This is a genomic window from Shinella sp. CPCC 101442, from assembly GCF_024704725.1.
GTDB lineage: Bacteria > Pseudomonadota > Alphaproteobacteria > Rhizobiales > Rhizobiaceae > Shinella.
In genome coordinates, this window is the sequence record NZ_JALIQS010000005.1 from 169,156 (window position 1) to 372,687 (window position 203,532).

The following is a 203,532-nucleotide window of genomic DNA, read 5'->3' on the forward strand; positions in this document are numbered from 1 at the left end:
CGCTGTCGTCCTCAATGAGTAGAACCCGCATATCTGTCCCCTTTTCCGCCGCTCAAGGTACCTGGCCCCCTACGCGATACGGATCCAGTCGTTGCCTGATTTGGAGGCTGCCACGAAATGGTTAACAAATCCTGATTCACTTTGGCAAGGTGTATCGATCTGTTAATTATTTTAGGCAGACTCCTGATTTCAAATGTGAATCGGAAATGTGTCTCTTAATTTTTCTCGTTAAGAAACAACGCTAACCGACTCTTTAGACTCATCAATGCGAACCACCCTGTTTTTTGTGAATCGCATTTACTGAGCCTTAAATCATCGGACCTATGATTAACGATGCCCGTAAACGAAAGGTTACCAGCGGTAGGGATTCATTAATTCTCGCTAGGTTTTTTTTAACGCTCGGTTTGTTTTTCCGGGTTACGGGTGAAAATGCCGGTTCCGGCAGGCGGTCAACGCCTTGTTGGGAACTGATTTGGAATGCCGGGTCAGGCGTTCGCCATCGTGTTCGGCGACCGTTTGCCTCAAATGCCGGGGTCTCGCTATCCACGGGAGTATTGCGTATGAAGTCGCGTGAGAGCCTAGTTCGCCTGAAGGAATTTCAGGTGAAAGACAAAAGACGGCAGCTGTCTCAATTGCAGCTCATGATGTCCGAATTCGAACGGATGTCGAAAGAGCTGGAGAGCCAGATCGCTATCGAAGAGAAGAAATCCGGGATTACCGATCCCAACCACTTCGCTTACCCCACCTTCGCCAAGGCGGCGCGGCAGCGCTCTGACAACCTGCAGGTCTCGATCCGGGAACTGAAGGTGCAGCAGGACGCCGCTGAACTGGGCCTGGAGGAGGCGGAGGCGGAGTTCGCCAAGGCTTCGGCGCTGGAAGAGCGCGACAACGCGGTCCGGCTGCGCGCCTGATCCCGTTTCGGTTCTGAAGAACCCTCGCGAGCGGCCGCAAGACCGCTCACGAGGGCTCTTCGCGTTTTTTCAAGGCAATTCCAGCAAAAGCGTAAAGCGGTTTTGCATCCGGAATTGTCCCGCAGACATCAGAGATTGACGACGTCGGACCAGTCCTTGTGACGCAGGGCCTGCGCCTTGAAGAATGGGCAGAGCGGCATGATTTTCCAGCCGCCCTTGCGCGCGTCTTCCACCGCATGAGCCGCCAGGGCCTGGCCGACGCCCTTGCCCCGCAGCGCGTCCGGCACGCCTGTATGGTCGACGATGATCAGCTTCGGCGATGCGCGGGAATAGGTCACTTCCGCCTCGTGTCCCTCGACGGTTGCGGAATAGCGGCCCTTCGAGCCGTTGTCTTCGTGCCGGATGTCCATGCTGTGCTCCTCGCTGATATTGGGTTGGCGCCATCCTTTCCCGTTCAACCCGATCCGGCAAGTCATAGGGATGTGAACAGTCCGTGCTGCATCGGAACGAAACGGGTGCTATGCAAAGCGATCTCAAACGCGAAACATCCCATGATCCTCGTCGTTCCAGCGCTTCTGGTTCTTTCCAGCCTTTGCCTCGCCTTCGGCCTCGTTCTGCCGCTCGTTCGGTTCGAAAAACTCTATTTTTTCGATGAGACGCCGTCGCTGATCGACATCGTCGTCTCGCTCTGGGGGCAGGGAAGTGGCGGGCTGGCCGTGCTTGTCGCACTGTTTTCCATCGTCTTTCCGATCGTGAAACTCTTCGGAATGGCCCTGGAGGCGACCGTGCCTGCGCAGCTGAACGGCGGCAAGGCGAACTGGCTCGCCCGGTTGCTGCCGGTGCTTGGAAAATGGTCGATGATGGATGTGATGCTGGTGGCGCTGGTGATCGTCGCCGCCAAGACGAGCGGCATGGCCTCGGCCTTCACGCAGCCGGGTCTCTGGTTCTACGCCGCGTCCGCGATCATGACGGGCCTTCTCCAGATGAAGCTGCGGCCGCATTGAACGGAGCAGGGCTTAACAAGAATGCGGCCGCGTCAAACGCGGCCGCTGGGTCTTGATCCGGAATGGTATGGTCTAGTGGCGGTATTGCTGGATGCGCGTGGTGCGCAGGCCGGCAAGTCCGTGATCGTTGATGGAGGACTGCCAGGACAGGAATTCTTCGACCGTCAGTGTATACCGTTCACAGGCTTCTTCGAGGCTCAAAAGCCCGCCACGCACGGCGGCGACGACTTCTGCCTTCCTGCGAATCACCCACCGCCGCGTGTTGGCTGGCGGTAAATCGGCGATCGTCAGAGGGCTGCCATCGGGGCCGATGACGTATTTAACGCGGGGTCGTATCAGTTCGGTCATTGGACTCTCTACATAAACTCAAGACCATATGGCGGAACTCTAGCCCGCCACATTTAAGATTTGCCTAAGCGCACACTAACAATTTTCTAATCTTTTGAGCGGCTTCGCTATTACCGTTCGCCCCGCAAAGCATTGGTTTCCGTTACGTTGGGCCGCGCGCCTCTTCGCAGAGCCCGCATGGGAGCCATGCAAATATTTCATTTCTATTTTATTCAAATGCTGCTAATACGCCCTCAAATTTAAGGGGGCGGCATCAGATCGATGCCACCGGAAGTCCCCTGGAAGCATCAACATGAAATTTTTGCGCGCGCTGTTCCCCTTGGGGATACGGCTGCCGTGGCGTTTTTAGACGCTGCCTGCCCGAGGATGCGGCAAGATTTTTCCGGACCGAGAATGCACACGAGCCCGGCGCGTCGCGCCGGCTGTTGGAAACGGAAAATGAGAGATCCAGACAACATGCTCCTGCAGCAAGGCTGGTCGCCCGAGTTCTTGTCGATGGCGACCATAGGGTCGGTGCAGACCGAATATGAAGTGCTGCACCTGATGCGCCAATGCGCAAATCATTTCCGGTTCAGCCATTTCCTGGTGTCGCGCTTCCCGGCCAATGAGCAGCAGCGTTTCGCCGAGCGCCTGCTCGTCAGCAACTGGCCGGCCGATCTCGTGCGCAAGTATGACGCGATGACGCTGTTTCATATCAGCCGGCTGGCCATCGAAACCGGCATGACGAAACTGCCGGTGCAGGGTGACAGTTCGCTTCTCGCGCCTTCCGATTGGGAAAACACGCAGGCCGGCAGTGCGATTTCGCTTGCCGAAAGCCACGGCCTGGCCACGTCCACCGCTTTCCTGCTGCATTCCACGACCGGCGATCCCTATCTGATGGTATTTTCCGGCACGCGCACGCCGCTTGCCCGGGCCGAGCTGGCGGAACTGCACTTCGCTGCCCTGCAACTGTTCGAGTGCCTCGAAAAGACCTTCGTCGCCGCGACGGCGGGCCGCGAAAAGCTCTCCAGCCGCGAGGTTGAATGTCTCCGTTGGGCGGCGGCCGGCAAGAGCAGCGACGAGATCGCCATCATTCTCGGCATCTCCGTCTATACGGTGAGCAGCTATTTCAAGAGCGCGACCCGCAAGCTGCAGGCGGTCAACCGCATGCAGGCGATCGCGATAGCGCTGCGCCTGCGCCTCATCTGATTTCCCTTGCGCTGAGATTTCCCCTTCCCGCGGACCGGGAGGGCAATCCCGGCGCGGCCGGAAAACGAGGTTTCCGGCCTTCTCTTGCTCTCGGTGCGGCAAGTTTCTATATGTCGCCCGAAGGCGTTCCGTTCCAACGGAACGCCGCAACGGCCGGTTTCGGCCTCAAGCCAAGGTGTCTTGCGACAATTGACGCACCACCGGAACGGACCCTCGCGTGAACAGTCTCGATTTCGATCGCAAGCCGGAAGATACCCGTGTCGTCGTTGCCATGTCCGGCGGCGTCGACAGCTCCGTCGTGGCCGGCATCCTGAAACGCCAGGGCTATGACGTTCTGGGCATCACGCTGCAGCTTTACGATCACGGTGCCGCCGTGCACCGTGCCGGCTCCTGCTGTGCCGGCCAGGACATCGATGACGCGCGCCGCGTCTGCGAAACGCTGGGCATTCCGCATTACGTTCTCGATTACGAGAAGCGCTTCCGCGAGACCGTGATCAATCCCTTCGCCGAAAGCTATATCGCCGGCGAAACGCCGATCCCCTGCGTCGCCTGCAACCAGACCGTCAAGTTCGCGGACCTGCTGGCGACCGCCAAGGACCTCGGCGCCGATGCGCTGGCCACCGGCCACTATATCCGCTCGCGCCCCAACCCGACGCCGAATGCGCCGGGGCGCCGCGCGCTCTACCGTCCTGTCGATGCCGAGCGCGACCAGAGCTATTTCCTCTTCGCCACCACGCAGGAACAGATCGATTACCTGCGCTTCCCGCTCGGCCATCTCTCCAAGGCTGAAACCCGGGCGCTTGCCGAGGACATGGGCCTTGTTGTCGCCAAGAAGGCGGACAGCCAGGACATCTGTTTCGTGCCGCAGGGCAAATACACCGATATCGTCAACAAGCTGAAGCCGAACGCGGCGCTGGCCGGCCAGATCGTGCATATCGACGGCCGCGTGCTCGGCAGCCATGACGGTATCCTGCATTATACGATCGGCCAGCGTCGCGGCATCGGCATCGCGACCGGTGATCCGCTCTACGTCGTCTATCTCGACGCCCGCTCGCGCCGCGTCATCGTCGGCCCCAAGGAGGCGCTGGAAACGCGCCGCCTCTACCTGCGCGACATCAACTGGCTCGGCGACGGCGATCTGGAAGCGGTGGCCGCCGGCGGCTTCGACTGCTACGCCAAGGTCCGCTCGACCCGCCCGCCGCGCCCCGCTCGGCTCGCCTCCAACGAGAGCGGCATCTATGTCGAGCTGTCCGAAGGCGAGGCAGGCGTCGCTCCCGGCCAGGCCTGCGCGCTCTATTCCGGCGAAGGCGAGGACGCCCGCATCTATGGCGGCGGCTTCATTTTGCGCTCGGAGCGTGAAGCGGCGGCCGAAGACGCGCTGAAGCGCATTCTCTCCGCCCCGGCGGCGGCCTGAAAAGCCGCGTGTCCCCAGGCCTTTGCGGACAAAGCGATTTTTCCTGCAAAGGTCGCTTGACACCCGCAGGAGCCGCCCCTTATAAGCCGCCCACCGGACGGAAAACGGACCTCGCTCCTATCCTCCCTTCGGTCGGCGGAGTAGCTCAGTAGGTTAGAGCAGAGGAATCATAATCCTTGTGTCGGGGGTTCGAATCCCTCCTCCGCTACCAAACAGACCGCCCAAACGTGGCGCTTCCGCTGAATTTCAAATTTCCATTTTATTTTCAAAGGCTTGCGCGTTATCTGGGGCGCGAGTTTCGCTAGATTATCAGTCCCACTACGCCATTTGGCGCCCATTCGCCGCCGTGTCTCAAAGTGCCATTCCCAGCAGCCAAAAGTTTTGAACTGCTGGCTGCCGGTTTCGAGAGAACGGTTCGCATGTCCCTTCCGGTTTCGTCGTCGGCCGAGTGAGCAACGCACCCATCTGCCAAGATCCGCCCTAACAGTTTGCGGCCCGCCTCCGAAGAGACGAGCCGCATCGATCCATGTCGTTTGCCCTTGTTGCTCAGGCCGTGAGCAGCGCCGCCTGATCGCTCCAGCCCATCGGCAGGTCGAGCATGCGCGTCAGTTTGGCGATGGTGAGATCCGCCGGCTGTCTGCCGGTGAGGATGGCCTCCGTGATCTTTGGCGACAGGAAGGCGATGGGCAGGATTCGGCTGATATCAGGACCATGGATGCCCAGCCGCTCGGCGACCTCAGTGTGACCGGCGCCGGAACCATCGGTCAGGGCTTCAAGATAGAGATGCGCCTTTGCGATCATGGCGATCAGCATCTGATCTTTCTGCGGCGCGGCGAGCGGTGTGTTCTCCAGTATGATCTTGGCCTCGACGCCGCGCCGTTTGAGGATGATCGGGACGGTGATGGTAGCGATCGCATTATGGCTGCTATGGCGCTGTGCCGAGCCCTGCGGATTTACCGCGCCGTCCAGCAGCGCCGCAATCAGCCTGTCGGATGCGATCTCTAAAACCATTGCATCGTTCCGCAACGTTATGCCGGCAAAGACCATGCGCAGAATTTCCTGCTTTTCGATATGATTCTCGATGGCGCTGTATCGAGTGCTGAGCGTCACTGCTGCGGTCAGCACATCGGCAAGCCTTGCTGCTGATTCCGTATCTTCGCACCAGCTTGCCAGCTGCTTTTTATCCGAGAGGATGGCATGAAGCTGCTGCTCGACCAGCGGCTCGATTATCGTTGAGGACAATCGCCAGACCGTCCGAACATTCGTTTTATCGGTTTGGTCGTGCTCTTTCCCATCACCGGTGCGCGAGACATAATAACGATACCTCTTGCCGTGACTGTTCGCATGGGTGGAGACAAGGTTTTTACCCGCCTCATCCCGCAGCAGGCCATAGAGAAGATGAATGTCGCGATGGCTTTTTGCCGAGCGCCGTTTAGGGCTTTGCTCGGTCAACATCCCCTGTACCTGATCGAAGACGACCCGATCAACGATGGCAGGATGCTCGCCGTCATAGACCGCATCCTTGTGCCGGATCCTGCCGACGTAGATCGGGCTGGTGAGAAGATGATGGAGATTGCCGCGTCCGAACGCCGATCCGCTGACCCGTCGTGTTGGGCGTCGATACAGGTGGGCGGCGCGCGCTTCGATCGAGAGGTCCCGGATCGATCCCAGATCCAGATACCGCTCGAACAGCCAGCGAACTGTCCTGGATTCATCTTCATCGATAACCAGCTTGCGATCCCAGACCTCGTAGCCGAGCGGGACATTGCCACCCATCCACATTCCCTTCTTCTTGGAGGCTGCTACCTTGTCGCGGATGCGCTCTGCTGTGACCTCGCGTTCGAACTGAGCAAAGGACAGCAGAACGTTGAGGGTAAGCCGACCAGCACTGCTGGGGCGCCAAAGGGTCAATCCTCGGCGCCAATCTCGAAAGGACAATATCGTGCGCAAGATTACCCTCGTTACCGGTTCAAGCCGCGGCCTCGGCCGTAGCATGGCCCTCAACATCGCGCGCCAGGGCGGCGACGTCATCGTCACCTTCAACGCCAGTAAAGATGCGGCCGACGCAGTCGTCGCCGATATCACCGCCGCGGGCGGCAAGGCCGTCGCCCTTGCGCTCAATGTCGAGGACGTCGCAAGCTTTCCCGCATTCGTCGAAGCGTTCAAGTCGGCCCTCGGCTCGACCTTCGGCCGCGATACGTTCGACCACCTCGTTCACAACGCCGGCTATGGCGGATACAGCTTGATCCCGGACGTGACAGAGGACGCCTTCGACCAGATGGTGAACGTGCACTTCAAAGGGCCATTCTTCCTCACTCAGGCCCTGCTGCCCGTGCTCGCAGACGGCGGCCGTATCGTGAATATCTCCACAGGCTTGGCCCGTAATTCGGCGGCGGGCTTCTCGACCTACGCCGCGGCCAAGGGTGCGCTCGAGGTCCTGACTCGTTTCCAGGCGATCGAACTGGGCGCGCGCGGCATCACCGTCAACACCATCGCGCCGGGTGCGATCGAAACCGATTTCAACGGCGGCGCGCTCCGCAATTCTGAGGACTTCCAGGCCTACTTCAAGAGCATCACCCCGCTCGCTCGGCTCGGTCAGCCGGACGATATCGGGGGAATGGTGGCGAGTTTCCTCTCCGACGACAACCGCTGGATCAATGGCCAGCGCATCGAAGTCAGCGGCGGCGCCCTGATCTGAAACCCCCGAGGGTTGCACAGGAGGCACGCGTCGCGAAGCGATGCGGGCCTTTTAGCAGCAAACTCTCGCCTGAACGATCACCACGAACGAAGGGTCTCCCATGACCAAGATGACAGTTGATTTCGTCTCCGATGTCTCGTGTCCCTACTGCCTGATGGGCCTTCTTGCGCTCGAGATCGCCCTTGAGCGGACCAGCGACGTGGTCGAGCCTCAGTTCCGCTTCCACCCGTATCAAGCTGAATCCGAACATGCCGCCCGAAGGCGAGCTTTGCGGCCAACTTGAACCGCAAATTCGGTATCTCGGCCGCAGATGTCCGCAAAACTGAGAGCCGCAGCGATGTAAATGTGGAGGGCGTCCGTAGCGCTCATATTGGTAGCGCACCCGAAATTCATAGGATTAACTGGGCTGCCTTTTCAGCGATCATGACCGCGACTGCATGGGTATTCCCCGAGACGATTGTTGGCATGATCGAGCAATCGGCAATACGCAGTCCCTTGATGCCGCGTACCCGCAACTTCGGATCGACCACCGCTGCGTCGTCACCGCCCATCCGCGCAGTGCCGACGGGATGGAAAATAGTCGTGGCGATGTCGCCTGCGGCATGCGCGAGGTCTTCGGGCGTCTGGATATGCTTGCCCGGCTTAAATTCCTCGGGGCGGAACTGGGCCATCCGTTTGGTTTCCATCAACCGGCGGGCGATGGTTATGGAAGAGGCCGCGACTTCACGGTCGCTCGCGGTGGAGAGGTAGTTGGGCGTGATTTCCGGATGATCGTCGGGCTTGGCTGAAATGATGCGCACATGCCCGCGCGATTCCGGCCTGAGATTGCACGCCGAAACGGTGATGGCCGGAAAGTTGTGCAGCGGCTGGCCGAAAGATTCCAAGGAGAGCGGCTGAACATGGAATTCGATGTTGGGCGTCTCGAAGCCCGCGTCCGACTTCATAAAGATACCGAGTTGGCTTGGCGCCATCGACATGGGCCCGGAGCGTTTGAGGGCATATTCCAGCGCAATCAAAGCTTTGCCTGTGAGGCTTGCCTGGCGCTCGTTTAGCGTTTCTGCTCCCGATACCTTGAAGGCGGTCCTAATTTGCAGATGGTCCTGCAGGTTTTCGCCTACGCCGGGAAGATTATGTATCACTTCTATGCCGTGGCGTTTGAGAAGCGCGGCAGGTCCTATGCCCGATAGTTGCAGCAGCTTCGGCGTGCCTATCGCCCCGGCGGAGAGGATCAACTCGCCCTGCACCGCCACATGCGCCGGCTTGCCGTTGAGACGCAGGTCGAGCCCCGAAACCCGGCGCCCGGAAAACACGATGCGCTCGGCGTGCGCGTGGGTGAGTATCGTCAAGTTTTTACGATGCCGCACCGGCCTGATGAACGCGCGCACGGCATTGAAACGGAACCCTGATTTCTGGTTCACTTCGAAGTAGGATGAGCCGAAATTGGTGCCAGCGTTGAAATCGTCGACTTTGGGCACGCCGAGCTCTTCCGCCGCTTCGCGCACCGCGTCGAGAATCTGCCAACTCAGACGCTGGCGTTCTACCCTGAGCTCACCGCCCTGGCCGTGGAAGGGGCCGGAAAGACTGTGATGGTCTTCCGACTTCCTGAACAGCGGCAGCACATCCTCCCAGCCCCAGCCGGGATTGCCGAGCTGGCGCCAGTGATCGTAATCGGCGGACTGACCGCGCATGTAGATCATGCCATTTATCGACGAACAGCCGCCCATTACCTTGCCACGCGGATAGGCCAGCGACCGTCCGTTCAGGCCGGGCTCCGCCATTGTACGGTAGCCCCAGTCGGTGCGCGGATTGCCCATGCAATAGAGGTAGCCCACCGGAATGTGGATCCAGTGGTAGTTGTCCGAGCCACCAGCCTCCAGGAGCAGCACACGCTTGCCCTGGTCGGCGCTCAACCGGTTTGCAAGAGTGCAACCGGCCGAGCCAGCCCCAACGATTATATAATCGTAGCTGCCAATTTCTATGCGTTTGCTCATCTGACGCCTCAAGCGACATGCTCTACGGCAATACCCCTAAGGTCCATTTCGTATTCGAGATCAAGGACGGGTGGGTTGTTGAAGTGCCATGTAAGGCCGGCGCTTGCTGCTCCGCGCTTGACGATTTCGTCAGCCAGGAACGGATGGAGGTTGTGTATCGTGTAGACTTGGACCGCGGTTGCGTCCTTCCACCCGAAGCCCAGAAGCCCGGAACGCCGCTCCATCTCCGCCAGCACGAATTGTGCTTTGGCGCGCAATCCCGCCGGGGAAAGATCGCCACGGTTGATGATATGATCGCGATAGGCGGCGTGGCCTTCTGGCACCTCTGCCGAACCGGAGACGACGAAGGACGGTGCGGCTTCAGCACTGTGCACTGTGTATGAGAAGGCATAGATGGACGGTACGAGTGGCGGCGTGACCTGCGGACACACGTTGCTGCGCGCAACGGGGTTCAGACCAGTGTCGATGAGGCCCCAGGCTTTGAGGGTCTCCGTATAGCTGCTGTTGAAAGCAACGAAGCCCTCCTCGGTAAATGGTGCGGGTGACCGCAGTTCGCACGCCGCGAATGCTGTAAGCGGCCTGCCGGCAGCACCGATGATTTCTTTGATCTGTGCAAAGCCTTCCTTGAGGGGCAAGGGTGTCGCGAACCGCACCCTCTCCAGGCGAAAGCCCGGCAGGGCGGCCACGCCGCCTGAATATTGCGTGACACCTTTGATGAAACGGTAGCCGCCAGACTGAAAGTCAATAACTTCGCCCATGGTGTATATCTCCTGCAGGGGCTGGCCAGATTGGTTGCAGACCATCTGGAATGGGGTCGTCAGAACACCGTGTGCAATTCAGGCAAACGGCGAATATTTTGTTGGGTTCTCAGCGTGCCGGTATCAGGCCGGAAGCGCGTGTTGCGTTCGGGTGTTCGCCGCTCCGGCCGCTTCACCGATGACCCGGTTCTGCAACACTCCGACGCGTTCGATTTCGACCTCGACGACGTCACCATCTTTCATGAAGAGGGGAGGGACGCGCGCGAAGCCCACCCCGCCAGGCGTGCCGGTCACGATCACGTCGCCGGGAGAAAGCGGCGTAATACGCGAGATGTAAGCAATCAGCTGCGCTACGGAATGTATCATCTGACTGGTGCGAGCAGCCTGGACGGTGTCCCCGTTCAAACGGCAGCTGATGGCCAGGTCTTGCGGATCAGGGATCTCGTCGGCAGTGACAAGGTACGGCCCGAATGCGCCGGTCGCCGGGAAATTTTTTCCCGGAAGGAACTGCGACGTATGGATCTGCCAGTCACGAACCGAGCCGTCATTGTAGCACGAGTAGCCAGCGACATGATCCAACGCGGCATCCTGCTGGATATTGCGGCCGCCTCTGCCGATGACGACGGCAAGCTCCGCCTCGAAGTCGAACTGGGTCGAAACCGATGGCATCAGCATCGGCTCGCCATGCGCGCACTGCGAGTCGGCAAAGCGGGCAAACAAGGTCGGATGCTGTGTCGGTGCGTGGCGCGTTTCGACCATGTGGTCGTGATAGTTCAGCCCGACGCAGATGATCTTTCCCGGATTGGGAATTGGCGCTTGCTGTTCGATGTCGGTAAGCGCCAGCCCTGAGCTGTGGCTGATCGCCTGAGTGCAGATGCCGAGGAAGTCATCCTCGGCGAGGAGGCTTGCGAGCGTCGGAAATCGATCGCCAAGGACGCCGCTGATGTTGATGACGCGGTCGTCCGTCACGACGCCGTATCCGGCTCGGCCGGCATGGAGAAAGCTACAAAGGCGCATTGTTCCTCACTGCGATTGAACGGTATTTGTCCTCGCAAACCGAGTGCCGGTTTGCGGCCGGCACGATGCCGATCCATGTTTGATTGTTGGTGTGGAGAACCGGACGGGCGGTACCGCCCATCCTGGTCTTCAGCTGATGTCGAAGGTGATCGTCTTGACGTCGGTGACTTCGCGCAACGTATGCTTGCCGCCAAGGCGGCCCAGGCCGCTTGCCTTGCCCGAGGCGCCGCCAAACGGCAGGTGCAGCTCCCAGTAGCAGCTTGCGCTGTTGACGTTGACGAGACCGGCCCGGAGCTTTTCACCAAATGCGAAGGCGCGGCTCAGATCGCGGGTGAATACACTGGCGGCGAGCCCATGTGAGGACGCGTTGGCCGTATCGAGCAAATCGGCATCGTCTGCGCAAACCACCAGGGGCGCCACTGGCCCGAACGTTTCGGAAGTATTCAATAGGGCCTGGCGATCGACGCGTCCGAGGACTGTGGGTTCGTAGAATAGGCCCGTGCCCCTCTTGCCGCCGGCATGGATATCTGCGCCTCGGGCCAACCCATCCGCCACGTGCTCTTCGACTTTGGCGATCACCTGCTGATTGTTCAGCGGCCCCATTGTCGTCTGGGCAAGAAGCGGATCGCCAAGGCGGATGGCCGCGGCAATGCTCGCGATGCGGGCTGCGAGAGCGTCATGGTTCTTCTCGGTGACGAGTATTCGCCCCGTAGCTGCGCAGACTTGCCCGGCGTTGAAGAAGCTGCCAAACGCGGCAGCTTGAGCTGCTCGATCCAGATCGGCGTCATCCAGCACGACGACCGGTCCATTGCCGCCTAGCTCCAGCAGCATCGGTTTTCCAGCACCGCGTTTCGCGATTGCGTTTCCGGTCTGCGGGCTGCCGGTGAAACCGATCCCATGCGTGCCTGGATTGGAGACGATCTCATCCCCGACGATCGCGCCCGGCCCTAAGACAAGATTGACGGCGCCATCGGGAATGCCAGCTTCTGCAATGCATTCCATCAGTTTGACCGCACAAAGCGACGTGGTTGGCGCAGGTACCCAGACGACCGCGTTGCCTGCCGCAAGGCAGGGGGCGAGATACTCGACAGGAATATTGATTGGAAAATTCCACGGCGTGACGATGGCATAGACACCACGCGCCTGGCGGAAACTTATCACCCTCTTGCCAGGCGTCTCAACGGGGATGAACTCGCCTTCGAGCCACTTGATCAGCTCAGCAGCCTCCCGAAAACCGGTTGCGGCAGCATCGACCTCACCATAGGCTTCCGTGGCCAGCGGCTTGCCTTGCTCGCGGGCAAGTGTGAGCGCCAGTTCGTCGCGACGCCTCTCGATGACGTCGGCGACGCGGTTGCAGAGGCGTGAGCGATCCCATGGCGACAACCTGGATAGCGCATTGTGGCCAGCCTGCGCCGCCTTGATCGCATCTTGCGCGTCGCTGCGGTCGCCCTCGGCGAGCACCGCCAGGTGCTGGCCGTCGTAAGGCGACCTCGCCTCGAACGTCTTGCCGCCGTTTGACGGTACCCACTTGCCGGCTATGAAATGGTGCGCCTGAACTACACTGTGATCCATTGTCGCTGTTCCGCTTGGTGTATTATTGGGATTGCATGGGATGGCTGCTGCCCGCTGGGTCGATCTCGCGACCCTTCACGATTAGGCGATCGCACACCAATCTTCTGGAAACTTCGAGGCCTTCGCTGGCCGCGTCTCTGAAAGTCCAGGGCTCATCCCGCCATTTCAAGACAGCAACATTGGCTTCGTCGCCAACGGCGATGCGGCCAAGATCAGGGCGGCCGATCACCTTTGCAGGGTTGGCGCTGCCGGCAGCCAGAGCCGTCGTCTGATCCACGCCGAGCGCGATCATCTTGTTGATCGTGGTCAGAAGGTCGAAAGCAGGGCCGTTCACCGAAAGGGAATGGATGTCCGAGCTGATCAGGTCGGGCACGAAACCTTCGGCCAACATCTCGCGGCAGACGCGGAACGAGAAGCCGCCCATGCCATGGCCGATGTCGAAATGGACGCCGTTCTCGCGTGCCCGCCATACCGCGTCCCGGACGCGGCCATTTTCGGTCGCCGCATTGGGGTCTGGTCGGCAGCAATGCGTGATGATGTCGCCGGGCCGCAGTCGCTGCAGGACTTCCTCGATGGTGGGAGGGTCGAGGTCGACGTGGCACATCACCGGCAGTTTCAGGCGTTCCGCCACCTTAAGCGCCACTTCGAGGGCTGCGCCGCCGTTTTCGCCGGAAGCTTTCCGGCCGGCTCGCACCTTGATGCCGACGATTCTCTCTGGGTAAGCCTGCGCGGCTTCGATGCAGCTCTCTGCGTCGACGAGGCGCATATCGCAGCATTCCCCGACCATGACGCGCTTGGAGAAACCGAAGATTCCCGGGAACGAGATGTTGAGAAAGGCAAAGGCATGGAACGGCAGGGCCTCGAAGATAAAGGTCTTCAGGCCTTCGAAGTTTCCTGCTCCGGCCGAGCCGGCATCAACGAAGGTCCCGGTCGCGGATCGATGCGCAACCAGCTCCGGCCGGACCCCCAAGGAGGTGGCGCCCCAGTAAATATGTGTATGGATGTCGGTCAACGCCGGCAGGACGATTGCGTCTCGGACATCTACGACAATATCGTCCTGACGCGCCAAGCCGGTGCCAATGGCCGCAATGCGACCGTCTACGATGGCGACATCTGCTGTTGCAGCCGGTGTGTCGCCAAACGCCAGGACATGGCCGCCCTGTAGAATTGTTCTTCGTGCCATTGGCGAACTTGTCTCCGGTTAGGGCCCTATGCAGCGCCTGTTGTTGGCGCGGGCCGTTCAAGATGGGTGGTGATCTGCGCATCAAAAAAGCACATACTGACTAGTCAGTCAATATTGACAGCGGCGCTATTTTCATTTCAGATGGCTGTGTCATTCGACATTCACAGCACCATTTGGGAGGTTCTTATGGGCAACAGGTTTTTGGCCGCATTGGTAATCAGTACGGCAACTGCAGCGGCGTTGCTGCACTCTGGCAGTGCTTGGGCCACGGACACAGTGCGGGTCCGGGTTGCGGAATACAGCGCCAAAACGGGCCCATTTTTCCAGGAGCTTGCTAAAAAGTTCAATGCTGCGAATCCTGATATCGAGGTCCAGATCGAGCATCTTCCCTGGCCAGAGATGCAGCAGCAGCTCGTCAGCGACATCTCAGCCGGTACCGCACCCGATGTTTCGCATATGGCGACGCGCTGGATGGCGGGATTTGCCAAGGATGGGGCGCTCGCTCCGATCGAGGACCTGATGTCGCCCGCCTTTGCCGACACCTTCGTGCCGACATATCTCGATCTTCAGAAGCAGGACGGTCATACGTGGGGCCTGCCGATTGCCGCATCGGCACGCGGCCTGTTCTACAACAAGAAGCTCTTCGACAAGGCTGGTATCGCGAAGCCGCCGACGACCTGGGACGAAACATTCGAAGCAGCCAAGAAAATCGCCGCGCTCGGCGATGGCGTCTACGGCATCGGCGTTCAGGGCCGGGACCTGGATACCGAAGGCTATTGGTTCTACAGCCTCTGGACCCACGGTGGAAGCATTCTCGGCCCGGACGGCAAGAGCGGTTTCGCCTCCCCGGAGGCCGTGCTGGCGACCAACAACTATCTGCGGATGATCAAGGCAAGCGTCACGCAGCCGGGTGTTACCGGTGCCAGCCGCGAAGACCTGCAGAATCTCTTCGCCGCTGGAAAGATGGGCATGGTCTTGTCGGGCCCCTGGTTCAATGCACAGCTCGCCGAGCAGGGCAAGGATGTCGAGTACGGAATCAGCCGCATTCCGGTCGCCACGACCGAGGCGACTTACGGCGTCACCGACACGATCGCCGTCCTGGAATCCTCGAAAGTGAAGCCCCAGGCGATGAAGTTCCTGGAGTTCATCTTCAATAAGGAAAACAGGCTTGAATTCGGCAAGCTCGAAGGTTTTGTCCCGGTCTTGAAGGCGGAATCGACCGAGCCCTTCTTCACCGAGAATCCGAAGATGTCAGTGTTCCTGGAAATGGGGCCGCTGGCAAAGTTTGCGCCCCTGTTCCCGCGTTGGGAAGAGATGGCGGACGGCCTCAAGACCGAATTGTCCAGGATCTATTCGGGCGAAGTTTCAGCCGAAGAAGGCCTGAAGCAGGCGGCCGCGAAGATGGATGCGATCCTTGCCGAAGACGAATAGGTCCTGAAATCGTCGTCCGCAGGCGACCCCACTCTCCTCAGGTGGCGTGATAACCACGCCACCTCTCTTCCTTAAAGGTAAGCGCGTATGCGAGGAATTGAGAATACCGCTCTAAGGCGGGGCGTTAACGCGGGTCGGCCGAACAGGGCTGGGCAACCGGATCGGGCCTTGGCGATGATCCTGATCGCGCCTTGTCTGCTGCTTTCGGTCGCCGTGATCGGCTATCCGATATTCGACGTGATCCGCATGTCGCTCTTCGATGTGAGCCGCACGGGCATGGTCCGCGAGTTCGCCGGGCTGACCAATTTTGTCAAAGCGTTCGCCGACCCGGTTTTTCTGCAGGCTGCACGCCAGACCTTCGTCTGGACTGTCTGCGTGGTGGGTGGAACCCTGCTGGTCTCGGTGCCGATCGCTCTCATCCTCAATGAGGATTTCTATGGCCGGACGATCGCCCGAACGATCGTGCTGCTGCCGTGGGCCATTTCACTGGCGATGACGGCGGTGGTCTGGCGCTATGTCGTCAACGGTGATTTCGGCACGCTCAACATGACGCTGGCCGCACTTGGTCTGCCATTTGAGAACTATCCCTGGTTGGCCGACGCCAGGATGGCGTTCCTCATCGAGATAATGGTCGGAATTTTGGTCTCGGTACCATTTACCGTAACGATTTTGCTTGGTGGACTGACGTCTATTCCGGAGTCTTTGTACGAAGCCTCCGCCATCGACGGGGCGTCGTCGACAAAGAAGTTCTACTACATCACGATGCCACTGCTCTGGCCATTCATGCAGATCGCGCTCGTCCTCAACGTCATCTATGTCTTCAATTCCTTCCCGATCATCTGGATCATGACGAACGGAGGTCCCGCCAACCGGACCGACATTCTGATCACCTATGTCTACAAGCAAGCCTTCGCCTTCGGGAAGCTTGGCAACGCTGCAGCCGGCTCTGTTGTAATGTTTGCTATGTTGTTGGTCTTCGCCATCGTCTATCTGTTTCTGACAAAAGCGCAGGGGGCACGCAACGATGTCTAAGGCGAAGAAAAGTCTTGTTTGCTGGGCGCTGCTTTCGCCGTTCCTGGTAGTCGTTCTCTTTCCCTATGCGACGATGCTGTCGACGTCGTTGAAGCAGAAGGACGAGATATTCACCTTCCATCGAACCTGGCTGCCACGTGATTTCTATCTGGGCAATTTTGCCGAACTCATTTTCGAGAAAGGTTTCGGACGGGCATTGGTGAACTCGCTGGCCATCAGTGTCGGGGCGACCGTCCTGTCCCTTGCGGTGGCTATCCCTGCCGCCTATGCGCTCACCCGGATGAGGGTTCCAGCCAAGGGTGCGCTGACCAACTACCTGCTCATCACCCAGATGATCTCGCCGATCGTCCTGATTGTCGGCCTGTTCCGAATGTTTGCCTATTTCGGCCTGGTCAACAGCCTCCTATCGGTCATAATCGCCCACAGCGCCTTCTTCATGGCATTTGCCGTATGGATGCTGCAAAGCTATTTCGCGACAATCCCGAAAGATCTCGAAGAAGCCGCGTGGATGGATGGTGCCAGCCGCTTCAGCGCCTTCGTCCGTGTCTTCCTGCCGCTGTGTCTTCCCGGCGTCGTCGTGACGGCAATCTTCACCTTCGTCAATTCCTGGAATGAATATGCGATGTCGCTGACACTGCTGCGTCAGGTCAGCCAGCAGACCGCACCGGTCCAGATCGCGTTCCTGACAGGGACGCTCTACCAAATTGAATGGCATCTCATCATGGCCGCGACGCTGCTTGCGTCGGTGCCTGTCGCAATCGTCTTTGCATCCATCCAGCGCTACCTCATCGGGGGAATGGCGTTGGGTGGCGTCAAGTAGGAGGAGCAAAGTGGCTTCGATCAATCTCACCAACATTCGCAAGCAATATGGCTCGCTTACGATCATCGACGACATCAATATTGAAATCGAGGATCGGGAGTTTGTTGTACTGGTCGGCCCGTCTGGATGCGGAAAATCTACGCTTTTGCGGATGATAGCCGGGCTGGAATCGATCTCGGGAGGTACCATCGCCATTGACGGCAAGGTCGTTAACGACGTTGGCCCGCAGCACCGCGACTTGGCGATGGTCTTTCAGACCTATGCGCTTTATCCGCATATGACGACTGCCCAGAACATCGGCTTTCCCCTCAAACTGCGCGGCGCCAGCAAGGACGAAATTGACCGTGCTATCGCCGGGGTTGCCAACACGCTACATCTCGATGCGCTTCTTGACCGGCAACCGCGCGCCCTTTCCGGCGGGCAGCGTCAACGCGTCGCGATGGGCCGAGCCATGGTACGAGAGCCGCGGGCATTCCTATTCGATGAACCATTGAGCAATCTCGATGCGAAACTCAGGCATCATATGCGCATCGAGTTGCGCCAATTGCACACGTCGCTGGGCGCCACGTCGATCTATGTCACGCATGACCAGATCGAGGCGATGACCATGGCTGACCGCATCGTCGTGATGAACCGAGGCAAAGTCGAGCAGGTGGGCACTCCGCTTGAGCTTTTCGACAAACCGGCAAATGTTTTCGTCGCCGGGTTTCTCGGTTCGCCGACGATCAACCTGGGCAACGCAACGCTGTATGCCGCGGACGGATCAGCCAGGCTCGAATTCGATGCCGGTTCTGGTCCGATCGACCTCGCCAATGTCGCGCCCTCGGCTCACAGGGACGTCGTGGCCGGAATCCGGCCGCAACACCTGGAAGTTGTTTCTCCAGAAGGTGCCAAGCTCACCGGAATGGTAGACCTCGTCGAACATACCGGGTGTGAGACGAATGTCATTCTTTCAGTCGGTTCCGAGAAATGGACTGTCCAATCTCGCAACCGCCAGCATCTCACGCAAGGAGAGCATGTCGGGCTCGTCTTCGACCCGATCAACCTCCACCTCTTCGCAGCCGAAACGAAGGAACGTATTTGATGGTAACAATGCGCAAGCGAGGCTCCGATGGCGGAGCAGAACCGGCTGGTAGAAAGCGTGACCCCGAACGCACGCGGCTCGCGATCATCGAAGCGGCTCGCGAGGAGTTCGCCGAAAACGGTTACGATGGTGCGCGTACCGATCGCATCGCCACCCGTACCGGCATGAGCAAGGGTGTGCTTTACCACTACTTCAATTCGAAAGACGAACTGTTCGTCGCCGTTCTGGAGGACATCTATCGGGAACTGCGCTCCCAGAACGAAGCTCTGGTTCTGGCTGATTTCGAGCCGGAAGCGGGTATTCGCGAACTCATTGCGCATACGTACAATTATTTCGTCAATCATCCCGAGTTCATCGTGTTGGTGAACTCCGAAAACCTGATGAAATCCGAACATTTGGCGAGATCCGAGAGTGTCCGCAGCATGTTTTCGCCGCTCTCCCAGCGTTTGGGTGAATTGATCAGCCGCGGCCAAAAACAGGGTATATTCCGCGCGAATGTCGATATTATTGAGCTTTACATCTCGATAGTTGGTCTGGGCTACTTCTTCTTGTCCAACCGGTGGACGTTGAGCGTCGTTTTCAATCGCGATCTGCTGGCCGAGGGGGCTGAGGAGAAGCGGCTCGCCCATATGACGGAGATGGTTCTCGACTATCTCCGCAACGTCAAGACGACGGGTGAACCGAAATGAGTGATGAACCGTTGAAGCTGCCGATGGCCGGAACGCTGCGCTGGCGCGATGTTGTTGAAACCCCGGCAGTACTGATCGACCTCGATATCGTCGAACGAAACATCAAACGCTGCCAGGATCAGTGCAATCGCCTGGGCGTGGCAATCAGGCCTCACATCAAAACGCATAAACTGCCACTGCTTGCCCATGCACAGCTGGCGGCAGGGGCAATTGGCATCACTGCGCAAAAGATCGGCGAAGCCGAGATCATGGCCGACGCGGGCATCGAAGACATCCTGATAACCTTCAACATTGTCGGTGACCGCAAGCTTGAGCGTCTTAAACGACTTGCTGAACGGTCCCGTATATCCGTGGTTGCCGATAGTGCTGCGGTCGTCGAGGGCCTTGCTCGCACATTCGCGAACGAAGAGCGCGAAATCGGCGTCCTGGTGGAATGCGATACCGGAATGCATCGATGCGGTGTTTTGACATCGGAGAGTGCGCTCGAGCTTGCCCGGCTGATATCCGAGTCCCCGGGCCTGCGCTTCGCCGGATTGATGACGTATCCAGCTCCTGGTCAAGGCAACACAGCTTGCGAATGGCTGGACCATGCGGCGTGCCTAATCCGTGCGGCGGGCATTGAGACGCCCATCGTCTCCAGCGGAGGGACCCCCGATCTCTACGCGATGAAACACCACCCAGTCCTGACCGAATACAGGCCGGGTAGCTACATCTACAACGATCGCTCACTCGTCACTGCCGGCGCATGCGGCGTTGAGGGTTGCGCGCTGACAGTTCTGACGACTGTCATCAGTTCGCCGGAACACGGTCGCGCCATCGTGGACGCTGGCACAAAGGTGCTGACCTCCGATCTCTTCGGTATGAGCGGTTACGGCTTGGTGCTGGACCACCCCGATTGGACAGTGATTTCACTTAATGAAGAGCATGGGAGGATTGAATACGCTGGTGGGCCAGCGCCGGTGGTGGGCGACCTCCTGCGTATTATTCCCAACCATGCCTGCGTCGTCTCGAACATGGTCGACTCAGTCCATCTCGTCAGAGGAGAGCACTATGTTCGCGCGGAGCGAGTGGCTGCGCGCGGCCGGGTGACCTGATTTTGTCGGGGGTTTTCTCATGTGTCGGGGTATAAAAGAGTTCGATGATGGAACTGGCGGCGTTCCAGAGAGCGGAGATGGTTCGTTCGGCCCTTGCCCGCATCAACGCCTTGAGCTTTGCGAATGCGTTTTCGATGGGGTTAAAGTCGGGACTGTAAGGCGGCAGGTAGAGCAGGCTCGCGCCCGCCGCTTCGATGGCGTCGCGCACACCGGCGGCCTTGTGGGCGGGCAGATTGTCCACGACGACGATGTCGCCGGGCGCAAGGGTCGGAACCAGCACCTGCTCGACATAGGCGCGGAACACGTTGCCGTTCATGGCACCGTCGTAGACGAACGGAGCGGTCATACCGGACAGCCTGAGTGCCCCGGTGAAAGTGTTGGTTTTCCAATGGCCGTGCGGCACACCGGCCCGACAGCGCCCACCGCAGGGCGCACGGCCGCGCAAGCGCGCCATCTTGGTCGACAGGCCGGTCTCGTGGATGAAGACCAGCTTGGCCGGATCGAGATCGGGTTGGCTGTCGAACCAGGCGCGACGGCGCTTCAGGATATCGGGGCGGTCCTGCTCCAGTGCATGGGCGGGCTTTTTTTGAACGTCCACCCGTGCCCGCCAAGCCAGTCGCTCAAGGCGCTTCGGCCGATGCGTATAGAGCGTTCCGTATCGAGGCGCCCGATCATCTCGTTTAACGTGATGTCCTTGTGTTCCTCGATCATCCCGATGATGAAGTCTGCATATCCGTCGAGGCGCGAGCCGCGCCGTCGCCCTTGCGGTCGCGGTGTCAGTTCGCCGATCTTCGCCCGTGCGATCCAGCGGATCGCGCTCGATATTCCAACGCCAAATCGGGATGCCGCCTGCCGGGCCGATGCCCCTTCACCCGCAGCTTTCAAGACACGCAACCGTAAATCTTCGCCGAGTGCTCTGGCCATAACCAACCTCATATCCGTCCAGGCGGATGCTGAAGCAAAAAATCAGCCCGCGCGTCACATCATAATCGATTCATCGATATCCGGACGTGCTCTAGATCTACCCTTCGCCACGAACGGCCGGATCGCCGTGCAGCTGGTCAAGATGATCGCTACGCAGTCGGCCAATATGTCGAGAGCCCAGGCTTTCCAGCTCACAGAACTCGCCTGGGGCGTGCTGCGCGACACCGCGGATCCTCGGGAGGGGCGCCTTGCGTTCAAGGAGAAGCGCAAGCCGGCCTATACCGGCCACTGACGGGGGTGCTCAGACCGGCGCCTTCGACAGGTGGCGCAGCAGGTCCAATGAGAGACGGTCCGCCTCGTCGTCGCTCGGTAACGGCTGGGAGGAGAGTTTTGCGATGACGGTCTCTGTTGAAGGATCGACGTAAAGCCATTGACCATGAACGCCGATCGCTGCGAACGCCTTTTCCGGATAGCCTGTCTGGTACCATTGGTTCCGGTAGCGGCCGTCCGGAAGCCAGGCATTGCCTGCCGCTCGCCAGGCCCTTTGCGACCCACCCGTGGCAACGGTATCGGCGACCCAGCTCTCCGACAGGATCCTGGTTCCCGACGGAGATCGGCCTCCGAGCCTGAGAAGTTCCCCGACGCGGGCGAGGTCGCGTGCGGTCATCGAAACGCCGCCGGCTCCGCGCGGGGCGCCAACGGCATCGACGGTCACGAAGGCGTCCTCCGTCGCGCCGAGCGGTTTCCAGAGCCGCTCGGAAGCATAGTCCGCATATCGCCGGCCGGTTGCCCGTTCGACGACGATGGCCAGCATGTCCGAGACCGGCGACCGGTAGACAAAGGTTTCCCCATGCGGTGTCCGCCCCTTCCGCAAGGTCGAGAGGAAGCCGAGAAGGGCGCCCGCTGCGCCACCCGGTTCGACCGGGTTCCAGAGCACCGCGCGGCGATAGCGGCCGTAGTCGCCCTCCGCGGTCAGGTAGTCTTCCGAAAAATCCAGGCTGACCAGCATGTCGAGCAGGTGCCGGACGGTGGCATCGCCGAAAGCCGAGGCCTGAACCTCTGGAACATATCGGATGACCGGTGCTTCGGGATCGAGGCATCCATCGTCCATCGCCACGCCGGCAAGCAGCCCGGTGATCGACTTGCTCACCGAAAAGACGACGTGCGGCGCCATCGCAGTCGGATCCTTATTATATTCCGCCACGATGGTCCCTGCCCGCATGACGACGAGTGCATCCGTGGATGTGGCCGCCATGATGCCCGTCGCCGAGGCGGTCCCGTCCGACAGTCCGATCTCATGCTGGAACAGGCCGGTCGGATCGCCGACCGCCGGCTGTGTCTCGGCGCGCTCCGCCGCGATCCGGGCGGACGGCACGAATTCCGAGACGTTGCGGAAAGACCAGGCGCTCCATGGCGCTTCCCGCCAGTTGGCGAGGCTGACCTCCGATCTCTCGAAACCCCATCGGGTGGAAAATTCGCTCTTCGTCATCTCTTGCGGCTTCCTGCGTGCGTAGAGGGGCGGTGTGGTCGGGGTCAAACCGGCGTTCCGCGGGATCGGAAAACATCGATGAGAAGACTATCCACGGCGCGCCGTTCAGGCGCGTCCGAGCAGGCCCATCGGCTTGGCCGAACGGGCCAGGGGCACCCGTGAACCCTGCGCCCCGGTCCGGCCGCGCAAAAAATCCGGTTGCGTACCATGCCGGGAGGTGTAGCCTTTCATCAAACGCCATGTGACCCATCCCGATGCTGAGACCATTCGAAGAGATCCGTCATCCCAAGGTCGAGAGCCAGCTCATCGCCGCAGATGAGGAGAAGGCAGCGCTGGCCGGTGGCGGGAAATCCTATGCGACGCCGTGGCACTGGCACGATTGCCTCATGTTCATGTTGCCGAGCCAGGGTGCTGTCGAACTCACCAGCGAGGGCCAGACGCGGGGAACGTGGCTTTCGCAGGATCGCTTTGCGGTCGTGCCCGCCGGTTCGCCCCATACGACGAGGGCCGGTGTCGGGTCGAACCGGCATGTCGCGTTCTATGTCACGCCGAACGCTCTCGAACGGCTGGCCGGGGAACTGGGTTCGCTTGCGGACTTCCGGCGCCGCACGCGTCTACCGCTTCAGGTTCGCCGGTCGCCGGCGTTGCGGGCTTTGCAGGACGTGGCGTTGCGCGCGGATTTCGGTCGCATTGGCGGCGCCACGATACGCCGTGACCTTTCGTCCGCGCTTCTCGTGCAGTGCATATCGGATGTGATTTCGGGCGAGGCCCTGTCGAACGCCTCCAGCGGTGCGCACGGCATGGCGCTTGTCGCCGATGTGCGGGCTTTTCTGACCGCCAATGCCGATCGGGAGATACCACTCGACATGCTGGCGGATCGTTTTGGCATTTCGAGACGCCACATCACCCGGCTGTTTCGCGAGGGCACAGGCCAGTCGATAGCCGAGTTCCAGGCAGGCCTTCGCCTGGAACAGGCCGAGCGCCTGCTGTGCGAAACCGCGCTTCCGATCGGCGAGATCGCCTTCCGGGTCGGGTTCGAGAGCGGGGCGGCGCTGGCGCGCGCCATGCGCCGGACGCTGGGTCGTTCGCCATCGGAAATTCGCCTCGGCATGGCCCGCATGGTCAAGAACGAGGGCCCGCCCGGATGCGGTGGAAAATCCCACAAAGGCTAATCTGACTGGATGCAGGCAACGCGCATTCAGGATTTTACGATGCAGGATCATTCCAGGCCCGTGGTGGTCAATGTGTTCTCCGCTGGCCCGGGTGGCGGCAACCCGGCCCCGATCGTCCTTGATGCGTCCGGCATGTCGGACGCGGACATGCAGGGGGTCGCACGCCACCACGGCTTCGAAAGTGGCTTCGTTCTGCCGGCGCCCCCGGGAAGTGGCCACGACTACGAGCTCCGCTTCTGGGTCCCCAATCACGAGATGTCGATGTGCGGCCACGCGACCGTCGGTGCTGTGTGGCTGCTGGCGCGGGAAGGCATGTTGCGGTCGGATATGTTGCGGGTGCTGACCAGGAGCGGCACGGTGAACGTCGCCGTTGGCGGGCGCGGCTCGCCGGCGATCGCCGTCGAGGTCTCGCAGCCTGCAGGCGTGGTGGACGAGTTGACGGAGAGCGACTTCGACAAGGCCGAGCTTCTCGACATTCTTCGGATCACCGAAACCGACCTTGCGCCGCTGCCGATCCTGAACGCCTCGACGAGCCGCGTGAAGACCCTGGTGCCGATCGCCGGTGTCGAGACATTGAATGAACTGTCGCCGGATTTCGATCGCATCGAAAAATTCTGCGAAAGCATCGGTTCGACGGGACTGTATCCCTACGCCGTCATCGATCTTGACGAGCAGGTCATTGATGCGCGCCAGTTCCCGAAGTCTTCGGGCTATCCCGAGGATGCGGCCACCGGCATCGCCGCTGCGGCGTTGGCCTTCGGCCTTCTGACGAACGGCATGGTGCGCGATCCCGGCCGTCCGATTCTGGTCAACCAGGGCAGAGCGATGAAACGCCCCTCCCTGATATCGGTGCGCCTGGAGACCGTTGGCAGCGACGTCGTCGGTTGCTGGCTGGGCGGACAGGTCACACCCGACGACAGGCCGTAACCACGGGATATGGCGAGCGCGAAACTGCCGGACCGCTGGCAAAGGCTTTGCGAACCGGCTTCTTCCAATCGGAAACGGAATGTCTTCCAGTTTGTCAGGCGGGGTCGTTCGTGTGAACGCGTATATCCGCATGTCGGGGAATGCCCGTCTGGGCGCCCGGATGAAGGCAGGCGAGGGAGCCGGCGATTGCGGCGTCGCGCAGGGCGATTTCGGGACTATCCCCGCGGTCGAGGGCAGCCGCGAAATAGCCGCAGAAGGTATCGCCGGCTCCCACCGTATCGATTGGCGAAATGGCGAGGCCGTCAGCGTGCAGGATATTGCCCTCGACGGCGGCCATGGCGCCCTGTGCGCCGAGCGTCACGACGATCGTCTGGCCATTTCGGGCATGGAGGTTGAGAAGTGCCTCGCGCTGCGCCTCGGATGACGAAAGCCTTTGTGCCGCCAGAAGCTCGAACTCGGTCTCGTTGGCAATCAGGATGTCGGCCAGCGGGGCCAGATAGGGGACGTCGAGGGTCGCCGGTGCGATGTTGAGCACGGTGCGTATGCCGCGTGCGCGGGCTAAGCGAAGCGCATATTCCACCAGTTTCGCCGGAATTTCGAGTTGCAGCATCAAGATGTCGCCGGCTGCCATCGCCGTGAGCGTCTTGTCGACATCCGCTTCCGTCAGGTCGTCATTCGCCCCCACCACGATGGTGATCATGTTCTCGCCGTCCTCGCCGATCATGATGACGGCGATCCCCGTTGTTTTCTCGGTGTGGCGAACAGCGCTGATATCGACGCCGTCGGCGTCGAGGATGGAAAGCGCCGCTTCCCGGAACATATCCCTGCCGACCGCCCCGATCATGCGCACGGCCGCGCCGGCGCGATGGGCGGCCAGCGCCTGATTGGCGCCCTTGCCGCCGGGAACGCTTTGGGCGGACGAACCGGCGACGGTTTCACCCGGCCTCGGCAGGCGCGTGGACCTGGCAACAAGATCGATGTTGATTGAGCCGAGAACCGCAATCATTCACTTGCCTCGCAGGTCGCCAGGATTTCGTCGGTCGTCATGACTTTGATCTGGTCGGGAAGGCGTAGCGCCAACCGGTCCAGCACCACCCGGTGGGCTTGTTCGTCCGGGCTCGCGAGGGCGTCGGAGGCGAGAACGACGAGGTAGCCGAGGTCGATCGCTGCCAGTGCGCTCGAATAAACGCAGACATCGGTCTCGATGCCGGAGAGGATCAGGGTCTCGACGCCGGCCTGTTGCAGGGCGGGGTGAAGACCTGGCGCGGAAAAGACGGAATAGCCGAGCTTGTCGAAGACCTGATCCGGTTTCGCCAATGCGGCAAGCGGGGCGACCAGATCGGTCAGCGCCGGGTCGAGCCTGGCGCCGGTGATCATCGGCCACCGGCGATAGAACGCCTTCCAGCTTCCATGTGCGGCCTCGATATCCTGCGGCGCGACGAAACGTGCATAGAGGGTGCCCTCGGGAAACCCTTTGCAGAGCCTGAGCACGTTCGGAAGGATGTCCATGACGATGGGCGAGTGCCACGCGGTCTGTTCAGCCACAAGGCGCTGCATGTCGATGGCGATATGTCTGACAAGCTTCGATGGGTTCAAGATATCCTCCAGAATGGGGGCACGGTTGTCTCATGCATCGGAACGGCTGATGCGTCGCCCGGCCTCATCGAAAAGACAAACGCGCTCCACTTGCGGGGCGAGGAAGATAGTCTCATCCGGCTCGACGCTGACACGATCATGAGAAAGGATGACGACGGTCTGGTCGCCAACGGTCGCAGTGATCTGTGTTTCCGATCCTAGCGGCTCGACGACCACGATCTTTGCTGGAAAGCCGACCTCTCCGGTCGACAGCTTTAGATAATCCGGACGGATACCATATACCCCCTTCGTGCTCCCTTGCTTCGAGGTGCCGGCGGGCATGGGGAGGGCGGTGCCGTCATCGAGCCTGAAGATATCGCGTGCGCCCAGCGTGTCGAACCGGCCATTGAGAAGGTTCATCGAAGGCGAGCCAATGAAGCCGGCGACAAACGTGCTTTGCGGGTTGTCGTAAAGATCGAGAGGTCTGCCGATCTGTTCGATATGGCCGCCGTTCATGACGACGATCCGGTCCGCCATTGTCATTGCCTCCACCTGGTCGTGCGTCACATAGACGATGGTGGTCGCCAGCCGGCGATGCAGGCTCTTGATTTCCGCGCGCATGGCGCCGCGCAGCTTGGCGTCGAGATTGGAGAGCGGCTCGTCGAACAGGAAGACCTGCGGATTGCGCACGATCGACCGGCCCATGGCGACGCGCTGGCGCTGGCCGCCCGAGAGCTGGCGCGGATAGCGGTCGAGCAGAGGCGTCAGCCCGAGGATCTGCGCCGCCTCCGCAACCCGCTTCTGCTTTTCGCCAGCCGGCGCGCCGGCAAGCGTCATCGAGAACGCCATGTTCTCCCCGACGGTCATATGCGGATAGAGCGCGTAGTTCTGGAACACCATGGAGATGTCCCGCTGCTTCGGAGGCAGATCGTTGACCACCCGCCCCGCGATGCTGATCGTGCCGCCAGATATGTCTTCCAGGCCGGCGATCATGCGCAGAAGCGTGGACTTGCCGCATCCGGACGGGCCGACGAGCACGACGAACTCCCCGTCGGCGATATCGACAGAGACCTCGTGCAGGACATCGACCGCACCATAGGATTTACGAACCTTTTCAATCGCGACATTTGCCATCAGACAGCCCTGATCCTGAGTTCGTTGGAGGAAAGTGCACCTTCATGCACCAGCAATCCGAAGCCGCCGTCGTTGAAGGCATCGTGCCCTGCGTCGTCGGCCGAAAGCGACACGCCGTCGGCTTCGAAGGTGATGCGGTTACCGCTTGCGCTCACCTTCATCGCTATGTTCTTCTCGAAAGTGGTGTCGAACGTGGTCTCGGCAAGAACCGTGGTGTTCTCGTCGCGGACCTTGACGATCTGCATCCTGCCGTCCCGCGTGACGCGCGCACCGTAGTAGCGGCGCAGGCCCTGGACGCGGATGGCAAGGCCCCCGTAGTTGCCGAGATGAAGCATCACGTCGCCCGCGGCTTGATAGTCGGTCCACTGGCGTGTGCCGTGAATGATGATGCCCTCGCCGACGGCCTGCGAAATGCGGAATGCCGATGGAAAGCGCTTCGAGAAGAAGCTTGTTCCGTTCACCCAGGCCATGCGCCAGAAATCGCCGTCGCCTGCGGGCCGCTTGAGCGTCAGGTCGGGCGCACCCTCCCAGCGGACAAAGTCAACGATCAGCCGGCCATCCGCGCGCCGCCCGGCAGCCGTTACCGCAAGGCCGACCTCGCCGATTGGCTGCCCGTCCACCTCGGGTAAGGTCCATTCAAGCAGGGCCTCTCGACCGGGTTCAATGGTGACCGGAGTGAAGTCGGTATCCTCCAACGTATCGTGTTCGTTGTAGACCCGGATGCGCAGACGCACCTCGATTGCGCCGCGGTTGGCGTCGGGCGCCTTGACGCGGGCCTTGAGTGTCTGGCCGGGATAGACGAGCGGTGTCGCCATCAGATCGTAGGTGCGCATGTCGAGCACTTCCGGCGGCGAGAAGGTCGGGCTCGTCACGGCTGCGACCTGCGTCGGGCCCAACGCCTCGTATTCGATGGTCAGCGCGCGACCGCTTTCGAATTCCACGTTGCCGACGCGCGTAGCGCCGGGAACCGCAAGCCCTGCCTGCGGGCGGAAACCCTGCTGGCTGCCCGGAAGCGAGAAATGGAATTGCGCGCCGTCTTTCGGGGCCGGCAGCGGTTTGCCGCCGGCCAGTTGCTGTCCGAGACTGGCGAGGACATAGGCCTGGCGAACGGCGTCGTTGATGGAGTTGCCGCCGTCAGCGCTAGAGATCAGCATGCGGTCGGCGATCGGACCGCGGAAATCCGGGCCTTCCTCCAGGCTGTCGAGCCCGTTCATGATGCCGAACAGGCAGCCGACATTGCCAGCGTTGCAATCCGTGTCCCAGCCAGATGTGTTGATGATCATCTGCGATTTCTGGAAATCGTGCGGCGCATAGAGCATTGTCATGATCATGATCGCGTGGTTTGGAACGACGTGGCAGTTGCCCGGATACTTGTCGTAGCCGTAGTGGTCCTCGATCTTCTGTCGGGTATCACGCCAGTCGAGGTGGGCCTTGTGCCAGGCGCGTACATCGGCGATCAGCTTGGCGATGAGGCTGTCTGCCGGAATTTGCCTCAGGCCAGTGTCGATCAGGTGATCGATGTCGGAGGAGCCGAAGGCTTCGGCCTCCATCGCCGCCCACAACATTGCGGCATAGACGGATTCGCCGTCATGGCTGACCTTGCCGGCCTGTTCGGCGAGCCTGGCTGCGAGTTCCGGCTGGCGCGGCGCCACCATGGCCCAGCCGTCGATGAAGATCTGTGCTCCGATCTGCTCGGCGACGGCCTGGCCGTTGGTCTCGATCGAACCGGACTGTGGCGCCGGGATGCCCTTCTTGAGGTTCAGCCATGCGGTATGTTCGGTGGAATTGCCGTTGCCGCCCCACCAGAGGATCGAGCGCTCTTCGACTAAGTAATTCAGCCAGGCTTTGCCGATTTCCTCCGCGGAAAGGTCGGGTCTGATGCCGTAGTCTTCCAGTGCGCGGACAAAGGTGAAGGTACCGGCCACATCATCGTCCGTGACGACCAGCGGTTGCTTCAGGCGTTCGTGCACGTAATACTCGATAGGCCCGAGCTCTTCCATGATCTTCTGGTAGGTCCAGCCTTCGAAGGGTCGTCCGAGATAGACGCCGATCAGTTTTCCAAGCACGCCGGCATAGACGCGCTCAAGGTAATCGTTGGGAAGCTGCATTGTTTTACTCCACGTATTCCATGAAAATCGATCAGCCTTTGACCGATCCGCCGGCCATGCCTTCGATGAAGCGCTTCTGCATGAAGACGAACAGGGCGACGACGGGTATGACGATGATGAGGGCAGCGGCCATGATCTCACCCCAGTCGGAGCTGTACTGTCCGGACAGGAGGAAGAAAGCGATGACGGCGGTGACGTTTTCCTGTTTCTGCAGGAAGGTGATGGCGATGAGGAACTCGTTCCAGGAGTTGAGGCCGATGATCAGCGCGACGGTAAGGATGCCTGGAGAGACGATCGGCAGCATCACCCGCCAGAACACCTGCCAATGGGTCGCTCCATCGACGATCGCCGCTTCCTCGAGCTCCTTCGGAACCGCGATGAAATAGGTTCTAAGCAACATGACTGCGAAGGGGCTATAGAGCGCGGTATAGATGAGTGCCACACCGAAGATGTTGTTGATGAGCCCAAGCTTGGCGAAGCCGAAATAAAGCGGGAAAATATAGAGCTGGATGGGCGCAGTGGTCGTGGCCAGCAGATAGAAGGTGAGAATCTTCCAGGATTTGATCTTGCGTCGAGCGATCACATAGGCCGTCAGGGACGACGTCGTGCAGACGAGGACGATGGTCGTGCCCGTGATGATGAACGAATTCAGGAACGTGGTAGAGAACCGCGCATGGTTCCAGGCGTTCGTGAAATTCTCCCAGCGGATCGTTTCCGGAAGGGCGAGTGGATTCTGGACGATCTGCGCGGCGGGTTTCAGCGAGTTGAGCACCAGAAGCGCGATCGGGAACAGGGCGATGAAGGCGAAGAGCGCGAGCAGCGCGTAGGAGACCGTCAGGGTCAGGCGGCTTTCGACCAGTCTCATTGTTCGCCCTCCCGCGTCTGGATGCGGACATAGAAATAGGTGCCGACGAGACCGAAGAAGCTGATGACCAGCGCGGCGGCCGCGGCCTGGCCGACATTCAAATCATAAAAGGCCTTGCGGTAGGCGAGCGTCGACATGAGCTCGCTGGAGAAGGCCGGGCCGCCCTGCGTCATGATGTAGACGAAGTCGAAGGCGAGGAACGACCAGATCACCGTCATGATCATCATCAGCGTGATGGTCGGCCAGATGCCGGGCAGCAGCACATAACGCATCATCTGGAAATAGGTCGCGCCTTCCAGCCGGGCCGCCTCGATCTGCTCCTGCGGAACCTGGCGAAGTGCGGCGAAGAAGATCACGCAGAGAAAACCCCACCAGTGCCACAGGTCGACGGTAGCCACGCCGAACAGCGCCAGATGCGGCTGGGTGAGCGGATTGGGGATCGGCATGCCGTATTTTTGCAGGATGCCGAAAACGCCGGTCACGGGACTGTAGATCATGCCTTGCCAGACACGGGCGGTGATGGCTGTCGCGATGACGACGGGTATGAAATAGACGACCTGGAACAGATTGCTGCCGCGCCGCACGATGAGCAGCATGGAGGCCGCCAGCAGGCCCATCAGGATCGGCACGGTCAGGAAGAGCAGCGTCCAGATGAGATTGTTGCCGAGGGACGTCCAGAACACGCGGTCCGCCGCCAATGCCCGGAAATTGTCGAGGCCCGCGAAGGTCGGCGTCGAGATGCCGTCCCAATTGTAGAAGGCGAGCACGATTGTCAGCAGCGCAGGTATGGCCACGATGACGATGTTGATAATCATCGTGGGAACGATGTAAAGCCGATGCATGGGATCTCCTCCGGGGCAGGGCGGCGCGGAATGCGCCGCCCTCGACGGTCATGTCAGGCGCGAGGGGGAACGGCGGGCACCTTGCCGGCGTCTTTTTCCTGCCTGAAGGTCTCGTCGAGCTTCTTGAGGAAGTCCGTGGTGGAGGTCTTCTTGAGCCAGACTTCTTCCAGGCCGCTGACCAGGTAGGTGTTCGTCGCGGGGGGCAGGAACGTCCAGGTGGTGTAGCCGTAGTTGCCGGCGCCAACGGCGCTCGCCAGTTGCTTCATGCTTTCGGTGTAGAGCGGCAGGACGCTGTCGGCGAGCTTCACCTGTGAAAGGTCCGCCAGCGGCAGGTTCCATTCCCCCTGCCAGACGGAGTTCATTTCGCTGTAGAACCTGTCGGAGAACATGTAGTCGAGCACGGCGGCTGCGCCGTCCGCATTGGCGGATTGCGCGTTCACGGATAGCGTGGAGCCGATGCCCAGCGGGAAGATCGGGTCGCCGGATGCGCTGGGGAAACCGGCAAAGCCTGGCTCCGCATTGTTCTGAGGGAAGTAGGTCGGAACGTTTGTGAAGCTCCAAGTGCCGGTCGGCCCCATGCCCGCCTGTCCGGTCGCCAGCTGGGCAAAGCTTTGTTCCAGCGTCAACGAGAAGTAGTTGTCGCCATAGTAGCCCTTGTCCCACCACTCGGCCAGCTTGTCGACAACGGCGATGAAGGCGGGGTCCGTCCACGGGATCGCGCCGGTCAGCGCCTTGTAGACGTTCTCCGGACCGGCGATCGCGTTCATCGCAATGGAGAAATGCCACTCGTTGGCGGGGCGCCAGTCGGCATTGCCGGCAGCGAAGGGGACGATGCCCTTGCTTTTCATCTCGTCGGCGAGCGCTTCCAGTTCGGCAATGGTCGTCGGCGCCTTCCAGTTGTTCGCGGCAAAAAGGGTCTTGTTGTAGAAGAGCCCGAGCGTCTCGTAGGTCTTGGCGAGCGCGTAGAGCTTGCCGTTGTAGCGGCCGAGATCGAGGAACAGCGGTAGAACGCGTTCGTTCCAGCCTAGTTTCTGGGCGTAGTCGTCGAGGGGCAGAAGCTGGCCGGCCTGCGCCATAGCTGCGACATAGCTCGGGCCCGCCGTGAAGACGACGTCCGGACCGGTGCCGGACAGCATGGCGACGCGCAATTGCTTGTCGAGGTCCGAGCCGCGGACGTCGATGCTAAGAAGCTGATCGGGATGGGCCGCGTTGAACCCTTCGACGAGAAGCTTCTGAAGCGCCTCCTGGTTTTCGGGCGTTGCGGATTCATACCAGAAGCTCACGGGCTTCTGGTCGGCTGCGTAACCGAAACGCGACAGGAGAGGCAGGCTGGCCAGACCAAGTCCGGCTTTAAGAACTGTACGACGTTGCATATTTGGTTCCTCCGATTGTATCAGTGGGCTCTTGTCGAGCCGCGCTCGATGAGTTCGAACGGCATTTCCGTTGCAGTTCCTCGTCCGGTCTTCGTTCCGCGCAGACGCTCCAGCAGGATTTGCGCAGCGCGCTCTCCCATCTGTCGCTGGAATTGCGCCACCGTCGTCAACGATGGCGTGACAAGCCTCGCGGCGGAAATATCGTCGAAGCCGACGACCGCTATTTCATTCGGAATATTGATGTCCCGCTCGCGGAGCGCATGCATGACCCCGATCGCCATGAGATCGTTCGCGGCGAAGATCGCCGTTGGCGCAAAGGTGCTTGCGAGCATTGTCTCGGCCGCACGCGTGCCACCGAGTTCGGAGAACTCCTCGTCAACCACGATATGTTCTTCGTATCCTGCGATCGCGAGCGCAGCGCGATAACCCTCGATGCGATGAGCCTGAGGGCCGCCCCGGCCAGCCACCATTGCGATCCTGCGATGGCCCTGGCCGATCAGATGTTCGGTCACCGCGCGTGCGGCAGCCCGGCTATCGACAAACAGGTCGTCCACCGCGATGTCGCCACCCGCCTTTCTGGATGCTTCGATCCGTACGACCGGAACGCCAGCCTCCACTAGCGGTTCGAAATCCTTGGCGCGAAGCGTGAAGAACACACCAATCACGCCATCGACTCGTCCTTGGCGCGCCCAATCGAGAAAGTGCCGCTCTCGTTCGGGCAGACCATCCGTATTGACGGCGATGACATCATAGCTGACGCCGTCCGTGACCGTCTGAATACCGCGGATGAGCGAGGGATAGAATGGATTGGTGATGTCGGGAACAATGCAGGCGATCGTCATCGACCGGCTTGTCTTGAGTGCTTGCGCAAAACGGTTCGGCACATATCCCAGCTCCTTGGCCGCGTCGGTTATGCGCCTCCAAGTCTCGGCTGGTATGGAGCCACCACCCCCGCTCAACACCATCGAGACGGTCGCCTGCGATACCCCGGCGGCCTTCGCGACGTCTTTTTGTGTTGCTCTTGGTTTCATGTCGGCATATCGCTTATACGTATTAGTGATACGTATCACTAGCTCGATCGAAATATGTAAGTCAAGGGGGAAGATGTGAAGTGATATCCGGCATGCCTTCCCAATGCGGTCGGCCGAATTCTTGGGGAGACCGTTGCGAGGGCGTGACTACAAGCTGGAGCCGCGACAGAGCCGCGCTATGGAGCAGGTGCTCCGAGGGTTAACGCGGTCAGTCACGTTGGCTGATCCGGCTGAGGCGTTCGAACGTACCCACCCGAAAACCTCGATAGGCTTCATCAAGCTCATTGAGTGATCCAGCGACGAACGGACCGCGATGGACCAGCGGTTCGTCGATTGGCGTGCCGGCGTAGAGAACAGCCCGCGCGCCAGTATCTCCCGCCTGCAGAAGGAATTCCGTTTCGGCCGCTTCAGCACAGTCGAACCAAGCTACGTCACCGTCACCAAGCTGTGCGCCGCCGACCTGCAACGACCCTCCTATGACATAGAAGAAGCCTGTCTGTGCCCCCGGCAGGGTTTGAGCGACGCCGGCGCCAGCGTCAAGATGGAAGTCCGCCATGGTTATGGGCACGCGATTGTGCGTCGGCGAAACAAGATCGCCCGTCCGCCCACTATAGAGCCGCACCTCGACGCCCGATTCTCGACGAGTGGGCAACGTGCTCAACGGCACGATCTGCAGGTCTGGCGTCGTCGTCCTTTCCGCAGAGGGCAGGGCGATCCAGATTTGGAGAATACGTGCCCAGCCGTTTGCGCTGAGGTCTTCGCTATGGATGACACCTCGCCCTGAGGTCATCCACTCCACGTCACCTGTCTCAAGCACACCGATTGCCGGATCGTTGAGCGAGCCTTCGAGCATGAGTGTCACCGTTTCGATACCGGCGTGCGGGTGCTCATCCCCCACTGGTTGTCCGGAATGGAAGTCGAGCCGGTCGTCCATCAAGATGACGAACGGGTCGGTGCGGTTGAGCTGCTCTGGCCCGAACACCTGGGCTGCCGTGTGACCTGGTCCAGCGAAGCCTGCAGCAGGAGTTCCAGCCTGCGTGATCCGTGAGATGCTCCGAGGAAGAGGCCGACCCGGCGTTTGGGATGTGGAAGCCGTAGACATGATTTTTCCTATCCTTGTGTGTCGAGGTAGCCCGCTGTCAGCAGGGCACCCAATGAACCCAGTCGGGCCTTTGCTTTGAAACGCATCTCGTCAGGCCGCTGACCAACCTCCATCGGAAGGCAATACTGCGCCGTTGATGTTCTCGGCCTCATCGCTTGCCAACCAGAGAATGTTCGCCGCGAGGCTTTCGGCGGAAGCGGCCGGCGGCACGATGACCGCTGAGAGAGGCATGATCCTCTCTTCGGCGAGCGCAGACGTCGGCCGCGCCTCGATCCCCGTTGCAACAGCACCCGGGGCGATTGCATTCACCCGGATGCCTTTCGGCCCATAGATGAAGGCCGTGTGTTTGGTGAGGCCGATCACAGCATGTTTGGACGTCGTATAGGCGGCCCCAGCGGCCGATCCACGCAGCCCCGCCGCCGACGTGATATTCACGATCGCCCCCTTGCCGGCCGAGATCATGAGCGGGAGAACCGCACGGGTCAGGCGCATCAGCGCCGTGACATTGACATCGAGCACCCTGTCCCAGGTCGCGTCGTCGACCTCGCCGATGGGAAGGAACTTGTGCATGATCCCCGCGACATTGGCGAGTACGTCCACCCGACCGTTGGTCAAGGCCAACGCCGCGTCGACGGTTTCCTGGCTTGCGATGTTCCCGGTCACGGTGACGACCGAGTCGCCCAACTCCGCGGCCAGTGCTTCAAGTCCCGCCGCGTTTACATCGGTGGCAATGACGCGGGCGCCCTCTGCGCTGAATGCGCGCGCCGTCGCCCGCCCGATGCCGCTGCTGGCGCCTGTTACGATGACTGTTCTTCCGGCAAATCTGTTTGGCATGATGTGTTCATTCTTGGATCTGTGTTGATGCCTGGGTTTCGTCGATTGCCGTGCTGTTCAGCGGCGTCACGGGGCGGACTGAATTCCGATGCTTGAAAGCTCCGTGTGCATGCTCGCCTCTCGAATGAGGGCGTGGAGTTCAGCGACGGTGACGTCGGCCCCGAAGGCGGGATTTCCCGGTTGCAGGGCGATACCTGACGCGAGCGAATCCAGGGGAACCGGGTCGAAGCCAAGGGAGTCGACGAGTGCTGCGACCCTGGCGACGTCTGCTTCGTTGTCTCCGGCGACGGCGATCGCCTTGCGGCCCAGGGTGCCAGCGGGTTTCGGCTCGTCCTGAAGGTCGTGGTAGCCCATGTGACCCAAGGCTTTTACGACGCGGGACTCGAACAAGAAGTCCTGAACGATCTCGCTGGTGGAGGTGCGCGGGTCGCTGAGGTCGTCGCGGACTCCGTCCGTCTCCGGCCAATAGTTCATCGCATCGATCACGAGTTTGTCGCGCAACTGATCGTTGGGGAGGCTCCGGTACTTGCCAAGAGGCAACGCCAGGATCACGACGTCCGCGTTGCGGGCGGCATCGGCTGCATTCACGGCGAACGCGCCAGGGGCAAATACGTCGACCGTGATCGCGATCCGTGCGGGGTCATCGGAGGCGGCGATGAGCACGCGGTAGCCGGCCGCGAGTGCGAGGCGGGCAAGGACCAGGCCCACTTTCCCCGCGCCGAGGATTGCGATCGTGCGGATCGGATTGACGGCGTCCAGAGCTTGGCCGGTCGGTGTCGCGGGGCGCGGGATATTCATGATCTCTCCTCCTTGGATGGCTCCTTCGGGTTGCTCGGCGTCAGTCGGCCAGCAGCTCTCGCACGCGTGGGACGACTTCTAGGCCGAACCGTTCGATGCTCTCGACCTTGTCTGCGTGCGGCATCCGGCTCGCGGCGGCGACGAAGTCGAACCGGGTGGCGCCGGCGACCTTCATTCCATGGGCAATGCGCTGTGCGACGGTCTCGGGAGAGCCGACGACGAGGGACCCGGCCCGCACCTCGGCGTCGAACCGCTCGCGCCGGAACGGGGCCCAGCCGCGCTTGGGGGCTTCGGTGTTCATCATCGCCTGCCAAACGGGCCAGAACGTCTCGACCGCCTCGGCGTCGGTGTCGGCGATGTAGCCATGCACATGCAGGCCCACGGGCTGGGGCTCCTGTCTGAACTTCTCCATGCTCCGCCGGTACACATCCACCAGCGGCGCGAAGCGCTCGATCGACCCACCGATCACGCCGAGCATAAGCGGCAGCCCGAACCGGGCGGCGCGGATGGCCGAGTTGGGGCTCCCCCCGACACCCACCCAGACCGGGATCGATCCCTGCGCGACAGGAGGCTCCAGCACCTGATCGACGAGCGGCGGCCGGAACTTGCCCGACCAAGTGACCGGCTGGTCCCGCAGCAGCTTGATGAGCAGGTCGAGCTTCTCCTCGAACAGCTCCTCGTAGTCGGAGAGGTCGTAGCCGAACAACGGGAACGACTCGATCGCCGAACCCCGGCCGACGATGAGCTGCGCGCGACCACCCGAGACGGCGTCCAAGGTCGCGAACTCGGTGTATACCCGCACCGGGTCCTGGGTACTCAGCACAGTCACCGCCGTGCCCAGGCGCAGGGTCGAGGTGCGCCCCGCGATCGCGCCGAGCATCACCGGAGCGGCGGTATCCATCATCCCCGGGCGATAGTGCTCGGCGATCCCAAACGAGTCGAGGCCAGCGCGCTCGGCGACGACGGCCTCTTCGACGACCTCGCGGACGACCTGCCGGCCATCGACCTTCGTTCCGTCCGGGTTGTTGGTCTGGAAGGCGAAGGTTCCGATTCCAAATTCCAGATCGTGTCCATGATCAGCCATGGCGGTCCCTTTCATCGATCTTTGTCGGTGTTTTGAGTTTCGCCGAATGCAGCGGTGTTGCGTCATTCACCGGCATTGCGGATTGCAGGTCAGGCGGCAGCGGCAAGCGCCGGGCGGAACTCCGCGACGATTTCGTCCAGCGCCTTTGCGATGGCGGCTTCACGGTGCTCGGGGCCGAAGGCCAGTTTCTCGGCGCGCACAAAGGTCACGTCGGTGATGCCGATGAAGTTCAGGAGCGTGCGCAGATGCGGCTCCTGCGCATCCATGACGCTCATCGGACCTTCGCTGTAGAGCCCGCCGCGCGTCAGGACCACGACCGCGCGCTTGCCTTTCACCAGCCCCTCGGGACCGGCTTCGGTGTAGCGGAACGTGATGCCGGCACGCAGGATGTAGTCGAACCAGCTTTTGAGCCCCGACGGGATGCCGAAATTGTACATCGGTGCGCCGATCAGCAGGACGTCGGCGTCGTTGACCTCCTCGATCAGCTTGTCCGACAGGGCGCGCGCCTTCTCCTGCACCGGATTGACGGGTGCCGACCTCAGGCCGGTGGCTGCTTCGATATCAAGGTGTGGGATCGGATGGGTACCGAGATCGCGCTCGACGATCCGCGCCGCCGGATTGGCTGCCTGAAAGTTCGACAGAGCACCGTGGACGAGCTTGTTCGAGGCGGAAGCCTCGGCGAGGATGCTGCTGCGGATAGCGAGTACTTTTGTCATGGCCGAAACTCCTTTGGGGGACGATTTGTCCTGCCTAATCTGGCGTTTCTCAAACCGAGCCACTAGAGTGTAAAAATTCGCTGCGATGTTGCGCTTGGAGGAACACCTTGACGACAGGACTGGACGATATGCGCTGCCTCGTGGAGGTCATAGACACGGGTGGACTGAACCGCGCGGCGATCCGGCTCGGCTTGTCGAAGTCCATCGTCAGCCGCCGTATCGCAGCGATCGAAGAGGATCTCGGGGTACAGCTTCTGACCCGCACCACCCGCGGCATCGTGCCGACCGAAGCCGGGCTGGAGTTCCGTCGTCGCTGCGATCGCATCCTGGCCGAGGTGGCGGAGGCGCGTGACGTTGTCTCTGGAAAGGGCGGCGACCTCGGTGGAAGACTGCGCGTGGCCGCTCCACAAGTGCTGGGGCAACGCTACGTCGCGCCGGTGCTGGGGCGGCTGGCGCGGGATTATCCACGGCTGGAGATCGACGTGGCTTTCAGCGATCGTGTCGTGGATATGGTCGGCGAGGGTTTCGACCTGGCCGTCCGTATCGGTGAGCCGCGCGAGGCCAGCCTGATCGGGCGCAAGATCGCGCCCGTCCGGGCGATGCTTGTCGCGTCGCCCGCCTATCTCAATCAGAATGGCCGCCCTTCAACGCTCGCGGAGCTGGGCGGGCATGAGTGCCTTGTCTACTCGGGTGGCGGAGACTGGCAGTTTCGGCAGGGCCGCCGATGGGTCTCCGTGCGTCCTTCGGGACGGCTGCGCACGGACAGCGGCGATACCATCGTGCATTGGGCCGCCACCGGACTGGGCATTGGCAATGTGCCGAGTTTCCTGGTGGATGAAGCTTTGGCGTCAGGCTTGCTGGAGGAGGTGCTGCCCGAATTCGCGCAGCCCGAATACGGCATCTATGCGCTTCGCCCGCCGGGCAGCTATGTCCCCGCCAAGGTGCGAATGCTGATCGATGCCCTGGTTGTCGAGATAGGAAGTTGCTCTCGTCCGAATTGATGTGCGCGGGGTTGCTGCCATCGCGAAGGTTACGCTGATGAACCTGCCCGCATTGTTTCGATAATCGCGTGCAAGCCGGCTGATAGATATTTGCGTGCCGGATAGTACAGGTAAAGCCACTCTTCCGGCATGATCCAATCGTCGAGGCAGCTTATCAGCCGATTGCTCTCGATGAATGGGGTCGGAACAAGGTCTGTTCAAAATCGTACGCTAAGGTCGAACCGATCGTGAACTTTCATCACGAACCCGCATGATGGTCTGCCGGCTGGTCGCGAATTTCCTAGCGATGGCTGAAACGCTCATCCCTACCGCAAGATCTTCGCGGACATCCTGCTTCTGTTTTTCGCTGAGCGTCGAGGGGCGGCCGAGGGCTTTTCCTTCCGACTTGGCTCGCTTGAGGCCGGATTGGGTCCGCTCGATCAGCAAATCCCGCTCGAACTGGGCGACGGCATTGAGCACGTTCATGGCCATGGTGCCTGCCGAGCTGGTCAGATCAGCGCCGCCGAGTGCGAGGCAATAGACCCTCACGCCCATTTCGGCCAGGGTTCTGACCGTGGTGCTGACGTCGGTCGCATCACGGCCGAGGCGGTCGAGTTTGGTCACGATCAGAATGTCGCCGGACTCCAGCTTGTCCATGAGCTGGGAAAAGCCGCGGCGCTGCGCAATGGCGGTGCTGCCGGAAACTGTCTCGGTGACGATCCGGCGCGGCTCGACGTGGAAACCGGCGGCTTCGATTTCCTGGAGTTGGTTCTCGGTGGTTTGCCCAGTCGTGGAGACGCGGACATAGGCAAAGGTGCGGGGCATAAGGCTCAAATTCGTCTGAATAGGCTGTCCAGAATACCCAATCTGTTCGAAATACTGTCAAGATAATTTGTGGACAGGGTGTTTTGCCCTGTACGCAATCGTCCGTTTCCGGACAGAGGATTGGCTACTCGCGTACATTGTAAGGAGTAAAAACGGTGGCCCGGCGAACGCTTCTCAAGGCTCATGATCGTCAGGAGCTTTTCGACATTCCGACCGACGAAGACGGCCTGATCCGCCATTGTTCCCTATCGCCGGCCGATCGGCTGGAAATCGAGCTTCGCGGGCGCAAGCACAACCAGCTCGGCTTTGCGGTGCAGCTCTGCCTGATGCGCTTATCCCGGCCGGACGCTCATGCCGAACGAGATCCCTCCGGGTGCGATGCTCAATTATGTCGCCGAGTAGATCGACGTAGACCCCAGGCTATTTGCGCTCTACGCCCGCAGAGAGGAAACTCGCCGTGATCACACCGCACACCTGCTGCGCTACCTCGAATTAAAAAGTCCAACGGGCAAGGACCGCCGCGCGGCGCTGCTGGCAGCTATCAAGGCAGCTTCGACAACAGATAAGGGGGCGGCGATCGCAAAGGCAATCATTGCCACCTACCGGGAACGCCGGGTTCTGTTGCCAGTGGCGAACATGATCGAACGCATGGGGCTGGCAGCGCGCGCGCTGCTGCCCGCCATCGCGCTGAGAGCGTCCTGATCTCGGATATCGACCCGGAAAAGCTCGAAGCCCTCGACGCCCTGCTGAACGTTGATCCGGCGATCGGACAGACGCGCTTTCATTGGCTGCGTTCTGCTCCCGACGCCCCCGGAGCGGGCAACCTGGTTGGAATGACGGAACGTATCGCATTCCTGCGCTCGCTCGGGATTGATCCTCGTTTGCAGGCCCGCGTCCCCTCTGGACGATGGGACCAGACGGTCCGAGAGGGGGATGCAGCACCGGCCTGGCTTGCCGGAGACTTCGGTGCCAGTCGTCGGCGCGCCACGATCGTGGTGCAGGTCATCAAACTCGGCCAGAAGCTCACCGACGATGCGGTGACCATGTTCATCAAGCTGATGGGCTGGCTGTTCTCCCAGGCGAACAACCGGAAAAAGCAGCGTCACATGAACACCCGCATGGAAACGTCCAGGGCGTTGCGGCTGTTCCTCGACACAATCGTCGCCCTGCAGACTGCCCATGATGCCGATGAAGATGCGATCGAGACGGTAAACCGGCATGTCGGCTGGCACCGGCTGCTGCAGATCAAACCCGGTCTTGAGGCGATGGTGAAGAGCGCCGACGCTTCGCCGCTAATTTTGGTGGCCGAGCAACATGGAAACATCCGCAAGTTCGCGGGGCCTTCCTTCAGGCATTCACGTTCCGCTCGCGCCGCCGGCACGATCCACTGCTTGCGGCGGTCGCGACCCTGAAAATGCTCTATGTGGAAGGACGTCGTATCCTGCCGGATCGTGTGCCGGTCGGCCATCTGGGAGCGACCGAAAGGAAACTGATCTTCGACGATGGCAAGCCGGATCGGCGGCTTTATGAAATCGCCACGTTCGCTCATTTACGGGACCGGCTGCATTCGCGGGATGTGTGGGTCGAGGGCAGCCGGTCGTTCCGGCCGATAGACGAAGATCTCATGCCGAAGCCAACCTTTGTCGTTCTGAAGGGGCAAGATCAGCTCGGCCTCGGTGTCCAGAGCGACGGTGCGGCCTGGCTCGCCGAGGTCCGGGAGATGATGGACGTCAATCTCAAAAGGCTGGCCTGGCGCGCCCGTTTCGGCAAGCTCGATGGCGTCAGGATGGAAAACGGCACGTTGATCGTGACGCCGCATACCAGTGACGTTCCCGCCGCGGCGGAAGCCCTCAATGCCGAAATCACGGAGATGTATTCTCTGGTCGAGGTGCCCGATCTTCTGCGGGAAGTGCATGAATGGACCGGATTTGCCGACCAGTTCACCCATGTCGGGACAGGAGATGCGCCGCTGAACATATCCGCCATGCTGGCCGGCGTGCTTGCCGACGGCACGAATCTCGGCCCGAAACGCATGGCGGGGGCGTCGAAGGGGATCAGCGCCCACCAGATCGGCTGGATGCGCAGCTTCCATGCCCGCTCCGAAACCTATCGGGCCGCACAGGCCTGCGTCACCGACGCCCATACCCGCCATCCGCATTCGCAAATCTGGGGCGACGGAACGACAGCCATCATCCGATGGGCAATTCTTCCGCGCCAGTGACCGGGCCGCCAGCCGCAGCGACATCAACCTGCATTATGGCAGTGAGCCGGGCTCGAAGTTCTACAGCGGGCTTTCCGACCAATACGGCTATTACAGCATCCTGCCGATTAGCCCGACCGAAAGCGAGGCTGTCTATGTGCTCGACGGCCTGTTCGACCACGCCACGATTCTGGAGATCGAGGAGCTGTTTACCGATACCGGCGGCGCCAGCGATCATGTTTTTGCGCTGTTCTGCCTAATCGGCAAGCGCTTTGCACCCCGACTTCGCGATATCAAGGACCGGAAACTGCACACCTTCGAGAAGGCCGATAGCTATCCGGCGCTGGCAAATCATATCGGCGTGCCGATCAACACTGCCCTCATCATGGAACATTGGGACGAACTCCTGCGCCTTGCCGCGTCGATCACGACGCGCACCGTCGCGCCGTCGGCGATCCTCAAGAAGTTCTCCGCGTCGTCGAAATCCAGCGATCTGGCCAAAGCGTTACGCGAGCTCGGCCGCATCGAGCGCACCCTGTTCATGATCGAGTGGTATTCCAGCCCGGCGCTACGCCGGCGTTGCCAGGCCGGGCTCAACAAGGGCGAGGCCGCTCACAAGCTCAAACGCGCCGTCTTTTTCCACGAGCGCGGCGAGATCCGTGATCGCTCCTTTGACAGTCAGGCCTTCCGAGCTTCAGGCCTCAACCTGGCGGTCAGCACCATCGTCCATTGGAACACCGTCTATCTCAGCCGGGCAAGGACCCATCTGCGACAGCAGGGCCGGAATACTCCCGACGCGTTGCTGAAACACGTCTCCCCGCTCAGTTGGGACAATTATTTCCCGGCATCCGCACGTCAACCCTGCCGATGCGGGTTACTGAGGCGTTTGCCCAGATATATCTATTGTAGCGAGGTTAGAAAGTTGATTGCCGCCAACTTATTATCCTCATAGGTCTTAGCTTCAGCTTATTCCCTCGTAACGCGCAATGCGACTCCCGGCAGCGCTTCAATATCCAGACGTTCCCGCAAGGTTACGAGCGTCATCAATTCCCATGACAGAAATCCATCGAATTTCGCGATGTTCGGCTTCGAAATGCCCTCCATCAGCGCTTCCGTCGATGGAAGGTCACCCTGGGCGAACGCCTTCAGATAGCAATCGACACCGTCGACATTGCACTCCTGCAGTTCAATCACGAATGCAAACGGTGCTGTCTTGAACTCCCGGCTCAGAAAGGCCAGAGCGAGCGTATTAAGCTTTTTGGTCCCCACCCACGGGAAAACGATGACCCCATCGCCGTACGGGATGACGGATTGCTTCTCAAGCTGGAGTTTGCGAAAGGTCTCGCGCGCACCCACTAGCAGTTCTCCGGCCACGCGGTCGATGTAAGGATACTCTTCGTCCGAGGAGAGGACCTGGCGCATCTTTTCGGCGATGTGATCATGGATATTACCGCCGTTCCCACTAAATCTTGGGGGCTTTCCGCCACGGTTTGGCCGAACGGAAATCACGCGCGTGGCATCGTCGACAGAGAGTACCAGCCACCGACGTCCTGCGAAGATCAACGTCTCACCGTTCTTGATTGCGGAATCCAGGGGATAGTTTCCGAGGATCCGCGCTTCATGCATGACCCTATATTCGCGCTCGGTTGCGAAGACCGGATAGAATTCATGGGATTCAGTGATTTTCTCGCCGTTCCCCCCGATCATCAAAAGTCCGTCAGGAGACTGCTCGATAAGCTGGTTTTCTGGCGACGCCATGCATCTAAGCAAGTCGGCAAAGAGCCCCTTGCCGACCGATCTAAATGGTCCGCGTTCGCATAGAATGCGATAGGCAATATGTGGCCGGATACCGGTTTTCTGCAAGATCAGCGCGAGGATCTGATGGAGGAGAGTGGATAGATGGAAACCCGAAGGTTCAGGCGGTTCGCACCAGCCCTCCTTGAGGCACTCGATCATAGCAATTGATTGTATGAGGCCGAGGTTGAGGCGATCCACGGGATGTTGGCCGCGTCCGGGCTCTCTTTCGATGACAAAGAGTCTCATGATCGCCGGGTTGCCCGCGCGCCGACCAGACCTGCCAAGACGCTGTCGAAGGGATGACACCGTAAAGCCCGGGCCGATCTGCGCGACGCTTTCCACGTCGCCAATGTCGATGCCCAGTTCAAGCGTGGTGGTCGCGACGGCGGTTGTCGGTCTCGGATCGTCTCTCAGCCGAATTTCCAGGTCCTCGCGCTCCGAGCGCGACAGACTGCCATGATGCGGGAAGAATTCATTCGGAAGATTGCTTTCTTCGCACATGGTGCGCAGCCGATCGGCGTATAGTTCGACCCGCTGCCTGGAGCCAGCAAACAGGAGGTTTCTGCTTCCCCGAAGAAACCTGGAGAGGTCGTACGCGACGCGGGGTGGGATGCCATGGCTTTCGGTTTCTCCCGGTTCCGTTTCTTGTCCTTCTCCGTCTACATCCGGCGATGGCTCGTCCTCGATATAGCCCCTTATCTGGAGCTTTAAGCCGTTGCCTTCATCATTTCCATGCACGAGCGTGACGGATGCGCCCTCACCCGGCCGCATGGCTTCTGCGGCAAGCCCCATGTCGCCCAATGTTGCCGATAGACCAACCCGGTCGATGCGTTCCCGCCCACATTCGATCTCGATCCGGTTCAGGATCGATTGGAGCTGCATACCTCGCTCCGTTCCGATGAAGGCGTGGAGTTCGTCGATGACGACCGCCTCCAGCGCGGAAAACAGAAAGCGGATTTCACGCCCCCGCCGGACAAGGAGTGCCTCGAGGGATTCCGGTGTGATCAGCACAATTCCGCTTGGACTTTTACGTGCCCGTGCCTTGGCATCGGCCGACACGTCACCGTGCCATTTGTGCAGCCCAACATCGCAGGCGTCGCAAAGACTCTCGAGGCGGCGGTGCTGGTCGTTGAGAAGCGCCTTTAATGGGCTGACGTAGAGAATAGCAAAGCCGTCACGGTTCTGTTTTGCAAGGACGCGGGTTAGGAGGGGGAGGATCGCGGCCTCGGTCTTTCCCGCTGCCGTGCGAGCGGAAATGACCACGTCTCCACCAGAGAGGACGGCCGGGATGGCCTTTTCCTGAACGTCCCGAAGTCTCTGCCATTTCTTCTGCCATATCCAGCGCTGGATGGGCTGGGCGAGACGGTCAAATCCGGAAGGTTGCAAGTTCGTCGTCCGGATTGTCGGCTTCGGAGATAACGTCGTGGTCTTGGGGCCCTTGCTGGTCTTCCGCGACGTTCACCTGCTTCAGGAAATCCTGCCAACCGACGCCCGGGTTCTGCTCCAGGACCGCCAGGAGATCGACGAAAGCCTTGACGGTGTTTCTCGGTGTTCTGAAATAGGAGTCGCCGATCGTGTTCGAGCAATGGTCCATGAACGCGACAAGAGCCTCGTCGGGGACCAGGTGCCTTTCGGCTTCGCCAGCCGCAAACACATCCCGCAACCGTTCGAGGAGGTGGTAAAGCTCTTCAGGCGTCAGGCTTGGGAGATTTAGGACCGGCCCAGAGTAGTCCGCTATACCGTTCACGGCGAACGTATTCTCGGCAAGTCGGCTTTGAAGCGCCTGATAGGAGTAAAGACCACGCCGCGTATCGAGCAGGAATTCGGGAGTGCCGCCCATGATGAAACCGATGCCTTCGGTCGTGCCTTGGAGAACATCGTTCAGGATGCGCAGGATTTGCTCGTAGTTCTGGTTGCGCGCTTGAGAGCTCTGGAGTTTGTATAGGTTCACGAGTTCATCGAGACAGACGAGAAGTCCGCCAAACCCTGCGATCCTGACAAAACGCGCAAGCAATCTTAGGCCATCGTAGAACGAAGTGTCGTCGATGATCGTTCGAACGCCGAGGTCCTGGCGAGCCTCCGTTTTCGTCGTATACTCTCCCCGCAACCAGCGAAGTGCCGCGTCCTGCAGGGTGCCGTTCCCTTCTTCGTATCCCCGGGCATATGCCGCAATCACGGTCGCAAAGTCGTAACCGCCGACCATCTCGCGTATGTCGCCAAGGCCGTCCCGTATAGCGTTTTCCACGGAGACGCCTCTAGCGGCCGCGCGCTCTGTAGCCTTCTGAATGTAGCTCTCGAGGATGTTTCTGAGCGCCCCGCCATCCGGGGCCGTTCGCGTCGAGAGACTTCGGACGAGTTCGGCGTAGAGCGTCCTTGCTTGGCCGTTTGAGGCGTGGATACGACGGTCGGGAGAAAGATCAGCCTGGCAGACAGCGAGCTTACTCTGGAGAGCGATCTGCCGCACGAGAAAGAGGAAGAACGTTTTCCCCGCGCCGTAAGCGCCAATTACAAACCGAATGCTCGCCCCACCATCGCCCACTCGACGGATATCGCTGATCATGGCTTCGATCTCGCGCTGCCGCCCGACTTGGATGTGTTGAAGGCCCAATCGCGGCACAACACCTGCCCGCAGGGCGCTAATAATGGTGTCTCGGTCACGCGGTCGGATGACGGGTGGCTTCGTCGTCATGCTGATATGCCTTCCATTGTGGCGTTGGATATCGCCGCTTCGGGCGAGGGGAGTAGATGCAGATTTATCTCGACAGGATCGTCGCCTTCGATGAGCAACTCGTCAAAACGATCCATTGCCCAGTCGTTGACGGCCTCACGAGCAGCACCCGGCATCAGGCCTGCATCACGCGCAAGATGTTCGAAATCCGCGGCCGACCACGATGAACGCAGGCGTAGCTCGTTCAAAAGAGCGCCATATCGTTGTTCCAGGCCTTCGAAGCTTTCCCCTTCGGAGAGCGCGGCCTCTATGTCTACGGCGACGGGTTCAAATGTCGTGGGGTCATCATCGGCGAATATGTCAGCAAGCACATTCGCGGTCACACTCGTTTCGGACCGGATGCTCTGAAGCCTGGAGAGATCGATCCGGGTCGTAAGTTTGTCGCTGGGCGAACCATCCTGGGTCGTCGCCGATGTCCTGTCTGCCGTAGCGGTCGGGGAATTCGGCCCGGCATGAAGCCGATCGTAAAGCACCTGATTTCCAAGTCCCATTCGCTTGAAAATGAGTTCCAGCTTTCGAACCTCTGCTGCGTGAAGGTTGCCGTCAGCGGATGCAACGCAAATAAGCTCGTCGGCCACGGACATTTTGCTGTCGGGGCTGACGTCTTTCAGGCGCTTCATCCAATCTTCAAGACGGTCCGGATAAACTTCGTTCACCCGCACTTCGGCTCGCAGGCGGTTGCGTTCGTCGCTCGTCAGCGACGGCTCACGCTCGATGCGTTGAATGAGTGCGTCCCTCTCGCGTTCATCGAAATGGCCGTCAGCATGCCCGATAATAAGGCCAAGCATTACGGCAAGTTGCACATGACGAAATCGGTCGGGGGGTTCGGCTGTTGCCTCGGCGTCAATAGGGAACACCAAGGCCGGGTCGTTCCAGCCAAGCGTCTTTGTTGCGAACCCAGGGTCGAACGTTACGCCAAACCCGAAAGCTGCAAGGAGTTGAGAGACTTCTCTTAGTTTCGGCTTGGTTGGAGGAGTCCCGATATCCGCGCCTGCAATTCGGGCAACATCTTCCACGGTTATTATCGCCGCATCACGTGACAGGATTGCGAACTGATCAAGGGGATTACCTTCGAGAAGGCCAGCTTGCTGCATGCGCAGCGGTTTCGGCAGTTTCGATACCGCCATGAGGTTTGGTGTCAGACCCGGCAGCCTGCCGAGCGTGCGGCTGTAATCGTCCAGGGCGTCCGAGCAGGCGTCGAAGATTCGTCGAGCGACCCCAATTGGCTGGGAGTGGTGAGCGATGTCCGGAATGTTGCCACCCAAGACGTCGATATCGACTTCGAACGATCCGCTGCATGCCTTGTAATGCTTCTGAAGAGGCTTTGCGCGAGCCGCCTTATAGCAAAAGCCTGAAGGGTATTCGGCCAGCATCTGCTGCGCGAAAAGTTGTCGCATGAGTTCCGGCGCGCGCCTTGCAGGTGTTCTGGCGCGTGTCTCGGGATGCGTCACGGCAAACCGATAAAGCAGATCGGGCTCCATCGCACGGCCATCCCGAACTCGGACACCGAGCGCAATCTTGATCGCAGTTGGCACCTCGTACCCGTTCGGCTCCACGCGAGCGAGGAATTGAGCAGATGGCTCCCCGCTCTTCAACTCGACCGCAGTCAGGAGTTCGGTTGCGTAACGATTGAATGAGTGGTTGCTGCCATAAACGTCAAGGAGACGTTTGACCTCGGCTGCGACGACTGCCGCATCGGAAGTGCTCCTTTCCAGCACCAATCGGCGTTCAAGACCATAAAAGTAGAGGAAGACGTAACCGATATACGCGCTTGGATCGGAGCGGTCTCCGGCAAGCCAGTCTAGATAGCTTCGGCGAGCCTCAGGCGTGATCGAGGAATACGACGGCCAATAGCCCATCGTACGCCCCTCCCGATCTCCCCATTGCGCGACCCGCAAGTCCGGATTGATCAGACAGTTTTCCGCCTCATGGCGACGGCCTTGCTTGTCAAGGGATTTCCCAACGTAGATCAGGCCTTTCGATATCTTGACGCCTGCAACAATGACCTCAGAACCTTGCTCCCTCCATCCACTGGACGACACACAGGTGGCAGGAGGGTCTGCTCGTGTATCGAAATGCTGCCGTTGAGCTTCGTCATACCTTTTTCTTGAAGCTTCAGCGTTGTCGATTACCCACTGCTTTACGGACGCGGCGTGCGCAGTGAGAGTTGTCGCGTTGGTGGCGCTCGCCGTCGGCCGTTCCTCGATCGGGCTTGGGATGTCATTATTCGGGGTAAATACTGGAGGTGGGCGCTTCGCGGCGTCGTCCTGCTCAAAGCGGATTGCTGTAATCGGTTTTGCGGGCGAGGGGGTTTGCTCAGGCCGCTTCGGTAGTGGGGTGCCGCCCGAACGGCCAATAGGTTCTCTCGATACTTGGCTCGCGCTTCGAGAACTATCGCGAGTGTTCTCCGTTGCTGCCAAATCCAGTTGCGGGGGCGACCACTCAGCTTTTGCTTTGGCCTTCTTTCGATGACGCGCGAAAATGAATACTCCGAGTATGAGCGCGGCTATCACATAGATGCCTCTCACTTCGCTGTCGTTGGCTGAGGGCGGGGAGCTGTCATTCGTTCCCACGTCTAACGCAGGTGTGAGTGTCACCGCCTCAGGCTTGATGTGGGTTTCGACCGGATCCTGGGTTCTCTCCTTAGATTCTATAGTTTCCGAAGAAACACGGTTGGTCTTTTGGTCGGTTGTCGTCTCGGCGACAGGTATTGACCTCGCTTCAGGAATGGTTTGCTCACCTACCGGGTCGGTAGTGGGCTTGCTTTTACTGCTCTCCAGACCAGGGTACTCTGGAAAGAGTGCGGAGGTCGTGTCGTCGTCGATTTTGCCGGTCACGACCAAGCCATGACTTTTCTGAAAGTCCCTAAGAGCCTTGGCGGATTTTTTTCCCCACAGGCCGTCAGCCGCTCCCGGGTTGAAACCTCTATTGATCAAGGCTTATTGGATTTCCTTGGGCGTGCGCTCATCGGCTGCCGCCGACGCTGCTGCTAGGACGGCCAGTGCAAACACTCCAGTAACCGCGAAAGCCTTGCGCAATTTCAATTTTTGCTCATCCCCCGTTGAGGTCAGTATACACGGAGAGCGTGCGCAGCCAAGCCGCTGTTTCGGTTTGCCTTTTAAGGAGCCGCTTGCTCTTCGTCTTATTGATCGCACAACCTCGTCGCGCGCGATGATCTTGCCGCCCGCGATCGCCAGCGACTGGCACCAGGGCAGGCCGGGATCGCCGGTATAGATCCGGCCGTTGGTGAAGCCGAGGTCGACCGTGCCTGAAAAGGGCGCGGCCCGCGCCGTTGCTCGCCGTCGTGCTGAGAGTGCGCTGATCTCTGATCTCGATCCCGAGAAACTCAAAACCCTTGATGCCCTGTTGGCCGTTGATCCAGCAAACGGGCAGACGCGCTTTCACTGGCTGCGCTCCGCACCCGACGCACCGGGTGCGGAGAATCTGGTCGGGTCGACGGAGCGCATCATGTTCCTGCGCTCGCTCGGGATCGATCCCCGTTTGCAGGGGGCAGGCCAGGCCGAGGCCAGGTTCATCGCCCGCAGCATCATCCGCATCGCGTCCTTTCCGCTTTTGGCAATTGCCGGGTTGCCGGTCAGCCGGTGTACGAAACGGTCGAGTGGCGCCAGATCGGGCGTCGTCTGCAGCGTGATCAATGGGCCGTCGCCGAGCGCAAAGACGACTGTCTCGGCGTGGAATTCTTCTCCCAATTGCAATGTCAGCGTTACAGGCAAATAATAGTAGAGATCGTCCTCCGTAAGGCTCGTTTCCGAAGACGGAAAGTCGACCTTCCAGGCTTCGCGAGCGACAGCAATCGCGTCCTGGTCATCGGCCAGCAGCCGAATCCAGACCTTCTCCGATGCGGCGACGCCGACCTTTTCCAACGTGTTCATATTTCGCCTCTTCTTCTGTCGTGTTGGCGTGGGTTGACGGAGCCTAGTTGCTCGTCGAGGTCGAAAACCCCTGATGGGACGGTGACGACGAGGAGGTGAGGGTCTCCTGCCTGGACGGTTGCAGGTAGTGGACGATGAGCAAGGCACCGCAGATCAACAGATAAAGTATGACGGTCGAGAAAATGACCTCTCGCTCCAGCGGCGGGGGACCGTTGTTGGTTGCGGCGGTCTTGGTGATGCGATCCAACTTGTAATCAACATGTGAGTTCTCCTGTGGTGTTCATCGATCGGCAACGGCAAACCTTCGCAAGGCGGGTGATGTCGCCGTTGCGTGCTGCAGGATGCTAGATGTTGTTTGCGATCGTGGGGAAGCGCGGCGGCGATGAAGCCGCTACGCCGCGGTCGGCAGAACGGACCGCCGACTGTCCCCTTCCTGAGGAAGAGGATCGGTCGCCCAGCGGCATTCCAGATGTCCGTTTTGCGGATTGTGCCGCCAGGTGCAGGCACGCCCTCTCTGTGGCGCGGAAATGCCGCCAGCCGAAAGCCTCGGACGGTCGATCGCCATGATCGGGCATGCCAGTGTGAGAGCGTCTACAGCAACGCGCTCGGGGAAGACGAGGAGATCGTGCGTCACCTGATGGAAAGCCTCGCACCAGGAATACCCATAACCGACGCGGCGATTGCTACCCTTTCGCTCCGCCCCTGGCCTGGAAATATCCGCGAACTGAGGACAACGTTGCAGCGCGCGCTGCTGCGTCGCCGCGCGCCCTTTGTCGACGAAAGCTGCTTCGAGGATATCGGTATCCCGGCGCACGCGGATCAGGACAGTTGTGATCTCTGCCGGTCGCGCCCGTTGAGCCGAGCGAAATGCCGGGAAATCCGCTCTGTTTACCGGGCAACGGCGTGCAACATCTCGCAGACGGCGCGCAAGCTCGATCTATCGCGAACGACGGTTTACAAGCACGTTCGAGAAAAGTAGCCGGCGTGCAAGCCAATTCGGCCGCTCTGGAATGATGAACCGTTCAATGTCCCATGCGAGCCGCGGGCACGATCAGCCCTTTGCATCGCGGATATAGGCTTCGCCAAGAACCTCCGAGCCTTGAGGGCAGGATTCTGTCTTCGGCGGGTGTCGGCTGGTGATCAAGTATGCGCTTCAGCCACTGATGGCTGCCGTATTCGGCAGCATATGTTCGAGACGCTGACGGCCGATCGTGACAATCAGGCGAGTGGGGACGCTGTTCGCCGCTTGCGAAGTTGGTCGACATAGTCTGCGGCTCGGATCGGTCCGTCTACTCTGCGGCGACGATGTGGAACTCCCGCGCGCCGTCACATTTCTTCGTATCACCCATGATGAAGATGAGACAGCTCGTTCGCAGCAGAGACGCGAAATTCGACACCGAACCGTTGATTTCCAGCGCCTCGTCATAGAGCGTCGAGAGAAAGCGGGATGTCGATTGGCCTTGGCCCGCGGCCATCTCGTCGAGCAAATCCCAGAAGGCCGCCTCGATCTGGATGCTCGTCGAATGGCCGCCGATCCGCACCGAGCGGTTGACAGGCCGATAGCGTTGCGGGTCCTGGCCCGCAAAGACCTCACACATGGTTTATCCTCCAGTCTTGTTTTTATACAGGCGATTATGCGGCGGCCTTTGATTTTGGTCAAATCATCCCGTGTCGTCGTGAAACACGAAAAATCCTTCGCGTAAAACTCCAGAAACGAAAATCGGCGTGCGGTAATGGGCTGCTACCCACGGGCGTGATTCTGGGCGCTATCTTCACTCCGCAAGTCGTACCGCAAGCAGGGGAAGGGCAGCGTGGCAAAGTCCATTCATTCGATGATCCGTGTTCTGGACGAAGACCGGTCCGCGGATTTCTACAACAAGGCCTTCGGGCTCGCGGTCGCCGACAGGCTCGAGTTCGAGACCTTCACGCTCGTCTACATGAGCAATGCCGAGAGCGAGTTCGAACTCGAGCTGACGATCAACAAGGGCCGCACCGAAGCCTACAATCTCGGCGACGGTTACGGCCATCTCGCCGTATCGGTCACCGACCTCGACGGCGAGCATGCCCGCATCTCGGGGCTCGGTTTCACCACCGGCAAGATCGTCGAGTTCAATCGCGACGGCGGCCTTCTCGCCCGCTTCTTCTTCGTGACGGATCCGGACGGCTACAGGATCGAAGTCCTGCAACGGCACGGCCGCTTCAAATGAACGGGCTGGCGGCCGGAGGTGGACCGCCGGTCTCAGACACAATGGGAGGAACCTGACATGACGACGATCTACGAGCAGCGCCCGGGACTTTCCCGCCGCGAGCTTCTGAAGCGCGGCACGATTGGCGCGGCACTCATCATCACCGGCGGTGCGGTGATCAGCGCCGACAAGGCCTGGGGCCTGGAGACGGCAGCGCTGAAGCCGGAGACGATGGCGACGCTGATCAAGCTTGCTCGAGATATCTACCCGCATGATACGGTCGCCGACCGCTTCTATGCCATCGCGGTGAAAGGCCACGACACCAAGGCCGGCACAGATGCGGCGCACAAGGAGCTGATCGAGGCGGGCGTCGCCGATCTCGACAAGCGGGCCGGCGAGGGCGGTTATCGCGGCCTCGGCTGGGAGGATGACCGTGTGAAGATTCTCCGCGACATCGAGACAACGCCCTTCTTCCAGGCGGTGCGCGGCGATCTCGTCGTCTCCTTCTATAACCAGAAGGAGCTGTGGCCGCATTTCGGCTACGAGGGCGAATCCTATTCCAAGGGCGGCTACATCGCCCGCGGCTTCGACGACATCGAATGGCTTTGACGGCGGTATGACGGAACGCGCCGGAGGAGGCGCGACCGCGGCTTTGACGCCGACCGCACATGTTTCGGGAGGAAACCATGACAGCTCCTTATGATCTCAATGACGATGGCGTGGTCGTCATCATCGGTTCTGGTGCCGGAGGCGGCACGCTGGGCAATGAACTGGCGCAGAAGGGCATCGACGTCGTCGTGCTCGAGGCCGGCGCACGCATCGAACACGAGGACTTCATCAACGACGAGTGGGACAGCTTCGCCCAGCTCGCCTGGCTCGACCACCGCACGACGGGCGGCGGCTGGCGCGTCTCGAAGGACTTTCCGAATCTTCCGGCCTGGATCGTCAAGGCCGTCGGCGGCACCACGACACACTGGGCCGGCGCATCGTTGCGCTTCCAGGAACACGAGTTCAAGACGCTCACCCACTACGGCAAGGTCGAAGGCGCCAACCTGCTCGACTGGCCGGTAACACTCGCCGAACTTGAGCCCTACTATGCCAAGGCCGAAGACAAGATGGGCGTGACCCGCACCCATGGCATCGAGGGCCTGCCCGGTAACAACAACTTCAAGATTCTCAAGGCTGGCGCCGACAAGCTCGGCTACAAGGAATGCCACACCGGCAACATGGCGATCAATTCGGCCGACCGCGACGACCGCATGAGCTGTCAGCAGACCGGCTTCTGTTTCCAGGGCTGCAAATGGGGCGCCAAATGGTCGACGCTCTATACGGAAATCCCGAAGGGCGAAGCGACCGGCCGGCTGGAAGTGCGACCGAATTCTCACGTCGTCAAGATCGAGCATGACGACAGTGGCAAGGTGACGGCTGTCGTCTATGCGGACAAGGACGGCAAGCTTCAAAGCCAGAAGGCCCGCATCATCTGCGTCGCAGGCAACTCCATCGAAAGCCCACGCCTCCTTCTCAACTCCGCATCGAGCAAATATCCGGACGGGCTTGCAAACTCCTCTGGCCAGGTCGGCAAAAATTATATGCGCCACACGACGGGCTCGGTCTATGCGGTGTTCGAAAAGCCGGTGCATTTCTACCGCGGCACCACCATGGCCGGCATCGTCCGCGATGAGGCGAAACACGATCCGTCGCGCGGCTTCGTCGGCGGCTATGAGTTGGAGACGCTGGCGCTCGGCGTGCCCTTCATGGCGGCGTTCCTCGATCCCGGCGGCTGGGGCCGCCCCTTCGCCTCCGCCATGGATAGCTACGCCAACATGGCCGGCCTCTGGATCGTCGGCGAGGACATGCCGCAGGAACAGAACGCGGTGAAGCTGCACGGCGATCTGAAGGACACATACGGCATGCCGATCCCGGATGTCTGGTTCACAGACCACCCGAACGATATCGCCATGCGCAACCATGCCTACAAGCAGGGCGAGGCGCTCTATGCGGCGGTCGGCGCGACGCGCAGCTTCCCGACGCCACCCTATCCCTCGACGCACAATCTCGGCACCAACCGCATGAGCGAGAAGGCCCAGGACGGCGTCGTCAACAAATGGGGCCAGACGCACGACATCAAGAACCTGTTCGTCTCTGACGGTAGCCAGTTTACCACGGGAGCTGCCGAAAACCCGACGCTGACCATCGTCACGCTTGCCATCCGACAGGCCGATTACATTGCCAAGGAGATGGGAGCCGGGTCGATCTGAGGTTTACCGCGATCCTCCCCGGCCGCCTCCGGGCGGCCGGGGAGGATCGCGAGCGGCTCCATCGAGCCGTGCCACCTCCGGCCGGCTTCGGCCGGCCGTCTTTTGCGTGTGCCAAACGGAGCAAACATGAAAGCCACCGCCGTTCTCGCCTACCTTGCTATTCCCCTTGCCGCGTATACGCATTGTATTTCCCTGTTTTCGCTGCCGGGAAATTTCTCGAAACGCCTGATTGAATTTAGGAATTTTCCGATGGTCTATAATAAGAGCAGCCGAAAAATCGAAAAATCCCTGTAAATCAACCAATATCAGGGAAACCTGCTTCCGAGACGAGTTCGCTTCAGACTGCTTTCGCTACCAACGATACAGCCCCCCATCCCCTGTGTGCTTTCATGAGCTCGGATTTTGGGTGGAGAAACGGGTCTAGCCAGCTTTCTACAGCGAGGTGCAAGCGCCCTTCATCGTCTCGGCTTACCGTTATCGATTTCACTATCTCCCGAATCAGCCGAGACAGTTCTCCCATCTCGTCCAGTAGGTACAACGCCATCTCAAACTTTGGGCGGTGAACTGAAATCTTTTCGGCAAACGCTTTGATTGCTGATGGATGTACGGAGATGCTACGGAGTTGAGGGAGAGTTTTGATCTCGTTTTCTAGCTGCGTCCTTTCTTGAGCTTGCGCTTTGATGCGACTGTCGATTACGCGGCTGTCGCCAATGCCGTCTATAAGCATATCGGTCAGTCGCTCATTATCTTTTTCTATTACAGCCAACCGGCGGCCAATGTGTTTTCGCCGCGCGTCATCGTCTTCCACTTTTTTATGGAGCGTCGACATGTACGTCTGGGCGTATGCATGAATCTGAGTAGGAGTGGCAAGTTCGCGTGTAAGGCTGTCAATAGTCAGGACCTATACATCATCTAGATAAAAGGTTTTCGGAGCAGTACAGGCACCGGAATTTACATGTGCTGAACAGCGCAGCCGCGTTCGTCCGGTCTTGTCCAAACCCGAAACGGCCATTCCAGAGCCGCATGCGCCACACTTCAGAAGGCCAGATAGCAGCCGCTTCGGACGGCGTTGCGACCCGATCTCCCCGTTATTAATTGACCGACCTGTCAATTGCTGTCGGACGGCCTCGAACAAATGATCTGATATGATTCGTAGTTCGGGTATGCTTGCGTGTTCCCACTCGCTTGGCGGATTCGACCGGCTGACGCGCCTACCAGTGTCTGGATCTTTGACCATCCGATTTTTATTCCATACAAGGTGGCCAATATAAATCGGATTTTGCAGTATTCCTGAACCACGTTCAGCCGAACCAATGAGGGTGGACGGGGACCACAGTTTTCCGCGTGGTGAATAGCCCCTAGATTTGCTCATGATGCTCTTCTTGCCTCAAAATTAGGAAAGAAGGCGTCTACAAATCTAGGGGCTATTCAGCGGAGTCTTCCAGTGGTTCCAATTCAAAGGGGGCTGACGCTAGGCGATCGTAGGCGGTGCGGCACCGTCGGTAAGTGCAACCACCTTGCCTTCACAATCGCCGAAAACCTGAGATAGGTAAACTGTTCTTCGTGAGGCCCAGTGGGCGGAAATAGAGACTGTCCTCAATCATCTCGCAGAGAAGGCTACCCTACGACAGGAGCGGCCGCTGCGAGGAAGATATGCCTCCTCGCAGCCTTTGGTCAGAATTGTTTTCCGGCTCGCACGGTTGCACCGACGGATTTCTGGCCGTCGCCCTCGATATTGAGCAGCAGGCTAGCCTCGAGCATCCAGAAGTCCAAGGTCTGCATGGCGACACCGGCGGTGAGCGAGCCGTAGAAGCCCGAGCCGTCGAGGCCTGCGTAACCGGCGGTCACGCCCAGCTTCGGTGTCATCGTCGCGCCGCTCTCCAGCGTGAAGGAGCGTGCGATCTCCGCACCGAGGCTCACCCGGAACTGTTCCGCGTCGAAGCCATCGATATCCAGCTCCTCGCCATCGTCGTTGTGCACCGTATAGTCGTCGACTTTTTCGTTGAAATAGACGGCCCTGAGCTTCGGCGTCAGCACCGTCGCCTCGCCGATCTGCCACTCACCCTTGATGGCCGTGTCGATCATCCAGCGTTGCGTGTCGAACGAACCGTCCCAGAAGGCTGTGTCGATGTCGTTCGCCGAGCCGCCATACAGCAGGCTCGTATCCCAGAACACGCCCTTGCCGATCTCCAGCGAAGCATAGGGGCCGGCGAGCCAGCCGTTGCCGGTCAGTTCCGAATCCGCGTCGCTCGGATCGGTCATCCGATCGAGATGGAAGGACAGACCGACCAGCGCCTTGTCCGAGATCAGATAGTCGGCGCCCAGATTGAGCATGGCGAAGCTGCCCCACTTGCCGCCGTTCTGGTCACGCTTGTGCGCCAGGAAGGCACCGTCGACCCAGACGTTGAAGGCGGAGGAAGCCGCACCTTCAATACCGTCGGCACGATCGCGGGCGGCATCCATCTGCGCAAGGCTGGTAGAGAAGCTCGCCGTCATGCCGTCTTCCGAAGGCGTCATGCGCGCCGTCACGGTATCCGTCGCCTGCTCCAACTGCCGCCGCTCCTGAAGACCCGGCACATGGATGCCATTGGCGATCAGACCCTGGCGCGTCTCCACGAAACCCCGCACGAGCGCGTCGATGTCCTCTGCGACCTGCTGGACGTCGTGATGGAGATTGTAGGTGACCGTCCCGACATTGGAAGAACCGAGTGCGCTCACCAATCGGTACCCGACCTTTGCCGCGCCGGAGAAGGCGGGGTTCGGGCTGAACTGCAGGTACCAGCCGATCGGCTCGCCCACCGGCCCCACCTGGGCGACCTGCCCGCGGATGATCTTCGCCGTGCCGGCATTGGCAGGCTCCACGAAGGTCGTCTCGGCTGCGGTGAACGGTCCACCGGTTGCACCACCGTTGAGGTAGACATCGGCAGGCGATCCGCCCGCAGGAACGTCCACCACATGGTTCGAGGCCGTGACCTGACGCGCGGTGACACTCAGCGAATAGGTTGCCGAACCGGTGGCGCCGTTGTTGTCGCGGACCGCGATGCTGAAGGTATAGTTACCTTTGCTCGCTGCATCGAGCGGACCGGTCAGTTCGCCTGTCGAGACATTCAGCACCATGCCCTTCGGCAGCTTGCCGGAGGCCAGACTGTAGAGCAGCGGCGCCGTGCCGCCGGTCGCCTTGATCTGCTGATTATAGGCTTCACCCGCCATCGTCTTGCCAAGGTTGCCCGCGGGCGGCGTGAAGGCGAAGATCACGACAGGCACCTTGACGACGATCTCATAGGTGGCAGATCCCGTCGCGCCATAGGCATCGGTTGCGGTAACGGTGAAGCCGAAGCTGCCTGCCGCCGACGGCGTCCCGCCGATCGTGCCCGCTGCTCCATCGAGTGTGAGGCCTGCCGGCAGCGTTCCCGCCGTGACCGCATAGCTGTATGGCGCCGTGCCCTTCGAGGCGGTCAGCGCGCGGCGATAGCTCTTGCCGACCGTGCCGCGCGGCAGCGTACCGGCTACCGGCGACAGAACGATCTTCGGAGGCGTCACGATCACGGTCACGGTCGCCGGCGACGACGTGCCGGATGCATTGGTGGCCGTGTAGGCGAAGCTGTCCGTGCCGGAATAGCCGGCGACGGGTTTGTAGGTGATCGCCTTCTTGGAGGCCGTCGCGGTGCCGTGCGAGGCGGCCGTCGCAACGGCAACGGACGTCGCGGCCCCGCCAGTGATATTCAGCGTTACCGCCTTGGCCGGCGAATTGGCTGCGACCGTCAGCGTCACCGCATTGGCGATAGGCACCTGTCCGCCAATGACGAGGCTGTAGCTTGCCGTGCCCATGGCTCCATGGGTATCCGTTGCGGTGACAGCAAAGGCAAAGTTGCCCGCCGCCGTCGGCTTTCCGCCGAGCTTGCCCGTCGCGTCATCCAGCGTGAGGCCCGCCGGCAGCGCTCCTGACGTGACCGCATAGCTGTAGGGTGCCGTGCCCTTGCTGGCCGAGAACGTCTGGTTGTAGGCTCCGCCGACCGTGCCCTCCGGCAGCGCACCCGCCGCGGGCGAGAGCGCAAGCGTTGGTGCCGTCACCGTCACGGTGACGGTTGCCGGCGACGACGTGCCAGATGCATTGGTGGCCGTATAGGTGAAACTGTCCGTGCCGGAGTAGCCGGCGGCCGGCTTGTAGGTGATCTTCTTGCCGGAGGCCGTTGCCGTGCCATGTGCTGCGGCCGAGGCCACCGCAACGGATGTCGCCGTACCACCGGTGATGTTGAGCGTCACCGCTTTGGCCGATGCATTGGCCGCGACCGTCAGCGTCACCGCATTGGCAACAGGCACCTGTCCGCCGATGGCGAGGCTGTAGCTTGCCAATCCGATCGCGCCATAGGCATCGGTCGCGGTGACATCAAAGCTGTAGCTCCCGCCCGCCTCAGGCTTTCCCGAAATCTCACCGACAGCGGTCAGCGTCAGGCCGCCCGGCAGCGTGCCGCTGGTGACGGCATAGCTGTAGGGCGCCGTGCCGTTCGAGGCGGTGAAGGTCAGGCTGTAGGCCGCGCCGGCCGTGCCGGTGGGCAGTGCCCCCGCAGCCGGCGACAGAGCGATCGTCGGCGCCGTCACGGTCACCGTCACGGTTGCTGGCGAGGATGTGCCGGTCGCATTGGTGGCCGTGTAGGTGAAGCTGTCCGTGCCGGAATAACCGGTCGTCGGCGTGTAGGTGATCGTCGTTCCGGAGGCCGTCGCCGTTCCATGCGAGGCCGCCGTCGCCACCGCGACCGTGCTGGCCGCGCCGCCGGTGATGTTCAGCGCCACCGCCTTCGCCGACGCATTGGCCGCCACCGTCAACGTCACCGCATTGGCGACAGGCACCTGTCCGCCGATGACGAGGCTGTAACTTGCCACTCCTATCGCGCCATAGGCATCGGTCGCCGTGACATCGAAGCTGTAGCTCCCGCCCGCCTCAGGCGTTCCCGAGATCTCACCGGCAGCGGTCAGCGTCAGGCCGCTCGGCAGCGTGCCGCTGGTGATGGCATAGCTGTAGGGCGCCGTGCCGTTCGAGGCGGTAAAGGTCTGGCTGTAGACCGTGCCGGCCGTGCCGGTAGGCAGTGCCCCCGCAGCCGGCGACAGAGCGATCGTCGGCGCCGTCACGGTCACCGTCACGGTTGCTGGCGAGGATGTGCCGGTCGCATTGGTGGCCGTGTAGGTGAAGCTGTCCGTGCCGGAGTAACCGGTCGTCGGCGTGTAGGTGATCGTCGTTCCGGAGGCCGTCGCCGTGCCATGCGAGGCCGCCGTCGCCACCGCGACCGTGCTGGCCGCGCCGCCCGTGATATTGAGCGTCACCGGCTGGGCCGACGCATTGGCCGCCACCGTCAACGTCACCGCATTGGCAATCGGCAGCTGGGCGCCGATGGCCAGGCTGTAGCTTGCCGTGACCGTGGCGCCATGGGTGTCGGTCGCCGTCACATCGAAGCTGTAGGACCCATCGGCATCGGGTGTTCCCGAGATATCACCGGTAGCGGTCAGCGTCAGGCCGCTTGGCAGCGTGCCGCTGGTGACGGCATAGCTATAGGGCGCCGTGCCGTTCGAGGCGGTAAAGGTCTGGCTGTAGGCCGTGCCGGCCGTACCGGCGGGCAGTGCCCCCGCAGCTGGCGAGAGAGCGATCGTCGGCGTGACGATCATCACGGAATAGGCGTTTGAATTCGAATAGGGACCCTGTCCGGTCGAACTGTCCGTTCCCGTGATCGTGAAGTTGAATGTGCCGCTGGCTGTCGGCGTGCCCGACACGGTACCGCCCGCCGCCAGCGTGAGGCCGGCGGGAAGCGCGCCCGCGGTAACGGCATAGCTGTAGGGTGCCGTTCCGTCCGCCGCCGTGATGGTCTGGCTGTAGGCAAGACCTGTCGTTCCGCCCGGCAGAGCACCCGCCGCAGGCGATAGCACGATCGTTGCCGCATCGACGGTCAGTGCATAGGCCTGAGCACCCGTATAGGGGCCGGATGCCGTCGCGCTGTCGGTTGCGGTGACGGTAAAGTTGTAGGTTCCGCCCCCCGTCGGCGTGCCCGAGATGGAGCCATTGGGATCGAGCGCCAGACCTGCAGGCAACGATCCGGCCGTGACCGCGAAGGTCACCGGAGCAAGACCGCCCGTGCTGGTCAGCGTCGCACCGTACGGCACGCCGATGCCTGCGTCCGACAGCGTCGCGGGATTGATGGTGATCGTCGGAGCGCCAATGGTGAGGCTGGCCGAAGCCGTGCTGGTATAGCTGCCGTTTCCGCCCGAACTGTCGGTTGCGGTGATCACGACCGTGGCATTGCCCGCCACCGTCGGCGTGCCGGAAATGACGCCCGAGCTGCTGATCGACAGGCCGCCAGGCAGGCCTGTGGCCGAGAAATTGGAATAGGGAGCATTACCGCCGCTGATGCTGACGGCCGCCATCGCGCTGTTATAGGCCTCGCCGACCGTGCCGGTGGCGGCCGGCAGCGTGACCAAGAAGACGGGATCGTTCACCGTCACGAAGACCTGGCCGACATTTGAGGTGCCGCCCTGGTTGGTCGCGACATAGTTGAAGACGTCAGTACCGCGGAAACCGACGGGTGGCGTATAGCTGACAAGACCGGCGCTATCGACGCTGACCGCCGCGCCATAGGACGATGCCCCCACCTGGAAGCCGGTCGGGCTTTCGGTCGCCAGCGCCGCAAGGCTGAAGGTCGTGGCCGAGGCCGAGCCCGTATTGTAGACGAATCCCGATACCGCCGTGGACGAGACCACCGGCGCCGGCGGCAGCGAGACCGTCAGTGTCGCCGTCGCATTGGCGGTGTAGGGACCTGCCCCGAGCGAGCTGTCAGTGATGTTGACGCTCACCGTGAAGACGCCGTTGGTATCCGGCATGCCGCTGATGACGCCGCTGCCGCTGTCGGTCAGGCCTGATGGCAGGCCGCTGATGCTGTTGATCGTGTAGGAGGCCCGACCGCCCGAGACCGTCACCGCAGCGCTGCCGCCGTTATAGGTCCTGCCGACCGTGGCCGTGGTCGAGGCCAGTGATACCGTAATCGTCGGATTGCCGATCGTAATCGTCACCGTGGCCGGGCTCGACGTGCCGCCCAGATTGGTGCCCGTGAAGGTGAAACTGTCATTGGCATTGCGGTAGCCGACCGGCGGGGTATAGGTCGCCGTGCCGCTGCTGTCGATGCTGACAGAGCCGCCCTGGGCCGTCGTCGCCGAGCCGACCGCATAGCTGGTCGGAGTGTTGGTGACATTGCCCGCCACGCTGATCGACACGCTCGTGTTCGAGCCGACATTGTACGGTACGATCGATCCATAGGTGAAGCTGCTGCCCACCGGCGGCGCGACATAGGTGTATTGGTCGGAAGCGCTCGTCGCGCTCGTCCCACCCACCGTCGTAACCGTGATGTCGTATGTGCCCGCCGAACTCACCGGCGCCGTCGCCGTGATCTGCGTGTTGCTGTTGATCGTATAGGTCGCGTTCGTCGCCCCGAACTTCACCGCCCCCGTGCCAGCCGCAGCCGAGAACCCGGTGCCTGTGATGGTAACCGTCGTGCCGCCCGCCGTTGGGCCCGCGGTGGGGGACACCGACGTCACCGTCGGCTGGGACACATAGGTATATTGGTCGGCAGCACTCGTTGCGCTCGTACCGCCGACAGTGGTGACGCGGATGTCCACCGTGCCTGCCGAACCGGCCGGCGCCGTCGCCGTGATCCGCGCGTCGTCAATGACCGTAAACCCGCTCGCTGCCGTGCCGCCGAACGTCACCGCCGTCGCGCTGATTAGGCCTGTGCCCGTGATGGTGACCGTCGTGCCGCCCGCCGTCGGGCCCGCTGTCGAAGACAGCGACGTCACCGTGGGCGCCGCCACGTGGGTGTACTGGTCAGCAGCGCTCGTTGCGCTCGTACCGCCGACGGTGGTGACGCGGATGTCCACCGTGCCCGCCGAACCGGCCGGCGCCGTCGCTGTGATCCGCGTGTCGCTAATGACCGTAAACCCGGTCGCCGCCGTGCCGCCGAACGTCACCGCCGTCGCGCTGGTTAGACCTGTGCCCGTGATGGTGACCGTCGTGCCGCCCGCCGTCGGACCCGCTGTCGGAGACACCGATGTCACCGTCGGCGCCGAAACATAGGTGTACTGATCCGCCGCACTCGTCGCGCTCGTACCCCCGGGTGTTGTGACGGTGATGTCGTACGTGCCTGCCCAATTGGCTGGCGCCGTCGCCGTGATCTGCGTGTTGCTGTTGATCGTATAGGTCGCGTTCGTCGCTCCGAACTTCACCGCCCCGGTGCCAGCGGCAGCCGAAAACCCGGTGCCCGTGATGACTACCGTCGTCCCACCACTCGTCGGACCCGCTGTCGGAGACACCGATGTCACCGTCGGCGCCGCCACGTAGGTATACTGATCCGCCGCGCTCGCCGCACTCGTGCCCCCGGGCGTTGTGACGGTGATGTCCGCCGTGCCCACCGAACCGGCCGGCGCCGTCGCCGTGATCTGCGTGTTGCTGTTGATCGTATAGGTCGCATTCGTCGTCCCGAACTTCACCGCCCCCGTGCCAGCCGCAGCCGAGAACCCGGTGCCCGTGATGACGACCGTCATGCCACCACCCGTCGGGCCGGCAGTTGGAGACACCGCCGTCACCGTTGGCGCCACAGCATAGGTGAAATTGATCACCGCAGGCGTATCGGCAATCGGAGGATTGGCGTTGTTCGCGCCCGTAAACATGTAGCCGGAATAGGTATCCGTGCCCGAAGGCGGGGCAGTCAGCAGCTTTATCTCGAGCTGGGCGGTATCGATGTCGAACTTGAATTCATACTCTCCGCCATTGCTTCCAGACGCACTCTCGGCCTCCATCGCACCGGTGCCGTTGTTTGCACCGAGGCCATAGTCGTTCGTGATGTCCATCGACGTATTGTAGAAACTGCTGTAGTCGCCGTTCCAGGTCGTCTCGCAGGAACTGGTGGTGATCGTTTGTGTGTCACCGACGGCGGTGAACGCCACATTCCATGTGCAAGCTTGGGCGGCAGCGGTGCCGGCCAGCCAGAGCAGTCCCCCCAACGCAGGGGCGCGAACCAGGCCAAAAAGCTTTGCCGATACGGATTTCGGCGCCTTGATGGCATCGGCAGAAGGAATTTGCATGGCCACGGTACGCCGCTCGCGCTTAGAGCCGGGGAGAGCAGCCATGAAAAGCCGCGTGGCCGACACAAACCGCCCAAGGCAGGACGCCGGTACCGAGAAAGGCCGCGCGATAACACGCTGAAATGCCGGAGCGGGATTACGATTGGGAAGCGCGCCCGATGAGGAAAAAAGGCCGCGAAGAGGCTTGAGCAAGCGCGCTAAAATCGCCGAAAACACCAGAAGCAAAGCGCAAATGAGGCTCTCATAGCCGCGCTTGGAGATAGCGCCGAGGCCTCCCCAGGCTCCAGTTCCCCATGCCCACATCGAAATCGTCCCCCAGCGACGGCATCGCGCCATCAACAAATCAATAAATCACACCAATATTGCATATCTCCCCGAATATCGGGGGGATGTCCAGCATCAGTTGTATTTTCCACATAGGACACGCAGCTAAGGCTGACCCATATCCGAAACGCCTCACACATCGCGGACATCGAGTACCTTGCTCCGGCGCATCTATGGAGCCAAACTCACGCTTCAGGCACGCCTAACGGAAGATCCGGAGGGAGTCTCCGTCCATTTTTGACTTGCCTTGAGATGGCATCAAAAAACGATCACCGTACAAAGGCGGCTCCGGGTTTCTATTGGCATTGCCGCTCAATTGTCGTGAACGATGGCGAAAATGCTCGGGGTGCTTGGTGCGCACCTCACGGTCTAGGCTCGGCTCTGACGCACTTTTGCTGAAGCGGAAAGGCTACCTTACACCCACCAATCGAGCCTGCAGTAGGTCGAGTTTTGCCCTCCCGTACATCTGACGTTTGATGAGCTTCAGCCGCGTATCTGGCCTTCAGTCTACCCATTCGACCACGGGGAGATTATCGCGTTTCTGACTGCCGCGAGGCCTCTTGCGAGACCGCCTGCAAACGAGCCCATCAGGCTGTCCTTTGCAGCGGCGAGCCGGTCATCGAGCTTCCGCGCGTTCTTCAAGCGGATCATGGATTGGATGTCACCAATAACTGAGCGCGCGACCACCAACTCAGGTACGTTCCCTTCGGTTGCCGCTACCAAAATGGCTTCTGCCTTTGCGAGGTCATTACGTGCAGTGGTCATCAGCCGGGCGATCACCCGTGCCGACGGCGTTCTTGCGAGGCCAATCCGATTGGCTTTTTCGGCAAGACGCCGACGCTGAGCCCATTGCGAGATGACACCGCTCTGTCCCCGAAAGCCTTTTGCTTTCATTTCTCGCCAGAGCGCCAATGCGTTTCGCGCCCCTTCCTCCCAACGCGCGTTGAGCCAGGGCAGCCAGCTATTCAGAGAGCTGGGCCGTATGCGGAACACATCGAGACGCTGTCCCCGCAAGACGTCTCGGACGAGCTTCCGGCTGTGGCCGGTCTCTCGCACGATCTGTCGTGACCTTGCCTGAAGGCAAAATCATCAATGCCGATGACATTGAGATCGTCGTGCTGATCAACGGTGCGACGGCGAACCACCCGCAGCAGCGTATCATTGCTCACCGGCATCATCAGGCGATGGGCGAAAGCAGCAGCAGGTCTGCCTCCAAGCGCCAGGCCAAGGTGATGGACGATCATCTCGAGCCGCTGAGTCCGGCGACCGTAGCGAGCTAGCACGTCCTTGTCGAACTGTTCGCAGAAGATACGCCGCCCGCAAAGAACTGCATCGCACCAGAAGCGACGCGCCACAATCCTCAGTTCGACGCGCCGACCGCTGAGAGGAAGGTCCAAAGGCCGGCGCATATACTGACTTTGAATTCTCCGGCTCATACGCCCGCAGTCCGGACAAACTGCTGAGAGATGGCGTGGGCGCAGCCGAACTCGAACACTGTCCGCGACAAGCTCAACTTCATCGACTGCAAAGCCAGATGGTGCGAGGCTTGCGATCGGAAGTCGCTGTTGCATGAGCTGATCCTCCGGTGAATCAGCAGAATCTTCTTCCGAGACAGCAGCAAAACTGAGTCAGAGCCTAAATTAGAGCGAGATGCTTTCGAACTAAACCTATGAATTGGTCACAACTCCGCCCCTCTTCCTCTGCCGGTATTCTTATGAGGATAGTGCCCCGTAGCGTTACGGTTTAATGTCGTAGGTCACCCAGTTCGTCTTGCTGGCCACGCGGTCGTAGACGCCACGGCCCCGATAATTGTTCTCCGCCGTAATCCAGCGCACCACCGACCAGCCGTTTTCGGCCGCAACGTCGCGCACCGCTTCGATCAAGGCGTCGGCGACGCCGAGCCCGCGCGCGTCCGGGGAGACGAAAAGATCGTCCAGGAAGCAGCCGGTCGTCGCCGAAAGCGGGCGAGCGAAGGGGCGGAAATGGGTAAGTCCGAGCACTTTCCCGTCAGGGCTGACGGCCAGCAGTCCGCGAGATTCCTTTGTCTCGTGGAGCAGCCAGGACCAGACGGTTTCCCGCATCTCGTGCGTCTGGGCCACTTTGTAGAAGTCGGCATAGCCCTGATAGAGCGTGTCCCACTGCGATCTGTCATCGGCGCGAACCGGGCGAATGGAAAAGTTTGTCACGGTGAAATCCTCCTACAAATTCATTGAGCCGCCGACACGACCTTTTTCTGTCTTCCGGCAAGACGGATGAGGGCAAGCGCCAGTTCGGCGAGAGCGAGAGACAGCACGACGACGAGAAACCAGTGGTTGCCAATATGCACGATCAGCCAGCCGCCGAGCATGGGAAAACCGAAAATACCGACGAAATACGCAATGACGAACCATGTTAGCGCCGCCGAGCGAAGCGGCGATGGCGCATCGTTGACCGCTTGGGTCTGAATGATCGAATAGACCAGCCCATAGCCGAGGCCGAGCGTGATTGCCGAGGCCAGCTGAACGAGAACACCTGCCGGAAAGCCGAAGGCCAGGCCGACGCCAAGCGACATCAACACCAACAGAAGCACCGCCATGCGGTCCGAATCCGCCTTTGTCAGCGTTGGTGCCAGGAAGAAACGAGAGCCAACGACCGTTATGGCATAGGCACCGAAATAGGTCCCTGCCTCCAGCGTGGTTCCGCGGATGAGCGATGTCTGGAAGGTCATCAGGCCAGTGAAGACGGAGGCGCCGAGCCCGACCATCAGGATGGGGAACAGCGCACGACTGCGGACCAAAGCGGGCAGGGCGCGCACCCAGGCGGTCGATTCTTCGGTGTTTTGCGCCGCGCGCGGACGCGGGGAAATGACTTCGAAGGAGAACAGCATGGCTGAAGCCACGGCGCAGGCGCCGGCAATCACGCTGAACGCTGCGGCGGTGCTCAGCCCGAGATGGTTGATCAACGCCGTCGAGGCTATGGGGCTGAGGCCGATGCCGCTCATCTGGAACACACCGAAGCGAAGAAACCAGAAGCCGCGATCCTGATCCGTCACGCGGCCGGACAATGCCAATGGGGCAGCAAGGTAGAAAGCCCCCCAACCGAGCCCGATGAAGAGGCCCGCGATGGTCAGCAGCGGCGAAATAGCGGTCTGCGCGGCGATGAGCGCATAGCCGATCGCCACCAGAAGGGCGCCGAGCGACGCCATGCGCGCAGCACCCAGCCGACCGGCAAACCAGCCGACGAGCGGAACGCCGACGAGCGTACCCACCATGGCGCCGAACAACGTCTTGCCTGTCTCGATCTCACTTCCGCCAAGCGTGCGGAAATGTTCCGTCATCAGGAAGGTCGCCCCATAACCGAGTGCGGTCAGGAGTGTTGCCGTGAAAAGAAGGTAGGCGTGGGACGAGCGCATGGGAGGTTCCGGTTGATGTTATGTGGACCTTTCATTTCGCGTTTTCTGCCGATATTAAAGGTCCACTTCATCAATGGGAGCCGGACCACTCGGCGGGATGGGCAGATGACACTGGATATCACCCGACGGCGCGAGAGTGCCGCCCACCTGGTGGATATCGATATCGATCGCGCAAGCAACGTTGCCATCGGGCGGCAGATCTATCTCGCCTTGCGGCAGGCGATCGTTGCCGGCCGCATGGCGGCCGGGGTGCGGCTGCCATCGACGCGTGCAGCCACTGCCCTGTGGAACGTGTCACGCGGAAGCGTCGTTCAAGCCTACGACATGCTGCTCAGCGAGGGGTATATCGATGGCCGTCCCGGGTCGGGAACCTATGTTGCCGACGACGTGCCGATGCGCGGGAGAGCCGGGAAGGAAAACAAAGCCAGGGACCCGGCTGTGTTGTGTGTATCGAGGGCCGCGGCGCTGATGCTGTCGACGCCTGCACTTGAGCCGCCGCCGCAGGTCGCATTCGTTCCCGGGCGCGCGGCGCTGGATGAGAAATCCCGCGCGATCCTGACGCGGCTTGGGCATCGCCATGTTGATGCCGCCTCTGGCATCTACGGCGACCCTCGTGGATTGCCGCAGTTGCGCGAGGCCATCGCGACCTATCTGTCGGCCGCGCGCGGGCTGCGTTGCGATTCTGAGCGAGTGGTCATTACGTCGGGTGCGCAACAGGCGATCGACCTCGCCGCCCGAACGCTCATTGACCCCGGCGAGCGTGTTGCGATCGAGGATCCCAGTTATCCGCCGGCACGGCTCGCCTTCAGCGCCATTGGTGCGGCACTGACGCCGATCCCGGTGGATGGCGCGGGAATCCAAGTGGATATCTTGCAGCAATCCGGCACGGATATTCGCGCCGTCTACGTTACGCCGTCACATCAATACCCCACGGGCAGTGCGCTTTCCATGGCGCGCCGAATGGCCCTGATCGATTGGGCGGCGGCGAGGAACGCGTGGATCGTCGAAGACGATTACGACAGCGAGTTTCGCTACGACGAGCGGCCGCTCGCTGCCCTGCAAGGTATCGATGAGCATGGCCGCGTCATCTATATCGGCACCTTCAGCAAGGCGCTGCTGCCGGGCCTGCGCCTTGGCTATCTTGTCGTGCCGGAAGCGCTGGTACCGGCGTTTCGCAGCGTTCGGGCGGTGTTTGACCGCTTTCCAGCAACGTTCCATCAGCTGGTGGTAGCCGATTTTCTGATGGAAGGGCATTTTTCCGGACATCTGCGTCGGCAGCGCGAAACCTATCGGACGTCACGCGACACGCTGTTTCAGTTTTTGCAAGAACGGACATCGGCCCATCTAAAGACCGAACTTCCGCAGCAGGGCATTCATTTGCTTGCCGAGCCGCTCGATAATCTCATCGACATCGAGATCGCGGAAGCAGCTGGCCGGGCAGGCATTACGCTGCTGCCGATCTCGCCAATGTCACTTCTCGAAAAGCCCCGACACGGCATTCTGCTCGGCTTCTCTGCGTTGTCAGAAAGGGACGCTGATATCGCGACGTATCGACTAGCCAAGGTTCTGGACGCGATTTGACCTGTTTTCATCGGGATGACGCACCTAGTCTGCTTACATTCCCACTTGTCACACGTTTCTCAGCCGGCTACGTCGATGAATTAAACATGACTATTAAAGTCATATTAATGGCCGTTATACTGGGCCGTAATTTGGCGAAAGAGGGCGAGCCGTGACAGATGTCGTTTCGTTTGGAGGCGAGCCTTCCGCTACAGCGACAATTGCGGAACCGGTGGAAATGCAGGGCGACTCGCGACGTTGGCGCGAAGCCGGTCCCGGCATGTTCCTCGGCATCACCGATCTTTCGTTGGCGCAGCCGCTTGCCTATCAGAGCCGAACCTTTCCCGCGATCTGCCTGTCGGTCGTACTCGAAGGCTATGCGACCAACACGACTGAAGGCATCGAGGGTGGCTTCTGCCCGGATGAGGTATGGATCACGTCCACTGGTGAGAGCCAGCCGACGAGCATGACCATCCATCCCGACCAGCCCGTGCGCGTCGTGGAACTGCTCCTGACCCCCGCCTGGGCGGAGCATAACCTTTCTGCCATGAAGGATGATCCGACCTTCGAGGCCATGCAGCGTGCCATGCGCCAGCCCGTCATGATCCGCCGGCATCCGCTGGACGCGCGGCTTCGGCAGATCGCGTGGTCCGTGCTTAATCCATCTGCGGTCGGCGCCTTCGTCAACGTGCATCTCGACGCCAGCGCAATGAGCCTGCTCGGCTACCTTGCTGAAGCGTTCCGGCCGTCCGAGGTCGCGGCGACGGCTGGTCTCACAGCAAAATCGCTGGAGCGCATGCTGGAGATCCGGCGGCATATCGATGCCAATGCCGCGGCAATCGATTCCCTTGCCGCGCTCGCTGCCCGCTTCGCCATCAGCCAGAGCAAGCTCAAGCAGGATTTCCACCGCGCCTTTGGTGCCAGTGCGCGGGAATACCTTCTCGAACGGCGCCTCCTGATCGGGCGCAATGCCATCCTGCGTGATGGATTGAGCATTGCCGAAGCGGCCTACAAGGCTGGCTACCAACACCCGGCGAACTTCACCGCCGCCTTTACGAAGCATTTCAGCTACCCGCCTAGCCGATTGAAATCTTGAACGATTTTAAACTGGATAAGAATCGTAAGCTTTTTGTCGAAACGCATAAGCCGATCGCCTCGACCCTCCCGCCCGCCATGATGATAATCCGCGCCAAATCGGGTTCGAGGATTAATCAATGAAGACTGCTATCGGCCTTGCCGCGCTTCTGGCTGGCATCAGCCTGCCTGTTCTTGCTCTTGCGCAGGAGGCCCCCCAGGGAACCGCCCTGGAGCCGATCATCGTGACGGCGCAAAAACGCAGGGCCGAAAGCAAGGACATACCGGCCAGCATCGCGGTGAAGACGGGCGAAACGCTTTCGCTGCGCAAGACGAAGCGCCGCGAGGATGCAATCGCTGCCGAGCCGAACGCCCAGACGGGGGCGGTCACGGCAAAGCTCTATACATCCTTCACGGCCATCCGCGGTGTCGGCTCCGCCCTCATAGAGAGCGATCCATCCGTCGGCATCTACGTGGACGGCGTGGGTATCGGCAATGCGCAGGCCCATAGCGGCACTCTGCTCGATGTCGATCGCATCGAAATCCTGCGTGGTCCGCAGGGAACGCTTTATGGCCGCAACAATATTGCCGGCTCCGTCAACATCATCTCCAACCTTCCCGATCCGGATCATACCGGCGGGGAAATCGGCGTGGACTTTGGTCGGTTCGGCACGCTTGGAACGACCGGCATCTTCAACACGCCGATCGGCGACAATGGCTGGGCGGTGCGCGGCGCTCTCTCGACCTCGAAGACGGACGGTTTCCTTCATTCGACGGTGGATGGCAGTGATCTTGGCGGCGGCAAGGACGTGCATGGCCGCCTGAGTATCGCCGGCGACATCACCGACAATCTCGAATTTCTCGGCATCGTCGATATCGAGCGCCAGGTGCTGGACGGCGAGATGTTCGGCATGCCGGAGGCGGATTTCCTGAAGGGCAGGCGCGGCGTCGCGGTCGATGATCCGACCCGCATCGACAGCGACCTCGCCACTGCCTCGGGCCAACTGACCTACCAGCTCGACAATGGCGACAAGATCGTCTCGATCACCGGCTTCCAGAAAAGCGCGGTGGAAGTGAGCGGCAATGGCTTCCCACTCGGCTATTTCGCCGCCTATGACGCGCTTTTCCAGTCTATGGGTTTCCCGGACTTCCGTTATCGTGCGGACAACCCGTTCGACGGCCGTTATCGCCAGTGGTCGCAGGAGGTGCGTTACGTTTCCGAGGACAACGAACGCTTCAACTGGGTCACCGGTCTCTACGGCGAGTTTTCCCGGGCATCGCGTGTCTATGGCGCCAACAGCACCTTCACGGGTGGCGAGGCGACGCTTTCGACCCGCGGCGATACGGATACGGTTTCACTCTCCGCCTTCGCGGACGGCACCTATGCACTGAACGACCAGTGGAAACTCTTCGGCGGCATTCGCATCGGCCATGATCGAAAGACCTTCGATTATGACTTCAACGCCAATGCCACGGCTCAGCTTCTCGGCCTGACGGGAGCCTTTGCGCCGGGATACAGCGCGAAGCTTTCCGAAGCCTATGTCACACCGCGCGTTGGCCTGCAGTTCGAGCCGATGGATGGGCTGAATCTTTATGGTGGTATTTCCAGCGGCTACAAGTCTGGCGGCTTCAATTCCGGTTTCGTCGGTCTTGGTGATGAGGGGCCTTATGATTCGGAACGCATCGTCAGCTACGAGCTCGGCCTGAAGTCGGCAACGCTCGACAACCGGCTCAAGGTGGAGGCATCCGTCTTCTATATTGATTGGCGCGACCAGCAGGTTCAGGGCTTCAACGTGCTGACCGGTGCAACGCCGATTTCCAATGCTCCGCGCAGCGAATCCTGGGGGGGAGAACTGTCCGTCGCCTACGATCTCGACGATCACTGGACGCTTACGGCCGGAGCCGGATATGCGGATGCGACCTACAAGGACTATCGCAACGCGCGGGCGCTCGATGGTTCCGGCACGGTTGATGTTAGCGGCAACCAGCAGCAGTTCGTCTCGCGCTTCACCGGCTCGGCGGGTGTCACCTATCAATGGGAGACCGGATGGGACGATCTCGTCGGCAAGGTCGGCGTGAACTATCGCTATCGTTCCAGCTACTATTTCGATGTCCAGAACACGATCAGCCAGAAGGGCTACGGCCTCGTGGACGCCTATGCCGGCCTCGAGAACGACCGTTATGCGGCCTATGTCTTCGCCAAGAATATCGGCGATGTCGACTATCGCATCGTCGCCGCCGATCTCGGCACTGGTAAGCTCGTCTCTCCGGGGGACCCGCTGACCCTCGGCGGCAGCTTCAAGGTCAAGTTCTGAGTTTGCGATGAGAGGGAACGAGACAGGCGAGCCCGAAGGGGCAGGGCGGGAAAACGATGTGGCGGGCAAGGGTGCGGCCGGCCAACTCTGGTCCCTCACACGGGGACGGCGTGGCCGAATGGGGACCGTCATCGCGCTTGCGACCGTCTCTGCGGCCTTGGAAACGGCTGGTGCGGCGCTGGTCGCGCTCGCCGTGGGCGCACTGGTCGCGGTGGATCGGAGTGGGGCGTTGTTCTGGTCTGCCGGCCTTTTGGTCGCGGTGCTCCTGTCCTGCATCCTGCAAACGGCCTCCAACCTTCTTGCGCATCGCACAGCGATCGACATCCAGGCGGAAACGAGGCTCGCCATCGGCCGAAAGCTCTGGTCTGCGCCCCTTGGAGCTATCCAGCGCATTGATGCCGCTCAGCTTCGCCGCACGCTTATGGAGGATGTCGAGCGCATCGAGGACGGCGTCGCCCATCTGATCCCCGATCTGGTTACCGCCCTCGTCGCGCCGCTCTTCATCGGCCTCGCCATGCTGGTTATTGACTGGCGTCTGGCACTGGCCGTTTTCCTGCCGGTCCTAGCCGGCTTCCTCATTTTCTCATTCATTCTGCGCGATGATGGCGGTCTGTCGGCACGTTTCGTCGCGGCGCAGGCGGGGGTGGACACAGCCCTGCAGGAGGCTGTCAGCATGGTGCCCGTCATCAAGGCCTACGGCATAGCTCCCGAGAACTTGCGCCGGGCGGAGGGCGCCTTTCAGGAACTGGGAGATGTCGTGGGCCGGTGGCTTGCCTTTGCAGCATCAGGGACGAATTGGTTTTTCCTCGCCACGACGTCCAGCCTCCTTTTCGTGGCCCCGCTTGGGCTATGGCTCTATCCGTTGCCGGATAGCATCTCCGTCCTGATGTTTTTTCTGCTGGGGGCCTTCTTCCTGTCCTCCATCGGCGCGCGTCTCTTCGGCGCGATGGGACGCCTCAGGATTCAGGAGGCGTCGCTTTCCCGCGTCGGTGCCTTGCTCCGGTTGCCAGACCTGCCGTTGCTCGAAAGCGCGTCAGCCGAGGGCGAGAATATTCGCTTCGACAAGGTCGGGTTTTCCTATGGAACGGGTTTTATGCTCGAAGACATCGATCTAGACATCGACCCCGGCCAGAAGATCGCCCTTGTTGGGCCGAGCGGGTCCGGCAAGTCGACGCTGGCGCGGCTTCTTCTGCGTTTCTTCGACCCAGATACCGGGTGCATCACGCTCGGCGGACGCGATATCCGCTCTTTTGCGCAAGCCGATCTTGCCGAGAGGTTCACCGCGGTATTTCAGGACAACTTCCTGTTTTCCCAAACGATCCGCGCCAACATAGCGATCGGGCGTCCTGGAGCAAGCGACGCGGAGATTGCCGAGGCCGCGCGTCTTGCCCGGGCGGATGATTTAATCCGCGCGCTGCCGGAGGGTTACGACACCGTGCTGCATAGGGGGGAGGGGTTGTCCGGAGGACAGAAACAGCGGATCGCGATTGCCCGCGCTTTTCTCAAGAATGCGCCAATCCTCGTTCTCGACGAGGCGGCAGCCTATCTTGATCCTGACGGTCAATATGAGATCCAGGCGGCCTTGAATGCGCTGGCTACAGGTCGGACGGTGATCGCCATCGCCCACCGCCTGTCTTCGGTGCGTCACTTCGATCGTATCGTCTATCTTGAGGGCGGGCGGATCACCGAATACGGCTCGCACGATGCCCTTATGGCTTTAGACGGGGCCTATGCGCGGCAATGGCGCTCACATGCTGCCGCCCGATCCTTCACCCTTCGAATGTCTGGAGCGGTCTGATGGGCGTGCACGACAGCCTTCCTGATTTCGGTTCCGTGGGTGATGCAGGGCTGGTCGGCCGCGTGGTCGATGGCATTCTGCTCGGTGCACAGCCGGTCGTCGCTGCATTTTTCCTGTGGCGGGCGATCGGCGGAGATCCAGCCTCTGCGGCTTTGTGGTGCATCGTGGCTCTTGTAGGAATTGCCCTTCTGCGCCGCCTTTTGCTGTGGCCCGCCTCACGCCGGCTTTATGCGCTTGCCTATGACGGCGGGGTGCGTATGAGGCGCACCATCCTGGGCCGCCTCGTGCGCATGCCACTCGGCGCATTTCGTGCCATCAGCGGCGGGAAGGTCATGCAGGCCGTCTCGGAAGACGTTCTCTGGCTGGAAAACCATGCGTCCCATACGCGCCCGGAAATCGCCGTCAATGCTGCAGCACTGACCATTTGTCTCGCTGGAGCGGTTGTCGTCTGGCCGGTTACCGGATTGTCGGCCATCCTCGGCATGGCGATCGGCTTGGCTCTTCTTGTCTTTGCCCGGCGCAGGCTTGCCGTGGGGCTGGAGCGCCGGGCGCGCAGCCTGACAGAGGTGTCGTTGATGCTGCAGGAGCAGGCCGAAGGCGTTTCGGTGCTGCGGGCCTTTGCCGGTGGCACGGATGACGGTGGCGTTTTCGCCCGCGCCGTCGAGCGCCTGCGAGATGGCGCATGGCGCGGCGTGCGTAAGGTCACACCGATTGCCGTGCTGTTTCGTATGGTGATCGATCTGTCGGCCGCGCTAGCGATTTTCCTGGCGGTTCTTACCTTTGGCGATGCATCGAGTGTCGACGCTGCCCGGCTCGCAATCTCGGCGCTTCTTGTGGTCTGTGCGACCATTCCGGCGCGAAACTTTGCAAGTCTCTCGGCCATGCTGGAGCTCGCGCGGATCGGCCGCGCGAATGTCTGTGAGCTTCTTGCCATTCCGCTACCTCCAGTCGGCCGTGATGGCCGCCCCGAGGCCTTCGACGTGTGTTATGAAAATGTGACGTTCACGCATCGGGGACGAAAGGCGCCCGCTCTGGCAGACATCTCGTTTACGGCGACGCGAGGGGAAATGACGGTCTTCATCGGCGCCAATGGCAGCGGAAAGACCACCTGCATGCAACTCCTCATGCGATTTTGGGAGCCGGATCGCGGCAGAATCCTGATCGGCGGTCAGGATATCCGCGATATCGACAGTCGGGCGCTCGCCTCAATGATCGCTCCGGTCTTTCAGGAGGCCCTGCTGTTTAATGAAACCATTGCGGACAATATCCGCGTCGGTAGGCCGTCTGCTTCCGATGCGGAGGTGGAGGCCGCAGCCAGAGCCGCCGCCATTCACGACGCGATCATGCGCTTTGAGCTCGGTTACCAGACCCGCGCCGGTGCGCTGGGCGCCCGACTTTCCGGCGGCGAACGTCAGCGGATCTGTATCGCCCGGGCGATTTTGAAGGACGCGCCGATCGTCATTCTCGATGAGGCGACGTCGGCGCTCGATCCGGAAAACGAAGAGGCGATCCAGCGGGCTATATCAGCACTTGCCGTTGGCCGTAGCCTTTTCGTCATCGCCCATGATCTTTCCTCTGTGGTGGCCGCGGATCGGATCGTGCTTCTCGACGGAGGCAGGATCGAAGCCAGCGGGAGCCACGAAGCTCTGCTGACCTCATCTCCGAGCTATCAACGGTTGTGGAGGCGCTCAGTCGAAATGCGCGGCTGGAAGATGGCGCAGAGCTGACTTTTTGCTCTGCTGTGGTGGATATATTCCTTGGGGACCACTCGAAGGGGAGGGGGTGGGGTGTCTATCACCTACGTGCCGCGCCGGCGTCTTTGCGATTGAGGTAGCGGGTGGCTCAGTCAAGTTCCAGCGGCGGTGCCGCCAGCCGGTTCGAAATGAACCGTATAAGGAGCGGCGAGAGCATGATCGATAAGATCCACGACTGCAGGCGCATGCCGAACGTTCTCTGCGGAATGTAGTGCCACCGATCTTGCGCGAAACCGCCTGCATCCTCGTCACCAGCGGTTGCATGCGCGCCTCATAGCTGTCGAGCGCTTCCGGAAGGCTTTTTCTCGCGAGTTTCGATGCGAGAATGCAAGCGCCAGCCATCGCCGTTGACGTTCCCTGGCCGGCAAGAAAGGTAAGGCACCAAGCGGAATCGCCCAGCAACCCTATGCGACCTTTCGACCATTTCGGAATTTCGATCAGCGATGCCGTGTCAAGAAGGCCTGGTCTCAGTCGATTGCAGATGTGAGGGCGGAGGCGACCGGTTCTGGCCAATGGCCAAATTCCGTCCGCAGGATGGCTCGGCGCGCCTCGACATCGAGGCGATCCGTCCTTTCGCCCCGCCAGCAGAATGAACTTCGTCCATTCAAAGAAAACCGCGAAAAGGCCTGTCTCGCCAGTGGTCTAAACGTCAAACTCATAGTTATTTTTGGTTGGGGAAAGTAGTTCGCGTTGATGGGCGGGAAGCCAGGATCGCATGGGCCAATAAACTAGCCTTTGCCAGAAGGAGCCTAACATTCGATGGCAAATTATTAGAGTTTATACATTCATCCGAGCCGGAAGAACCAAATTGGCCAGAAACCGACAAGTTGACGGATGAATGAGCGTCAGTGAAAGGCGCTGATTGATTTTAAGTGTTTTTTGCAGCCACTTTGCGCGTACAATGGAGGGAAATTGCACATCCTACGTGGCCTTCGTACATTTCGCCTTTGTCACGAGGTGCGCCAAAAAGTGCAAATTTTCCGGTGATATCAACCACTTGAGGATACACCGTGTCCAGAACGCGTTTCTAAAACGGTATGCCCCTACATCTCATCGCGAAAGTTGGTCTCAAATGGTTACGGGATTGTAGGTTTGGCTCCCTTTGAGAGCCGCTACCGACTTGCGTGAATTTGTTTGTGCGTCGTTTTCATCAACTCGCCACGAGGCTGGAATATCGATCTGGTAGGGCGACGGCGTAGCGTTCGGGTCCGATTTCCGAAAAGAAATCACGTGCTAGCTCGGTAAAGCGGCGGAGGAAGAGCGGCTTTGCGCCTCCGTATCGATCCGCAATCATTAGGCGTGGCGTCGGCAGGACTTCGATCAGGGGGCGGCGTACGAGCCGGTCGCTATCGGGGCTTCCAAGCCCGATGGGGCGCATGTTGAGGATCGACATACCAAAGCCCGATGCCACGGCGGCGCGAACGGTATCGTAGCCGCGCGTGCGAAACGAAATCTGCGGCCTCTGCCCTGCGAGATCGAAAAGCGTCACGAGATATCCGGAGGTCTGCGGGAGGTCGAGCAGCACCAGTGGGCGCGTCACCAGTTCGGCAAGGTTGAGGTATTCCTTCTGGGCGAGGGGATCGTCGACATGAAGCAGGGCATGCGCCGGCACATGCGCGAGGGTGACCGCATCCGAGGGAAGGCCGGGGCCGATGTCATAGGCCACGATTGCATCGACTATGTTCGTTTCAAGCCAGGTCAGGAGCTGCGGCTGTTCGCCCTCGAAGAGCTGGATTTCCGTGCCGTACCCCGCGACGAACCGATGCAGGAGCTCTGGCATGAACAGGGCGCCGAAGGGCTCGAAACAGCCGATCTTCAGGACCGGCGGCATCCCGGATGTGAATTTGTCCATCGTGCGCTCAAATTCGGCCTCGGCGGAGAGCAGACGCCGGGCCGACGCGATGAAGCGCTCACCGGCCGGTGTGAGCATGACGCCCTTGGAGGGGCGGCGGTCAAAGAGCCGCGAGCCCATCTCACCTTCGGCCTGTCCTACTGCCGCCAGAATGGATGATTGAGCAATGCGGCAGGCGCGCGCCGCAGCCGATATCGATCCCGTTTCCGCGACAAGCACGAGATAGCGAAGCTGGCGAAGGGTCAAATTCATTCATTCATTCCATGTAGTAAGAACCATCATATTTTGCATTTTATAGGATGCATTGTTTCGGTCATGTTGTCTTCACTGGTTTTCAGGAGGGAAGACGCCGTTGAACAGCCGCCAGTCCATCTCGCCAATCTCCGATGCGCCTGACCTTTGCCGCATGGATGTCGCTGCCCTGACCGCGGCCTTCCGGGCCGGCGCGCTTTCGCCGGTGGAGGTCACCCGCGCGGCTCTTGCCCGGGCCGAGGACGTCCAGCAGCGTTTCAATGCCTTCACCTTCATCGATCATGCGGGGGCACTGGAGGCGGCCTGCGCGGCCGAAGCCCGCTGGCGGACAGGCGCGGCGCTTTCGGCCATCGATGGCGTGCCCACCACTCTCAAGGACATCGTGCATGTCGAAGGCTGGACGGTGCGGTATGGAAGCCGGGCCACCGATGCCATGCCGATGACCCGCGACGCGCCCTCCGTAGCGGGCATGCGTGCGGCCGGGGCCGTCTTCATCGGCCAGACCACGACGCCGGAATTCGGCTGGAAGGCCGTGACCGACAGTCCGGCTTTCGGGATCACGCGCAACCCGTGGAATCCGGAGCGGACGCCGGGTGGCTCCTCCGGTGGCGCGGCTGTCGCTTCTGCGACTGGCGCTGGTGTTCTCCATCTCGGCACGGATGGCGGTGGATCGATCCGGGTGCCGGCGGCCTTCACCGGAACCTTCGGCCTGAAGCCGACCTTCGGCCGTGTCCCGGCCGATCCGCCAAGCGTCTTCGGAACAGTCGCTCATATCGGCCCGATGACACGCAGCCCGGCGGATGCGCGGGCGATGCTTTCCGCCATGGGCGGACGAAGCCTGCGCGACTGGAGCCAGCCCTGGGGCGGGATGCCCTCGCTCGACCCCCGACCTTTCGACTGGAAGGGGCGGAAGGTCGCTCTCTGGATGACGCCGCCAACGGGATCGCTCGATCCTGCTATCGAACGGGCGGTCTCGCATTCCGTCCGACAGATCGAAGCGGCAGGCGCAATCGTCGAGCCGGTTCGATTGCCCGCCGACGACCTGCACGAGATGTTCCACGCGCACTGGATGACGGGTGCGGCGAGCCGCCTCGCCCAAATCCCGCCCGGTATGCATGAGAACCTCGATCCTGGATTTATCGAGGCCGCGGCGGAAGGATCTCGCTTCAGCCTGATCGATTATATTTCCGCCCAACAGGCCCGCGCCCGTTTTGGTGCGGCGATGGACCGCCTGCTCGCAGACTATGATCTCCTTCTTTCTCCAACCACCGCCTGCCTGCCCTTTGCGGTTGGGCGGGAGGTACCAGAGGGTTCCGGCCTGTCGCGATGGACCGAATGGGCAGGTTTCAGCTACCCGATCAACCTATCGCAGCAGCCGGCATGCACCCTTTCCTGCGGAATGGCAGAAGGACTGCCGATCGGCCTGCAGATCGTCGGCCCCCGCGGTGGAGACGGCTTCGTACTCGATGCCGCCGAGGCGGCTAGCCGCTTGGTGGGAGGACAGTGATGCCGGATATCGTCTCACTTTCCCTCAATGCGCTGACGCTGATGAGCATCCTGATGCTCGTCGCCTTGGGACTTGCGATCATCTACGGCCTGATGGGCATCATCAATCTCAGCCACGGCGAGTTCGTGACCATCGGAGCCTATACGCTGTTCACAGTACAGGCGGCGGGCGGCTCGTTCTGGCTTGCGCTGATCGTTGCGCCGGCTGTCGGGTATCTTCTCGGCACGGTTCTTGAAGTCACCGTGATCCGGCGTCTCTACGACAGGCCCATCTCCACCATTCTCGCCACCTGGGGCCTGAGCCTCATCCTGCAGCAGGCAATCATCCTGACCTATGGTGCGGCACCCCGGCCGGTGACCGCACCGTTCGAGGCCTCGGTGCACCTGCTTGGCACCACATATCCCGCCTACCGACTCTTCCTGATCGTCTTCGCCTTCGCGGTCATGGCGGGTTGCGTGCTGGCCTTCCGGAAGACGCCCTTCGGCCTTGATGTCCGGGCGGTGATCCAGAATGCAAGCATGGCGCGGGTGCTCGGCGTGAATGCCGAAAGGGTCTATCGCCGGGCCTTTGCAAGCGGAGCGGCGCTCGCGGCCCTCGCCGGCGTTCTCATAGCCCCGCTCGTTGCCGTGACGGCGTTAATGGGCGTCAATTATCTCGCGCGGTCCTTCTTCGTCGTCCTCGTCGGCGGTGCGGGCTCCATCCCCGGTGTCGTCGCCGGGTCTGCCTTCGTGGGAGGATTGGAGTCGCTGCTCTCCACCACCGTACCGATTACAGTGGCGCAAGCCAGTGTGCTGATCCTTGCGGTCGTTATCGTGCGGTTCCGTCCGCAGGGGCTGGTGCCGGCATGACGCAACGCGACAAAACCTGGCTTTTCATCACCCTTGCCATCATGGCGGCGCTGATGACCTACCCCGCATTCGGTTCGTTTTCCGGGGTATCCGGCCTTCGCGACATCCTACTTTTCGCGCTCTTCGCCGTTTCGCTCGATCTCTTCTGGGGGCGCACCGGCGTCCTCTCCTTTGGCCACGCCACCTTCTTCGGCGCGGGCGCATACGGTATGGCGATCATGACGATCCACGTGGCGCCAGGCGCGGCCTGGGGTAGTGTTGCGGGGCTTGCCTTCGGCGTCGGTCTTGCCGGCGTGGTTGCGCTGGCCGTTGGCTATTTCGTTATCTTCGGCGGTGTGCGCGGAGCCTACTTCACCATCGTCACGCTGGCCTTGACCCTGATCGCACAGCAGATCGCCATCGGCTGGTCCTCTATCACCGGCGGAGATGCGGGTCTGATCGGCGTGCCACCGCTCACCATCGGCATCCCGATCACCGGCAAGGTCTTGTACTATGTCGTGGTCGCCGTGCTGTTCGGTATCGTGCTTACCCTTTGGGCGGGGCTGCGCGGCCAGAGGGGGCTCGTCCTGAAGGCAATCGAGGATGATGAGCGCAAAGCCCAGACGCTTGGCTACAACACGTCGCTTCACCTGCTTGCGGTCTTTGTTCTGTCGGGCCTGATCGCAGGGCTTGCGGGCGCGCTCTATGTAACGGGAACCGGTTTCGTCGCTCCGGACATGATCGCCCTTCTTCTTTCGACCGAGGTCATCATGTGGGTCGCAGTCGGCGGTCGTGGATCGCTCATCGGCGCCGTCGCGGGAACGATGATCGTCTGGCGGCTGCAACAGGAGGTCTCCACGCTCAGCGCCTCGGCCTGGCCGCTGTTCATCGGCGTGTTCTTTCTGGCCATGGTGTTCTTCTTCCCCGATGGCCTGCCGGCCGCCGCGCAGAAACTCTGGGCGCGCTGGAAGCGAATGAATGAAGGGAGAGCTGCATGATGGTCGGCGGTGAATTGCGCACGGAAGGTCTTGGCCGTTGCTTCGGCGGGTTGGTCGCGGTCGAGGGTGTCAGTGTCACCTTTGCCCCAGGGGAGGTCTCCTGCGTAATCGGCCCCAACGGGGCCGGCAAATCCACCTTGCTTAACATGATTTGCGGTGCGATCGCGCCGAGTTCCGGCCGCATCCTGTTCGATGGCAAGCCGATCGATGGGCTCTCGCGCCATGCGATCGCCCGGGCCGGCATCGCCCGCAAGTTCCAGGTTCCATCGGTCTTCGGTTCGTTGACGGTCGCGGAAAACCTGGCCGTGGCCGGCGGTGGGGACACGGAGGGAGTGATGGCGCGCACCGGGCTTGCCGCCGAGCGCGATACCCGCGCCGACGTGCTGGCCCATGGCAAGAAGCAATGGCTGGAAATCGCCATGGGGCTGATCCGCAAGCCGCGCCTGCTGTTGCTCGACGAACCGACGGCGGGCCTTTCACCGGAAGAGACCCAGGCCGTGGCCGGCCTTCTCCTGTCGCTTCGCGGCACCTGCACCGTGGTGGTGATCGACCATGACATGCATTTCGTGCGGGCGCTTTCCGCCCGGACTGTCGTGATGCATCAGGGCCGGCTCGTCGCGGAAGACGATTTTGCGACAATCGAGCGCGACCCGATGGTGCGCGATATCTATCTGGGGCGGGCGTGATGCTGGATGTGAACGATCTGCGCGCAGGCTACGGCAGCACCGAGGTTCTGCAAGGCGCCACCCTGTCGGTTCGAAAGGGCGAGGTCGTATCGATCCTTGGTCGCAACGGTGTCGGCAAGACGACCTTAATGAAGGCCTTGATAGGCCTCAACCGGCCATGGGCCGGACAGGTTACGCTGGGCGGCAGGGCCGTTGCCGGCTTGCCGCCGGAAAAGATCGCGCGGTCCGGCCTTGCCTATGTGCCACAAGGCCGCGGGATCTTTCACAAGCTCTCGGTGATCGACAACCTGACGATGGGCACGCGCGCGCGTCGTGACCGCAGCGCGACGGTGCCGGCCGAGATATTCGAGATGTTTCCCATTCTGGCAGAGCGCCGCAACCAGCCGGGCGGCACGCTTTCGGGCGGGCAGCAGCAGCAGCTGGCACTTGGCCGGGCGCTCGCCGCGGCGCCGGATTTCCTGCTTCTGGACGAACCGTCCGAAGGTATCCAGCCGAACATCGTTCAGATGATCGGCGATATCCTGCGCAAGCTCGCGGCCGAAAAGGGGCTGGGTGTGCTTCTGGTTGAACAAAACCTCGATCTCGGCCTCTCGGCCGCCGACCGGGTGCTGTTCATGGAAAAGGGACGCATCGTTCACGAAAGCGCACCGCAGACGCTCAAAGAGGAGACGCTTCACCGGTATCTGGCCATTTGAAGACGCCCGGATGGCTAGGATTGCATCAAGGCGAACCAAAAAGGGGAACTATAATGACGCTTATCACCCGCCGCCGCGCACTTCAGGGCCTTGCCGGCATCGCCGCTGCCTCGGCGCTCGGCGCACCGTCCATCCTGCGCGCTGCCGACACGATCAAGCTCGGCTTCCTGTCGGGTCTCACCGGTCTTGAAACCATTCTCGGTGAAACGCAGCTCCACTGCTTCGAACTTGCGGTAGAAGAACTAAACGCGGCCAATGGCATTGGCGGCCGCAAGATTGAGTATGTCGTCGAGGACGACCAGACCACGACCCGCGGTGCGATCGAAAAGGCGCGCAAGCTGGTGTTCGAGGACGAGGTCGCCGCTACCATGGGAATGATCGCCTCGCTGGAGCATGTCGCCGCCCGCTCGGTCACCAGCCCCGCGAACCATATCCTGATGTACTCGACCTATTACGAGGGTGGCGTCTGCGACAAGAGCTTCTTCTCGACGGGCCAGGTGCCAAATCAGCAGATCGTTCCCTCGCTCGGCTGGCTGACGAAGAACACGGGTAAGACGGTCTACGTCATCGGTTCCGACTACATCTGGCCACGCAATTCGTCCGAGGTCATCAAGACCGAGATCGAAAAGCTCGGCGGCAAGCTGCTCGGCGCCGAGTTCGCGCCATTCGGCACGCAGGATTTCGCGCCGATCTTCGACCGCGCGCGGGCGGCCAACCCCGATTTCATCTGGATGATGGTGGCGGGTGCGGATGTCATCACGGCACTGAAGCAATACCAGTCCTTCGGCTTCAAGCAGCAGCTCTTTTCCAATGCGCTGGACGAATTGTTCTCCTTCGCCCACCCGGAACTGACGGCTGGCGCGCTTTCCAACCAAGCCTATTTCATGAAACTCGACACGCCGCGCAACAAGATCTTCACCGAGGCCTTCGCCAAGAAATACGGCGCCGACAAGCCGATCAACGCCATCGGCGAGGCGGCCTATGACAGCGTCTACCTCTATGCTGCTGCCGTGGAGAAGGCTGGATCGATAGACAGCGACGCCGTCATCAAGGCGCTGCGCGAAGTGGAGTTCGACGCCCCGCAGGGTAAGGTGAACTTCGCCGCCAACAACTGCTTGCGCGCAAATTCGATCCTCGCCCGCGGCACGCCTGACGGCCATTGGGAAACCGTCGAGAATTTTGGCCAGATCGACCCGGATGTGCCTGGATGCACCCTGAATTGAGCGACATTCTCACCTCGGCGAAGGCGGCAAGAGCCGCCTTCGTGTCCGGCGCGGCAAGCGCCGAGGAGATCGCCCGAGCGATGCTCGCGGGTATCGCGCGGGAGAATCCACGGATCAACGCCTATCGCGAGATATTGGACGCAACGGCGCTCGCCGAGGCTCGTGCCGCCGATGCTGCAAGGGCGGCGGGTCGCGACGTGGGGCCGCTTGCAGGTCTATGCGTCGCGGTAAAGGAAAATATTGACACTGTGCCCGCGCATGCGAGCGCCGGTATGCGCTTCCTGCGCGACCGCAAGGCATGGGAGGATAGTTGGATCACCGCACGGCTGCGGGCGCTCGGCGCGACGATCGTCGGCACCACGATCAGCGATCCCGGCGCCTTCGGGGTGCGAACCGCCGAGGTGGTGCACCCGGCGGACCCCAGTCTCTCCGTCGGCGGCTCGTCGGGCGGTTCCGCCGCGGCGCTGGCGGCGGGGCTTTGCCATGCGGCAATCGGTACCGATACGGGTGGATCGATCCGCATCCCTGCCGCCCTGTGTGGCGTCGCGGGTTTAAAACCGACTTTCGGCCGATGGTCCCTGGCGGGTGTCTGGCCGCTCGTGCCGTCGCTGGATCATGTCGGTCCGATGGCCCGCACGCGTGAGGATCTATCGCTTGTGGCCAACGCGCTTGCGCCCGACCTGTCGCCCCGTCCCGCAGCACGGCATGTCGTTTTCGACCCGGATTGGATTGCTGAGTGCGCGGGCGACGTACAGGAAACGTTTGCCGAAACACTGAAAGAGTTGGAACGCAGCGGCATCACGCTGTCCGAAACCCGCCTCCCTGCGCTCGACCGGGTGAGCGGCATTCACAGCACGATCTTCTGCGTCGAGACGGCCGCCTTCTACCGCGGTTCCGTCTTCCCCGGCGCCGAATTGCCGCGAGCGGGGCGGAGTACCATCGATTATGCGGAATCGATCAGCATGTCGGCATATCTTGCCGCTTGCCGCGACCGCCAGCAGATGCGGGCAGCGGTCGATTCGATCCTTGAAGGAGGCACGGTAATCGTAAGTCCCGCGACAGCAATGGCCAAAGCATCGAAAGCCGCGGCAAGCCTGGATGTCGGTGCAAAGAGGCTGGACTTCACCTATGGACTGGTCCGGCTGACCTGCCTCTTCGATCACACGGGTCATCCCGCCGCGGCTTTGCCGGCAAATGGCGGTAGCCTACAGGTCGTCGCCGCCCGAAATGACGACAATGGAGCGTTGACGCTCCCGCTTGTGTAGCGGTGTGCGCCTGGACTCAGCGAGTTGAATAGGTGGTGCCGGCGCCAGTGCCGCTGAATTCATGGTGCAGACCAGCGCCACTTGGCCGTCGAGTTGCGGCAGCCCGGAAATCCATTGAATTTGACGTGCCGCATACCGCCCATCGATGAAACAGCATGACATCGCTTATCAGGTGAATGCGAAGTCGCATCTCTACGGTTACAGTTCAAAATACGGAGAACCTCTGAAGCTTGTTGGCATGTCATCGCCGCTTTCATCAGCAGAACTCATTGGCGAACGGCTATCTAGCCGACGCAGAAACATCTTAATCTCAAAGTGCAAAATTGAAATTTCTGCGGCGCGCTATAAATGCTTATTCGATAGCATAAACGGATGGCTCTGAAGGACTACAATTGTTAGACGCCGAATTGACTGAAACCATTTATGAAGCCGCCTTCTTGCCGGATCTTTGGCAGGTCGTCTTGGAGAAATTGGCAGTCAGGTCGGATTCTGTGGGAGCTGCGATATTTCTATTCGCCCACGGACTTCCCGCAAGAGGAAGAGCGCTTCCCCATCAAGGCGAGATGCTGGCCGAATTTCTCTCGGACAATGAACTGCAGCTTTCTGCTGGTGTGACGCGGATGTGCAGTGTGCAACCGGCAAGTTTCGTCGACGTTGACAGATTTATGATGCCGCACGAGATCGAGACCGACCCCGTGCGCGTCAAATTTCGCGCCATGGGTATAGGAGCGCATCTCTGCACCGCCATACCGATGCCAAGCGGAGAGCTTGGCATCTTCGTTTTGCAGCGCGCCCTCGACAATGGACAGTACGAACGAAGCAACATCGACGCTCTGGATCTGTTGCGACCCCATCTCGCGCGCGCAAGTCTTGTCGCTTCGAGGCTTGGCCTTCAACAGGCGGAGAACACGGTAGCGGCGATGGAAGCCATGGGCCTCCCTGCCGCTGTGCTTTCCTCGCATGGACGAGTGTTGGCCGCCAATTCGCTTTTTGACGGTATGTCATCACTCTTTCTACCGGTTGCTTTCGGTGGGTTGGCGATTTCAGATTCCGCGGCCAATCGACTTTTTCAGTTGGCGATTTCCGCTGCAGGGAGCAACACGGAACCGTTGGTTCGGTCGATACCAGTCACGACAAGGAATGACGGTCCAACGATGATCATTCATGTCCTTCCGCTGAGGCGGGCCGCTCGGGACATCTTTTCCGGCGCTGACATATTGGTCGCCGCGACTTCGGTCGGGAAGAGTGTTTTCAGCCCTTCTGCCAAAGTCTTGAACGCGCTTTTCGACCTCACGCCGGCCGAGGCAAATCTGGCAACTGCACTTTCCGCCGGACGCTCGCTGAAGGAAGCGGCCTTCGAAGCGTCGATCACGGTAAAGTCCGCGCGTACCTATCTCGAACGCATATTTACAAAAACGGGTACCAAACAGCAAAGCCAGCTGGTTGCGCTTCTGAAAAGCGCTGAAACGTTTCGATAATTTTGGGTTTGCATGTTTCCCATGCGCCATAACAGCTACCCAGTGACGGCGAAGATCACTACGGCGCCCGGGCAAGCCAAGTAACAGGCCGCAACTGAAAAAAGCTTCGCCAGTCGTCATTTGCCGACTGTAAAAGCCGATCGTCTGCTTCAACCTGAAAATTGAATAACGCATCGCAGCTCGCGGTCGATGGATCGGCGGCGTGTCTTGCGGGTGTTCGAGCAGGAGAGTGGAAGGCTTTGATCCCGTCCCAAGAAAATGCAGCGGTCGACTGGCCCGAGGAGATTTTTGATATTCCCGGCAGCCACGCGGCCGATTTTGCAGATCTCCCCGCTGTGGAGAGAACACGAGACATGCTTCGCGTGGGGCGAGCCAGAAACGCCGGAATGGCATTGGGGCTTGCAGTCAACCACCTGGCGGGCAAACCCGCATACGATCAGCTCAAATTCAATACATGGTCGAAAGTGCTTATCGGCCAGATCAATCGAGGCCACTACAGGTTCGTCCTTTCCGCGGACGGCAGCGTTGCCGGAATGCTGGGATGGACTTTTGCCGATCGACGAACTGCCGAAGCCTGGCTTCAAGGAAAATCGCAAGCGCGCTCGGGCACCCAGAAGGGCGACTGTATCATAATCAACGTCTGGTCAGCGGACACGCCACGCGCACACAGCCTTCTTCTCAACGCTGCGCGCCAGGTGGCGAGAGGCTGCGAGGCCCTATATTTTAGGCGCGTCTACAATGACGGCCGCATGAGGCCGGCACGGCTTACGATCAATCAGTTCGTCGACCGACATGCCCAGCGCGCGATGGCTCTTTGAGCAAATCCACACAGAACTGGAAGGATGTCCCTCATGGCCGTTATTCATGGCACGAACTCTGCCGATACTCTTTACGGCACTAATGACGCTGATCGCATCATCGACCTCGATGGAAACGACATTGTGTACGCATTTGGAGGAGACGATATCCTCGAATCCGGCTTCGGCGCGGACTGGCTGGACGGCGGGGATGGAATTGATACCGTCGATTTCAGCAGGTACAGCTTCAGCGGCAACATGATCGTCAATCTGGAAACGGGGTATGGCTACGGTGTCAACGCCGAGGGGGATCGCTACGTCAACATTGAAAATGTCATCAGCAGAAACAACGTTTACGAGACCGAAACCATCGTCGGGAACAGCGTTGCCAATTCCATCTGGGGCCTTCGAGGCGACGACTTCATCGAAGGGCGCGGCGGTGACGACAAATTATACGGTGGAGAGCAGAACGACTGGCTGAATGGCGGCACAGGCAACGATTGGCTTTCGGGCGGCTCCGGCGCCGACTATCTGGAAGGAAGTTCGGGAACGGATACCGCCGACTATTCCGATTCGACCGGCAAAGTGACGATCAGTCTCAGTGGCCATTATGGGGTCGGGGCCGAGGCAGAAGGCGACAGACTCTACAACATTGAAAACGTGATTGGCGGCGCCTATGGCGACATCTTGATCGGCAGCACGGCCGGCAATGTGTTGACTGGCGGCGGCGGTGCAGACTTCATCGCCGGGGGAGGTAGCGGCGACACGATGTACGGTGGCGATGGCATCGATACCGTCAGCTATCTCGATTCCCCATCCGGGGTGACCGTCATTTTCAACGGCACCGTGTCCGGGGGCGACGCCCAGGGTGATATCCTTTCCGGATTCGAAAACATAAGCGGCTCCCAATATGCCGACCTGCTTGCGGGAGATGCAGGCGCGAACGATCTGCGAGGCAACGGCGGCGCCGATGAGATCAAGGGAGCGGACGGGGCAGATTTTCTTGTGGGCGGTGCGGGCGTTGATCTCCTTCGCGGCGGCGCCGGTGACGACACCTACATTTACGATAACGAGGATATTTTCGACGAGGGCTACCTCGGCTCTGGCGGTTATGACACGATCCAGGCGATCGCTTCCGTCGATATGAGCAATGCGGCCCGTTTCAAGGGGCAAATCGAAGTCCTGCGTTTGCTCGGTGTGACCAATCTCGATGGCACCGGCAACGGCGACGACAACACCATCTACGGCAATACAGGTGTCAATACGCTGACAGGCGGCGCGGGAAACGACTTTCTCGACGGAGGTGCGGGTGGCGATACGTTACGTGGCGGAAGTGGAAACGATACATATGTGATCGACAGCCTGCTCGATCGTGTCAATGAATCGATAGTCGGCTCCAGCGGCATCGATACTGTGCAGGCAAATTTCGCCTTTTCGCTGGCGAACACGACGGTGATTTCCGGAGCGGTGGAAAACCTGACATTGATCGGCTCGGCGAACATCAACGGTTCAGGCAACGCACTGAACAACGTGATTTATGGCAATTCCGGCATCAATCTCCTGAGCGGCGGCGGGGGCAACGATTTTATTTCAGGCGGTGGGGGTGCGGATACGTTTAGAGGGGGAGCCGGCAACGATACCTACTATATCGACCTCAACGATATCGTTGATGAAAGCATAGCGGGCTCCGGGGGCATCGATACGATCCAGATCGCCGCAACCTACGATCTCGCGTCACCATCGACGACCGTAAAAGGTACCATCGAGAATCTGATCCTGGCCGGCACAGGCAACTTCGATGGTCGGGGGTCTTCGCTCAACAACGTGATAACTGGCAACTCCGGTGCCAATACGTTGTACGGCCGGGCTGGCAATGACATTCTTGACGGTAAGTCGGGAGCCGATGTCATGTATGGAGGCACCGGCAACGATGCCTTTCACGTTTCTGTTGCCGAAGATGTGGTCGTCGAAACCTCTGGTCAGGGGACGGACCGGATCTTGTCGGAAGTCGATTATGTGTTGGCCAGCGGCGTTTCTATCGAAGTTCTATCCACCAGGAGTTATGCCGGCACCGCGGCCATTGATTTGACGGGAAACGAGCTCGCTCAGCGGATCGTCGGCAATGCGGGAGCGAACATTCTGCTCGGCATGGGAGGGGCGGATATCTTGAACGGTGGCCTGGGCGCTGATCGGCTGGATGGCGGATCGGGAGCCGACACCGCTACGTATACCGATGCGGCCAAGGGTGTCACCGCAAATCTCAAAAGCCCGTCCTCCAACACCAACGACGCGAAGGGTGACAGCTATTCTTCCATCGAGAACCTGATGGGAGGCCGTCACAACGATATTCTCGTCGGCAACGACGGGGCGAACACGGTTGCGGGCGGGAAGGGGGACGACCGGATTGCCGGCGGACTGGGCAAAGATGTCCTTGCCGGCAACTCGGGGGCCGATATTTTCGTGTTCAACACCAAGCTCGGCTCCACCAACATCGATACGATTGATGATTTTTCAGTGAAGGACGATACGATCTGGCTTGATGACGATATCTTCACCAAGGCAGGGAAGGCCGGCGACCTTTCTTCGGCCGCTTTCTATATCGGCACCAAAGCGCATGATGCCAGTGATCGGATCATTTACGATAGTTCAAGCGGCAAGCTCTGGTACGACGCCGATGGGACAGGGGCCATAAAGCCCATCCAATTCGCGTTGCTCGACGCGACCCTGAAAATGACGGCCACCGATTTCGACATCATCGCGTAACTGACGCTAAAAAGCCTCCCGCCACCTGGAGTGATAGGGGGCGGCAGCGGGACAACGATCTGCCCCTGCTGTGCTCTCCCAATTGAGTGCTCCCTATCAAATGATAGGGAGCACTCAATTGGGAGAGCTTCCATTCTTGTCAATTGGCTATTCGGCAAAAGGCGGCGGGGATTTGTAGAGACCGGGCCGACAGCCCCGATCAGGAGGTTTGTTGGAGATGCTCGGTCCTGGTGGAAGGTTGAGTGACGGCAGTTCGTTTTCCGCTCTCGCCGCTCTAACTTCGCGGTAAGTGTCAGCCGGCGAAGACGTTGACCGGGAACACGTTTACAGCGGTGGATACGACGAGCGAGGGATGGAAGGCGTGGGTCGGGCGTGACCGCGAGATCATCCGCCACCCGCGATGGATTCCAAAGGTAGCCGCGACTAGGGTCGTGTGACCTTCAACGAACTGAATTTCGCTTTGCTATCTGAGGTATAGCACGCTCAAGGCGATTAGCGGTGCGGCGAGCAGAGAGAATGTTGCGCTTCCAAAGTGCTGATATCCGATCACCCCGAAAACGCCTCCAATCGCAAAAGCAGCAACCGTGGCGAGATGAAGACTTAAACGACGCAGGACCGTCGCCTTTTCGTTGGCCTCGCCGCTCGCAAGCATTGCAAGACCCACACCGATGTCGGTTGCCACGCCCGAGACATGGGTCGTTCTCACACGGCTGCCCGAGATCCTTGTCGAAGCGGCGTTTTGAATGCCCATGGTAAAGCTCAGGAGCCCTACGAGCACCGTACCATTCGACACCTCTGTCGTCCCGACGGAGGTTAGTCCGACGAGTACGAGGATTGCGGCTTCAACGATCAATGTCAGGGCGTAGATATTGCGACGCTGCCGCCTCCTGCCAATCTCGATGAAGACGGAGGCGGTGAAAGCGCCGAATATGAACATCACGACGATCGTGAGAAAGCTGATCGCCACATCAAACTGGGAAACAGCCAAGAGTTCGGACGCCATCGAAATGTTGCCGGTCATATTGGCTGAAAAGAAGTGATAGGCCATGAAGCCTGCGCTGTTAACGCTGCCTGCCACGAGTGACAGAATGGACGCCAGCATCACGTCTATCGCGTGGGTTCTGGTATCGCCTTCATGAACAAGCATATGGGGTTCGCGTGCCTGAAAAAATTGCAACCATGATGATGTGCCGCCTAGTCGGTCCACGATGGACCGAGCTAGGGAGAGAGTCGAGAGCGACGGCAACACGCGCTTCGTCACGCCCGCGAGGCTATGACGGTCAGTGGTGAAGGCGGGCGAGGTGCGAATGTCTGGAGGGCCACGCGGATCTCAGTCGTTCAACTGAACCTCGACGCTGCAATCTTATTGTCGGCGTTATCCGCCCGCCAGCCTCGGCAGAAGATAGATTTCCGCTCCCGTTGGTAGTTCCTTCGACCATGTGTCGCGATAGATCGTCCCGTCTATCGCAACCGCAATCCCTCGATCCATCAGCGGCTCGAGCCCAGGGAACCGTTCGCTCAACCTCTTGAACAGTTCCCTGATGTCTTTTGCCTCGACCTCGACCTTGCTATTGCCCTCGGCCGCTGCGGCGAGGGCACCCCAGAGCGTCACCTCGACCATCGGGCCTCCTTATGCTTCGAGCGCCGCCAGGATCCGCGGCGGCGACATGGGGATATGCTGCATCCGCACACCCACCGCATTGGACACCGCATTGGCCACTGCCGCAAGCGGGGGGACGATAGAGGTTTCCCCGACGCCGCGAACCCCATAGGGATGGTTGGGATTGGGGATCTCCAGAATCTGCGTGTCTATCATGGGCAGATCCGAACATACGGGAATGCGGTAGTCGAGAAAGCCTGCATTCTGCAGCCGGCCATCCTTGCCGTAGATATATTCTTCGTTGAGCGCCCAGCCGATGCCCTGCGCGGCACCGCCTTGGTATTGTCCCTCGACATAGGTCGGATGCACGGCTTTGCCGGCATCCTGCACCACGGTGTAGCGTAGGACCTTGGTGGCCCCGGTTTCGGGATCGACCTCGATATCGCAGATATGGGTCGCGAAGGACACGCCAGCGCCGTCGGCCACGATCTCACTATGACCGGCAATCGGGCCGCCCGTGGTGCCCGATGATGCCGCGATCTCCTTCAGAGACAGATTTGGAAGGTTTCCGTGCGTCTCGCCCTTGGCGACGGCATGGCCCTTTTCCCAGGTCACGTCGTCGACCGGGATATCCCACATCTGTGCCGCACGCGCGCGGAGGATTTTGATTGCGTTGCGAGCGGCGGAGATGGTGGCCATCGAGGACGAGAAGGTGCCGCGGCTGCCGTCCGTCATGTCATTGTAGCCGAGGCTTGACGTATCGGCGATCACCGCTCTGACCTGCGCGTAGTCGATCCCGAGTTCCTCTGCGGCCACCAGCGAGAGCGACGCGCGCGAACCACCCACATCCACCGTGCCGACAGCAAGCGAGACGGTGCCATCCATTCCGATATTCAGATCGGTACATGTCTGGCCCCCGAAGTTGAACCAGAAGCCGCATGCCATGCCACGTCCCTGGTTCTTGCCGAGGGGTGCCTTCATGTGCGGGTGGTTTTTCACGGCTTCCAATGTCGGGCCAATGCCGATCGGGCCATAGACCGGACCGTAAGATGCCTTGGTCCCTTCCTGCGCGGCGTTCTTGATACGGAAGTCCACGGCATCCATGCCGAGCTTCTTGGCAAGTTCATCGATGGCGCTTTCCACGGCAAACGCCGCCATCGGCGCCGAAGGCGCACGATACGCCGCAGTCTTCGGCCGGTTCACCAGCACTTCGTAGCCGACGGTCCTGACATTCTCGAGCTTGTAGCAGGCAAATGCGGTCATGGCGCCGACCTCGGCCCACGATCCGGCATAGGGACCGCACGAGTAGCGAAGCGTCGCATCGGCGGCGATGATCGTTCCGTCCTTCAGCGCGCCGATTTTCACGTCGATCGACGTGGCACTGGTCGGGCCTGTTGCACGAAATACCTCGTCACGCGTCATGACAAGCTTGACCGGCCTGCCGGCCTTGCGCGACAGCGCGAGCGCGACCGGTTCAGCCCACACATGGGTCTTGCCACCGAAACCGCCGCCGATTTCCGACGATGTCACGCGTAGCCTGGAGGCTTCCATACCGAGCAGTTGCGCACAATGCTGGCGATAGACGAAGTGGCCCTGCGTGCAGACCCACAGATCCGCCGTGCCGTCCGAACTGACATTGGCCACGCAGGCATGAGGTTCGATATAGCCCTGATGGGTCTGTTCGGTCTTGAAAGTCCGCTCGACCACGAAGTCGGCCCTTGCCATGCCGGCATCGACGTCGCCATGCCCGAACTGGCTGCGCATCGAAACGTTCGAAGCGCGATCGGGCTTCGGATCGATGCCCGTCGTGATGATCGTTTCATTGATCAACGGAGCATCCGAGGCGAACGCCTGATCAACGTCGGTGACGTGCGGCAGGAGTTCATACTCGACTTCGATGAGCTTGAGCGCCTGCTTGGCGGTGCGTGCATCGATTGCCGCCACGGCGGCCACGGCGTGCCCGTCGTAGAGCGCCTTCCTGCGTGCCATGCAGTTATCGAGAATGTCATACATCGACGCATCGCCATTGGTGAGGTCGGGCAGGTCCGCCGCCGTCACCACGGCCTTTACGCCAGGAAGTTTCTCGGCCTTCGACGTGTCGATCTTGCGAATGAGGGCGTGGGCGTGCGGGCTGCGCAGAATCCGTCCGATCAATTGGCCGGGCATATTGAAATCGGCACCGTAGCGCGCGCGGCCCGTCACCTTGTCGACGCCATCAGGCCGGATGGGGCGCGTGCCAACGGAGGAGAAACTGCGTGCCGCGTGGCTGGGATCAAAAGTCATGGTCATGCTCCTCTCATAACGCTGGCGGCGTCCTGAACGGCACGCACGATTTTGTCATAGCCGGTGCATCGACAGAGATTTCCGGCAAGGCCGAAGCGTATTTCCTCTTCGGTCGGATCCGGGTTCTTGGCCAGCAGATCCTTGGCCGCGATGAGAAAGCCGGGGGTACAGATGCCGCATTGCAAAGCGGCATGCTCGAGGAATTTCTGCTGTAACGGATGGAGCTTGTCGCCCTCTGCCATGCCCTCGACGGTGGCGACCTGACGGCCTTCCGCCTCTGCCCCAAGCACCAGGCAGGAACAGACCAGGCGGTCGTCGAGGATGATGCTGCAGGCGCCGCAGTCGCCCGTGCCGCACCCTTCCTTCACCCCCATGAGCCCCAGGCGTTCGCGCAGCACTTCAAGCAGCGTCTCGTCGGGGTGACAGAGGAACTCGGCGTGATCGCCATTGATTGTCGTCGAAACTGCTATGCCTGCCATCACTTTTGTCCTGCACGTTGATAGGCGGTCAGCGCGACCCGCTTGGCCAGCACGCCCGCGACTTTCCTTCGGAATTCCACAGTGCCTCGCTTGTCGTCTATCGGGCGACAGGCGCCGGAACAGACCTCGGCAAGGCGGTCCAACGTGCTGCCGTCGACGCGGGAGCCAACGAGAATATTGGCCGCCTCTTCGACCAGGAGCACCGTCGGCGCCGCGGCGCCGAGCGCGACGCGCGCCGACACGACGACGCCCCGATCATCGAGCGTGAGATTGACTGCGGCACTGACGACGGCGATGTCCATCTCTGTTCGCGGCGTGAACCGTTGATAGGCGTCGCCCGAATGTGGCTGGCGCTTGCCGAGCAGAATGGCTTCGATGATCTCGCCGGGCGCAAGTGATGTCCTGCCGGGACCGACTGGCACCATTTCGGCCGCGATCGTGCGGGAACCGGCCGGGCCTCTGATCACAGCCTTGGCGCCGGCCGCCGCCAGCGCGGGCACGCTGTCAGCTGCCGGGGACGCATTGCAGAGGTTTCCGACGATAGTACAGCGCCCCTGCACTTGCTTGGAGCCGATCAAGGTCGCTCCCTCGACAACACCCGGCCAAGCGTGCCGGAGGGCTGCATTCTCGCCCAGGACCGCGCACGGCACAGCGGCGCCGATGACGAAACCTTCGTCACTTTCGACGATGCGTCCCAGCGCGTCTATGGCTTTGATGTCGATGATAAGTTCAGGCTCGATAAAGCCGCCTTTCATCCTTACCAGCAAATCGCTTCCGCCGGCCAGGATCGCGGCCTTGCCTGACGCCTCAGCCAGCAGACCAACGGCATCCTCCAACGAACTTGGGCGAATATAGCGCAAAAGGATACTCCTTGTGATGAAGTCGGGTCGGATGCGAATGTCGCAACCCGCTATAACCGATGCTGCGACGATACGAATGTTGCAACCGCTCGACAACGCTATTGGATGCACTGGTTCGATACAAGCCGAGTCCTACATTCCCGATGAGCGACTGGTGTAAGTCCGATGAACATGCGCAGTCTGGGCTAAACACCGGCGGGCTTGCCGATACCGGGGGGCCGGGTTACACGAGACGAGTTCTGCAATGCCGCCCCGTGGCGCGGTGAAGCGATTGCCAAGGTGACGCGCTTGTCCTCTGATGACCCGAAGAATGTCGACGATACCGATCCGCTGATGGTGCGGTCGGTGGAAAAGGCGTTCCGGGTTCTGGAGGCCTTCGACGGCACCAATCGGAGCCTTAGCCTTGCGCAGATCGGCGCGAATGTCGGCCTCGACAAGAGTGCCGCGCAACGCTTTACCCACACGCTGAACAAATTGGGCTACCTGCAAAAGGACCCGGTGACGAAGCGTTTCGAGCTCAGCCTGCGCAGCCTCGAAATGGCGCGCCATTTCATCACCGCCAATCCGCTGGTCAACCAGGCGATGCCCTATCTCCTCCATCTCAGCCGCGAGACGGAGGAAGCTGTCAACCTGACGCTGCCTGACGGTACGGAGATCGTCTTCGCCGCCCGTTTCATGAGCCGGCATATGCTGAACACCGATGTCGTCGTCGGCACGCGCATGCCTGCCTTCTGCACGGCGCCGGGCCGGGCGATCCTCTCCCGCCTGCCGGCCGCGGAAGCCCTGTCGCTCATCGAGCGGTCGCCCTTGCAGGCCTTCACGCCGCAGACGGTGCATACGGTTGATGCTCTGGTCGAGCGGCTCGATGCCGCACGCAATGCCGGCTATGCCACGACCTGGGGCGAATTCTTCCCTGGCGATCTCTCGGTCGCTGCCGCGGTGCTCGATCAGACCGGCCGTCCCGTCGCGGCGGTCAATATCGGTGTTTCCAACGCGCGCTACACGCCCGAAAAGGCGGAAGAGACTTTCGCGCCCCTCGTCGTTGCCGCCACGCGCTCGATCTCGCAGGCCGCTTCCACCTTCTAATTTCGCAAAAGACGACTTTTGAACCTTCGCCGGCCTGCCGGTGAAGGATTTCCTGTGCCGTGAAAAATGCCATTGACAATTTCATGTATTGAAATACGATACGATGTATCACAATACGATACGATGGATCGCATGACAAACTTCATTCTGACAGAGCAGCGCGGCTCCTGCTGCGTGATCACGCTGAACCGCCCCGAGGTTCTCAACGCCTGGCATTCCCAGATGCGCCTTGATCTCATGGCTGCGCTGGATGACGCCGAAGACGACGCCGCCGTCGGTGCGATCATCATCACCGGAGCGGGCGAGCGCGCCTTTGGCGCAGGGCAGGATCTCAACGAGACCAAGACCTTCGACCCCGACCGCGCGGAACTCTGGATCGGCGAATGGGAACGGCTCTACGATCGGATCCGCAGCCTCTCCAAGCCGTTGATCATGGCGCTGAACGGCCTGGCCGCAGGCTCGGCCTTCCAGGTGACCTTGCTCGGCGATTTCCGCATCGGCCATGACGGCGTGAAGATGGGGCAGCCGGAGATCAATTCCGGAATCGCCAGCACGACCGGCCCGTGGATCATGATGGAAATGATCGGGCTTGCGCGCACCACCGACCTGACCCTCAGCGGCCGCATGATGGAGGCCGAGGAATGCGTCGCCATCGGCCTCATCAACCGGATCGTCCCGCGCGAGGAGGTACTGGAAGCATCGCTGGCGCTCGGCGAACAGCTTGCCGCCAAGCCGCGGCTTGCCATGAAGCTCAACAAGCAGCGCTTCCGTGAAGTCACCGAGGCCCGTTTCCGCGACGCGCTTGCAGCCGGCGTGCGCAACCAGCGCATCGCTTATGGCGACGGCGAGCCCAACCGCATGATGGAACAGTTCCTTGCCGCAAAATCCAAGGCGAAATCCGGCTGAGCCGCACCTGCAATCCGCTTTTCAAGATCAATGACTTTTCAGGACTGTAGCGTGGAAGACCAAGGTTTCATTTCTCGTCTGCCGGCCCGGGCCATCGCCTCGCCCGATGCCATCTATGCGACGTTCGACGGCGAGCCGATCACCTTTGCCGACCTGCATCGCAAGTCGGACAGTGTTGCCGTCGCGCTTCGTCGCCTCGGCGTCGAGAAGGGCGATCGCGTCGCGCTGATGCTGCGCAACAGCCCCGACAGCCTCGCCGTGCTGTTCGCCATCGCCAAGTGCGGCGCTGTCTGGGTGCCGGTGAATGTGCAGCTGCGCGGCGACGGGTTGAAATACATCCTGGAACATTGCGATCCGCGCGTCGTTTTCGCCGATCGCGACCTTTTCCAGAATATTTCGGAGTGCGGTGCCGACACCTCGGTATTCCGGCTCGTCGCAGAGGCGGGCGACACGGAATCGCTCGACCGGCTTGCCAGCGGCGATCACGTCTTCGCCGAGCCGCTGCCGTCTGCCGATGACCTTTTCGCGCTGAACTATACGTCCGGCACGACCGGCCGCCCGAAGGGCGTGCGCGTTACCCATCGCATGCTGCGCTATGCGGCGGAGGGCGCGATGCTTTGCTCGGATGCGCGCGATGGCGACGTCTTCTTTGTCTGGGAGCCGCTTTATCACATCGGCGGTGCGCAGCTCATCCCGATCCCGCTGCTGCGCGACGTCACGCTTTCCATGGTGCAGCGCTTCAGCGCCAGCCGTTTCTGGGATCAGGTGCGCGATTGCGGCGCGACGCAGATCCACTATCTCGGCGGCGTGTTGCAGATCCTCCTCAAGCAGCCGGAGAGCGAGCGTGATCGCGATCACAAGGTCCGTGTCGCCTGGGGCGGCGGGTGCCCGCGCGATATCTGGCGCGCCTTCGAGGAGCGTTTTGGCACGCCGCTGCGCGAATGCTATGGCATGACCGAATCCTCCAGTATCACCACGTTCAATGCCGCCGGCGTGCTCGGCTCGGTCGGCACGCCCGTGCCGTGGCTTTCCGTCGAGATTCTCGACGAACAGGGTGCGTCCGCGGCGGCGGGCGTGCATGGCGAGATCGTCGTCCATCCGCGTCAGGCGGGCGCGGTCTTCGCCGGCTATTTCCGCAATGAGGAGGCGACCGCCAGGGCGCTACGGCCGGACGGTTTCCACACCGGCGACCTCGGCATGATCGACGCGGACGGCAACCTCTATTTCCTGGGCCGCCTGACGGACAGCGTGCGGGTGAAGGGCGAGAACGTCTCGGCCTTCGAGGTGGAGCATGTCGCCGGCAGCCACCCGATGGTCGAGGACTGCGCGCTGATCGGCGTCAAGGCCGAGGTCGGCGAACAGGAGATCAAGCTGTTCATCAAGCCGAAGGAAGGGGCCGCTATCGATTATCCGGCCTTCTCCGACTGGCTTGCCCATCGGCTGGCGCCGTTCCAGAACCCGCGCTACCTCGCTCTCGTCGAGGATTTCGAGCGCACGCCGAGCCAGCGCATCATGAAACACCGGCTGCCCGCATCCGTCGAAGGCAGCTGGGACAGACAGCAGCGCACCGGCCGATAAGGTCCGGTCCCGACACGCACCAACCGCATACCCCGAGGGGAGACAGTCAGAATGAAGGCCGCCGTTCTCTACACGTTCAACGAAGACCTCGTCATCGAGGATGTGCCGATCGCCGATCCCGGCGATCGCGAAGTGCTGGTGCGCATCATCGCGACCGGCGTCTGCCACAGCGATCTCAGCGCCGCAAAGGGCAAGTCGCGCCCGAAGCTGCCCGTCATCCTCGGCCATGAAGCGGCCGGCATTGTCGAGCGCACCGGTTCGGCGGTGTCGAAGGTGAAGAAGGGCGATCACGTCATCCTCTCCTGGGCGCCAAATTGCGGCGAATGCTTCTATTGCCACAAGCGCCTGCCGACCATGTGCGACACCTATGGTGACGCTGCAGGCGGCAACACGCTCTGGAACGGCGCGCTCCGGCTCGGCAGTGCGCAGAAGCCGGTCAATCACTTCACCTGCGTTTCGAGCTTTGCAGAGCTCGCGGTCGTGCCGGAAGCGGGCTGCTCCAAGATCGAGGACGACATTCCCTTCGAAGTCGCGGCCCTCGTCGGCTGCGCGGTGACGACGGGTTTCGGGGCGGTGGTGAACGATGCGCGCGTCGAGCCCGGCGAGATCGTCGGCGTCATCGGTGTCGGCGGTGTCGGCATCAATGCCATCCATGCGGCTTCGGTCGCCGGTGCGGAAGCGGTCATCGCCATCGATATCAATCCGGACAAGGAGGCGGTCGCCCGTTCGTTCGGTGCGACGCACTTCCTGAATTCGGCAACGCAGGATGTCACCGCGGAACTGAAGACGCTGAGCCGCGGCCGCGGACCCGACAGCATCATCGACTGCACCGGGCGGCCCGCGGCAATCGCACTTGCCTATGACAGCGTCCGGCTCGGCGGTTCGGTGATTTCCGTCGGCATCGCGGCGAAGGGCGAGATGGTCTCCCTGCCGGCCTCGACCTTGCCCAATACCCAGAAGCGCATCATCGGCAGCAACTATGGCGGCGGGGTTCCGGAGCGTGATTTCGAACGCATCCTCGGCCTCTACCGGGCCGGCCGTTTCGACCTCGACCGCCAGGTCGGCGCACGCGTGCCGCTGGAACAGATCAATGAGGCCTTCCGCTGGCTGGAGCAGGGCGTCCTTGCCCGCACGCTCGTGTGCTTCGACCGCTGAACAACGAAATCGAACGAGACAGATCATGTATCCCGATACCCAACTCTTCATCGCCGGCGAATGGACGAACGGCTCGGATGGCGAAACGCTTGCGGTGCTCAATCCTGCAACCGGCGGTGAAATCGGCCGCGTCGCGAAAGCGACGAGCGCAGACATGGATCGCGCGCTTGCCTCCGCCGCCAAAGCCTTCGAACAGTGGCGCAAGACGACGGCGCGCGACCGTGCAAAAATGCTGCATGCGGCAGCCGACAATCTGCGCGCCCGCATTGAGGACATCGCACCCATCCTGACCATGGAACAAGGCAAGCCGCTTGCCGAGGCCCGGTCGGAATTGCGCAATGCGGATGACGTCATCCGCTGGTTCGCGGAAGAGGCCATTCGCTCCTACGGCCGCATCATCCCGGCGCGCAAGCCCGGCGTACAGCAGATGGTCATGAAGGAGCCGATCGGCGTCGTCGCCGCGTTCACGCCCTGGAACTATCCGGTCGCCCAGGCGATCCGCAAGATTTGCGCGGCTTTTGCCGCCGGCTGCACCGTCATCCTGAAGGCCGCCGAAGAGGCGCCTGCGTCCTGTGCGGCCATGGTCCGCGCCTTTGCCGATGCCGGTTTCCCGGAAGGCGCGATCAACCTTCTTTACGGCGTACCGTCGGAAATCTCCGAATATCTCATTCCGCATCCGGTGATCCGCAAGGTGTCTTTCACCGGCTCGACGCCGGTCGGCAAACATCTGACCGCGCTTGCCGGCGCCCACATGAAGCGGGTGACGATGGAGCTCGGCGGACATGCGCCGTACATCGTCTGCGCCGATGCGGATCTTTCATCCGCCGTTTCGATGCTGGCCGGCCACAAATTCCACAATGCCGGTCAGGTCTGCATCGCGCCGACGCGCGTGCTGGTGGAAGAGCCTGTCTTTGACAATGTCCTTGAAGACTTCGTCAACGCGGCGAAGGCCGTGAGGGTGGGAGATGGCCTTTCCGACGGCATGGACATGGGACCGATGGCGAATGCCCGCCGGCTCGACGCGATGGACCGGCTGATTGGCGACGCCGTCGCAAAGGGCGGCCGCCTGCTGACCGGCGGCAACCGCATCGGCAATGCCGGCTTCTTCTTCGAGCCGACGGTGCTGGCCGATGTGCCGCAGGACGCTGCGATCATGAACGAGGAGCCGTTCGGGCCTGTCGCGGTCGTCAACCGTTTTGCGGGCGTGGATGCGGCGATTGCCGAGGCGAACCGGCTGCCGTTCGGCCTGGCCGCTTATGCCTTCACGCGGTCCCAGAGACATGCGCAGCGTTTCGCCGAAGATATCGAAACCGGCATGCTTTCGATCAACGATTACGGCCTTGCCTATGCGGAAGTCCCCTTCAACGGCGTGAAGGATTCCGGCTACGGCTCCGAGGGCGGTCCGGAGGCGCTGGAGACGTTTCAGACGATCAAGTTCGTTTCACAGACGAATTTGTGAAAATCACTCAAATGAAATCTTGACTTCATTTTTTCACTAGTGTGAAATTCATGTCGAAGTGAACACACAGGAAAGACCCTCTCTGCCATGTCCCAGAACACCTATGCCCTCCCGCAGCGCGCGCCCCTCTATCAGGCGCCGCCGTTCGATTACAAAGCCTTCAGCAAGGTCAGCGTGTTCTGCCGCGTTGACGAAGCGGCAATCCGCGCGGCTTTGCCCGAGCAGTTCGACGTCCGGGGCGACGTGATCGAATTCTTCATCATGGACGTGCCGGCCGGCGGCTCGCTCGGGTCCTATGCGGAAGGCGGCATCGTCGTGCCGATGAGCTATCAGGGTCGCCCGGGCGGTCACGTGCTTTACGAGATCGTCACCAATGACGACTCCATGGCGGTCGGCCGCGAGGTCTGGGGCTATCCGAAGAAGATGGGTGAAGTGGACTGGAAGGCGAGCGATACGGCAATCACGGCCAAGCTCTCGCGCCGCGGCACCTCGCTGATCGAGATCGACTTCAAGGCCGATGGCCCGGCCTTCGAGAAGCCGGCTCTGCATCCGCGTTTTCAGACCCGCATCATTCCCTCGCCGGAAAGTGCGGCAGTCGAAACGCAGATCATCGAGAACTCGCTGGGTCAGTCCGAAACGCTTCGTCATGCCCTCGGAACGGCCGAGATCAAGATCGGCGGCAGTGCCAGCGATCCGTTCTCCGATTTCCAGATCCGCGAGATCGTCGGCGCGGAAATGATCGTCGCCAACTTCGTCCTCGGCTTCGGCAAGATCGTCGGCTGAAGACGGATTAACAGGGAACCGTACACATGATGTGTGCAAAAGCGCCCGAAAAGATGTTCAGACTCGATGAAAAGCGGGTCTTCATCACCGGTGGCGGTGGAGGCATCGGCCGCGCTGCGGCACTGATGTTCGCGGCTTTCGGGGCGCATGTGGTGGTTCTCGACCGGGATCGGACGGCGGCGGAAGCCGTCTGCCGGGAGGTGCAGGAGGCTGGCGGTGCGGCGACAGCCTCCGCCCTCGACGTCACCGACGAGGCCGATGTTCTGGCTGTTTTCGCTGCTGCGGAACAGGAAGCCGGCGGCCTCGACATCCTCGTCAACAATGCAGGCATCTCGATACGCCGTCCAGCGACCGAACTTGCGATCGAAGACTGGAACAGCGTCGTCTCGGTCAACCTGACGGGCATGTTCCTGTGCTCACGGACGGCTGCCCGCTCCTGGATCGCTCGCGGCATTCCCGGGGTGGTGATCAACACGGCCTCGATCATGAGCTACTCGGGCGGCGGCCTCCATCCGAATATCTCCTACCAATCGACCAAGGCCGGCGTGGTGAACCTCACCCGGACGCTGGCCGTCGAATGGGCCGACAACGGCATTCGCGTCAACGCGGTGGCGCCGACCTGGGTTCGTACGCCTCTGATCGATCATTTGATGGCCGATAGGGCGCAGATGGAAAAGATCCGCAGCCTGACGCCGCTGAAGCGCCTGGCCGAACCGGACGAAGTGGCCTCCGCCATGATTTTCCTGGCTGGCCCGGCCTCGGCAATGACCACCGGCCATGTGCTGGCGGTGGACGGTGGTTATCTCGCGAAATGAGGAGGATGAAGGGAAACTTCAGGTAGTCGCACGCCTGGTCACTGTCGTGAAGAATGTATCTAATAATTTCACGCATGCGTTGCCCGGACGGGAGTTCCGTGCAACGAATCTCAACGAGCAAAAGGGGAACCAAAATGAACAGAACCCGTATACTTCTTTCCGCTGCAACCCTCCTCTTCGCCTCCGGCGCCATGCCGGTGCTGGCGGATGACGTCGTGCTGGGCGGCAGTGCGCCGATGTCCGGTGCGCAGGCCGAGTTCGGCCAGTCGCAGATCGACGGTGCCCAGCTCTATTTCGACCAGCTCAACGAGAAGGGCGGCATCAAGGGCAACAAGGTGGTCTTCCGCCCGCTCGACGACCGCGCCGACCCGCGCCAGGGCACGCTCGTTGCCCAGCAGTTCTGCGACGACAGCGCCGTCATCGGCGTCATCGGCCACATGAACAGCGGCGTCACCATGCCGGCCCTCGATATCTACTCGGAATGCGGCATGCCGCAGGTCGTACCCGCCACGAACCCGGAACTCATGCGCATGGGCTTCAAGACCGTCGTACGACCCGTCGCCAACGACTTCGTCCAGGGTGCGCTGCCGGCGAAATACGTCACCGGAAAGCTTGGTCTGAAGAATGCCGTGCTCGTGCACGACAAGACCGTCTTTGGCCAGGGTATCTCCGGCGTGTTCAAGGACAATTTCGAAGCCGGCGGCGGCAAGGTCTCCGGTACCTACGGCACGAACCCCGAGGACGTGGACTTCTCGGCGCTGATCGCCTCGATCAAGCTGGAAAACCCGGATGTCGTCTATATGGGTGCCGGCATGCCGCAGCTTGCTCTTTTCCTCAAGCAGATGCGCGAGCAGGGCCTGAAGGCCCAGTTCATCGGCCCCGATATCGGCTTCACCGTCGATTTCATCACGCAGGTCGGTGCGGCCTCCGCCGAGGGCGCGCTGATGACCTTCCAGCTTCCGCCCTACGATTCCTCGCCGGAACTGAAGGATTTCTCCGATCGCCACCAGGCACGCTTCGGCCGCGCACCCGGCCCCTATGCCTCGCTCGGCTTCGCCAATGCGCAGGTGATGGCGGCCGCCGTGGAAAAGGCTGAAAGCCTGGACCGCGAAGGCGTTCTCGCGCAGTTGCATGGCGTCACGGTCGATACACTTCTCGGCCCGGTCGCCTTCGACGAGAATGGTGAAAACACCACCGCGCCGATGTACCTCTACGTCGTCAAGGACGGCAAGTTCGAGCTGATCAAGCAGTAATCAGCGAGACATTTGTTCAACGGGGCCGGCGCAGTCCGTGCCGGCCCGTCGTCACAAAGGCGATCCCCTTGTTCGACTATTTTCTTCAACAGCTGATCTTCGCGCTCGCCATCGGAGCGATCTACGGATTGATCGCCCTCGGCTACACGATGGTCTACGGCGTGATGCGCCTGATCAACTTCGCCCACGGCGAGTTCTTCATGCTCGGCCCGTATATCTACACGTTCCTCTTCAGCGGCCTCCTTGGTCTCGGCGGCCTTGCCCCGGTGCTGGATTCCGCCATCGCCATCGTCGCGAGCTTCGTGATCGTCGGCCTGCTCGGCGTGGCGATTGAGCGTTTCGCCTATCGGCCGCTGCGCGCCTACGGCCGCCTTGCGCCGATGCTGAGCGCGCTCGGCATGTCCATCGTGCTGCAGAGCGCGGTGCGTGTGACGGTCGGCCCGCAGCCGGTGCATTTCCCGGCGATCGTGGAGAGCACGCCGATCGATGCGCTCGGCGGCATGGTAACGACGGTACAGCTTGGCATCCTCGCTGCCGCCGTCCTGCTGATGGTCGGGCTCGCGCTCTTCGTCAACGGCACGCGCCTCGGCATCTGGATCCGCGCGGCGTCCGAAAGCTGGACGACGTCGAGCCTGCTCGGCATCCGCGTCAACCGCGCCGTCAGCCTCGTCTTCTTCATCGGCCCCGGGCTCGGTGCCATGGCCGGCATCATGTACGCCTCCTATTACGGCATCATGCAACCGACCATGGGCTCCGTCATCGGCCTGAAAGCCTTCACGGCGGCCATTCTCGGCGGCATCGGATCCATTCCGGGCGCCATGCTCGGCGGTTTCCTGCTCGGTGCGATCGAGGTCTTCGGCACGGCCTTCCTGCCGATCCTCTCCTTCGGCTATATCGGCACCGAATATCGCGATGTCTTCGCCTTCGCCGTCCTCATCCTCGTTCTTCTGTTCAAGCCCGCCGGCCTGCTCGGCGAGACCGTCTCGGAAGAAACGACCGTCGCAAAGAAGGATTACTGACCCATGGGGAATTCGGTGATCGTCCGGCGGCTCGGCCTTCTCGCAGTCCTCGCGCTTTGCGTGGTTCTGCTGGCGCTGGTGCCGTACCTTCCGTCCTACTACGTCCGCGTCGCGGACAGTATCCTGATCTACATCATCCTCGCTGTCGGCCTGAACCTCGTGGTCGGCTATGCGGGTCTGCTCGATCTCGGCTTCATCGCCTTCTACGCGGTGGGCGCCTATGCCTATGCCCTGCTTGCCAGCGGGCAATTCGACATCCATCTGCCGTTCATCGTCGTCCTGTTCATAGGTGCTGCGGCCGGCGCCATAGCTGGGGTCCTGCTCGGTTTCCCGGTACTGAAGCTGCGCGGCGACTATCTCGCCATCGTCACGCTCTCCTTCGGCGAAATCATCCGCATCGCCATCAACAATGCCGATGAGCTGACCAACGGTCCGCAGGGCATTGCCGGCCTCGACAGGGCGAGCCTCTTCGGCCTGCCGCTGACCAGTCCGGTGCATTTCTACTGGTTACTGCTCGTGCTGACCGTCATCGTCTGCGCCGGCGTCTACTACATGGAACGCTCGATCCTCGGCAAAGCCTGGAGGGCGCTGCGCGAGGACCAGGACGTGGTGCGCGGCCTCGGCATCAACACGACGACGCTGAAGCTGCTGGCCTTCGCGCTCAGTGCGGCGATCGGCGGGGCAGGCGGGGTGATCTTCGGCGCGTTCCAGCGCTTTGTCAGCCCGGAAAGCTTCACCTTCCAGGAATCGCTGCTCGTGGTCCTGATCATCATCATCGGCGGCGTCGGCAATATCGTCGGCGTCATCGCGGGGGCGGTCGTCCTCGTGATCCTGCCGGAAATCCTGCATTTCGCCGCGCAATACCGCCTTCTGATCTACGGCGTCGTCCTCGTGACCGTCATCGTGCTTCGCCCTGGCGGCCTCGTTTCGCCCCGCTTCAACCTCGGCTTCATCATTCGAAAGGTCCGGACCCTATGGCTCTCGCCCTCGAAAACGTAAGCAAGCACTTCGGCTCGCTCGTCGCGATCCGGAACCTGTCGCTGTCCTTCGACGTCGGTTCGATCTACTCGATCATCGGGCCGAACGGTGCCGGCAAATCGACCGTCGTCAACATGATCGCCGGCTCCTATTCGGTGACTTCAGGCACGATCCGGCTCGGTGCGACGGCGCTTAACCGGTTGCCCAAGCACCGCATCGCCCAGCTCGGCGTGTCGCGCACCTACCAGAACCTCCGCCTCTTCGACGGCATGACGGTTCTGGAGAATCTCGAGGTCTGCTTCTTCCCGCAGTCGTGGCTGACCTTCCTCACCGGTGCGAAACGGCTGAGCAAGGCCGAACGGCTCGATATCTGCCACGCCTGCCTTGCTGAATTTCATCTGTCGGATGTGGCGGATGTTCTGGCCGGTGACCTGCCTTACGGCCGGCAGAAAATCCTCGAGCTGGCACGTGCCTTCGTCACGCAGGCACCGATCGTGCTGCTGGACGAGCCGGCGGCCGGTCTCAACCATACCGAAACGAAGGACATGGCGGCGATGATCGCCGGCCTGAAACGTGAAGACCGCGCGATCATCCTCGTCGAGCACGACATGGACATGGTGATGTCCATTTCCGACCGGATCGACGTCTTGAACTATGGCGAGCTGCTTTGCTCCGGCACGCCGGATCTGGTGCGCACGAACGAAAGAGTGCAGGAGGCCTATCTTGGAACCACGGAAGAACTCGACGACATCCGCAAGCTTGCTCAAAGTCGCCGGGCTCAAGGCGGGCTACGGGCGAACGCAGGTATTGTTCGGCATTGATCTGGAAGTTCGCGCCGGCGAGATCGTCACGATCATCGGCGCGAACGGTGCAGGCAAGACCTCGACCCTGCGCTCGATTTCCGGCCTGACGCAGATCTATTCCGGCGAGATCGAATTCAAGGGCCGGCCGATCAAGGGCCTGCCGCCGGAAGAGATCACCCGTCTCGGTCTCGCCCACTGCCCGGAGGGCCGCCAAATTCTCCAGCGGCTGACGGTCGAGGAGAACCTGTTGGCCGGCTACATCCCTGGTCGCGGGCGCAGCTTCGACGAGATTCGGACCCAGGTCTACGACATGTTCCCGATCCTCAAGGAGAGGCGGAATTCGCTGGCGAGCCGCATGAGCGGCGGCCAGCAGCAGATGCTGGCGATCGGCCGCTCGCTGATGGCAACACCCGAGCTGCTGATGCTGGACGAGCCTTCGCTCGGCCTGGCGCCAAAAATCATCAACCAGATCTTCGAGATTATCATCACGCTGTCGAAGTCCGGCATCAGCCTCATCGTCGTCGAGCAGAATGCGGCGGTGGCGCTGGAAATCGCCGACTATGCCTATGTGATCGATGCCGGCCGCTGCTCGGTGGAGGGGGGCGCAAACAACGTGCTCAACGATCCCGATCTCAAGGCTGCCTATCTCGGCGCCTGACCGGGGATTTCAGGAGGAAACATGTCCAAAGCCGAGACATCCATCCTGATCTCCGGCGCGGCCTCCGGGATCGGGCGGGCGACGGCGCTCCGCCTTGCGAAAGACGGCGCTGCGCTCACCCTGTTCGATCGCAATGCGTTGGCGATGGCTGAGGTGGCAAGTGCCTGCCAAATCGAGGGAGCGGCGGTCATCGCGGTGGCGGGCGATGCCTCCTCGGATGCCGACGTTGGCGCTGTGGTTGGCCGAGCCGTCGAAACACACGGCTTTCTCTCCGGCGTGGTTGCCGCAGCCGGCGTTGCGCGGAAAGGCGACGTCACGACGCTGACCGACGAGACCTGGGAGATAACGCTGGCTGTGAACCTCACCGGCCCCTTCCTGCTGGCGCGGCATGCGGTTCCGCATCTGTTGCACAACCCGGCCTCCGCCTTTGTCGCGGTCAGCTCGGATTCTGGCGTGCGAGGCTCGCGTGGTTATGCCGCCTACAGCGCGTCCAAGCATGGCGTGGTCGGGCTGATCCGCTGCATGGCGCTCGACCATGGCCCCGAAGGTCTGCGCAGCAATGTCGTCTGCCCGAGCTTCGTCGACACGCCGATGGCCGACGGTCTCCTGAAGGAAGGCGGCGGCTACGACCGCGCCTTTTACGAGCGCCGCGTGCCGCTCGGCCGTTTCGCCCGGCCGGACGAAGTGGCCGATGCCATCGGCCATCTGCTGTCGCCGCAGGCGAGTTATGCCAACGGCATGGTCTATATGCTGGACGGCGGCACCACGGCGGGAACGTTTGGCTGACATGGCCCGGTAGATGGGGACAACCGGCCCGGCGTTGATTGCAATCTAAGGCTGGCGTTGACTTCGATGAAGTGTTTGATCAATTCCATCATTCAAGTGAATTTATCAGGTTATGTTCGATGTCCAATTCTGTTTTTGAAGCCCCGACGCCCGATCATGTGGGGAAGACGCTGCGTGAGCTTCGACGCTCTCGGCGCATCACCATTCAGCAACTTGCCGAGGGGCTGAACCGCTCGACGGGCTATGTCAGCCAGCTCGAACGCGGCCTGTCGCAGCCGACACTGAAGGATCTCTACGCGGCCTGTACGATCTTCGGTGTGCCGATGAGCTGGTTTGTCGATCTGGAAGAGAAGCAGCCGGAAGCCGAGCGCGAAAAGGATATCGTCGTTCGCAGCGGGCAACGTCGCTTCATGCTGCATCGGGGTGCACGAACAGAACTCCTGACGCCGCAGCTCGATTCCGATGTCGAATTCATGATGTCGACCTTCGAACCTGGCCTTGAGACGGAACCCAAGAACGTTCCGACGTCAGGCGCCGAATATGGCTACATCCTCAAGGGGCGTCTGGAACTCTGGGTGGATGAAGAAAAGTTCGAGCTCGTCGAGGGCGACAGCTACCGCTTCAACCGCTCGTCGACCTATCGCTCCCACAATCCCTCGAAGACGGAACCGACCATCATCATCTGGGTCGGCGTTTACAAGTAGATCACGGCAGGCGGGCACGCATGGCATCTTCCCTTTTCGATCCCTCGGCATTTTCGGGCAAGGTCGCCTTCGTTTCGGGTGCCGCTTCGGGTATCGGCGCTGCGACCGCCCGTAGACTGGCCGATCTCGGTGCAAAACTCGTTCTCGCCGATCGGGACAAGGTACGTCTCGACGCCTTCGCCGAAACACTCTCACCGGAGAACGTGCTGGCGGTCGAAGTCGATGTCACGGCGATCGCCAGCGTGGAAGCCGCAATCGTGCGTGGTGTCAGCGAGTTCGGCGGCCTCGATCTCGCCGTCAATTCCGCCGGCATCGACCTGCCGCGCTGCGAGACGGCGTCTTATCCGTCTGAGCAATGGGACAGGATCATAGGGGTCAACCTGACCGGCGTCTTCAATGCGGTCCGGCACCAGGTTCCGGCCATGCTGGTGCGTGGCGGCGGATCCATCGTCAATGTCTCTTCCATCATGGGGTTTCGCGGCTTTGCCGGCCAGCCGGCGTACACGGCTGCCAAACATGGTGTCATCGGCCTGACCAAGGCGGCCGCACTCGACCATGCTGCGCAAGGCATCCGCATCAATGCCGTTGCGCCGGGCTTCATCGACACGCCGTTGCTCGGCCATCTGAGCGACGAAAAGCGCCAAGCCGCAGCCGCACTTCACCCGATGCAACGGGTTGGGCAGGCGGATGAGATTACCAATGTCATTCTCTTCCTGCTCTCGGATGCCGCGTCCTTCGTTACGGGCACATGTTTTGATGCCGATGGAGGATATCTGGCGAAATGATTGCCATGGGTTCATTCCGGGATAAGTGGGTTCCGGGACGATTTGGCGATGTATGTCGAACAATGTTGTTTCGCTATAGCCGGGTCGAGTTTTTAACTTTTTTCACACAATGAGACCGGGCCTCCGGTTAGATCGCCACCAATACCGACAACCCGAGTTATCGAGGATCCGCATCATTCGGTGTGGCCGATGAACAGTGCGAAACGTTCCCCTCCCGGGAGTTTTCTGGCTATCTGCCGCTACTTGGGGCATGCCCGTAGCGTTTCTTGAAAGCGTTGGAGAAGTACTGACTCGAATTAAAGCCGCAACTCAATGCGATCTCGGTGACGCTTGTATTGTGTGGTTCCTGGAGGAGTCGGGAGGCCTGCTCCAGGCGTAGATGCTGAAGATACTGGCGCGGCGCCATATTCGTGAGCTTCTTGCAGTAGTCGGCAAAGCGCGTGCGCGAGAGTCCGCATTCCTCGGCCATACCTTCAAGCGACCAATCCTCTTCCAGCGCATAGGCGAGCCGCCGCAGGAAGATCGCGACTGTGTGCTGCGAGGTTGAAAGATCGGGGTCGAGCGTCGGCGCCTGTTCGCCCATCCGGTCGACCAGGCTGAGCATCATGGCGTTGATCGCCACCTTCAGGCGCGTTTCTCCGTCCTGTGGGCTGCGGTCGAGCAGGATGGACGGGATCGCCTCGAAGGCGCGGCAGAGTTCAGCGCCGCCGTCCCAGACCGGCTGGTTGTTCTGCGTCAGGATTTCGCCGAGCCGTTCGGCCTCGTCCTGCGAGAGGACAAGCCAGTCCGGCCACTCGGGCCTCTCACTCGGTCGGCGCAGGCCCGCATCGAGGATGATCCAGAGGAGCCGGCTTGGACCAACATTCGGGTTGCCGATGGCGTGCAGCTGCCACGGGCGGATGACGATGAATTGGCCCTGCTTGAGCGCATAGGTTCGGTCGTCCACCACCAGATCGAGGCTGCCACGCGCCAGATAGGCGATCTTGAAGCCTTCGTTGCAGTGCCGGCCGAGTCCCCAGGACTGGCTGTGGCGCGCATCCCAGAAGCCGACAGTGCGGATACCCGGCAGGCGTTCGCCGAGCGAAATGCCGGGATAGCTGCCGCGCGTCCAGGCGTGAAGCTCGACCTCACCCTGCCGGGCGGCGGCCTGCAACTCCTTGCAATTGTCCGCATACATGACGGAGTCGGGCTGACGGAAGACCGAAGGTCGGCAATCGGCTGGGGATATTACGGCATGTCTGTTCACTTCGCGCCTCCCAACACAAAATGACTTAAGAAATTTACCACTGTTGTCGTCCGCAAGAATTGCCGAGTCAAGCCTGCCATTGTGACTTCGTTGCGGATGGCACGAAGGAGACGTGTCGGCGCAGCGAAGGGGAGGACACCAGTGAAGGTCGCATTCAACCTGCTCGTCATCGGCGCCGACATCGGCCTGCATCACGCGCGCCAGCTCGAGCGGCTGAAGGCACTCGGCTATGACGCCGTGGAAATCCCCGTGTTCTCCGGTAACGAACAGCATTATACGGCGCTCGGCCGGCTGCTTGGCGATGTTGGTCTCGTCGCCGGTGCGGCCGCCGTCGCGACACCCGAGGCCAATCCGGTGAGTGCGGATGTGGCCGTGCGTGCAAAGGCGCGTGATCATCACCGCTGGATCGTCGACTGCACGGCGGCGATGGGTGGCGAGATCATTGCAGGTCCGCTCCATTCGCCCGTTGGCGTCTTTACCGGTTTCGGTCCGACGCCCGAAGAATTCGACCGCTGCGTCGAAGCGATGCGCGCGATGGCCGACTATGCGGCGCCCGCCGGCATTCGCATTTCGGCGGAGGCCGTCAACCGTTTCGAATGTTACATGATGTCGACCATCGCTCAGGCGTCCGCGATACACCGCGCCGTCAATCACCCCAATTATGGTTACATGTTCGACACGTTCCACGCCAATATCGAGGAAAAGGATCCGCCGGCGACCTATGAGCGCTACCACGGCGAGATCAATCATTTCCATGTCTCCGAAAACGACCGTGGCGTGCCCGGTTCCGGCCATGTGCCATTTGCGGCGCATTTCGATGCGCTGCGCCGCTGTGGTTATGATGGCTGGCTGACGGTCGAATCCTTCGGTCGTGCCCTGCCGGAGCTTGCCGGCGCGACGCGTGTCTGGCGCGACCTGTTCGACGATCTCGACAGCCTCTTTGCCGAAAGTGTCGCCTTCATCCGCCGGGAATGGGCCGCGGCTGGAGAGCGGCTGGCATGATGGCCGTTCCCGCTCTCAGCATGACCGGTATCAGCAAGGTATTTCCGGGTGTTCGCGCGCTCGACGGTGTCGATTTCGAATGCCTGTCGGGCGAGGTCCACGCCATCTGTGGCGAAAACGGCGCTGGCAAGTCGACGCTGATGAAGATCCTCGGCGGCAGCTACCGGCCCGACGCCGGCACCATTCAACTCGCCGGGCAGGCCGTAAGATTCACGCACCCCCGGCAGGCGGCGGAGGCTGGCATCGCGATCATCCACCAGGAACTCAGCCTTCTGCCCCATCGCACGGTGGCGGAAAACATCTTCATGGGGCGGGAGATCGCCCGGCGTGGCCTTCTGGACAAGGCAGGGATGCGCAGGAAAGCCGCGGCGCTCCTTTCCCGCATCGGCGCGGCGATCGATCCGCAGGCGCTGGTTTCCTCGCTTTCCATCGCGTTGCAGCAGCTGGTCGAAATAGCCAAGGCGCTCCTCATGGATGCGCGCATCCTCGTCATGGACGAACCCACGGCCGCACTCGACGAGCGCGATAGCCGCGCCCTTCTCGGGCTGGTCGAAGGGCTCAGGCGCGAGGGCGTATCGATCATCTATATTTCCCACCGCATGCCCGAGGTCATGGCCATCGCCGACCGCATCACCATCCTCAAGGACGGCAAGAAGGTCTGGACGCGGCCATGCGATGCCGCCCCTATCGATGAGATCGTGCGCGCCATGGTCGGTCGCGATCTCAAGGATTTTTATCCCGCCACGCCCGTTTCCGCGCCGGGCGAGGTCCTGCTTGCCGTCGAGGGCGGGACGAATGCCGGCTTGCGCGACCTCACGTTCGAGGTTCGGGCCGGTGAGATCATCGGTGTGGCGGGCCTTGAGGACTCCGGCAAGGGTGCGCTGGCGCAGGCGCTTGTTGGGGATGTTCCCTTTACGGGTGGTGCGGTCACGCTGCGCGGCAAGCGGATTGCGCTTCGCACGCCGCGGCAGGCGACAGCCGCCGGCATCGGCTACCTGCCGGGCGACCGCAAGAGCGAGGGCCTGGCGCTGCGCCAGTCCGTGCGCGACAACGCGCTCCTGACGCTGCGTTCCTTGATGGGCCTTTTCACGCGGCCGCAACAGGGTGCTCTGGCGCATGACGTCATCGACGAAAGGCTGGGCGCGATGGATGTGCGTGCGGCGGATTTCGGCCAGGAGATCGGCACGCTCTCGGGGGGCAACCAGCAGAAGGCGATCATCGTGCGCTGGCTGGCCCAAGCGTCCGATATCCTCGTCTTTGTCGAGCCGACGCGCGGCATCGACATCGCGGCCAAGGCGGCGATCTACGAGACGATGCGCGCTTTCGCCGACTCCGGCCGCGGCATCGTCGTCATCTCCTCTGACATGCCGGAACTGATCGGCATCGCAGACCGCGTGCTGGTCATGCATCAGGGCCGTGTGTCCGGCGCAGTGCCGCGAGGAGCGAACGAGGAGGACATCATGCATCTCGCCCTTGGCCTTGCGGATGCACCGCGTGGGGAGGCCGGCGCATGACGACGAACATAGCAAAGCCGAAGCCGGCTATTCCTGATCTGCCTGTCGCCGTCCTGCTTGCGGGGCTCTCGATCGGGTTCTTCGCCGTCGTGGCGCTTGTCACCGGCGAAACCGCGCAACTGAGCGGGGAGGGCATTGCCGGCCTGCTCCAGCGTATGGTTGCGCTCGGCCTTGTCGCGCTCGGCCAGACCTTCGTGATCCTTGTCGGTTCGATCGATCTCTCCGTCGCCGCGCTGATCAGCGCCGTCGCGGTTCTTGCCTCGCATGTCATGCAGGGCGACCCGGCGATGATGTTGCCGGCGGTCCTGCTGTGCCTCGGTTTTTGCGCCGTGGTGGGTTTTGTCAACGGCGCGCTGGTGGCCTATGGCGGCATCAATCCACTGATCGTGACACTTGGAACCGGCCTCATCATCCAGGGCGTGCTCGCCGCCTCGTTCGGTGTCCTGCAGGGGGCTGTTGCGCGGGAGTTCCAGGTCATCGCCTATGGCAGTGTGCTGGGCGTGCCCTACTCGCTGCTGCTGCTCGCTACGCTATCGCTTGCCGCCGGTTTCGTGCTCGATCGCACGCTTTTCGGCGCACGGATCTATGCGGTCGGCGGTAACCCCGACGGTGCGCGGCTTGCCGGTATCCGCACGGAACGGGTCATTCTCTCCGCTCATATGGTTGCCAGCCTCTTTGCCGGTGCGGCAGGGCTTTATCTCGCCGCGCGGCTGCAATCCGGCACCCCGTGGATCGGTCGCGACGGCATCTATGATCTCGAATCCATCGCCGTCACGGTCATCGGGGGCACGATCCTTGCGGGCGGCAAGGGGGGCGTTGCGGGCACACTCGCCGGTGTCCTGCTCTTTGCCACCCTCGATGCGGGTTTCAACATGCTCGGCATCGATGCCTTCCTGAAACAGGTTCTGCGCGGAGCAATTGTGATTGCCGCTGTCGCGGTCCATGCCGTTCGGACAAAGGGGCATGTCGCATGATGACCGTTCCGCAGACTTCCGCCTCCCTGCGCCGCCCGGCGCGCATCGCCATCAATGCCGGTCTCGTGATCTTCATCGCGCTTTATGCGGCCATCGGTTTTCTCCAGCCGAACTATCTGGAGCCGGGTCTGTTCATGAATTTCCTGCGGCGGGCGGCACCGCTCGTCATCCTCGCCTGCGGGCAACTCTACGTCATCCTGACGGGCGGTTTTGATCTCTCCATGGGCGCGGTTGCGACGCTCGTGGTGTTGGCTGCGTCGATCCTCATAAATGGCGACCCTGACACGACATGGGCGGTCATCGGCGCGCTCTATGTCATGGGCGTCTCCATCGGCCTGGTGAACGGCTTCGTAGTGGCCTTCCTCAAGGTTCCCTCGATCATCACGACGCTCGGCACGATGCTGCTCGTCAACGGGCTGGCGCTCGCCTGGTCCGGCGGGGCGGCGCGCGGCGATCTACCGGACAATTTCCGCAACCTCGGACGGCTCGTCTGGCGCGACGTTTCCGTGATCGGAACGCTGCCACTGGCGGCGGTGGTTCTCGCCGGCTTCGTGGCGCTGGCTTGGTTCGGACTTAACGGCACCGTCTATGGCAAGCGGGCGCTCGCCGTCGGGGATAATCCGCGGGCTGCGGAGCTTGCCGGAACGCCTGTCGCGGCAACACGCATTCTTGCCTTTGTCGTTTCAGCGGTTTCGGCCGTGACGGCGGGCATTCTGCTCGGCGGTTTCTCCGGCGTCTCCGTCAATGCGGGTGAAGGGCTGGAATTGCAGGCGATCGCCGCGTGCGTCATCGGCGGCGCGCAGCTCCTTGGCGGTCGAGGTTCCGTCTGGAGCGCGGTCTTCGGCGCGCTCAGCCTCTTCGCGCTCTTCACCCTGCTCAATCTCCTGGGCCTGCCGCAGGCGCTGCGTGACAGCATTCAGGGGGTGATCCTGATCGCGGCCGTCGGCGCCAGCATGTGGCGCACCCGCCGACGAAACTGAACCCGACATTCGACATCAACCGCCGGCGCGGCCGGCTTTCTGGAGGAGGAAGACATGACTATGAGGACACTACTGGCGACGACGGTGGCGCTCACATTCGCCGGTCAGGCGCTGGCGCAGGATTTCAACGATCCGGCCGAGTTCAAGAAGCAGCGCGAGCAGCTTTCCATGACGCCGCAGGGGCCGGAGGGGCAGCCCTGGGCGCAGCATCTCGGGGACGGCATGGTCGATACGGCGAAATACAAGAAGGACGGCCAGGTCACGCTCTGCTTTTCCAATGCCGGTGTCTTCAACCCCTGGCGCGTGGTCGGCCTCAACAACCTCAATGCCGAGGCCGAACTGCACAAGGATCGCCTCCAGCAACTGATCGTCGTCGATGCCGAGGGCAAGGACGACAAGCAGATCTCGGATATCGAGGCCCTCGTCAGTGGCGGCAAATGCGACGCGCTCATCGTCTCGCCCAATACGACGGCGGCGCTGACGCCGGCCGTCGAGGCGGCCTGCGCCAAGCTCCCGGTCATCGTCTTCGACCGCGGCGTCAACACCAGCTGCCCCGTGACCTATATCCACCCGGTCGGTGGCTACGGCTTTGGCATCACCTCGGGCGAGTTCATTGCGAGCAAGCTGAAGAAGGGCGACAACGTGCTTGCGCTACGCATCATGCCCGGCGTCGACGTGCTGGAAACCCGCTATTCGGCAGCCAAGAACATCTTCGATGAAGCCGGCATCAATGTGGTTGGCTCGGAATTCACCGGCAGCGACCGGGCGAAGACCAAGTCCGTTGTCGAGGACTACATCAATCGCGGCGAGAAGATCGATGCGGTCTGGATGGATGCTGGAGATACGGCAACGGCTGCACTGGAGGCCTTCGAGGATGCGGGCCTGCCCTATCCGGTCATCAGTGGCGAGGATCAGCAGGACTTCCTGCGCAAATGGCAGTCGGAAAAGCTGACGGCGATCGGCCCGTCTTATCCGACCTACCAGTGGCGCACGGCCGTCATTGCCGCCCTCGACGTGCTCGACGGCAAGCAGGTTCCCGGCCCGGAATGGGTCCTCCCGCAGCCTGCTATCACCGAGGATGTGCTCGCCAAATACATCGACGAGCGCATGCCGCCGCTGCACTACAGCCTTTGCGGTTGCCAGGAATTGCCGGGATATCCCGAGCGCTGGGGCGGAAAGTAACCAAGCATGTCACCTCGGAGGGGCAAAGTTCCCTCCGAGGTGAGGCGAAGCATTTAGCGGTGGAAGCCAACCCGATGTTGGACACGTCGCTGCGTGCATCGTTTTAAGATCATCGCATTTTCTGTGGATACGCCACGAGCTCGATTTCTTTCAGTGTCCGATTTCTTAAAGAAATTGTCAGGTATAAATCTGATGATTTCTAGGTTCTGCAAATTCACTGAGTTTTGTGTTTTCTGTTTTTCGCAGGATTTCTGCGCTCTTGTCGTGCCAATTGCCGCTGTGTCTCAGAAGGTTGTTCCGCCAGTCAAAAGTTTTGAACCGTTGGTTGGCGGTTTGTTGAGAGTTGTTCGCCGGTCTCAGTTGGTTTTGAGCGTGACGTCGCGTGGAGCAGCTCCGCCATGGCGCACGGATCACATATTTATCAAACGCTTAGATGAAATGATAAACGCGCCGCAGGTTTCAATCCCTTCAAAAGCAAGCCCTGCCAATCTGGAAGGCGGCAAAGCATGTGCGGTTAAAAGTTTACTTTTATAATCATCTTTTTCGTGTATTGGGTTCGCATCCGCTGACGGACAGACGGCGGAGGTCTCATAGCAGCGGAATCCGAACGTGCAGCAATCCCAATCCCCACGAGACGGCGTCAGCGGCGCACCGTTCTGGCGGTTGGCTGTGCATGTGCGTTGCCGCGGCACTCGTTCCTTTTCGAGGTGACGATGTCGGCTGCGCTCAACGCTCTTTTCGCACTGCATCGCCGCTCGCTCCTGTGGACCGTCATGCGTATCGTTCGCGACCCTCATACGGCCGAGGATCTTGCGCAGGAAACGTACATTCGGGCGAAGCGGGCATTTGACGAGGGGACCGTCGAGCATCCTGAAGGTTTCCTGCATCAGACAGCCCGTAACCTGGCGCTCGATCACTTGCGTAAGGCAGGCACCCGCGCCGCTGTGGAGACAGGCGGCCTGGAGGAGACGGCAGCTGAGACAGTGGCGAGTCGGGTCATTTCGATCGAGGATGCCATTATCGAGCGGCAGAGGTTCTCGGCGTTTAAGGCGGCTTTGCAAGGACTGCCGAAGCGGGCACAGGCGGTTCTCATTCTGAGCCGCATCGAGGATTGGCCGCAACACTGCATCGCCGAGCATCTCGGTATTTCCGAGCGTACGGTTTTCAACGATCTGAAAATGGCGATGGCACATTGCCGGGATGCCATCGCACGACACGAGAGATGACAGGCGGCTGCTTGCGGTGTGTGGGTCGCCCGTTCGTCAGTGCCAGAGACGAGAAAGAGGTTGGCGTTTTCCGGTTTGCCGCTGTCCATACGTCTAGGATAGAGGGAACCGCATCGCGCGCGGGATTGGATGGCTTTGGTGGGACGCAACAGACTTGGTGACCGACATGAGCGGGAGGCGGATTTCGTCCACGACGATCCGACCGTCGATGCCGCTCTCGACTGGTTCACGCGCCTTCAGGCCGGCAAGATGGATGCGGACCTGCGCGCCCGGCTCGAAACCTGGTTGAAGCAGGATTCTCGACACGAGCGTGAGTTTCGCGCGCTTGAGGACATCTGGGGTTCGAAGGCCTTCGAACATGCGGTCGCGGGGCTCGCCACTTTCGATGCGACAGTGAGCACGGAAGCCGGAGACGATCGCCGCCGACGGTGGCCGATGAAGACGATCGCCGCTGCCGCCTCGATCCTTGTTGCGGCGGGGGCGTGGCAAGGGCCGAGCGTAGTCCTTGCCTGGGAGGCCGACTACATCACCGCGCCCGGTGAGCAATCGGTCGTCGCGCTTGCGGACGGCTCCCGGATGATCATGAATACGGACACCGCTGTTGCGATGGATTTCGAGGGTGGCCGGCGAAGCATTCGGCTGCTGAAGGGCGAAGCGTTCTTCGACGTCCTCCACGATACAGACCATCCGTTCGAGGTGGTGGGCGCGTATGGTGAAGTCGAGGTCAAGGGAACGGCCTTTTCCGTGCGCACCGACGAGGCTGAAACGGCCGTGGTCCTGGAACGTGGTCGAGTCGATGTGACCTGTCTGTGCAGCGCTGGCGGCGAAGCCCAACTGCAGCCCGGGCAAACAGTGACCGCGTCCGCCGCTGCCCTGTCGGAGGTCGCCAATGTCGATGCCGGCCGCGCTCTTGCGTGGCGAGACGGCCGTGTTTCCTTCGATGATGTAGCACTTGGTAAAGTGGTTGCGGAATTAGGCCGCTACTATCGCGGACGCGTGTTCGTAATGAGCGCTCGAGCTGAGCGGCTTGTCGTTTCAGGGAACTATCGCCTGGACAATATCGAGGGAGCATTCCGCAGCCTGGCGGATGCCGCAGGTGTCAAAATGACCCGCATTCCAGGGGGTGTGATAATCCTTCGTTAAAAAGGCAACTTTTTTTGCCGGATTTCCAGACCCGCTGCGTCAACCTGATTGAGGGCAGCGGTCTGGGCAATGCGGATCGACCCTCGGGTGAGTTAAATGAGGGTATTTCGGAATGACGATGGGGCAGTCAAAATCGTATAGGGCGCGACTGGGAGCAAGCAGCGGTGCGCGCAAAGCCATTCAAATGCTGCTGGCGACCACTATTCTCGGCGCTGCACCTCTCGTCATCCAGACATCGGCGATGGCACAAAGCCAGCCTGCCGCCTCCGCCTCGCAGTCGATCTCCTTCAACATACCGCCGCAATCGCTGGCCTCGGCGCTGGATGCTTTCATTCGCCAGAGCGGCTGGCAGATCAGCTATTCCTCGGCTTTGGTTCGCGGCAAGCAGTCTGGCGGCATTCGGGGGAGTGCGGCCGCGGGGACCGCTCTGCACCGCCTGGTCGCCGGAACGGGCTTGGCCGTCAAGATCGGCGCGCCGGGATCGGCAGCACTGGTCGGCCCGGTCGATGGGGTTACCGGCTCCGTCGATCCCGGCAATTCGACCGCGCTCGAAACCATCACGGTCGAGGGCGAGGAGGGCGCCTGGGGGCCTGTCAATGGCATCGTTGCCAGCCGGTCGGCGACCGGCACGAAAACCGACACCCCGCTGATTGAAGTACCACAGTCGATTTCCGTGATTACTGCGGACGAGATCAAGGCGCGGGGTGCGGAAACCATCAAGGAAGCCGTGAATTATACGGCCGGTGTCCACGTCGGCGGCAGCAGTGCATCCACCCGTGCGTTCGACAATATCGAGATACGCGGTTTCGCGCCGACGCCTTTGTATTTCGAAGGCACGTATCTGCCTTATATCGGTGATCTCGGTGGCTCGCCGCAGATCGATCCATATCTCCTTGAGCGGGTCGAGGTCCTGAAGGGACCGTCGTCCGTCCTCTACGGCCAGAACTATCCGGGTGGCATCGTCAACATGGTGAGCAAGCGGCCCACGGACACGCCCTTCCATGAAGTCGTCGCCGGGACGGGAACCGATGGCCGCGCTTACGGCGCGTTCGATTTTTCCGGCCCTGTGGCTGACAATGACGCCATTCTCTATCGCCTGACCGGCGTGGCGACGCGCACGGAGACGAACATCGACTATACGAAGGACGATCGTCTGCTGCTTGCACCCTCTTTGACGCTGAAGCCGGACGAGGACACGTCTTTCACGATCCTCTCTCACTACCAGAAGGACGGCGGGGTGCCGGACTATCAGCCCCTCCCTTACATCGGAACGGTGGAGGCGGGGCCTTTCGGGCGGATCGATCGGGACCTGTTCACCGGCGAGCCGGCCTATAACAGCTACGATCGCAAACAAGCGATCATCGGCTACGACTTCAGACACCGTTTCAACGATGTCTGGTCGGTTCGACACAATGCGAAATATATCTCGGTCGACGATTCCTATCGCACGTTTTTCAGCGGAGGTTATGTCGAAACCGATGGCGTGGTCGATTACTCGAAGATGAAGCGCAACGCGATCGATTACTCGTCCGATAATCAGGTATTTGCGACGGAAACGAATCTGCAGGCCGAATTTTCGACCGGCGCGGTCGAGCATACGGTGATCGTCGGCACCGACTACAAGTGGTTCCGCAACGACTATACGGGCCGCTATGGCTTCGGCAATACGCCACTGGACGTCTTCAATCCCGATTACGGATCCTACAAGGAACCGACGGTCGGCGCCCGATGGGACAACAGGATCAGCCAGCTCGGCATTTACCTCCAGGACCAGATCAAATGGGACAACTGGATTCTGACGCTTGGCGGGCGATATGACTGGGCCTGGCAAACCGACGAAGACCTCCTCACCTCCACCGTGGCCAAGAAGACGGATGGTGCATTTACCGGCCGGGCCGGTCTCATCTACCTCTTCGATAATGGTCTGGCGCCCTATGTGAGCTATTCCACCTCCTTCATGCCGTATTCCGGTTTCGACGGGCAGAACAATCCGTTCAAGCCGACCACCGGGCAGCAAACGGAAATCGGTATCAAGTTCGAGCCGGAGGGCTATGACGCTCTGATCACGGTCTCCGCCTATGATCTCAAGCAGCAGAACGTGCCGACCTATGACAGCCTGACCTTCCTGCCTTCCCAGCGAGGGGAGATACACGTTCAGGGTGTCGAGATCGAAGGCAAGGCAACGGTGTTCGACAGCCTCGATCTCATCGCGACGGCCGCCTACACGGATTCGGTTTACTCCAAGGCCGATGACGGCACGCAGGGAAATAAGGTCCGGTTCATGCCGCCGGTGAACGTCTCTCTGTGGGCGAAGTACCGGATAGAGGACGGTCCGCTCAGTGGCCTTGGCCTCGGCGCGGGAGTGCGTCATTCAAGCAGCGGATATGGCAATGATGCCAATAGCTTCAAGTACCCGGCATACACTGTCGTCGATGCGGCGATTTCCTATGATTTCGGGAAGAATAATCCCGATCTGGAGGGGCTGGAGCTGAACATCACAGCGCAAAACCTCTTCGACAAGACCTATGTGAACGGCTGCAGCAACATCAATTCCTGCTTCTATGGAAAGTCGCGCTCGGTTTATGCCAATCTGAGTTTCCAATGGTGACAGCCATAGCTGAGAACTTGCTACGCCCCAATCCGACACCGGAGGCCGCCGAAATGGCCTCCGGAAATCGGCAAAGGTGGCGGCAACGTTCATGAGGTCTTTTTGCGCGTTTGCGAAAGCCATCCTTCTGGCGCTGACGTTGCTCGCCGTTGCCGGACCCGCCCGGTCTGAAGACGGCTTCCCGCGACGGGTGGCGCATGCCCTGGGGACGACGATTTTGTCGAAGCCACCGGAGCGGATCGTGACGCTCGGTTGGAGCAGCGAAGATGCCGTTCTCGCGCTTGGCCGAAGCCCTGTCGGCATGCCGCGATACCGCTTTTTTGAAAGCGGGATTTTTCCCTGGAACGAGGAGAGGTTGGGTGCGACCCGCCCGTATCTTCTTGACGGCGCAACCGACTATGAGGCGATCGCGGCGTTACGGCCCGATCTCATTCTTGGTATCTATTCGGGCATTGATGAGCACGCCTACAAGCGGCTTGTCAGCATCGCACCGACGGTCGTGTATCGCTCCGCACCATGGTCGGCTGACTGGAAGGAACAGATGGCCTTGGTGGGCGACGCTCTCGGCAAGAGCGTCGAAGCCAAGGCACTGACCGAAAAAACAGCATCAAGCCTGTCCGGGATGGGTGATCGCTGGCCGAACCTGCGCGGTAAGACGTTTACCTTCGGGACCTACTTCGTAGGCGCATCCGGCATCGTCGTCTATCTCCAGGAGGAACCCCGCGTCGCAGCCCTGAGGGAACTGGGGCTTGATGTGTCTCCCGGTGTTGCGGCGCTGTCTGTTGCCAATGCCGGCCGGGGCTCCGTCGAAATCAGCCTCGAGCAAATCGATACGCTCGATGCCGATATCCTGGTCATGTGGTACGGCCCCGGCGCACGCGCCGCAGCGGAGGCACAACCCTTGTTCAACATGCTGGGAGCGGTCAAGCGTGGGGCCTATGTCGCACTTGAGGATCCGGTGGATGTCTGGTCGACGTCGGCGTTGAGCGCCCTGTCGATCCCCTATGGCTTTCCAAGATTCGTGCCTCGCCTTGCCGAAGCGGCAGCGCGGGCTGGGGAGAAGTGAGATGACGGCGAATGCCAAGGCCCTCTCGGGGGCGGATCATCACGATCACGACCACTATGTGGAGGACTACTTTCTCGCCATGACGAGGGCGGTGGAGCGCTTGACGCCGTCGATCATCCGCGTGGTGCTGAAAGTGGACGGCGGCCATCGGTTGGTCCCGAGCGGTCATCCGGATGAATGGCTGCGGCTGGCGCTGAAGCCAAATGCGGACACGCCCGTGACGCTCCCGGTGTTGATGGAAAACGGCAAGTGGGGTCGGCCGGACGGCTCGAAACATTGCCCGAACCGTCCCTATACGATCCGCCGCTGGGACCCGGCAGCGTGCGAGATGGTGATCGACATCGTCGCGCACCAAGGCGGCGTCGCGGCCGGCTGGGCGATGGCGGCGAAAGTCGGCGATGTCGTGGGCCTCTGTAATCCGGAAGGCCGTTTCTGGCTGCCGAAGGGCAGCCGTTGGCTGATGATGCTCACCGATATCACGGGTCTGCCGGCTGTCGGGAGAGTGCTCGAAGAACTCCCGGCCGGCTTCCGGGCGATCGTCCATGTCGAGATTCCCTCAGACGCGGACCGCCAGATGATCGAGACGGCGGGCGATGTTTCCATCACCTGGCATGCCTGCCATGGACCTCGGCCGGAGCGGTTGGGTTATACGGAATTGCCCAGGATCGCCGCCGGGATCCGCGAACTCCCCGAGGGGCCGGGCTATATCTACATCGCCGGGGAAGCCAGGGCTGCCGCCGCCTGTCGATCGCATTTCCGAGACAGGCTCGGTTTTGACAAGGACCGTATAGACGCCATCGGTTACTGGATTGAGGGACAGGCGCGCGTATGAAGAACCTGCCGGCAGCGGTAGAGATGTGCTGCCTCCGATCCGCAACACGGGCCGCCGTCGTTCCCAGTGCCGCCTGGCTGGTATTCGGTCTGCTGCTCGTCCTCTTCCTTGCCACCGGAAGTCTCCTGATCGGTGTGCGGCCTGTTGCGCTGCCGGTCGCCCTCGATGCCTTGTTTTCCTACGACCCCGGCCTCCCGGACCATCTTGTCATCCGCGGCTACCGCCTTCCGCGGACGCTGCTTGCGATTCTGTGCGGGGCGGCGTTCGGTGTGTCGGGTGCGTTGATCCAGGCTGCGACACGCAATCCTTTGGCGGATCCGGGCATATTGGGGGTCAATGCGGGAGCGGCGTTCTTCGTGACGCTGGCTGTTGGTGTTCTGGGATGGCGATCGATCGAAGCGTCCCTTTGGTCGGCGTTTCTCGGCGCGATCGTCGTCACCCTGATGGTCCAGGCGCTTGGCATGGTCGGCCGGATAGGGGCGACGCCGCTGCGCCTGGTGCTGGCGGGCGTGGCACTGTCTGCGGTGCTCGGCGGTCTCGGATCGGCGGTGACGTTACTTGACCCGGCCTCTTTCGATGCGCTGCGTCAATGGTCGGTCGGCTCGGTGGCAGGACGCGACATGCAGGTGGTCCTGGCCGTTGCGCCTTTCATAGGGGCGGGGCTCGTTGTCGCGCTCGCCGCCGCGCGGCCACTCAATGCCGTGGCACTCGGCGAGGAGCTTGCCCGTTCGCTTGGCGCAGATGTGCTGAAGGCCCGCATCCTCGTGGTGATCGCCGTCACGCTGCTGGCTGGTGCGGCAACGGCTGCGGCCGGCCCCATCGGTTTCGTCGGCCTGATGGTGCCCCACGCCGTGCGCTGGTTCGTCGGGCCGGATCAGCGCTGGATCGTTGTCCTCACCATGATCTTCTCTCCGGTCCTGCTTCTGGCTGCGGATATCGCCGGCCGCATTGTGGTCCGCCCCGGCGAGGTCGAGGCGGGGATTGTCACGGCTTTCCTCGGTGCGCCGGTGCTGATCCTGCTCGCTCGGCGCAGGAAGGCCGGTGGGCTATGAAACAGGAACAACCCTTGCCGATTGCCTTCGGCCGGCCGGTCGTGACGATCCGTCTGTGGGGCGGGCGGGTCTCCTGTCATCTCGATTTGCGCGCCACCAGCGTGAGCGCTGCCGTCCTCACGCTATGCCTCCTGGTCGTCGCCGTCTCGCTGATGAGCGGCGCATATCCGGCCTCGATGACCGAGGTCGCCACAGCGCTTCTCGGCCGTGGTGAGGAGATGGTCATGATGATCGTGAGAGAGTGGCGCCTGCCGCGGGTGCTGCTTGCCCTGCTGTTCGGTGGGGCGCTGGGCATGAGTGGCGCCATCTTCCAGTCGCTGACGCGCAACCCGTTGGGCTCGCCCGATGTCATCGGCTTTGCCGCCGGCTCGCATACCGGGGCGCTGGTGGTTATCCTCCTGCTGTCGGGCGGTTACTACGAGACGGCGCTGGGCGCCTTGGTCGGCGGCATTGTCACCGCACTCGCCGTCTACCTGCTCGCCTTCCGGCGCGGTGTCGATGGATTTCGCCTGATCGTCGTCGGCATCGGTGTGGCGGCCATGCTCGGAGCCTTCAACGCGTGGATGATCCGCAAAGCCGACCTGCAGGTGGCTATGAGTGCGGCCGTATGGGCGGCCGGCTCGCTTGACGGGCTTGGCTTCGAGCAAGTGATGTCTACGGTCGTCATGCTTTGCCTGGCCGTACCGCCGGCCCTCCGTCTCTCGCGGCCGATGCGCCAGCTGGAGATGGGCGACGATGTTGCCATGGCCTCCGGTGTTGCCGCTGGCCGCGTCCGCCTCTGCCTGTTGATACTCGGCGTTGCGCTGACGGCGATCGTCACGGCGGCGGCCGGCCCCATCGCCTTCATCGCGCTTGCCGCTCCGCAAATTGCAAGGCGCCTGACGCGCTCGGCCGGCCTGGGGCTCATCACTTCCGCCTTGACGGGGGCCCTCCTGCTCGTTGTTGCCGATTGGGCCGCCCAGCATGCCTTTGCCGTCCATCTGCCCGTCGGCGTCATGACCGTCAGCATCGGCGGTCTCTATTTCCTCTGGCTCATCATCCGGGAGGGTTGCAAGTGACCCCAATGAGCGGTTGTTCAGATCGCCTCCAGGCCAGGAACCTGACGCTCCGCTACGACGAGCACACGATCTCGCAGGGCCTCTCCGTCGTGATTCCCGACGGTTCCTTCACTGTCATCGTCGGGCCGAACGCCTGCGGTAAGTCCACCCTGTTGAGGGCGTTGTCGCGGCTGATCCAGCCATCCACCGGCGAGGTCATCCTCGACGGCAAGGCGATCGGCATGCTGTCGGCGAGGGAGGTTGCCCGCAGGCTCGGTCTCCTGCCGCAGAGCGCTATCGCCCCCGAGGGCATTACCGTTGCCGACCTCGTCGCCCGCGGGCGTTATCCGCATCAATCGTTTCTTAGGCGGTGGTCGAAGGCCGACGAGAGAGCCGTCGCGGCTGCGATGGAGGCGACCGACGTGATCAACCTTTCTGCCCGTCTCGTATCCGAACTCTCTGGCGGCCAGCGCCAACGGGTGTGGATCGCCATGGTGCTGGCACAGGAAACGCCGATCCTTCTCTTGGACGAGCCCACCACCTATCTCGACATCGCGCACCAGATCGAGATGCTCGATCTTCTCTCTGATCTGAACCAGGAAGGCCGCACCATCGTTGCCGTCCTGCACGACCTCAACCATGCCTGCCGCTACGCTTCCCACCTTATCGCCATGAAGGACGGATGCATTGTTGCCGAAGGCAAGCCACAGTGCATCGTCACCGAACAGGTGATCCGCGACGTCTTCGGGCTCAAATGTATCGTCATCGATGATCCCATATCAGGCACGCCGATGGTCGTGCCGAGAACTCGTCATCCCCTCAAACGGGGAAAAGCGTGATAACGGTTGATGTGGTCAATTCAGCCAATATCGCGCTCCTCAAAGGTGCGTTTCTGCGCATGCCGATGATACCCCTCGAAATCATGGGCAGCCGGATGTAGCGCAAAGTCGTGAGCACGGGCCGATCGCCGAACTGGATCTGGCCAATGTTCCGGCCGCTGCGCAAGCAGGTCTGACGACGGGTGGATCCTAGCGGTTGTCGCTGCTTGGGAGCGGCGGTAGGACTGCGAGGCGACGACTGAGGGGGAGGGCGTCTAGCAGGATCGATACGCCGGCTCCATCGTGCCGATCGAAAGATCGCCCTTGATGGCTAAGTAGGCGCCTGCGGCCAGGAGGGCGTATTGTAGCAGCATCGCAAGATGCTTCGAGACGATCTCGAACCAGGCGTCCCAGTCCTTCAGCTCGATCGCCCGGTCGCGGGAATCCTTGCGTGCCGCCAGCCAGCGGTCGATGAAGGCGGGCGTCATTTCATGCACCCGGATGACGCTTCTCGACCCGCCGATCTGGTCCTTCAACGTGCCGATGGCGTCGCTCACCTGTGTGGCGCGCGCGTCATATTCCCTTGTGAAGTGCTGGCGCAGAACGGCAATGGCGAGGATGACCAGAAGCCCGTCGACGACGATCCAGCCGAGGGTGGCATGCAGGATGAAAATCGGCACGAGGAAAATGGGCGACCGGATGATGTCGAGGATCGCGATGAGCGAACCGGAATGAAAGAACGCCCGCAGCCGGTCGAGTTTGTTGAGTTCCTGCGCGGGTTTTGATCCCGTACCTGTCAGATCGGCGTTGCGGTTGCGTGCCTGGAAAATCCCGGTTTCCACCAGCTTCCTGGAACAGCGCGCCAAACCGCGCCATGATCCGCCGACGGGAGTAGTCGATCAGTGCCATCAACACCAGGAGCGCTGCGACCAGCACGAAGAGGGCGATGAGCGTTTCCGCGGCCCGTGACGCCAGACCGCGATCATAGACGAGGATCATGAAGAGCGGCCCCGTCAGCCGCAGGACGTTGTAGAGGAAGCTGAAGGCAAGGGAGAACAGGAAGATGTAACGAACCCTGTGCATCGCCTGACGCAGTATCGTACGGCTTGGAGCAGTGGACATGAGCTGACCCGCGGGAAGAATGGCCGTAAGCGCAACGCCTGCCGGCCACATTCCCGATCCTTCTTCGCCAATGCGGCCATCCCGGGCGAAGGCAGTTCGCCTTCAACCCGCGGGCCTGCCTACTTCTTCTTCTTCACCTGGTTGATGTTGAAGGAGATGATGACCCGGTCGGCATTGCGGCCGGGCGCTGTCGCCATGTTGGAATCGACGCCATGGTAGAGCCAGCTCGGGAAGAACAGCATCCTGCCAGCCACCGGCTTGTAGTTGATCTTGGTCCAGCAATTCCGCGGGCGTTTCCTCTTGGGCAGGTATTTCGGCTGGTTCATCAAAAGCGCGGTGCGCGGATCGACGAACTCGATGTCGCCCGAGGCTTCCGGCGTCTGGACATAGTAGACTCCGCTCCAGATCGCGCCCGGATGAACATGCATGCGGTTGCCGTTGCCGGGCGGATTGATGATCGACCACATGGCGGTGACGATCAGTTCATGATCACGGGCATAGCCGAGCTCATTGGAAATATGCCCGCCGACCTCATGGATATGTGACAGGATGGCGCTGTAATCCTCGGATTTGTGCAGGTTCGTGTTGCTGTGCCAGCTTCCCAGTTCGGCCGTGTTCGATTTCGTGATGCCGAGTTTGTCGGCCTCGCGCTCCCGGTAGATGAGGTCGATCAGAGACGCATTGAGACCGTCGGGATTGGGAAGGTCGAACTGATAGACCATCGTGGGAAAATAGTCGGTTCGGCTGATGTTCACCATTTCGTTCATCGTCCTTACGCGCAATTCGATGGGGTGCCGTTTCCTCTACCCGCCGGTCTGTCCCAGTGGCCGCAGACGGCTCGCACGCCACGCATCAGCTGTCGGTCGGCCTGTTTGTCATACGCGCAAGAATCGTCGTCTTCGTGCGACGTTTGTGTGATGCGGATTAGGAAATCATCATTTAGATTTCCCGGTCAGATGACTGCGGTATTCCGGCGGTCAGAGGGAATTGGCGCATTTTCCATATGCAGGACCGCGCCGCGCTCTTGCGGAGGATGCCCTCGGGATAGGATCGGTTCATGGGCCTGTTTTGCCAAAAAACGCGTATCTGCGGAGCGGCTTTGCTGCTTTTGGGCGCCAGCGCGTGCCCGGCCGCGGGTAGCGGCACGCCCCCCTATGACAGCACGGCCGATACCGTCTTCGACCTCATCGAGGCGGACGATCCGACCAGCTTCCGGTGCCTGACCGATATCGGCCGCGGCGCCCGTCAGATCTGGGACAAGCGGGTGAATGGCGAACCGGTCGTCGAGGCGTTTCTGTTCACTGCGGACTATTCCGACGGGGCATCGATAGAGATCGCCGTCAATCCGGAATTTGCGACGGTCGACAGGGCGCGCGCGGAAGCGATGCGCCATGCCGTTCCCCTCGGACGCTTGCCCTCGCTGCTGCGGGCAGGCATCGGCCGGTTCAGTATCCATGGCGGAAACGAGGGGTTTCATGCGGGAAAGGGCCAGATCGTCGTCTATGCGGAGCGGACCACCCGCCGGATCGCGCAGGCGCATCTGGAGGAATCGCTCTTTCACGAGGCCGTCCATGCGACACTCGATGACGAGCACCGGATGGCTGCCGCCTGGCAGGAGGCGCAGCGTCGGGATGGTGGATTCCTGACGTCCTATGCCCAGGCGACGCCGGACCGCGAGGATCTGGCGGAGACGGCGCTTTTCGCCTTCGCCCTTCTGCATCATCCGGAACGGTTTCCTCCCGTCGATACGCAGACGGTGCGTGAGGCCGTGCCCAATCGGCTCGCTTACATCGCGAAGTTGTTTCCCAGGGAGCAGCCTTTGACATCTGAAGCACAGGACCTTCGCCCGTGTCCGGGCGACCATTCCTGACGCCCAAAGGAGGGCAGGGACGTCGAACATGATCGTCGTGGATGAGAATTTCGACAGAAAGACCTCGAACAATCTCGGCGAATGGCTCGACCTTCACGGCTTGAGCGAACCGAGATGCTGTGCGCTCCTGCGTGCCGTCGAGGATGATGCCATGGACAATCTGTCCTTTTCGCCGACGGCAAACTGGCCGGGGCCGCTTGATCCGAATGGCGCATGGCAACGGGCGCTTGCCGCGATGCTCGATTATTTTCCGGAGCGGGCCGACAGTATCTCACGGGCCTATACCGGGACGCACAAGGTGAGGGCGGCCGGCGATATCCGCGCGCCGCGGGCGATGACCGTCGCCGACGGCGGCGACGGTTTTCCGACCGTCTATTTTTCCTTCGATGGCGGTGCGGCCAGCCAGATGGCGATCGCGCACGAATTTGCCCATGCCCTGCAGTTCATCGCCAGCGGTGGCATCTTCACACCGCCGGTCACGCGCGAGATTTGCGCCTTCGTCGGAGAAGCCGCGCTTCTGCAGTATCTCGAGACCTTCAGCCACTCCGAATACACGGCCGCGGTGCTGGTCTGGCGACGGGACGAATATGTCTATTGTCATCACTATGCGGCCGCGCTGAAGCTCGCCTTGCATGAGCCTATGGCCAAATACAATTATGAATGGAACTACCCGATCGCCCGCCTTCTAGCGCGCGAAGCGAAGAAAAACCTGTCCCCCGACGAGGTGTGGTGGCTTTTTGAAGGCAAGGAAGATCTGGACGGCCTGATGACCGCACTTGGTTATTGAGGAATATTGCGTTTAGCAGGATCGCCTAATCGGAAGAGACCACCGGTTCCGTATCGGGCCGGTCGTGCGAGGAAGGAACAGGCTGCCCAGATTCTCATTGGCTTCGGCCACCCCGTTTCAGACAGGAACATGTGTTCGGAAGCTGGCGCTATCAAAGTGGTTCCGCCGGGTCCTATGGGCAGGCCCAATTAGATCAGCCGAAACTTCAAGCACAATGAAGCAACGCGACGGCGGAATGATTGCGCTCGGACGATCTATTCAGGACAGCTCCGATGTCTGCAATTTTCGCGAGCAGCGCAATGGTGGAATCCGCCATGAGTAGTGGCATCGCCGAGACGACGGCGTCCCTGCTGGACCTTGCCGAATTCTGGCGCGCCGGCGGCGACGACCTGTACAGCAATGTCAGCTTCGCCCTGCAGCCGATCTCCAATGACGGCCACGAAGGCGACGAAACGCAAGGAGACGTGATGCGCCAGCCCTAAGGTTGCTCCGGCATCGTTGCCCGGAGCGACGGCGACCAAAAAACAGGGAAAGCCTAGTCCTCCGGGCTTTTCCGCGAAATGGAGCAAACGGGGCGGCGGTCAGTGGCTTTTTTAGGGTCTGCTTTACCAATTCCGCGCCGTTCGCGGTTTGTCGCGAATGGATTGGCTGCCCCGCCCGTTAGAAAGACAGAACAGGCTGCGTCTCTGTTTTCCAGATGGCTGCCGGCGGAGAGGAGACCCCGCCGGTCCTCGTGATTTCTCTTGGGACGGAGGGTGTGATGAGCTTGCCTTCGTTTGATTCGGTCCTGACGGCGATCTACGAGACCGCGCTCGATCCTGATCCCTGGAACGGTGTTCTATGCAAGATCGCCGATTTCTGCGGGGGAGCGAATTCGGCCCTCGTTTATGACTATCGGCAATGCGGCTTTTCCGGTGTCGTCACTCCGCGCGCCGATCCGACGATCGTGTCGGAATACCGCCAGCATTGGTGGAGCCTCAATCCGATCATCGACACACGCACGAGAGTGGGCGTGGTGAGGAGCCTCGATGACTGCGGTCGCGAGGCCTATTTCGCGAGCGCGTTCCACAATGAATACTGGCGGCGCACGGGACTTGGCGCCGAACGGCTTGCCGCCAATATCATCAACGACGGTAGAAGCCATTGCTGCCTTATCCTCCAGGCCTCCGTTCGGCATGACGAGTTTGCGTCCGAGGTCCGTAGACGTTTCGAGCAGCTCGTGCCCCATGTCGCCCGATCGATCGAAATCGGCACGAAGCTTCGAAAGCTGGACTTCGACTTCTGGGTCGAAAGCCACGCCGGCAAGGCGTCGCGCATGGCTGCATTCGGCGTGGGCGCGGATGGAGGGCTCATCTTTGCAAACCGGACGGGTGAAGAAATGCTCCAGGCCGGCATGCCCTTTACCGTGCGAGCGGGCCGATTGTGCCTTGCAAATCCGCGACGGCAGGCGGCGCTTGAATATACGGTGCGCCGCTCACTGGCTGGCTCGGCGGGCACGGTGGCGCATCTGGAAACGACAACCGTGACCGGGTATGGTCGAACCTACAAGGTCTGCATTGCCCCCTGCACGGGCAACGTGCCGGCGATCCCGGTTCCGGGTGTGCGAGTGCTGGTTCTGGTCGATGAGGAGATCGACGAAGCCGCGGTGCGCATTCAAAATCTTCGGCTTGCCTTCGGTCTGACACAAGCGGAAGCCCGGCTGACGGTGGAGATGCTCGAATGCGACGGAAGGGCCGCTGCCGCCAAGCGCTGCGGCATTTCAGCCAACACGGCACGTACGCATTTGTCACGCATCTTCGACAAGGTCGGGGTGAACAGGCAGGCGCAGCTTGTCATGGTTGTAAACGGCGCCCCCGCCGCCCGCTAACGCCGCTTCCCGATTCTTCTGTCGGTTCATGCCGACCGTGCACCTCTATTACGGCGCCGGTGCGCCGGAGCGGAAAATCCAGACGGAAGCACAGGCCGCACCTCGGGTGCGGCGCTCTTCAACGGCTATTCGAAGCCTGGGGCGAAGGGGCGCGATCTTTCGGCGCGGGCAACCCCGATCGATCCCGACAATCCTGGACCTTGCGCGGCCGTGCCGTTTGGCGGCGTCTCGGCAAACCGATATCGAAACCCTGCGGATTCATGTGGATAGGGGGCTTGCTCCTTCCCTCCGGGAGTGCTTCGAATGTCCGCCACTCTTTTTGCAAGGGTAGGAATTTCATTTTGGGAGAAGCCCGCACGGATGCGGGCAAAAAGGGAGTTGAGACAATGAGAAAAATTCTGATCCTCGGCACGGCGCTTGGCCTGCTCATGGGCACCGCTGCGCGCGCCGAAGACCTGACTTTCGCGGTCGCCGGTCCGCTCACCGGTCCGCTCGCGACGATCGGCGACCAGTTCAAGCAGGGCGCGCAGGCCGCCGCCGATGCCATCAACGCCAAGGGCGGCGTATTGGGCCGCCAGATCAAGCTGCAGTTCGAGGACGACCAGTGCGATCCGAAGCAGGCCGTTTCGGTCGCCAACCGCATTGCCGCAGCCGGCATCCAGTTCGTTGACGGTCATGCCTGCTCGGGCTCGAGCATCCCGGCCTCGGCTGTCTATGCCGAAAACGGCACGTTGATGATGAGCCCGGCCTCGTCGAACCCGGTCATGACGGACGATGCTGCCGCCAAGGGCTGGACGAACATCATGCGCCTCTACACCCGCGACGATGCGCAGGGCGCCTTCATCGGTCCATGGATCGCCAAGCAATATGCCGGCAAGAATGTCGCCGTGCTGCATGACAAGACGGCCTACGGCCAGGGCGTGGCGGATGCCGTGCGCGCCACGATGAACGCAAACGGTCTCAAGGAAGTCTTGGCCGAAGGCATCAATGCCGGCGAAAAGGACTACAACGCGCTCGTGACGAAGCTGAAGGACGCCAAGGTCGATGTCGTCTATTTCGGCGGTTATCACCCGGAGGCAGGCCTCATCCTGCGCCAGGCCGCCGAGCAGGCCTACCAGTTCCAGCTGATCATGCCCGACTCCATCGCCTCGCCGGAATTCTGGCAGGTCGCAGGCCCGGCCGGCGAAGGCACGATGTTCGTCTTCCCGTCCGATCCGCAGGCAAAGCCGGAGGCGAAGGAAGCCGTCGCGAAGATCCAGGCCGGCGGCTTCAAGCCTGAAGGATTCACGCTCTTCTCCTACGCCGTGATCCAGGCCTTCGCGCAGGGTATCGAGCGTGCCGGTTCTGATGATCCGACCGAGGTCGCCAAGGCGTTGAAGAACGGCCAGCCGATCGACACCGTCGTCGGTACCGTCACTTTCGACGAGAAGGGCGACCTGAAGGACGCTAGCTACGACATCAACCGCTGGACCAACGGCAACTACGCGCCGATCGCGCAGTAAGGCGCCAACTGGAAGGCCCGGCCAAGTGCCGGGCCTTTTCATATGGAAGCCAGGCCTTTTCACATGGAAGAAAGAATAGACGCCTCGATCCGACGGCTTTCGGCGACGTGGCCGGGGCATTGGACCGGGTCCGTTGCGGAGCCGGGATGTACCATCGTTACGCCGTCAGTAGGTGCTGCGGCCAGCAGGCGCGTGAGCCAGCGGGCCACCTGATCGGGGCGGTCGAGGCGCAGGAAACCCGAGAAATCACGGTTCGTCGCCCAGCCCGCCTTGCGGAAGGTTCGCCTTGCGAGGGCGGCAAGGGCGGCGATCAACAGCACCTTCTGGCCGCCCGCGCGAAGGTTCAGGACGAGGCCGGCGAAGGTCGCGGGCAGGGGAACTCGGATCCAGGTCTTGGCGTCGTGCGGCAGGCGAGCGGCAAGCGCGTCAAGACCGGGCAGGCAATGGCAGTGCTGATGTCCGTCATAGTAGTCGGGCAGGAAGCCGAAGCTCGCCTGGAATTTCTCCGCCTGTCGCTGGAATTCGCCGCGAATGTCGTCCGGCAGGTTCCCCGAGAAGCAAGCGAGCAACAGGCGTCCGACGCTGCGATGATTGGCCTTCTCGGAAAAGTCGTGCGTCACGTTGAGGTGAAGCCCTACCCGTGCGCCACGGCTGCGCAACAGGCGGAGGCGGTCCATGTCGGCCGCCGCGATATCGCCGTCGATCATCACCGATGTACCGTCCAGCCGGTGGTGCTCGATGAGATCAAGGATGACCTTATCGTGCTCCCGGCCAAGACCGAAATCGTCGGCGATCAGCATCCTGTCCTCACTCCGGCCAGATATAGACGAGCGCCAGTTCGAAATCGATCTGTTTGGGGAAGCGGAACCCGGAGCGGTGCAGCGTAAGAATCTTCGATTCGGCCTTGAACCCGTTTTCTGCCGCCCAGGCGGTTGCCTCGGTCATGCAGGCCGTCTTGACCTTGCCCGGCAGGGCCAGGGAGCAGACGATGACGCCGGCTTCGCTCTTCCAGTCGGCGCGCGGCGGATAGTAGCCGGGCAGGCGGCCGGGCAGTGCGGGCAGGGCCTCGATCCTTTCCGGAGAAAGGAAAGCAAGTGTTGCCGCATCGTTGCCTTTTGCGATCCACCGCAGCGGCTGCGTGTATTCACCCTTCCAGGTCTCGCCGATGGCGCGGGCGCTTTCCTCCCACGGCGTGTACTGTTCCACATTGCCCTTTGTGCTTGCCATGACGCCGGACACGATGCCGCCGATGATCATGAGCGGCCAGATGAAGCGGAAGGCGGCGACGATCTTGGGGCCGTTCACATCCAGTGCCGGCCGATCCGCATTGCGCACGAGGTAGAGCGTGAAGGCAAAGCCGATCGGGATCGCCCAGGGGGTGGAGAGAACCGCAAGACCCGCCACGGCGAAGCCGAGCGTGGTGAGCCACGGGCCGATGGCGACGAACGACAGCATGCTGTCTCCGGCGGGGCGTTTCAGCAGTTTGCCGAGGCGTCGCAGCGGCGAGCCGGTGACGAGGAAGAGGGCCGCCAGGATAAGCGGTATCGGCCAGTAGAAGAACGGCGAGACCGCGAATTTCGCGATGTAGTACAGGGCCTCTTTCAGCCCCCCGCTGCCGCCCTGTTCGCCCGCATAGGCAATGGCTTCATGGTGCTGGGCAAGCCAGTACAGATGCGGCGAGAGGACCAGAAGAAAGGTGACAAAAGCGACCCACGGGACGGCCGTCAGCCAGAGGTGCCGCCTTGCCGGCGTCAACGTGCTGGCGAAAAGCGGGATGAGCACCACGACCGAATAATATTTGCCAAGGATCGACAGGGCGGCAAGAGCGCCGAACAGCACGGCATAGAAGTTCTTGCGGGCAGATTCCGGGGCCGTTGCGCGAACGAAGGCCCAGGCGGCCCACGGCCATGTCGCAAGGCAGATGGAGTTCATGTTGAGCTTGCTGGTGAGCGTCAGGTAGGGCAGCGCCAGGGCGCACAGGGCAAGCGCGACGGCGGTATGCCGTTCCTCGAACTTCAAGGCCCGTGCCAGCGCGCGAATACCGAACAGCGCAACGGCAAGGTTGACGGCCGAGAGCAGGTAGAAGGACGCAACGCTCTGCGGCGCGACCATGAACCAGAGCTTTGCCATCCAGGGCAGGAACTGCGGATGTTTGTCGGATCCGAGCAGCCAGTGCTGCGACCAGGCATAGACCTCCGCCATGTCGCCATAGCCGTCGAGCACGGTCTTGGCGGCGATCGTCATCAGCCACCACACCAGCGCGTGGATCAGGATGAAGGGCGTGGTCTTCGTGAAGAATGCGTCTTTGCCTGCGGTCATGGGGAAGCCTGATTGTCCTTCGCCTTGTCGTCGGCGATCTGTGTGTGTGCATCGAGCGTGACGTCCTGGGCCAGAAGGTAGGCGGGACGGCGCTTGGCTTCGAGGACGGTCTTGCCGATATATTCCCCGAGAAGGCCGAGGAAGATCATCTGGATGCCGCCGAAGAAGGAAACGAGTGCGAGCACGGAGGAAATGCCGATACCACCGGACATGAAGAAGAGCCGTTCGATGACGATGTAGAGGCCATAGAGCGCGCTGAGGCCGGCGACGAAAAGACCGGCCAACCCCATGAGCCTGAGCGGTGCCGTGGTGAAGCTGGTCATCGCATCGAAGGACAGGGCCACGAGGCGCCAGGCATTGAAGCTGGAAACGCCGTGCTGGCGCGGCGGCGGCGTCATCGGAATGCCGCGCTGCTGGAAGCCGACCCAGCCGTAGAGGCCCTTCATGAAGCGTTCGCTTTCCGGCAGGCGCCGCAGCGCGTCGGCGAAGCGGCGGTTGATCAGCCGAAAGTCGCCGGCATTCTGTGTGATGTCGAAGCGCGTGCCGCGGTTGATGATCCAGTAGAAGCCGCCGGTGAGCGCGGATTTCAGCCAGCCTTCCGAGGCGCGGCGGTCTTCCTTATAGGCATAGACGCTGTCGATGCCCTCGGCGCGCCAGATGCGGACGAGATCGAGGACCAGTTCCGGCGGATGCTGCAGGTCTGCGTCCATCATCACGACGGCATCGACATCGAGCGCCGCTTCGATGCCGGCCGACAGGGCGGCCTCCTTGCCGAAGTTCCGGGAGAATTGCAGCAGGCGTACGGTGCGGCCCTGGAAGTCGGTGCGTGCGAGCAGGTCGAAGCTGCCGTCGCGGCTGCCGTCATCGATGAAGACGTAGGAGGTCGTCACGCCGTGTTCGTCCGACAGGCGCGCGGCGATAAGGTTCAGCCTTCCGACGAGTGCGACAAGGTTTTCCGCCTCATTGTAGATGGGCACGACGATCGCGATGGTGCTCATTCGCTTCCCTTCAGGAAGATTAGCATGGAGGAGACGGCGAAATTGAACACCGACACGATGACGATGACGATGGCAAGGGCGATGGGAACCGGAACGCCGGCAAGGACGAGTACATGCAGCAGGAGGGCACGCAGCGCGAAGACCACGACGGCGAGCAGCAGGAAACGTATGTAGCGCCGTTGCCAGCCCGCCTTGCTGCCGGGAAAGGTGATCTTCTCGTGATAGGCAAAGACCACGGAGGCGCTGACAGCCATGGAGAGAGCAAGCGCCACGCTCGGTGAAACCCCAAGAAGGGAAATCAGGAGCAGGGTCGCCGCATAGTCGATCACCGCCCCGATGAGCGAGCCGCCCCCGAAGGTGAGAAAGCGCTTTGCAAGCGATATGTAGGGCGTAGTTGCTGCCATCGTCTGCGAAAAAGGCGCCGTCGCGCGCGCGATCGGCCAATGCGTGGGTTCATACAGCATTCGTCGCGGATTGCCATGGTCTCCTGTGGACGGTCGGCACGTCACATGCGGTGAGGATGTTTCGGTAACCATATCTTCAAGAGATCGTCGCACTGTCCTGCCCAGGAGATCGGCTATGGCAAAGAAGACGACCGGGCGAAAGAAGACGACGGGTGCGAAGCGGGCCTCGCCGGCGGCGCGGCGCGGCATGACGCCTTGGTATGTGCTCAGCGCGGCCGTGATCGGCGGGATCGCCTATATGGATTATCGCGGGCCGGGGCCGGAACCGGTGGCGACCGGTATTCGCACGGCCTCCATCGAGCGCAAGGAAAAGAAGGTCGAGCGGGAGACGGTGCAGGTCAAGCCGAAGCAGCGGCCATCCCAGCTTGAAGAAATGGCGCTCCCGGCCGCGGAGAAACTGCCGGCATTCTCCGGAAAGTGGTTCATCTGTACGACGCAGACCGATTATTGCGTGCTCGATGGCAGCACCATTCTTTATGCCGGGCGCAAGGTGCGGCTTGCCGATATCGATGCGCCGGCGATCGCGGAGGCGAAGTGCGACGCGGAGCGCTCGCGCGGTGGGGATGCAAAGCTTCGGCTGCGGGAAATCCTCAGCGAAGGCGATGTGTCGCTGGTCGCTGCGAAGAACGTTGAAGGCCGGCATCTCGTGTTGCGCAACGGCCAGTCGATCGGCCACAGGCTCGTGCAGGAAGGCTTTGCCAGGCCCTGGACGGGGCGCCATCAATCGTGGTGCGGCTGACATTCTTTCTTGCGAAAGCTGTTCCTTTCCGGCACAAGCCATGCGCAAGCCTGCTTCCCTAAGCTTTCCGTGAACCGGGATGGTGCCGGCTGAAAAGGGACAATGACATGTCGAACGACCTCGAGCGCTACAGCGATCCTGACAATGCTACGGTCGCGCTCTTCCTCCTCGAAAACGACGCGGATCAACTGACGGACATTCTGGTGGCCGCACTGGATGAAGCCTTCCGGATTCTCGACGACGAAGCGTCGCCCGCGACCTTCCACTGATCGCTGAAACGAAAGAGGGGCCCTTGAGGCCCCTCTCGCTTTTCCAGCTATTGCTTAACCCGCCGCGACGACCTGGCGCTGGGTGCCGAGGCCGGTGATGGAAACTTCCATGCGGTCGCCGGGCTTCAGATAGCGCGGGGGCTTCATGCCCATGCCGACGCCGGGCGGGGTGCCCGTGGTGATGACGTCGCCGGGCTCCAGGACCATGAACTGCGAGATGTAGTGAACGAGGAAGGGCACCTTGAAGACCATGGTGCTCGACGAGCCGTTCTGCACGAGTTCGCCGTTGACGCTCAGCGTCATGGCGAGGTCGGCCGTATCCACCTCGTCCGTCGTGACCAGCCAGGGGCCGATCGGGCCGAAGGTCGGGCAGCCCTTGCCCTTGGTCCACTGGCCGCCACGCTCGATCTGGTAGGCGCGCTCGGAAATGTCGTTGCAGACGCAATAGCCCGCCACATAATCCAGCGCGTCTGCTTCGGAGACATAGGACGCACGTTCGCCGATGACGACGGCGAGTTCCACTTCCCAGTCGGTCTTTTCCGAGCCGCGCGGGATGAGGATCGTGTCATCGGGGCCACCGATGCAGGAAGGGGCCTTGTTGAACAACACAGGTTCGGCCGGAACGGCCATGCCGCTTTCGGCGGCGTGGTCGGCATAGTTGAGGCCGACGGCGATGAAATTGCCGACGCGGCCGACGCAGGCACCATAGCGGCTGCCTTCCGGTGCAAGCGGCAGGCTCGTCGGGTCAAGCGCGCGCAGGCGCTCCTGGCCGGCGCGGCCGAGCACATCGCCGGAAATATCCGCAACGATGCCCGAGAGGTCACGGATCTTGCCATCCGCGTCGATCAATCCGGGCTTTTCCGCGCCCGCCGCGCCAAAGCGCACCAGTTTCATGTCCGTCTCCATTCAAATGCCGGCCCTTGATGCCGGCTCGGCCGATTTCGGTTGCACGCACCTTCTATCCGGTTTTACATGGAGTCAACGATTTTCGAAAATCTTCTCCATTTTACAAAATGCGGGGCGACATGCAGCAGAAGCGTACAGGTAGCCGGACGCTTGCGGGAGACGCCTACGAGGCGATCCGCCAGGCGATCGGTGCGGGGGATTTCAAGCCGGGCGACCGGCTGCGCTTTGCCGATCTCCAGGCGCTCTGCGACATGAGCGTCACGCCGGTGCGCGAAGCACTGGCCCGATTGACGGCAGAAGGGTTCACGGTGCTCGACGATCACCGCGGTTACAGTGTCGCCCCGCTGTCGCTGGCGGAACTGCGCGACGTCACGGCGACGCGCCAGCTTTGCGAGGGTGAGGCGGTCAGGCTGTCGGTGCTGAACGGTGATGCGGATTGGGAGGCAAGGCTCGTCGCCGCGCACCACCTGATGGCGCGCATCCCGCAGGTGCGGGACGACATGCCGACGGCGATGCGTGAAGACTGGGAGGCCCGGCACGCGACCTTCCATGCCGCGCTGGTTTCCGCCTGCGGTTCGCCGGTCCTGCTGGAAATTTGCGAGAAGCTGTTTTCGCGGGCCGACCGCTACCGGCGCCTGTCCGTCAGCCTGAGCGGCGGCGCGCGAGATGTCGCCGGCGAGCATCGCCGGCTGGTGGAGCTTGCGCTGGCGCGCGATGCCGAGGGTGCGGCGAGTGCCCTTCGCGAGCACTACGGCCTGACGGCCGCAGCGCTCGAAGGGTTTTTTGCAGTCTAGTTACTTGGTGGCGACGACTGCCGGCGTGCCGATCGCGGATCCGCCGCCGATGGCAACGTTCAGCGAGACGTAGTCGCGGGCGAGCTGGCGGATTGCCGAAGCAAGCGACAGGCGGGCATCGGCGACGTTGCGTTCGGCATCGAGCACGTCGAGGATGGTGCTGGCGCCACCGCGGTAGCTTTCGCGGGCGAGGACCAGGGTCTGGTCGAAGGTATCGACGACCCTGCGCTGGGCGGCGACCGTCTGGTAATCGCGAATCAGCGCCGTCTGGGCGTTCTCGACTTCCTCGACCGCGTTCAGCACCGTGGACTTCCAGGTCAGATACTGCTGCTCGGCGTCCGAGCGGGCGATCTTGACCTGCGCCTTGAGTGCGCCGCCGTTGAAGATCGGCAGCGAAAGCGACGGGCCGAAGGACCAGCTGGAAAGGCTGCCGACCCGGGCATTGAAGTTGCGCGCCGCGCCGATCGAACCGCCGAGTTCGATGCTCGGATAGAGATCGGCTTCCGCCACGCCGATTGCCGCCGTTGCGGCCTGCAGGCGGCGTTCAGCTGCACGGATGTCCGGACGGTTGCGAATGAGATCGGCCGGAACGCCGGTGCGCGTCGCGTAACGCGGCATCGGCTGTGCGGAACCCTTGAGCAGGCTGGACGTGATCGTGCTGGCGGGCACGCCGAGCAGGGTCGCGATGTGGTTTGCCGCCTGGTGGAAGCCGGTTTCGAGCGCCGGCAGATTGGCGAGCGTCTGGTTGACGAGGCCTTCGGACTGCAGGACGTCAAGGCTGGAAGCCGCGCCGGCTTCCTTGATTTCGTTGGTGAGTTTCAGCGTCTCGCGGCGCGACACCAGGTTCTTGCGGTTGAGCGCCAGCGCCTCCTGGAAGTAGCGCGCATTGACGTAGCTCGACACCAGATCGGAGAAGTAGGCGAGGCGTGCGACGTTGATATCGTCGTAAGCGGCGTCGAGCGATGCGTTCGCAGCTTCCTTCTGGCGGCGATACTGGCCGAAGAAGTCGATCAACCAAGACGCGCTGAGGCCGGCGCTGATAGACTTCGATTCGGCATGCGTGCTGCCCGTGGTGCGGCGCAGATAGCTGCCGTCCTGGCCGCTCACATTGCCACTGGCCGACGCGCCAAGGCTCGGCAAGGCGCCGGCGCCCGCGATGATGACGTTCGCCTCGGCCGCTTCGATGCGCTGCAATGCCTGCAGAACGGTCAGGTTTTCGCTCATGCCCTGATGGACGAGATCGTTGAGGCGCTTGTCGCGGAAGGATTCCCACCACGGATTGAGCGTCACATTGTCGGCGCTTGCCGACTTGCTTTCCGAGAACTTCGCGGGAAGCGCGGTCTCGGGCTTCTGGTAGTCGGGGCCGACAACACAGCCTGACAGGAGGAGCATGCTCAGAGGAAAAAGTGTCCTGGTGAAATTCATGGGTCTATCCTGCCGGCCATCGGGGCCTACTAAACTTAACGGAACATATTCGCGATTCACTCTTTATTCATGTTTGAACGCCAGATCGAGTCCTACGCAAGAAAAGAATGGTCCCACAGCGTTTTTTCCCCGCTTCGATGGATGTGTGTGCCTTCAGGGCAACGGGAGTATTTGCTCTGACGTTGTGAATTTGCCCGCATGGCGAAAGCGCCGACTTTTGGACGCTCCGTCAGGTTGCGTCACGGCATTTCCCCGGAATGTTCGTCTTTGCGACATATTTTTCTGAAAAATGCTGCGAGCGCGAACAGTATTTTGCGATTCGAATTGTCACACAAATCCGGCAGCAATTTATTCCAAAATTCTGCGGATTCCATTGACATCGAGAGGAGACCCTATTATGTGTTGCAGCATCGCATGAAGGCCGCGTGCATTTTGTTTCGGTCTATCCCTGACGCGCCCTTTTTCAGCGTCAGCGCCAACCAGAGGGAGTGTGACATGTATCATATCAACAGCATCGCCTCCGCGTGTGTGGCGTACTCCTGTCGTGAAACGATTACCGGGAAAACATCGACGCTCCGTCGAATGTAATCTGAAATTCCCTCTTCGATTTTAGCGCAAATGAAAATTGGCTGTGCCCTCGGGTGCCGCAGGAGTTGTTATGCAAAAGCAGGTTATCGAAATCGGTGGAGAAGCCCTGGGCGTCGTCGTTCCCGATGAGGATCGGCTGAAGTTCGTGGCTGTCAAATATTCCGTATGGGATCTGGATTCCCAGCGCTTTTCCTCGGCGGACGAGGTGCGCGCGGCTATCCGGCGTCTCCTGAACGATCCGTCCGCTGCACAGCGGGCGATGAACCCGGCCAATGTCGCGGCCTGAACGAAAATTCTCAAGTACCAGTCGTGTTTCGTACTGGTTGACGACGGGCCTTGCTTTGCGCGGGGCCCGTTTCTTTTTGTGAACAATCCATTCACCGGACGCTGGCTGGCGCGGGGTGCCGAATTTTGATTGGGTGTCTTTCGAAAGGAGGTGCCCCATGCAGAGTGGCATCCATCACATCACGGGTATTACCCGTAAAGTCCAGGCGAACGTCGATTTCTACGCCGGCTTCCTGGGCCTCAAGCTCGTCAAGCGCACGGCCGGGTTCGAGGACGCCGATCAGCTTCATCTCTTCTATGGCGACGCGGCGGCCAGTCCAGGCTCGCTGATCACGTTTCTTGCCTGGGAGGATGGGTCTCCCGGGCGGGTCGGTCTCGGCCAACCCGCGGAGATCGCGCTCGCGATCAGGCCGGAGGCCATCGGTTTCTGGCTGACGCGGGCTTTGACGAAGAATGTCGCCATGACCGGTCCAGCGCAGGAGTTCGGTGAACCCGTGCTTCGGCTGAAGGATCCTGATGGTATCATCGTCAAGCTCGTCGGCGAGGCCGGTGTGGAAGGCGTGGCTCCGCATGTCACGAAAGACATTGCGGCTGGCGATGCCATCCAGCGTATTCGCGGCGCGACGATCTTTTCGGAAAAGCCTGCGGAGACGGCGGCCTTCATCGGTGGCCATTTCGGCTTCCGCAAGGTTGCCGAGGCGAACGGCGTCACGCGGCTTGCGGGTGATGCCGGCGACATCCTGGATATCCGCGATGCCAGTGGTTTCTGGACGTCGGCACCGGGCACCGGGACGATCGACCATATCGCACTGCGTGCGCCGGACCGCGCCGCCGTCGAGGCTGCAGCCGCAAGGCTTGCGGCCGAGGAGGCGGGCGACGTCAACATGCATGACCGCACATATTTCTATTCGCTTTATGTGCGCGAACCCGGGGGCTCGCTGGTCGAATATGCGACGGACGGTCCCGGCATGGCAATCGACGAGCCTCCGGAGGCGCTGGGCCGCAGGCTTTTCGTGCCGAAACATTTTGGCGCAGACCCGGAGGATGTCCGGGCGCGCCTTCCGCAGTTTTCCTTGCCAGGAGAAGAAAGAATGACCGAACGGGATCTCCCCTTCATCCACCGGGTGCATCGCCCGGAGGCGCCTGACGGCACGGCGGTGGTGCTGCTGCACGGCACGGGCGGCAACGAGACGAGCCTTCTGCCCTTCGGCGCGCGGCTAGCGCCCGCCGCCGTGCTGCTGAGCCCGCGCGGCCGCAGCGCGGACGAAGGCTATCCGCGCTTCTTTCGCCGCATCACCGCGACGACCTTCGACCAGAAGGACATTGCCGGCGAGGCGGAGGCTTTCGCTGCCTTCATGGAGGGGGCGAATGCGGCCTACGGGCTCGACCCGGCAAAGACGCTGTTCGTCGGCTATTCCAACGGCGCGAACATGATCGGTGCCGTCATGCTGCTGCATCCCGGCATCATTCGCAACGCGGTGCTGCTGCGGGGCATGAATGTCCTGGAGACCGTGCCGCCGGCCGATCTCTCCGATGCCAACGTGCTGATGGTATCGGGCCAGTCGGATCCCTATGGCCGTTTTGCCGGGGATCTGGAAGCGCTGCTCAGGACAGCCGGCGCCAAGGTCGAAAACAAGCTGCTGGCCGCCGGCCACGATATCGGCGCGGCCGACCTGGACTTGGCCAAGGCCTACAAGGAACGCATCATCGGCTGACGCTGACGATGCGAACATGAAAAAAGGGGCGTGTCTTGCGACACGCCCCTTTTTTACGACGGTGGATTATCGCGTGTAGTTCGCCACGAACGCGGCAAAACCGGCGACGAAATCGCGCAGCTTCTTCTCCGTCGCCTCGTCGGCGATCTTGCCATCCTGAATCACCGTTCCCGCGCGCGAAACCATCAGCTTGGCGCCGAACCACGGTACGGTGCCGAGCGTGCGCATGATGGGGAGCCAGGCTTCCTGCGAGAGCAGCGTGCCGAAATTGCCGGGCGAGGCGCCGGTAATAGCGAAGGGCTTGTTGCCGAAGACGCGGGCGATATCGGAGGAGGGGCGGCTCATCCAGTCGATGGCGTTCTTGAAGACGCCGGGAATGCCGTTGTTGTATTCCGGCGTGAAGAGAATGACGCCGTCGGCGTCGGCGACGAGGTCTTTTAGGCGTGTCACGGCGTCGGGAATGCCGTCTGCCGCTTCGGCGTCGCCGTCGTAAAGCGGAATGCCGTGGATAGAGCCTTCGACGATCTCGGCACCATCGGGCGCCATCGCCAGTGACGCGCGCAACAGCGCCGTATTGAAGGAGCCCTTGCGCAGGCTGCCCGAGATAACCACCAGTTTCGTCATGTCGTCTCTCCGTTTTCAGACATAAAAAACCCCGGCGGACGGTTTGTCACGCCGGGGTTTGTTTGCGATTAGGCCAGGGGCTTCAGCCTTGCCTCGATCTGCCTGCGGCGCGGCTCGAGGAAGGGCGGCAGCGACAGGCTCTCGCCGAGCGTTTCCATCGGCTCGTCCACGGCAAAGCCGGGACCGTCAGTCGCGATCTCGAACAGGATGCCGTTCGGCTCGCGGAAATAGAGCGAGCGGAAGTAGAAGCGCTCGACCTCGCCGCTGGACGGCAGGCGGAAGCCACGCAGGCGCTCTGTCCAGGCATTCAGCGCCTCGACGTCGGGGGCGCGGAAGGCGACATGGTGTACGGCGCCCGCGCCCTGATGGGCAGCCGGCAGATCCGGCTCGACCGCGACGTGCAACTCGGCAGCCGGGCCGCCGTCGCCCATCGAGAAGACATGCACCTGTCCTTCGCCGTCCGGGTTCGGATAGGTCGAGGTTTCCTTCATGTTCATCACCTGCACCAGAACGGTCTCCGTGTTGCGGATATCCGGCACGCTGAGCGTAATCGGGCCGAGGCCCTTGATCTGGTGTTCGGCGGGAACGGGGCTCTTTTCCCACGGATTGGACGGCGCGCCGGCATCGTCGACGGTCAGGCGGAAACGCTGGCCTTCACCATCTTCGAAGTCGAGCGTGGCGCGGTTGTCGATATCCCTGATGTCGCCGGCCTTGACCTTCTCCTCGGCAAAGCGCGCCTTCCACCATTCGAGTGTGGCGCGGGTGGCAACGCGCAGGCCCGTGCGGGAAACGCTGTGCGTGCCGCGCCGCTCGTGGCCGACCGGCCAGTCGAAGAAGGTGAGGTCCGAGCCCGGTGAGGCGAGCCCGTCGGCATAGAAGAGATGGTAGGCACTCGTATCGTCCTGGTTGACGGTTTTCTTGACGAGGCGCAGGCCAAGGGTCTGCGTGTAGAAACGCAGGTTTTCCGCCGCATTCGCGGTGATCGCGGTCAGGTGGTGGATGCCGGTAAGCTGAAGGGTCATGACAAACTCCTCTCCGGAAGCGTCCGGGATGTTCGTGCGGTCCCGCCGTCGGGCCCGTCTGTTGGAGTGAATATCGCCCCTTGCCGGCGCCACCGGAAGACCGGGTGCGGCGAACGGATTGTTCACTTTTCCTGAACGGTGCGGTGTTCTCCCGAGGGTCGTTTGCATGCCGTGCCGGTCAAGCCCTCGGAAACAGCGCTTTATCCACCCATTCTGTTCCAATCTGCGTTCGCTAGAATTTTATCGTTTCATAAACCAGCATGCGCTTACGCTGACGGCTTGCGAAATGATTTCGTCCCTGTCTCGCCGCGCTGCCGGCATGTTCCGCAATTTTTTTAATGATTGCCGGTGCGGTTTACGCGCCCTTCAGGAGACGTTTCATGCTGCCTAAGACTGCGACTGCCCGAAACATGTTCGCCATTGTGGCGGCTGGTGTTGCCACGACTGTAGCGACTGCGGGCGTTCTGCTTTTTCTCTCCTACCGCGCGGTCGAAGAGCGATCGATTTCCGAGATGGTGAACGCCGCGGAGGCGAGCGCCGGCAAGGTGGAGACCTATTTTGCGCAAGTGAAGGCGCTGAGCTGGAACATGCGCTCCGCGCTCTACGCGATGAAGGCCTCGCCCGCGCCCAGCCGTGAGACGATGAACCTGATGTTCGACCGGCTGATGGCCGACAATGCCTTTGCGCTCGGCGTCAGCACCGGCTGGGAGCCGAACGCCTTCGACGGTAAGGATGAAGAGTACAAGGACAAGCCGGGCCACGATGCGACCGGGCGCTACGTTCCCTATTTCGTGCGCAACGACGGTAAGGTCGGCATGGAGGCGCTTGTCGACTACGACAAGCCGGGTGCCGGCGACTATTATCAAGTGCCGAAATCCACCGGCAAGGACTTTCTGACCGAGCCCTACAGCTATGCCATCGGCGGCAAGAACGTGCTGATGACTTCCTTCATGGTGCCGCTGCTTTTCGACGGCAAGTTCGAGGGCGAGACCGGCGTCGATATCGCCCTTGATGCGCTCGCCTCCGACATGGCGCAGTTGAAGCCGCTCGGCGAGGGCCACGTCGTGTTGCTCAGCCAGGGCGGCAGCATCGTCAGCCATCCCGATCCCGCCGTCCTCGGCAAGACGCTGGCCGATTCCGGACTCGATGCCGCGGCCTGGCAGAACCTGATCGCCAATCCGGAAAAGGCCGCTGAAATGACGGACGCTGCCGGCGTGCCCTCCGTGGCGGTCGCCGTGCCGGTGCCGCTGGTGCCGGGCACGACCTGGTACACCGTCGTTTCGGTGCCGAAGTCGGTGCTTTTCGCAAGCCTTTCGACGCTCGCCATCACCTCCATCATCGTCATCGCGATTGCCGCGGGCCTGATGATTTCCATCGGCTGGCTGCTCGCCGCCCGCTTCCGCAAGCGCCTTGCCACCGTCATCACCGCCACCAGCGAAATCGCCCGTGGCCGCACGGATGTGGATCTGTCGGAATCCGAGCGCCAGGATGAAATCGGCGAGATGGCCCGTTCGCTTGCCGTGCTTCGCGATGCGACGCTCGCCAAGGTCCGCCTGGAAGGCGAGGCGGAGCAGAACCGCGCGCTTTCCGAGGAGGAGCGCCGCCAGCGCGTCGAGGAGACTGCCGAGCGCGAACGCCAGACGCGCCTTGCGGTCGAGGCGTTGGCCGAGGGCCTTCAGAAACTCGCCGACGGCGACATGACCCACCGCATCGATCACGCCTTTGCAGGCACGCTCGACGAAGTGCGCCATGACTTCAACGCCTCCGTCGAGAAGCTGCAGGCGGCACTGCGTTCGGTCGGCGGCAATGCAAACGCCATCCAGGCTGGCTCTGCGGAAATCCGCTCCGCCTCCGACGATCTGGCCAAGCGCACCGAACAGCAGGCGGCCTCCGTCGAGGAGACGGCTGCGGCGCTGGAAGAGATCACCACCTCGCTCAAGGACGCCACCCGGCGGGCGGAAGACGCCGGCCAGCTGGTCGAGCGGACCCGTGCGGGTGCTGAAAAATCGGGCGAGGTCGTCCGCCGCGCCGTTACCGCGATGAGCGGCATCGAGACGTCGTCGCGCGAAATCTCCAACATCATCGGCGTGATCGACGAAATCGCCTTCCAGACGAACCTGCTCGCCCTGAACGCCGGTGTCGAAGCCGCGCGCGCCGGGGAAGCCGGCAAGGGCTTTGCGGTCGTGGCGCAGGAAGTGCGCGAACTCGCCCAGCGGTCGGCGAATGCCGCCAAGGAAATCAAGGCGCTCATCACCAAGTCGGGTGAACAGGTTCATCTCGGCGTGGCGCTTGTCGGCGAAACTGGCTCGGCGCTTTCGGAAATCGTCGACCAGGTGCAGGAGATCGACCAGAATGTTGCTGCCATCGTGCGCTCGGCCCGGGAACAGTCGACGGGCCTGCATGAAATCAGCTCGGCGGTGAACTCCATCGACCAGGGCACGCAGAAGAACGCGGCCATGGTCGAAGAGCAGACGGCGGCAAGCCACGCGCTGGCGACGGAAGCCGCATCGCTCAACACGCTGCTGGCGCAATTCCGCCTCGGTTCGGGCACCACCGCCACCCGCCCGGTTGCGGTTTCGTCCACGGAGCACCGCCCGGCCGCGTCCGGCGCCCGCGCTCTCGGCGGCAAGCTGGCCCGCGCGTTCGGCGGCGGCCAGGCCGCAACGGCCACGGCGGCGCAGGACTGGGAAGAGTTCTGACACCTGTTCCAGGGGTCTGACGGGAAGGGCGGTCCGGCAACGGGCCGCCTTTTTGTTTTGCGGAAATGCGCGCAAATTTTGGGCGTTGCCCTGGAATTGCACAGGTCGTGAAAACAGGTCGGTATTCCCCGTGATTTAGTGACTTCTTTAGTAATATGAAATCATTTTTTGAATCGGCTTTCTTCACGGTTGGCACGCTTCCTGCTTTCTTTGAGGCAGGTCCAGAGGGGACCGAAAGAGAAGCGTCCAAAGAATGACGCTCCGATAAAACCGCCGCGCAGCTCTGTGGGAACCATGAAGGTTTCGCGGCTGCCGGCGGTTTTTTTGTTTTCGGCGCGGGACGCCCTCGCACTGGCTGAACGCTACTGTGCTGAAAAACATGATTTATTATATTTTTCTGTCATTGGGCCTGCCCGATTGGCTTTTTCCGTGAACTTCGCCACACTTGGCTGCCTGGGGCTCGACGCCCGATGGCATGAAGGCTTGCCAGTCTGATCTTCGCGATATAATGAGGACCCATATTAAATGGGGTGTCTGCAAAGGTGGAGGCGACGATGACCCGATCGGGCAGAATGATGCTGGCGGTCCTTTTGCTATCGGCCACGGCCTTGCCGGCGCGCGCCGACGACAGGGCGCGGCCGGTGCGTATCGCGCCGGTGCATTTCGAGGAGCGCGAACAATCGGTGACCATTACGGGTGAAGTCGTCGCGCGGGTGGAGACGGACCTCTCCTTCCGCGTCGGGGGACGCATAACCGGCTGGTTCGTCGATGTCGGCGGCGCGGTCAAGGAAGGCCAGATCCTCGCCCGGCTCGATCCCGAGGAGCAAAAGGCGGATGTGGAGGCGGCGGAAGCAGGCGTGCGCGCAGCCGATGCGCAGTTGAAACTCGCCCGCGCCAATTTCGACCGCCAGAAATCCCTTCTGAATGACGGGATCAGCACGCGGCGTGATTTCGATGATGCCGAAACGGCGTTGCGCACCGCCGAAAGCGCCCGAGAGGCGGCGATCGCCCAGCGCGATACGGCGAAGGACGTGCTCTCCTATACGGAACTGAGGGCGCCCGCCGATGGCATCGTGACGGCGCGGTTCGCGGAAACCGGACAGGTGGCGCAGGTGGCGCAGACCATGTTCACCATCGCCGATACCGGCCCGCGCGATGCTGTCTTCGATGTCTATGAATCGCTGTTCTTCGCCCAGCCTTCAAAGGATGGCGTGGTCGTCACCCTGCTCAGCGACGACACGGTGCGCACCACCGGCAATGTCCGCGAGGTCTCGCCGACCATCGATACGCAGACCGGCACGGTGCGTGTGAAGATCGCGATGGATAAAACACCGCCGGAAATGACGCTGGGTGCCTCCGTCGTCGGCGTTGGTTCGCTTGCACCCCGCCGCGTTGCGGTCGTGCCGTGGCAGGCGCTGTCGGGTGTCGAGGGCAAGCCGGCACTCTGGATCGTCGACAAGACGAAGAACACCGTCAGCCTGCGGCCTGTCGAGGTGCTGTCTTTCGAGACCGGCTCTGCGCTGGTGACCGATGGCGTCGAGGAGGGCGAGACTTACGTGGCCGATGGCACGAAGCTGCTGCGCCCCGGCCAGAGCGTGGCCGCCATCGAAGGAGCCGCCCAATGAGGACTTCCATCGCGTTCGTTATGGCTATCGCCGCCGCCTTGGCATTGTCCGCATGCAAGAAGGAAGAGGAGGCCGAGGCCCCGCCAAGGCCTGTGCTGTTCATGGTCGTCACCCCGACGGCCCTGCCCGGCACGCGCTTTGCCGGCACGGTGCAGGCAAAGGTGCAGGCGGCCCTCGGTTCGCGTGTAGCAGGCCGGCTCGTGTCGCGTTCCGTGCATGTCGGCGATCTCGTCAGGAAGGGCGATGTGCTCGCCGTGCTGGATGCGACGGCCTATGAGCTTGCCGTCCGCTCGGCCCGTGCGGAGCTCTCCAGCGCCGAGGCGACGCTTTCGAGCGCCGTTGCCAGCGAGGATCGCCAGAAGACGCTGCTGCAATCCAACGCCGCCGCCAAGGCCGCCGTCGAAAGCGCAGAACAGTCCCGCGAGGCGGCCGATGCCGGGCTCATCCGTGCGCGCACGGCGCTGGTAAAGGCGGAAGAGCAGCTTTCCTATACGCGCATCAAGGCGGAATTCGACGGCGTGGTCGTCGCAACCGGTGCCGAGGTCGGGCAGACCGTCTCGCCGGGTGAGGCCATCGTCACGGTTGCCCGCCCGGAAGAACGCGATGCGGTCGTCGATATTCCCGAAACGGCGGAAACCATTGCGGTCGGCAGCCGCTTCATTGTTTCACTGCAGATCAACCCTGCCATCACCGTCAACGGCACGGTGCGCGAAGTTGCGCCGTCCGCCGATGCGGCGACGCGTACGCGCCGGGTCAAGATCGCGCTGGAAAACCCGCCGGATACCGTGCGGCTCGGCACGACGATCACGGCCGAACTCGAAGGGCCGAACCTCACGGCGATCATGGTGCCGGAGACGGCGGTGCTTCAGAAGGACGGCGCGCCGCATGTCTGGCTGGTCGATGCCGCGAAGGGCGAGGTGCGTCTTGCCGCCATCGAGACGGGGCCGGCCCTTGGCGGCGCGGTGCCGGTGACAAAGGGTCTGAAGGAGGGCGACCGTGTCGTCACCGCCGGGGTGCACAGCCTCGAGGAAGGCCAGAAAGTGAAGATCGAAGACGAGGTAAACCTATGAAGAAGTTCAATCTTTCTGACTGGGCGCTCGATCACGCATCGCTTGTCTGGTACTTCATGATCGTCTTTGCGCTGCTCGGCTTCTTCACCTACCAGAATCTCGGCCGCGAAGAGGATCCGTCCTTCGTCATCAAGACCATGACGATCAGCGCCGCCTGGCCCGGCGCCTCCGTGGAGGAGACGACGCGGCAGGTGACCGAGCGCATCGAACGCAAGCTGGAGGAGCTGGAATCGCTCGATTTCAGCCGCAGCGTGACGACGCCGGGCCAGACGCTCGTCTTCGTCAACCTGAAGCCGACGACGCGGGCGCGCGATGTGCCGTCCACCTGGCTGACCGTCCGCAACATGATCAACGATATCAGGGGCGACTTCCCGTCCGGTGTCGTCGGCCCCGCCTTCAACGACCGCTTCGGCGACGTCTTCGGCAACATCTACGCCTTCACCGCCGACGGCCTGACGCCGCGGCAGCTGCGGGACTACGTGGAGGAAGCGCGCACGCGCATTCTTACCGTGCCGAATGTCGGCAAGGTCGATCTCGTGGGTGCACAGGACGAGGTGATCTATCTCGAATTCTCGACCCGCCAGCTCGCGGCGCTCGGCATTTCCACCCAGCAGGTCGTCTCGACCCTGCAGGCGCAGAACGCCATTGCGCCGTCTGGCGTGGTGCAGGCCGGCGGCGAGCGGGTCAGCGTGCGCGTGGGCGGGCAGTTTTCTTCCGAAGCGAGCCTTCGCGACGTCAATCTGCGCGTCAACAACCGCTTTTTCCGCCTCAGCGACATCGCCACCATCACCCGTGGTTACGAGGATCCGCCGTCCGGCCTCTTCCGCTTCAACGGAGAGCCGGCGATCGGCCTTGCCATCGGCATGAAACAGGGCGCGAACCTTCTCGAATTCGGTGCGGCGGTGGAAAGGGAGATCGAGATACTCTCGCACGATCTTCCCGTCGGCGTGGACGTGCACCTCGTTTCCGACCAGCCCAAGGTGGTCGAGGAGGCGGTGTCCGGCTTCACGCAGGCGCTGTTCGAGGCGGTCGCCATCGTGCTCGTCGTCAGCTTCGTCAGCCTTGGTATCCGCGCCGGCCTCGTCGTCGCGCTCTCCATTCCGCTGACGCTCGCCATCACCTTCGTCTTCATGTACTACGATGGCATATCCCTGCAGCGCGTTTCGCTCGGTGCCTTGATCATCGCACTCGGCCTTCTCGTCGACGACGCCATGATCGCCGTCGAGATGATGGTGGCGCGGCTGGAAGCGGGCGATTCGCTGCGCAAGGCGGCGACCTACGTCTATACGTCCACCGCCTTTCCCATGCTGACCGGCACGCTGGTGACGGTGGCGGGCTTCATTCCGATCGGCCTGAACAGCAGTGCCGCCGGCGAATTCACCTTCAGCCTCTTCGTGGTCATCGCGATCTCGCTTGTCGTGTCCTGGGTGGTTGCAGTCATCTTCACGCCGCTGCTCGGCGTCACGATCCTGCCGAAGAGCATGAAGAAGCACCACGAGCAAAAAGGCTGGTTCGGCCGCATCTTCGCACGCATCCTCGATGTCTGCATGCGCTGGAAGTGGACGACGATCGTCGCGACCGTGCTCATCTTCTTCGTCTCGGTCTTCGCCATGCGCTTCGTGCCCGAGCAGTTCTTCCCGTCCTCCGACCGGCCGGAGCTCGTGGTCGACTGGGCGCTGCCGCAGAATGCCTCGATTGCCGAGACCAATGCGCAGATCGCCAAATTCGAAGAAGAGAAGCTGAAGGGCAATCCGGATATCGAGCGCTGGTCGTCCTATATCGGGGAGGGGGCCGTGCGCTTCCTTCTGTCCTTCGATGTGCAGCCGCCGTCACCGGCCTTCGGCCAGACGGTCATCGTCAGCAAGGATCTCGAGGCGCGCGACCGTCTGAAGGACGATCTCCAGAAGTATCTGCGCGAAACCTTTGTCGGTACGGATGCACTGGTCAAGCTGCTCGATATCGGCCCGCCGGTCGGCCGGCCGATCCAGTATCGCATCAGCGGTCCCGACATTCAGGAGGTGCGCAGCCAGGCGCTGGCCTTCGGTGAACTGCTCGGCAGGAACACCCTGCTTGGCGATATCGTCTATGACTGGAACGAGCCGGCGCGCGTGGTGAAGGTCGATGTTCTCCAGGACAAGGCCCGCCAGCTCGGTGTCACCTCGCAGGATATCGCTTTCGCGCTGAACGGCGTCACCGGCGGCACGACCGTCACCCAGATCCGCGACGACGTCTACCTGATCGACGTCATCGGTCGGGCAAAGGCGGCGGAGCGCGAATCGATCGAGACCCTGCGCCAGCTCCAGCTGCCGACGGCCAACGGCACCTCCGTGCCGCTCGCGGCCGTCGCGAATTTCCGCTACGAGATGGAGCAGCCCGTCGTTTGGCGTCGCTCGCGCCAACCGACGATCACGGTCAAGGCGAGCATCACGGGCGGCGTGCAGCCGGCGACCATCGTTTCGCAGATGGACAAGGATGTCGCAGGCTTCCGCGAAGCACTGCCGTCGGGCTACCAGATCGCCGTCGGCGGTTCCGTGGAGGAAAGCGCCAACAGCCAGGCGCCGATCGTGGCGGTCGTGCCGCTGATGCTGTTTGCCATGGCGACGATCCTGATGCTGCAGCTGCAGAGCTTCTCGCGGCTCTTTCTCGTCTTCGCCGTCGCGCCGCTCGCGCTGATCGGGGTCGTCATCGCGCTGCTCGGCAGCGGCGCGCCGCTCGGCTTCGTGGCAATTCTCGGTGTGCTGGCGCTGATCGGCATCCTCATACGCAACTCCGTCATCCTCGTCGTGCAGATCGAGGATCTGAGGCGCGAGGGCATGCATGCCTGGGATGCGGTGCGCGAGGCGACGGAACATCGCATGCGGCCGATCATGCTGACGGCGGCGGCGGCGAGCCTTGCGCTCATCCCGATCTCCCGGGAAGTGTTCTGGGGCCCGATGGCCTATGCCATGATGGGCGGCATCATCGTCGGAACGGTGTTGACGCTGCTCTTCCTGCCGGCTCTCTACATCGCCTGGTTCCGCATCAGACCGGAAGAGAAGGAAAAGGCGGCACCCGAATCGATCGAGGCTGCATAGCGTGCTCTCAATTTCGCCCATATCCCTCGACAGGGTCGAGCAAGGTACAGCTCCGAAAAGGGGCCGTGCCAGAGGCTCAACTGATTCCCTGCAGCAGGCTTTCGGCCAGCATCCTGGTCTTCGTATCGCGGCGGGATGGTTGCGTTCTTTTTGTCGCACCTCTCATGAAAAAGCCGGTGGAAAAAGTTGATTTCGAACGCAAACGGGCAGGGCTGCTTTTCAGGCCGTAACGAATGTGCAAGGGATTTGCTCCATGGTGTCGGCGGGGGCTGCATGGATGTGTCTGATTGGGACAAGGTTTGGTCATGGGACTTGACGAAACGTCTGAACTGCATGTCTATGCCGATCCGTCGTGGCGAGCGGCCAGCTTCTGCCTCGTGTCTATGAAGGCGCGGTCAACAGGAAATGCAGTGTGATGATCGGAATTGAAGACGTGAGTGGGCCGCGCAAGGGGTTGAGTGTTTTTGCGCGTATCCTCATGGCCGGTGCGGCCTTGACGCTTTCGGGTTGTGTGGTCCCGAACGACGGGCCTCTGACCCAGGAAGTGCTCTCCGCCGGCGCTGGCGGCAAAGCCTACGAAATCCCTCAGACCAAGCTTATCTTCGATGTCGTCAGCATCGACCAGCGCGTGGCCACCAGCGTGAACGCGGGTACGCGCCAGGGCTTCGCCAGCACCTTCGGTCTGGGCAGCGGCGGCAGCACACCGGTTATCGGCGTTGGCGACCGTCTTGAAGTCACGATCTTCGAAGCCGGGCCGGATGGGTTGTTTTCGACGTCCGAGCGCAAATCGACGAGCATTCCCGTCGTCGTGCAGCCGGATGGCCACGGCCAGATTCCCTATGTCGGTTCCGTCCGCTTCGCCGGCATGACCATCGATTCCGCCCGCTCGACGATCGTCGATGCATTGAAGGCAAAAGCTGTCGAGCCCGACGTGATCGTGGCGATGGGAGACAATGCCTCACGCACGGTTTCTGTGCAGGGCGCGGTGAACAAGTCCACTATCGTTCCACTCGGGCTCAACGGCCTGCATCTCAGCGAAGTGCTGGCCATGGCGGGCGGCGCTTCCAACGCGCCTTACGATACTTATGTCAGCCTGAAGCGCGGCGGTCGCTCGCGCTCGGTACTGCTGCAGACGATCATCGACAATCCGAGGGACGACATCTACGTCAAGCCGGACGATCAGATCTACGTTACCTTCGACCCGCAGACCTTCTCGGCGCTCGGCCAGACGGAAAAGAGCGGCAAGATTGCCTTCAACGCCGCAAAGCTCAGCCTCGTCGAAGCTGCGGCGCTCGCTGGTGGCGGCAATATCGCAACGGCCGATCCCAAGGGCTATTTCGTCTTCCGTTACGAGGATGAAAGCGTCTACCGCAGTGTCGTCGGCGACGATCGCTTCCGTGACCTGATTTCCCGCGGCATGGCCCCGGATGGAGAGGGACGCTACCCGATCGTCTATCGCCTGGATCTGGGAGCGACGCAAAGCTACATCGTTGCGCAGAACTTCCCAGTGCGGAACAAGGACGTGATTTATCTGTCGCGCCATGTGGCGACGGACCTCGCGAAATTCCTGAGCATCATTTCCAGCGGATCCAGCGCGGCCTACAATATCACGCGCACGACCAGAACGTTCTGACGGCGTTTTGAGCGGATAGGCCGTGGCATCCGAAAATGCTGCGGAGCGCTTGCGGCGATCCGCCTGATCGATAGGAAGCTGGATGGCCGATCGGGCACGCAAAACCTATGCGCTTCTATCACGTGGCCTCTGGCAGCAGCGGCAGGATATCGCACGGTTGCTCGATGCCGACATAGTTGCCTGGCCCTTCGTTCTTCCAGGCAGGATCGACGGCTTTGTCGGCTGGGGACGGCGCCCGTCGGGTATGCGCGCCGTTCGGCTTGCCAAACGGTTCGGCAAGGAAATCCTCACGCTGGAGGACGGCTTTCTGCGTGGCTTTGCGCCAGGGCAGGGGGAGCCGAGCCATTCCTATGTGATCGACCGGCAGGGCATCTATTTCGATGCACGCTATCCGAGCGATCTCGATAGCCTGCTGGCCCAGCCTCAGACCGATCCTCAGGCGCTCGGCCGCGCGCGCCGGCTGATCGCGCAGCTGCGGCAAGAGCGCCTGTCCAAATACAACAACAGCCCGCTGCTCACCCCCGCAGCTGCCGGCGTGCCGCAGGGCCGCCCCTTTGTCCTTCTCGTCGATCAGGTCGCGGGCGATGCCTCCATTGCGGGAGCCGGCGCGAGCGCGGGGCGTTTCCAGGCGATGCTGGAGCATGCTGCCGCATCCAATCCCGGCAAGACGCTTGTCGTGCGCATCCATCCCGCGGCCGGTGAGAGAAGCCTGTTGCGACAGGCCGCAACGGCGCTCGGACTGTCGATCGTCGTGCCGGAGCGCATGAATCCGTGGCCGTTGCTGGAAGAGGCCGAAAGCGTCTACACGGTATCGAGCCAACTCGGTTTCGAAGCCCTCATGGCCGGCCGGCCGGTTCACTGTTTCGGTTCGACCTACTATTCCGGCCGAGGGCTGACGACGGACCACGGCGAATTGAATGCCGGCAAGCCGCCGGCCTCGCTGGAACAGGTTTTTCACGCGGCCTTTCTCGAATATGCGCGCTATCTAGACCTTCACACGCGGCTGGCCTGCACCGCGGAGCATGCGGTAGAGCAGGCGGTCGCCGTTCGCAATCAACGCTCCCGCCTCGAATACAAGGTTTTTACGGTCGGGTTTTCACCGTGGAAGCGCCGCGCCATGACGCCATTCCTCAAGGGCATGGTGGGGGATCCCGTTCATATGCGCAGAATGGACGCTGCCGTGCCGGCGGCGCAGGCGGCGGGCGGCGTCGTGGCGGTCTGGGGCAGTGACAGGCCTCTGCCTGTTTCCGTGCCTGCTGTTCGCCTCGAGGACGGTTTCATCCGCTCGAAAGGCCTCGGCGTGACCCTGACGCTGCCCTCCTCCATCGCTATCGACGACGAACATGTCTATTACGACGCGCGGGGGGCGAGTCGGCTTGAAACCATCATAGCGGAGGGCGTTTTCGACGAGCCGCTGCGGGCGCGGGCGCGGAGCCTCGCCCAGCTCCTTATCCAGCGCGGTGTTTCGAAATACAATCTCGGTACGGCGGCCGACCTGCCTGTCGTGGCGGAAGGGCGCGTGAAAATCCTCGTCCCCGGCCAGGTGGAGAAGGATGCCTCTATCCGCTACGGTTCACCGCAGGTGCGTACCAATGCGGGTCTCGTCGCTGCGGTGCGCAGGCTCTATCCAGGTGCTTTCATCGTCTACAAGCCACATCCGGATGTGGTGTCAGGCGTAAGGGATGGCGGCGAGGAGCCGCGCGATGCCGACAGGATCGTGCGGAGCGGCGACATCCTTCAGTGGATTGCCTGGGCGGATCGCGTGGAGACCATAACCTCGCTTACCGGTTTCGAGGCGCTTCTGCGTGGCAAGGCGGTCGGCGTGCACGGCATGCCCTTCTATGCCGGCTGGGGTCTTACCGAAGATCGCCTGGTCATGCCGCGCCGCACGCGCCGAATCGATCTCGACATGCTTGTTGCCGCAAGCCTGATTCTCTATCCGCTTTATGTGCATCCGCTGAGCGGCTTGCCGTGCCGGCCGGAAGACCTCGTCGAGGAAATTTCCAGCGGTGCCTTGAAAAAGTCCGGTCCGCTGGCGATGCTTCTTTTAGGTGCGGCGCAGCAAATTAACCGCTTGGGAGTACTTTTGCGCGACTCGAAGTTGCGCTAGTGTGGTCAGCGGCAAATGCGTAGGGAATGCGTCCCGGGCACGCGTTCCCGTGGAAGCAGTTTGCTTGTACATGCAGTGCATGGGATTTTCGGGGAAGGGCGGCGGATGCGGTTGCTAAAAAGACAGGTTTATGCGATGACGAGTGCCTTCAGCACTATTCCGAGTTGAGTCAGCCTGTCATGACTGTACAGCATGATCAAGATTTGAAGGCGGATCACTCCGAGTCCGAGCACGCCTCTCTGCGCGGCCCGCGCCTGATCAATCTTTCGCTACGTCGTAAGCTTTCGAAGCGTTTTCCCTCCAAGAGCGCGCCACGCGTGCTCATGTTGCAGGGTCCGGTCGGTCCGTTCTTCCGGAAAGTGCAGGCCCTTCTCAACCAAAAGGGTTTTGAGGCCTGGCGCGTTTGCTTCAATGCAGGCGATCGGCTTTTTGCCCGCGGCAGCCAGAATCTTCATTTCTCCGGCACGGCAGAGGCTTGGCGTGATTGGTTTACCGAGATCGTTGGTGAGCACGGCTTCGACTATGTGGTGCTTTTCGGCTGCGAGCGCGAAGTTCACAGGATCGCGATAGAGCAGTGTGCAGCCGTGGGCGTTCCCGTCCTCTGTCTCGAAGAGGGCTATATTCGCCCCGGTTTCGTGACGATGGAGCTTGGCGGCAACAATTGGCGCTCCCCGATCATGGGTAAGCTGCCGGCGGAGGACGACGCCGAATCGAAGCTGGAGCGACCAAAGGGCGTGAGCTACCCCTCCTCTTTCGGTGCTATGGCGACCTACGCCTATACCTATTTTGCCGCTCGCGGCGTGTTTTCCAAGCCAAGCGAGCGCAAGCTTTTTCATAAGCCTAAGCGCTCGTTCGTGCGGGAAATGTTCTACTGGATCAAGAACTACTATCGCAAGTTCAGCAATCTCGGCCGCAACTATCGCAGTATGGAGCGATTGCTCGAGCATCACGACAAGCGGTACTATCTGGTCCCCTTGCAGGTGCATGACGATGGCCAGCTTGGCGCCGCCGCAGGCGGCTGGAGCAACCAGAAGCTCATTCTGAAGTCGATCGTCTCGTTCGCGCGAAATGCGCCGGTGGCATCTCAGCTCGTGTTCAAGATCCACCCGATGGAGCGGGGGCACAGCCAGGACAGTCAGTTCATCCGCCAGGTGAGCGTCCTGAACAATGTGGCGGACCGGGTCCATATCCTTGACGGTGGTTCGCTGGGGCTTTTGACGCGCCATTCCGCCGGCATGGTGACGATCAACAGCACGTCCGGTCTTTCGGCCTTGCTGCATGGTGTTCCACTTGCTGTCCTGGGGCAGGCATTCTACCGGCATCCAGTCCTTGCCCATTGTGTAAACAAGGGCATCGAGCTTGATCAGTTTTGGTCGTCTGGCCATGTGGCTCCTGCGAACCTGCGGCGCGAGTATCTGAACTGGATCAATCGTAAATGCCTGCAGCCCGGCGATTTTTACGCCTACGAGGGCATGGAAGTGGCGGCGAACTCGCTTCTGGCAAAGCTTCGCGCCATTGATGAGGCTGCTGGATCGGTTACCCCGCTACGTCTGCCGGTGGACTATGCGCCCGAGCGTTTGCGCTCCGTCGGTGGGACAGCGATCTGATTTCACAACATCGTTGAAGGGGGGATCGGCTTTCAGGCCGATTTGCGCTGTGCTGCCGAACTGGAGCGCAGAATCTCTTCATGAACCTGAATGGCTTCCTCGATATCGTTGAAGAAGGTCAGCGTCCCATTGTTCATCACCCCGCCGACATCGCAAAACGATCGAAGCAGACCTGCCGAGTGCGAGACGAGCAGAAGAGAGGCGTTTTCCCGCCGTTGCTCGAAGACTTCCTTGCACTTCTTCTTGAAAGTCGAATCCCCGACCGCGATGACCTCATCGATCAGGTAATACTCGAACTCGATCGCCATACAGATGCCGAAGGAAAGGCGCGCTTTCATACCGGCGGAGTAGGTCCTGACCGGCATATCCAGATATGGGCCCAGTTCCGAGAATTCCGCGACGAAGTCGAGCACTTTGTTGCGGGGCTTGCCGTAGATATCGGCGATGAAGCGGGTGTTCTGGGCGCCGGTGAGCTTGCCGTGTACGCCACCTTTGAATCCCAGCGGCCAGGAAATCTTGCCATCGCGCAGAATGCGCCCAGAGTCCGGCATTTCACTGCCGGAAATCATGCTCATGAGCGTGGATTTTCCCGCACCGTTCCTGCCGAGGATGCCGATATTGATGCCGGGAGGAAAGGTTGCGGTGAAGTTTTCGAGAATGATTTTCTTGCCACCGCCGGGGCGAGGGTAGGCTTTGCTGACGTTGTCGAAAATGATCATGAGGCGACGATCTTTCGGCGGAAGATGCGCTCGACGCTCAAGGCGATCACAAGCAGGCCAGTAGAAACACCAAGCAGATACTGTTTGCTCAGCAAGGCGTTATAATCAAGATAGGTGGATGTGCGGAACCATTCAACGCAATGCAAAAACGGGTTCCACCAGAGAATGGCCTGAAATTCCGGCGGCAGCTGGGTCGGCACGAAGAAAACCCCGGACGCCAGCATAAGGGGCATGCTGAGCATATTCATGAAGGTGTCATAGCGCGGAACAAGAGCACTGAACATCGCGTTGAACGTCGCAAAGGAGAGCGCGAAGTACAGGATCGCCAGCAGGCCTTCCGCAAAATCGGCGGGATAAACGATAACTGATCTATCCATCATGAGAGAAAGTCCGCCCATGAACAGCCAGCAGATGATCAGCCAGATCGTAGATTCGGTGAGGAAAGTGGCAATGATGGTATCCAGCGGACGGACCAGCGGATAGGTCAACATCGGTTGGTTGCTGATGATTGCCCGTTCCGTCTTGCGCGCGATGCCACGCGTCATACGGAAACCGAAAATGCCGGTCAGAAAGAAGAGTAGGGCACTATCCCCGAATGGTACCCCCGCGCGCATCCACGCATGGATGAGAAGGTAGACGCTGACATAGGCGACTGGTTCGATCAGAACCCAGACGAAGCCCATACGGCTTTCGCCGAAACGTGTCACTGCGCTTCTCACCACCAGCGCAGCGATGATCCGCATGTTCTCGCTGAGAGCGTAGGCGAAATTCTTCTCGGTTACCACCTTCATCACACCGCTCGGTCTCTTCGCGCCGTCAGATCGCATGATCCTTGACGGAGCGGAATACGAAGTAGCCGATGACCCAAAGGCTGATCGACGACAGGAGGACGATGCCCGTGTTCAGCAGGCTGAAAGGATAGAGGGCGACTTCCGGCTCACGCGGCGGGACATAGACGGCGAAATACCGCTCTTGCTTCTGAGCTTCCTGCATCGCTGCTTCCAGTGCCGCCAGCGACGCCGTATAGGCCTTCACTGCAAATTCCTGCTCGACACCGAGTTCCGAGAAACGGCTGATCATCTGCGGCAGGGCGCTCGAGGTGTCGGTGCCGCTGCGCGTCGTCTTGCCGTCGGCTGGTTGATCGACGTCACCGGTGAGGCGGTTCCGCTGTTCGATCAATTGCGCTTCCAGCGCGCTGATCTTGCGTTCGATCACGCGTGCGGACGGGGCGTCGCTGCTGATGGAATCGACGAGCGCCTTGTAGCGTGTGCGAAGGCTTGCCAGCTCCTGCTCGAGCGAGCTGATGATCGTCGCTTCCATAGTGGCAACTGTCGCCGGATCGACCGCTTGCTCGTTGATCTGCAATTCGGTCATCTGCTTGCGAATATTGCGCAGACGTTCCTCGGAACGCGCTACCTGCTGATTGGCAACATCGACAACCTGTCGGCGCGTCTTGTCCGAAAGGGTGTTCACGAGATGCTCGGAAACCGACAGAATGGATTGAGACACCTGCGTCGCGTCGGTCGGGGAGAACGCGAAGACGCGCATCGTCACGTTGCCGGTGGTGGAGTTGAAGCTGACATCGACCATGTCGCGCCAATAGTCGCGGAATTCGTCCAGCGAGCGCGTGTCATTTTCACGATAAAGAAAATCGATGTTCGGTCGGGAGTAGACCGTCCTGATGTCGACGCCAGTCTGTTCGCGGATGTCGGGCAAAATTTGGGCGGAGTGGATATAGTCCGCGACGATATAGGAATCGCCGGACTGCAAGCCTCCTCCGACAAGCGCGGGTATTCCGAGACCACTGAGGGATGATTGGTTGGCGCCACGAACCGAAAACTGCGTTTCGACGACATATTGCGGGCTGGCGATGAAGGCGAAGTAGAGTGCGGTCAGGATCGTCGGGACAACCACTACGAGGCCGAAGGATATCTGCGTCCACGGGAGCTTCCGCTTCCGCTTCGGCATCTCCGGCAGGGTCATGATCTTCTTGACGATGTCGGTTTTCGTGCGCGCGCGCGCGCCTAGGTCTTCTTCGTCGTTGGCATCGGGATCTGGCGCACGCCTGGAGGGCACCCTCTTGAGGGCAACGACCTTCTTGTCTTCCGCCCGCTGTTTGACACGCTGCTTGGCGATATCGAGCAGGCTGCTGGCTCCGGTGGCGACGTGGGGCTGGGCTTCCGCCTCTACGGGCGTCTTCTCTTCTTTCACGTCGGACCACTCTTTCCCAAAGAAAACCGGTTAGTCGCCTAAATGCTTACCATCGGCAGATTATTCGAAATAACCTTTACAGACAACAAAAATGCCGCCTGGAATTCTGCGAAACAGTCCTCCAAGGCGAATTCCCGCATTTTCGAGTTCTCACTGCGTGCGTCTTCTCGTCGAGCAATCGGGTTATTTTGTGACCGGGGTCGCCGCGCCGCACCATCCGGCGCCCGAGGCGATGAAGTTCGGATTGGCGAAATCGGTGTCGTGGAGCTGCCGGCGTTTGCCGTAGATAAGGGTACTGCCGTCGAGCGTGCGGGTTTCGCCACCTGCTGCGCGCAGCACGGCATCGCCGGCGGCGGTGTCCCATTCCATGGTGCGGCTGAAGCGGGGATAGACATCGGCAAGGCCCTCGGCGACGAGGCAGAATTTCAGCGAGGAGCCGATCGCGGTGCAGGCGTCGATGCCGTGGTCGTCGAGGAAGCGGGCAGTCTCCGGTGTATTGTGCGAGCGGCTGGCGACGGCGGTCAGCGCCTCACCGCGACCGCGGCAGCCGATACCTTGCCGGTTGCTGAGGGTGCGGCCATCTGCCACGGTGAAGCGTTCGGCGTGGCCATCGACGGCGATGAAGCCGATGGCAAGGGCGGGAGCGTAGACGATGCCGGCAATTGGAACGCCTGCTTCGACAAGGGCGATGTTGACGGTGAACTCGTTGCGGCCGGCGACGAATTCCTTGGTGCCGTCGAGCGGGTCGACAAGGAAGAATAAGCCGCCGGAAATGTCGGGCATCTGGCCGGCGGCGACCGCCTCCTCCGCAACGACGGGGATTTTAGGGAAGTGCCGGGCGAGCGCTTCGAGAATCACGCGTTCGGCCTCCTCGTCCGCCTCGGTGACCGGGGAACTGTCGGGCTTGTAGTGCACGTCGGGGCCGGCGCTGTGAATGGCCATGATGGCGCGGCCGGCGGCGAGGGCTGCGCTCTCCATGACGCGTTTCAGCTCTGCTGTCTCTGCCTGCATCGTCCCTAGCCTTTCTGCCCCATGGCTTAGCCGCGGCTCGGTTGGAAAGCAAATACTGCGTGTGGAAACCGCGCCGGACTTGCGCCACGGCCTTGCCGTTTGTGCTGCATATGCGAATGTGGTGCGACTGATCCGGGATTTTTCATGCGTTACTCCGCTCTCTCCATTCTAAAACAAGCCTTTGCCGGAAATCTCGGCTGGAAACCTGCATGGCGGGAGCCCGAGCCGAAATCCCATTACGACGTAATCATCGTCGGTGGCGGCGGACATGGCCTTGCAACAGCCTACTATCTCGCCAAGGAATTCGGTATCCGCAATGTCGCGGTGATCGAGAAGGGGTATCTCGGCTCGGGCAATGTCGGCCGCAACACGACGATCGTGCGCTCGAACTACATGCTGCCCGGCAACGAGCCGTTCTACGAGTTTTCACTGAAACTGTGGGAGGGGCTGGAGCAGGCGCTCAACTACAATGTGATGCTCTCGCAGCGCGGCATTATCAGCCTCTATCATAACGATGGTCAGCGCGATCATTATACGCGGCGCGGCAATGCTATGATGATGGAAGGGGTGGCCGCCGAGCAGCTCGATCGCGAGACGCTGAAGAAGATGCTGCCCTTCCTCAATTTCGACCATGCGCGTTTCCCGATTATCGGCGGGCTGTTGCAAAAGCGCGCCGGCACGGCGCGGCACGACGCCGTCGCCTGGGGTTTTGCGCGCGGCGCCGATAGGCTTGGTGTCGATCTCATTCAGAATTGCGAGGTTACCGGCATTCGCCGGGAGAACGGCGTCGTCATCGGCGTCGAGACGACGAAGGGTTTTATCGGTTGCAACAGGCTGGGGCTTGCGGCGGCGGGCAACTCATCGCGCGTCGGCGCGATGGCGGGGCTGAAGCTGCCGCTGGAAAGCCATGTGCTGCAGGCTTTCGTGACGGAGGGGCTGAAGCCCTGCATCGATCACGTCATCACCTATGGCGCCGGGCATTTCTACATTTCGCAGTCGGACAAGGGCGGGCTGGTCTTCGGTGCGGAGATCGATGGCTACTCTTCCTATGCGCAGCGCGGCAACCTCGCGACGGCGGAGCATGTGATGGAGGAGGGGGTGACCATGATTCCCGGCCTTTCGCGCGTGCGTGTGCTGCGCAGTTGGGGCGGCGTCATGGACATGTCGATGGATGGTTCGCCGATCATCGACAAGACGCCCATCGATAACCTCTACCTCAATTGCGGCTGGTGTTATGGCGGCTTCAAGGCGACGCCGGCGTCCGGTTTCTGCTTTGCCCATCTCATCGCCAAGGGCGAGAGCCATCACGTGGCGCGTGCGCTCCGGCTCGATCGTTTCGAGCGCGGTTTCCCGATCGACGAGGCGGGTGCCGGCACCCAGCCGAACCTGCATTGAGCTGAACCATGGCGAGCCTGATTTCCTGTCCGCATTGCGGCACGCGTCCCAAGGAAGAGTTTTTCATCCGCGGTGACGCCAACCCCGTCCGCCCGGCGCCCATGGCGACCGACGAGGCGTGGAACGACTATGTGCATCTGCGGGTCAACCCACGCGGGCGTATCCGTGAGCATTGGCAGCACGTGGCCGGCTGCCGGCGCTGGCTGGTTGTGGAGCGGGACAATTTCACCCATGAGGTGTTTGCCGTGACGGATGCGGCCAAGGCCGGGGAGGGTGCGCGATGAGTGCCTTTCGCCTTGCCTCCGGCGGCCTTGTCGATCGCAGCCACACCCTGCGTTTCACCTTTGACGGAGCTAGCCTCACCGGCCATGCCGGCGATACGCTCGCCTCGGCGCTGCTTGCCAACGACAGGCTTCTCCTCGGCCGCAGCTTCAAATATCACCGCCCGCGCGGCATCATGACGGCGGGGCCATCGGAGCCGAACGGGCTTGTGACGGTCGGCAGCGGTGCAAGGCGCGATCCGAACACCAAGGCGACGGTTGCCGAGCTCTATGATGGTCTCGAAGCCCGCAGCCAGAACCGTTGGCCGAGCCTCGCCTATGACATCGGCGCGGTAAACAACCTGATGTCGCGCTTCCTGTCGGCGGGCTTCTACTACAAGACCTTCATGTGGCCGGCCGCCTTCTGGGAAAAGGTCTACGAACCGCTGATCCGCCGCGCCGCCGGCCTCGGCCGAACGGACCTGCCGCGCGATCCCGATGCCTATGAGAAAAGCTGGGCGCATTGCGACCTCCTCGTGGTCGGCGCCGGTCCGGCGGGCCTTGCCGCAGCCCTTGTCGCGGCGCGGTCGGGGCTGCGCGTCATTCTTGCGGAGCAGGATTTCGTTCTTGGCGGCGCGCTGCTTTCCGAAACCGCACCTGTCGGCGGCGAGCCGCCCTATGTCTTCGCCCGGCGTGTGGTCGAGGAACTGCAGAACAGCCCGAACGTCACGCTTATGCCGCGCACCACCGTCTTCGGGTGGTACGACGACAATGTCTTCGGCGCGCTCGAACGCGTGCAGAAGGACGTTGCGGCGCTCGATGCCGCAAAGCCCGTCGAGCGGCTTTGGCGCATCGTGGCGAAGCACGCGATCCTTGCGACCGGTGCCGAGGAGCGGCCTTTGGTGTTCGGCGGCAACGACCGGCCGGGCATAATGACGGCAAGCGCCGTCAGCACCTATGCCAACCGCTTCGGCGTTGCGGCGGGCAAATCCGTCGCGATCTTTACCAATGGTTCGTCCGGCTATCGAACGGCGCAGGATCTCGCCGCCCGGGGCGTCGAAATCGCTGTGCTCATCGATAGCCGCGCGGCGTCCGGCGATGTGGCGCCCGATGGCGTGCGGCTTGTTCGCGGCGGGTCCATCGTCGATACGAAGGGGCGGCAGCGGGTCCGGGCGGTGGTTGCGGACCGCGGTGGCTTCGAAGAGCTGATTGGCTGCGACGCCGTGGCCATGTCAGGCGGCTGGAGCCCTGTCATCCACCTGGCCTGCCAGCGTGGTGGCAAGCCGGTCTGGTCGGAGGCCCTTCAGGCGTTCATGGCACCCGAAGCAGGACCGGCTCTGGTGACGGCGGGCGCGGCGGCGGGACATTATCGTCTCTCGGAATGTTTCGACGATGGCGCGCGCAAGGCGTCGGCGATTGTCGAGGCGATCGGTCGGCAGGCAGTCGGGATCGAGCGGCCTGTCATCGGTGAGGAAACCGATCCGTCCTTCACCGCGCTCTGGCATGTGCCGGGTGCGAAATCGAAGGCCTTTGTCGACTTCCAGAACGACGTGCACACCGGGGATCTCGGCCTTGCCGTGCGCGAGGGCTTCGGCCATGTCGAACATGCCAAGCGCTACACGACGGGCGGCATGGCGACGGACCAGGGCAAGCTCGGCAACATCAACGCCATCGGCATTCTCGCCGGCATGCGCGGGGTCAGCCCCGCGGAAGTCGGCACCACGACGTTCCGGCCGTTCTATACGCCGGTCTCCTTCGGTGCGCTCGCCGGCACGTCCGTCGACGGACACGCCATGCCGATACGTCGCTCGCCGCTGCATGGCTGGGCGGCGCGCAACGGCGCGGTCTTCATCGATGCAGGGCTTTGGTATCGCTCCTCCTGGTTCCCGAAGGCAGGTGAGAAGACCTGGCGGGAAAGCGTTGATCGCGAAGTGCGCACGGTGCGCGAAAACGCCGGCCTCTGTGATGTCTCGACGCTCGGCAAGATCGAAGTGTTCGGGCCGGATGCGGCGGAGTTCCTCAGCCGGCTCTATTGCAATCCCGTGTTGAAACTCCCCGTCGGCAAGGCCCGCTATGGCCTGATGCTGCGCGAGGACGGCATGGTCTATGACGATGGCACGGTGAGCCGGCTAGGTGAGGATCATTTCTTCGTCACGACCACCACCGCCCTTGCCGGCGGCGTGCTCTCGCATATGGAATTTGCCGCGCAGGTGCTCTGGCCGGACCTGCGGGTGCGCTTCCTGTCGGTCTCCGACCAGTGGGCGCAGATGTCGATTGCGGGACCAAAGGCACGCGCAATCCTGCAGGCTGTCGTCGAGGACGACATTTCAAACGCGGCCTTCCCGTTCCTCGCGGCGCGTGCGGTGCGGCTCAAGGGCAATCTGAAGGCGCGGCTCTTCCGCATCTCGTTCTCCGGCGAACTCGCCTATGAACTGGCGGTGCCGGCCGGATATGGCGAGGCGGTGGCGGATGCGCTGATGCGGGCGGGTGCGCCGCATGGCATCTGCGCCTATGGCGTGGAAACGCTGAACGTGCTGCGCCTCGAAAAGGGCCATGTCACCCATGCGGAACTTGACGGTCGCGTGACGCCCGACGACGCCGGTCTCGGCCGCATGATGGGCACGAGCAAGCCGGATTTCATCGGCAAGCGCCTCTCCGCCCGCTTCGGCCTGACGGCGGCCGACCGTGCGCAGCTTGTCGGTCTCAAGGTGCTGGAACCGGAGAAAGACATTCGCGCAGGTGCGCATCTGCTGAAGGACGGGGCAAAACCCTCGACGCTCAACGATCAGGGCTGGGTCAGCTCCGCCTGCTTCTCACCGACGCTCGGCGGGCACATCGCGCTCGCCTTCCTGAAATCCGGCCGGGAACGCTACGGCGAGAAAATCGTGGTCTGGGATCAGCTGCGCGGCGTGGAAACGTTTGCGGAAGTCTGCGATCCCGTCTTCGTCGACCGTGAAAACACCAAGCTGATGGCGTGAGGTAGAGGCGATGGCTTATGATTATCAGGCGGTGCATGCTCTCGACGGCATGATCGGCGCAATCGCGGAGCGGCGGGCGAATCACCTCTCCGTCCATCGCACGATGGCGATCGCCATGGTTCTCGCCGGGCCCGGGCAGACGGCCGAGGCTGCTGGCATTCTCGTGTCGAACGGCGAATTCGAAGCGCGGTTTTCCGGCCCCGGCGAATGGCTCGTCCTGTCGCAGGTGCATGCGCCGGAGACGCTCGCCGCCGAGCTTTCCGTCCGCCTCGGCGGTTTCGCCTTTGTCGTCGATCAGAGCCACGGGCGTGTCGTGCTGACCCTTTCAGGGCCGGATGCCGCGCGCATTCTGGCGAACGGCATCGCGGTCGATCTTCATGCCGATGCCTTCCCCGTCGGCCGGGCGGCGAATGTGCTGTGCAATCACCTCTCGCTCAATCTTGTCCGGACGGGCGACCAGAGTTTTGATCTCGTGGTCATGCGCAGCTTCGCCGGGGCCCTGGTGGACGATCTCAAGGTCATGGCGCGCAGCCACGACCTGTCGGTGGATTTCGCGACGCGTTGAACCGCGTCCGCGCGCCGCTGCCCGACATCCAAAATCGACAAAGCGACATGAGGTTTCGCACCACGGGCTTGTGAGGCCTCCGGGGGACAAAATAGGCTGCGTTTCGTCTGCAGCACGAAGTTCCCTTTCAACCCGCCAAGCCGGAGTTTTTCATGAAGAGCCATGCAAGGGTCGTCGTCATCGGGGGCGGCGTCGTCGGCTGTTCCGTCCTCTATCACCTGACCAAGTTCGGCTGGACCGATGTCGTGCTCGTCGAACGCTCGGAGCTGACCTCCGGCTCGACCTGGCATGCGGCCGGCGGCATGCACACGATCAACGGCGATCCCAACGTCGCCAAGCTGCAGAAATACACGGTGGAACTCTACAAGGAGATCCAGGACTATTCCGGCCAGGATATCGGCCTGCACATGACATCCGGCATGATGCTGGCATCGACCAAGGACCGGTTCGACTGGATGAAGTCGATCCTCGCCAAGGGCCGCTATATGGGCCTCGACGCGCATCTTCTGACGCCGAAGGAAGCGCATGAGCTGATGCCGCTGCTCGATCCCGACCAGTTTGTCGGGGCGGTGTTCGATCCGGTCGAAGGCCATCTCGATCCCTACGGCACGACGCATGCCTATGCGAAATCGGCCAAGAAGAACGGCGCCGACATCTACCTGCACACCAAGGTGGAAGACCTGGTGCAGCGCGAGGACGGCAGCTGGCGCGTCATCACCAACAAGGGCGAGATCATCGCCGAGCATGTCGTCAACTGCGGCGGCCTCTGGGCGCGCGAGGTCGGCCGCATGGTCGGGCTCGAGCTGCCGGTGCTCGCCATGGAGCATATGTATCTCATCACCGAGGACATGCCCGAGGTCATCGAATTCAACCAGACGCGCGGCAAGGAGCTGATGCACTGCGTCGACTTCGACGGGGAAATCTATCTCCGCCAGGAGCGCAACGGCATGCTGATGGGCACCTATGAAAAGGCCTGCCGCCCGTGGTCGCCGCTGACGACCCCCTGGGATTTCGGCCACGAGCTGCTGGAAGAGGATATCGAGCGCATCACGCCGGAGCTGGAGGTGGGTTTCCGCCATTTCCCGGCTTTCAACAAGGCGGGCATCAAGAAGGTCATCAACGGCCCCTTTACCTTCTCGCCGGACGGAAATCCGCTCGTCGGTCCCGTGCGCGGCATGACGAACTACTGGTCGGCCTGCGCGGTCATGGCGGGTTTCAGCCAGGGCGGCGGCGTCGGTCTGGCGCTCGCCAACTGGATGATCCACGGCGACCCCGGCTTCGACGTGTTCGCCATGGACGTTTCCCGCTACGGCGACTTTGCGACGCTCGGCTACACCAATGCCAAGGTGCGCGAAAACTATTCGCGCCGCTTCTCGATCCGCTATCCGAACGAGGAGCTGCCGGCCGGCCGGCCGCTTTTGACGACGCCGATCTACGACAGGCTGAAGCAGGCCGGCGCGGTCTTCGGCGCGTCCTATGGTCTCGAAGCGCCGCTGTGGTTCGCGCCCGAGGGCGTCGAGGACCATTTCTCCTGGCGGCGCTCGACGGACTTCGAAACGGTCGGCGCGGAGGCCAAGGCCGTCCGCGCGAGCGTCGGCCTGATGGAAACCTCGGGCTTTGCCAAATATGCGGTGAAGGGCAGGGCACCGGAGGCCTGGCTCGACCGGCTGCTGACCTGCCGCATGCCGGCGACGGGCCGCATGACGCTGGCGCCGATGCTGAAGGACGACGGCAAGCTCATCGGCGATTTCACGCTGGCCAAGCTCGGCGAGGGGGATTTCCTGCTCATCGGCTCCGGCATTGCCGAAGACTATCATATGCGCTGGTTCGAGAATCACCTGCCGGCTGACGGTTCGGTGACGCTCGAAGCGCTGAATCTTTCGCTCGTCGGCCTCGCCATTGCCGGGCCGAGGGCGCGCGATGTGTTGCAGAAACTGACACATCAGGACCTGTCGACGGCCGCTTTCGCTTTCATGGACGTGCGCCGCATGGATCTCGGCATGGCCTCGGCCATTGTCGGGCGCGTCAGCTATACCGGCGATCTCGGCTATGAAATCTGGATGAAGCCGCAATACCAGCGCTATCTCTACGATCTCATTCTGGAAGCCGGTGCCGAATTCGGTATTCGCCTCTTCGGGCTCCGCGCCTTGAATGCGCTGCGTCTCGAAAAATCCTATGGCAGCTGGTCGCGCGAATATCGTCCGCTCTATGGCCCGCTGGAGGCCGGGCTGGAGCGTTTCGTCGCGCTCCGCAAGGACGCAGACTTCATCGGCAAGGCCGCAGCCAGGGCGGAGCGCGAGACGGGCGGGACGCTGCGTCTGCGTACCTTCATCCTGGATGCGAAGGATGCGGATGTGATCGGCGACGAGCCGATCTATCTCGATGGCGAGGTGCGCGGCTGGGTGACGTCGGGCGGCTATGCCCATGCCGCCGGCCTTTCGGTCGCGGTCGGCTACGTGTCGAAGGAGATCGCGGACGTTGCAACCGGCTGGTCGATTGAACTTCTCGGCGAGGTGTTGCCGGCGCGTCTGCAAGCCGAACCGCTGTTCGATCCGTCGGGTGCGAAAATGCGTGGCTGATTGTCCCGTGACGTGAGGCGGCGATGTCCCAAGACGGGACGTCGCCGTTTTCCCATTTTGTGCATCATTTTGCGCAACGGCGTCGGTTTCGCTGCCAATTTTTTGGTTTCCGTGGCGTTAATTACGTCATTTAACGCTTCTTACTAAAGAAATTGTCGATCGGGGCATTTTGGGCTTCCCTTTTGTATCGAAAGCGGTATGGAATCCCATTGTCTAAACAAGCTCAAAAATGAGCGACAAGAACAAGAGATGCGGCCCTCAGGGAACTGCATCCGGGGGATTATATATGGAGTACTTCATCCAGCAGCTCGTCAACGGGCTGACTCTTGGATCTATTTATGGTCTGATAGCCATCGGCTACACCATGGTTTACGGCATCATCGGCATGATCAATTTCGCCCACGGCGATATCTTCATGTTGGGTGGATTTGCCGCTCTCATCACCTTCCTTCTTCTGACAAGCGTTTTTGCCGGCCTTCCGGTCGTGCTTCTGCTGCTGGTCATGATCGCCGCCGCGATGCTCACCGCATCGCTGTGGAACTGGACGATCGAGAAGGTGGCGTACCGGCCGCTGCGCGGATCCTTCCGCCTCGCGCCGCTGATCACCGCAATCGGCATGTCGATTGCGCTGTCGAACTTCATCCAGGTGACGCAGGGTCCGCGCAACAAGCCGATCCCGCCGATGGTGTCGTCGGTCTACAACGTCTTCGGCATCGCGATCTCGCTGAAGCAGCTCATCATCATGGTCCTGACGGTCACATTGCTCGCGGTGTTCTGGTACATCGTCAACAAGACCTCGCTTGGTAGAGCGCAACGCGCTACCGAGCAGGACCGCAAGATGGCGGCGCTGCTCGGCATCGACGTCGACCGGACGATCTCCGTGACCTTCATCATGGGCGCCTCGCTCGCTGCCGTCGCCGGCACCATGTACCTGATGTATTACGGTGTGACCGTCTTCACCGACGGCTTCATTCCGGGGGTCAAGGCCTTCACGGCTGCGGTTCTGGGCGGCATCGGCTCGCTGCCGGGTGCGGTTCTCGGCGGCCTTCTCATCGGCCTCATCGAGAGCCTGTGGTCCGCCTACTTCACCATCGACTACAAGGACGTCGCGACGTTCTCCATCCTCGCCATCGTCCTGATCTTCAAGCCGTCCGGTATTCTCGGACGACCGGAAGTCGAGAAGGTTTGATCCATGTCCATCATTTCGAACACCAATGAGAGCGCCGGCGGTAATCTGACGGCGCGGGCTCTGCGCGAGGGCATTTTTGCCGGTATCATCGCGCTCGGCCTCTTCGTCCTGTTCGTCGGTCTCGAGACCACGCAGAACATCCGCAACGAGCTCGTGCTCAACCAGCGCTGGGGTCTGCTCGCGGTCTTCGTGATCGTCGCCGCCGTCGGCCGCTTTGTGACCGTCGCCTATATCCGCCCCTCGATGGCTGCCCGCAAGGCAGCGGCCTCGAAGGCGGTCGCGGAGACGGAGGAAAGCTTCTTCAAGCGTAATTTCAGCAAGATCGCCATCGCGGCCCTTCTGATCTATCCGCCGCTGATGGTCATGCTCTTCGGCGTGCAGGGCTCGCTGAAGTGGGTCGACAATTTCGGCATCCAGATCCTCATCTATGTGATGCTCGCCTGGGGCCTTAACATCGTCGTCGGTCTCGCCGGCCTGCTCGACCTCGGCTATGTCGCCTTCTACGCGGTCGGCGCCTATTCCTACGCGCTGCTCTCGCAGCAGTTCGGCTTCTCCTTCTGGGTGCTTCTGCCGCTCGCCGGTATCCTTGCCGCCTTCTGGGGCATGATCCTCGGTTTCCCGGTGCTGCGTCTGAAGGGCGACTATCTCGCCATCGTGACGCTCGCCTTCGGGGAAATCATCCGACTCGTGCTGATCAACTGGACGGAAGTCACCCGCGGCACCTTCGGCGTCTCGGGCATTCCGAAGGCTTCGGTCTTCGGCATCTGGTCCTTCGACGTCAGCGCGCCGAACAACTTCGCCAAGGTCTTCGGTCTGCCGATGTCGTCGGCCTACTACAAGATCTTCCTGTTCTATCTCATCCTGGCGCTGGCTCTGCTGACCGCCTATGTGACGATCCGCCTGCGCCGCATGCCGATCGGCCGCGCCTGGGAGGCGCTGCGTGAAGACGAGATCGCCTGCCGTTCGCTCGGCATCAACACGGTGACGACCAAGCTGACGGCCTTTTCCATCGGCGCGATGTTCGGCGGCTTTGCCGGCTCCTTCTTCGCTGTGCGCCAGGGCTTCGTCTCGCCGGAAAGCTTCGTCTTCCTCGAATCGGCGATCATCCTCGCCATCGTGGTTCTCGGCGGCATGGGCTCGCTTGTCGGCATCGCCGTCGCTGCGGTGGTCATGGTTGGCGGCACGGAACTGCTGCGCGAAATGACGTTCCTGAAGGCCATCTTCGGGCCGGAGTTCACGCCCGAACTCTACCGCATGCTGATCTTCGGCCTCGCCATGGTCGTCGTCATGGTCTGGAAGCCGCGCGGCTTCGTCGGAAGCCGTGAACCGACCGCCTTCCTTCGGGAACGCAAGGCAGTCTCCGGTAGCTTCACCAAGGAAGGGCACGGTTGATGGCGCCCGGAACGAATACGATGACGAACGATCCTATCCTGAAAGTCGAGCACCTCTCGATGCGCTTCGGTGGTCTCATGGCCATCAACGACCTCTCCTTCGAGGCACAGCGCGGCGACATCACGGCGCTCATCGGCCCGAACGGCGCCGGCAAGACCACTGTGTTCAACTGCGTGACCGGCTTCTACAAGCCGACCATGGGCATGATCACCATGCGCCAGAAGGCGGGCAAGGCGTTCCTGCTGGAACGCATGACCGACTTCGAGATCACCCGCGATGCCAAGGTGGCGCGTACCTTCCAGAACATCCGGCTTTTCTCGGGCCTGACGGTTCTCGAAAACCTGCTCGTGGCCCAGCACAACATGCTGATGAAGGCCTCCGGCTACACGATCCTCGGCCTACTCGGCTTCCCGACCTACAAGAAGGCGGCGGCCGAATCGATCGACATCGCCAAGTACTGGCTGGAAAAGGCCAATCTCATCGAGCGTGCGGACGATCCGGCGGGCGACCTGCCCTACGGTGCCCAGCGCCGCCTGGAAATCGCCCGCGCCATGTGCACGGGGCCGGAATTCCTGTGCCTCGACGAGCCGGCCGCCGGCCTCAACCCGCGCGAGTCGCTGGCACTCAACGAACTCCTGCGCTCCATCCGCAAGGACAGCGGCACGTCGATCCTGCTCATCGAGCACGACATGTCGGTCGTCATGGAAATCTCCGACCATGTGGTCGTACTGGAATACGGCCAGAAGATTTCCGACGGCACGCCGGACCATGTGAAGAACGATCCGAAGGTTATCGCGGCCTATCTCGGTGTGGAAGATGATGAGGTCGAAGAGGTGATCGAGGAAATCGAGGTTATCGCAGAGAGCGAAGGTCCGCAGGGAGGTACGCACTCATGAGCGATACGCTTCTCAGCGTCCAGGGCGTGGAAACCTACTATGGCAACATCCGCGCGCTCGCCGGCGTCAATGTCGAAGTCAAGAAGGGCGAAATCGTCTCGCTGATCGGCGCCAACGGCGCCGGTAAGTCGACGCTCATGATGACGGTCTGCGGCAGCCCGCAGGCTCGCACCGGCTCGGTCATTTTCGACGGCGAGGATATTACCCGCCTGCCGACACATCTCATCGCCCGTCGCCGTATCGCGCAGTCGCCCGAGGGACGCCGTATCTTCCCGCGCATGACGGTCTATGAAAACCTTCAGATGGGCGCGAGCCTCGACAATCTGAAATACTTCAACGAGGACGTGGAAAAGATCTTCACGCTCTTTCCCCGTCTGAAGGAACGCCAGGCCCAGCGTGGCGGCACGCTTTCGGGCGGCGAGCAGCAGATGCTCTCCATCGGCCGCGCGCTGATGGCGCGCCCGAAGCTTCTGCTTCTCGACGAGCCGTCGCTCGGCCTCGCGCCGCTGATCATCAAGCAGATCTTCGACGCCATCAAGGTTCTGAACCAGGAGCAGGGGCTGACGGTGTTTCTCGTCGAGCAGAACGCCTTTGCTGCGCTCAAGCTTTCCAATCGAGCTTATGTGATGGTCAACGGCCAGGTGACGATGAGCGGTTCGGGCAAGGAACTTCTGGCCAACCCGGAAGTGCGCGCCGCCTATCTGGAAGGCGGACGCCACTAAGGCGCTGTAGGGAGAGAAGAAAAATGCAAGGAATTCTCTACGAAGAACCGTCCGTCTGGCAGTTCCTGTTCGTCAGCGTCATCATGGGCGGCTGGACCGCCTGGCGCACGGGCAAGAGCGTGGCCGAGAACTGGCAGAACTACACGACGCTGGTCGTCTACATCCTTCTTCTGGGTGTCGCGATCCGTTTCATCCATCATGCGTTGTTTCACGGCAGCATGCTGACGGTGCAATACTATATCGTGGACACCGCCGTGCTTTTGTTGTTTGCTACGCTCGGCTTCCGCTATTACCGTACGCGGCAAATGACCAGCAACTACTACTGGCTCTATGAAAAGGCTTCGGCCTTTTCCTGGAAATCGAAATAACCAGAGGGAAACACCGCGACCGATCCTCGGCCGCGGGACAAGATACCGGCGCAATGAATGCGGGTGTTGCGACCGGTCGAAACGAACCCGCTCTTAAATTTGGGAGTAATAATATGAAGAAGTCTCTCATGTCGGCTGTTGCTTTGGCTGCAATGGTCGCTTTCAGCGGCAGCGCCTGGGCCGACATCCTGATCGGCGTCGGTGGCCCGATCACCGGCCCGAACGCCGCCTTCGGCGCGCAGTTGCAGAAGGGTGCCGAGCAGGCTGCTGCCGACATCAACGCAGCCGGCGGCATCAACGGCGAGCAGATCAAGATCGTGCTCGGCGACGACGTATCCGACCCGAAGCAGGGCGTTTCGGTCGCCAACAAGTTCGTCGCTGACGGCGTCAAGTTCGTTGTCGGCCACTTCAACTCGGGCGTTTCCATTCCGGCATCGGAAATCTACGCTGAAAACGGCATCCTGCAGATCACGCCGGCTTCCACGAACCCGACCTACACGGAACGTGGCCTGTGGAACACCTTCCGTACCTGCGGTCGCGACGACCAGCAGGGCGCCGTAGCCGGTTCCTTCATCGCCGCCAACTTCAAGGACGCCAAGGTTGCCGTCGTTCACGACAAGACTCCGTATGGTCAGGGCCTTGCCGACGAAACCAAGAAGGCGATGAACGAAGCCGGCATCACGGAAGTGATCTACGAAGGCGTCAACATCGGCGACAAGGACTTCTCCGCTCTCATCGCCAAGATGAAGGAAGCCGGCGTTTCCGTCGTCTACTGGGGCGGTCTGCACACCGAGTTCGGCCTGATGGAACGCCAGGCAGCCGACCAGGGCCTGAAGGCAACCTTCATGTCGGGCGACGGCATCGTTTCGAACGAACTGGCTTCGATCGCCGGCGACGCCGTCGACGGTACGCTGATGACGTTCGCTCCGGATCCGCGCAAGAACGAAGCTGCAAAGGAACTCGTTGAAAAGTTCCGTGCATCCGGTTTCGAGCCGGAAGCCTACACGCTGTATTCCTACGCTGCCGTTCAGGTCATCGCTGAAGGCGCCAAGGCTGCCGGCGGCGTAGATCCGCAGGCCGTTGCCGAAGCCATCAAGGCCAAGGGTCCGTTCAAGACCGCCATCGGCGAACTCGGCTTCGACGAAAAGGGCGACATCACCCGTCCGGACTACGTCATGTACACCTGGAAGAAGGGTGAAGACGGCAAGTACACCTACGTCGAAAACCAGTAATCGGTTTTCACGGGAACGGGCGGCGCATGCACGCCGCCCAACCGAATTCGCTTCAAGCCCGGCCTTCGTGCCGGGCTATTTCTTTGCGCGGATGACGGGCGTCTATACCATCCGCATACCGGCGCTGCGGCATCGGCCAAGGGCCGGCGGGCGCGTCACGGCGCGGATAATTTCACGTTTCGAAAAATACGCACCCCGATCATTTCGCACTTGCATAACGGCGCGGGCGTGCCGAAAATCGGAACGCTCCGAGGCCCGTCCCAGCGAGGCCGAAGGCAGACATCGCGCGCCCAAAACAGCGGCATGAAGCCTGGTCATCCGGGGCGATTTTCAGCAATGGCACGACGCTGGCGACCGTGCACCAACCGATCCGGTGACATCGAATGCTTGAACTCAGACCCAACTGCGAATGCTGCGACCGCGACCTGCCGCCGGAAAGCCGGGACGTGCTGATCTGCACCTTCGAATGCACGTTCTGCACGGACTGCGCGACGGGCGTTCTCGATGGGTCCTGCCCGAATTGCGGCGGTACGTTCGAGCGCCGACCGGTGCGCCCGGCCGCCATGCTGGCAAAATATCCGGCATCTACCAAGCGGGTCTTGAAAGCCGAAGGCTGCAGGCCGGCGGATGCCGCGTGAGGGAGGCTGCTCGCCAGCATGGGGGAGTTCTCCGGCTTCCGTCAAACGCAGGGGGAACTCTGACATGGTGATCCACACTGCCTCCCGACTGGCTATTGCCGCATTGCTTCTTTCTGCGTCCGTCTGCGCGGCGCAGGAACCTGATGTCGATTGCGAGAACGCCATGACGCAGATGGACATGAACATCTGTGCCGACCGCGACTATCAGGAAGCCGACGTCGCGTTGAACGCCGCCTACAAGAAGGCCCTTTCGGCCGCGCGTGAAATGGACGACGGCGTCGCGGACCTCGGCGAGAACTATGTCGGCGCGGCGGATGCCCTGAAAAGGGCCCAGCGGGCGTGGATAGGCTATCGCGACGGCCAATGCGAATTCGCCGGGTTCGGCGCGCGGGGTGGGTCGATGGAGCCTCTGCTCGTTTCAAGCTGCCTTGCCGACCTCACGCGCAAGCGGACGGTCGAGTTGAAGGCGGGCTACGAGCAGGAAAACTGAGGGCAGTACCGATGCCGCGCAGGATCGCCATCGTCGGGAACGGCCGCATTCCGGAAGGGGTGGCGGAGACGATCGATGCCGCCGATCTCGTGATTCGTTTCAATGGCTGCCGTTCGGCTGGCCGCGGCGGCTGGAAGACGGATGTCATCGCTGCCTGCAACACCGGGCGCCCGGCACTGGAGATGCTGGCCGGCGGACGCTGGAAGGCAAGCGAGACCGTGCGGCAGGCGACAGAAATCTGGTGCGTGCGCACCGCGGAGGTCTTTGCCGCCATGCGCGCGCCGCTTGCGAAGAGCCATCCTGACCTCGACGATTTCTGTGATGACTATACGGTCGGCTTCGAAACCTTCGCCCGTGTCACCGGCAGACGGCTGAGCGTCGTCCCGGCTGCCATGCACCACGTCGTCGATGCCGAACTATCGGCTTTCGATCCGCCGCCCTATATCGTGCCGAGTTCGGGGCTGGTCGTCATTGCCCATGTGCTTTCCAATGTCGCTACGGCGGGAGACCGCGTGTCCCTTGCCGGCTTTGGCCACGAGGGCTGGCAATGGCATCCCTTCGCCGCCGAGCGGCGCTGGGTGGATGCGCATGTCGCTGCCGGCCGCCTCGATCGTCTCGATCCTTTCTCTGCCTCCGGGAAGAATTGACCCTGCCTCCGCAATCCTCTGTCTTGCCCATGGCTGCTCGTCGGCACCACCTCCCGTCGCAAAACGGGACGGTTAAACTTCTATCGAATGCTTTAGTCGTCTCTGAAAGAAAATGCCCTAAGGTCACCGGCAGGTCAGGCGTCTTCGCTTGCGTGTTTGCGAAAACGCTCTGTTTTTGTTGATGCAATTCCACGCGCATATCCGCTGCGCTTTGACGGAATTGCTCTATGGAGAGATTTATGCGTTCCAGGCTGGCCCTTCGGCTGAGGGCCCAGATAGATTTCGTCCGCTTCGAGACGAAAGCCGAGATCGGTACTTTCGTGCTGAACATCGTTCTGTTGGCGGTGGCGCTTGCGACTGCGATATACCTGATGTTTGCCGCCGTTCTGGCGAGTCTAGGCCTTCTGCCCTATCCCTTCGGCACCGCGCTTGGTTTTGGCGGTTTGACGACGATGCTGATCGCCGCAAGCGTCACGGCGCTGCTTGCCTGGCTGATCGGGGCGGCGATCCATGAACTCTCCCTGTCGCGGGCCGAATTCGAGCGGTTGAGCCGGCTCGACCCGCTTTCGGGCCTGCTCAACCGGCGGGCATTTTCCGATGTGATGGCGGAGACGAAAGTCAACGGTTTCTTCGTGCTGTTCGACGTCGACCACTTCAAAGCCGTCAACGACGCCCATGGTCATGCTGTGGGAGATGCAGTCATCGTGGCCGTTTCGCAGGAGCTGCAAAGGGTCTTCGAGCCAGCCCATTTCGTCAGCCGTTTCGGCGGTGAGGAGTTTGCGGTGATGATCTGCGGAGACGACCGCGGCGATTGCTGTCTGCTGGTCGAGCAGGCGCGCCGCTCGGTCGCGGCACGCCGCATCGAAACAGGCGAAGGGACGGTATCGGTGACCCTGTCCGCCGGTGTTGCCGACCACACGCCCCAGAGGTCTTTCGCGGCCATCTTCGAGGCGGCGGACCGGGCGCTCTATCTCGCAAAATCCTTCGGCCGCGACCGAGCCGTCCACGAGGATGAGAGCGATGAACTGCTGGCACCCAGCCGTCGCGTCGCTGCCGGCGGCCGTCGGCGCTGACACGTGCGGAAATAACGTAGGCAGGTCTATCGGCGGTTTCCTTGCCGGGGCAAACATGCTTTTGTCGATGGGTTCAATCCATTGATTTCAGAGGTTGCCCCTTGCCCTATCGCTCCACACAAATTCTATCGCACGGCACAGGTACGGACCGCTCGCCCATCGATGTCGTGGTGCTGGCGCATGACCAGCGCCATGTGCGCCGAAAGCTGCTGCACATGCAGCACGACGATGTGGTGATGCTCGATCTCAAGGAGCCGGTGCAGCTTGCCCATGGCGACCTGCTTCTGACCGAAACCGGCGAGACCATCGAGGTGATCGCGGCCGAGGAGTTGCTCTACGAGGTGATGCCGCGCGATACGCTGCATCTCGTCGAACTCGCCTGGCATCTCGGCAACCGCCATCTGCCGGCGCAGATCGAAGAGGCGCGCATCCTCATCCTGCGTGATCATGTCATCAAGGATATGCTGATCGGGCTCGGCGCTGCGGTGCGCGACGTTTCCGAGCCGTTCCATCCCGTACGCGGCGCCTATCACGGTTCCGGCCATGGGCACGACCACGGGCACCATCACCACAGTCATGACTGAGGCGGCATCGCCCGCATCGCCGATCCAGCCCGCATGCCGTCACGGATATCGATGTGGCGGTGTGCGTGCGAACCGGTCTCTGGTCAGAGCCGGCGAAGCGCTTCGGGGTCGCCGATATGGACCAGGCGGCCGCGGACGTTGACGCCGTGGCTGCGCAGCATGGAAAAGGCGCGCGAAAGCGCTTCCGGCGCAAGCCCCAGTTTGCCGGCGAGCAGGCTCTTCTGGTAGGGCAGGCGGAAGCTGATCGCCTTGCCTTCGGCTGTGCAATGGGCAAGCAGGTAGCGCGCCACGCGCTGCGGGGCGGTGTGCAGCCGGTCATTGGAAAGGCTTGCAAAGGCCTTTGCCAGCTGGGCGGAGAGGGCGTTGGTGAGCGCCACGGCAAGGTCCGGCCGACGGTTTGCAATGTCGCGCACGCGCTTCAGGTCGAAGCGGGCGATGAGCGCCGGTTCGGCGGCCTGCGCCGTTGCCGTATAGCGGCCGCCATCCAGCACGACGCTTGCGCCGATGAGATCGCCGGGACCGTAAAGCTCGACATCGGCCTCGCGTCCGTCGGGGTCGAGTTTGTAGACGCGGATGTAGCCCGACAGCACGCAATGCAGGAGATCGGCAGGTTCGCCTTCCCGGAAGAGGATCTGGCGCGCCGGCAGGTTGCCGATCACCGCGATTTCCATCATCGCCGCAACGCTTTCCACGCCGAGTGCTGCCAGAAGGCCTGAATTCAGCAGGGTTTCCCGTTCCCGTGCGCCGGGTTTCATCAGCCTGTTCATTGATCTCACTCCGTGCTCCCGCAGGCATTTCTTGCTCTTTGACGGGAGAACGATAGTGGAGGACGGGCAAGCCTTACTTGATTTCGATCAATCAAAGCAAAAACGGCCGGCTCGACATCAATCGAACCGGCCGTCTTGTCGAAGCGGTGGAGGTCTACTCGGCGGCGAGCGGGGAGTGGTGCACCACGGTGAAGGGTTTGCGCTCGCCGGTGTTCTTCTTCTCAAGCGTCTCGATGCGCTTTTCGAGGTCGGTGACATCGCGGCTCGTCTGGTCGGCAAGGCGGGTCAGTGCCTCCGGCTCCATGGCCAGCAGTTCCTCGTCCTTCTTGCCGACGAAGCGACCGAACAGCCAGCCGAGCAGGCGCGAAAGGTCATCCATGATCAGGAAGAAGGAGGGAACGACGACAAGCGAGAGCACCGTCGAGACGATGATGCCGCCGATCACCGCGATCGCCATCGGCGAGCGGAACGAGCCGCCTTCGCCGACGCCGAGTGCGGAGGGCAGCATGCCTGCCGACATGGCGATCGAGGTCATGACGATCGGCCGGGCGCGCTTGCGGCCCGCTTCGATCATCGCTTCCACGCGGTTCATGCCCCTGTGCATCATCTCGATGGCGAAATCGACGAGCAGGATCGCGTTCTTCGTCACGATGCCCATCAGCATGAGGATGCCGATGAGAACGGGCATGGAGAGCGCGTTCTGCGTCAGGATCAGGCCGGCCGCCACGCCGCCGATGGCGAGCGGCAGCGAGAGCAGGATGGTGAAGGGCTGGATCACGTCCTTGAAGAGCAGGATCAGCACCATCAGCACCAGAAGCAGGCCGAGCAGCATGGCGTTGCCGAAGGATTGCTGCATTTCGGCCTGGATTTCCGCGTCACCGCTTTCGGCGAACTGCACGGTCGGCGGCATGTCGATGCTGGCGGCGATTTCCTTGAAGCGGGCGATTGCCGTATCGAGTGCGACGCCGGGCTTGAGGTCCGAGCCGACGGAAACGACGCGGTTTCGGTTGTGGCGCTTCACCGAGCTCGGACCTTCCGAATAGTCGATGTCGGCGACGCTCGACAGCGGTACGAACTGTCCGGCGGATGTCTGGATCTTGAGGTTCCTGATGGCGCCGAGGTCCGCGCGGAAGTCGCGGTTGACCTGGACGCGGATCGGGATCAGGCGGTCGTCCAGCGAGACCTTGCTGAGCTGCGAGTCGATATCGCCGATGGTGGCAACGCGCACGACTTCCGAAATCTGCGCCGTGGTGATGCCAAGGCGGGCCATCTGGTCGTCACGCGGGCGGATCTGCAATTCCGGCCGTGGCAGCGAGCCTTCCGAGCTGATGTTGGACAGGACCGGATCGGCGCGCAGCTTCGCCTCTAGCACGCCAACGGTGGCGTTGAGGTCCGCCTCGTTGTTGGAGAGCAGATTGAATGCCAGGTCGCGCTCGCCGCGGTCGTTGAGCTTGATGATGCGCACGTCGGGAATGTCGCGCAGCGTCGCGAATATTTCCTTCTCGATATCCCACTGCGGGCGCAGGCGGCCCTTGGCTTCGATCTTCGGCAGATAGGCGCCGATGACGGGGATCTTTCCGGCGACGTCGTTGACCAGCTTGTGGAGCAGTGAATGTTCCAGCTTGTCGAGGATGACCGTGACGGAGGCGCGGCGCAGTTCCAGGTCGCCCTTCGGCGAGGAGCCGCCGAGCACGAAGACGCTGGCGACGCCGTCGATGTTCTTGACTCGGTCGAAGATCTGCGTGGTCGTGCGGTCGGTATCTTCAAGCATCGCATCCGGCGGCAGCTCGACCGAGAGCACGACGCGCGAGGCGTCTTCCGGCGGCAGGAAGCTGCCGGGTACGGTGGCGAGCAGCATGACGGAGCCGATCAGGAAGGCAAAGGCGGCGAGCAGGGTGGCATAGCGCGCATACCACGTGCTTGTCGTCTTGCTGACGAGCCAGGTGTAACCACGAATGAAGGCGCCCTCCTTCTCTTCGCCGTGGCCATCCGCATCGCCGGAGCGCATGAGATAGGCCGCCATGACCGGCGTTATGAGACGCGCGACCGCGAGCGAGAAGAAGACGGCAACCGCCACCGTCAGGCCGAACTGGATGAAATACTGGCCCGGAATGCCCGGCATGAAGGAAACCGGCACGAAGACCGCGATGATGGTGAAGGTCGTCGCGATGACGGCGAGGCCGATTTCGTCGGCGGCTTCGATCGCGGCCCGGTAGGGCGTCTTGCCCATGCGGATATGCCGCGCGATGTTCTCGATCTCCACGATCGCGTCGTCGACGAGAATGCCCGTCGCCAGCGTCAATGCCAGGAACGAGACGAGGTTCAGCGAGAAGCCCATCATGTCCATGACGAAGAAGGTGGGGATCGCCGAAAGCGGCAGCGCCACGGCCGAAATCAGCGTGGCGCGCCAGTTGCGCAGGAACAGGAACACGACGAGGACCGCGAGAAGGGCCCCTTCGATCAGCGTATGCAGCGCCGCTTCGTAGTTGCCGTAGGTGAAGTAGACGCTGTCGTCGACCATCTGGATGGAGACGTCGGGATATTGCGCGCGCACCTTGGTGAGCGCCTTTTCGACGGATTCGGCCACGGTCACCTCGCTGGCGCCCTTCGAGCGGAAGACCGCGAAGGTCACGACAGGGTTACCGTTGAAGCGCGAGAAGGAGCGGGGCTCCTCATAGGTGTCGCTGACCGTGCCGATTTCGGAAAGCCGCACGAAGCGGCCGTTCGGCAGGGCGATCATCGTGTTGTTGAGCTTTTCCACCGAACGGGCGTCGCCGAGCGTGCGGATCGCCTGTTCGGCGCCGGCGATCTGGCCGCGGCCCGAACCGGCATCCGCATTCATGCTGCGGATCTGGCGGTTCACGTCGGCGGCGGAAATCCCGTAGGATTCGAGCTTGTCGGGGTTGAGGTCGACGCGCACTTCGCGGTCGGCGCCGCCAAACCGATCGATCTTGCCGATGCCGGCCTGGCCCTGCAGCGCGCGCTTGACCTTGTCGTCGACGAACCAGGAAAGCTCCTCGAGCGTCATGTTCGGCGAAGAGACGGCGAAGGTCTGGATTGCCTGTCCCTCGACGTCGATCTTGGTGACGACGGGCTCGTCGACGGAGGCCGGCAGGTCGCTGCGGATACGGTCGATCGCGTCCTTGACGTCCTGGAGGGCCTGGTTGGTCGGCTTTTCAATCTCGAAGAGAACCGAGGTCACCGAACTGCCGTCCGTGACGGTCGACATGATGTCGTCGACGCCCTCGATGCCGGCGACAGCATCCTCGATTTCCTTGGTGACCTGGACCTCGAGCTCGGCCGGGGCGGCACCGCTCTGGCTCACGCTGATGGCGATGATCGGCACGTCGATATTGGGGAAGCGCGTGATGGGCAGCGCAAAGAATGACGACACGCCGACATAGATCAGCAGGAAAAACGCGAGCAGCGGCGCAATCGGATTGCGAATGGACCAAGCTGAAAAGTTCATGTCCCCAAAGTCCTTGTAGAGAGACCAGACGGTATTCGGGCTCCGGCCCCTCCCGGATCACCCGCCATGTCACCGGGCGCCCCCGCCCGGCATTCACGCCGCCGCAGCGGCGCCTTCACGTCATTTCGTCGCCGAGGCCTGTTCGGCATGCACCGGGTTGACCTTGTCGCCATCGCGCACATAGGCGCCGGCCTTGGCCACCACCTCGTCACCGGCCGCAAGGCCGCTGACGATCTCGATGACCTGGCCGTCCTGGATGCCGGTCTCGACCGAAACCAGTTTGACGACGCCATTCTCGACCTTGCGGGCTACCGTCTTGCCATCGGAAGTCGTGATCGCCGAGAGCGGCAGCACGATGCCTTCGCGCTCCTCAACGACGATCTCGGCGCTGGCGAACATGCCGGCGCGAGCCTTGCCCGGCTCGTCGAAGCGGATATAGACGCGGCCGAGGCGGCTTTGCGGGTCGAGCGTCGGCTCGACGAGTCGGATCGTGCCCGTGAGGGACGCAGCGCCGCCGGCAAGCTTGACCGTCGCCTTCTGGCCGGATGCGAGCTTGAGCACGGTATCTTCCGAGACATCGGCTTTCAGCTCGATCTCGCCGTCACGGATGACGGTGAAGAGCGGCGAACCGGCGCCGCTGGCGATCGCACCGACCTTGGCCGTGCGGGCGGAAACGACACCTGCAACCGGCGACTTCACGGCGGTTCGCGCCAACTTCAGGGCGATGTCGTCGATCTGGGTTTCCGCCACCTTGATGTCGGCCTCCGAGACGGCGACCGCCTGTTCGGCGGAGTTGACGCGGGCCAGCGCCGCATCAGCCGATGCAACCGCCTGATCGGCCGATGCCTGCGACTGTGAGCCGGATTTGACAAGCTTCAAGGCGCGGTCACGAACCCGAACGGTTTCATCGGCGTTGGCCTTGGCCTCGACGAGCTGCGCCTTGATCTGCTCCAGCGCGGCCTTCGCCTTGGCCAGCGAAGCCTCGTTCTGACTTCTCTGCAGCACGAGGGTGTCGTCGTTCAGCGTGGCGAGCGTGCCCTCCGCCTTGACCGTGTCGCCGACATCGGCGGCCAGCGTGCGGATGGAGAGGCCATCGACCAGCGGCACCACATAGACTTCCTCGACCGCCTGCACCGTGCCGGTCGCGATGACGCGGTCGACGATGGTGCGCGCCTCGGCGGCGCTGACGACGATTGCCGGAAGATTCTGGGTCTGCTGCTGCGTTTCGCCGGTCTGGGTTGCCGCATCGGCGGCAAAGGCAACGACCGGCGTGACCGTCATGAAAACCGCGACGGAAAAAGAGAGAACTTTCCTGTGTCCAGAAGCCATAGGCCGAACTTTCCCAAAAGCATGACTTGTATGATCTTGATCCGGGCGTTCTTTTTGATTTTCCGGATCTATTCCTGCCAGTATGGCGGACACGGAAACGGCAATGCCGGCCTCTCCCAGGTTTCCCACTGTGCGGTCTATGTAATTGGCGCCCGTCAGCCTTACAAGAGGTAACGGAATGGTGCCTCATTATTTTATGCGTTTGGCTTTTCCATGGCAATCGCGACAGGACGCCGCAGTTTTGGCGCCCAAAACAAAACGTGCGGAGCCGGGGCCCCGCACGTCGATGTCGTTTGGCGATGCGACTACTTCAGCGCTTCGTCGGTGACCTCATGCGTCCAGGCGCCTACCGGCTCCTTGGAGATGACGGGGTCGGAGCCGCCGGCGAGCAGCGAAGCGACGGTGCGCTTGTAATCCGCCTCGTCGAGCGCGCCGTTGGAGCCGGCGGTCAGCTTGGCGACTTCGCCCATCATGCGCTTCTGGTGGGCTTCGGTCTGCGCGCCGGTCGAGTCGTTCTCAAGAACGATGCCAGCGGCTTCGTCCGGATGCTCCTCGGCATATTTCCAGCCCTTCATGGAAGCGCGCACGAACTTGACCATCTTTTCCTTGAAGGCCGGGTCCTTGAGCTTGTCTTCCAGCACGTAGAGGCCGTCTTCCAGCGTGGCGACGCCCTGATCCTCGTACTTGAAGGTCACGAGGTCCTCCGGCTTGATGCCGGCATCGAGAACCTGACCGTATTCGTTATAGGTCATGGTGGAGATGCAGGCGGCCTGCTTCTGGATCAGCGGATCGACGTTGAAGCCCTGCTTGAGCACGGTCACGCCTTCCGGCCCGCCATCGGTCGGGATTTTCAGGTGGCTCATCCAGGAGAGGAAGGGGTATTCGTTGCCGAAGAACCAGACGCCGAGCGTCTTGCCCTTGAAGTCTTCCGGACCCTTGACGCCGGATTCCTTCAGGCAGGTCAGCATCATGCCCGAGGATTTGAACGGCTGGGCGATGTTGACGAGCGCCACGCCCTTTTCGCGGGTGGCGAGCGCTGACGGCATCCAGTCGACGATAACGTCGGCGCCACCGCCGGCGATCACCTGCGCGGGAGCGATGTCAGGTCCACCCGGCTTGATTTCGACGTCGAGGCCTTCCTCCTCGTAGAACCCCTTGTCCTTGGCGACATAGTAGCCGCCGAACTGGGCCTGGGTCACCCATTTCAGCTGGAGTGTCACCTTGTCTGCGGCTTCGGCCTGGAACGCGGCAAGCGAGAAGGCGCTTGCCAGCAACATCGATGCAATCGTCTTTTTCATGTCAGTTCCCTCTTTTTCTTTGTTTTACGCCTGTCCACCGCGGACAGACGGATGCCAGAACGTGACGATCCGCTCGATGAGCGCAACCGCCCCGTAGAAGGCGGAGCCAGCCACCGCGGCAACCGCGATTTCGGCCCAGACCATGTCGACATTCATGCGGCCCACTTCCGTGGAAATCCGGAAGCCCATGCCGACGATGGGGGTTCCGAAGAATTCCGCCACGATGGCGCCGATGAGCGCGAGCGTGGAGTTGATCTTGAGTGCATTGAAGATGAAGGGCCAGGCGGCGGGAAGCCTGAGCTTGACCAACGTCTGGAACCAGTCTGCGGCATAGGTGCGCATCAGGTCGCGTTCCATGTGGCTTGTCGCGGCGAGACCCGAGACGGTGTTCACCAGCATGGGGAAGAAGGTCATGATGACGACGACGGCAACCTTGGATTGCCAGTCGAAGCCGAACCACATGACCATGATAGGGGCGACGCCGATGACCGGCAGCGCCGAGACGAAATTGCCGAGCGGCAGCAGGCCCTTCTGCAGGAAGGGCGAGCGGTCGATGAGGATGGCGACGAGAAAGCCGAGGCCGCAGCCGAGCGCATAGCCCGTGATCACGGATTTCAGGAATGTCTGGCGGAAATCCGCCCAGAGCGTCGGCAGCGAGCTGATCAGCCGGGCCCAGATCATGCTCGGCGGCGGCAGCAGCACGGAGGGCACGTTGAAGCCGCGCACGATGCCTTCCCACAGCACGAGAATGGTCGCGCCGAAGATCAGCGGCACGGCGATACGCGCCGCGCGGTCGGCCGCGGGGCTCAGGAATTTGCGGCGAACCAGCCATTCGTTGAAGGCCCAGGCGGCGAGCCAGAAGACGATGGCCGCAAAGAGAATGGAAAGGTTCATGCCCGTGCCCCCATGCGCTTGAGTACGAGGGTGTGGGCGAAGCCGACGACGATGACGAGCAGCGCGGCAACCGCCGCCGCCATGAAGAGCGCCGCCCAGATCTGCACCGTCTGGCCGTAGTAGGATCCGGCCAGCAGGCGCGCGCCGAGGCCCGCGACGGCGCCGGTCGGCAGTTCGCCGACGATGGCGCCGACGAGCGAGATGGCGATCGCCACCTTCAGCGACGTGAAGAGGTAAGGCATGGAGGAGGGCCAGCGCAGCTTCCAGAAGGTCTGGGCGGCGGAGGCATTGTAGGTGTGCATCAGGTCGAGCTGGATCTGCTCGGGACTGCGCAAGCCCTTCACCATGCCGACGACAACCGGGAAGAAGGACAGATAGGTCGAGATCAGCGCCTTGGGCATCAGGCCGGAAACACCCACGGCGTTCAGCACGACGATGATCATCGGGGCGATGGCGAGGATGGGGATCGTCTGGCTGGCGATGACCCAGGGCATCAGCGACCGGTCCATGGCGCGGTTGTGCACGATGGCGATGGCGAGGAGGATGCCGAGCACGCCGCCCATGCCGAAGCCCATCAAGGTTGCCGAGAGCGTAACCCAGGCGTGGTAGACCAGGCTGCGCTTCGAGGTGATCGCCTTGTTGAAGGTCGTGTCCCAGAGTTCAGCGAAAACCTGGTGCGGTGCCGGCAGAACGGGCCGTTCCTGCGCCATCGTCTTCGGCAGCAATTCGGTGAAGCTGATCGTCGTTCCTGCGCGTGCGGCGGTGTCGCGCTCGAAGGGCGTATTCAGCACCACGACGAAGACATACCAGAGGGCAAGCAGGGCGAGCACGACGGTGCCGACGGGAAGAAGGCGGTCTTTGAGAAAACTTGCCTCTCCCATGGCTCAGCTCCGCGCCGTGGTCGGCATCAGCATCAGCCCCATGGCAAGGATGCCGAGGCCGACCCCGGCAAGTTGCGTGCTGCTCAACCGCTCTCCGAAGAAGATGAAGGCGATGACGTTGATCAGCAACAGCTGGGTGATGGCGGAAAGTGAGATGGCAAGCCCGAGCCCACCCTCCCGCATCAGCTTCAGCATCATCAGGTTGCCGACGATGTAGAGCGCCATGGAGAGCAGGAGATAGAGGATGTTCGTGGTGCCGACATAGGCGCGCGAAGAGGTTGCCGCGCCAATGAAGACGGCGGTCGCACCGAACAGCCAGAGCATGTAGGAGAGCTTCATCAGGCGTGCTCCTCGTAGCTGTGGCCGGCACGCAGGCCCTCGCGCACGCGGTGGGCGATTTCGAGGAATTCCGGTGTCTCGCGAATGCCGAGCGGGCGTTCCCTGGGCAAGGGGGATTCGATGATATCGGTGACGCGGCCGGGGCGCGGGCTCATGACGACGATCTTCGTCGAAAGGTAGACGGCTTCCGGGATCGAATGCGTGACGAAACAGATCGTCTTGTTGGTGCGTGCCCAGAGCTCGAGGAGCTGCTCGTTGAGATGATCGCGCACGATCTCGTCGAGCGCGCCGAAGGGTTCGTCCATCAGCAGAAGATCGGCGTCGAAGGCCAGTGCACGCGCAATGGAGGCGCGCTGCTGCATGCCGCCGGAGAGCTGCCACGGGTACTTCTTGTCGAAACCGGTGAGATTGACGAGGTCGAGCGTGCGCGCGATGCGCGCCTGCTGGTCGGCTTTCGAGTAACCCATGATTTCCAGCGGAAGCGCGATGTTCTTCTCGATCGTACGCCAGGGATAGAGGGCGGCAGCCTGGAAGACATAGCCATAGGCGCGCTGCCTGCGGGCTTCTTCCGGCGTGAGGCCGTTGACGGTGATCGTGCCGGAGGTCGGCTTTTCGAGATCGGCGATGACGCGCAGAAAGGTCGTCTTGCCGCAGCCCGACGGGCCGATGAAAGAGACGAAATCACCCTTTTCGACATTGAGATTGACACCGGTCAGCGCAGTGACAGGGCCATCGGCGGTCTGGAAAGTGAGGCCGAGATCCTTTGCGGAGACGACGGTATTCGCTGGGGCCATGCTCATCATCTTTCGGCGCCTCGCGCGGCGCGGTTTTCGGCAGACTGCATGTCCCTTCCCGGCATTGCAATCGGCATTGTCTGCGGTATCACTTTGGGCACGGAATTCTTTCGGGGGACATGAAAATGACGGGTGAAATGAAAGCCGAATGCCGGATCGTGCGTCCGGGCAGCACCTATGACGGCAAGCAGGGGTTCAGCTATTTCGAGGGCATTGCCCGCGAGAGCGTGGGGGCTTCCGGCATCTGCATGCATCTTCTGACGATCCCGCCGGGCGGACGAGCGAAGGCCCACATGCATGAGCGCCACGAGACGGCGATCTACATGCTCTCCGGAGAGGCGCATACCTGGTATGGCGAGCGGCTGGAGAACCACATCATCGTCAAGGCGGGTGAGATGTTCTACATTCCCGCCGGTATGCCGCATCTGCCTGCCAATCTTTCCGGTGAGCCGGCATCTGCCGTTATCGCCCGGACAGATCCCCACGAGCAGGAGAGCGTGGTGCTTCTGCCGCATCTCGAGGCGCTGGTTCCGGCTTGAAGACCGGTATGCCGGATGCGTGACACTCACTTCTTGCATCGCGTCAGCGGCCCCCAACGCGTGCCATCGGGAAAGCTGATCGTGTAGCCGCCATTGTCGTGTGTCAGCGTCAGCTCGTGGGGCGTCGTTTCCGTCATGCCCTCTTCGCTGCACTCGGCTTTCACGATGGTGGCGCCGCCGACCTTACTGGTGCCCTTGAACTCGCAATAGGAGGCGGCCGTGGTGACGCCCTCCTTGTTCAGCAGGAAGAAGACGTCGGCGCCGGAGGATTCACCGGTTTTTGAATAATGGCAGCCCTCGGCATTGCCATAGCTGCCATCGACGATATCGGCCGCCGCCCCCGCCGTGCCCGCGAAAGCAAAGCCCAGAAGTAGGGTGGGGAGAAAGCGGCCGGCGTGTCTCATACGCCGCTCGCCGGAATACCGCTGCGCTCCACCTTGCGCGGCGCGGTGATTTCCTTCCAGGTCGATAGCGCCCTGTTGACCGCCGTGAAGGGCTCGCGCTTGACGAACTGGCCGTGGCCCTCGCGCGTCTTCACTGTGCCCTCTTCGATAGCGACAACGCCGCGCGTCAAGGTGTAGCGCGGCAGGCCCACGACCTGCTTGCCCTCGAAGACATTGTAGTCGATCGAGGATTGCTGGCTCTTGGCGGAGATGGTCTTGGAGCGCTTCGGGTCCCAGACGACGATATCCGCATCGGCGCCGACGAGGATCGCGCCCTTCCTCGGATAGACGTTGAGGATCTTTGCGATATTGGTGGAGGTCACGGCCACGAACTCGTTCATGGTCAGGCGGCCGGTGTTGACGCCGTTGGTCCAGAGCATCGGCATGCGGTCTTCCAGGCCGCCGGTGCCGTTCGGGATTTTGCGGAAATCGCCCGCACCCGTGCGCTTCTGGTCGGTGGTGAAGGCGCAATGGTCGGTTGCCACCACCTGCAGCGAACCGCTCGCAAGGCCGGCCCAGAGCGAATCCTGGTGCTGCTTGTTGCGGAAGGGCGGGCTCATGACGCGGCGGGCGGCGTGGTCCCAGTCCTTGTTGAAATATTCGCTCTCGTCGAGCGTCAGGTGCTGGATCAGCGGTTCGCCATAGACCCGCATGCCGTTCTGCCGGGCGCGGCGAATGGCTTCATGCGCCTGTTCGCAGGAGGTGTGCACGACATAGAGCGGGGCGCCTGCCATGTCGGCGATGATGATCGCGCGGTTCGTCGCCTCGCCCTCGACGGAGGGCGGCCGGGAATAGGCGTGTCCCTCTGGCCCGTTGTTGCCTTCGTCCATCAGCTTCGACTGCATGGCGGCGACCACGTCGCCGTTTTCCGCATGGACGAGCGGCAGCGCGCCGAGCGCGGCGCAACGCTGGAACGAGGCGAACATCTCGTCGTCGTTCACCATCAACGCGCCCTTGTAGGCCATGAAGTGCTTGAAGGTGTTGATACCTTTCTCCTCCACGACGGCCTTCATCTCGTTGAAGACCTGCTCGCCCCACCAGGTGACGGACATGTGGAAGGAATAGTCGCAATTGGCGCGGGTCGACTTGTTGTCCCAGCGCTTCAGTGCATCGAGCAGAGACTGTCCGGGATCGGGCAGGCAGAAATCCACCACCATGGTCGTGCCGCCAGCAAGGCCGGCGCGCGTGCCGCTTTCGAAATCGTCGGCCGAATAGGTGCCCATGAAGGGCATTTCGAGATGCACATGCGGATCGATGCCACCAGGCATGACATAACAGCCCGCCGCATCCAGCACCTCGTCGCCTGAGAGGTTGGGGCCGATCTCGACGATCCGACCGCCCTCGATCTTGACGTCTGCGGTGTAGGTGAGGTCGGCCGTAACAATGGTTCCGCCCTTGATGACTGTGCTCATTGCAATTTCCTACCGCTTTGTGGAAATGGTGATCGTGCGGGTATCGGTATCCCAGTTGTATTCCGTCTCGCCGATGCCCTGTTGAAGCAGCCGGCTTTCGATTTCCTCATTCAAACCGCCGTCCAGGTATTGGTCCCAGAGCGTCTCGGCGGCTTCTTCTGCTTTTGGTCCGGTAAAAGTGAACGTTACAGATTTGCTTGCCATGCTGTCTCTCCCCGATAAGGTCAGACCAGCCCGGCGGGAGGCCTGTTTCGTTGAAATATCTCTGGCTAAAAACGTCAGGCATGCATCGGCCTGACGGCTTCATCTATTCCGCAATCCCCGCCGTCTCGATCACCGCATGCAGCAGCACGTCCGCGCCCGCAGCGGCCCATTCCTTCGAAATGTCCTCCGCCTCGTTGTGCGAAAGGCCGCCGACGCAGGGGCACATGATCATCGTGGCAGGCGCGACCTTGGCGGCCCAGCAGGCGTCGTGACCGGCGCCGGATATGAGGTTCATGTGACTGTAGCCGAGGTCTTCCGCTGCCTTGCGCACGGCCGAGACCAGTGTCGGATCGAAGGTGACGGGATCGAAATGGCCGACGGCCTCGACGGAACAGCCCACGCCGAGCGCGTCGCAAATCTTCGGCGCTTCCGCCTCGATGCGGGCGCGCATGCCGTCGAGTTTCTTCTGGTCGGGCGAGCGGATGTCGACGGTGAAGACGACCTTGCCGGGCAGCACGTTGCGTGAATTCGGCGAGAAGAACACCTGGCCGACACCGCCCACGGCACCCGGCTGGTTTTCCATCGCGACCGTCTGCACCATTTCGAGGATGCGCGCCATCGCAAGGCCGGCATTGACGCGCAGGTTCATCGGCGTCGAGCCGGTATGTGCCTCGCGGCCGGTCAGCGTGAATTCCAGCCACCACAAGCCCTGACAGTGCGTGACGACGCCGATATCCTTGCCCTCGGCCTCGAGGATCGGGCCCTGCTCGATGTGATATTCGAAATAGGCGTGCATTTTTCGCGCGCCGACCGTCTCGTCACCGACCCAGCCGATGCGCTTCAGCTCGTCGCCGAAGCTCTTGCCTTCGGGGTCTTTGCGGCCATAGGCGTAATCCTGGCCGTGCACGCCGGCAAAGACGCCGGAGGCGAGCATGGCGGGCGCGAAGCGCGCGCCTTCCTCGTTCGTCCAGTTGGTGACGACGATCGGATGCTTCGTCTTGATGCCGAGATCGTTCAGCGAGCGGATGACTTCGAGGCCGGCGAGCACGCCGAGCACGCCGTCATATTTGCCGCCGGTCGGCTGGGTATCGAGATGCGAGCCGATATAGACGGGCAGGGCATCGGGGTCCGAACCCTCGCGCGTCATGAACATGTTGCCCATGGTGTCGACGCCCATCGAAAGGCCGGCACCCTCGCACCAGGTCTGGAAGAGGCGGCGGCCTTCGGCGTCTGAATCGGTCAGGGTCTGGCGATTGTTGCCACCGGCAATGCCGGGGCCGATCTTCGCCATGTCCATGAGGGTGTCCCACAGGCGGTCCGCGTTGACGCGCATGTTCTCGCCGGGTGCGGCCATGTCGTATGCTCCCACGTCTTCGGGCTTTGAAAGCCTCAATCTGTTCCCACCGGTGGCGACGCTCTGTTTGTTTTGCGCCTGTCCGACTCAGCAGTTGCCTTTACTTGACAACTGCCTGATAATTTGACCGGTTGGTAAACATTACAGCTTCCGTTGCGGCACTCAAGCCGAAAAACCAAAAACCTTGAGGTCTCGCCCAAGAAAATGGCGGCTGGTTAAACTGGTGAATTTGGCGGCACTTTTCCTGATTGTGGAAAGCGTCGAGGGGGCAAGATGGCACTACCAAGGGCGGCCAGAACACAGCGGCGCACGCGCATCCAGGAGGCGAAGGAGGAGCAGATCCTCGAGGCCGCGCTGGAGGTTTTTTCGCTGCACGGGTTTCGCGGGGCGACCGTGGACCAGATCGCCGAAGTGGCCGGCATGTCGAAGCCCAACCTGCTCTATTACTTCCGTACCAAGGAGACGATGCACCGGGCGCTGATCACCCGCGTGCTCGACACCTGGCTCGATCCGTTGCGCGAGTTCGACGCACAGGGAAATCCCGTTTCGGAAATCCGCAGCTATATCAGGCGCAAGCTCGAGATGGCGCGGGATTTTCCGCGTGAAAGCCGGCTTTTCGCCAATGAAATCCTGCAGGGTGCGCCCAATATCGAAGATGAATTGAAAGGCCCGCTGAAATCGCTCGTCGACGAAAAGGCCGAGGTCATCCGCAGCTGGGCGAAGGCGGGCAAGATCGCCAAATGCGATCCCTATCACCTGATCTTCTCGATCTGGTCCACGACCCAGCACTATGCCGACTTCGACGTGCAGGTGCGCGCCGTGCTCGGGCAGGATCAGGCCGGCGAGGGGCGGTTCGAGGATGCGGCACGCTTCCTTGAGCAGCTTTTCCTCGGCGGCCTGCATGTCAGCGAGCAGCCGGGCTGACGGTCAGTCCGGCAGGAAGGCCATAAGCGCGAGACCGCATGCCGTGATCAACGCGCCGGCGAGAACCGGAAGGCTTGCCCAGCCGTGGCCCAGAACGCCTTCGAGCAGGATGATGAAACTCGGCGTGAGATAGCCGTAGCCCAGCACTTTCGGGGCGGGCAGGCGCATCGAGGCATATTGCAGGAGCAGAAAGGTGCCGGCCGTCGTGACGACCGCGAGATAGGTGACGGAGGCGTAGACGGCGAGCGGCAGGGCGGAGAAATCGGTCTGGACGAGGCCGCGGATGCCCGGCGCGATCAACCAGACCGTGGCGCCGGCGGTGACCCAGAAGCCGAAGGCGACCGCGGGCTCGCCGCGATCGAAGCGGCGGATCAACGGCACATAAAGCGCATGGCAGATGACGCCGAAGAAGAAGATTACTTCGCCGGTGCCGACATCGAAGGCGAGGATGGCGGCGATATCGCCGCGAAACACCACCCAGACGGCGCCGGCGGCGGCGATGACGAGGCCGGCCAGCACGCCGGGGCGCGTCTTCTGGCCGAGCAAGGGCAGGGCGAAGCCGGCGCTCAGCAACGGCATCAGCGTGAAGACCGCGCCGGTGGCGATGGGACTTGTGAATTCCAGCGCTGTGAACATGGTGAGCATGTAGATCGCGATGAGGCCGCCGAGCACGAGGAAGCGCCAGATTTCTCGCGGCCAGACGGCCGGGACCCTGAAGGCGCCGAAGGCGAGCACGGCCATGACGACGATGGTCATGATGTAGCGCCAGAGTGTCAGCGGCTCGGCGTCCATGCTGCGCGCCGCCAGACCGCCGAAGGAGAAGGAGCCGGCGATCAGCACCGCGAAAAGCAGCATGGCGAGATGCCCCTTGAGCTTTTCACGGCCCTTGGCATGAACGGAAAGGCCCGCCCGGGCCGGCATACGTTTCGTCAAGAAAATCATCCTATTGTCTGCGGCGCGGCATGGTCATAGACCGGTGCGTGTCGGCGCGCCACCCCACAGGATTGCCGCAATCGCCCCTCATATCCCGGCGACCTAACAAAGGACATGCAATGACCACGGCCATCGGCTTCAAGGATACCGACCGCAAGACGAGCGAATTGCTCGAGGACATCATTCACGCGATCAAGGGCGAGCACATCACGCTGCGCGACCTCCTGGCGATGATGGGTGAAAGCGGCCTTCTGCTCCTGTGCGCGTTCCTGTCGCTGCCCTTCCTGTTCCCGGTTTCCATTCCCGGCGTTTCGACGGTGTTCGGTGCCGGTATCGTGCTGATCAGTGCGGCCATCACGCTCAACCGCCTGCCCTGGCTGCCGGCAAAGGTTGCCGATCGGCGGCTCGAGAGCAGCAAGCTGCGGCCGGTGCTGGAGCGCGGCGTCACCTTCCTGCGCAAGATCGATCGCTTCTTCAAGCCGCGCATGACAGGTCTTACGACGGGTGCCGTCATGAACCGCGTCAACGGCCTCGTCCTGATGGGGGCGGGCATTCTGCTCATGGCGCCACTTGGGCTCATTCCGTTCTCCAACACCCTGCCGGGTGTCGCCATCCTGCTGCTTGCCGCCGGCATTTCGCAGCGAGACGGCCTGATCGTGCTCGCGGGCTACGTGATGGTGGTGCTGACGATCGTTTATTTTGCCGCGTTGGCTTTCCTTGCCTACAGCGCCGGCAACAGTTTCCTCGGGTGAGGCCCGGCGCCGCTTTCGAGGCGGCGCGATGCAGGATGAAAGCGAAAAGGCCGGGGCTTGCCCCGGCCTTTCGTTTATTCCGCGGCCTGCTTGGCCATCGGGTTGTTCGGGTGGGTCGTCCAGTTGGCGTAGTTCGGATCGACCGTCTTGCCTGTGCGCTGGTCGAGCGTGCCGGGCTCGAGGCCGACCATGGTGATGCAGTTCTCGACGGGGCAGACGTTGACGCAGAGATTGCAGCCGACGCACTCGTCCTCCATCACTTCGAAGTGCCTGACGCCATCGACGAACTGCGTAATCGCCTGGTGCGAGGTGTCCTCGCAGGCGATGTGGCAGCGACCGCACTTGATGCAGGCATCCTGGTCGATCTGCGCCTTGGCGATGTAGTTGAGGTTGAGATATTGCCAGTCCGTGACGTTCGGCACGGCGCGGCCGCAGATATCGTCGAGATTGCGATGACCCTTGGCGTCCATCCAGCTCGACAGGCCCGTGATCATCTCCTCGACGATCTTGAAGCCATAGGTCATGGCGGCCGTGCAGACCTGCACGTTACCCGCGCCCAGCACCAGGAATTCCGCCGCGTCGCGCCATGTCGTGACGCCGCCGATGCCCGAGATCGGCAGGCCGTAGGTTTCCGGATCGCGGGCGATCTCGGCGACCATGTTGAGCGCGATGGGTTTTACCGCCGGGCCGCAATAGCCACCGTGGGTTCCCTTGCCGCCGACGGTCGGGTTCGGAGCGAAATTGTCGAGGTCGACGGAGACGATCGAGTTGATCGTGTTGATCAGCGACACGGCATCGGTGCCGCCGGCCTTGGCGGCGCGGGCCGGCTTGCGGACGTCGGTGATGTTGGGCGTCAGCTTGGTGATGACGGGCATGCGGGTATACTGCTTGCACCAGCGCACGACCATTTCGATATATTCCGGCACCTGGCCGACGGCGGCACCCATGCCGCGCTCGGACATGCCGTGCGGACAGCCGAAGTTGAGCTCGATGCCGTCGGCGCCGGTCTCTTCCACCAGCGGCAGGATCGCCTTCCAGCTCTCCTCCTCGCAGGGCACCATGATCGAGGCGATCAGCGCCCGGTCCGGCCAGTTCATCTTGACCTGCTTCATTTCGCGCAGGTTGGTGTAGAGGTCGCGGTCGGTGATCAGTTCGATGTTGTTCAAGCCGAGCAGGCGGCGGTCTGCGCCCCAGATCGCGCCATAGCGCGGACCGTTGACGTTGACGACCGGCGGGCCTTCCTCGCCGAGCGTCTTCCAGACCACGCCGCCCCAGCCCGCCTTGAAGGCGCGCTCGACATTGTAGGCCTTGTCGGTCGGCGGTGCGGAGGCGAGCCAGAACGGATTGGGCGATTTGATGCCGACGAAGTTGTTGCGAAGATCAGCCATGTCTCATCTCCTCAAGCGACGGCAGAGGCCGGCTGCGCACCGGCGGCCAGCATGCGGTTGATCGAATCGGCCGCGTCGCGGCCCTGGGCGACGGAGGTGACCGTCAGGTCCTCGCCGGCCTTCACGCAGTCTCCACCCGCCCAGACATTGGCGATGGAGGTGCGGCCTTCACTGTCGATGGCGATGCGGCCGCCTGCCAGCGCGAGGGAGCCGAGGCCGGCCGCTTCGAAGGTCTGGCCGATGGCCTTGAAGATCTGGTCGGCGGTCAGAACGCCAGTCTCGCCGGTACCGACGAGCTTGCCGTCCTGCATTTCGGTATATTCCATCTCGATGCCGGCGACGTGGCCGTCACGGGCAATCACGCGCTTCGGCTGCAGCCAGTGGCGGATCATCACGCCCTTGGAGGCGGCAAGGTCCTGCTCGAAGGTCGAGGCGTTCATATGCTCCTTGCCGCGGCGGTAGCAGATCGTCACCTCCTCGGCGCCGAGCAGCTTAGCCTGAATGGCGGCATCGATGGCCGTCATGCCGCCGCCGATGACGACGACGCGCCGACCGACGGGGACGGTCGCCTTGTCCGCCGCCTGGCGCAACTCCGCGATGAAATCGATGGCATCGGAGACACCGGCCAGATTCTCGCCTTCCGCACCAAGCGCATTGACGCCTGATAGCCCCATGCCGAGGAAGACGGCGTCGAAATTGGCGGTGAGGTCGGCGAGCGTGAAATCGCGACCGAGCTTCAGGCCGTTTTTCACTTCGATGCCGCCGATGGCGAGCACATAGTCGACTTCCGCTTGAGCGAAGTCATCGACCGCCTTGTAGGTGGCGATGCCGTATTCGTTGAGGCCGCCGGCCTTTTCGCGTGCCTCGAAGATCACGACGTCATGGCCATCCATGGCGAGACGATGCGCGCAGGCGAGGCCCGCCGGGCCGGCGCCGACGACGGCGATTGCCTTGCCGGTGCGCGCGGCACGTTCATAGAAATGCTTGTTCTCGGTCATTGCGACGTCGGTGGCGTAACGCTGCAGGCGGCCGATCTCGACGGGGCGGTGCTCGGCGGTGTTGCGCACGCAAGCCTGTTCGCAGAGCGTTTCGGTGGGACAGACGCGGGCACACATGCCGCCGAGAATGTTCTGGTCGAAGATGGTCTTGGCCGAGCCGATCGGGTTGCCCGTCGAGATCTGGCGGATGAACAGCGGAATGTCGATGGAGGTCGGACAGGCCGTCATGCAGGGCGCATCATGACAGAAGTAGCAGCGGTCGGCTGCGACCAGCGCCTCATGGTCGTCGAGGCGCGGGTGAAGGTCGGAAAAGTTGGTCTCGTATTCGGCTGGCGCAAGACGCCCCCGATGAATCCCAGATTGCGTCGTTCCCATAGTTATCTCCCATTCGAGTGGGCTTTTTGAATAAGAGAACGGTAACTCAGCTTTATTTTTTTATCAAACGGTAAAACTTCAGAAAAAATGCTGGTTTTTCAGTGCTTGCAGCAAAAATAAACATGAGGTTTTTGGTTATGTTTTTTGCTCGCCGCCAGGAGCATGGGCACCCACCTGTCCTTGCTGCGCCATCAGATGACGTTTGACAGGTGACGGGAAAAGATGCAGCAAATCATCGGAAACAAGGGGACTACGATGGCGAAGCGGACGGAGACGGCCGGCAGGCTGGACGATGCGGCAAGGGCCGGCTGGCTCTATTACGTCGCGGGTCGAACGCAGGACGAGATTGCGTCCGCCATGGGCATTTCCCGCCAGTCCGCGCAACGCCTGGTTTCACTCGCTGTCGCCGAACGGTTAATCAAGGTGCGTCTCGACCACCCGATCGCCGAATGCCTGGAACTGGGTGAGGCGCTGCGCAAGAAATTCGACCTCGTGCATGTCGATATCGTGCCGAGCGACCCCGGTTCGAGCTCGACGACGATCGGTATCGCCGAGGCGGGGGCTGCGGAAATAGAGCGTTGGCTGAAGAAATCCGAGCCCATCGTGCTTGCCGTCGGGACCGGCCGCACGCTGAAGGCGGCCATCGATCAGCTGCCGACGATGGAATGTCCGCAGCACCGCATCATGTCGCTGACCGGCAATATCGGGCCTGACGGCTCGGCGTCCTACTACAACGTCATCTTTTCGATGGCCGATGCGATCAAGGCGCGGCACTTTCCGATGCCGCTGCCGGTTCTCGTCTCCTCGGCCGAGGAGCGCGATCTGTTGCACAAGCAGAGCCTCGTCCAGACGACGCTGCAGCTCGGGCGGGAGGCGGATGTGGCCTTCGTCGGCGTCGGGCAGATGGGTGAAGACGCGCCGCTGTGCCTTGACGGTTTCCTCAAGCCCGAAGAGGTAAGCCAGGTGATGGACGAGGGGGGCGCGGGCGAGATCTGCGGCTGGATTTTCGACCGCAACGGCAAACTGCTCGAAGGTAGCATCAACGAGCGGGTCGCCGCCGTGCCGCTGCCGCCGCGCGAAACGACCACCGTCATCGGTCTCGCCAAGGGCAAGCGCAAGTATCTCGCTATCCTTTCGGCCCTGCGGGGGCGCATGATCAACGGCCTCATCACGGACGAAGCGACGGCGCGTTATCTGCTTTCGGCCTGATCCGCGGGCTTTGCACCCCCGCTGAATATCCTTCTCCACGTAGAAATTTCCCATGTGATTCAATGGCTGCTGCCGCGCGTTGTGCGATGCAGCAACGATTGGTCGTTGACTTCTGACACCATACTGTGGGTAATTGCTCATGAGCGAAGCAAATGCTCATAACTCTTCTGGGAGGAAGATGATGAATTTGAGAACCCTTCTGCTGGGCGTCAGCTCGGCTGCCCTCCTTGCCGGTTTCGCCCATGCCGAAACGCTGACCATCGCCACCGTCAACAACGGCGACATGGTGCGCATGCAGGGGCTGACGGAAGATTTCACAACCAAGAACCCGGACATTCAGCTCGAGTGGGTCACACTCGAGGAGAACGTGCTGCGCGAGCGCGTCACGACCGACGTCGCGACGAAGGGCGGCCAGTACGACATCATGACGATCGGCACCTATGAGGTTCCGATCTGGGCCAAGCAGGGCTGGCTGGTGCCGCTCGACAATCTCGGCGCCGACTACGATGTCGACGACCTGCTGCCGGCCATCCGTTCGGGTCTGACCGGCGAGGACGGCAAGCTCTACGCCGCGCCGTTCTACGGCGAAAGCTCGATGGTCATGTACCGCAAGGACCTGATGGAAAAGGCGGGGCTTACCATGCCCGACGCCCCGACCTGGGAGTTCATCGGCGAAGCAGCCCGCAAGATGACCGACCGTGCTGCCGGCATCAACGGCATCTGCCTTCGCGGCAAGGCCGGCTGGGGCGAGAACATGGCCTTCCTGACGGCCACGTCCAATGCCTTCGGCGCGCGCTGGTTCGACGAGAAATGGACGCCCCAGTTCGATCAGCCGGAATGGAAGAACACGCTCGACATGTACGTCAAGCTGATGAACGACGCCGGCCCGCAGGGCGCGTCCTCCAACGGCTTCAACGAGAACCTGGCGCTGTTCCAGCAGGGCAATTGCGGCATGTGGATCGACGCCACGGTCGCGGCGTCCTTCGTCTCCAACCCGAAGGAATCGACGGTCGCCGACAAGGTCGGCTATGCGCTCGCTCCCGATACGGGTCTCGGCAAGCGCGGCAACTGGCTCTGGGCCTGGAACCTCGCCATCCCGGCAGGCTCGCAGAAGACCGCCTCGGCCGAGAAGTTCATCGCCTGGGCGACAGGCAAGGACTACACCAAGCTCGTCGCCGAGAAGGAAGGCTGGGCAAACGTACCTCCGGGCACGCGCTCGTCGCTCTATGCGAATGCCGAGTATGAAAAGGCCGCTCCCTTCGCGAAGATGACGCTGGACTCGATCAACGCCGCCGACCCGAAGAACCCGGCCGTCAAGCCGGTGCCCTATGTCGGCGTGCAGTTCGTGGCGATCCCCGAGTTCCAGGGACTTGGCACGACGGTCGGTCAGCTCTTCTCGGCAGCCCTTGCCGGTCAGATGTCGGTCGATGACGCGCTCGCCCAGGCACAGCAGGTCACGACGCGTGAAATGACCCGCGCCGGTTACATCAAGTAACACCCTCCTCCCCAAGGACAGGCTGCCCGGAATGCGTTCCGGGCAGCCGTGAAACCGGGGTGCTCTCTCCGGCGCGGCGCGGCCCGCCGCCACCCTGCGCCGGACGATCCAGGCAGTGACGAGAATATCTAGGGTTCCATCCGATGGGAGGGTGGAAAGCCTGCCCGGGGCCTGACGCCGCGGGCGAAACGGGGAGGTTATGTTAATGGCGACGGAGAACACGCGCGGTTTGGCGCGGATGATGTTGGCGC

Annotated in this window: 177 protein-coding genes, 1 tRNA gene and 3 pseudogenes (1 of these 181 only partly in view); 107 read left to right on the forward strand and 74 right to left on the reverse strand. The window is 61.7% G+C overall.

The features are described from left to right. On the reverse strand, positions 1–31 hold the 5' end (the start) of the coding sequence (ctrA, locus tag MUO32_RS19865; RefSeq protein WP_018327818.1) for a response regulator transcription factor CtrA. The gene continues 668 nt to the left of window position 1, outside the view; the window shows 31 of its 699 coding nt (coding positions 1–31); its start codon is at positions 29–31; its stop codon lies off the left edge, out of view. 529 nt (positions 32–560) lie between these two features. On the opposite strand from ctrA, the gene MUO32_RS19870 reads away from it, so the two are divergent. Next, a complete protein-coding gene (locus tag MUO32_RS19870; protein WP_257950121.1) occupies positions 561–911 on the forward strand; it encodes a flagellar export protein FliJ in 351 nt (116 codons plus the stop codon). Between the two features lie 128 nt (positions 912–1,039). Here the strand turns inward: MUO32_RS19870 and MUO32_RS19875 are convergent, their stop codons facing one another. Further along, the gene (locus MUO32_RS19875; protein WP_257950122.1) at positions 1,040–1,321 is read right to left on the reverse strand and encodes a GNAT family N-acetyltransferase; all 282 of its coding nucleotides are present in this window, start codon (positions 1,319–1,321) and stop codon (positions 1,040–1,042) included. A gap of 141 nt (positions 1,322–1,462) precedes the next feature. Here MUO32_RS19875 and MUO32_RS19880 point away from each other — a divergent pair, with 141 nt between their 5' ends. After that, complete coding sequence (locus MUO32_RS19880) at positions 1,463–1,915, forward strand: paraquat-inducible protein A (RefSeq protein ID WP_257950123.1); 453 nt, start codon at positions 1,463–1,465, stop codon at positions 1,913–1,915. A 72-nt stretch (positions 1,916–1,987) separates the two neighbouring features. On the opposite strand, the gene MUO32_RS19885 is transcribed toward MUO32_RS19880, so the two are convergent. Continuing rightward, a complete protein-coding gene (locus MUO32_RS19885) occupies positions 1,988–2,263 on the reverse strand; it encodes a DUF1153 domain-containing protein (protein WP_007769470.1) in 276 nt (91 codons plus the stop codon). A gap of 438 nt (positions 2,264–2,701) precedes the next feature. Here MUO32_RS19885 and MUO32_RS19890 point away from each other — a divergent pair, with 438 nt between their 5' ends. The 3 genes from MUO32_RS19890 (at position 2,702) to MUO32_RS19900 (ending at position 5,076) form a co-directional block, all read left to right on the forward strand. Next, positions 2,702–3,451, forward strand: coding sequence for a LuxR family transcriptional regulator (locus tag MUO32_RS19890; RefSeq protein WP_257950124.1), 750 nt, complete (start codon positions 2,702–2,704; stop codon positions 3,449–3,451). A gap of 217 nt (positions 3,452–3,668) precedes the next feature. Continuing rightward, the gene (gene mnmA / locus MUO32_RS19895) at positions 3,669–4,865 is read left to right on the forward strand and encodes a tRNA 2-thiouridine(34) synthase MnmA (RefSeq protein WP_257950125.1); all 1,197 of its coding nucleotides are present in this window, start codon (positions 3,669–3,671) and stop codon (positions 4,863–4,865) included. A gap of 134 nt (positions 4,866–4,999) precedes the next feature. Next, positions 5,000–5,076 (forward strand) — tRNA-Met (locus MUO32_RS19900). Positions 5,077–5,411: 335 nt separating this feature from the next. Here MUO32_RS19900 and MUO32_RS19905 read toward each other — a convergent pair. Continuing rightward, positions 5,412–6,776, reverse strand: coding sequence for a recombinase family protein (locus tag MUO32_RS19905; protein ID WP_257950126.1), 1,365 nt, complete (start codon positions 6,774–6,776; stop codon positions 5,412–5,414). 31 nt (positions 6,777–6,807) lie between these two features. Between MUO32_RS19905 and MUO32_RS19910 the strand changes: the two genes are divergently transcribed. Further along, positions 6,808–7,563: an SDR family NAD(P)-dependent oxidoreductase gene (locus MUO32_RS19910; RefSeq protein WP_257950127.1), complete on the forward strand. Its 756-nt coding sequence runs from the start codon at positions 6,808–6,810 to the stop codon at positions 7,561–7,563. Between the two features lie 100 nt (positions 7,564–7,663). Beyond that, positions 7,664–7,846: a hypothetical protein gene (locus tag MUO32_RS19915; RefSeq protein WP_257950128.1), complete on the forward strand. Its 183-nt coding sequence runs from the start codon at positions 7,664–7,666 to the stop codon at positions 7,844–7,846. A gap of 106 nt (positions 7,847–7,952) precedes the next feature. On the opposite strand, the gene MUO32_RS19920 is transcribed toward MUO32_RS19915, so the two are convergent. The 5 genes from MUO32_RS19920 to MUO32_RS19940 form a co-directional block, all read right to left on the reverse strand. Next, positions 7,953–9,554: a GMC family oxidoreductase gene (locus MUO32_RS19920; RefSeq protein WP_257950129.1), complete on the reverse strand. Its 1,602-nt coding sequence runs from the start codon at positions 9,552–9,554 to the stop codon at positions 7,953–7,955. A gap of 8 nt (positions 9,555–9,562) precedes the next feature. Then, positions 9,563–10,312 carry a hypothetical protein gene (locus MUO32_RS19925; RefSeq protein ID WP_257950130.1) on the reverse strand — a complete coding sequence of 250 codons (750 nt, stop codon included), beginning with the start codon at positions 10,310–10,312 and terminating at the stop codon, positions 9,563–9,565. A gap of 123 nt (positions 10,313–10,435) precedes the next feature. Continuing rightward, positions 10,436–11,329, reverse strand: coding sequence for a fumarylacetoacetate hydrolase family protein (locus tag MUO32_RS19930; RefSeq protein ID WP_257950131.1), 894 nt, complete (start codon positions 11,327–11,329; stop codon positions 10,436–10,438). 129 nt (positions 11,330–11,458) lie between these two features. After that, positions 11,459–12,901, reverse strand: coding sequence for an aldehyde dehydrogenase (locus MUO32_RS19935; RefSeq protein WP_257950132.1), 1,443 nt, complete (start codon positions 12,899–12,901; stop codon positions 11,459–11,461). Positions 12,902–12,923: 22 nt separating this feature from the next. Continuing rightward, positions 12,924–14,084 (reverse strand): amidohydrolase/deacetylase family metallohydrolase, encoded by a 1,161-nt coding sequence (locus tag MUO32_RS19940; RefSeq protein WP_257950133.1) that lies wholly within the window; start codon positions 14,082–14,084, stop codon positions 12,924–12,926. A 186-nt stretch (positions 14,085–14,270) separates the two neighbouring features. Between MUO32_RS19940 and MUO32_RS19945 the strand changes: the two genes are divergently transcribed. From MUO32_RS19945 to MUO32_RS19970, 6 genes are all read left to right on the forward strand, one after another. Then, a complete protein-coding gene (locus MUO32_RS19945) occupies positions 14,271–15,515 on the forward strand; it encodes a sugar ABC transporter substrate-binding protein (protein WP_257950134.1) in 1,245 nt (414 codons plus the stop codon). A gap of 174 nt (positions 15,516–15,689) precedes the next feature. Beyond that, positions 15,690–16,547, forward strand: coding sequence for a carbohydrate ABC transporter permease (locus MUO32_RS19950; RefSeq protein ID WP_257950296.1), 858 nt, complete (start codon positions 15,690–15,692; stop codon positions 16,545–16,547). Next, on the forward strand, positions 16,540–17,367 hold the full coding sequence (locus MUO32_RS19955) for a carbohydrate ABC transporter permease (protein ID WP_257950135.1): 828 nt from the start codon (positions 16,540–16,542) through the stop codon (positions 17,365–17,367). The genes MUO32_RS19950 and MUO32_RS19955 overlap by 8 nt, the downstream gene beginning before the upstream one ends. Before the next feature lie 10 nt (positions 17,368–17,377). Next, a complete protein-coding gene (locus MUO32_RS19960; protein WP_257950136.1) occupies positions 17,378–18,451 on the forward strand; it encodes an ABC transporter ATP-binding protein in 1,074 nt (357 codons plus the stop codon). Continuing rightward, positions 18,451–19,140 (forward strand): TetR/AcrR family transcriptional regulator, encoded by a 690-nt coding sequence (locus MUO32_RS19965; RefSeq protein WP_257950137.1) that lies wholly within the window; start codon positions 18,451–18,453, stop codon positions 19,138–19,140. Before MUO32_RS19960 ends, MUO32_RS19965 begins: the two co-directional genes overlap by 1 nt. Continuing rightward, positions 19,137–20,234, forward strand: a complete 1,098-nt coding sequence (locus tag MUO32_RS19970) for a D-TA family PLP-dependent enzyme (RefSeq protein ID WP_257950138.1) — start codon at positions 19,137–19,139, stop codon at positions 20,232–20,234. The genes MUO32_RS19965 and MUO32_RS19970 overlap by 4 nt, the downstream gene beginning before the upstream one ends. On the opposite strand, the gene MUO32_RS19975 is transcribed toward MUO32_RS19970, so the two are convergent. Then, a protein-coding gene (locus MUO32_RS19975; RefSeq protein ID WP_374708694.1) for an IS630 family transposase occupies positions 20,176–21,158 on the reverse strand; the annotation gives its coding sequence in 2 pieces (ribosomal slippage) (positions 20,176–20,811 and positions 20,814–21,158; 981 coding nt in all). The two genes, MUO32_RS19970 and MUO32_RS19975, sit on opposite strands and share 59 nt — an antisense overlap. Positions 21,159–21,300: 142 nt before the next feature. Between MUO32_RS19975 and MUO32_RS19980 the strand changes: the two genes are divergently transcribed. Continuing rightward, entirely contained in the window at positions 21,301–21,450 is a 150-nt protein-coding gene (locus tag MUO32_RS19980) for a hypothetical protein (protein ID WP_257950140.1), read from the forward strand. A 9-nt stretch (positions 21,451–21,459) separates the two neighbouring features. Here the strand turns inward: MUO32_RS19980 and MUO32_RS19985 are convergent, their stop codons facing one another. After that, positions 21,460–22,647 carry a serine hydrolase gene (locus tag MUO32_RS19985; protein ID WP_257950141.1) on the reverse strand — a complete coding sequence of 396 codons (1,188 nt, stop codon included), beginning with the start codon at positions 22,645–22,647 and terminating at the stop codon, positions 21,460–21,462. Positions 22,648–22,901: 254 nt separating this feature from the next. Here MUO32_RS19985 and MUO32_RS19990 point away from each other — a divergent pair, with 254 nt between their 5' ends. After that, positions 22,902–23,819 carry an AraC family transcriptional regulator gene (locus MUO32_RS19990; RefSeq protein WP_257950142.1) on the forward strand — a complete coding sequence of 306 codons (918 nt, stop codon included), beginning with the start codon at positions 22,902–22,904 and terminating at the stop codon, positions 23,817–23,819. Positions 23,820–23,858: 39 nt separating this feature from the next. Beyond that, entirely contained in the window at positions 23,859–24,746 is an 888-nt protein-coding gene (locus MUO32_RS19995; RefSeq protein ID WP_257950143.1) for a PhzF family phenazine biosynthesis protein, read from the forward strand. Between the two features lie 94 nt (positions 24,747–24,840). On the opposite strand, the gene MUO32_RS20000 is transcribed toward MUO32_RS19995, so the two are convergent. The 13 genes from MUO32_RS20000 to MUO32_RS20060 all read right to left on the reverse strand — a co-directional run bounded on the left by MUO32_RS20000 (position 24,841) and on the right by MUO32_RS20060 (position 38,208). Next, positions 24,841–25,752, reverse strand: coding sequence for a ribokinase (locus MUO32_RS20000; RefSeq protein ID WP_257950144.1), 912 nt, complete (start codon positions 25,750–25,752; stop codon positions 24,841–24,843). Further along, the gene (locus MUO32_RS20005) at positions 25,749–26,342 is read right to left on the reverse strand and encodes an isochorismatase family cysteine hydrolase (protein ID WP_308311315.1); all 594 of its coding nucleotides are present in this window, start codon (positions 26,340–26,342) and stop codon (positions 25,749–25,751) included. The genes MUO32_RS20000 and MUO32_RS20005 overlap by 4 nt, the downstream gene beginning before the upstream one ends. 30 nt (positions 26,343–26,372) lie before the next feature. Further along, on the reverse strand, positions 26,373–27,455 hold the full coding sequence (locus tag MUO32_RS20010; RefSeq protein ID WP_257950145.1) for an ABC transporter ATP-binding protein: 1,083 nt from the start codon (positions 27,453–27,455) through the stop codon (positions 26,373–26,375). After that, positions 27,455–29,563: an ADP-ribosylglycohydrolase family protein gene (locus MUO32_RS20015; RefSeq protein ID WP_257950146.1), complete on the reverse strand. Its 2,109-nt coding sequence runs from the start codon at positions 29,561–29,563 to the stop codon at positions 27,455–27,457. The genes MUO32_RS20010 and MUO32_RS20015 overlap by 1 nt, the downstream gene beginning before the upstream one ends. 31 nt (positions 29,564–29,594) lie before the next feature. Continuing rightward, on the reverse strand, positions 29,595–30,428 hold the full coding sequence (locus MUO32_RS20020; RefSeq protein WP_257950147.1) for a carbohydrate ABC transporter permease: 834 nt from the start codon (positions 30,426–30,428) through the stop codon (positions 29,595–29,597). Beyond that, entirely contained in the window at positions 30,425–31,270 is an 846-nt protein-coding gene (locus tag MUO32_RS20025) for a carbohydrate ABC transporter permease (RefSeq protein WP_257950148.1), read from the reverse strand. The genes MUO32_RS20020 and MUO32_RS20025 overlap by 4 nt, the downstream gene beginning before the upstream one ends. A 53-nt stretch (positions 31,271–31,323) precedes the next feature. Next, the gene (locus tag MUO32_RS20030) at positions 31,324–32,643 is read right to left on the reverse strand and encodes an ABC transporter substrate-binding protein (protein ID WP_257950149.1); all 1,320 of its coding nucleotides are present in this window, start codon (positions 32,641–32,643) and stop codon (positions 31,324–31,326) included. A 20-nt stretch (positions 32,644–32,663) separates the two neighbouring features. Beyond that, positions 32,664–33,674, reverse strand: coding sequence for a LacI family DNA-binding transcriptional regulator (locus tag MUO32_RS20035; protein ID WP_257950150.1), 1,011 nt, complete (start codon positions 33,672–33,674; stop codon positions 32,664–32,666). 208 nt (positions 33,675–33,882) lie between these two features. Then, positions 33,883–34,776, reverse strand: a complete 894-nt coding sequence (locus MUO32_RS20040; RefSeq protein WP_257950151.1) for a pirin family protein — start codon at positions 34,774–34,776, stop codon at positions 33,883–33,885. A gap of 90 nt (positions 34,777–34,866) precedes the next feature. Then, entirely contained in the window at positions 34,867–35,610 is a 744-nt protein-coding gene (locus MUO32_RS20045) for an SDR family NAD(P)-dependent oxidoreductase (RefSeq protein WP_257950152.1), read from the reverse strand. A 66-nt stretch (positions 35,611–35,676) separates the two neighbouring features. After that, the gene (locus tag MUO32_RS20050; protein ID WP_257950153.1) at positions 35,677–36,408 is read right to left on the reverse strand and encodes an NADPH-dependent F420 reductase; all 732 of its coding nucleotides are present in this window, start codon (positions 36,406–36,408) and stop codon (positions 35,677–35,679) included. 40 nt (positions 36,409–36,448) lie between these two features. Continuing rightward, positions 36,449–37,492 (reverse strand): LLM class flavin-dependent oxidoreductase, encoded by a 1,044-nt coding sequence (locus MUO32_RS20055; protein WP_257950154.1) that lies wholly within the window; start codon positions 37,490–37,492, stop codon positions 36,449–36,451. 89 nt (positions 37,493–37,581) lie between these two features. After that, positions 37,582–38,208, reverse strand: a complete 627-nt coding sequence (locus MUO32_RS20060) for an FMN-dependent NADH-azoreductase (RefSeq protein ID WP_257950155.1) — start codon at positions 38,206–38,208, stop codon at positions 37,582–37,584. A gap of 107 nt (positions 38,209–38,315) precedes the next feature. Here MUO32_RS20060 and MUO32_RS20065 point away from each other — a divergent pair, with 107 nt between their 5' ends. Next, on the forward strand, positions 38,316–39,209 hold the full coding sequence (locus tag MUO32_RS20065) for a LysR family transcriptional regulator (RefSeq protein WP_257950156.1): 894 nt from the start codon (positions 38,316–38,318) through the stop codon (positions 39,207–39,209). Positions 39,210–39,419: 210 nt separating this feature from the next. Here MUO32_RS20065 and MUO32_RS20070 read toward each other — a convergent pair whose 3' ends face one another. Next, complete coding sequence (locus tag MUO32_RS20070) at positions 39,420–40,013, reverse strand: recombinase family protein (RefSeq protein WP_257950157.1); 594 nt, start codon at positions 40,011–40,013, stop codon at positions 39,420–39,422. Between the two features lie 155 nt (positions 40,014–40,168). Between MUO32_RS20070 and MUO32_RS20075 the strand changes: the two are divergent. After that, positions 40,169–43,048, forward strand: a pseudogene (locus MUO32_RS20075) (Tn3 family transposase); the annotation flags it as partial. A gap of 131 nt (positions 43,049–43,179) precedes the next feature. Here MUO32_RS20075 and MUO32_RS20080 read toward each other — a convergent pair. Genes MUO32_RS20080 through MUO32_RS20095 form a run of 4 tightly spaced genes read right to left on the reverse strand, consistent with a single transcriptional unit; the run spans position 43,180 to position 50,088 of the window. Further along, positions 43,180–45,396: a DEAD/DEAH box helicase gene (locus tag MUO32_RS20080; RefSeq protein WP_257950158.1), complete on the reverse strand. Its 2,217-nt coding sequence runs from the start codon at positions 45,394–45,396 to the stop codon at positions 43,180–43,182. Further along, complete coding sequence (locus tag MUO32_RS20085; RefSeq protein ID WP_257950159.1) at positions 45,377–46,699, reverse strand: ATP-binding protein; 1,323 nt, start codon at positions 46,697–46,699, stop codon at positions 45,377–45,379. The genes MUO32_RS20080 and MUO32_RS20085 overlap by 20 nt, the downstream gene beginning before the upstream one ends. Further along, positions 46,696–49,674: a TerB N-terminal domain-containing protein gene (locus MUO32_RS20090; RefSeq protein WP_257950160.1), complete on the reverse strand. Its 2,979-nt coding sequence runs from the start codon at positions 49,672–49,674 to the stop codon at positions 46,696–46,698. Before MUO32_RS20090 ends, MUO32_RS20085 begins: the two co-directional genes overlap by 4 nt. Positions 49,675–49,677: 3 nt before the next feature. Further along, on the reverse strand, positions 49,678–50,088 hold the full coding sequence (locus MUO32_RS20095) for a hypothetical protein (RefSeq protein ID WP_257950299.1): 411 nt from the start codon (positions 50,086–50,088) through the stop codon (positions 49,678–49,680). Between MUO32_RS20095 and MUO32_RS29395 the strand changes: the two are divergent. Next, positions 50,018–50,245 (forward strand): annotated as a pseudogene (locus tag MUO32_RS29395) (hypothetical protein); the annotation flags it as partial. The gene MUO32_RS20095 and the pseudogene MUO32_RS29395 overlap by 71 nt on opposite strands. Here MUO32_RS29395 and MUO32_RS20100 read toward each other — a convergent pair. After that, complete coding sequence (locus tag MUO32_RS20100; protein WP_257950161.1) at positions 50,140–50,631, reverse strand: hypothetical protein; 492 nt, start codon at positions 50,629–50,631, stop codon at positions 50,140–50,142. The pseudogene MUO32_RS29395 and the gene MUO32_RS20100 overlap by 106 nt on opposite strands. A 637-nt stretch (positions 50,632–51,268) precedes the next feature. Between MUO32_RS20100 and MUO32_RS20105 the strand changes: the two genes are divergently transcribed. Beyond that, complete coding sequence (locus MUO32_RS20105) at positions 51,269–51,610, forward strand: hypothetical protein (RefSeq protein ID WP_257950162.1); 342 nt, start codon at positions 51,269–51,271, stop codon at positions 51,608–51,610. Between the two features lie 310 nt (positions 51,611–51,920). Here MUO32_RS20105 and MUO32_RS20110 read toward each other — a convergent pair whose 3' ends face one another. Beyond that, positions 51,921–52,229 (reverse strand): ribbon-helix-helix domain-containing protein, encoded by a 309-nt coding sequence (locus MUO32_RS20110; protein WP_257950163.1) that lies wholly within the window; start codon positions 52,227–52,229, stop codon positions 51,921–51,923. Between the two features lie 213 nt (positions 52,230–52,442). Between MUO32_RS20110 and MUO32_RS20115 the strand changes: the two genes are divergently transcribed. The 4 genes from MUO32_RS20115 to MUO32_RS20130 all read left to right on the forward strand — a co-directional run bounded on the left by MUO32_RS20115 (position 52,443) and on the right by MUO32_RS20130 (position 55,369). Continuing rightward, positions 52,443–52,838 carry a VOC family protein gene (locus tag MUO32_RS20115; protein WP_257950164.1) on the forward strand — a complete coding sequence of 132 codons (396 nt, stop codon included), beginning with the start codon at positions 52,443–52,445 and terminating at the stop codon, positions 52,836–52,838. Between the two features lie 57 nt (positions 52,839–52,895). Then, a complete protein-coding gene (locus MUO32_RS20120) occupies positions 52,896–53,426 on the forward strand; it encodes a gluconate 2-dehydrogenase subunit 3 family protein (protein ID WP_257950165.1) in 531 nt (176 codons plus the stop codon). Positions 53,427–53,503: 77 nt separating this feature from the next. Continuing rightward, positions 53,504–55,075, forward strand: coding sequence for a GMC family oxidoreductase (locus MUO32_RS20125; protein WP_257950166.1), 1,572 nt, complete (start codon positions 53,504–53,506; stop codon positions 55,073–55,075). Between the two features lie 126 nt (positions 55,076–55,201). After that, the gene (locus tag MUO32_RS20130) at positions 55,202–55,369 is read left to right on the forward strand and encodes a hypothetical protein (RefSeq protein WP_257950167.1); all 168 of its coding nucleotides are present in this window, start codon (positions 55,202–55,204) and stop codon (positions 55,367–55,369) included. 43 nt (positions 55,370–55,412) lie between these two features. Here MUO32_RS20130 and MUO32_RS20135 read toward each other — a convergent pair whose 3' ends face one another. From MUO32_RS20135 to MUO32_RS20155, 6 genes and pseudogenes are all read right to left on the reverse strand, one after another. Next, on the reverse strand, positions 55,413–55,904 hold the full coding sequence (locus MUO32_RS20135; protein ID WP_257950168.1) for a hypothetical protein: 492 nt from the start codon (positions 55,902–55,904) through the stop codon (positions 55,413–55,415). A gap of 72 nt (positions 55,905–55,976) precedes the next feature. Continuing rightward, positions 55,977–56,447: a recombinase family protein gene (locus tag MUO32_RS29400; protein ID WP_374708695.1), complete on the reverse strand. Its 471-nt coding sequence runs from the start codon at positions 56,445–56,447 to the stop codon at positions 55,977–55,979. 302 nt (positions 56,448–56,749) lie between these two features. Beyond that, the gene (locus MUO32_RS20140) at positions 56,750–64,237 is read right to left on the reverse strand and encodes a putative Ig domain-containing protein (protein WP_257950169.1); all 7,488 of its coding nucleotides are present in this window, start codon (positions 64,235–64,237) and stop codon (positions 56,750–56,752) included. A gap of 688 nt (positions 64,238–64,925) precedes the next feature. Next, positions 64,926–66,087 (reverse strand): annotated as a pseudogene (locus MUO32_RS20145) (transposase family protein). 165 nt (positions 66,088–66,252) lie between these two features. Further along, positions 66,253–66,702: a GNAT family N-acetyltransferase gene (locus MUO32_RS20150; RefSeq protein ID WP_257950170.1), complete on the reverse strand. Its 450-nt coding sequence runs from the start codon at positions 66,700–66,702 to the stop codon at positions 66,253–66,255. A gap of 20 nt (positions 66,703–66,722) precedes the next feature. Continuing rightward, the gene (locus MUO32_RS20155) at positions 66,723–67,907 is read right to left on the reverse strand and encodes an MFS transporter (RefSeq protein WP_257950171.1); all 1,185 of its coding nucleotides are present in this window, start codon (positions 67,905–67,907) and stop codon (positions 66,723–66,725) included. A gap of 105 nt (positions 67,908–68,012) precedes the next feature. Between MUO32_RS20155 and MUO32_RS20160 the strand changes: the two genes are divergently transcribed. The 5 genes from MUO32_RS20160 to MUO32_RS20180 all read left to right on the forward strand — a co-directional run bounded on the left by MUO32_RS20160 (position 68,013) and on the right by MUO32_RS20180 (position 76,381). After that, a complete protein-coding gene (locus MUO32_RS20160) occupies positions 68,013–69,488 on the forward strand; it encodes a PLP-dependent aminotransferase family protein (protein ID WP_257950172.1) in 1,476 nt (491 codons plus the stop codon). Between the two features lie 217 nt (positions 69,489–69,705). Continuing rightward, complete coding sequence (locus MUO32_RS20165) at positions 69,706–70,563, forward strand: AraC family transcriptional regulator (RefSeq protein ID WP_257950173.1); 858 nt, start codon at positions 69,706–69,708, stop codon at positions 70,561–70,563. A gap of 118 nt (positions 70,564–70,681) precedes the next feature. Then, complete coding sequence (locus MUO32_RS20170; protein WP_257950174.1) at positions 70,682–72,856, forward strand: TonB-dependent receptor; 2,175 nt, start codon at positions 70,682–70,684, stop codon at positions 72,854–72,856. Between the two features lie 118 nt (positions 72,857–72,974). Beyond that, complete coding sequence (locus MUO32_RS20175) at positions 72,975–74,654, forward strand: ABC transporter ATP-binding protein (protein WP_257950175.1); 1,680 nt, start codon at positions 72,975–72,977, stop codon at positions 74,652–74,654. After that, positions 74,654–76,381 (forward strand): ABC transporter ATP-binding protein, encoded by a 1,728-nt coding sequence (locus MUO32_RS20180; protein WP_257950176.1) that lies wholly within the window; start codon positions 74,654–74,656, stop codon positions 76,379–76,381. Before MUO32_RS20175 ends, MUO32_RS20180 begins: the two co-directional genes overlap by 1 nt. Here MUO32_RS20180 and MUO32_RS20185 read toward each other — a convergent pair. Next, entirely contained in the window at positions 76,343–76,921 is a 579-nt protein-coding gene (locus tag MUO32_RS20185) for an FAD-dependent monooxygenase (protein WP_308311317.1), read from the reverse strand. The genes MUO32_RS20180 and MUO32_RS20185 overlap by 39 nt on opposite strands. 637 nt (positions 76,922–77,558) lie before the next feature. Next, positions 77,559–78,512, reverse strand: coding sequence for a LysR family transcriptional regulator (locus tag MUO32_RS20190; RefSeq protein ID WP_257950178.1), 954 nt, complete (start codon positions 78,510–78,512; stop codon positions 77,559–77,561). A gap of 100 nt (positions 78,513–78,612) precedes the next feature. On the opposite strand from MUO32_RS20190, the gene MUO32_RS20195 reads away from it, so the two are divergent. The 10 genes from MUO32_RS20195 to MUO32_RS20240 all read left to right on the forward strand — a co-directional run bounded on the left by MUO32_RS20195 (position 78,613) and on the right by MUO32_RS20240 (position 90,751). After that, the gene (locus tag MUO32_RS20195) at positions 78,613–80,019 is read left to right on the forward strand and encodes an amidase (RefSeq protein ID WP_257950179.1); all 1,407 of its coding nucleotides are present in this window, start codon (positions 78,613–78,615) and stop codon (positions 80,017–80,019) included. Beyond that, positions 80,019–80,867, forward strand: coding sequence for a branched-chain amino acid ABC transporter permease (locus MUO32_RS20200; protein WP_257950180.1), 849 nt, complete (start codon positions 80,019–80,021; stop codon positions 80,865–80,867). The genes MUO32_RS20195 and MUO32_RS20200 overlap by 1 nt, the downstream gene beginning before the upstream one ends. Continuing rightward, positions 80,864–81,844 carry a branched-chain amino acid ABC transporter permease gene (locus tag MUO32_RS20205; protein WP_257950181.1) on the forward strand — a complete coding sequence of 327 codons (981 nt, stop codon included), beginning with the start codon at positions 80,864–80,866 and terminating at the stop codon, positions 81,842–81,844. The genes MUO32_RS20200 and MUO32_RS20205 overlap by 4 nt, the downstream gene beginning before the upstream one ends. After that, a complete protein-coding gene (locus MUO32_RS20210; protein WP_257950182.1) occupies positions 81,841–82,530 on the forward strand; it encodes an ATP-binding cassette domain-containing protein in 690 nt (229 codons plus the stop codon). Before MUO32_RS20205 ends, MUO32_RS20210 begins: the two co-directional genes overlap by 4 nt. Further along, the gene (gene urtE / locus MUO32_RS20215; protein ID WP_257950183.1) at positions 82,530–83,225 is read left to right on the forward strand and encodes an urea ABC transporter ATP-binding subunit UrtE; all 696 of its coding nucleotides are present in this window, start codon (positions 82,530–82,532) and stop codon (positions 83,223–83,225) included. Before MUO32_RS20210 ends, urtE begins: the two co-directional genes overlap by 1 nt. A 53-nt stretch (positions 83,226–83,278) precedes the next feature. Beyond that, positions 83,279–84,448, forward strand: coding sequence for a substrate-binding protein (locus tag MUO32_RS20220; protein WP_257950184.1), 1,170 nt, complete (start codon positions 83,279–83,281; stop codon positions 84,446–84,448). Next, entirely contained in the window at positions 84,433–85,713 is a 1,281-nt protein-coding gene (locus MUO32_RS20225) for an amidase (RefSeq protein ID WP_257950185.1), read from the forward strand. Before MUO32_RS20220 ends, MUO32_RS20225 begins: the two co-directional genes overlap by 16 nt. A gap of 407 nt (positions 85,714–86,120) precedes the next feature. Then, positions 86,121–87,191 carry a helix-turn-helix transcriptional regulator gene (locus MUO32_RS20230; RefSeq protein WP_257950186.1) on the forward strand — a complete coding sequence of 357 codons (1,071 nt, stop codon included), beginning with the start codon at positions 86,121–86,123 and terminating at the stop codon, positions 87,189–87,191. 239 nt (positions 87,192–87,430) lie between these two features. Then, complete coding sequence (locus MUO32_RS20235) at positions 87,431–88,009, forward strand: toxin-activating lysine-acyltransferase (RefSeq protein ID WP_257950187.1); 579 nt, start codon at positions 87,431–87,433, stop codon at positions 88,007–88,009. A 33-nt stretch (positions 88,010–88,042) separates the two neighbouring features. Then, on the forward strand, positions 88,043–90,751 hold the full coding sequence (locus MUO32_RS20240) for a hypothetical protein (RefSeq protein WP_257950188.1): 2,709 nt from the start codon (positions 88,043–88,045) through the stop codon (positions 90,749–90,751). A 463-nt stretch (positions 90,752–91,214) separates the two neighbouring features. On the opposite strand, the gene MUO32_RS20245 is transcribed toward MUO32_RS20240, so the two are convergent. From MUO32_RS20245 to MUO32_RS20265, 5 genes are all read right to left on the reverse strand, one after another. Then, complete coding sequence (locus tag MUO32_RS20245; protein ID WP_257950189.1) at positions 91,215–91,898, reverse strand: YoaK family protein; 684 nt, start codon at positions 91,896–91,898, stop codon at positions 91,215–91,217. A gap of 228 nt (positions 91,899–92,126) precedes the next feature. Continuing rightward, positions 92,127–92,372 carry a MoaD/ThiS family protein gene (locus MUO32_RS20250; RefSeq protein ID WP_257950190.1) on the reverse strand — a complete coding sequence of 82 codons (246 nt, stop codon included), beginning with the start codon at positions 92,370–92,372 and terminating at the stop codon, positions 92,127–92,129. Between the two features lie 9 nt (positions 92,373–92,381). Then, positions 92,382–94,634 (reverse strand): xanthine dehydrogenase family protein molybdopterin-binding subunit, encoded by a 2,253-nt coding sequence (locus tag MUO32_RS20255; RefSeq protein ID WP_257950191.1) that lies wholly within the window; start codon positions 94,632–94,634, stop codon positions 92,382–92,384. Positions 94,635–94,636: 2 nt separating this feature from the next. Further along, on the reverse strand, positions 94,637–95,113 hold the full coding sequence (locus tag MUO32_RS20260; protein WP_257950192.1) for a (2Fe-2S)-binding protein: 477 nt from the start codon (positions 95,111–95,113) through the stop codon (positions 94,637–94,639). Beyond that, complete coding sequence (locus MUO32_RS20265; RefSeq protein ID WP_257950193.1) at positions 95,113–95,973, reverse strand: xanthine dehydrogenase family protein subunit M; 861 nt, start codon at positions 95,971–95,973, stop codon at positions 95,113–95,115. Before MUO32_RS20265 ends, MUO32_RS20260 begins: the two co-directional genes overlap by 1 nt. 279 nt (positions 95,974–96,252) lie before the next feature. Here MUO32_RS20265 and MUO32_RS20270 point away from each other — a divergent pair, with 279 nt between their 5' ends. The 15 genes from MUO32_RS20270 to MUO32_RS20340 all read left to right on the forward strand — a co-directional run bounded on the left by MUO32_RS20270 (position 96,253) and on the right by MUO32_RS20340 (position 110,741). Further along, positions 96,253–97,059, forward strand: a complete 807-nt coding sequence (locus tag MUO32_RS20270; protein ID WP_374708696.1) for an IclR family transcriptional regulator — start codon at positions 96,253–96,255, stop codon at positions 97,057–97,059. 132 nt (positions 97,060–97,191) lie between these two features. Next, positions 97,192–97,965 carry an enoyl-CoA hydratase/isomerase family protein gene (locus tag MUO32_RS20275; protein ID WP_257950195.1) on the forward strand — a complete coding sequence of 258 codons (774 nt, stop codon included), beginning with the start codon at positions 97,192–97,194 and terminating at the stop codon, positions 97,963–97,965. Positions 97,966–98,016: 51 nt separating this feature from the next. Continuing rightward, the gene (locus MUO32_RS20280) at positions 98,017–99,543 is read left to right on the forward strand and encodes an AMP-binding protein (RefSeq protein ID WP_308311319.1); all 1,527 of its coding nucleotides are present in this window, start codon (positions 98,017–98,019) and stop codon (positions 99,541–99,543) included. 51 nt (positions 99,544–99,594) lie between these two features. Then, the gene (locus MUO32_RS20285; RefSeq protein ID WP_257950197.1) at positions 99,595–100,698 is read left to right on the forward strand and encodes a Zn-dependent alcohol dehydrogenase; all 1,104 of its coding nucleotides are present in this window, start codon (positions 99,595–99,597) and stop codon (positions 100,696–100,698) included. A gap of 25 nt (positions 100,699–100,723) precedes the next feature. After that, complete coding sequence (locus tag MUO32_RS20290) at positions 100,724–102,157, forward strand: NAD-dependent succinate-semialdehyde dehydrogenase (RefSeq protein WP_257950198.1); 1,434 nt, start codon at positions 100,724–100,726, stop codon at positions 102,155–102,157. An 87-nt stretch (positions 102,158–102,244) separates the two neighbouring features. Then, complete coding sequence (locus MUO32_RS20295) at positions 102,245–102,940, forward strand: acetoacetate decarboxylase family protein (RefSeq protein ID WP_257950199.1); 696 nt, start codon at positions 102,245–102,247, stop codon at positions 102,938–102,940. A gap of 53 nt (positions 102,941–102,993) precedes the next feature. Continuing rightward, positions 102,994–103,755: an SDR family NAD(P)-dependent oxidoreductase gene (locus MUO32_RS20300; protein ID WP_257950200.1), complete on the forward strand. Its 762-nt coding sequence runs from the start codon at positions 102,994–102,996 to the stop codon at positions 103,753–103,755. Between the two features lie 134 nt (positions 103,756–103,889). After that, on the forward strand, positions 103,890–105,008 hold the full coding sequence (locus MUO32_RS20305) for a branched-chain amino acid ABC transporter substrate-binding protein (RefSeq protein ID WP_257950201.1): 1,119 nt from the start codon (positions 103,890–103,892) through the stop codon (positions 105,006–105,008). A 68-nt stretch (positions 105,009–105,076) separates the two neighbouring features. Then, positions 105,077–106,027, forward strand: a complete 951-nt coding sequence (locus MUO32_RS20310; protein ID WP_257950202.1) for a branched-chain amino acid ABC transporter permease — start codon at positions 105,077–105,079, stop codon at positions 106,025–106,027. 3 nt (positions 106,028–106,030) lie between these two features. Then, positions 106,031–107,026: a branched-chain amino acid ABC transporter permease gene (locus MUO32_RS20315; RefSeq protein WP_257950203.1), complete on the forward strand. Its 996-nt coding sequence runs from the start codon at positions 106,031–106,033 to the stop codon at positions 107,024–107,026. Further along, the gene (locus tag MUO32_RS20320; protein ID WP_257950204.1) at positions 107,002–107,826 is read left to right on the forward strand and encodes an ABC transporter ATP-binding protein; all 825 of its coding nucleotides are present in this window, start codon (positions 107,002–107,004) and stop codon (positions 107,824–107,826) included. Before MUO32_RS20315 ends, MUO32_RS20320 begins: the two co-directional genes overlap by 25 nt. Then, entirely contained in the window at positions 107,765–108,466 is a 702-nt protein-coding gene (locus tag MUO32_RS20325; RefSeq protein ID WP_257950205.1) for an ABC transporter ATP-binding protein, read from the forward strand. The genes MUO32_RS20320 and MUO32_RS20325 overlap by 62 nt, the downstream gene beginning before the upstream one ends. 21 nt (positions 108,467–108,487) lie before the next feature. After that, on the forward strand, positions 108,488–109,252 hold the full coding sequence (locus MUO32_RS20330) for an SDR family NAD(P)-dependent oxidoreductase (RefSeq protein WP_257950206.1): 765 nt from the start codon (positions 108,488–108,490) through the stop codon (positions 109,250–109,252). A 119-nt stretch (positions 109,253–109,371) separates the two neighbouring features. Continuing rightward, positions 109,372–109,956: a helix-turn-helix domain-containing protein gene (locus tag MUO32_RS20335; RefSeq protein WP_257950207.1), complete on the forward strand. Its 585-nt coding sequence runs from the start codon at positions 109,372–109,374 to the stop codon at positions 109,954–109,956. A gap of 20 nt (positions 109,957–109,976) precedes the next feature. Next, complete coding sequence (locus MUO32_RS20340) at positions 109,977–110,741, forward strand: SDR family NAD(P)-dependent oxidoreductase (protein WP_257950208.1); 765 nt, start codon at positions 109,977–109,979, stop codon at positions 110,739–110,741. Between the two features lie 229 nt (positions 110,742–110,970). Here the strand turns inward: MUO32_RS20340 and MUO32_RS20345 are convergent, their stop codons facing one another. Then, complete coding sequence (locus MUO32_RS20345; RefSeq protein WP_257950209.1) at positions 110,971–111,987, reverse strand: AraC family transcriptional regulator; 1,017 nt, start codon at positions 111,985–111,987, stop codon at positions 110,971–110,973. A 141-nt stretch (positions 111,988–112,128) separates the two neighbouring features. On the opposite strand from MUO32_RS20345, the gene MUO32_RS20350 reads away from it, so the two are divergent. The 14 genes from MUO32_RS20350 (at position 112,129) to MUO32_RS20415 (ending at position 127,442) form a co-directional block, all read left to right on the forward strand. Continuing rightward, entirely contained in the window at positions 112,129–112,989 is an 861-nt protein-coding gene (locus MUO32_RS20350) for a sugar phosphate isomerase/epimerase (RefSeq protein WP_257950210.1), read from the forward strand. After that, entirely contained in the window at positions 112,986–114,503 is a 1,518-nt protein-coding gene (locus tag MUO32_RS20355) for a sugar ABC transporter ATP-binding protein (RefSeq protein ID WP_257950211.1), read from the forward strand. The genes MUO32_RS20350 and MUO32_RS20355 overlap by 4 nt, the downstream gene beginning before the upstream one ends. After that, positions 114,500–115,477 carry an ABC transporter permease gene (locus MUO32_RS20360; RefSeq protein WP_257950212.1) on the forward strand — a complete coding sequence of 326 codons (978 nt, stop codon included), beginning with the start codon at positions 114,500–114,502 and terminating at the stop codon, positions 115,475–115,477. The genes MUO32_RS20355 and MUO32_RS20360 overlap by 4 nt, the downstream gene beginning before the upstream one ends. Next, on the forward strand, positions 115,474–116,457 hold the full coding sequence (locus MUO32_RS20365; RefSeq protein ID WP_257950213.1) for an ABC transporter permease: 984 nt from the start codon (positions 115,474–115,476) through the stop codon (positions 116,455–116,457). The genes MUO32_RS20360 and MUO32_RS20365 overlap by 4 nt, the downstream gene beginning before the upstream one ends. Positions 116,458–116,511: 54 nt before the next feature. Then, positions 116,512–117,639 carry a substrate-binding domain-containing protein gene (locus MUO32_RS20370; protein WP_257950214.1) on the forward strand — a complete coding sequence of 376 codons (1,128 nt, stop codon included), beginning with the start codon at positions 116,512–116,514 and terminating at the stop codon, positions 117,637–117,639. A 93-nt stretch (positions 117,640–117,732) separates the two neighbouring features. Next, entirely contained in the window at positions 117,733–118,173 is a 441-nt protein-coding gene (locus MUO32_RS20375; protein WP_257950215.1) for a hypothetical protein, read from the forward strand. Positions 118,174–118,352: 179 nt separating this feature from the next. After that, positions 118,353–118,865, forward strand: a complete 513-nt coding sequence (locus MUO32_RS20380; protein WP_257950216.1) for an RNA polymerase sigma factor — start codon at positions 118,353–118,355, stop codon at positions 118,863–118,865. 129 nt (positions 118,866–118,994) lie between these two features. Next, complete coding sequence (locus tag MUO32_RS20385; protein WP_257950217.1) at positions 118,995–120,008, forward strand: FecR family protein; 1,014 nt, start codon at positions 118,995–118,997, stop codon at positions 120,006–120,008. 184 nt (positions 120,009–120,192) lie between these two features. Beyond that, the gene (locus MUO32_RS20390; RefSeq protein WP_257950218.1) at positions 120,193–122,616 is read left to right on the forward strand and encodes a TonB-dependent siderophore receptor; all 2,424 of its coding nucleotides are present in this window, start codon (positions 120,193–120,195) and stop codon (positions 122,614–122,616) included. Positions 122,617–122,692: 76 nt separating this feature from the next. Continuing rightward, positions 122,693–123,682 (forward strand): iron-siderophore ABC transporter substrate-binding protein, encoded by a 990-nt coding sequence (locus MUO32_RS20395; RefSeq protein WP_257950219.1) that lies wholly within the window; start codon positions 122,693–122,695, stop codon positions 123,680–123,682. A gap of 1 nt (position 123,683) precedes the next feature. Then, a complete protein-coding gene (locus MUO32_RS20400) occupies positions 123,684–124,514 on the forward strand; it encodes a siderophore-interacting protein (protein ID WP_257950220.1) in 831 nt (276 codons plus the stop codon). Next, positions 124,511–125,566: an iron ABC transporter permease gene (locus MUO32_RS20405; RefSeq protein ID WP_257950221.1), complete on the forward strand. Its 1,056-nt coding sequence runs from the start codon at positions 124,511–124,513 to the stop codon at positions 125,564–125,566. Before MUO32_RS20400 ends, MUO32_RS20405 begins: the two co-directional genes overlap by 4 nt. Beyond that, a complete protein-coding gene (locus MUO32_RS20410) occupies positions 125,563–126,624 on the forward strand; it encodes an iron chelate uptake ABC transporter family permease subunit (protein ID WP_257950222.1) in 1,062 nt (353 codons plus the stop codon). Before MUO32_RS20405 ends, MUO32_RS20410 begins: the two co-directional genes overlap by 4 nt. A 5-nt stretch (positions 126,625–126,629) precedes the next feature. After that, complete coding sequence (locus MUO32_RS20415; protein WP_257950223.1) at positions 126,630–127,442, forward strand: ABC transporter ATP-binding protein; 813 nt, start codon at positions 126,630–126,632, stop codon at positions 127,440–127,442. 254 nt (positions 127,443–127,696) lie between these two features. Here the strand turns inward: MUO32_RS20415 and MUO32_RS20420 are convergent, their stop codons facing one another. Next, positions 127,697–128,263, reverse strand: a complete 567-nt coding sequence (locus tag MUO32_RS20420) for an ABC transporter transmembrane domain-containing protein (protein ID WP_257950224.1) — start codon at positions 128,261–128,263, stop codon at positions 127,697–127,699. 399 nt (positions 128,264–128,662) lie between these two features. Next, positions 128,663–129,301, reverse strand: a complete 639-nt coding sequence (locus MUO32_RS20425; RefSeq protein WP_257950225.1) for a TIGR02466 family protein — start codon at positions 129,299–129,301, stop codon at positions 128,663–128,665. A 341-nt stretch (positions 129,302–129,642) separates the two neighbouring features. Between MUO32_RS20425 and MUO32_RS20430 the strand changes: the two genes are divergently transcribed. From MUO32_RS20430 to MUO32_RS20450, 5 genes are all read left to right on the forward strand, one after another. Then, complete coding sequence (locus MUO32_RS20430; protein ID WP_257950226.1) at positions 129,643–130,413, forward strand: hypothetical protein; 771 nt, start codon at positions 129,643–129,645, stop codon at positions 130,411–130,413. A 28-nt stretch (positions 130,414–130,441) separates the two neighbouring features. Next, positions 130,442–131,200: a hypothetical protein gene (locus MUO32_RS20435; protein ID WP_257950227.1), complete on the forward strand. Its 759-nt coding sequence runs from the start codon at positions 130,442–130,444 to the stop codon at positions 131,198–131,200. A gap of 314 nt (positions 131,201–131,514) precedes the next feature. Then, positions 131,515–131,682 (forward strand): hypothetical protein, encoded by a 168-nt coding sequence (locus tag MUO32_RS20440; protein ID WP_257950228.1) that lies wholly within the window; start codon positions 131,515–131,517, stop codon positions 131,680–131,682. A gap of 278 nt (positions 131,683–131,960) precedes the next feature. Then, entirely contained in the window at positions 131,961–133,067 is a 1,107-nt protein-coding gene (locus tag MUO32_RS20445) for a helix-turn-helix transcriptional regulator (RefSeq protein ID WP_257950229.1), read from the forward strand. A 386-nt stretch (positions 133,068–133,453) separates the two neighbouring features. Next, positions 133,454–134,569, forward strand: a complete 1,116-nt coding sequence (locus MUO32_RS20450; RefSeq protein ID WP_257950230.1) for a branched-chain amino acid ABC transporter substrate-binding protein — start codon at positions 133,454–133,456, stop codon at positions 134,567–134,569. 59 nt (positions 134,570–134,628) lie between these two features. Here MUO32_RS20450 and MUO32_RS20455 read toward each other — a convergent pair whose 3' ends face one another. The 4 genes from MUO32_RS20455 to MUO32_RS20470 are packed head-to-tail and all read right to left on the reverse strand — an operon-like array spanning position 134,629 to position 138,350. Continuing rightward, complete coding sequence (locus MUO32_RS20455) at positions 134,629–135,369, reverse strand: ChbG/HpnK family deacetylase (RefSeq protein ID WP_257950231.1); 741 nt, start codon at positions 135,367–135,369, stop codon at positions 134,629–134,631. A gap of 7 nt (positions 135,370–135,376) precedes the next feature. Continuing rightward, positions 135,377–136,888: a glycosyltransferase family 39 protein gene (locus MUO32_RS20460; protein WP_257950232.1), complete on the reverse strand. Its 1,512-nt coding sequence runs from the start codon at positions 136,886–136,888 to the stop codon at positions 135,377–135,379. Continuing rightward, positions 136,885–137,886, reverse strand: a complete 1,002-nt coding sequence (locus MUO32_RS20465; protein ID WP_257950233.1) for a glycosyltransferase family 2 protein — start codon at positions 137,884–137,886, stop codon at positions 136,885–136,887. The genes MUO32_RS20460 and MUO32_RS20465 overlap by 4 nt, the downstream gene beginning before the upstream one ends. Continuing rightward, entirely contained in the window at positions 137,883–138,350 is a 468-nt protein-coding gene (locus tag MUO32_RS20470; RefSeq protein ID WP_257950234.1) for a GtrA family protein, read from the reverse strand. Before MUO32_RS20470 ends, MUO32_RS20465 begins: the two co-directional genes overlap by 4 nt. 115 nt (positions 138,351–138,465) lie before the next feature. On the opposite strand from MUO32_RS20470, the gene MUO32_RS20475 reads away from it, so the two are divergent. Further along, positions 138,466–139,089, forward strand: a complete 624-nt coding sequence (locus MUO32_RS20475) for a thermonuclease family protein (protein WP_257950235.1) — start codon at positions 138,466–138,468, stop codon at positions 139,087–139,089. 107 nt (positions 139,090–139,196) lie between these two features. Continuing rightward, positions 139,197–139,358: a hypothetical protein gene (locus tag MUO32_RS20480; protein ID WP_244762228.1), complete on the forward strand. Its 162-nt coding sequence runs from the start codon at positions 139,197–139,199 to the stop codon at positions 139,356–139,358. 54 nt (positions 139,359–139,412) lie between these two features. Here the strand turns inward: MUO32_RS20480 and MUO32_RS20485 are convergent, their stop codons facing one another. Next, positions 139,413–140,252, reverse strand: coding sequence for a fumarylacetoacetate hydrolase family protein (locus tag MUO32_RS20485; protein ID WP_257950236.1), 840 nt, complete (start codon positions 140,250–140,252; stop codon positions 139,413–139,415). A gap of 131 nt (positions 140,253–140,383) precedes the next feature. On the opposite strand from MUO32_RS20485, the gene MUO32_RS20490 reads away from it, so the two are divergent. Continuing rightward, positions 140,384–141,058, forward strand: coding sequence for a GntR family transcriptional regulator (locus tag MUO32_RS20490; RefSeq protein WP_257950237.1), 675 nt, complete (start codon positions 140,384–140,386; stop codon positions 141,056–141,058). Here MUO32_RS20490 and MUO32_RS20495 read toward each other — a convergent pair whose 3' ends face one another. Then, the gene (locus MUO32_RS20495; RefSeq protein WP_257950238.1) at positions 141,059–142,483 is read right to left on the reverse strand and encodes an efflux transporter outer membrane subunit; all 1,425 of its coding nucleotides are present in this window, start codon (positions 142,481–142,483) and stop codon (positions 141,059–141,061) included. 658 nt (positions 142,484–143,141) lie between these two features. Between MUO32_RS20495 and MUO32_RS20500 the strand changes: the two genes are divergently transcribed. Both MUO32_RS20500 and MUO32_RS20505 read left to right on the forward strand, forming a co-directional pair. Beyond that, complete coding sequence (locus tag MUO32_RS20500; protein WP_257950239.1) at positions 143,142–143,357, forward strand: hypothetical protein; 216 nt, start codon at positions 143,142–143,144, stop codon at positions 143,355–143,357. A gap of 157 nt (positions 143,358–143,514) precedes the next feature. Next, entirely contained in the window at positions 143,515–145,071 is a 1,557-nt protein-coding gene (locus tag MUO32_RS20505; protein ID WP_257950240.1) for a VOC family protein, read from the forward strand. Positions 145,072–145,137: 66 nt separating this feature from the next. Here the strand turns inward: MUO32_RS20505 and MUO32_RS20510 are convergent, their stop codons facing one another. Continuing rightward, positions 145,138–145,695 (reverse strand): NADPH-dependent FMN reductase, encoded by a 558-nt coding sequence (locus MUO32_RS20510; RefSeq protein WP_257950241.1) that lies wholly within the window; start codon positions 145,693–145,695, stop codon positions 145,138–145,140. Between the two features lie 68 nt (positions 145,696–145,763). After that, positions 145,764–146,717, reverse strand: a complete 954-nt coding sequence (locus tag MUO32_RS20515) for a ring-cleaving dioxygenase (protein WP_257950242.1) — start codon at positions 146,715–146,717, stop codon at positions 145,764–145,766. 380 nt (positions 146,718–147,097) lie between these two features. Between MUO32_RS20515 and MUO32_RS20520 the strand changes: the two genes are divergently transcribed. The 8 genes from MUO32_RS20520 to MUO32_RS20550 all read left to right on the forward strand — a co-directional run bounded on the left by MUO32_RS20520 (position 147,098) and on the right by MUO32_RS20550 (position 160,535). Continuing rightward, entirely contained in the window at positions 147,098–149,416 is a 2,319-nt protein-coding gene (locus MUO32_RS20520) for a methyl-accepting chemotaxis protein (protein ID WP_257950243.1), read from the forward strand. A 389-nt stretch (positions 149,417–149,805) separates the two neighbouring features. Beyond that, positions 149,806–149,895: a 4Fe-4S binding protein gene (locus MUO32_RS29405; RefSeq protein ID WP_374708699.1), complete on the forward strand. Its 90-nt coding sequence runs from the start codon at positions 149,806–149,808 to the stop codon at positions 149,893–149,895. Between the two features lie 75 nt (positions 149,896–149,970). Beyond that, positions 149,971–151,041: an efflux RND transporter periplasmic adaptor subunit gene (locus MUO32_RS20525; RefSeq protein ID WP_257950244.1), complete on the forward strand. Its 1,071-nt coding sequence runs from the start codon at positions 149,971–149,973 to the stop codon at positions 151,039–151,041. Beyond that, complete coding sequence (locus MUO32_RS20530) at positions 151,038–152,111, forward strand: efflux RND transporter periplasmic adaptor subunit (protein ID WP_257950245.1); 1,074 nt, start codon at positions 151,038–151,040, stop codon at positions 152,109–152,111. The genes MUO32_RS20525 and MUO32_RS20530 overlap by 4 nt, the downstream gene beginning before the upstream one ends. After that, positions 152,108–155,185: an efflux RND transporter permease subunit gene (locus tag MUO32_RS20535; RefSeq protein WP_257950246.1), complete on the forward strand. Its 3,078-nt coding sequence runs from the start codon at positions 152,108–152,110 to the stop codon at positions 155,183–155,185. The genes MUO32_RS20530 and MUO32_RS20535 overlap by 4 nt, the downstream gene beginning before the upstream one ends. 415 nt (positions 155,186–155,600) lie before the next feature. After that, a complete protein-coding gene (locus MUO32_RS20540) occupies positions 155,601–156,818 on the forward strand; it encodes a polysaccharide biosynthesis/export family protein (RefSeq protein ID WP_257950247.1) in 1,218 nt (405 codons plus the stop codon). Positions 156,819–156,900: 82 nt separating this feature from the next. Further along, a complete protein-coding gene (locus MUO32_RS20545) occupies positions 156,901–158,928 on the forward strand; it encodes a capsular polysaccharide biosynthesis protein (RefSeq protein WP_257950248.1) in 2,028 nt (675 codons plus the stop codon). A gap of 179 nt (positions 158,929–159,107) precedes the next feature. Continuing rightward, positions 159,108–160,535, forward strand: a complete 1,428-nt coding sequence (locus MUO32_RS20550; RefSeq protein ID WP_257950249.1) for a capsular biosynthesis protein — start codon at positions 159,108–159,110, stop codon at positions 160,533–160,535. A gap of 32 nt (positions 160,536–160,567) precedes the next feature. Here MUO32_RS20550 and MUO32_RS20555 read toward each other — a convergent pair whose 3' ends face one another. The 4 genes from MUO32_RS20555 to cysQ form a co-directional block, all read right to left on the reverse strand. Continuing rightward, positions 160,568–161,254: an ABC transporter ATP-binding protein gene (locus MUO32_RS20555; RefSeq protein WP_257950250.1), complete on the reverse strand. Its 687-nt coding sequence runs from the start codon at positions 161,252–161,254 to the stop codon at positions 160,568–160,570. After that, complete coding sequence (locus MUO32_RS20560; protein WP_257950251.1) at positions 161,251–162,045, reverse strand: ABC transporter permease; 795 nt, start codon at positions 162,043–162,045, stop codon at positions 161,251–161,253. The genes MUO32_RS20555 and MUO32_RS20560 overlap by 4 nt, the downstream gene beginning before the upstream one ends. 25 nt (positions 162,046–162,070) lie before the next feature. Further along, complete coding sequence (locus tag MUO32_RS20565) at positions 162,071–163,465, reverse strand: hypothetical protein (RefSeq protein WP_257950252.1); 1,395 nt, start codon at positions 163,463–163,465, stop codon at positions 162,071–162,073. Between the two features lie 183 nt (positions 163,466–163,648). Then, positions 163,649–164,455: a 3'(2'),5'-bisphosphate nucleotidase CysQ gene (cysQ, locus tag MUO32_RS20570; RefSeq protein WP_257950298.1), complete on the reverse strand. Its 807-nt coding sequence runs from the start codon at positions 164,453–164,455 to the stop codon at positions 163,649–163,651. A 165-nt stretch (positions 164,456–164,620) separates the two neighbouring features. On the opposite strand from cysQ, the gene MUO32_RS20575 reads away from it, so the two are divergent. The 16 genes from MUO32_RS20575 (at position 164,621) to ureE (ending at position 181,484) form a co-directional block, all read left to right on the forward strand. Beyond that, entirely contained in the window at positions 164,621–165,871 is a 1,251-nt protein-coding gene (locus tag MUO32_RS20575) for a sarcosine oxidase subunit beta family protein (protein WP_257950253.1), read from the forward strand. Between the two features lie 8 nt (positions 165,872–165,879). Next, positions 165,880–166,155 (forward strand): sarcosine oxidase subunit delta, encoded by a 276-nt coding sequence (locus MUO32_RS20580; RefSeq protein WP_257950254.1) that lies wholly within the window; start codon positions 165,880–165,882, stop codon positions 166,153–166,155. Further along, positions 166,152–169,109, forward strand: coding sequence for a sarcosine oxidase subunit alpha family protein (locus MUO32_RS20585; protein ID WP_257950255.1), 2,958 nt, complete (start codon positions 166,152–166,154; stop codon positions 169,107–169,109). The genes MUO32_RS20580 and MUO32_RS20585 overlap by 4 nt, the downstream gene beginning before the upstream one ends. A 10-nt stretch (positions 169,110–169,119) precedes the next feature. After that, entirely contained in the window at positions 169,120–169,674 is a 555-nt protein-coding gene (locus tag MUO32_RS20590; protein WP_257950256.1) for a sarcosine oxidase subunit gamma, read from the forward strand. Between the two features lie 152 nt (positions 169,675–169,826). Then, complete coding sequence (locus MUO32_RS20595) at positions 169,827–172,253, forward strand: FAD-dependent oxidoreductase (protein ID WP_257950257.1); 2,427 nt, start codon at positions 169,827–169,829, stop codon at positions 172,251–172,253. 286 nt (positions 172,254–172,539) lie between these two features. Beyond that, on the forward strand, positions 172,540–173,442 hold the full coding sequence (locus MUO32_RS20600; protein WP_257950258.1) for a branched-chain amino acid ABC transporter permease: 903 nt from the start codon (positions 172,540–172,542) through the stop codon (positions 173,440–173,442). 3 nt (positions 173,443–173,445) lie between these two features. Beyond that, a complete protein-coding gene (livM, locus tag MUO32_RS20605; RefSeq protein ID WP_257950259.1) occupies positions 173,446–174,834 on the forward strand; it encodes a high-affinity branched-chain amino acid ABC transporter permease LivM in 1,389 nt (462 codons plus the stop codon). Continuing rightward, a complete protein-coding gene (locus MUO32_RS20610; RefSeq protein WP_257950260.1) occupies positions 174,834–175,730 on the forward strand; it encodes an ABC transporter ATP-binding protein in 897 nt (298 codons plus the stop codon). The genes livM and MUO32_RS20610 overlap by 1 nt, the downstream gene beginning before the upstream one ends. Beyond that, positions 175,727–176,452 carry an ABC transporter ATP-binding protein gene (locus MUO32_RS20615; protein WP_257950261.1) on the forward strand — a complete coding sequence of 242 codons (726 nt, stop codon included), beginning with the start codon at positions 175,727–175,729 and terminating at the stop codon, positions 176,450–176,452. Before MUO32_RS20610 ends, MUO32_RS20615 begins: the two co-directional genes overlap by 4 nt. Before the next feature lie 23 nt (positions 176,453–176,475). Further along, entirely contained in the window at positions 176,476–176,820 is a 345-nt protein-coding gene (locus tag MUO32_RS20620; RefSeq protein ID WP_257950262.1) for a DUF6867 family protein, read from the forward strand. 113 nt (positions 176,821–176,933) lie between these two features. After that, complete coding sequence (locus tag MUO32_RS20625; protein ID WP_257950263.1) at positions 176,934–178,052, forward strand: branched-chain amino acid ABC transporter substrate-binding protein; 1,119 nt, start codon at positions 176,934–176,936, stop codon at positions 178,050–178,052. A 383-nt stretch (positions 178,053–178,435) separates the two neighbouring features. Beyond that, positions 178,436–178,690, forward strand: a complete 255-nt coding sequence (locus MUO32_RS20630; RefSeq protein ID WP_257950264.1) for a DUF1272 domain-containing protein — start codon at positions 178,436–178,438, stop codon at positions 178,688–178,690. Between the two features lie 64 nt (positions 178,691–178,754). After that, on the forward strand, positions 178,755–179,180 hold the full coding sequence (locus MUO32_RS20635; protein ID WP_257950265.1) for a lysozyme inhibitor LprI family protein: 426 nt from the start codon (positions 178,755–178,757) through the stop codon (positions 179,178–179,180). A gap of 11 nt (positions 179,181–179,191) precedes the next feature. Further along, positions 179,192–179,827: a Urease operon accessory protein gene (locus MUO32_RS20640; protein ID WP_257950266.1), complete on the forward strand. Its 636-nt coding sequence runs from the start codon at positions 179,192–179,194 to the stop codon at positions 179,825–179,827. A gap of 239 nt (positions 179,828–180,066) precedes the next feature. Further along, positions 180,067–180,900 (forward strand): GGDEF domain-containing protein, encoded by an 834-nt coding sequence (locus tag MUO32_RS20645; protein WP_257950267.1) that lies wholly within the window; start codon positions 180,067–180,069, stop codon positions 180,898–180,900. 101 nt (positions 180,901–181,001) lie between these two features. Next, positions 181,002–181,484 carry an urease accessory protein UreE gene (gene ureE, locus MUO32_RS20650; RefSeq protein ID WP_257950268.1) on the forward strand — a complete coding sequence of 161 codons (483 nt, stop codon included), beginning with the start codon at positions 181,002–181,004 and terminating at the stop codon, positions 181,482–181,484. Positions 181,485–181,567: 83 nt separating this feature from the next. Here ureE and MUO32_RS20655 read toward each other — a convergent pair whose 3' ends face one another. The 8 genes from MUO32_RS20655 to MUO32_RS20690 form a co-directional block, all read right to left on the reverse strand. Next, positions 181,568–182,251 (reverse strand): Crp/Fnr family transcriptional regulator, encoded by a 684-nt coding sequence (locus MUO32_RS20655; RefSeq protein ID WP_257950269.1) that lies wholly within the window; start codon positions 182,249–182,251, stop codon positions 181,568–181,570. A 154-nt stretch (positions 182,252–182,405) separates the two neighbouring features. Further along, complete coding sequence (locus MUO32_RS20660; protein WP_257950270.1) at positions 182,406–185,720, reverse strand: efflux RND transporter permease subunit; 3,315 nt, start codon at positions 185,718–185,720, stop codon at positions 182,406–182,408. Positions 185,721–185,840: 120 nt separating this feature from the next. Next, positions 185,841–187,001, reverse strand: a complete 1,161-nt coding sequence (locus tag MUO32_RS20665; RefSeq protein ID WP_257950271.1) for an efflux RND transporter periplasmic adaptor subunit — start codon at positions 186,999–187,001, stop codon at positions 185,841–185,843. 353 nt (positions 187,002–187,354) lie between these two features. Further along, on the reverse strand, positions 187,355–188,347 hold the full coding sequence (locus tag MUO32_RS20670; RefSeq protein WP_257950272.1) for an ABC transporter substrate-binding protein: 993 nt from the start codon (positions 188,345–188,347) through the stop codon (positions 187,355–187,357). Between the two features lie 24 nt (positions 188,348–188,371). After that, positions 188,372–189,241: an ABC transporter permease gene (locus tag MUO32_RS20675; RefSeq protein ID WP_257950273.1), complete on the reverse strand. Its 870-nt coding sequence runs from the start codon at positions 189,239–189,241 to the stop codon at positions 188,372–188,374. Continuing rightward, a complete protein-coding gene (locus tag MUO32_RS20680; protein WP_257950274.1) occupies positions 189,238–190,122 on the reverse strand; it encodes an ABC transporter permease in 885 nt (294 codons plus the stop codon). The genes MUO32_RS20675 and MUO32_RS20680 overlap by 4 nt, the downstream gene beginning before the upstream one ends. Positions 190,123–190,125: 3 nt before the next feature. Further along, positions 190,126–190,461, reverse strand: coding sequence for a hypothetical protein (locus MUO32_RS20685; RefSeq protein WP_257950275.1), 336 nt, complete (start codon positions 190,459–190,461; stop codon positions 190,126–190,128). Beyond that, positions 190,461–191,255: an ABC transporter ATP-binding protein gene (locus tag MUO32_RS20690; protein WP_257950276.1), complete on the reverse strand. Its 795-nt coding sequence runs from the start codon at positions 191,253–191,255 to the stop codon at positions 190,461–190,463. The genes MUO32_RS20685 and MUO32_RS20690 overlap by 1 nt, the downstream gene beginning before the upstream one ends. A gap of 125 nt (positions 191,256–191,380) precedes the next feature. On the opposite strand from MUO32_RS20690, the gene MUO32_RS20695 reads away from it, so the two are divergent. Beyond that, positions 191,381–191,794: a cupin domain-containing protein gene (locus MUO32_RS20695; RefSeq protein WP_257950277.1), complete on the forward strand. Its 414-nt coding sequence runs from the start codon at positions 191,381–191,383 to the stop codon at positions 191,792–191,794. Positions 191,795–191,820: 26 nt separating this feature from the next. On the opposite strand, the gene MUO32_RS20700 is transcribed toward MUO32_RS20695, so the two are convergent. The 4 genes from MUO32_RS20700 to MUO32_RS20715 all read right to left on the reverse strand — a co-directional run bounded on the left by MUO32_RS20700 (position 191,821) and on the right by MUO32_RS20715 (position 195,207). Then, on the reverse strand, positions 191,821–192,198 hold the full coding sequence (locus tag MUO32_RS20700) for a hypothetical protein (RefSeq protein ID WP_257950278.1): 378 nt from the start codon (positions 192,196–192,198) through the stop codon (positions 191,821–191,823). Then, positions 192,195–193,649, reverse strand: a complete 1,455-nt coding sequence (gene hydA, locus MUO32_RS20705; RefSeq protein ID WP_257950279.1) for a dihydropyrimidinase — start codon at positions 193,647–193,649, stop codon at positions 192,195–192,197. The genes MUO32_RS20700 and hydA overlap by 4 nt, the downstream gene beginning before the upstream one ends. Before the next feature lie 9 nt (positions 193,650–193,658). Next, positions 193,659–193,853: a hypothetical protein gene (locus tag MUO32_RS20710; RefSeq protein WP_257950280.1), complete on the reverse strand. Its 195-nt coding sequence runs from the start codon at positions 193,851–193,853 to the stop codon at positions 193,659–193,661. Between the two features lie 103 nt (positions 193,854–193,956). Next, entirely contained in the window at positions 193,957–195,207 is a 1,251-nt protein-coding gene (locus tag MUO32_RS20715; RefSeq protein ID WP_257950281.1) for a Zn-dependent hydrolase, read from the reverse strand. Between the two features lie 273 nt (positions 195,208–195,480). Between MUO32_RS20715 and MUO32_RS20720 the strand changes: the two genes are divergently transcribed. Further along, positions 195,481–196,131 (forward strand): TetR/AcrR family transcriptional regulator, encoded by a 651-nt coding sequence (locus MUO32_RS20720; protein WP_257950282.1) that lies wholly within the window; start codon positions 195,481–195,483, stop codon positions 196,129–196,131. Between the two features lie 3 nt (positions 196,132–196,134). Here MUO32_RS20720 and MUO32_RS20725 read toward each other — a convergent pair whose 3' ends face one another. Continuing rightward, positions 196,135–197,064: a DMT family transporter gene (locus tag MUO32_RS20725; protein WP_257950283.1), complete on the reverse strand. Its 930-nt coding sequence runs from the start codon at positions 197,062–197,064 to the stop codon at positions 196,135–196,137. A 119-nt stretch (positions 197,065–197,183) separates the two neighbouring features. On the opposite strand from MUO32_RS20725, the gene MUO32_RS20730 reads away from it, so the two are divergent. Beyond that, positions 197,184–197,816: an exopolysaccharide biosynthesis protein gene (locus MUO32_RS20730; RefSeq protein ID WP_257950284.1), complete on the forward strand. Its 633-nt coding sequence runs from the start codon at positions 197,184–197,186 to the stop codon at positions 197,814–197,816. A 74-nt stretch (positions 197,817–197,890) separates the two neighbouring features. Here MUO32_RS20730 and preA read toward each other — a convergent pair whose 3' ends face one another. Both preA and MUO32_RS20740 read right to left on the reverse strand, forming a co-directional pair. Further along, entirely contained in the window at positions 197,891–199,204 is a 1,314-nt protein-coding gene (preA, locus tag MUO32_RS20735; RefSeq protein ID WP_257950285.1) for an NAD-dependent dihydropyrimidine dehydrogenase subunit PreA, read from the reverse strand. An 11-nt stretch (positions 199,205–199,215) separates the two neighbouring features. Next, entirely contained in the window at positions 199,216–200,577 is a 1,362-nt protein-coding gene (locus MUO32_RS20740) for an NAD(P)-dependent oxidoreductase (protein ID WP_257950286.1), read from the reverse strand. Positions 200,578–200,832: 255 nt separating this feature from the next. Between MUO32_RS20740 and MUO32_RS20745 the strand changes: the two genes are divergently transcribed. Then, on the forward strand, positions 200,833–201,786 hold the full coding sequence (locus tag MUO32_RS20745) for a sugar-binding transcriptional regulator (RefSeq protein WP_257950287.1): 954 nt from the start codon (positions 200,833–200,835) through the stop codon (positions 201,784–201,786). A 181-nt stretch (positions 201,787–201,967) separates the two neighbouring features. After that, positions 201,968–203,281 carry a sugar ABC transporter substrate-binding protein gene (locus tag MUO32_RS20750; protein ID WP_257950288.1) on the forward strand — a complete coding sequence of 438 codons (1,314 nt, stop codon included), beginning with the start codon at positions 201,968–201,970 and terminating at the stop codon, positions 203,279–203,281. The last annotated feature ends 251 nt before the right edge of the window (positions 203,282–203,532 follow it).

Coding starts and splice junctions, on each gene's coding strand:
- MUO32_RS19870 (WP_257950121.1), top strand. CDS start 561: ATGAAGTCGCGTGAGAGCCTAGTTCGCCTGAAGGAATTTCAGGTGAAA.
- MUO32_RS19875 (WP_257950122.1), bottom strand. CDS start 1,321: ATGGACATCCGGCACGAAGACAACGGCTCGAAGGGCCGCTATTCCGCA.
- MUO32_RS19880 (WP_257950123.1), top strand. CDS start 1,463: ATGATCCTCGTCGTTCCAGCGCTTCTGGTTCTTTCCAGCCTTTGCCTC.
- MUO32_RS19885 (WP_007769470.1), bottom strand. CDS start 2,263: ATGACCGAACTGATACGACCCCGCGTTAAATACGTCATCGGCCCCGAT.
- MUO32_RS19890 (WP_257950124.1), top strand. CDS start 2,702: ATGAGAGATCCAGACAACATGCTCCTGCAGCAAGGCTGGTCGCCCGAG.
- MUO32_RS19915 (WP_257950128.1), top strand. CDS start 7,664: ATGACCAAGATGACAGTTGATTTCGTCTCCGATGTCTCGTGTCCCTAC.
- MUO32_RS19920 (WP_257950129.1), bottom strand. CDS start 9,554: ATGAGCAAACGCATAGAAATTGGCAGCTACGATTATATAATCGTTGGG.
- MUO32_RS19925 (WP_257950130.1), bottom strand. CDS start 10,312: ATGGGCGAAGTTATTGACTTTCAGTCTGGCGGCTACCGTTTCATCAAA.
- MUO32_RS19930 (WP_257950131.1), bottom strand. CDS start 11,329: ATGCGCCTTTGTAGCTTTCTCCATGCCGGCCGAGCCGGATACGGCGTC.
- MUO32_RS19935 (WP_257950132.1), bottom strand. CDS start 12,901: ATGGATCACAGTGTAGTTCAGGCGCACCATTTCATAGCCGGCAAGTGG.
- MUO32_RS19940 (WP_257950133.1), bottom strand. CDS start 14,084: ATGGCACGAAGAACAATTCTACAGGGCGGCCATGTCCTGGCGTTTGGC.
- MUO32_RS19945 (WP_257950134.1), top strand. CDS start 14,271: ATGGGCAACAGGTTTTTGGCCGCATTGGTAATCAGTACGGCAACTGCA.
- MUO32_RS19950 (WP_257950296.1), top strand. CDS start 15,690: ATGATCCTGATCGCGCCTTGTCTGCTGCTTTCGGTCGCCGTGATCGGC.
- MUO32_RS19955 (WP_257950135.1), top strand. CDS start 16,540: ATGTCTAAGGCGAAGAAAAGTCTTGTTTGCTGGGCGCTGCTTTCGCCG.
- MUO32_RS19965 (WP_257950137.1), top strand. CDS start 18,451: ATGGTAACAATGCGCAAGCGAGGCTCCGATGGCGGAGCAGAACCGGCT.
- MUO32_RS19970 (WP_257950138.1), top strand. CDS start 19,137: ATGAGTGATGAACCGTTGAAGCTGCCGATGGCCGGAACGCTGCGCTGG.
- MUO32_RS19980 (WP_257950140.1), top strand. CDS start 21,301: ATGATCGCTACGCAGTCGGCCAATATGTCGAGAGCCCAGGCTTTCCAG.
- MUO32_RS19985 (WP_257950141.1), bottom strand. CDS start 22,647: ATGACGAAGAGCGAATTTTCCACCCGATGGGGTTTCGAGAGATCGGAG.
- MUO32_RS19990 (WP_257950142.1), top strand. CDS start 22,902: ATGCTGAGACCATTCGAAGAGATCCGTCATCCCAAGGTCGAGAGCCAG.
- MUO32_RS19995 (WP_257950143.1), top strand. CDS start 23,859: ATGCAGGATCATTCCAGGCCCGTGGTGGTCAATGTGTTCTCCGCTGGC.
- MUO32_RS20000 (WP_257950144.1), bottom strand. CDS start 25,752: ATGATTGCGGTTCTCGGCTCAATCAACATCGATCTTGTTGCCAGGTCC.
- MUO32_RS20010 (WP_257950145.1), bottom strand. CDS start 27,455: ATGGCAAATGTCGCGATTGAAAAGGTTCGTAAATCCTATGGTGCGGTC.
- MUO32_RS20015 (WP_257950146.1), bottom strand. CDS start 29,563: ATGCAGCTTCCCAACGATTACCTTGAGCGCGTCTATGCCGGCGTGCTT.
- MUO32_RS20020 (WP_257950147.1), bottom strand. CDS start 30,428: ATGAGACTGGTCGAAAGCCGCCTGACCCTGACGGTCTCCTACGCGCTG.
- MUO32_RS20025 (WP_257950148.1), bottom strand. CDS start 31,270: ATGCATCGGCTTTACATCGTTCCCACGATGATTATCAACATCGTCATC.
- MUO32_RS20030 (WP_257950149.1), bottom strand. CDS start 32,643: ATGCAACGTCGTACAGTTCTTAAAGCCGGACTTGGTCTGGCCAGCCTG.
- MUO32_RS20035 (WP_257950150.1), bottom strand. CDS start 33,674: ATGAAACCAAGAGCAACACAAAAAGACGTCGCGAAGGCCGCCGGGGTA.
- MUO32_RS20040 (WP_257950151.1), bottom strand. CDS start 34,776: ATGTCTACGGCTTCCACATCCCAAACGCCGGGTCGGCCTCTTCCTCGG.
- MUO32_RS20045 (WP_257950152.1), bottom strand. CDS start 35,610: ATGCCAAACAGATTTGCCGGAAGAACAGTCATCGTAACAGGCGCCAGC.
- MUO32_RS20050 (WP_257950153.1), bottom strand. CDS start 36,408: ATGAATATCCCGCGCCCCGCGACACCGACCGGCCAAGCTCTGGACGCC.
- MUO32_RS20055 (WP_257950154.1), bottom strand. CDS start 37,492: ATGGCTGATCATGGACACGATCTGGAATTTGGAATCGGAACCTTCGCC.
- MUO32_RS20060 (WP_257950155.1), bottom strand. CDS start 38,208: ATGACAAAAGTACTCGCTATCCGCAGCAGCATCCTCGCCGAGGCTTCC.
- MUO32_RS20070 (WP_257950157.1), bottom strand. CDS start 40,013: ATGCCCCGCACCTTTGCCTATGTCCGCGTCTCCACGACTGGGCAAACC.
- MUO32_RS20085 (WP_257950159.1), bottom strand. CDS start 46,699: ATGACGACGAAGCCACCCGTCATCCGACCGCGTGACCGAGACACCATT.
- MUO32_RS20100 (WP_257950161.1), bottom strand. CDS start 50,631: ATGAACACGTTGGAAAAGGTCGGCGTCGCCGCATCGGAGAAGGTCTGG.
- MUO32_RS20105 (WP_257950162.1), top strand. CDS start 51,269: ATGGAAAGCCTCGCACCAGGAATACCCATAACCGACGCGGCGATTGCT.
- MUO32_RS20110 (WP_257950163.1), bottom strand. CDS start 52,229: ATGTGTGAGGTCTTTGCGGGCCAGGACCCGCAACGCTATCGGCCTGTC.
- MUO32_RS20120 (WP_257950165.1), top strand. CDS start 52,896: ATGACGACGATCTACGAGCAGCGCCCGGGACTTTCCCGCCGCGAGCTT.
- MUO32_RS20125 (WP_257950166.1), top strand. CDS start 53,504: ATGACAGCTCCTTATGATCTCAATGACGATGGCGTGGTCGTCATCATC.
- MUO32_RS20130 (WP_257950167.1), top strand. CDS start 55,202: ATGAAAGCCACCGCCGTTCTCGCCTACCTTGCTATTCCCCTTGCCGCG.
- MUO32_RS20135 (WP_257950168.1), bottom strand. CDS start 55,904: ATGTCGACGCTCCATAAAAAAGTGGAAGACGATGACGCGCGGCGAAAA.
- MUO32_RS29400 (WP_374708695.1), bottom strand. CDS start 56,447: ATGAGCAAATCTAGGGGCTATTCACCACGCGGAAAACTGTGGTCCCCG.
- MUO32_RS20140 (WP_257950169.1), bottom strand. CDS start 64,237: ATGGCTGCTCTCCCCGGCTCTAAGCGCGAGCGGCGTACCGTGGCCATG.
- MUO32_RS20155 (WP_257950171.1), bottom strand. CDS start 67,907: ATGCGCTCGTCCCACGCCTACCTTCTTTTCACGGCAACACTCCTGACC.
- MUO32_RS20160 (WP_257950172.1), top strand. CDS start 68,013: ATGACACTGGATATCACCCGACGGCGCGAGAGTGCCGCCCACCTGGTG.
- MUO32_RS20165 (WP_257950173.1), top strand. CDS start 69,706: ATGCAGGGCGACTCGCGACGTTGGCGCGAAGCCGGTCCCGGCATGTTC.
- MUO32_RS20170 (WP_257950174.1), top strand. CDS start 70,682: ATGAAGACTGCTATCGGCCTTGCCGCGCTTCTGGCTGGCATCAGCCTG.
- MUO32_RS20175 (WP_257950175.1), top strand. CDS start 72,975: ATGGGGACCGTCATCGCGCTTGCGACCGTCTCTGCGGCCTTGGAAACG.
- MUO32_RS20180 (WP_257950176.1), top strand. CDS start 74,654: ATGGGCGTGCACGACAGCCTTCCTGATTTCGGTTCCGTGGGTGATGCA.
- MUO32_RS20190 (WP_257950178.1), bottom strand. CDS start 78,512: ATGAATTTGACCCTTCGCCAGCTTCGCTATCTCGTGCTTGTCGCGGAA.
- MUO32_RS20200 (WP_257950180.1), top strand. CDS start 80,019: ATGCCGGATATCGTCTCACTTTCCCTCAATGCGCTGACGCTGATGAGC.
- MUO32_RS20205 (WP_257950181.1), top strand. CDS start 80,864: ATGACGCAACGCGACAAAACCTGGCTTTTCATCACCCTTGCCATCATG.
- MUO32_RS20210 (WP_257950182.1), top strand. CDS start 81,841: ATGATGGTCGGCGGTGAATTGCGCACGGAAGGTCTTGGCCGTTGCTTC.
- urtE (WP_257950183.1), top strand. CDS start 82,530: ATGCTGGATGTGAACGATCTGCGCGCAGGCTACGGCAGCACCGAGGTT.
- MUO32_RS20220 (WP_257950184.1), top strand. CDS start 83,279: ATGACGCTTATCACCCGCCGCCGCGCACTTCAGGGCCTTGCCGGCATC.
- MUO32_RS20225 (WP_257950185.1), top strand. CDS start 84,433: ATGCACCCTGAATTGAGCGACATTCTCACCTCGGCGAAGGCGGCAAGA.
- MUO32_RS20240 (WP_257950188.1), top strand. CDS start 88,043: ATGGCCGTTATTCATGGCACGAACTCTGCCGATACTCTTTACGGCACT.
- MUO32_RS20245 (WP_257950189.1), bottom strand. CDS start 91,898: ATGCTTGTTCATGAAGGCGATACCAGAACCCACGCGATAGACGTGATG.
- MUO32_RS20250 (WP_257950190.1), bottom strand. CDS start 92,372: ATGGTCGAGGTGACGCTCTGGGGTGCCCTCGCCGCAGCGGCCGAGGGC.
- MUO32_RS20255 (WP_257950191.1), bottom strand. CDS start 94,634: ATGACTTTTGATCCCAGCCACGCGGCACGCAGTTTCTCCTCCGTTGGC.
- MUO32_RS20260 (WP_257950192.1), bottom strand. CDS start 95,113: ATGGCAGGCATAGCAGTTTCGACGACAATCAATGGCGATCACGCCGAG.
- MUO32_RS20275 (WP_257950195.1), top strand. CDS start 97,192: ATGACAAACTTCATTCTGACAGAGCAGCGCGGCTCCTGCTGCGTGATC.
- MUO32_RS20285 (WP_257950197.1), top strand. CDS start 99,595: ATGAAGGCCGCCGTTCTCTACACGTTCAACGAAGACCTCGTCATCGAG.
- MUO32_RS20290 (WP_257950198.1), top strand. CDS start 100,724: ATGTATCCCGATACCCAACTCTTCATCGCCGGCGAATGGACGAACGGC.
- MUO32_RS20295 (WP_257950199.1), top strand. CDS start 102,245: ATGTCCCAGAACACCTATGCCCTCCCGCAGCGCGCGCCCCTCTATCAG.
- MUO32_RS20300 (WP_257950200.1), top strand. CDS start 102,994: ATGTTCAGACTCGATGAAAAGCGGGTCTTCATCACCGGTGGCGGTGGA.
- MUO32_RS20305 (WP_257950201.1), top strand. CDS start 103,890: ATGAACAGAACCCGTATACTTCTTTCCGCTGCAACCCTCCTCTTCGCC.
- MUO32_RS20315 (WP_257950203.1), top strand. CDS start 106,031: ATGGGGAATTCGGTGATCGTCCGGCGGCTCGGCCTTCTCGCAGTCCTC.
- MUO32_RS20320 (WP_257950204.1), top strand. CDS start 107,002: ATGGCTCTCGCCCTCGAAAACGTAAGCAAGCACTTCGGCTCGCTCGTC.
- MUO32_RS20330 (WP_257950206.1), top strand. CDS start 108,488: ATGTCCAAAGCCGAGACATCCATCCTGATCTCCGGCGCGGCCTCCGGG.
- MUO32_RS20335 (WP_257950207.1), top strand. CDS start 109,372: ATGTCCAATTCTGTTTTTGAAGCCCCGACGCCCGATCATGTGGGGAAG.
- MUO32_RS20340 (WP_257950208.1), top strand. CDS start 109,977: ATGGCATCTTCCCTTTTCGATCCCTCGGCATTTTCGGGCAAGGTCGCC.
- MUO32_RS20355 (WP_257950211.1), top strand. CDS start 112,986: ATGATGGCCGTTCCCGCTCTCAGCATGACCGGTATCAGCAAGGTATTT.
- MUO32_RS20360 (WP_257950212.1), top strand. CDS start 114,500: ATGACGACGAACATAGCAAAGCCGAAGCCGGCTATTCCTGATCTGCCT.
- MUO32_RS20365 (WP_257950213.1), top strand. CDS start 115,474: ATGATGACCGTTCCGCAGACTTCCGCCTCCCTGCGCCGCCCGGCGCGC.
- MUO32_RS20370 (WP_257950214.1), top strand. CDS start 116,512: ATGACTATGAGGACACTACTGGCGACGACGGTGGCGCTCACATTCGCC.
- MUO32_RS20380 (WP_257950216.1), top strand. CDS start 118,353: ATGTCGGCTGCGCTCAACGCTCTTTTCGCACTGCATCGCCGCTCGCTC.
- MUO32_RS20385 (WP_257950217.1), top strand. CDS start 118,995: ATGGCTTTGGTGGGACGCAACAGACTTGGTGACCGACATGAGCGGGAG.
- MUO32_RS20390 (WP_257950218.1), top strand. CDS start 120,193: ATGCTGCTGGCGACCACTATTCTCGGCGCTGCACCTCTCGTCATCCAG.
- MUO32_RS20400 (WP_257950220.1), top strand. CDS start 123,684: ATGACGGCGAATGCCAAGGCCCTCTCGGGGGCGGATCATCACGATCAC.
- MUO32_RS20405 (WP_257950221.1), top strand. CDS start 124,511: ATGAAGAACCTGCCGGCAGCGGTAGAGATGTGCTGCCTCCGATCCGCA.
- MUO32_RS20410 (WP_257950222.1), top strand. CDS start 125,563: ATGAAACAGGAACAACCCTTGCCGATTGCCTTCGGCCGGCCGGTCGTG.
- MUO32_RS20415 (WP_257950223.1), top strand. CDS start 126,630: ATGAGCGGTTGTTCAGATCGCCTCCAGGCCAGGAACCTGACGCTCCGC.
- MUO32_RS20425 (WP_257950225.1), bottom strand. CDS start 129,301: ATGGTGAACATCAGCCGAACCGACTATTTTCCCACGATGGTCTATCAG.
- MUO32_RS20435 (WP_257950227.1), top strand. CDS start 130,442: ATGATCGTCGTGGATGAGAATTTCGACAGAAAGACCTCGAACAATCTC.
- MUO32_RS20440 (WP_257950228.1), top strand. CDS start 131,515: ATGAGTAGTGGCATCGCCGAGACGACGGCGTCCCTGCTGGACCTTGCC.
- MUO32_RS20445 (WP_257950229.1), top strand. CDS start 131,961: ATGAGCTTGCCTTCGTTTGATTCGGTCCTGACGGCGATCTACGAGACC.
- MUO32_RS20450 (WP_257950230.1), top strand. CDS start 133,454: ATGAGAAAAATTCTGATCCTCGGCACGGCGCTTGGCCTGCTCATGGGC.
- MUO32_RS20455 (WP_257950231.1), bottom strand. CDS start 135,369: ATGCTGATCGCCGACGATTTCGGTCTTGGCCGGGAGCACGATAAGGTC.
- MUO32_RS20460 (WP_257950232.1), bottom strand. CDS start 136,888: ATGACCGCAGGCAAAGACGCATTCTTCACGAAGACCACGCCCTTCATC.
- MUO32_RS20465 (WP_257950233.1), bottom strand. CDS start 137,886: ATGAGCACCATCGCGATCGTCGTGCCCATCTACAATGAGGCGGAAAAC.
- MUO32_RS20470 (WP_257950234.1), bottom strand. CDS start 138,350: ATGCTGTATGAACCCACGCATTGGCCGATCGCGCGCGCGACGGCGCCT.
- MUO32_RS20475 (WP_257950235.1), top strand. CDS start 138,466: ATGGCAAAGAAGACGACCGGGCGAAAGAAGACGACGGGTGCGAAGCGG.
- MUO32_RS20480 (WP_244762228.1), top strand. CDS start 139,197: ATGTCGAACGACCTCGAGCGCTACAGCGATCCTGACAATGCTACGGTC.
- MUO32_RS20485 (WP_257950236.1), bottom strand. CDS start 140,252: ATGAAACTGGTGCGCTTTGGCGCGGCGGGCGCGGAAAAGCCCGGATTG.
- MUO32_RS20490 (WP_257950237.1), top strand. CDS start 140,384: ATGCAGCAGAAGCGTACAGGTAGCCGGACGCTTGCGGGAGACGCCTAC.
- MUO32_RS20495 (WP_257950238.1), bottom strand. CDS start 142,483: ATGAATTTCACCAGGACACTTTTTCCTCTGAGCATGCTCCTCCTGTCA.
- MUO32_RS20500 (WP_257950239.1), top strand. CDS start 143,142: ATGCAAAAGCAGGTTATCGAAATCGGTGGAGAAGCCCTGGGCGTCGTC.
- MUO32_RS20505 (WP_257950240.1), top strand. CDS start 143,515: ATGCAGAGTGGCATCCATCACATCACGGGTATTACCCGTAAAGTCCAG.
- MUO32_RS20510 (WP_257950241.1), bottom strand. CDS start 145,695: ATGACGAAACTGGTGGTTATCTCGGGCAGCCTGCGCAAGGGCTCCTTC.
- MUO32_RS20515 (WP_257950242.1), bottom strand. CDS start 146,717: ATGACCCTTCAGCTTACCGGCATCCACCACCTGACCGCGATCACCGCG.
- MUO32_RS20520 (WP_257950243.1), top strand. CDS start 147,098: ATGCTGCCTAAGACTGCGACTGCCCGAAACATGTTCGCCATTGTGGCG.
- MUO32_RS20525 (WP_257950244.1), top strand. CDS start 149,971: ATGACCCGATCGGGCAGAATGATGCTGGCGGTCCTTTTGCTATCGGCC.
- MUO32_RS20530 (WP_257950245.1), top strand. CDS start 151,038: ATGAGGACTTCCATCGCGTTCGTTATGGCTATCGCCGCCGCCTTGGCA.
- MUO32_RS20535 (WP_257950246.1), top strand. CDS start 152,108: ATGAAGAAGTTCAATCTTTCTGACTGGGCGCTCGATCACGCATCGCTT.
- MUO32_RS20540 (WP_257950247.1), top strand. CDS start 155,601: ATGATCGGAATTGAAGACGTGAGTGGGCCGCGCAAGGGGTTGAGTGTT.
- MUO32_RS20545 (WP_257950248.1), top strand. CDS start 156,901: ATGGCCGATCGGGCACGCAAAACCTATGCGCTTCTATCACGTGGCCTC.
- MUO32_RS20550 (WP_257950249.1), top strand. CDS start 159,108: ATGACTGTACAGCATGATCAAGATTTGAAGGCGGATCACTCCGAGTCC.
- MUO32_RS20555 (WP_257950250.1), bottom strand. CDS start 161,254: ATGATCATTTTCGACAACGTCAGCAAAGCCTACCCTCGCCCCGGCGGT.
- MUO32_RS20560 (WP_257950251.1), bottom strand. CDS start 162,045: ATGAAGGTGGTAACCGAGAAGAATTTCGCCTACGCTCTCAGCGAGAAC.
- MUO32_RS20575 (WP_257950253.1), top strand. CDS start 164,621: ATGCGTTACTCCGCTCTCTCCATTCTAAAACAAGCCTTTGCCGGAAAT.
- MUO32_RS20580 (WP_257950254.1), top strand. CDS start 165,880: ATGGCGAGCCTGATTTCCTGTCCGCATTGCGGCACGCGTCCCAAGGAA.
- MUO32_RS20585 (WP_257950255.1), top strand. CDS start 166,152: ATGAGTGCCTTTCGCCTTGCCTCCGGCGGCCTTGTCGATCGCAGCCAC.
- MUO32_RS20590 (WP_257950256.1), top strand. CDS start 169,120: ATGGCTTATGATTATCAGGCGGTGCATGCTCTCGACGGCATGATCGGC.
- MUO32_RS20595 (WP_257950257.1), top strand. CDS start 169,827: ATGAAGAGCCATGCAAGGGTCGTCGTCATCGGGGGCGGCGTCGTCGGC.
- MUO32_RS20600 (WP_257950258.1), top strand. CDS start 172,540: ATGGAGTACTTCATCCAGCAGCTCGTCAACGGGCTGACTCTTGGATCT.
- livM (WP_257950259.1), top strand. CDS start 173,446: ATGTCCATCATTTCGAACACCAATGAGAGCGCCGGCGGTAATCTGACG.
- MUO32_RS20610 (WP_257950260.1), top strand. CDS start 174,834: ATGGCGCCCGGAACGAATACGATGACGAACGATCCTATCCTGAAAGTC.
- MUO32_RS20615 (WP_257950261.1), top strand. CDS start 175,727: ATGAGCGATACGCTTCTCAGCGTCCAGGGCGTGGAAACCTACTATGGC.
- MUO32_RS20620 (WP_257950262.1), top strand. CDS start 176,476: ATGCAAGGAATTCTCTACGAAGAACCGTCCGTCTGGCAGTTCCTGTTC.
- MUO32_RS20625 (WP_257950263.1), top strand. CDS start 176,934: ATGAAGAAGTCTCTCATGTCGGCTGTTGCTTTGGCTGCAATGGTCGCT.
- MUO32_RS20630 (WP_257950264.1), top strand. CDS start 178,436: ATGCTTGAACTCAGACCCAACTGCGAATGCTGCGACCGCGACCTGCCG.
- MUO32_RS20635 (WP_257950265.1), top strand. CDS start 178,755: ATGGTGATCCACACTGCCTCCCGACTGGCTATTGCCGCATTGCTTCTT.
- MUO32_RS20640 (WP_257950266.1), top strand. CDS start 179,192: ATGCCGCGCAGGATCGCCATCGTCGGGAACGGCCGCATTCCGGAAGGG.
- MUO32_RS20645 (WP_257950267.1), top strand. CDS start 180,067: ATGCGTTCCAGGCTGGCCCTTCGGCTGAGGGCCCAGATAGATTTCGTC.
- MUO32_RS20655 (WP_257950269.1), bottom strand. CDS start 182,251: ATGAACAGGCTGATGAAACCCGGCGCACGGGAACGGGAAACCCTGCTG.
- MUO32_RS20660 (WP_257950270.1), bottom strand. CDS start 185,720: ATGAACTTTTCAGCTTGGTCCATTCGCAATCCGATTGCGCCGCTGCTC.
- MUO32_RS20665 (WP_257950271.1), bottom strand. CDS start 187,001: ATGACGGTCACGCCGGTCGTTGCCTTTGCCGCCGATGCGGCAACCCAG.
- MUO32_RS20670 (WP_257950272.1), bottom strand. CDS start 188,347: ATGAAAAAGACGATTGCATCGATGTTGCTGGCAAGCGCCTTCTCGCTT.
- MUO32_RS20675 (WP_257950273.1), bottom strand. CDS start 189,241: ATGAACCTTTCCATTCTCTTTGCGGCCATCGTCTTCTGGCTCGCCGCC.
- MUO32_RS20680 (WP_257950274.1), bottom strand. CDS start 190,122: ATGGGAGAGGCAAGTTTTCTCAAAGACCGCCTTCTTCCCGTCGGCACC.
- MUO32_RS20685 (WP_257950275.1), bottom strand. CDS start 190,461: ATGAAGCTCTCCTACATGCTCTGGCTGTTCGGTGCGACCGCCGTCTTC.
- MUO32_RS20690 (WP_257950276.1), bottom strand. CDS start 191,255: ATGGCCCCAGCGAATACCGTCGTCTCCGCAAAGGATCTCGGCCTCACT.
- MUO32_RS20695 (WP_257950277.1), top strand. CDS start 191,381: ATGACGGGTGAAATGAAAGCCGAATGCCGGATCGTGCGTCCGGGCAGC.
- MUO32_RS20700 (WP_257950278.1), bottom strand. CDS start 192,198: ATGAGACACGCCGGCCGCTTTCTCCCCACCCTACTTCTGGGCTTTGCT.
- hydA (WP_257950279.1), bottom strand. CDS start 193,649: ATGAGCACAGTCATCAAGGGCGGAACCATTGTTACGGCCGACCTCACC.
- MUO32_RS20710 (WP_257950280.1), bottom strand. CDS start 193,853: ATGGCAAGCAAATCTGTAACGTTCACTTTTACCGGACCAAAAGCAGAA.
- MUO32_RS20715 (WP_257950281.1), bottom strand. CDS start 195,207: ATGGCCGCACCCGGCGAGAACATGCGCGTCAACGCGGACCGCCTGTGG.
- MUO32_RS20720 (WP_257950282.1), top strand. CDS start 195,481: ATGGCACTACCAAGGGCGGCCAGAACACAGCGGCGCACGCGCATCCAG.
- MUO32_RS20730 (WP_257950284.1), top strand. CDS start 197,184: ATGACCACGGCCATCGGCTTCAAGGATACCGACCGCAAGACGAGCGAA.
- preA (WP_257950285.1), bottom strand. CDS start 199,204: ATGGCTGATCTTCGCAACAACTTCGTCGGCATCAAATCGCCCAATCCG.
- MUO32_RS20740 (WP_257950286.1), bottom strand. CDS start 200,577: ATGGGAACGACGCAATCTGGGATTCATCGGGGGCGTCTTGCGCCAGCC.
- MUO32_RS20745 (WP_257950287.1), top strand. CDS start 200,833: ATGGCGAAGCGGACGGAGACGGCCGGCAGGCTGGACGATGCGGCAAGG.
- MUO32_RS20750 (WP_257950288.1), top strand. CDS start 201,968: ATGAATTTGAGAACCCTTCTGCTGGGCGTCAGCTCGGCTGCCCTCCTT.